The organism is Geobacillus sp. PLS 41 (genome assembly GCF_056494105.1).
Window position 1 is genome coordinate 1496538 of record NZ_CM151395.1, and the last position, 227244, is coordinate 1723781.

The window sequence follows — 227244 nt, forward strand, 5'->3', positions numbered from 1 at the left end:
TGGAGGCAAGTTATTGTTTTTGCTGCTGTCCTACCGCCGGCCGTTCAGCGATGCGCATCGAAACACGGTCGCCATATCGGCTGCTGCGCTTGCCTTCGGCGTCGTTCTTTTGTTTGTGTTGGCGCCGCGCCAGCTTGATTTATGGGCGATCGCCGCCTTTTTGGCGCATGCTCTTTGGCAGGAGCAAAAGCAGCATCCGTATGTCGTCATGCGCTTTTTGCTTGAGCGGTATTATGGAAACAAAGGCGGCTATACAAAGCTGCGGACGATTACGGCGCCGGCGGACGAACGCATCTCGGCCGTGCTGCAGCGATTTTACCGCGGACAAAAGCATGCGATCATCGTCGTTCGCGACGGGCGCGAACGGGCGACGCTCGATGAAAACGAGCTGCTGCATGCGTTTTTTGCCGAAAAACAAGCCGATGCGCCGCTTGGCGCTCTCATCTATTGATCGTGGTTATATATAGATGCAACAAAAACGTTTCACATATCCTTGATGGAAAAGTTGCTTATCTATGTTTTTGACTGTCGGAGGCAAGCCTGTGGTTTGGGAGGCCGAACGACCGCTCGCTTCACAGACCCATACATGGGTCTGAAAGCGGCGTTGTTCGGTCGATCAACAGTCGATCAAATACTCGGTAAAGTTGCAAATGGCAAAGCTTCAAATGGCCTCTCTATATAGTCGTTTGCACCGTTTCATCATCGCCCGCCGGGGGACGAAGATGACGGTTGACGGCCGGCCGTTTCTATGTTACGATAGATGACGTTGTAGACTTTTTGTCCTGCCAACAAGGGCAAAAGAGGGCGGCTGTCGCAAAAAGACGCACCCGCACTACAACCGCTCAGCGCGGGCGATGAAGCGCTCCGTCTTGGGCCGCCTTGGCGCTGGCGAGTCTGAGTCCATGAAGGAGGTGCGATGCATGTACGCAATTATCGAAACTGGCGGCAAACAATTGAAAGTCGAAGAAGGCCAAGAAATTTACATCGAAAAATTGGATGCGAATGAAGGCGATACGGTCACGTTTGACAAAGTGCTGTTCGTCGGCGGGGAAACGGTGAAAATCGGCAACCCGACAGTCGAAGGCGCAACCGTGACGGCGAGAGTGCAAAAACACGGCCGACAAAAGAAAATCATCGTCTTCAAATATAAAGCGAAAAAGAACTATCGCCGCAAACAAGGCCACCGTCAGCCGTACACGAAAGTCGTCATCGAAAAAATCAACGCGTAAAGATGATCCGCGTCACGATTGAACGGGAAGCGGACGGCCGCATCCGCGCGTTTACGATGGAAGGGCACGCCCATTTTGCGAAACGCGGGCAGGACATTGTATGCGCCGGCGCTTCGGCGGTCTCGTTCGGCACGATCAACGCCATCGAGACACTTATTGGCGTAAGCCCGCATGTTTCGCTCGGCAAAGACGGCGGCTACCTCCGCTGCGAGCTTCCGGAGCTGGAAGAAGCGGCGGCAGAGAAAGTACAGTTGTTGTTGGAAGCGATGGTCGTTTCGCTAAAGACGATCGAACGCGATTACGGAACATTTATCCGCGTGACATCCATCTAGCGGGAGGTGACTGCCATGCTGAGACTTGACCTGCAATTTTTTGCTTCGAAAAAAGGGGTCGGTTCGACGAAAAACGGCCGCGACTCGATCGCGAAACGTCTTGGCGCAAAACGGGCTGACGGTCAATTCGTCACCAGCGGTTCGATTTTGTACCGTCAACGCGGAACGAAAGTCCATCCGGGCTTGAACGTCGGCCGCGGCGGCGACGATACGCTGTATGCGAAAATCGACGGCATCGTCCGCTTCGAGCGGCTCGGCCGCGACCGCAAACGCGTCAGCGTCTACCCGGTCAGCCAAGAAGCGTAATCGATGTGAAAAAACTCTAACCGTTCGGTTAGAGTTTTTTCTTTTTGGCGTAGAAAAATCGTTCCCGTTCAATGTCAAAAAATGTTATAGTAAAAGTACATGCCTCCCCCATGGAGGCGGAAGTCCAAGCGAGGCAGGGAGCCTACGCTTAGTGGATAGGGGAGCGTTGGATGGAGAAGCGATGGACTGTCGTTGAGGTGATGCGCCATGCCCGCCATGACTGGCTGAACAAAATCCAGCTCATCAAAGGGCATTTGGCGCTCAATAAAATCGAACGGGTGCAGGAAATCATTGAAGACATGATCGCCGAGATGCATCAGGAAACACGGTTGACGAACTTGAAAGCCGAGCAGTTCGCTGAGCTTGTCATGACTTATAACTGGGAGCCGCGCCCGCTTTTTCTTGAGTATGAAATCACGGACGGCGAAGCCGATTGGTCGCGGTGCGATGAGCAGCTGACTGAATGGTGCCGCCAATTTTTTCACCTGCTTGAAGCGCAATCCGATGAGCGGACAGAAAACCATTTATGTTTGTCCATTGAGCTGTCCGACCGACGGGCGGCGCTGTTTTTGGATTATTGCGGCACGTTTCGAGATGGCGAAGCCATTCGCACTTGGCTTGAGCGCTGCGAACCATCACCGCCGCTTCGGCTCGCGTCGTTTGCCGTTGGCGAGGGCGAATTGACGGTGGAGCTTGAGCTTTTGTCGGCGGAATCTTGACCATTGGTTGGACGAAGGAAAATGGAAGGCAAAGCTTATTTTGCCCTAAGAGGTGCGGACGGATCGATCCAATCGGACCGGAAAGCGGCGGCTGGGCTTGAACCGCCCGCCAGCCCGCAGACGGCCGATGCTTGCGTACATATTGACATCATGGAATCGACTCTGTATACAATAATAAGTATTAGTCATACTCATTTCGCCATGATACCATGATGGAAGCGAATCGGAGGAACAGCCATGTTTGTTGATCAGGTGAAAATTTATGTGAAAGGCGGGGACGGCGGCAACGGCATGGTCGCGTTCCGCCGGGAAAAATACGTCCCAAAAGGCGGGCCGGCCGGCGGAGACGGCGGCAAAGGCGGCGATGTCGTCTTTGTCGTTGATGAAGGGCTGCGGACGTTGATGGATTTCCGCTACCAGCGCCATTTTAAAGCGCCGCGCGGCGAAAACGGCATGTCGAAAAACCAGCATGGCAAAAATGCGGAAGACTTGATTGTCAAAGTGCCGCCAGGCACCGTTGTCATCGATGCGGATACGAACGAAGTGCTCGCCGATTTGACCGAGGCGGGGCAGCGGTTTGTCGTCGCCAAAGGCGGGCGCGGCGGGCGCGGCAACACCCGATTTGCGACGGCGTCCAACCCAGCGCCGGAAATTGCGGAAAACGGCGAACCGGGCGAAGAGCGCAACATCATTTTAGAGCTGAAGCTTCTCGCTGACGTCGGGCTGGTCGGGTTTCCAAGCGTCGGCAAATCGACGCTGCTGTCGGTTGTCTCCGCAGCCCGTCCGAAAATCGCCGAGTACCATTTTACGACGCTCGTTCCGAACTTGGGCGTTGTCGAAACGGAAGACGGGCGCAGTTTTGTGATGGCCGACTTGCCGGGATTGATTGAAGGGGCCCATCAAGGGGTCGGGCTCGGGCATCAGTTTTTGCGCCATATTGAACGGACGCGTGTCATCGTCCATGTCATCGACATGGCGGCGGTCGAAGGGCGCGATCCGTACAACGATTATCTCGTCATCAACGAAGAGCTGAAACAGTACAATTTGCGCTTGACCGAGCGGCCGCAAATTGTTGCCGCCAATAAAATGGACATGCCGAACGCCGAAGAAAATTTGCGCCGCTTCAAAGAGAAAGTCGGCGATGCGGTGCCGGTCTTTCCGATTTCTGCAGCGACAAGACAAGGAGTGCGCGAGCTGTTGTTTGCCATCGCCGACCTGTTGGAAACGACGCCGGAATTCCCGCTTCATGAACGGGAAGATCCGGCCGTGCAGCGCGTCGTGTACAAATATGAAAAAGAGGAGCCGCCGTTTACGATCACCCGCGCCAGCGACGGAGCATTCATTTTGGCGGGCGACAAAATTGAAAAGTTGTTTAAGATGACGGATTTCTCGCGCGAAGAATCGGTGCGCCGCTTCGCCCGCCAGCTTAAGGCGATGGGGGTGGATGATGCGCTGCGCGAGCGCGGCGCGAAAGACGGAGACACGATCCGGTTGCTTGATTACGAGTTCGAGTTTGTCGACGACTGGGATGAATAGAGCGGGGGAAGGTGCGGTGGAGAAAAAATTTTATTTGGTGCGCGAAGACGTCCTGCCGGAAGCGATGAAGAAAGTCGTGCTCGCGAAACAGCTGCTTGAGCGGAAAAAAGCCGCCTCGGTTGCCGAGGCGGCGCAGCTCGCCAACATCAGCCGCGGTGTGTTTTACAAATACCGCGATGCCATTTTTCCGTTCCAAGCGGTGACGAAAGAAAACATCGTCACGCTCTTTTTCCATTTAGAAGACCGCTCCGGAACGTTGTCACAGCTGCTTGGCGTTGTGGCGGCGGCCGGCTGCAACGTGCTGACCATCCATCAAACGATTCCGCTTCAAGGGAGGGCGAACGTGACGCTGTCGGTCAGCACAAACGATATGAACGAGGAGATTGATGAGCTCCTCGCTAAGCTCAAACAGCTCGAATTTGTCGAAAAAGTGGAAATTGTCGGTTCGGGAGTGTATTAAAGCAAGGGAGAGGCAAACGAGATGAAAATCGGTTATTTAGGACCGAAGGCGACGTTCACCGAAGCGGCGGCTGCTCTTCTTTTTCCGTCGCAGCCGCGGGAGCCGTATGACACGATTCCCGATTGCATTGACGCCGCGGCGGCCGGAGAGATTGAAGCGGCCGTGGTGCCGCTCGAGAACGCCTTGGAAGGATCGGTCAATTTGACACTCGACTATTTAATTCACGAACAGCCGTTGCCGATCATCGGCGAAATCGTTGTGCCGATCGAGCAACATTTGATGGTGCACCCATATTTCACCCCGCATTGGCGCGAAGTGAAAGAAGTGTATTCCCACTCGCACGCCATTGCCCAATGCCGGAAGTTTTTGCATACGGTGCTGAAAGGGGCGAAGCAAGTGCCGATGACGTCAACGAGCGCCGCCGCGAAATTTGTGAGCGAGCATCCGCACTTGCCGGCGGCGGCGATCGCCAACCGGCTGGCGGCGGAAAAATACGGGCTAGTGATCGTGCAGGAAAACGTCCACGATTACGATTACAACCATACGCGCTTTATTGTCGTCAGCCGGCGCAAAGAGCCGCTTTCGCCTGCTTCGCCTCTTTATGCCGGCGACAAGACGACCGTGGTCGTCATGCTGCCGCAAGACCGTCCGGGCGCACTCCATCAAGTGTTATCAGCGTTTGCCTGGCGGCGGCTCAACTTGACGAAAATCGAATCGCGCCCAGCGAAAACGGGCCTTGGAAATTATTTCTTTATTATTGACATCGACGCGCCGATGGATGACGTCCTCATCCCGGGGGCGATCGCGGAAATTGAGGCGCTCGGCTGCACAGTGCAGCTGTTGGGCAGCTATCCATATTATTTTGCTTGACACAGACAAAAACACGCGGGCGGTCTGCTGCCGTCCGCCTGTTCCTTTTTAGACGGCCCGCCGCGCAGTATTCCGCAGGGAATGAACCGATGTTCGGCCAGGTCCAGTTTACGCTTCGATGAGAAAGCCGGCTTGTTTCAAGGCGCGGCAGGCGGCGTCAAGCTTCACTGGTGAATCGGCTTCCAGCGTATGCAAATGGGTTCCGTCCGTCAGCTGCAACAAATACGACGATTTTGTCGCCTCGATTTTGGCGATGAATTGGTCGACTTCCAGGCGGTTGCTCACCATGATCGAGGCGGTTAAATCGCCGTAGACCGGATGCTCGATTTTGACGTCCTTGACCGTCACGCCGCAATCCACGAGCAAATACAACTCTTCTTTCGTCTGTTCTGGCGTATGGAAGCAGGCGATCGTCCTCGTGTACGTTTTGGCCGGTTCAGCCGGCTTTAAATACAAATAGCCTTGGCTTGTGGCGATGATTGGTTCGTTGCGCGCCTTTAACAGTGAAATGTCTTGGACGATCACTTGGCGGCTGACGTTCGTTTTCGCTGCCAGCTCAGCCCCCGTGAGCGGCGCTTCGCTTTCTTTCAACCATTGCAAAATGAGCTGGCGCCGCCTTTCCCCTAAAATTTTCTTTTCCTCTTTCACCTGCCATTCCTCCTTTCATGCCGATGTAAGTCGCTCCAATGTGGAAACGAACTGGTCGATCTCCGCTTCGGTCGTGGCCGCGCCCAATGAGATGCGGATGAATTGCTTCGCTTCTTCAGGCGTTTTCCCGACGGCGAGCATCGTCCGCGACGGCGCTTGCAGCCCGACTTGGCAGGCGCTGCCGGTGGAAATGGCGATGCCGGCGCGGTTGCATTCAAGCATCACAAGCTGCCCTTCGTACCCAGCGACGGACAAACCGATAATATGGGCAAGACGGAAATCGGGATGGCCTTCCACCGTCACCGGCAGCTGTTTGGCGGCGATGGCGTGAAGCAACCGATTCCGCAGTCGTTCCAAACGCGACTGTTCGTCCGCCATTCGTCGATGGAGCTGCTGCGCGGCCGTAATGAAGGCGGCAATACCCGGTACGTTGACCGTTCCCGGCCGAAAGCCTGATTCGTGCGTCGCTCCCGGGAATACCGGCTTCCAATGCCGGCGCGGGTTGATGTACACAGCGCCGACCCCTTTGGGACCGTACACTTTATGGGCGGAAACGGATAGGCTGTCTAGTCCTATCTCTTGAACATCTAGCTGTATTTTAGCAAAAGTTTGCACGCAGTCGCTATGAAAAAGGACGCCGTGCGCCCGCAGGAGGCGGCCGATGTCGGCAAGCGGCTGAATCGTGCCGATTTCCGAGTTGGCGTGCTGGATGGAAGCAAGGATCGTCTTCGGCGTGATCGCCCGCTCCAAATCGGCAAGTCGAATGCGCCCGAATCGGTCGACGGGCAAATACGTGACCGTATATCCTTCTGTTTCCAGCTGTTTGAACAGGTGATGGAGCGAGGCATGCTCGATTTCGGTCGTGATCAGGTGGTTTCCCTTATGCCGGTAGGCGGCAGCTAGCGAACGGATCGCGAGCAAGTTCGCTTCCGTTCCGCCGCTTGTGAAATAGATCCCTTCCGCTTCTCCGTTAATCATGGCGGCGAGTTCGCGTCGGCATAAGGCAAGCAGTTGTTTCGCTTTCGTTCCGATGTCATGCAAGCTGCTTTCGTTGCCAAAGTAAACGGACGCCGCTTCAGCGTAAGCGGCGATCGCCTCTTGGCACATTGGCGTCGTTGCCGCGTAATCCAAATAAATCATATTCCCCCGCCTTTGCATCATTTTTTTCGCCAAACCTCTTGCCATTAGTTTAAATATGTGTAAATATAGATGTCAAGACAGGTGAAAAGAAAGGGGCGTCCGAGAGTGAAGGAAGGTGGCGTGATTATCGTCGGAAGCGGGCTGGCGGCGTTAACGGTCGCGTATCATTTATCTGAGCTCGACCATGTGATGATATTCACGAAAAAACGTTGCACCGACAGCAATTCATGGCGGGCGCAAGGAGGGGTGGCCGCGGCGCTGGCAGAGAGCGACGATTGGCGCGCTCATTTCCGCGATACGATGGTCGCCGGCTGCTTTCATAACGATGAACGAATGGTCGAACGGCTCGTCCGCGAAGGGCCGAGGCGGCTGCAAGAATGGATCAACGCCGGCATGGCGTTTGATCGGGACGAACGCGGCCGGTTTTGTTTCGGCCTTGAAGGCGGGCATAGCCACCGCCGGATTTTGCACGCCGGCGGCGATCAAACGGGCAAAGCACTCGTTTCGTTTTTGCTTGAGCGGCTCGAGGGACGCGTATGGATGGAAGAAGGCGAGCAGGTGATTGATTTGCTTGTGGAAGAGGGGCGTTGCGTCGGGGTGAAAACGAAGCGGGAAGACGGTTCGGTGTCCATTTGGCCGGCGTCGGCCGTCGTGTTGGCGACCGGTGGATGCGCCGGATTGTATACGTTCACTTCCAATGCGCGGACGGCGACTGGCGACGGCATTGCCATGGCGTACCGCGCCGGTGCGGCGGTGGCGGATATGGAGTTTATCCAATTTCATCCGACGATGCTCGTTGCCGGCGGAAAAGCGGTCGGGCTCGTCTCGGAAGCGGTGCGCGGCGAAGGGGCGGTGCTTGAGGCGGAAGATGGAAGACCGCTGATGGACGGCGTCCATCCGCTTCGCGATCTCGCTCCGCGCGACATCGTCGCCCGAGCGATCGCGGCGGAACTCGATCGCGGCGGCCGCGTCTATTTGAATATTTCCCGCGTGTCCCACTTCCGCCGCCGCTTTCCGACGATCGCCGCGCTATGTGAGGCCTATGGCGTCGACCTTGAAGCCGGCCGCCTTCCTGTCGCGCCGGGCGCCCATTTTTTAATGGGCGGCGTTGTCGTCAACGAGTGGGGGCAGACGACGGTTCCGGGCTTGTACGCCGTCGGGGAAGCGGCGTGCACCGGTGTGCACGGCGCCAACCGGCTCGCGAGCAACTCGTTGCTTGAAGCGATTGTCTTTGGATTCCGTGCGGCCTGCGCCATCCGCCGTCAAGCGGCGTGGCCGGAAACGGTGCACCGAGCGGATTCATCCAGCCCGCGTCGTTTGATTGTACCACGGCTGCCAGAGCGGGCGTTGCTCCGCGAACAGCTGTCAACGTTTGTCGGCATCGTCCGCAACGGCGATCGGCTTCGCGAAGCGGTCGACTGGTTGGAACAGTTTTCGTTGCCGGATTGGCTGGATGGCGACCTTGAACGATTGTCGGCAGAGGAGATTGAAACAGGATATATGTTGCTAGTGGGCTGGCTTGTCGCTTCATCAGCGCTTGGGCGCACGGAAAGCCGCGGCGGCCATTACCGGAGCGATTTTCCGCGTGAACGCCCGGAGTGGCGGGGGCGGCGCCTCGTGCGGACGAAAGAAGAGTGGGCCCGCCTTGGGGCTGGGAGGTAAAGCGGCAAAGAAAACGGAGGGATGAAAGATGAACCGGTTGAAGCTCGAACAACTGTTGCGACAGTTTTTTCTTGAAGATATTGGCGACGGCGATGTGACGAGCGAGACGATTTTTCCGGCTCATGAACGGGCATCAGGCATGTTTATGGCCAAAGCGGACGGGGTGGTGGCCGGCGTCGGCATTATTGCGGCGGGCTATCAGCTGCTGGATCCGCGCGTCGAAGTAACCATCATGAAACAGGACGGCGAACGGGTCCAAGCCGGCGAAACGATCGCCGTCGCATCCGGACCGGTCGGGCCGCTGTTGTCCGGTGAGCGCGTCATTTTAAACTTGCTGCAGCGGTTAAGCGGCATTGCCACCGTGACGCGACAGGCCGTTGACTTGCTTGGCAATAGCTCCACACGCATTTGCGACACGCGGAAAACGACGCCGGGGCTGCGCATGCTTGAAAAATATGCCGTCACATGCGGCGGCGGCTACAATCACCGCTTTGGCTTGTACGACGGTGTCATGATTAAAGACAACCATATCGCCTTTTGCGGATCGATCGCCCGCGCCGTCAAAACGGTGCGGGAGCGGCTTGGGCATATGGTGAAAATCGAAGTAGAGACCGAAACGGAAGACGAAGTGCTCGAGGCGGTCGAGGCCGGGGTGGATGTCATTATGTTTGACAACCGGACGCCGGATGAGGTGCGGGCGTTCGTCCGGCTTGTGCCAAAGCCGATCATCACGGAAGCGTCGGGGGGAATTACGCTCGCCAATGTGGCGGCGTACGGCGCGACCGGAGTCGACTACATTTCGCTCGGATGTTTAACCCATTCCGCCCCGGCGCTCGATATGAGTTTCAATTTGCGATAATGGAGGGGAGAACCGTGAACGTCCTTGAACAGTTGAAACGGCTGGATGAGATGCCCAAACGGTATAAAACGATGGAACGAAGCGAGCTCGAAGCACGCGCCCGCGCGGTGAAAGAACGGTTCGGCCGGCGCCTTTTCATCCCGGGTCATCACTACCAAAAGGATGAGGTCATTCAGTTCGCCGATGCGACCGGCGATTCGCTTCAGCTTGCCCAGCTCGCGGCAAAGAACAGCGAAGCCGAATATATTGTGTTTTGCGGCGTCCATTTTATGGCGGAAACCGCCGATATTTTAACGAGCGACGACCAAACGGTCATTTTGCCGGACTTGCGCGCCGGCTGTTCAATGGCCGATATGGCCGATATTTTTCAAGTCGAGCGGGCATGGGCGGCGCTTATTGAGCGGTTTGGCGAGACGATCGTGCCGCTTGTGTACGTCAATTCGACCGCGGCGATTAAAGCGTTTGTCGGCCGCCATGGCGGAGCGACCGTCACCTCGTCGAACGCGAAAAAGATGATGGCTTGGGCGTTTTCACGGAATGAACGGATTTTCTTTTTGCCGGATCAGCATTTAGGGAGAAATACGGCCTATGCGCTCGGCATCCGTCTTGACGAGATGGCGGTGTGGGATCCGCATGAGGAGACGCTCCAAGGGGCGGACGATCTCGACAAGGTGAAAGTCATTCTTTGGAAAGGACATTGCTCCGTGCATGAAAACTTCACCGTGCGACAAATCGAGCATATTCGACGGATGAAGCCGGGAATCCATGTCATCGTCCATCCGGAATGCAGCTGGGAGGTCGTCCAGCAAGCAGACTACGCCGGTTCGACAAAATACATTATTGAAACGATCCGCAATGCTCCACCCGGCACCCAGTGGGCGATTGGAACGGAAATGAATTTGGTGAACCGGCTGAAGCATGAACATCCAGACAAAGAAATTGTTTCTCTCAATCCATATATGTGCCCGTGTTTAACGATGAATCGAATTGATTTGCCGCATTTCGTCTGGGCGCTCGAATCGCTTGAGCAAGGAGCGATCGTCAATCGCATCACCGTTCCGAAAGACATCGCCGCAGAGGCAAAAGAGGCGCTCGACCGCATGCTTTCGCTTGCCTAGCTTTTTCCCTGGCTTGACGAGGAGGGATCCTCGTTCGGTCAGGGATTTTTTTATCATAAATCAACGATCATCGTCATACATTGTGTTGAAAGACGATAACGGGAAACAAGCATCGGTTCGATCGAGCGTAAACAGTCTCGGTTTAGGAGGGGAATGGAGTGAAAATCCATATTGTCCAAAAGGGCGACACCCTTTGGAAAATCGCCCAAAAATATGGAGTGGATTTTGAACAATTGAAAAAAATAAATGGGCATTTGAGCGACCCGAATATGATTATGCCTGGAATGAAAATCAAAGTGCCGACAGCAGGGGTGCCGGTCAAAAAAGAGACGAAGGCGCTTGTGTCACCCAAAAAAATGCACGTAAAAGAGCACCCGTACGCGGAGGCGAAACCGTTCGTCTCATTCCACATTGATACCGAGCTTGACACTGCTGTCGCCCCTGCTCCGGAAGGCGAGGCAGCGGTAAACGAACCGGCGGGTGAGGCGCCGAAAGCAGTGGTAAAGAAAACGCCCAAAGCAGTCGTAAAGGAAACACCGAAAGCGCCGGAGAATGTGCCAGTGAATGAAGCGCCAAACGTGCCGGTGAACGAAATGCCAAATGTATCAGTGAATGAAACGCCAAATGTGCCCATCAATGAAGCGCCAAAGGCCGTCGAGAAGGAAGCGCCAAAAGCGGCACCAAAAGCAGTGGTGAATGAAGCGCCGAACGTACCGGTGAACGAAACGCCGAATGCGCCCATCAATGAAGCGCCAAAGGCACCGGCGGGTGAGGCGCCGAAAGCGGCGATGAACGAAACGCCAAAGGCTGTCGAGAAAAAAGCGCCAAAAGCAACGGCACAAGAAGCACCAAAAACGCCGAAAGCGGAGGCAAAAGAAGGGGCAAAAGCGAAAGGCGCCTCTGTGCCGCCGCTTGTGCATACGATTCCGCCGGTGGCCCCGCCTCCTCAACTTTCGTTCGCTCAATCGCTGGCCAACGTGCCGCCGATTCCGCCGAAGCCGAGCAATATTTTGCCCAACATGATGAAAGAGGAGGACAATGAAAGCCCAGCTGAATGGAAAGGGGAACCGGCGGCTGAGAGCGAAGACGCGCCGCCGCTGCCGAACATTCCATACGTTCCTGTCGCCCCGCCGACGATCCCAATATTTGGCACTGACCAAGGATGTACGCCAGTGCCGCCAGTTTGGCCGGGGAGCGGTTTTTACGCGCCGCCGCTGCCGATCATGCCGACGTCCTATCCGCCATCGTCTGCGCCGTCGGCCGTTGGGAAAAGCGGTGAAAGTCCGGAAAACGGTTCGGCGCCGTTTCCCGGCATTCACGAAAGCAGCAGTGAATCATTAGAGCCGCCGTTTTCTGGGCCTGGGGTTGCCGCCCCGTTTGTCCCGTCCGCAGGGGGCGTTCTCCCGCCGCCCGGCGCTGCAACGCCAGTTTATGCGCCGCCTGCGGCGCACCCCTCGCCTGTCGGCTATCCGCCTTTTGGGTATGCACCGGCCTATGCGCCGCCCCCGTACTATTATGGAGGGTACGCCCTGCCGGCTCCATACGGATATGCGCCGCAGTCAGCGCCGCCGCTTCCGTGGCCAGGCGTCGTTTATCCGACAAGTCCAGCGGGATACTCGCCGCCATCCTACCCGCCATCATCCGCCCCGCCGGTCGCCGGCCCCCGTTTGTTTAGCGAACCGCCGGATGAGGAGAGCGGGCATGGCGAGGAACAATAACCAAGTGAAAAGAGACGCCGCCGGCCGTCTCTTTTTTCTTCTTGACCGCCAATATCGGCTTGTTATTCAACAAGTTGTGGCATTGAAACCGCATGTCTTAGCCATTGCCGCCCGGCAAGGAATGTTTGTCGCCAAAGCGTATCGCTTTCCTGTTGCGGCCGCGCGGCACGCCTGGCTTCTTGCCGCATTAAGGAAGACCGGTTTTTCCGCCGCGCCGGCCCCTATGCCGATCGGGCGCGGAGGAGTGGTTGAAGCCGGCGGATGCTATTGGCTGCTGACGGAATATGTAGCCGGAGCGCGTCCAATCTCGTTTGCCGCTTGGGCTGACGCCGCTGACGGACTTCATTTGCTCGAACGTTACCATACCATAACGGCAAACATCGCCAGCAGCAAGCAGGAGGCGATGGGGCTGCCGCGTGCGCAGCTGTATGACAAATGGCGGCGCCGCTATGAGGAGTTTTGCCGACATTTGCCTGTTGTTGAAACGATCATGGACAAAGAAGACATTTTATTTACGCTGCGCTGGGCGGATTACTGTCTATCAACGTGTCGCGAGCATGCTCCAGAGTTGACGGCGGATTCTGCTGCCATCATTCATGGTGATGTCGCCTCCCATAATTTTTTGCGCACCACAACCGGCCAGATGTACCTCATCGACTATGACGCGGCCGCTCTTGCCTCGCCCGGGCTTGACTATTGCCAATACGCCAATCGCCTCTTGCCGTATATCGGTTGGTCATATTCAACACTCGCCCGTTTCGCTCCGCTTCGCCGTTGGTTGGAAAAACGCTGGTTTTTGCATGCGCTCTTATTTCCGGCTGATGTGTTTCGCGAATGGCGGTCAGCCGCCGCGCGCCGCCGCCCTCTTGTGTTTGACCGCAAGCGGAGAGAACGGTTTGTCCGCCGCCTTTATGCTATGCTACAATGAGAAATGGAATCTTTGGAAAAGGAGTCGAGGGCGGATGCAAGAAAAAATTGACAAACTCGTGCAATGGTTGCGTGACCAAGTCTCATCAGCCGGTTTAAACGGGGCGGTCGTCGGCATCAGCGGCGGCATCGACTCGGCGGTTGTCGCCCATTTGATTAAGCGTGCCTTTCCGGACGATTCGCTGGGGCTGATTATGCCTTGCAAAAGCAATCCGAAAGATATGGAAGATGCGCTGAAAGTGGTGAAAAGCTGCGGCATCCGGCATTTGGTCATCGATTTGACCGAGGCGCACCGGACGTTGTTTGGCGCGGTCGAGGCCGAGCTGAAAGCCATCGGGGAATGGAGCGAAGAGCGCGCGCGCCTCGGCGATGCGAATACAAGGGCGCGTTTGCGCATGACGACGTTGTATGCGGTCGCCAACAATTACGGCTATCTCGTCGTCGGTACGGACAACGCTGCCGAATGGCATACGGGCTACTTTACGAAATACGGTGACGGTGGAGTCGATTTAGTGCCGCTCATTCACTTTACAAAAGGCGAAGTGCGCGAAATGGGCCGTCTGCTCGGCGTCCCGGAAGAAATTATCAAGAAAGCTCCAAGCGCCGGACTGTGGGAAGGGCAGACGGATGAAAGCGAAATGGGCACGACGTATGAAATGATCGATAAATATTTAAAAGGGGAAGATATTCCAGAACGCGATCGGAAAATTATTGAACGGCTTCATGAACGTTCGCATCATAAACGGCAGTTGGCGATTGCGCCGCCGAAGTTTTAGCTGTCATCTCGTTGGGTTGAACTGACAGCGATAAACCCCCCGCGTTTGCCGCAAGCTAAACGTAAGGCTGGCTTCATGCCAGCCTTGGGCGAAGGAAACCAAGGGGGGTTTTCCATTGAGATACGCGGTCAGATGGATCGGCGCGTTGTCGGTCGCCGGATTGCTCGCCTCATGCACCAACTACCGGGCGAATGAGGAAGGGGCGCAGCGTTATCATGATGCGGCGAGACCGATCGGTTTTTACTCGACGGAGCGAGGCGACGATTTCCGCTATGGCCGATACGGGACGAATGCGCTCAATTATGACAACCGTTATATATGGGCGCGCCGCGGTCCGGTCACCGATTATTTGACGGACGGCGGCCGCCTCGGAGGACCAGCAGCGACCCGGTTTGACACGGACGTTCCGGCTCTTCCGCCCGACGTCGATTTCGGTGACAGTGATTACAACTACCATGGGCATTTGCACTCGCTAAACGTCGATCCGCACCCGTCGTACTACCGAAGCTATGCCGGCGGTTTGGCTGAGAAGCTCTCCCGCCGCGCCGCAGCGGTGAACGGAGTCGACGATGCCCGCGCGGTTGTGTATGGCGATCAGGCGCTCATCGCGATTGCCACAGACGCCCGCCATCCCAAGCGGCTTGAGAAGCGTGTCGAGCAAGCGGTCGCTCCGTACGCGGACGGCAAGCGGGTGCGCGTCACCTCGAATCCGAGCATGTACCACCGCATTCGCACGATTGACAACGCGCTTCGACGCGGGACTCCAATCAATATGGAAGAAATCCGCCGTGATTTGCGCACCATTTTTATCGATGGCACGATTCAAGAACGGCCGGAAAACACTCGGTGACAAACGAAAAAGGCGTCCCCAAAAAGCGGGGCGCCTTTTTTCATGGCTGCTCCTTCGCTGGAGCTTGGCTGACAATTTCCGCGTTTTTTGCTATAGTAATAGTCGGAACATTCCGTTGCGATGAGAGGAGAACTGTCGATGGCTGGACATTCGAAGTGGAAAAATATCCAACGGCGGAAAAATGCTCAAGATGCCAAACGCGGCAAACTGTTCATGAAACTGGCGAAGGAAATTTATGTGGCCGCCAAAAGCGGCGGAGGCGATCCAGCGTCCAATCCGAGCCTGCGCCTTGTCATTGAGAAGGCGAAAGCGGCCAACATGCCGAGCGAAAACATTGAACGGGCGATTAAAAAAGCAACTGGAACCCAAGAACATACCAACTATGAGGAAATTCGCTACGAAGGATATGGACCAGGCGGCGTTGCCGTCATGGTCGTTTGCCTGACGGATAATAAAAACCGCACCGCCGCCAACGTGCGTGCGGCGTTTTCGAAAAACGGCGGCAATTTAGGGGAAACGGGCTGCGTCTCCTATTTGTTCGAGCGCAAAGGGCTGCTCGTGATTGACCGCGAACAGCACAACGTTGATGAGGATGAATTGCTGCTGTTGGCCATTGAAGCGGGCGCCGAGGAGATGGAAACAACGGACGAATCGTTCGAAATTTATACAGCGCCCGAATCGTTTGAAACGGTGAAAGACGAGCTGGAACAGCAAGGATTCACGTTTGCCAGCGCGGAAATTACGATGATTCCGCAAACGTATACGACGCTTGAGGGCGACGATTTGAAAAAAATGCTGAAGTTGATCGATACGCTTGAAGATGATGATGACGTCCAAGAAGTGTACCATAATTTGGACGAATCGGTGCTTGAGGAGTAGCGACGTCCGTCGGCGAAGCCGGCGGATTTTTTTTGTACATACGTTCGAAGGTCGTGGAACATAATGGAATATGATGATCGAGCGCCGTTGGCTCGAATCCCCGCCCCACTTTTTGGATCGGCGGCAGCTTGCTTGGCAAAAAAGCTGATGGATCAAGGAATAAAATGGCGTCCGCTGGTGAAACTAGTGGCGTAAAGGAACCATCATCCGAGAAGAGAGGAACAAACGATGCGAATTCTTTCCCTCATACTGTGGATCGCCGCCATCGTGTTGCCGGTTCATTCGGCCTCCGCCGCACCGGTTAAGATGACGATTGTGCTCGAGCGGCAATACTTGGACGGAGAGATGAGCGAAGAGAAAGTCACCGAAACCGTCGATTCGATGACAGAAATATGGAAAAAATATCGCGGTTGGCAACTCGTGACGCTCGATGATCAGACGATCGTGTTTCGCAAAACAATCAACGACATTTCGCCGTTGTTAAAAACAAACGGCTACTTCGGAATTACGGACGATGGCACGTTGTCTATCTTCAACGGCAAACCGGGCCGGTCGAGCGAAATCATCCAGTCGTTTTTCCAAATCGACGTGCAAAAGCTCGAAAGCCGTCAGCAAGAAAAGCTGAAGAAAGGAATTCGCGTCCTCTCGAAAGAGCGGTATGAACAAGTGATCGAAATGTACCGCCATTTTGCGGTCGTCCAATAAACCAAGCGAAAGCCCGTGGTGCAAAGCGCATCGCGGGATTTCTTTTTGCTATAATGAAATCATATGATACAATGAAAGGACGAAAAAAGGAGAGGAGCATCCATTGATCGAGTTTATCCGTGGGTATGTCGATTACGTCTGCCCGGAATATATCGTCATCGACCATAACGGCATCGGCTACGAGATCTTTACGCCGAACCCGTTTGCGTTTCAGGAAAGCCGCGAGGCGGCGGTGACCGTCTATACATACGAATATGTACGCGAAGGTGTGCACGCCTTGTACGGGTTCCCAACGCGCGAGGAGCGCAACTTGTTCGCCAAGCTGCTGCAAGTGTCGGGCATCGGGCCGAAAGGCGGCCTCGCCATTTTGGCGGCCGGGCGTCCGGATGAACTGGCGCGGGCCATCGAGGAAGAAAACGAGGCGTTTTTATGCAAGTTTCCAGGCGTGGGCAAAAAGACGGCCCGGCAAATGATTTTGGATTTAAAAGGGAAGCTCGGGGCGCTTGCGGCGCCGGCGGCTGCACGTTCGGCCGCACCGCTTTCCGGTGCGCTCGCCGAGGCGGTGGCGGCGCTCAAGGCGCTCGGCTACGCTGAACGGGAGATCGAGAAAATCATTCCGGCGCTCCGCGAAGAAGCGATGTCGACGGAACAGTATGTGAAGCGGGCGCTGGCGCTGCTTTTGGGATAAACAGCGGCCAAAGGGAGGAATGACGGTGGAGGAACGGCTTGTATCCGGGGAGGTCTTAGGGGAAGAAACTGCGCTTGAACCGAGTTTGCGCCCGCAATATTTGCATGAATATATCGGGCAAGATAAGATCAAAGAAAACTTAAAAGTGTTCATTGAAGCGGCCAAGCTCCGCGAAGAGACGCTCGACCATGTGCTGCTGTACGGACCGCCGGGGCTTGGGAAAACGACGCTCGCCGTGATCATCGCCAATGAAATGGGCGTCAAGCTGCGAGCGACATCTGGACCGGCGCTCGAGCGGCCGGGAGATTTGGCGGCGCTTCTCACTTCGCTTGAGCCGGGGGATGTGCTCTTTATTGATGAGATCCACCGGCTGCCGCGGGCGGTGGAAGAGGTGCTCTATCCGGCGATGGAAGATTATTGCTTAGATATCGCGATTGGCAAAGGGCCGGATGCGCGCACGCTTCGCCTCGACTTGCCGCCATTTACGCTCGTCGGGGCGACGACGAGAGCCGGGGCGCTGTCGGCGCCGCTTCGCGACCGGTTTGGTGTCATCAGCCGGCTCGAATACTATCACGTCGACCAACTCGCCCAAATCATTGAGCGGGCGGCGGCCATCTTGCAAATCGGCATCGAGCGCGAAGCGGCGCTTGAGCTTGCCCGTCGGGCGCGCGGCACGCCGCGCATCGCCAACCGTTTGCTGCGGCGCGTCCGCGATTTTGCGCAAGTGCGCGGAGAGGGGGGAATTACGCTGCCGCTTGCTGTCGAGGCGCTCGAGCGGCTGCAAGTCGACCGGCTCGGGCTCGACCAAATCGACCATAAGCTGCTTTCAGCGATGATTGAAAAATTCGCCGGCGGCCCGGTCGGGCTCGAAACGCTGGCGGCCGTCATCGGCGAAGAAGCACAAACGATTGAAGAAGTGTATGAGCCGTACTTGATGCAGATCGGTCTCTTGCAGCGTACGCCGCGCGGGCGCGTCGTCACGCCGGCTGCGTACACCCATTTAGGAATGGAGGTTCCGAAGCGGTGAACAGCTTGCCAAAGTTGATCATGACGATCGGCGTTGTGCTCATCATGGTCGGGTTTGTCATGCAGTTTGTCAAACTCGGCCGCTTGCCGGGGGATATCGTCATCCGGAAAGGGAATATGACGTTTTATTTTCCCGTTGTGACATCCATCTTGCTGAGCGTTGTGTTATCGTTGATTTTTTACGTGCTCGGACGATTTCGCTGAAGGAAGGAGAACTGCGTCAACTACCCCCACTTAGCTAACGCTTGAAGTGGGGGCTTGCAACTCCCCAGAAGTGCAAACGGACTTCGTCCTCCTTCCTTGACTTGGGGTTGCATCAGGGGGCAGGTTGACGACTACCCAACGACGCAGGTCATGCCTGCATCGTTACCGATTCTCTCGGTGTGTCTGTTGGCAGTACTTGGCTTCCACACACAACAGACGGACCTACGCTCGATGTTTTACGGTTACAACGTTTCCTGTAACCAACTCCATACATCGAGTAGCCGTGATTGGAGTGCCTTTATTGAACGGTTTTCTCCACGCCTTTATTATATCATACACAAAAGAAAGGGGGGAACGCGCATTCCTCTCCCACTTACTCCCTTTGGTCGTTGAAGTGGGAGTCTCCTGCGCGAAATAGGATGAAAGTCGATTTGTTTGATTTTCATTTGCCGGAAGAGTTGATTGCGCAAACGCCGCTTCCAGACCGGGCGGCATCAAGGCTCATGGTGCTCGATAAACGAACGGGCGCCATTCGCCATGAAACGTTTCGCAACATTATTTCGTACTTGAATCCGGGCGACTGCCTCGTTTTAAACGATACGCGCGTCATGCCGGCGCGGCTTTACGGCGAAAAAGAGGAAACGGGCGGAACAGTCGAAGTGCTGCTGTTAAAGCAATTGGACGGCGACCGTTGGGAGACGCTCGTTAAGCCGGGCAAACGGGTCAAGCCGGGGACGAAGCTCACCTTTGGCGAGGGGAAGCTTGAAGCCGTCTGCCTCGATACGCTGGAACACGGCGGGCGAGTGCTTGAGTTTTCGTATGACGGCCTGTTTTATGAAGTATTGGCCGAACTTGGGGAGATGCCGCTGCCCCCGTACATTAAAGAAAAGCTTGACGACCCGGAACGGTATCAGACGGTGTACGCCCGTGAAATTGGTTCGGCAGCGGCGCCAACCGCCGGTTTGCATTTCACCGAAGAGCTGCTTGACGCCATTCGCGAAAAAGGGGTGCATATCGTCTTCATCACCCTTCATGTCGGGCTTGGCACGTTTCGGCCGGTGCAAGTGGACGACGTCGAGAAGCACGATATGCACGCCGAATTTTATCAAATGAGCGAGGAAACGGCTGAGACGTTAAACCGCGTCCGGGAGCAGGGCGGCCGCATCATCGCCGTCGGCACGACGTCGACACGGACGCTCGAGACGATCGCCGGCAAACATAACGGCCGATTTGTTGCCGAAAGCGGCTGGACCGACATTTTCATCTATCCGGGCTATGAGTTCAAAGGGATTGATGGGCTGGTGACGAACTTCCACCTGCCGAAATCGACGCTCATCATGCTCGTGAGTGCGCTTGCCGGGCGCGAAAATATTTTGCACGCGTATCAAGTAGCGGTCAAAGAGCGATACCGCTTTTTCAGCTTCGGTGATGCCATGCTCATCATTTGAGAAAGGAGAACAGCACGTTGACGACACCGATTCGCTTTGAACTGATCAAAACGTGCCGGCAGACTGGGGCGCGCCTTGGCATTCTCCATACGCCGCACGGGTCGTTTGAAACGCCGATGTTTATGCCGGTCGGGACGCTCGCGACGGTCAAGACGCTGTCGCCGGAAGAGTTGAAGGAAATGGGTGCAGGCGTCATTTTGAGCAACACGTACCATTTATGGCTTCGGCCGGGCCATGACATCGTCGAGGAGGCGGGCGGGTTGCATGCGTTTATGAATTGGGATCGAGGCATTTTGACGGATTCCGGCGGCTTCCAAGTGTTCAGCCTCAGTGAATTCCGCCGCATCGAGGAAGAAGGCGTCTATTTCCGCAACCATTTAAACGGCGATAAGCTGTTTTTATCGCCGGAAAAAGCAGTCGAGATTCAAAATGCGCTTGGCGCCGACATCATCATGGCGTTTGATGAGTGCCCGCCGTATCCGGCGACGTATGAATACATGAAACAGTCCATCGAGCGGACGAGCCGTTGGGCGGAGCGCTGCTTGAAGGCGCACCGCCGCCCGAATGAGCAAGGGCTGTTTGGCATCGTCCAAGGCGGCGAGTATGAGGAGTTGCGCCGGCAAAGCGCCCGCGATTTAGTGTCGCTCGATTTCCCGGGCTATGCGGTCGGCGGGTTGTCGGTCGGCGAGCCGAAGGAGGTCATGAATCGGGTGCTTGAGTTTACGACGCCGCTTCTGCCGGCGGACAAGCCCCGCTATTTAATGGGCGTCGGTTCGCCGGATTCGCTCATCGACGGGGCGATCCGCGGCATCGACATGTTCGACTGCGTATTGCCGACGCGCATCGGCCGCAACGGGACGGTGATGACGAGCGAAGGACGGGTGGTGATCAAAAATGCCCAGTACGCTCGCGACTTCTCGCCGCTCGATCCGAACTGCGACTGCTACACGTGCCGGAACTATACGCGTGCGTACATCCGCCATCTCATCAAATGTGATGAAACATTTGGCATCCGCCTCACGTCTTACCATAACGTCTATTTTTTGATAAAATTGATGGAGCAGGTGAGACAAGCGATCCGCGAAGATCGACTCGCCGATTTCCGTGAGGAATTTTTCGAATGCTACGGCTTCAACAAGCCGAATGCAAAAAACTTTTGACGACCGGAAAGGAGGGGGATTGCATGAACGCAGCGATCGCCAATTTGTTGCCGATTGTGCTGTTTTTTGTGCTTTTCTACTTTTTGCTCATTCGCCCGCAACAAAAACGGCAACGCGCCATCCAGCAAATGCAGGCGAATTTGAAAAAAGGCGATAAAATCATCACGATCGGTGGATTGCACGGCATCATCGACTCGGTCGATGAGGACAAAATCATCGTTCGCGCCGGCGACGGCACGCGACTGACGTTCGACCGCTCCGCGGTGAGAGAAGTGGTGGCGGAAAGCAAGGCGTAGCGAAAGCGCGGCCATCGGCGTCTAAGCTTGAGCGCCGATTTGAACGGCGGTGTGAAAAGCGCGAGCGAGACGCAATCTCGTTTCTTACCATCGCGCTCTCCATCACAAAAGGTGTCCCGTTTGCTTTGAGGACACCTTTTGCTTTTGCGCTGGTTTGTCGTTTTTACGTCCGTTCATAGCGCGACGATGACAAATTGACCCCGACGATGCCGCCTAAGGAAGCAGCGGCGAAAAAGGCAAGGTGGTACAGCCATTGTTCGACGGTAAACGATTTTTCCATGCCAAGAAATTGAAACAAAAAGATGATCGCCGTAAATAAGAGGCCGGTCAGCCCGCCGGCGAGCCATCCTTTTTCTTGGCTTTTTCCGCCGGCGACAACGCCGCCGATAAACAGCGAGACAACCGAGGCGGCAAACACGATCCAGGTGAGCAACGATTCGTGAATGTCCGTCCATTTGAGCAACAACGAAAAAATGAAGCTGACGAGCGCCGCCAACACAAAAACTGTGGCGATTCCATACACCAGTGCGCTGCCAAGCCGTGACACCGCGATCCCTCCTTGGCCCAAACGCTTTTTACCACAATATATTCACCGCCGGACAGGTTTAGACGTTTATTTTCGCTTGTTTTTGCCGGCCAGCCAGTGCAGCCCCGGAAGGTAGACGAGCTCTTCGCGCCGGATGAGCCGGAACAGAACGAGGCAGGCGGCATATAGGGCGGCTGTCGCGGCCATGGCAAGCAGCGTCCAAAGCGGTGCGGGCACCGCCAAAAGCGGATGGCGGGAGAGCGCATAGCCGATTGCGCCCGCAGCGATGATGGCGCCAAGCGCTTTGATGTACTCGCGCGCATCGATGGAAAAAGACACCACCTTGACGACCGTGGCAAAGTGAAGCAACGTCACAAGAACGGTGCTGACTGCAGTCGCCAGCGCCGCGCCCATAATGCCCAAACTTGGACGGGAAGCAAGGACGAAGATGCACACGAGCTTCACCACTGCTCCGATCAAGCTGTTCGTCATGGCGGCGTTCGCCAAGTCCAGTCCTTGCAAGACCGCCTGCAGCGGGCCTTGGAAATAATACAATAAGAAAAACGGCGCCATCACTTGAATAAAGATCGCGGCTTCACTTGTGCCGTACATCCAGCGCATGAGCGGCTCGGCGAACAAGTAAAGAACGACGGTGGAAAGGCCGCCGGTGACAAGCGACAAGCGCATCGCCTGGGCGATCCGGTATTCGACCAAAAGCAGCTTGCGTTGCGCCATGGCTTCGCTGATGGCCGGCACCAGGGCGGTCGAAAGCGCGTACGTAATAAACGACGGCAACGTCAACAACGGCAGCGCGTAGCCGACAAGCTGTCCGTATTGCCTTGTGGCAGTGGAGGCGGCGATGCCGGCCAATGCCAAGCTGTTGGCGACGACGATTGGCTCAAAAAACCAAGAAAGCGAGCCGATCAAACGGCTGCCGGCCGTCGGCAAGGCAATGCGCATGAGGCGGACGAACGTCTCTTTGCCGGCTTGAACGTAGTGAAAAAACTTTGTCCGCAGGCGAATCGATTTTTTAACCTTAAATAAAAACAGCAAATACAATAATGCTGCCAGCTCGCCGAGAACGGAAGACGCCATGGCGCCGGCGGCGGCATACTCGACGCCGTACGGCAAAAGCGGCTGTGTGCATAAGGCGATCAAGCTGATGCGGACGATTTGTTCCATCAAGAGCGAGTAGGCGTACGGTTTCATTTGCTGGCGTCCTTGAAAGTAGCCGCGCAGCACCGAAGAGATGGCGACGATCGGCACAATTGGAGCGATGGCAAGAAGCGGATAGTACGTGCGCGGGTCGGTGAACATCGTCCGGGAGAGCCATGGCGCAGCAGCGATCAACGCCGGCAGAAGCACGATGCTTAGCGCGCCGGTGGTGGCCAGCGACACGACGAGAATTTGTTTCACCCGCTGCCGGTCGCCGGCCGCCTCTGCTTCGGCGACGAGTTTGGAAATGGCGACCGGCAGCCCGATCTGCGTCGCGGTAATCGCTAAAACGAGCGTCGGCACGGCCATCATGTACAGCCCGACTCCTTCATCGCCGATCATGCGGGCGACGACAATTCGGTTGATGAAGCCGAGAATTTTCGTAATAAAGCCAGCGGCGATTAAAATGACCGTACCTTGTAAAAATTTAGACATTTTCTCCCCCTGCCTTCTCAAATGCCTCCGTCTTTTATACAATATATGCAAGGCCCATGGCCAAGCATGACAAGATTGGCAGGCGGCAATGGATACAAGGGGGTATGGGGGATGGATGAAAACCGGAAGCTGCGCGAACAGCTCATGCCTGCGCTCGAGTCGAAGTGCGATGAGTTTCGTCTTCTCGGCTATACGCAAGTGACGATGGACGGGCTGTGGGAATGTTTATGTTCCCGCAAGTGGAAGCATCGGCCGGCGGAAAAAAAACTGCATGAGTTGGTCAGCGACATTTTCTCTCTTTCGCCGAGCGAGTATATGATGTTTTTGACGATGCGTTCGTATAAGCAGCAGGCGGCCGGCGATGATGAGTTGGAGCGGGTTTTAAAGGAATTGTTATAGTGGAAAATTGACACTTGCCGGCTGCTGTTTCATAATGGAAGGCGAGGCCAATGTTTTGCTTGGCGCTGCGGCGGACGGCGCCGAGGCAAGTTGAAGGAGGATCTTAAGGAGAATGGTAAAACGAAGCCGCATCGTCGCCTTTTTTCTGCTCCTGCTTTTGTTCGCCGGAGTGATGGGGCCGACGATTCAAGGAATTGTACATAACATCAAACTGGGCCTTGACTTGCAAGGCGGTTTTGAAGTGCTGTATGAAGTGAAGCCGGCCAAAAAAGGCGATAAGATTGACCAAGAGACGCTGCAAAGCACCGTCAGCGCGCTGAATAAACGGATCAACGTCCTTGGCGTCAGCGAGCCGCGCGTTGACATCGAGGGAGGAAACCGCATCCGCGTCCAGCTCGCCGGGGTGAAAGACCAAAATGAGGCGCGCGAAATTTTGTCCACGCAGGCGAAATTGACGTTCCGCGATGTCAATGACAACGTGCTTATGGATGGAAGCGACCTCGTCCAAGGCGGAGCGAAGCTGTCGTTTGATGAAAACGGCCGGCCGAGCGTCGCTCTGAAATTGAAAGACGCCGACAAGTTCCGCCAGGTGACGGAAAAAGTATATAAAATGGGGCCGCCAAACAACATTTTAGTCATTTGGCTCGATTTTAAAGAAGGGGTGGACTCCTACCGGAAAGAAGCGGGCAAAGCTGATCCGAAATTTATTTCCGCCGCTTCAGTCAACCAAGTGTTCAATCAGACGGATGTGTCGATCGTCGGCAATTTTACGGTCAAAGAAGCGCAACAGCTGGCCGATTTGCTCAATGCCGGCGCGCTGCCGGTCGAGCTGCATGAAATTTACTCCACGTCCGTCGGCGCTCAGTTTGGGAAAAACGCCCTGCAAAAAACGGTGTTGGCCGGCATCATCGGTGTGGCGGCGATCTTCTTGTTCATGATTTGGTTTTACCGGCTTCCCGGGATCATCGCCGTCATTACGCTGTCGGTATACATTTATTTGATTTTGCTTTTGTTTGATTGGATGAACGTCGTTATGACGCTGCCAGGCATTGCCGCCCTGATTTTGGGGGTTGGGATGGCGGTCGATGCCAACATTATTACGTACGAACGGATCAAAGAGGAGCTGAAGCTCGGCAAGTCGATGCTGTCGGCGTTCCGTGCTGGCAACCGCGGGTCGTTTGCGACGATTTTTGACGCCAACCTTACGACGATCATCGCCGGCGCTGTTCTTTTTATTTACGGGACAAGCTCGGTGAAAGGGTTTGCGACGACGCTCATCATCAGCATCGTCGTCAGCTTTCTCACCGCCGTTTACGGCACGCGGCTGTTGCTCGGACTGCTTGTGTCAAGCCGCTGGCTCGATAAAAAGCCGGAGTGGTTTGGCGTCAAAAAGTCGGAAATCTTAAACATTGCCGAAACGACCGAGGAAACGGAAGTGCCGACGAAGTTTGACCGCTGGGATTTTGTCAAACATAGCAAAAAGTTTTTCATTTTCTCTGGCGCATTGACGATCGCCGGCGTCATCTCGTTGTTTGCCCTGGGGCTGAATCTTGGCATTGACTTCACGAGCGGAACGCGCGTTGAGGTGACGAGCAGCCAGCCGATCGATGCTAAAGAGTTGAGCCGCTATTTCGAGCGGCTCGGCTACAAGCCGGAAGATGTCGTCCTGTCCGGCACGGATGGGAAAACAGGCGTCGTCCGCTTGATTGGCGTGCTCGATAAGCAAGAAATTGCCAAGCTGAAAAATGAATTGAAGCAAGCGTATGGCAACGAACCAAACATCAGCACCGTCTCTCCGGTCGTCGGCAAGCAGCTGGCTCGCAACGCGCTCATTGCTGTGCTGATTTCCTCGATCGGCATCATTCTTTACGTGACGATCCGCTTTGAGTGGCGAATGGCGCTCGCAGCCATTGTCGCCTTATTGCACGATGCGTTTTTTATCATTACCGTGTTCAGCTTGACGCGTCTTGAAGTCGATTTGACATTCATCGCCGCGGTGCTGACGATCATCGGGTACTCGATCAACGATACGATGGTCACGTTTGACCGCATCCGGGATTTGATGAAAAAGCGGAAAGTGAAAACGGTCGACGACTTGAAGCATATCGTCAACCGGGCGTTGCAGCAAACATTTACGCGCTCGGTCAATACCGTCTTGACCGTCTTGTTTACGGTCATCGCGTTGCTCATCTTTGGCAGCGAAGCGATCCGCAATTTCAACCTCGCCTTGCTCGTTGGACTTGTGTGCGGCGTCTATTCGTCGCTTTGCATCGCTTCTCAGCTTTGGGTCGTTTGGAAAGGACAGGAGCTCAAAAAAGGGAAAGGAGCCAAAAAAGCGGCGGCCGAGGCCGAACCGCAAGTGTAACAGCGCGCCGGAAAAGCGAATGTGCTTTTCCGGCGCCTTTTTGTTCGGTGCAATGCTTAGGGCGGAAAATGGATACACTAACCGTCAGATGCAACATAGGCAGCGCGTGAGGCTGCTGAATGCAAAGGTGGGGGAGATGGCCATGGAACACGAACAGCGGTTCAGGCAGGCGAAAACGGCAGCGATCGTCGGGATCGCTGGAAATATGGCGCTTGCTGCTGTCAAGGCGGCGGTCGGCGTGTGGAGCCAAAGCCAAGCGTTGATCGCTGATGCCGCCCATTCAGCGTCCGATGTTGCCGGCTCGTTCGCCGTTTGGGTCGGACTGCGGGCCGCTGCGCGCCCGCCGGATGAGGATCATCCGTACGGGCATGGGAAAGCGGAATCAATCGCCGCCATTATTGTGGCGGTTCTTCTATTTCTCGTTGGGATCGAGATCGGGCGCTCGGCGTTTCTGTCATTTTTCGCCCCACTGTCGCCGCCCGGGGCGGCCGCCATTTACGTCTTGTTGTTGTCGATTGCTGTCAAAGAAGCGATGTTTCGCTATAAATACCGGCTCGGGAAAAAGCTAAACAGCGATGCGCTGATCATCAACGCCTATGAGCACCGATCGGATGTGTTTTCGTCGTTTGCTGCGCTCATCGGCGTCGGCGCCGCCATTGTCGGTGGAAAATGGGAGATTGACTGGCTTGTATACGCCGACCCGCTCGCCGGATTGTTCGTCTCGCTGCTTGTTCTGAAAATGGCATGGGACCTTGGCCGACAGTCGGTCCATACGGCGATCGACCATGTGCTTCACGAGGAAGAGGCCGGCTATTTGCGCGAGGCGGTCTTGTCCATTCCCGATGTGCGGCAAATCAATGAGCTGCATGCGCGCGAGCACGGCCATTACGTCATCGTCGATTTGAAAATCGCCGTCGATCCGCAATTGACGGTCGAAGAGGGGCACCGGATCGGAAAGAAAGTGAAAGAAAAACTGCTGACGCTGCCGCGCGTCCGCAATGTCATGGTTCACATCAACCCGTACAACCCGGAAAAAAAACCGTAATGTCGTTGCCTGCCCTTTTCTCCTTTTTGTATAATAAGGAGAGTTGAGGTGGGAGACATGTTGAAAGCGAAAACGCGTTGGGAGGTGGAGCGCCTCGATGAGCAGGCGGTGAGGCGGCTGGCTGAGGAAGCCGGCGTCACGCCCTTATTGGCGAGGCTTCTCGTCCGCCGCGGGGTGCAGACGGCCTCGGAGGCGGCGGCGTTTCTCAATCCGCTTCGCCAACCGTTTCATGATCCGTTTTTGCTTGACGGGATGGAGCGAGCGATTCAGCGTCTAAAGCGGGCGATCGACGCGGGTGAACGCGTGTTGGTATACGGCGATTACGATGCCGATGGCGTTTGCAGCACGTCGGTGATGGTGAGTGCTCTCAAGGAGGCGGGGGCGTCGGTCGAGTTCTACATTCCGAACCGATTTACGGAAGGATACGGGCCGAACATGGCGGCGTTTCGCTCCGCAAAAGAGCGCGGCGTTTCCGTCATTGTGACCGTCGACAATGGGATTGCGGCGGTCAAGGAAATTGCGGCCGCCAACGAGTGGGGGATGGATGTCATCGTAACGGATCACCACGAGCCAGGTCCGGTGTTGCCGGAGGCGCATGCGATCATTCATCCGAAGCAGCCGGGAAGTACATATCCGTTTCGCGATTTAGCCGGCGTCGGCGTTGCGTTTAAGGTAGCCCATGCCTTGCTTGGGCGGGTGCCGCGCCATTTGCTTGATTTGGTCGCGATCGGCACGATCGCTGATTTGGTTCCGCTTGTTGGGGAAAACCGCCTCTTTGTTGCACACGGGCTTGAAGCGTTGCGAGCGACGGAGCGCATCGGGCTGCGCGCTCTTTTTCGGCAATGCCGCATTGATGCGGCGGCCATCAACGAACAGACGGTCGGATTTGTCATCGCTCCGCGCTTGAACGCGGCGGGGCGCCTCGGCGGCGCCGATCCGGCAGTGGCGCTCTTAATGACGGACGATGAGAACGAAGCGGTGCAGCTGGCGGCGGAGATGGACGAGTTAAACCGCGAACGTCAGCAGCTTGTGGCACAAATCGCTGAAGAAGCGGCGGACATGGTGCGCCGCCAATTTCCTCCTGAGGAACATCGCGTCTTGGTTGTGGCAGGCGAAGGATGGAATGCCGGAGTGGTGGGCATTGTTGCTTCTAAGCTTGTCGAGCAGTTTTACCGCCCGGCGGTCGTGCTTTCCATCGACCGGGAAAAAGGGATCGCCAAAGGGTCAGCCCGCAGCATTCATGGGTTTGACTTATTCGCCAGCCTGTCGCAATGCCGCGACCTGTTGCCGCACTTTGGCGGCCACCCGATGGCGGCGGGGATGACATTGTCGCTTGATGATGTCGAAGAATTACGGCAACGGCTGAACGACATCGCCGCCGAAACGTTGTCTGAGGACGATTTTACGCCGCCGACGTTCATTGATGCTTCCTGTTCGATTGCTGAGTTGACGCTGTCGGCCGCCCGCAGCCTTGAGCGGTTCGCTCCGTTTGGCGTCGGCAATCCGCGGCCGCTTGTTCTCATTGAAGGGGCGTCCGTTGAAACCATGCGGCGCGTCGGGGCGAACGGAGCCCATATGAAAGCCGTCTTTTCCCAAGACGGGGCCGCGATCGATGCCATCGGCTTCGGCCTTGGGCCGTTATGCGAAGAAATCGCTCCGGATGCGCGCATTTCGGCGGTCGGGGAGCTGTCGGTGAACGAATGGAACGGGTTCGCCAAGCCGCAGCTGTCGTTGTGTGATCTGGCGGTCAGCGACTGCCAGCTGTTTGACGTCCGCGGCTGCCGCGACGTCCGTCCACTTCTTGAGCGGCTGCCAAAAGAGAAGCGGCTAGTCGTCTCCTTTCGCTGTGAAACTGGGCAGCGCCCGGACGTGGCGCCATTTCGCGGGGAGCTTCATTGCGTGCCGACCGAAGAAGAGGCGGGCGCCTTATCGATTGACGACCGCTATGTCGTGCTGCTTGACGTGCCGCCGCGGCTGGCCTTGCTGTCGGCGCTTCTTGGCAGCGGGCGGCCGGCGCGCATTTACGCGGTGTTTGCCCAGCCCGAGGCGCAATTTTTCCGCACGTTTCCGACGCGCGAACATTTTAAATGGTTTTACGCCTTTTTGCATCAACACCGTTCGTTTCCGCTCGCCAAGCGCGGTGGTGAGCTGGCCCGCGCCCGCGGTTGGACGGAAGAGACGGTTCATTTTATGGCGAAAGTATTTTTAGAGCTTGACTTTATCAGCGAACAAAACGGCGTCATTTCGCTCGTTCATCAGCCGGCGAAGCGCGATTTGCACGAATCGCCGACGTACCGCCGGCGGCGGGACGAGCTCGAGGCGGAGCATCAGTTAGTCTATTCCACTTACGAGCAATTGAAACGCTGTTTGGCGGAAATGACACGTTCGCAAACGCACGAGGAGGCAAACGTATCATGGACTTAAAACAATACATTACGATTGTGCCCGATTTCCCGAAGCCGGGCATCATGTTTAAAGATATTACAACGCTGATGGACAACGGTCCGGCGTACAAATATGCGACCGACCAAATTGTTCAATATGCGCGCGAAAAACAAATCGATATCGTCGTTGGTCCGGAAGCGCGCGGCTTTATCATCGGATGCCCAGTCGCCTATGCGCTTGGCGTCGGATTTGCGCCGGTGCGCAAGGAAGGGAAGCTGCCGCGCGAAGTCGTCCGTGTGGAGTATGGCCTGGAATATGGAACAGATGTCTTGACGATGCATAAAGATGCCATTAAGCCAGGGCAGCGCGTGTTGATCACCGACGACTTGCTGGCGACGGGCGGGACGATGCGGGCGACGATCGATTTGGTGGAACAGCTCGGCGGAGTGGTGGCCGGATTGGCGTTTTTGATTGAGCTTACCGAGCTTGGCGGCCGCAAAAAATTGGAAGGCTACGATATTTTGACGCTGATGCAGTTTTAAACAGTCGACATTGTTCGCATCTTCGGATACAATAAAGAAAAAAGGGGCACTCACACATGAGTGCTCTTTCTTATTAACCGTATGAACGCAACGGACCTCTGTGCTTTGCAGCTTCAATTTTAATCGATTAAAAAGGTGATTCAACCCTATGGCCAATGAACAAGTGCTGACAGCGGAGCAAGTGTTTGAACGAGCGAGCTGTTATTTGTCGGAACAAGACGTCGCCTTTTTGAAAAAGGCGTATGAGTTTGCCAAGCACGCCCATCGCGACCAATTTCGGAAATCGGGCGAACCATACATCATCCATCCGATTCAAGTCGCGGGCATTTTGGTGGACTTAAAGATGGACGCGACAACGATCGCCGCCGGGTTTTTGCATGATGTCATCGAAGACACCGAGGCGACAAAAGAAGACCTCGAGCGCGAGTTCGGCGCGGAAGTGGCGATGCTTGTCGACGGGGTGACGAAGCTTGGGAAAATTAAATATAAATCGCAGGAAGAACAGCAGGCGGAAAACCACCGGAAAATGTTTTTGGCCATGGCGCAAGATATCCGGGTCATTTTGATCAAGCTCGCCGACCGGCTGCACAATATGCGGACATTGAAACATTTGCCGGCCGAAAAACAGCGGCGCATTGCCAATGAGACGCTCGAAATTTTCGCTCCGCTCGCGCATCGGCTCGGCATTTCGAAAATCAAATGGGAGCTTGAGGATACGGCGCTTCGCTATTTAAACCCGCAGCAATATTACCGCATCGTCAATTTAATGAAGAAAAAGCGGGCCGAGCGCGAGCAATATTTGGAGGAAGTCATTCAAGAAGTGCGCGAACGGCTCAACGAAGTGCATATTCCTTGCGAAATTTCCGGGCGTCCGAAACATATTTACAGCATTTATCGAAAAATGGTGATGCAAAATAAACAGTTCAACGAAATTTACGATTTGCTCGCTGTCCGCATCATCGTCAACAGCATCAAAGACTGCTATGCTGTGCTCGGCATTATTCATACATGCTGGAAGCCAATGCCAGGCCGCTTCAAAGACTACATCGCCATGCCGAAGCCGAACATGTACCAATCGCTCCATACGACGGTGATCGGCCCAAAAGGCGAACCGCTTGAGGTGCAAATCCGCACGTTTGAAATGCATCAAATCGCCGAGTTCGGGATCGCCGCCCATTGGGCGTACAAAGAAGGAAAGACGATCAAACCCAACTCGTTTGAAGAAAAGCTGTCTTGGTTTCGGGAAATTTTGGAATGGCAAAACGACGCCAGCAATGCCGAAGAGTTCATGGAATCGCTCAAGATGGATTTGTTTTCCGACATGGTGTTCGTCTTCACGCCAAAAGGCGATGTCATCGAGCTGCCGGCCGGATCGGTGCCAATCGATTTCGCTTACCGCATCCATTCGGAAATCGGCAACAAGACGATCGGGGCGAAAGTCAACGGCAAAATGGTGCCGCTTGACTACAAGCTGCAAACGGGCGACATCGTCGAAATTTTAACTTCCAATCATTCGTACGGTCCGAGCCAAGACTGGCTGAAACTGGCGAAAACGTCGCAGGCGCGCAACAAAATCCGCCAGTTTTTCAAAAAGCAACGGCGCGAAGAAAACATCGAAAAAGGCAAAGAGATGGTCGAAAAAGAGGTGCGCAGCCTCGGCTTTGAGCCGAAAGAAGTGATGACGGCCGACAACGTAAAGCGCGTCGCCGAAAAGTTCAACTTCTCGAACGAAGACGATATGTATGCGGCAGTCGGCTATCATGGCATCACAGCGGCGCAAATCGCCCATCGGTTGACGGAAAAATGGCGAAAGCAGCGCGATCTCGAGGAACAGCAGCGCAAACTGGCCGAAGCGGTCTTCGAAGCCAAGCTGCCAGCTGGCAAAAAGCGCGACTGCGGCATTCGCGTCCAAGGAATGGACAACTTGCTCATCCGTTTGTCGCGCTGCTGCAACCCGGTGCCGGGCGATGAAATTATCGGCTTCATTACCCGCGGCCGCGGCATTTCCGTCCACCGCGCCGATTGCCCGAACGTCAAGACCGAAGAAGCGGCCGATCGGTTGATTGCCGTAGAATGGGAGAGCGGAGCAAACGGCGAGCGTGAATATAACGTGGACATTGAGATCACCGGATTTGACCGCCGCGGTTTGCTGAATGAGGTGCTGCAGGCGGTGAATGAAACGCGCACCGATATTTCCGCCGTCTCGGGACGCTCAGACCACCGACATAAAATTGCGACGATCCATATGACAATCGCCATTCATAATTTGAGCCACTTGCAAAAAGTCGTCGAACGAATCAAACAAATTCCCGACATTTATTCCGTCCAGCGCTTGATGAACAACTAAGGGCGGCGAAAGGAGGGATGCAAGTGAGAGCGGTCATCCAGCGGGCGAAAGAGGCCAAAGTCACCGTCGGCGGCGAAGTCGTTGGTGCCATTGATGCGGGTTTTGTCGTCCTTCTTGGCATCACGCATGAAGATACAGAAGACGATGCTGCCTATTTGGCTGAGAAAATCGCTCATTTGCGCGTTTTTGAAGATGAAGACGGAAAAATGAACCGCTCCTTGCTTGACGTCGGCGGGGCGGTGCTGTCGGTGTCGCAGTTCACCCTTTACGGCGACTGCCGAAAAGGCCGGCGCCCGAACTTTATGGCGGCGGCCAAGCCCGACCATGCCTTGCCGCTGTATGAGGCGTTCAACGCCGCTTTGCGCGAAAGAGGCGTTCATGTAGAAACCGGCGTATTCGGTGCGATGATGGACGTATCGCTCACAAACGACGGGCCAGTCACCTTGATCATCGACAGCAGCGAGAAACTGGGAAACAGATGAAGTTTCCCGGTTTCTTTTTTTATTTTCGGCGAAAAATGGGAAAGATGAAAACAGTGGCATAGCAGAGAAAGGAGGAGGGCGATGCGGCAGACGAGAAAAAGTGAACAGGCGCACCAGGCAAGCGATGTGCTGTCCGTCGACTTTCACGAATGGGTGCGGCTCGAGGCCCAATATAGAGCGTTTGAGTTGGCATCCGAATTCGGTGTGGCGCCGAAAGACGTACAAATGTTGAAAAAACAGCAGCCCCGCCCGTAAACATGGCGAGTTGGAAGGAGCGCACGGGGCGTGTGGATGTTTCGTGGGCCTAGGCGGTGTGGCCGTTCAGACGAAACAGCTGCGAATGAGCGCTGCGCATCCGCTCAACACTGATCCGGCTCGGTAGAGGAAAAAATCCATTGCATATGTATTGACAAACATATGCCCCTATATGATAATAAGTATTGGTTTAAAATTATTATAAATTAACAGTCGCAGGAGGTAGATGAAGCAATGTCTTTGGTTGGGAAAAAAGTACAACCATTCCGTGCCCAAGCGTATCACAACGGCGAATTCATCGAAGTGACAGAGCAAGACTTCATGGGGAAATGGAGCATCGTTTGCTTCTATCCAGCGGACTTTACGTTCGTCTGCCCGACGGAGCTCGAAGATTTGCAAGATCACTACGCGACGTTTAAAGAACTTGGCGTGGAAGTGTACTCGGTTTCGACCGACACTCACTTTACTCATAAAGCATGGCACGATACATCGCCAGCCATCAGCAAAATCGAATACGTGATGATTGGCGATCCTTCGCATCAACTGTCGCGCATGTTTGATGTGCTCGATGAAGAACAAGGATTGGCGCAGCGCGGCACGTTCATCATCGATCCAGACGGCGTCATTCAAGCGGTGGAAATCAATGCGGACGGCATCGGCCGCAACGCCAGCACGCTGATTGATAAAATTAAAGCGGCCCAATATGTGCGCAACCATCCGGGTGAAGTCTGCCCGGCGAAATGGAAAGAAGGAGCGGAAACGCTGAAGCCAAGCCTAGACCTCGTCGGCAAAATTTAAGGGGGGCTTAGGCGATGCTGCTGGATGCTGACATCAAGGCGCAACTAGCCCAGTATTTGCAATTGCTTGAAAATGATATTGTCTTGACGGTAAGCGCGGGAGACGACAACGTTTCCCGCGATATGCTTGCTTTAATCGATGAATTAACGGCGATGTCGTCGAAAATCAAAGTGGAAAAAGCGAAGCTGGAACGAACGCCAAGCTTCAGCGTCAACCGGGTCGGCGAAAACACCGGCATCACCTTCGCCGGCGTGCCGCTCGGCCATGAATTTACGTCCCTCGTTTTGGCGCTGCTTCAAGTGAGCGGGCGGCCGCCGAAAGTCAGCCAAGACGTCGTGGACCGCATTCAACAAATCAGAGGCAAACATCATTTTGAAACGTACGTCAGCCTGACCTGCCACAACTGCCCGGACGTCGTGCAAGCGCTCAACATTATGAGCGTGTTGAACCCAGATATTTCGCATACGATGATCGACGGGGCGGCGTTTAAAGAAGAAGCGGAGCAAAAAGGGATTATGGCCGTACCGACGGTGTTTTTAAACGGCAAACTGTTCGCGAGCGGCCGCATGTCGCTTGAAGATATCCTCGCCAAATTAGGGAGTGCTCCGGATGCTTCTTCCTTCGCCGACAAAGAGCCGTTCGACGTGTTGGTGATCGGCGGCGGCCCTGCGGGTGCGACAGCAGCCATTTACGCAGCGCGCAAAGGCATTCGCACTGGGATTGTTGCGGAGCGCTTCGGTGGACAAATTTTAGATACGCTCGGCATTGAAAACTTTATCAGCGTCAAATATACGGAAGGACCGAAGCTTGCGGCCAGCATTGAGGAACATGTGAAGCAATACAACGTCGACATCATGAACTCGCAGCGGGCAAAACGACTCGAGAAAAAAGACTTGATTGAAGTCGAGTTGGAAAACGGCGCCGTGTTGAAAAGCAAAACGGTTGTGATCGCAACGGGCGCCCGTTGGCGCAACCTTGGCGTGCCGGGCGAGGAAGAGTTCAAAAACAAAGGGGTCGCCTATTGCCCGCATTGCGACGGCCCGCTGTTCGAAGGGAAGCACGTGGCGGTCATCGGCGGCGGGAACTCTGGAGTCGAAGCGGCGATTGACCTCGCTGGCATCGCCAGCCATGTGACGCTGCTTGAGTTCGCCCCTGAACTCAAGGCCGATGCTGTTTTGCAAGATCGTTTGTACAGCTTGCCGAACGTAACGGTGATTAAAAACGCGCAAACGACGGAAATCACCGGCACGGACAAAGTCAACGGCTTGACGTACATTGACCGGGAAACAGGGGAAGAACATCATATCGAATTGCAAGGCGTGTTCGTGCAAATCGGCCTTGTTCCGAACACCGAATGGTTGGAAGGAACGGTGGAACGGAATCGCTTCGGTGAAATTATCGTCGATAAACGCGGCGCGACGAACATTGAAGGCGTCTTTGCCGCGGGCGACTGCACGGACAGCGCCTATAAGCAAATCATTATTTCGATGGGCTCGGGTGCAACCGCAGCGTTAAGCGCGTTTGATTATTTGATTCGCCATTAAAGAGAGCCGAAGGTGGACCGCCTCTTCGATCCCATGGAGGGGCGGTTCAATGAATCGGCTCTCTTTTTTTACAACAAGGAGAAAAATGCGATGAGACATCAAGGTTTTTCTCTTTGCGAACAACCATGAATCACAGCTGCTAGGACAACTTGACAAACGGGCGAGATTGTCCGTAATATAAAATTACATCTTTCTCATACGGAACAACCGATGATGGAGAAAAGTAGTTAAGGTCCACATGGCCAGAGAGGAAGCGCCCAAGGCTGCGAGCGCTTCTCCATGATGGCTTAACGAAAGACACTCCGTAGGTTTCCCTTTGAACGCGCTTTGCGCCAGTAAAGGGGAACGTGTGCCATGCGTTAATGGCGACAAGCGGAAGCCGGATCGGCTTCAATTAGGGTGGCACCGCGGGAATGACGCTCTCGTCCCTATCGATCACAGGGACAAGGGCGTTTTATTTTGGGCAAAGGAGGATGAGCATGGCTTTTCAAATTCCAAGAGGGACACAAGATGTGCTGCCGGGTGACTCGGAAAAATGGCAATATGTCGAGCACATTGCCCGCAGCCTCTGCAGCCGGTATGGGTATCAGGAAATCCGGACGCCGATTTTTGAACATACGGAGCTTTTTTTGCGCGGCGTGGGGGATACAACGGACATTGTGCAAAAAGAAATGTACACGTTCGAAGACAAAGGGGGGCGCGCGCTGACGCTCCGCCCGGAAGGAACGGCGCCGGTTGTCAGAGCGTTTGTCGAGCATAAGCTGTACGGCAGTCCGAACCAGCCGCTGAAATTGTATTACAGCGGGCCGATGTTTCGCTACGAGCGTCCGGAAGCGGGACGGTTCCGCCAGTTCGTCCAGTTCGGCGTCGAGGCGCTCGGCAGCAGCGATCCGGCGATTGACGCCGAGGTGATGGCGCTAGCGATGCATATTTACGAAGCGCTTGGCTTAAAACGGATCCGGCTTGTCATTAACAGCTTGGGCGACCTTGACAGCCGCCGGGCGCACCGAGAGGCGCTTGTTCGCCATTTTTCAAACCGCATCCACGAGCTGTGCCCGGACTGCCAGACGAGGCTTCATACGAATCCGCTCCGCATTCTCGACTGCAAAAAAGACCGCGATCATGAGCTGATGGCGACGGCGCCGTCGATTTTAGACTATTTAAATGACGAATCGCGCGCCTATTTTGAGAAAGTGAAACAATACTTGACAGCGCTCGGCATCCCGTTTGTCATCGATGCGCGGCTCGTGCGCGGGCTTGACTATTACAACCACACGACGTTTGAAATTATGAGCGAAGCGGAAGGATTTGGCGCGGCGGCGACGCTGTGCGGCGGCGGGCGTTACAACGGGCTTGTCCAAGAAATCGGCGGTCCGGAGACGCCGGGCATCGGCTTTGCCTTGAGCATCGAGCGGCTGTTGGCCGCCCTTGACGCCGAAGGAGTGGAATTGCCGGTGGAGAGTGGGCTTGACTGCTATGTCGTCGCTGTCGGTGAGCGGGCGAAAGACGAGGCGGTCCGCCTCGTTTATGCATTGCGCCGCTCCGGATTGAGGGTCGATCAAGATTATTTGGGCCGAAAATTGAAGGCGCAGCTGAAGGCCGCCGACCGGCTTGGGGCATCGTTTGTCGCCATTATCGGCGATGAAGAACTCGAGAGACAGGAAGCGGCGGTAAAGCATATGGCGAGCGGCGAGCAAACGAATGTACCGCTCGGCGAGTTGGCGCACTTTTTGCATGAACGGATCGGGAAGGAGGAGTGAGCGAATGGAACGCACATATTATTGCGGAGAAGTGCCGGAAACGGCCGTCGGCGAGCGCGTCGTGCTCAAAGGCTGGGTGCAAAAGCGCCGCGACTTAGGCGGCCTCATTTTCATTGACTTGCGCGACCGAACGGGCATCGTCCAAGTTGTCGCCAGCCCGGACGTGTCGGCTGAAGCGCTGGCGGCAGCGGAGCGCGTGCGGAGCGAATACGTTTTAAGCGTCGAAGGAACGGTCGTCGCCCGCGCGCCCGAGACGGTCAATCCGAACATCGCGACCGGCCGCATTGAAATTCAGGCGGAACGAATCGAGATCATCAACGAGGCAAAAACGCCGCCGTTTTCGATTTCCGATGACACGGATGCGGCGGAAGACGTGCGCTTAAAATATCGGTATTTGGATTTGCGCCGCCCAGTCATGTTTCAAACACTGGCGCTTCGCCACAAAATCACAAAGACGGTGCGCGACTTTTTGGATAGCGAACGCTTTTTGGAAATTGAAACGCCGATGTTGACGAAAAGCACGCCGGAAGGGGCGCGTGACTATTTGGTGCCAAGCCGCGTCCATCCGGGCGAATTTTACGCCTTGCCGCAGTCGCCGCAAATTTTTAAGCAGCTGCTCATGGTCGGCGGCGTGGAACGGTACTACCAAATCGCCCGTTGCTTCCGTGACGAGGATTTGCGCGCTGACCGCCAGCCGGAATTTACGCAAATCGACATCGAAATGTCGTTTATCGAACAAAAGGATATTATGGATTTAACCGAACGGATGATGGCTGCCGTCGTGAAAGCGGCAAAAGGGATCGACATCCCGCGCCCGTTTCCGCGCATCACGTATGACGAGGCGATGAGCCGCTACGGCTCGGACAAGCCGGATATACGCTTTGGCCTCGAGCTCGTCGACGTATCGGAAATCGTCCGTAATTCAGCATTTCAAGTGTTCGCCCGCGCCGTCAAAGAAGGAGGCCAAGTGAAGGCGATCAACGCGAAAGGTGCTGCCCCTCGCTATTCGCGTAAAGATATTGACGCCTTAGGAGAATTTGCCGGCCGCTACGGGGCGAAAGGGCTCGCCTGGCTGAAAGCGGAAGGCGAAGAGCTGAAAGGACCGATCGCCAAGTTTTTCACCGATGAGGAACAGGCGGCGCTGCGTCGAGCGCTTGCTGTCGAAGACGGAGATTTGCTTTTGTTTGTCGCCGACGAAAAAGCGATCGTCGCAGCGGCGCTCGGCGCGTTGCGGCTGAAGCTTGGCAAGGAGCTCGGCTTGATCGACGAAGCGAAGCTCGCGTTTTTGTGGGTGACGGATTGGCCGCTTTTGGAGTATGACGAAGAAGAAGGGCGCTATTACGCCGCCCACCATCCGTTTACGATGCCGGTGCGCGACGACATTCCGCTGTTGGAGACAAACCCAAGCGCCGTCCGCGCGCAGGCGTACGATCTCGTCTTAAATGGCTATGAGCTTGGCGGCGGCTCGCTTCGCATTTTCGAGCGGGACGTGCAAGAAAAAATGTTCCGCGCCTTAGGGTTCAGCGAAGAAGAAGCGCGCCGCCAGTTCGGATTCTTGCTTGAGGCGTTTGAATACGGCACTCCGCCGCACGGCGGCATTGCGCTTGGCCTTGACCGGCTGGTGATGTTGCTCGCTGGGCGCACGAACTTGCGCGATACGATCGCGTTTCCGAAAACGGCGAGCGCGAGCTGCTTGCTTACCGAAGCGCCGGGGCCGGTCAGCGACAAGCAGCTCGAGGAGCTGCACTTGGCGGTTGTGCTTCCGGAAAACGAGTAACAGCGGCATCTGAAAAAGAAACGTTGGCAATAGATGTTCACAAAGGCTGAAAAATGTGTTACAATAAAACTAACAACCGTCCTAATGTGTTCGTCGGATCACTGATCGTTTTGACCGAACAGTTTATGATCCGGGAGCTCGGGGTTTCCAAGCGGCGTGCACGCCTCTTCGTCACAGGGGAAGCGCAAACCTTGGAACAGGGCACCCACCTATGGGAGAGCGGGTTCAAAACGAAGGCATCGACGGCACGATTGGGACTGGCGACATTAAGGAATCAACAACATTTCCCCTATGCGGATGGCCGCATAGGGGTTTTGTTTTGCCAGCAAAATGCCGTTGCCTCTTTTGCTGTCTTGATGGTAGGATAAAAAGCGGCATAAACATCAATTTTGAAGCAAACGGAGAGGAGAACGATGCTGCACCAATTTTCCCGCAATGAACTCGCGATTGGCCCTGAAGGGTTGGAACGCTTAAAAAACGCCACCGTCGCCGTCCTTGGCGTCGGCGGCGTGGGGTCGTTCGCCGTCGAGGCGCTCGCCCGTTCCGGCATTGGCCGATTGGTGCTTGTTGATCGCGATAACGTCGATATCACCAACATCAACCGGCAAATCCATGCGTTGCTCTCGACCATCGGGCGTCCGAAAGTGGAGCTCATGAAAGAGCGCATCGCCGACATCAACCCGGCGTGCGAGGTGATCGCTTTGCAAATGTTTTATACGGAAGAGACGTATGAGCAATTTTTCGCCTATGATCTGGATTTTGTCATCGATGCGTCCGACACGATTGTGTACAAAGTGCATTTGATGAAACAATGCCTCAAGCGCGGCATTCCGATCATCTCCAGCATGGGTGCGGCGAACAAAATGGATCCGACCCGGTTCCGCATTGCCGATATTTCGAAAACACACACCGATCCGATCGCGAAAGTCATCCGCGCCAAGCTGCGCAAAGAAGGGATCCGCCGCGGCATTCCGGTCGTCTTTTCCGACGAGAAGCCGGTGAAAATCCGCGAAGATGTCCGCCAGGTCGTCGGCAATGACGCTTCGCCGATCCGCAAGGCGAAAATGCCGCCGTCTTCGAATGCTTTCGTTCCATCAGTTGCCGGGCTTATTATGGCTTCCTACGTGATTCATCGTCTATTAGAGGGAATTCCCATAAGGCGCGTTGGCGACGATTGAACGACTCCACCTTCATTTCGAACAAAATGGGAAGGTGGAGATTCCTGTGAACATCGGTGCATTCACCGGTTTGTTAGCGGGCGCTGTCCGTCGTTCCAGCGGTGAAAACGTGTCCCGATGCTTGTTGGGGCACCTTCTTTTTTTATGAATGGGCGAGCGATTCGTTCGATCCGTTCGCCTCGGCGGCAAACAGCTGGGCAAGAGAGAAGCGGTCGCCTTCTTCGGAAGCGAGCTGGCGGGCGCGGGCCATGATTTTCACGAGCGCTTCATAATCTTCTTGCACGGTGGTCTGCCTCGTTTCAAGGCGTTCGAGTTTTTGAGCAAGCTGTTCGTTCCGCGTCTGCCATTCCGCCCGCTCGCGTTTCAGGCGCTCGTTGTCCTGGCGGATCGCTTCCATCTCCTCGATGCCGCGCCGCAATGTTTGCAAAAATGAAATGCACTGCTCCAGTGTCAATGGGGCCGCCGGGAGAAAAGGCGATGACCCTTCGGCGCCATCCCGTTCTCCAGAAGGACTCCAAGCAGCAACCGTACTGTCTTTTTGCCACTTTTTCATCATTTCGAGCGCCCGTTTCCGTTCTTTCCGCTGCTTTTTTGCCTGTTCGATCGCCTCAAGGTACCGTTTGCGCACCTCGGCGTTCCAACGGAATCCGCATGCTGCCGCTGTGCGGTGCAGTTGTCTCCCAACGACTTCAAAAGCGGCAAGTTGCGTTTTTCCTTCGCGTATATATTGCAGCACCGTTTCAGCCAACAGTACATCTTCTTCATGTGACCAAGCATCCTGTCTTGTTTTCATGTTGTCCACCCCATCAAATGGTAATGTTGATATGGTCATAGTTTTTCCGTTTGATTTCCACTTTAAACTTCGCCCTTTTCATTTTTCCCATTTTCATGTATCATAGAAATAGTTTTGTATGACCGGTCAGTTCAAAACAATTAGACTGATTGGTCAAAATCGTGGGATGAGAGGTGGCATGATGACGTTTTTGACCAGGTTCAGTTTGAAAAATGCGGCAGCTGTGTTTGTATGTTCGTTTTTGCTCATGTTTCTAGGGCTGTATTCCTTCTCCTCCTTGAAGGTCGATTTGCTGCCGAACATTGAATTTCCCCAGTTGTCGATTGAAGTGGTCTATCCTGGGGCTTCTCCGCAAGACGTGAATGAGGAGGTCACGGCCAAGCTCGAGGAAAAACTGAAGTCCCTTGACGGGCTTAAGCAAATGCAGAGTTCTTCCTATGAAGGAATGGCCGTTATGAATCTTGAATTTCCGTTTCGGACGGATATGGAGAAAATGGAGCGGCAGGTCGAATCGCTCATTGATAAGGCAGGATTGCCCGATAATGTGCAAACGGAAGTCAATCGGTTTTCATTTGGTTCCATCCCGGTTTTCAACATTTCCTTGTTTGCCAAAAACGGAACCGATCTGCAAACGTTGCTGGAAACCGAAGTGATTCCAGAATTGAATAAAATCGACGGGGTGAATTCCGTTTCGATCGGTGGAGACAGCGAGCGCCTCATCCGGATCACAGTCGATCGGAAAAAGGCTGCTCAGGCGGGATTGAACTTGTCAGAGATTAAAAACCAAATCAATGAAAAGGTGTTGGCGTTCCCGGCTGGAACGTTGCAAACCGATACATGGCAAATTCCTGTTCGCGTCGAGGAAAAATTGAACACCATCCATGAGTTGAAAAATCTGAAACTCGTGCCGACAGCTGTTCCTATGGCGGCGAATGGATTGCAGCGCGTTGCGTCCGTGAAGCTTGGGGATATTGCGACGATTGAGGAAGTCAACGAGCAAAGCGAATTCACCCGCTATAATTTGAAGCCATCGCTGTCGATGGCGGTGACGAAAAAACAAGATGCCAATACGATTGAAGTGGCAGACCAAGTGATCAAAGTGCTGAATTCCTACAAACATCAGTTTGATTATTCCATCGGGTTTGATTCGTCAGCTGGCATCAAACAATCCGTTGAATCGCTTGTCCGTGAAGGGCTGCTCGGGGCGCTGTTCGCTTCGCTGGCCGTCTTGCTCTTTTTGCGCAACGTTCGGGCGACTGTGATTGCCATCGTCTCGATTCCGCTCTCGCTGCTTGTATCGGCCATTTTTCTCAATCGTATGGATATTACCCTCAATGTCATGACGCTTGGCGGCATGGCCGTCGCCGTCGGCCGAGTCGTGGATGACAGCATTGTCGTGATCGAAAATATTTTCCGCCGCGTCCGCCGGGAGAAAACAGGCATGAGCGATGATTTAGTCGAGCAATCAACGAAAGAAATTGTCAAAGCGATTGTGTCCTCGACCATCACAACGGTTGTCGTCTTTTTGCCTCTCGGGCTTGTTGGGGGCATTACAGGGGAATTTTTCCTGCCTTTTGCCTTGACGATTACGTTTGCCCTGTTGGCCTCTTTGTTGGTGGCCGTGACAGTTGTGCCGATTTTAGCGAAATTTTCGTTCCGCCGTGTGCCGCCAGAGGAAAAAGAAGGAGCGCTTCAGCGTCTGTATGGCCGAATCATTGAATGGGCGCTCAACCATAAAGCGATTGTCTTTGTGTTGTCGGTTGTGCTATTGGTTGGTTCATTGACGCTCGTGCCGAAACTTGGATTTACGTTTTTGCCGAACGAAGAGCAGAAAACGCTGGTGGCGAGCATTGAACTGCCGGCTTCCACATCGGTGGCCAAAACGAATGATGTGTCGTTGGAGATGGAAAAGATGTTTTTAAAACGAAGCGATGTCGAGAGCGTCACCGCCGCGGTGGGAAGCCGCGATTTCCGCACAGGATTGAAGCGGCCCAATCAAGCCAGCTATTATATTCTATTAAAGGACAGCGCTGACACCGCGAAAACCGTGGCCGTTTTCGAAAAAGAAATGCGCCGCATCGCGAATCAGCTCGCGCCCGGGGCAAAAGTGGGCGTGCAAGAGATGTCGAGCGGAGGGCCGCCAACGAATAATAACGTGAATATTGACTTATACTCCAATGATTTGGAGGCGCTCCAAACAGCAGCCAAACAGGTCGAGACGTATTTAAAACAACGCGATGATGTCAAAGATGTGACGAATAACTTGACGGAAAAGCAAAAACAAGTGATTGTCGCCATTGATCCGGAAAAGGCGGCCGCTTATGGCGTTTCGGGCATGCAATTGCTGGGGGCGGTGGCCGATGCGACCAAACCGGTCGATGTGGGGACGCTGAAACTCGGCGGCAAGGATGAGCAAGTCGAACTTTCGTATGATGAAACGTTGGGATCGATCGATGAGTTGAAAGAGCTTCCGATCGTGACGAGAAACGGAGTGATTCCACTTTCAGCTGTCGCCGAAGTGAAAGAGGCGGACGTGTATACGTCCATTCAAAAGCTGGACGGAAAAGTGTTTGCCCGCGTATCCGCCCAGATTGTCGGCGACAACATTCAGAAAGTAACGAATGATATTTCGAAACATGTAAATGATTTGAAGATCCCATCCGATGTCACAGTGAAAACGGGCGGCGGAAGCGATGAGACGGTGCAGACGTTCCGCGAGCTCGGTGTGGCCATGGCGGCGGCCATCGGGCTTGTGTATTTGACGATGCTGATTACATTTGGCAAAGTGCGGGTGCCGCTGATCATTTTATCTTCCCTTTTGTTTGTTCCCATCGGTTCGCTGTTTGCTTTGTATGTGGCCGATGAGCCGCTTTCCATCAGCGTCATGATCGGCTTGTTGATGCTCATTGGCATCGTGACGACCAATGCGATCGTGCTGGTGGATCGAATCGGACAAAACCGCGAACAAAAACGGATGACGGTGCGAAGCGCCATCATTGAAGCCGGCAAAACACGGCTGCGGCCGATTTTAATGACAGCCTTTGCGACTGTGACAGCGCTCATTCCGCTTGCGCTGACGAATGAGGTCGGCACGTTGATTTCGAAAGGGCTGGCCATCACGGTCATCGGCGGCCTGACGTCGTCGACGTTATTGACGCTTGTGTTCATTCCTGCGATGTATGAGGCGTTTTTCTTCCGGACGGCAAAACGCGAACCGATGGCAAAATGACAGGGCTGGATGGCCGGATAACGGGCCGTCCGGCATTTTTTTCATGGCAAGATCGACTATAATGGACATGAAGAAGGAGTAAGGAAGGAGAAAACATTGGGACGGAAAGAGGACATCATTGAAACGGCGATGAAATTATTCGCCGAAAAAGGCTATCACGCTACCTCCATGCAGGAAATAGCCGAGCGGAGCGGAGTAGCCAAAGGTTCGATTTACAATTATTTCAAATCAAAAGAAGAGTTGGCTGTATCGATTTTCCGCTACCATTATGAAGTCTTGTTTCGCCAGCTTAAACAAATCGAGGCTGATCCCGCCTTAACCGCGCGCGAGCGGTTTTGCCGTCAGTTGACTGTACAAATCCAGCTGTTTGACGAACATAAAGAGCTGGTGCAAATGCAGTTGGGCGAACAAGCTGTGAAGGTGAGCCATGAGGTGCAGCATCTGGTGTTTCGCATCCGCGCCCATACGCTCCACTGGTATCGCCGGGCGATTGAAGACATATACGGCGAACAAGTGCGTCCAGTTTCGTTTGATTGCGCGACGATGCTCAACGGAATGCTGAAAGAATATCTGATTTACTTGGCGGTAGACCGAAAGCCGCTGCTTCCTGAGAAGCTTGCCCCCTTCTTGCTCGATCGGCTTGATGCCATCGTTGCCAGCCTGCTTGACGGCAAGACGGGATTGCTCGATGAAACGGTGATGGCGGATTACATTGCTGCGGCGACCCAAGAGAGGAGTCAATGGAAAGAACGGGCCATCAGCTGTTTAGAGCGCATGGCGGCGCTGCGTCCGGTTGAAGACGATATTCTTCGCTCGCTGCGCTTATTGAAGGAAGAACTCGAGAAAGGGGAGACAGCTAGGCGGTTTATGGTGGAGGCGCTTCTGCTCTATTTGGCGAAATACTCGCTTCCGCTGTACAATGAGTTGAAGGAGGCCATTGAACGCTATTTTTATTAAAACCACCGATCTTCCCACGGGGAGACGCCCCATTCGCCGAAAATGAATAGGCGGCATCGGAGGATGTCTGTGAACATAGCGTCATCAATCTCAAGGAGGGGGTCGGCATGCCCAAAACGACGGAGCCGCTTGCTTGGCGGATGCGGCCGCGGACGATCGATGAGATCGTTGGGCAACAGCACATCATTGGCCCTAGTACGCCGCTTTATAAAATGGTCAAAAAAGGTCATGTTCCATCGCTTTTGCTTTACGGAGAGCCGGGGACAGGGAAGACGTCGCTCGCTTACGCCATTGCCCGCACCGCCGGGCGCGAATGGGTCGCCATCAATGCGACGGCCGCCGGCAAAAAGGAAATCGAAGAGGCAGTCGAAGCGGCGCGCTGGTCAGGGAACGTCGTGTTGTTTATCGACGAAATCCATCGGCTGAATAAAGCGCAGCAAGACGTTTTGTTGCCGCATCTCGAATCCGGGCTCGTGACCTTGATTGGCGCCACAACGGAAAACCCGTTTCACGAGGTCAATCCCGCCATTCGCAGCCGCTGCGGGCAAATCCAACAACTGAAACCGCTCAAGCCGGATGACCTCATGATCATTCTGAAGCGGGCGCTCGCTGATCCGGAACGAGGGGTCGGCGAGCCGCCGGTTGTCATTGACGAGTCGTTGTTATGGCGCATCGCCGAGGCAGCCGGTGGGGATGCGCGCGTCGCGCTTTCGCTTCTGGAGGCGGCGGTTGCGGCTGCCGATGAGCGCCACGGCCGCTTGTATATTGATGAGGATATCGTGGCTTCATGCACCGCAAACCGCGGTTTTACCCATGACAAATATGGCGATCATTATTATTCGTTGTTGTCCGCGTTTCAAAAAAGCGTGCGCGGCAGCGATGCCGATGCCGCGCTTCATTATTTGGCCCGTCTGCTTGAAGGCGGAGACTTGGCGTCCGTTTGCCGGAGATTGCTTGTGATGGCTTATGAGGACATCGGACTTGCCAATCCGATGATGGGAGTGAAAGTACAGGCAGCGGTCGAAGCGGCGGAACGCCTCGGACTGCCGGAAGCGCGCATTCCGCTCGCGGTTGTGACGATTGAACTCTGTTTAAGCCCGAAATCCAACAGTGCTTACAAGGCGCTGGACGCTGCCATTGCCGATGTCCGTTCCGGCAAGCTTGGCGATATTCCGGATCATTTAAAAGACGCTCATTACAAAGGGGCGGCTGCACTCGGGCGTGGACAAGGCTACTTGTATCCGCACGATTATCCGAACGGCTGGGTGGCGCAAGCGTATTTGCCCTCCGCTCTGGAAGGCGTCCGCTATTATGAACCGAAAGAGCATGGCGAGGAAAAACATTACGCCAAGGTGTACCGGCGGCTTGAGCAGTTGAAACAAGAGGTCAAGGTTCAGCCGTGAAGGGAAAGGGATTTTTATGATATAATAACACAGGCGTTTCATGCTCGCTTTGACCGAGCTGACCGGATGGAACGTGGCGTACATTCGCATCGGGATCGAAGCGTTCGTGCTGTTGGCCGGCTGGTTGCTCGGCGGCCCGGTGTCGTTTGGCACGTTCCTTTTTTGTGTGACGATCGGTTCGATGCCGGCTTGGCGCTGCCGCAATGCCAAAAGGTCGCAAGCCGCCTGCTTGGACCGGCCGCCGGCACTCGGACGCAAGGGTTAAGCGGTTAGGAGGGATATGAATGAAGATTTCGACGAAAGGCCGATATGGCTTGACGATTATGATTGAATTGGCCAAAAAATATGGCGATCGTCCGATCTCGCTTCGTTCGATCGCCAAGGCGAACAATTTATCTGAACATTATTTAGAGCAGCTCGTCACGCCGTTGCGCAACGCCGGGCTCGTCAAAAGCATTCGTGGAGCGTATGGCGGCTATGTGCTCGCTGAGCATCCGGCGAAAATCACCGCCGGCGACATTTTGCGCGTGTTGGAGGGGCCGCTGACCCCGGTCGAGGAGCTCGAGGAGGAAGAGCCGGCGAAGCGCGAGCTATGGATTCGCATCCGCGATGCGGTCGAGGAAGTGCTCGACAGCACAACGCTCGAAGATTTGGCGAAGTATAGCGACGGGGATGAAGGGGCATATATGTTTTATATTTAAGCAACAGAAAGGAAAGGAGAATGACCGTTGGAACGGATTTATTTGGACCATGCGGCAACTTCCCCGGTCCATCCAGACGTAGCTGCCGGTATGGTCCAGTGGATGACGGAACAGTTCGGCAACCCGTCAAGCATCCATCATTTTGGACGGCAGAGCCGCCGCGCGGTCGATGAAGCGAGGGCTGTTGTCGCCCGCTCGATTGGGGCGAAAGAGACGGAGATTGTGTTTACAAGCGGCGGCACGGAAGCGGATAACTTTGCGGTCATCGGAACGGCCATAGCGAACCGCGGCCGCGGCAATCATATCATTACAACCGCCATCGAGCATCATGCGGTGCTGCGCGCTTGTGAATATTTAGAGACGCAAGGGTTTGAGGTCACGTATTTGCCCGTTGACGAACAAGGGACGGTATCGGTCGAGGATGTCAAGGCCGCGCTGCGCGATGAGACCGTTTTGGTGTCGGTCATGTTTGCCAACAACGAAGTCGGCACGATCCAGCCGATTCGCGAAATCGGGGCGCTGCTTCGCGATCATCCGGCTTATTTCCATACGGACGCCGTCCAGGCGTACGGGCTTCTTCCGATCGATGTGAATGAATACGGGATCGATTTGCTGTCGATTTCCGCTCATAAAATCAACGGCCCGAAAGGAAGCGGGGCTTTGTATGTCCGGGAAACGGTCCGCATCACTCCGCTCCTTTTCGGCGGCGAACAGGAGCGGAAGCGGCGCGCCGGCACGGAAAACGTCCCCGGCATCATCGGCTTGGCGCAGGCGGCGGAAATCGCTGAGCGAACAAGGGAAGAGAAACGTCGGCAATATGCGGCGTGGCGCGAGGCGATGCTTGCGATTTTCCGCTCCTCAGGGATCGACTATGCGGTCAACGGCCGCCCGGATGGCCTGCCGCATATTTTGAATGTCGCCTTCCCGGGAACGAATGTCGAATCGCTGCTCGTGAACTTGGATTTAGCCGGCATTGCCGCCTCGAGCGGGTCAGCATGCACCGCCGGGTCAATCGACCCGTCGCACGTGCTTGTCGCGATGTGCGGAAAAGAGTCGGAGCGCATCCGTTCGTCTGTGCGCTTCAGCTTCGGGCTCGGCAATACGATGGAACAAATTGAGCGGGCGGCCGAGGAAACAGTGAAGATCATAAAGCGGCTCACAAACCGCTAAAGGGGGGAAACAGCATGAACAAAGCGCCGCACGAAACGCGCGTCGTCGTCGGCATGTCCGGCGGGGTCGACTCGTCGGTCGCTGCGCTGCTATTGAAAGAACAAGGATATGATGTGATCGGCATTTTTATGAAAAACTGGGATGACACCGATGAAAACGGCGTTTGCACGGCGACTGAGGACTACGAAGACGTCGTGCGCGTTTGCAATCAAATCGGCATCCCGTATTATGCGGTCAATTTTGAAAAACAGTATTGGGACAAAGTGTTTACGTACTTTTTGAATGAATACAAAGCCGGGCGCACGCCGAACCCGGACGTGATGTGCAATAAGGAAATTAAGTTCAAGGCGTTTTTAGAGCACGCCATGTCGATCGGCGCCGATTACATCGCAACCGGCCATTACGCCCGCGTCGAGTTTCGCGATGGCGAATATAAAATGCTGCGTGGAGCCGACCCGAACAAAGACCAAACGTACTTTTTAAACCAGCTCGGCCAAGCTCAGCTGTCGAAAGTGATGTTTCCGATCGGCCATTTGCAGAAAGCGGACGTGCGCCGGATCGCCAAAGAGGCTGGGCTCGCCACCGCTGGAAAAAAAGACAGCACGGGCATTTGCTTTATCGGCGAACGCGATTTCAAAGAATTTTTGAGCCATTATTTGCCGGCTCAGCCGGGAGTGATGAAAACGCTCGATGGCGAAGTGAAAGGGCGGCATGACGGCGTCATGTATTACACGATCGGCCAGCGCCACGGCCTTGGCATCGGCGGCAGCGGCGAACCGTGGTTTGTCGTCGGCAAAGATGTGCGCGAAAATGTGCTGTATGTCGCCCAAGGGTTTGAAAACGAATATTTGTATTCCACCTCGCTAAAGGCGGTCGATGTCAACTGGGTGTCTGACCGCAAGCCGGAAGCGCCGTTCCGTTGCACGGCGAAATTTCGCTATCGTCAGCCTGATGTCGGCGTGACGGTCCACCCGCTTGCGGACGGCGGGGCGGAAGTCGTGTTTGATGCGCCGGCGCGGGCGGTGACGCCGGGGCAGGCGGTTGTTTTTTACAACGGCGAGGAATGCCTCGGCGGCGGTACGATCGATGAGGTGTTCCGCAACGGCGAAAAGCTTTGGTATGTTGGTTGACGGATGTGCCGGTGCGCACGATCTTCAATCAGGCTATTAGGCTGGAGGCCGTTGCTTGAAAATCACGTTGAATCAGGGAGGGGATGGGCGGTGGCCAATTTCAACGAACAAGGCTTGGCGTATATGCGCGAGGGGAAGTATGAGGAAGCCATCCGCTGTTTTTCCGCTGCGGTCGAACAGCATCCGGACGATCCAGCCGGGTACATTAACATTGGCACGGTTCTCGTTGCTGCCGGTGAAGAAGAGAAGGCGCTTGACTGTTTCCGACAGGCGTTGAAAATTGACAAGAAGGCGGCGGCCGCGTATTACGGCATGGGTACAGTGCATTATAAGCGTGAGCAGTTCGCGAAAGCGAAAGATATGTTTGAGCGCGCGCTAGGGCTTGGTCTTGACGATGCCGATACGCATTTTATGCTCGGCATGTCCTTATGGCGGCTCGAGATGCCGCGGCTGGCGCTGCCGTATTTGCAGCGCGCGGCTGAGCTGAACGAGACGGATGCCGAAGCGCTGTTTCAGCTTGGCCTTTGCCTCGCCACGCTCGATTATGTCGATGAGGCGAAGCGTTATTTCGAAAAAACGTTGGAACTCGATCCGCGCCACGCTGATGCGTACTACAATTTAGGCGTCATTTATGCGTACAAAGATGAGCTCGATGCCGCCCGCAATATGTTTGCCGCTGCCTTGGAAGCCAAGCCCGATCACGTGCTTGCCGGATACGGAAAGAAACTGATGGAAAAGCGGCTTGCGCCGTAAAAAGGCAGGGGGATGGCTGTTGCAAGAGCAACAAATCCTCGCCCTTGACGGACGCACGTTCATTAAAGGAGTGTGCTTGGCGGTCATTTTTCATAATGAGGAAACATTGTACACGGTCGTCCGCGTGCGCGTTGAGGAAACGAACGAAGCGCCCGTTGAGGAGGAAGTCGTCGTCACCGGCTATTTTCCGCGTTTAAACGAAGGGGACGTCTACATCTTTTACGGACAATTCCGCCAACATCCGCGTTTTGGCCGCCAATATGCGGCTAGTCAGTTCCGCAAACAGCTTCCGAACACGAAAGAAGGAGTCATTCATTATTTATCGAGCGGTTTGTTTAAAGGAATCGGCAAAAAAACGGCTGCGGCGATTGTCGAGACGCTCGGCGAAAACGCGATCGCCGCGATTTTGCGCGACCCCAGGGCGCTAGAGCGTGTGCCGAAGCTGACGAAAAAAAAGGCGAAGCAGCTGTACGATGCGCTTCGCGCCCACGAAGGGCTTGAGCAAACGATGATCGCCCTCGCCCAGCTCGGTTTTGGCCCGCAGCTGGCCATGAAAATTTACCAAGCGTATGGCGAAGAAGCGGTTGACATCATCCACGAGAACCCGTACCAGCTCGTTGAGGATATCGAAGGGATCGGCTTTGGCCGCGCTGATGAAATCGGGCGCCAGCTCGGCATTTCCGGCAGCCATCCGGCCCGGCTGCGCGCCGCCTCGTTGTTTGTTCTTGAACAGGCGTGCTTGCAGGAAGGGCACGTTTATTTGCGCGAGGAAGAGCTGATGGAGCGCATCGGGGAGCTGCTTGACGGAAGGCTGAGCGGTGCGGTGGATGGACGAGCGATCAGCCAAACGCTTCTGATGTTAAGCGAAGAAGGGAAGCTGATCGCCGAGCAAGGGCGTTATTATCTCCCTTCCCTTTACTTCGCCGAGAAAGGGATCGTCTCCAACATTAAGCGGCTGCTCGGGCAGACGCCGCCGTCGGCGTTTGCCGAGTCGGAGTTTTTGCTGGCGCTTGGGGCGCTTGAGGAACGGCTTGGCATGCAATATGCCCCCCAGCAAAGGGAAGCGATCCAACAAGCGCTTTCTTCGCCGCTGTTTATTTTGACCGGCGGTCCGGGAACGGGGAAAACGACGGTCATCAAAGGCATCGTCGAGCTGTTTGCCGCCCTAAACGGCCTGTCTCTTGACCCGGCTGACTACAAACAAGGCGAGCCGTTTCCGGTGCTGCTGGCCGCACCGACCGGCCGAGCGGCGAAGCGGATGAGCGAGGCGACCGGGCTGCCGGCGGCGACGATCCACCGCTTGCTTGGCTGGAATGGGGCGGAAGGGTTCAGCCGCGACGAGAACGAACCGATTTCCGGCAAGCTGCTTGTCATCGATGAGATGTCGATGGTCGACACGTGGCTCGCCAACCAGCTGTTAAAAGCCGTGCCAAACGGCATGCAAGTCATTTTTGTCGGCGATGAGGATCAATTGCCATCCGTCGGGCCAGGGCAAGTGCTGAAAGACTTGCTCTCTTCAGGCGTCATTCCGTTCGCTCGGTTGACCGAGGTGTATCGCCAGGCGGAAGGATCATCGATCATCGAGCTTGCTCATGAGATGAAGCGCGGCGTCGTGCCGGACGATTTGACCGCTCCGAAGGCAGACCGTTCCTTCATCCGCTGCCGTGCGGGCCAGGTCGTCGATGTCGTGCGGCAAATCGCGGACAACGCGCGCAAAAAAGGGTTTTCCGTCAAAGATATTCAAGTGCTCGCCCCGATGTACCGTGGTCCAGCGGGCATTGACCAATTGAACAAAGCGCTTCAAGAGCTGTTCAACCCGCCGGCTGAGGGGAAGCGGGAGCTGTCGGTCGGTGAGGTCGTCTACCGCGTCGGCGATAAGGTGCTGCAGCTCGTCAATCAACCGGAAGACAATGTGTTTAACGGCGACATCGGCGAAATCGTTGCCATTTTTTACGCCAAAGAAAATATCGAAAAGCAAGACTTGCTCGTCGTTTCGTTTGATGGCATTGAAGTGACGTACACACGGCAAGATTTAGGACAAATCACCCATGCGTACTGCTGTTCGGTTCATAAGGCGCAAGGAAGCGAGTTTCCAATCGTCATTTTGCCCGTCGTCAAAAGCTATTACCGGATGTTGAAACGGAATTTGTTGTATACTGCGGTGACAAGAAGCAAGCAGTTTCTCGTTTTATGCGGGGAAGAGGAAGCGTTTCGATTCGGCGTCGCAAAACAAAGCGACGGAGCGCGCCAGACGGCGCTCGCTGAGAAGCTGGCGGGGGCGGCGGCGCCGTTTGTCGAGGTCGAACTGCCGTTTGAAGAGGCGAACATGGGGATGGAAAACGTTACGCCGTATGACTTTATGGGCGATGAGCCAAGCTAAAGGTGGCTGGAAAGGTGGGAGAACGATGCGGACGTTTTCCGACATCAAGGGCCTTCCCATTTATGAACAAACGACGGGAAAAATGGTCGGAACGATCGCTGACATTTGGTTTACCAGCCACGGCGCGGTCAAAGGGCTTGTCGCGGAACAGGGCGGTTTGTTCGGCCGCCGCCGCTATTTGCCGCTTTCAGCCGTGCAGTCGTTCGAAAACGACCGAGTCATCATCTGTGATGCCGATAGCTTCCAGCCGTTTCCTTCTTCTGACAGCGGCCACTCTCTTTACGGCGAACGCGGCCTCGCCGGCAGCATGGTTGTCGCCGCGGACGGAACAACGATCGGACTGTTGGATGACGTATATTTTGACGGGCAATTGGGCAAAATTGACGGATACGAGATCAGCGAGGGATTTTTTTCCGATTTGACCGAAGGAAAGAAACGAATGGAGCTCGCTCCGTTTACCGCCAGAGAAGGCGTGGTCACCGTGGAAACAACGATGTAAGGAGAGTGGCTGTCCATGCTCATTTGCCCGAATTGCAAACGAAAAAATTTAGGGAAAATCGGCGTCAACCAGTACTACTGCTGGGATTGCTTTATTGAGCTGTCCGTCTCGAAAGGGATGATCCACGCCCATCAAGTGGAAGAAGACGGAACGTTGAGTTCTCTTGACGACTTGTTTGACGACCACGAACGCACGATCCAATTTTAGGGGGGACACGCATGAACCGGATGATGACGTCGCTGTTAGCAGTCGGATTAGGCGTCGCCGCTTATCAGCTCGCCCAACGAAACGATTGGATGAACGGTCGCACGATGCGGAGGATGCGCCGCCGCTTGATGCAAGCGATCCGCTGACGGCGCTCGCCCTCGCCTTTGCGCGGGGGCGTCGCCTTGTGGCTGTCAAATAGTGCTAAAAGCGGTGAAGGCATATTTCCCGCCGCATCTCCTACACTAAACGGTAGGAGGTGTGGCGATGGGCGAGCAACAATGGCTGTCGTTCTTTCGCATCGGAAAATGGCTGCTCATGACGGCAATCATCTATTTGATCGTTCGGATGAAAGACGTTTGGCGGCCGGTCATTGATTTTATCGCAACGGTGTTGACGCCGTTTTTGCTGGCGTCGTTTATTACGTATTTGCTCTACCCGCTTGTGGAATCCATCCATCGCAAAGGAATGCCGCGCGCCCTTGCCATTTTGTTGATTTATTTGTTGTTTTTCGGTTTGGTCGGCTACGGCTTGTACCGCGGCGTGCCGCTATTCATCGCCCAGTTGCGTGAACTGGATGAACAGCTGCCGTCTTTGATGAATACATACCGCCAATGGGTGCGCCACATCCACGACGAGACGTCGAATTGGCCGCTTGAGGTGCACACACGCATCGAGGCGATGTTTGCCGAGATCGAGCAGGCAGCGGCGGCCGCCGTCGCGATGGCGATCAACGCCGCCAAATCGTTCATCGGTTCGGCGGCGACGCTGTTGATCATTCCGTTTATCGTCTTCTATATGTTAAAAGACATCGATGTGTTGAAAAAAGCGATTTGGTACATGACACCGAAGCGGTGGCGTGGGCCGGGGATGACGTTTTTGAAGGATGTCGATGAATCGCTCGGCGGCTACATTCGCGGCCAGCTGTTCGTCTGTGCGGCGATCGGTCTGGCAGCGGCGCTCGGCTTGTGGCTTGCGGGCATGGATTATCCGCTGTTGCTCGGCTTTGTCATTGGCGTGACGAACATCATCCCGTATTTTGGCCCGCTGATCGGCGCCGTTCCAGCGGTCATTTTGGCTGCCACCGTCTCGCTGAAAATGGTCGTGATCGTGCTTGTCATCATTTTTACCTTGCAGTTTTTAGAAGGGAACATCTTGTCGCCGTTGATCGTCGGCAAAAGCGTGCATATGCATCCGCTTGTCATTATGCTCGCCCTCTTTGCCGGCGGCGAGCTCGCCGGCGTGCTCGGCCTCATTCTCGCCGTTCCGACGGCGGCGGTGCTGAAAGTGGCCATCACCCATTGGAAAGAGCATTATGCTTCGCATTGACAAATGCTCTCTGCTTGTCTATAATCTTTCAATGAAAAAAGCGAATACATAACGCGATGACGGATCGAGTATGTTGCAGTCCATCTTAACGCGCGAGCTCGCGCACAGAGAGGAATTTCCGCGGCTGAAAGAAATTCCAGATGAAGGGCAACAGAAGGCTAATCCGGAGCGCAGGCAAAACCTGACGCAAGGCTGCGTTACGGCCAAAGAGGTGATGGGCGTTTTTTGCCCATAAACAGGGTGGTACCGCGAGCATAACTCTCGTCCCTGCAGGGGATGGGAGTTTTTTTATATAAAAGGCGAAAGGGGAGGATCATCATGAAAAAGCTGACATCCGCCCAAGTGCGGCGCATGTTTTTAGAGTTTTTCCAAGAAAAAGGCCATGCGGTTGAGCCGAGCGCATCGCTCATTCCGGTCGACGACCCGTCGCTGTTGTGGATCAACAGCGGCGTCGCGACGTTGAAAAAATACTTTGACGGGCGCATCGTTCCGGAAAACCCGCGCATTTGCAACGCGCAAAAATCGATCCGCACCAACGACATCGAAAACGTCGGGAAAACGGCGCGCCACCATACGTTTTTTGAAATGCTCGGCAACTTTTCGATCGGCGATTACTTCAAGCGTGAAGCGATCCATTGGGCATGGGAGTTTTTGACGAGCGACAAATGGATCGGTTTTGATCCGGAACGGTTGTCCGTCACCGTCCATCCGGAAGACGAGGAAGCGTACAACATTTGGCGCAACGAAATCGGCTTGCCGGAAGAGCGGATCATTCGCCTTGAAGGCAACTTCTGGGACATCGGCGAAGGCCCGAGCGGTCCGAACACGGAAATCTTTTACGACCGCGGCGAAGCGTTCGGCAACGACCCGAACGATCCAGAGCTGTACCCAGGCGGGGAAAATGACCGCTATTTAGAAGTATGGAACCTTGTCTTTTCGCAGTTTAACCATAACCCGGACGGCACGTACACGCCGCTGCCGAAGAAAAACATCGACACCGGCATGGGCTTGGAGCGGATGTGCTCGATTTTGCAAGACGTGCCGACGAACTTTGAAACCGACTTGTTCCTGCCGATCATCCGCGCGACCGAGCAGATCGCCGGCGAGCGGTATGGCAAAGATCCGGACAAAGACGTCGCCTTTAAGGTGATCGCCGACCATATTCGAGCCGTGACGTTCGCGATCGGCGACGGGGCGCTGCCGTCAAATGAGGGCCGCGGTTATGTGCTGCGCCGCCTGCTCCGCCGCGCGGTGCGCTATGCGAAACATATCGGCATTGACCGTCCGTTTATGTACGAACTCGTCCCGGTCGTCGGCGAGATTATGCACGACTACTATCCGGAGGTGAAAGAAAAAGCCGATTTCATCGCCCGCGTCATCCGGACGGAAGAAGAACGGTTCCATGAAACGCTCCATGAAGGGCTCGCCATATTGGCGGAGGTGATCGAAAAGGCGAAAGAGCAAGGAAGCGACGTCATTCCGGGCGAGGAAGCGTTCCGCCTGTATGATACGTACGGCTTTCCGATCGAGCTGACGGAAGAGTACGCCGCTGAAGCGGGCATGACGGTCGACCATGCCGGATTTGAGCGCGAGATGGAGCGGCAACGCGAACGGGCGCGCGCGGCCCGGCAAGATGTCGATTCGATGCAAGTCCAAGGCGGAGTGCTCGGTGACATTAAAGATGAAAGCCGGTTTGTCGGCTACGATGAGCTTGTTGCCGCATCGACGGTCATCGCCATCGTCAAAGACGGGCGGCTTGTCGAGGAAGTGAAAGCCGGCGAAGAGGCGCAAATCATCGTCGATGTGACGCCATTTTACGCCGAAAGCGGCGGACAAATCGCTGACCAAGGCGTGTTTGAAAGCGAAACAGGAACAGCGGTCGTCAAAGATGTGCAAAAAGCGCCGAACGGCCAACATCTTCATGCGATCATCGTCGAACGCGGAACGGTGAAAAAAGGATCCCGCTATACGGCGCGCGTCGATGAAGCAAAGCGGATGCGCATCGTAAAAAACCATACGGCGACCCATTTGCTCCATCAAGCGCTAAAAGACGTGCTCGGCCGCCATGTCAACCAAGCGGGGTCGCTTGTCGCCCCGGACCGGCTTCGTTTTGACTTCACCCATTTTGGGCAAGTGAAGCCAGAGGAGCTCGAGCGCATCGAAGCCATCGTCAACGAACAAATTTGGAAAAGCCTCCCGGTTGACATTTTTTATAAACCGCTCGAGGAAGCGAAAGCGATGGGCGCGATGGCGCTGTTTGGCGAAAAATACGGCGACATCGTCCGCGTCGTCAAAGTCGGCGACTACAGCCTCGAGCTGTGCGGCGGCTGCCATGTGCCCAACACATCAGCCATCGGGTTGTTTAAAATCGTCTCCGAGTCCGGCATCGGCGCCGGCACGCGCCGGATTGAAGCGGTGACCGGGGAAGCGGCATACCGCTTTATGAGCGAACAGCTTGCTATTTTGCAAGAGGCGGCGCAAAAACTGAAAACAAGCCCGAAAGAATTGAATGCGCGTCTTGACGGACTGTTTGCCGAGCTGAAAGAGCTCGAGCGCGAAAATGAATCGCTTGCTGCCCGCCTCGCCCATATGGAAGCTGAGCACCTCACCCGTCAAGTGAAAGATGTAAACGGCGTGCCGGTGTTGGCGGCAAAAGTGCAGGCCAATGACATGAATCAACTGCGGGCCATGGCTGATGATTTGAAACAAAAGCTCGGCACGGCGGTCATCGTGTTGGCGTCCGCCCAGGGCGGAAAAGTGCAACTGATTGCCGCAGTAACGGACGATTTGGTGAAAAAAGGATTCCATGCCGGCAAACTGGTGAAAGAAGTAGCGTCGCGTTGCGGTGGGGGCGGCGGCGGGCGCCCGGATTTGGCGCAAGCTGGCGGCAAGGACCCAAGCAAGGTCGGCGAAGCGCTCGGTTATGTCGAAACATGGGTGAAATCCGTTTCCTAATTGGCGCGGATCGTGTACAATGGATGTAAAAGGACGGGGTGCCTGAATAAGGAGCGAGGTGGAAACGGTGAGCTCGTTTGACCAAACGATGCAGTTTCATTTTTCCGAGGAGCCGGCCGAGACGAACGTTCGCGAAGTGTTGTTGACGGTGTATGGCGCCTTGCAGGAAAAAGGCTACAATCCGATCAACCAAATTGTCGGCTACTTGTTGTCCGGCGACCCAGCTTACATTCCGCGCCATAAAGATGCGCGTGCGCTCATCCGCAAAATTGAACGCGACGAATTAATCGAGGAATTGGTGAAATTCTATTTACAGGGGCAACGAAAGGATTAACCTGATGCGGACGCTAGGATTAGATTTGGGAACGAAAACGCTCGGCGTTGCCGTTAGCGACGAACTCGGCCTTACAGCGCAAGGATTGGAGACGATCGCCATTGATACGGAGCGCGGCGACTACGGCTTAAAGCGGCTGCGCGCCATCATCGATGAGTACGGCGTCGATACGATTGTCGTCGGGTGGCCGAAAAACATGAACGGCACGCTCGGGCCGCGCGCTGAGGCAAGCGAGCGGTTCGCCGCCAAATTGCGAGAGGAGTTTTCTTTGCCCGTTGTGCTTTGGGATGAACGGCTGTCGACGATGGCCGCCGAACGGATGTTGATCGCTGCCGACGTCAGCCGGAAAAAGCGGCGGAAAGTGATCGACAAAATGGCGGCGGCCGTCATTTTGCAGTCATATTTGGACAGTAAACGATAAATTGGAGGAGAAAACATGGAACACGGAGACCGTCATATTACCGTTGTCGACGAACATGGCAACGAGCAGCTGTGCGAAATTTTGTTTACGTTTGAATCGGATGATTTCGGCAAATCGTATGTGTTTTACTATCCGGTCGGCGTCGAGGCGGAAGATGAGAACGGCGAGACGGAAGTGCACGTTTCCGCCTTCATCCCTGGGGATGAGAACAAAGAAGGCGAACTGCTCCCAATCGAGACGGAAGAAGAGTGGGACATGATCGAAGAAGTATGGAATACGTTTTGCGCTGAACAGGAAGAGGAAGACGACGAATAACGGACAGCAGAGGGGGGCCAAAAGGATCGGGGCCCCTTTTCTTATTGCCGTATTATGCGCTGAGAAACGATAAGTTGTGTTCCATGCAATGGTTCAGACATCTTCTTGTTTGTCCGACAAATGTTGCGAAGGGCTTCGATTGACCGGCGCGTTTCCTCCCCTGGCTTTGCATTTTTTGACCGTCAAGGGCGAAAAATGCGGAACTTTGTAGTATAATATGGCCGGGTGAAAGGAGGACAAAGATGAAACAGAACGATTTTAGGGCGCCAGAGGCGCGGCTTGTGCGGAAAATCGTCTTGATTGTCTGTGCTGTTCTGCTGGCGGCGTTTGTCATTGCCGGCGCCAGCAGTTTCTTATACATCCGTTCAGCGCTTAAGCCCGTCGACCCGAATGACCGCACCCCGGTCCATGTCTCGATTCCGATCGGTTCATCGGCGGCGGCGATTGCCGAGCAGCTCGAACAAAAGCGGCTCATTAAAAGCGCGGCCGTGTTTCGCTTATATGTCCGCTGGAAAAATGAATCCGGCTTCCAGGCTGGGGAGTATGAGTTGACGCGGGCGATGCCAATGGCGCGCATCATTGAGCTGTTAAAAACGGGGAAATCGCTAAAAATCGGATTGAAGCTGACCGTTCCGGAAGGGTCGCAATTGGTGCAAATCGCTGACCTCATTGCTGCGAAAACAGGGTACAAACAAGAACAAATTATGAAATTGCTTAACGATCGCGCGTATATCGAACGGCTGATGAAAATGCACCCGGATTTGTTGACTGATGATATTTTTCGGAAAGGCATCCGCTATCCGCTGGAAGGCTACTTGTTCCCGGCGACGTATGTGTTTGCTGACGAAAAGCCGCCGCTCTCAGAGATCATTGAGGCGATGGTGGCGAAAACGGCAGCTGTGCTTGACACATATAAGGCAGCGATGAAAGAAAAGAACATGTCGCCGCATCAGCTGTTGACGATGTCGTCGCTCATTGAGGAAGAGGCGACGGAAAAAGCTGACCGCCAAAAAATCGCCAGCGTGTTTTACAATCGGCTGCACCGCGGCATGCCGCTTCAAACCGACCCGACCGTTTTGTACGCCCTTGGCGAACATAAAGAGCGTGTGTTGTATAAAGATTTGCAGGTCAATTCGCCGTACAACACGTACATTCATAAAGGGCTGCCGCCGGGGCCGATCGCCAACGCCGGCGTAATGTCGATCGAAGCGGCGCTTGAACCGGCGGCGACCGACTATTTATACTTTTTGGCGACACCGGGCGGCGAGGTCATTTTTACGAAAACGTTGGCCGAGCATAACCGGGAAAAGGCGAAGCATATTGGAAAACAATAGGTCAAAACGGAAGGTAATGGCCGGTGGGGTGAAACGGCTTCGCTTTTCCGCTGTTTTATGGTAGTATAGTTGAACAGACCAACGATAAGAGTCCTTTGCGGCTCTTATTTTTCATGACGACAAAGCGCAAATGCCGGGTTGTATATAGATGCAATTTGAAGCTTTACCATTTGTAGTTTTTCCCGAGTATTTGATCGACTGTCGGGCGACCGAACAACGCCGCTTCCAGACCCATATATGGGTCTGTGAAGCAGGCCGGTTGTTCGGTCTTCCGTCACGCCAAGGCGTGACGGAGGCAAGCCACAGGCTTGCCTCCGTCAGTCGAAAATGGGCAAACCGCTTTTCCGTCAAGGATATATTAAACTTCTTCGTTGCATCTATATAGTTCAACTTTGGCGAGCGCTTTTCAGTTTGCTGACGGCAGGGAGGAATTCCTCTTGCTTTCCAATGACATTGTTTCGTACTTGCAAAAGCTGCGTCCGGCGCCGGATGAGGACATTGAGGAGATGGAGCAGTACGCCTATCGGCACCGCATACCGATCATGGATCCGGTGAGCGTCGAAGTGCTGTTATTCATCTTGAAGCTGATCAGGCCGCGCCGCATTTTGGAAATCGGCACGGCGATCGGCTATTCGGCGATCCGGATGGCAAAGGCGCTGCCGGATGCGCGCATTGTGACGATCGAAAAAGACCGGGAGCGGTATGAGCGCGCCCGTTTTTACATCGAAAAGACGAACACCAAGCGGCAAATCGAGGCGGTGTTGGGCGATGCGCTCGCGGTCGAGGCCGGTGTGGCGGCCGCCGCGCCGTTTGATGTGCTGTTTATTGATGCCGCCAAAGGGCAATATGAGCGCTTTTTTACGCTCTATGAGCCGTTTGTGGCTGCAGACGGCCTCATCATCAGCGACAACGTCTTGTTTAAGGGGCTCGTCGCCGCCGAAGCGCCGGCGGACAATCGACGGCTTTGGAACATCGCCCGAAAAATTCGCCGCTACAATGAGTGGCTCATGAGTCGAAGCGGTTATGATACGGTCATCATTCCGGTCGGCGATGGGCTCGCCATATCGAAAAAACGAGGTGAAGAACAGTGAAAAAACCCGAATTGCTCGTGACGCCGACGAGCGTTGCCCATATCGACGAGCTGGCTGAAGCCGGAGCGGACGCGGTCATCATTGGCGAGCAGCGCTACGGTTTGCGGCTTGCCGGCGAATTTTCCCGCCATGATGTCGCTGCCGCCGTCAAAGCCGCCCACCGGCGCGGCATGAACGTGTATGTGGCGATGAACGCCATTTTCCATAACGATAAAGTGGACGAGCTTGGCGACTACGTCGCGTTTTTGGCTGATGTCGGCGCCGATGCCATCGTCTTCGGCGATCCCGCGGTGCTCTTGACTGTCCGAGAAACGGCGCCGCACATGAAGCTCCACTGGAGCACGGAGACGACAGCGACGAACTGGTATGCGTGCAACTATTGGGGCCGGAAAGGGGCGAAGCGCGCCGTCTTGGCCCGCGAGTTGAACATGGACGCCATTTTGGAAATCAAAGCCCATGCCGAAGTGGAAATCGAGGTGCAAGTGCACGGCGCGATGTGCATGTACCAATCGAAGCGCTCGCTGATCGGCAGCTATTTTGAATATCAAGGGAAAGTGATGGAAGTTGAACGGAAGAAGTACGAAAAAGGGATGTTTCTTTACGACAAAGAGCGCGACAACAAATATCCGATTTTTGAAGACGAAAACGGCACGCATATTATGAGCCCGAACGATGTTTGCATGATCGATGAGCTCGGCGACATGGTCGAGGCCGGCATCGACAGCTTTAAAATTGACGGGATTTTGCACGAGCCGCGCTACATTACCGAAGTGACGAAGCTGTACCGCCGCGCCATCGATTTATGCGCGGATGACCGCGAGCGGTACGAACGGGAAAAAGAGGAGCTGCTTGCGGCCGTTGAAGCGCTTCAGCCGCCGCATCGCCGCATCGACACCGGATTTTTCTTCAAAGAGACCATTTATTGAGAAAAGGAGGGAAGCAGCATGCTTTTAAAAAATGATCGCATCTCCGAAATCATTGACGGCAAGCGCGTCATTGTGAAAAAGCCAGAGCTGCTCGCCCCGGCCGGCAACTTGGAAAAACTGAAAATCGCCGTCCATTACGGCGCAGACGCCGTCTTTATCGGAGGCCAAGAGTACAGCTTGCGCGCCAACGCCGACAACTTTACGATCGAGGAAATTCGCGAAGGGGTCGAATTTGCCAATCGATACGGAGCCAAAGTATACGTAACGGCCAATATTTACGCCCATAACGAAAACATCCCTGGCCTTGATGACTATTTGCGGGCGCTTGAAGATGCCGGTGTTTGCGGCATCATCGTCGCCGACCCGCTCATCATCGAAACGGCGCGCCGGGTGGCGCCGAAGCTTGAAGTGCATTTAAGCACGCAGCAATCGCTTACCAACTGGAAAGCGGTCCAATTTTGGAAAGAGGAAGGGCTCGAGCGGGTTGTGCTCGCTCGTGAAGTGGGCGCAGAAGAAATCCGGCAGATCAAAGAGAAAGTCGATATTGAAATCGAGGCGTTCATCCATGGGGCGATGTGTTCCGCCTACTCCGGCCGCTGTGTATTGAGCAACCATATGACGGCGCGCGACTCAAACCGCGGCGGATGCTGCCAGTCGTGCCGCTGGGATTACGATTTGTATCAGCTCTCGGACGGCCGGGAAATTCCGTTGTTTGAAAAAGGGGACGCCCCGTTTGCGATGAGCGCGAAAGATTTGAACCTAATCCGCGCCATTCCGGTGATGATCGAATTGGGTGTGGATAGCTTGAAAATTGAAGGGCGGATGAAATCGATCCATTACGTGGCGACGGTTGTCAGTGTCTACCGGAAAGTCATTGATGCCTACTGCGCTGACCCAGACCATTTCACGATCCGCGAAGAGTGGGTGCGGGAGCTGGAGAAATGCGCCAACCGCGAGACGGCGCCGTCGTTCTTTGACGGCTTCCCGGATTATACGAACCATATGTACGGGACGCACAGCCGGAAAACGACGCATGAATTCGCCGGTTTGGTGCTTGGCTATGACCCGGAGACGGGCATCGCCACCGTCCAGCAGCGCAACCATTTCCGCCCGGGCGATGAAGTCGAATTTTTCGGTCCGGAAATTGAAAACTTCACCCAAGTGATTGAGAAAATTTGGGACGAAGACGGCAACGAGCTTGATGCGGCGCGCCATCCGCTGCAAATCGTGAAGTTTAAGGTCAAGCGCCCTCTCTTCCCGTACAACATGATGAGAAAGGAGAATTAAGATGGGGAAGAAGCCCGTTGTCATCGGCGTCGCCGGCGGCTCCGGCTCGGGGAAGACGAGCGTCGCCCGCGCGATTTACGACCATTTCGGCGACCGCTCGATCCTTGTTTTGGAGCAAGACTTTTACTATAAAGATCAAAGCCATCTTCCGTTTGAAGAGCGGCTGAAGACGAACTATGACCATCCGCTGGCGTTTGACAACGATTTGTTGATTGAGCATATTCATAAGCTGCTTCGCTATGAGCCGATTGACAAGCCGGTGTACGATTATACGCTGCACACTCGCTCAAGCGACGTCATTCGCGTGGAGCCAAAGGATGTCATCATCGTGGAGGGCATTCTTGTCTTGGAGGATGAGCGACTCCGCAATTTAATGGACATTAAAGTATATGTCGACACCGACCCGGACATCCGCATCATCCGCCGTCTCATCCGCGATATTAAAGAGCGCGGCCGCACGTTCGATTCGGTCATCGAGCAATATTTGTCCGTCGTCCGGCCGATGCACAACCAGTTTGTCGAACCGACGAAGCGCTACGCGGATGTGATCATTCCGGAAGGCGGACAGAACGTCGTCGCCATCGATTTAATGGTGGCAAAAATTCGCACAGTTCTTGAACAAAAAGCGGTTTTGTAATAACATAACAGAGACAAAACAATATATTATATAACAAGTAAGCGTACGAACAGCCGTTTTTGCTGTTCGTACGTTTTACATAATGCAGAATATATAGAGGAGTGAGATGAATGGCGAACGAAAAGCAGTATCCGATGACGAAAGAGGGAAAAGAGAAACTGGAACAAGAGCTTGAGTACTTAAAAACGGTCAAGCGGAAAGAAGTGGTGGAGCGCATTAAGATTGCGCGCGGGTTCGGGGATTTGTCGGAAAACTCGGAGTACGATGCTGCCAAAGATGAGCAGGCGTTTGTCGAATCGCGCATCCAAATGCTTGAAAACATGATCCGCAACGCCGTCATCATTGAAGAAGACAAAGAAAACCCGGACGTCGTCTCGCTCGGCAAGTCGGTCACGTTCATTGAACTTCCAGACGGCGAGGAAGAGACGTATACGATCGTCGGCAGCGCTGAAGCCGATCCGTTTGAAGGGAAAATTTCCAACGACTCGCCGATTGCGAAATCGCTTCTCGGCCGCCGCGTCGGCGATGAGGTGACGGTGCAAACGCCGGGCGGGGAAATGCTTGTGAAAATCGTGGCTGTGAAATAAGAAGCAGGAGGCGGCCGACCTGAACAAGCGGCGGTGTGCGAAGCGAAGAAAATTGCCGCCGCTTGACGTTTCAAACGGAAACACCTCGTCAACACTGATGATGAGGTGTTTTCTTTATGTGGAAAAAACGAACGCTTGCCATGCTCGCCCTCATTCAACTGGGCTTGTTGTTGCTTGTCGGGCGATTGGCGCAGATCCAGCTGATTGACGCCGAGTCGTTCGCCAATCATAATTTAATTGCCGAAAGCGTCGCCCAGCGGACACAAGAACTGATCATTGACGACGGGCGCGGCTCGTTCGTCGACCGAAATGGCGCGCCGCTCACGAAGCGATACGTGCCGTCGCTTGTCTTATTCCCGTTTTTAACGACGATGAAATGGCCGATGGAACAAGTCGCCCGCATCACCGGCGTCTCTAAAGAAGAGATCCGCCGCCAGCTTGAGCAGGCGGACGGTCCGTTCGTCTTAGAGAAGGATGGAGAGCCGCTCGCCTTGAGCGCCCAGCAAATGAAGCAAATTAACGATTTGCGCATTCCGGGCGTCTTAGCTGTCAATAAACAATACTCTCTTGAGGTGGTGTACGCTCCGCATTTGCTTGGCTTCACCCGCCCAGATCAGGAGCTCATCAAGAAGCGTTATCCAAAACGGCCGCTGCCGCCAAAGACCGAAGTGGGCATTCAAGGACTTGAGAAGGCGTTTGATGAGTTTTTGCTCGCCGACGGCGAAACGAAGCTGCTTTATCACGTTGACGCCGAAGGGCGGCCGCTGTTTGGGCTCGATGTCAAATACAGCGATACGGGCAACCCGTTTTATCCCGTCACCGTGCAAACGACGCTTGACCGTGACTTGCAGCAAGAGATGGAGCAGATCGTTGACCGATACGGGTTGAAAAAAGGCGGTCTCGTTTTGCTGGATATTGACACAAACAGTGTGCTCGCCATGGTCAGCCGCCCAAACATGGACCCGCGTGATCCGTACAAAAACCGCGGGGCGGAAAACCAAATAGTGTTGCCGCAAATCCCTGGCTCGATTTTTAAAACAGTCATTGCGGCCGCGGCGCTTGATGAGGGGCTCGCCTCGCTTGAGACAACGTTTGACTGCAGCCGAAAAATTGACGGCAAAACCCGCGATGAGGAGCATGATTACGGCATGCTTGATTTAGCGGACAGCTTTGCCGTCAGTTGCAACAATGCTTTCGCCACGCTCGGCAAGCAGTTGATCGAGCACGATCCCGATGCGTTTGAAACGTATGCGAGAAAGCTTGGGCTGTATCCGACGGCCGGCTGGGAAGGGGCGGTGTACCATGAAGAGCATTTCCGTCAGTTCCCGGAGGAGCAGAAGGGAACGATTTGGCATGATCCGCGCGACAAGAGGGTGCCGCTTGCGGTGGCGCAAACGGCGATCGGGCAAAAAAATGTACGCGTCTCGCCGCTTGGCGTCGCCAACATGATGGCGACCATCGCCCGCGGCGGCGAAGCGCTTCAGGTGCGGGCCGTTGACAAAGTGCTGTATAAAAACGGTGCGACCCTCTTTTCGTTTCCGCCTCAACCGGCTTCAGACATGGCGCCGATCGCGCCGCAGACGGCCGAAGAGCTGCAGCGGCTTTTGCGCAGCGTTGTCACCAAAGAGGATGGCACCGGCCGCCGCTTCCGTTCGCTGCCGTATCCGGTCGCCGGCAAATCCGGGACGGCGGAGACAGGAAAAATGGACGGCGGTGCTGAATTCATTAATAAATGGTTTGCTGGCTATTTTCCAGCCGACCGCCCGAAATACGCCCTCGCTGTCGTTGAGCTCGACTGCCCGAGCGGGCGGGCCTCGACGAATGATGTGTTCGCCGCCGCAGTCGAGGCGCTTTATGCTTATGACCACGCCAAAAATGAAGTGAAGTGACGAACCAAATGTAAGGGGAATCCATGTTTCCAGCACGAACATCATCCAAAGAAGGGAGAGGAGACGGTGGCGCAAATGGGGACACGCTTTGCCGCCCGCGCCAAGCGGCGGAGAATCAACCGTTGGCTCAATGGAGCCATTGCCGTTGTCGTGCTGCTCATTTTGATTGTCGGCGGGAACTTGCTGTTTGGCGATCAGCCGAGCGAGAAGGCGGTTGATCGCGAAGCCAAAACAGAAGCGGCCAATGCGAAGCGGGTGGAAGTGGAAACAGGCGAAGCGGCGGCGCCGGCGGAAGCCGAAACGCCCGCCGAGGAAGAAGATGCTGCTTCCACCGATGAAACGAGCGAAGCGGGCATGACAGAAACGCCGGGCCCGCCGGGGTCCAACGTTGAAAAAGAAATCGTCAACCCGGCATGGCAGCCGATCGGTACGACGCAAACGGAGCCGCATGAAACGGTGTTTAAGAAAGATTCGGTCGACTGGAAGGAAATGCTCGATGCCGTCAGCTATGCGACCGGCATCGCCCCGGAGGAGATGATCGTTTGGTTCATCGGCAACAACGGGCCGAACAAAGCAGTCGCGACGATTTCGACGAAAGATCAAACCGCCCATTACAAAGTGTACATTGAATGGGTGACGAACGAAGGCTGGAAGCCGACGAAAGTGCAAAAGTTGAAGCAAAAGCCATAAGCGGCATGATGAGGGGAAGCGGAGATATTCGAAACTTTGGCGGCATCAGTGAAACAATGGCGGTTCATTAGCGGCGGAAAAATACACAGGCGCCCAAAAACGAAGGGCGCCTGTTATTTTTTCGCTTTGAAATGAACGACTGCGCTGTACCACCGCTTTCCGTTTTCCATGACGTGCATTTGATGGGATACATGATGGACGGAAAGCAAGAGCGCCTTGTTATGTTCAATTTGTTCGTTGATTTTTTTCTCGAGCGTCCGCAAGTCGTCCGCTTCAAAAAATTCGATTTTGTCCTCGATCAAATCAAGAGAAATGTTCGGCATCGTTCTTCCTCCTTTCCATTGTCAGTGTAGCAAATTTTCCCGCCCTCATCCACCGGAGTACAAGGGGGAACAATACGAACGAACATGATCGTTGAACAAGGGAAAAACATATGCTACAGTAAGAGCAGGCAATACGAAAAAAACATACTATATTTATAGGAATTATAAACTTTTTTGGGGTGTGACCATATGGGCAGAGAGTTTCTTGACTTGTTTGAGCAATGGGCGGAATCGTATGACCGATCGGTCGAAGGATACGATGAGCAATATCGAGACGTGTTTGCCGGTTATGACCGCATTTTAAGCACGGTCGCCGACAAAGCCGGCCAAGTCGTGCTCGAGTTTGGCGTCGGCACAGGCAACTTGACGAAAAAGCTGCTTGAGCGCGGCAAGCAGGTGTACGGGATCGAGCCATCGGCGCCGATGAGGAAAAAAGCGGCGGAAAAGCTCAGCGGGCGAGCGGTCATTCTGGACGGCGATTTTTTGCAATTTCCGACACCGCCGGAGCCGATCGACACGATCGCCAGCACGTATGCGTTTCATCATTTGACGGATGCGGAAAAAGACGAAGCGCTGGCCAAATATAGTCAATTGCTCCATCCGGGTGGTAAAATAGTGTTTGCCGATACGGCGTTTCGCGACAAAGAGGCGTTCCGCCAGGCGATTGAGGAAGCCCGAGCGCGCGGCTTCCACGATTTGGCCGACGATTTGGAACGCGAATATTATACGACGCTTGACGTATTGGCATCACTGTTTTCCAAGCATGGCTTTTCCGCCTCCTTTGCGCAGCAAAACGCGTTCGTCTGGGTGATGGAGGCGGTGAAACAAACGACATAGAAAGAGGGAGAACGATGAAAGCAGCCATTATTGGAGCCATGGAAGAGGAAGTGGCGATTTTACGTTCGCGCATGGAAGGGCGCGAGGAAACGGTCATCGCCGGGTGCGAATTTTCCAAAGGGCGCCTTGACGGCGTGGAGGCGGTGTTGTTGAAATCCGGGATCGGCAAAGTGAACGCCGCCATGGGAACGACGCTTCTGCTTGATCACTTTCGCCCTGATTTCGTGATCAATACCGGTTCGGCCGGCGGATTTTTGCCTTCGCTTCGTGTCGGAGATCTTGTCATTTCCGAGGAAGTCGTCCATCATGACGTCGATGTGACCGCGTTCGGCTACGCTTACGGGCAAGTGCCTGGCCTGCCGGCGCGCTACCGGGCGGATGAGGCGCTTGTTGAGGCGGCCAAGCAGGCGGCGGCGCGGCTTGATGGCCTGCAGGCAGTGACCGGCTTGATCGCCACCGGCGATTCGTTTATGAACGATCCAAAGCGAGTCGAATTTGTGCGCGGTCAGTTTCCGGAATTGTGCGCCGTCGAAATGGAAGCGGCGGCGATCGCCCAAGTGTGCGTGCAATTTGGAACGCCGTTTGTCATCATCCGGGCGTTGTCTGATATTGCTGGTGAGGAGTCGGGCGTGTCGTTTGAACAGTTTTTGGAGACGGCGGCGAAACATTCGGCTGAACTTGTCTTGTCGATGCTTTCCGTTATGAAACAGAAGCGCTATTAAGATGCAGCGAAAAAGCAGCTTGTCTATTTTCTCGACTGTCGAAGGCAAGCCTATGGCTTGCCTCCGTCACGCTAAGGCGTGACGAAAGACCGAACAACGACTCGCTTAAAGACCCATGAATGGGTCTTTAAGCGGTGTTGTTCGGTCACTCGACAGTCGGATGAAATGATCGGCAAAAACGAAAAATGTTAAAGCTTTAAATTGCATCTATATATATAGACAACAGAACACCGCCGTTTTGCTGCTAAACTGAGCGTGAAGAAACGGAGTGACTTGTATGCGCGTAGCAAAAAGCATCCATGAGTTGATCGGCCATACGCCGGTTGTCGAAATTACGCGCTTCCCCCTCCCGGAAGGCGTTCGGCTGTTCGCCAAGCTTGAATACTTCAATCCTGGCGGAAGCATTAAAGACCGGCTCGGACAAGAGCTGTTGCGCGAGGCGTTTGCATCAGGAAAACTGAAAGAGGGGGGCACGATCATCGAGCCGACGGCCGGCAACACCGGCATCGGTCTGGCGCTGGCGGCGATCGGCAAAAACGTGAACATCATTTTTTGTGTGCCGGAAAAATTCAGCATCGAAAAACAACAGCTGATGAAGGCGCTCGGGGCGCAAATCGTTCATACACCGACTGAAGAGGGAATGGAAGGAGCAATCCGCAAAGCGGAGGAGCTCGCCCGCACGATTCCAGGCGCCTATTGCCCCCAGCAGTTCCAAAACCCGGCCAATCCAAGGACGTATTACAAGACGCTCGGTCCGGAGCTGTGGGACGATTTGGACGGACAGATCGACATTTTTGTCGCCGGCGCCGGCTCCGGCGGCACGTTTATGGGGACAGCGACGTTTTTAAAAGAAAAAAACCCGGCCATTAAAACGGTCATCGTGGAACCGGAAGGCTCGATTTTAGGCGGCGGCAAGCCGGGTCCGCATCGGACGGAAGGGATCGGCATGGAGTTTTTGCCGCCGTTTATGGATCCGGATTATTTTGATGCCATCTACACGATCGCGGACGATGACGCGTTCCGGCGCGTCAGCGAACTCGCGAGACAGGAGGGGCTTTTGGTCGGCAGTTCGTCCGGCGCCGCGTTTCATGCCGCCTTGATGGAAGCAGAGAAGGCAAAGCCAGGGACGAATATCGTCGTCATTTTTCCGGACGGGAGCGAACGCTATTTAAGCAAACACATTTATGAAGGTGGGAGGTAACGATGAGGCGGAAAACAATGCTCATTCATGGCGGCATTCCGGGGGATCCGCATACTGGAGCGGTGTCGGTCCCGATTTATCAAGTGAGTACGTATAAGCAAGAAGAAGTTGGAAAGCATAAAGGGTTTGAATACTCGCGCACCGGCAACCCGACGCGCGCGGCGCTTGAGAAGCTGATCGCTGATCTCGAGGGCGGCGAAGCCGGCTTTGCGTTCGCTTCCGGTATGGCGGCAATTACGGCCGTCATGATGTTGTTTCAAAGCGGCGACCATCTAGTGCTCACTGACGATGTGTACGGCGGCACGTATCGCGTCATGACGAACGTGCTGAATCGGTTCGGGCTTGAGGCGACGTTCGTCGATACGAGCGATGTCGCCAACATCGAGGCGCACATCCGGCCGAATACGAAAGCCATCTATATTGAAACGCCGACGAACCCGCTGTTGAAAATCACTGACTTGCAAGCCGCCGCCGCCATTGCCCGTGCGCATGGGCTGCTATTGATCGTCGATAACACGTTTTCCACTCCGTACTTTCAGACGCCGCTTGAGCTTGGCGCCGATATCGTCATCCATAGCGCGACGAAATATTTAGGCGGCCATAGCGACGTCGTCGCTGGGTTGGCGGTTGTCCGCACGCCGGAGCTTGCCGAGCGGCTCCATTACGTGCAAAATTCAACCGGCGGCGTGCTCGGGCCGCAAGATTCATGGCTATTGATGCGCGGGATGAAAACGCTCGCCGTGCGGATGGAGGAACATGAAGAAAATGCGCGCCAAATCGCTGTTTTTTTGGCTGAACACAAGGCGGTCAAGCGCGTCCATTATCCAGGTCTTCCGGATCATCCGAACCACGAGTTGGCGAAAAAGCAAATGCGCGGATTTGGCGGCATGATTTCGTTTGATGTCGGCAGCTTGGAGCGCGCCGAGAAAGTGCTGTCGCGCGTGCGCTACTTTACGCTTGCCGAAAGCTTAGGGGCGGTCGAAAGTTTAATTTCGTTGCCAGGGAAAATGACGCACGCCTCGATCCCGAAGGAACGGCGCGAACAGCTCGGCATTACCGATGGCCTGATCCGTTTGTCGGTCGGGCTTGAAGATGTCAACGATCTGCTTGACGATTTGGCGAAGGCGCTTGGCTGAAATTGCCGCTCCCCCCTTCTGTCCATGTATGATACAGTGAAAGGGGAGAGGAGGGATCGGGCTTGAACGAGCAGCAACGAAACGAGCTGCGGGCCAAGGCGGGCGACTTTAAAACATACAGCCTCGTCTTGTTCGCGTTTGGAGCGTTTCTCTATTTCGGAACGATCATCCCAGGAGCGGTTGAGACAGCGAAAAAGCCGTTCGCCCTATTGGCAGTCGCCGTCTGTTTTACCGCGTCGCTTTCCTGTTTGCGCCAAGCCGCCCGCTATGCCCGCCGTCTTGAGGAAGAAGAAAAGCGGTTCGAACCGTAAACCTGCCTTTTGGCCGAAAGGCGGGTTTTTGTTTAGCCACCATGCTGGCGTTCAAGGGAAAGCAAGCTTTTTGCCTATTTTGCAAAAAAACGGTTTACAATGGAAATAATTTTGGATATAATTGCCTACGTAGCATCATTTCCAAAGGGAGGTCGAAGACAATGACAATGATGATGTGGACAACAGTAACGCATCCATTCTATCAAACGGCTATTCGACCTTCCGCCGACCGGGAATGAACGTGCACCGATGACGAAAAACAGCGATCAGGCCGCAGAAGGGGAGTAGTCTCGCTTTCTGCGGCCTTTTTGTACGCTTAGCCGCAGAAACGCCTTCCTTCTGCGGTTTTTTTGCATGGAAAGGAGGTGAGGGGGTATGACGATCCATTTGTTTTTTATCACGATCACGATTGAGCGGAGAAAGCCGCGGCAACGGAACATCGAAGAGGAGCGGTTCGCGCGTGCAGCTGAGGAGGAGTTGCTTGACCGCAAATGTTCCGCTCATCAACGGTTGTTTTAAAACAATGGAGATGAAAGGGGAGAAGATTCATGTCAATTGTACCAGTATGGCTTGTGATGTGGATGAAACAGACGGGAGACTCGACTTGACTCAGGCTAAAGGGGGGATATCGGTGCTCCGCGTGCTGTTGTTGACGGTCGAATTTCACGAATTGTTCAAAATGTGGCGGAAGCGCTCCTTGTCTTCTTTGGTAAAATAAAATCTAGAAGAGAAGGTCAAGGAGGGAACGGGGATGTTCGCCATTGTCATGTCGATCATCATTACCGCGTCGATTGCGCTTGTTGTCGCCGCGGAAGTCAGCGTTGAGGCAAGAGCGTAAGCACGGCGGTTCTTCTGCATCGGGAGGGGGATAAGCAGGCGGACCGCATCAGCAGAACGTTGGCATCAATCGTTTTTGATTGGTCAGGTCATTGCCGGCTCATTTCGGGCCGGTCTATTTTTGTCGTAAAGACACGGACAACATCGCCCCTGCATATACATAACGATAGGCGGTTTCCGCCGATGACAGCAGGCGGGGGTGAGAGCATGTCCGGCATTTTCACGGCGTTTACGTTTCTGTTGAAAGAGCTGACGTTTCTTGTCTCGTATATTAAAAACAATGCGTTTCCCCAGCCGTTAAGCGCTCAAGAAGAGGAAAAGTATTTGGCGCTGATGGCAAAAGGCGACGAGCAAGCCCGCAACCGGCTCATCGAACACAACTTGCGCCTTGTTGCCCACATTGTGAAAAAGTTTGAAAATACGGGAGAAGAGGTCGAGGATTTAATCTCCATTGGCACGATCGGCTTGATCAAGGCGATTGAAAGCTATTCGCCGGGCAAAGGAACGAAGCTGGCAACGTATGCGGCTCGATGTATCGAGAACGAAATCCTGATGCACCTGCGTTCATTAAAAAAAACGCGCAAAGACGTCTCGTTGCATGAGCCAATCGGCCAGGACAAAGAAGGAAACGAAATCAGCCTGCTTGATATTTTAAAAGCCGAAGGCGAAGACATCGCCGATGAAATCCACTTGAACATGGAGCTCGAACAAGTCAAGCAATATATCAGCGTGCTTGATGAGCGGGAAAAAGAGGTGATCATCAATCGCTTTGGCCTCGGTCGGCAGCGGGAAAAAACACAGCGTGAAATCGCCAAAGAGCTCGGCATCTCGAGAAGCTATGTCTCGCGCATTGAAAAACGGGCATTAATGAAAATGTTTCACGAATTTTATCGGCAGGAAAAAGAAAAACGGCGGTCATAACAAAAGCGGGTTGCTGGTGCAGCGACCCGCTTTTTCAGTAGTGGAAGAATAGAAATTATTTTAAAAAACTGAATTCTTTCATTTGTATCCTTTGATGAAGCGATTTCAATCAAAAATATTGACAGATTTTATTTTTAAAAGTAAAATAATTTTGTCGTCTTTTGTCTAAATTTGTCTAAAGGAGGCGAAAAAGCATCATGCGCAAGATCGGCTTGGCATGGCAAATTTTCATCGGCCTTATTCTCGGGATTATGGTTGGGGCCATTTTTTACGGAAGCCCTAAAGTAGCGACGTATTTGCAGCCGATCGGAGATGTTTTTCTCCGTTTAATTAAGATGATCGTCATCCCGATCGTCGTCTCGAGCTTGATTGTCGGCGTCGCCAACGTCGGTGATGTGAAAAAGCTCGGAAAGTTGGGCGGCAAAACGATCCTTTATTTTGAGATCATTACGACGATTGCCATTATCGTCGGCCTCTTGGCAGCGAACATTTTCCAACCAGGCGTCGGCGTCAATATGAAGTCGCTTGAGAAAACGGATATCCAGTCGTATGTCGATACGACGAACGAAGTGCAGCACCATTCGATGGTTGAAACATTTGTCAACATCGTGCCGAAAAACGTGTTTGAAGCGCTGTCGACCGGGAATATGCTGCCGATCATCTTCTTCTCGGTGATGTTCGGGTTGGGCGTAGCCGCGATCGGTGAAAAAGGGAAACCGGTGCTTCGCTTTTTCCAAGGCACAGCGGAAGCGATGTTTTATGTGACGAACCAAGTGATGAAGTTTGCGCCGTTTGGCGTTTTCGCCTTGATCGGCGTGACGGTGTCGAAATTCGGCGTCGCTTCGCTCCTTCCGCTCAGCAAGCTTGTTGTGCTCGTTTATGCGGTCATGGCGTTCTTCGTGTTGGTGGTGCTTGGCGCTGTGGCCAAATTGGTAGGTACAAATATTTTCCATATTATAAAAATCTTAAAGGATGAATTAGTGCTTGCCTATAGCACGTCGAGCTCGGAAACCGTGTTGCCTAAGGTTATGGAAAAAATGGAGAAATTCGGTTGTTCAAAGGCTGTAACATCCTTTGTCGTTCCGACCGGCTATTCGTTCAACTTGGATGGGTCGACGCTCTATCAGGCGCTGGCGGCTGTCTTTATCGCTCAACTGTACGGCATCGACATGCCGATTTCGCAGCAAATCTCGCTTGTGCTCGTTTTAATGGTGACGTCCAAAGGGATTGCCGGTGTCCCAGGCGTATCGTTTGTCGTCTTATTGGCGACGCTTGGCACGGTTGGCATTCCAGTTGAAGGATTGGCGTTTATCGCCGGCATCGACCGCCTTTTGGACATGGCGCGCACAGTGGTCAACGTCATCGGCAACTCGCTGGCGGCGGTTGTGATGTCGAAATGGGAAGGGCAATATAACGAAGAACAAGGAAAACAATACATCGCTGAGCTGCAGCAGCAAAGCGCCTAAGAGAAAAGTGGCTCAGATGTGTTGATTAACCAATAATAACTATGTATATAGATGCAACAAAGAAGTTTAACATATCCTTGACAGAAAAGTGGTTTGCCCATTTTCGACTGTCGAAGGCAAGCGTGTGGCTTGCCTCCGCCACGCCTTAGCGTGACGGAAGACCGAACAACGCCGCTTCACAGACCCATTCATGGGTCTGGAAGCGGCGTTGTTCGGTCACTCGACAGTCGGATGCAATGACCGGCAAAGACGAAAAATGTTCAAGCTTTAAATTGCATCTATATAGATGATCATCGACACTCGTGAAAGCGGCTGAATGATCAGCCGCTTTTCCCGTGTGCGCCCGGCATGGGTGCAGTCTATAGGGTGAAAGTCCCGAACTGCGAAGGCAGAAGTAGCAGTTAGCTTAACGCAAGGGTGTCTGCGGCGACGCAGAATCTGAAGGAAGCGGGCGGCAAACTTCCGGTCTGAGGAACACGAACTTCATAGGAGGCTGGGTATCATTGGGTGAGTTTGCACGACAAAACGAAGCCCTTTCTGCCGAAGGTGATACCGAGTAAATGAAGCAGATGGATGGAAGGAAAGACTGCACTCTTACCCGGGGAGGTCTGTCCGGGAAGCCAAGTGCGCTTGGCAACCGTTGGAGCGATCCAACGCTGAACGGACAGAAGTCAGCAGAGGTCATAGTACCCGTCTAGCTTAGATAGAAGGGGAAGGACCGAACCATGAAGGAGAACGGCCACTAGGCGTTCATCTTCTTTGATGAAGCAGATAACCCGAAAGGGCCTGCTTGAGGGGGGAAATGGTGAAGTCCATGGGGAACCTCAAGAGGGTGGAGAAGAAGATGGCACAAATAGAACGGACCGTTCACGTAGAGAGGAAGAATCGGAATGTGGATGAAACAGGTAATGTCACGGGAGAATCTCCTGCGAGCACTCAAACAAGTGGAAAAGAATAAAGGGTCCCATGGAACCGATGGAATGTCCGTCAAAGACCTGCGAAGACACCTCGTGGAACATTGGGACGCGATACGGCACGCTTTAGAAGAAGGGACCTACGAACCTTGCCCGGTCCGACGGGTCGAAATCCCGAAACCGAACGGAGGAGTCAGGTTACTAGGAATCCCGACCGTGACAGACCGGTTCATCCAACAGGCCATCGCCCAAGTGCTCACGCCGATCTTTGACCCATCCTTTTCGGAACACAGCTACGGGTTTCGTCCCGGTCGAAGAGGACACGACGCGGTGAAAAAGGCGAAGCAGTATATTCAGGAAGGATATACATGGGTGGTAGATATCGACTTGGAAAAGTTCTTTGATCGAGTCAACCATGACAAACTGATGGGGATATTAGCGAAACGAATTCCAGACAAAATCCTCCTAAAGTTGATACGGAAGTATCTACAGGCAGGGGTCATGATCAACGGGGTGGTCATGGAAACACAAGAGGGGACTCCACAAGGAGGGCCGCTCAGTCCACTCCTGTCCAACATTCTCCTGGATGAGCTGGACAAAGAATTGGAAAAACGAGGGCACAAGTTTGTACGGTATGCGGATGACTGCAATATCTACGTAAGGACGAAGAAGGCCGGGGAACGGGTGATGAAATCGATCACGGCATTCATCGAAAAGAAACTCCGGCTGAAAGTCAACGAAACCAAATCGGCAGTGGATCGTCCGTGGAGGAGAAAATTCCTCGGTTTTAGCTTCACCCCAAGTAAGGAGCCAAAAATCCGAATTGCAAAGGAAAGCATTCGGCGCATGAAGCAAAGGATACGCACCATGACGAGCCGATCGAAACCGATTCCCATGCCCGAACGAATCGAACAGCTCAATCAATACATTCTGGGATGGTGTGGATACTTTTCGCTAGCAGAGACCCCAAGTGTGTTCAAAGAACTAGATGGATGGATTCGACGAAGGCTGCGCATGTGCCAATGGAAAGAGTGGAAACTTCCGAGAACCAGAGTCCGAAAACTGCAAAGTTTAGGAGTGCCCAAGCAGAAAGCATATGAATGGGGAAACACTCGGAAGAAATATTGGAGAGTGGCCGCCAGTCCCATCCTGCATAAAGCCCTTGGCAACTCCTATTGGGAGAGCCAAGGGCTGAAGAGTCTTTATCAACGATATGAATCTCTGCGTCAGACTTAATGGAACCGCCGTATACCGAACGGTACGTACGGTGGTGTGAGAGGACGAGGGTTAGTCACCCTCTCCTACTCGATTTTGTTGGCAAGGAACGTATAGTATAATGAAAAAATGGACAAGGAAGCGAAAGACAAGGAGGAAAAACGGTGCACGAAGTCATTCAATCGATGTTTTCCTTTTTGACCAGTTTAGGCTATGTCGGCATCGCTCTCGCCTTGATGGTGGAAGTGATCCCCAGCGAGATCGTGTTGGCTTATGCCGGTTATTTGGTAGCGCGGGGGGATGTCTCATTTGCTGGGGCCGTGGCAGCTGGGACAATAGGCGGCACGGTGGCGCAGTTGTTTTTGTATTGGATGGGCTACTATGGCGGACGGCCGTTTCTAGATCAGTATGGGAAATATGTATTGATCCAGAAAAAACATTTGGATGTGGCGGAACGCTGGTTTGCGAAATTTGGCCCCGGCGTCATTTTCAGCGCCCGGTTTATCCCCGTTGTCCGCCATGCGATTTCGATCCCCGCCGGCATTGCGCGGATGAAGTGGTTGCCGTTTACGATTTACACGGTGTTGGCCATCATCCCATGGTCCATCTTGTTTATTTGGTTGGGAGAGCAGCTTGGCCAACGATGGCGGCAAATTGACGAGATGGCGGCGCCATACGTCCGACCGGCTATTGCAGCGGCGGTGGCGGTGGCGGCGATTTACATCGTTTGGCAACGACGACGCCGCGCTGCAGATGAAAACGAGCGCATGAAATAGTTGCCCGTCCGCATGCTGTCGGCTATATTTATACATGAACCATCTTTTGGCTAAATTTTTATGAAAAATGAGGGACGAACGTGAAACGTTGGATTATCATTGCGTTGCTATTCGCTGTGGGGCTATGGCTTGTGCCATACAGCGTGCCTCTTCTTTTCGCACTTGCGACCGCGCTTTTGCTCGAGCCGTCCATCCGCCGATTGCAAGAAAACTATAAGCTGAAGCGCGCGCACGCCGTCACGGTGATTTTTTCATTGTTCATCATCATTCTTGGGCTTTCCCTTTACTTTCTAGTCGTGATTTTTGTGCAACAAGTGATGGCGCTCTCGCAAAAACTGCCTTATGTGCTAAACGAAGCGACGAAAGTGCTCGACCGCCTCATTCAAACGTGGCAGTCGTATTCCAGCTCCATTCCGCAGGAAATCATCGATTCGCTTGAACGCGGCGTCAATACCGTCGAGCAAATGCTTTTGTCGTTTGCGACCAACTTGACGCAGTCGCTCGTCCATTATATTGCCGCCATTCCGGCGTTTTTGATTCATTTTTTAGTGTATTTGATCGCACTGTTTCTCATTTGCCTCGATTTGCCGCAGCTGAAGCAAGGCATGCGCCGCTATTTGTCCGAACGGACCGAACAGCGGCTTGGGATGGTCGTCGCCCAGCTGAGCAAAGCGGGGATCGGCTTTTTAAAAGCGCAGTTTTTGCTTAGTTTAATTACGTTTTTCCTCGCGCTGGCTGGCCTTTTCGTGTTGGGGGTCGACTATGCGGCGTTGATGGCGCTGGTCATCGTCGTCGTTGATATTTTGCCGATTTTAGGAACGGGTTCCGTGCTTGTTCCGTGGGGGCTCATCAGCATGGCGAACGGCAACAATACGCTTGGCATCGGGCTCATCGTGCTGTTTGTCGTCATCACCGTCGTGCGCCGGATCATTGAGCCGAAAGTGTTTTCCACCAATTTGGGCATTTCCCCGCTCGCCGCGCTCGTCAGCGTCTATCTGGGGTTTCAGCTGCTTGGCTTTATCGGGTTGTTCGTCGGGCCGGTCGTTGTCATTTTGGTTGAGGCGCTTGCCAAAGCCGGAGTCATTAAATGGACGATCAAGCTTTGATTTTTTCGAATAAAGGTCTTTGCGGACGAAGGAGGAAAAACCGGCGAACCGCCGGTTTTTCTGTTTGGACATGGAAAAGAGAGTTTTGGCAAAGCGACGGCTAAAGAAAACCGCCCGCTGAAGGCGCGGCGGTCACTGAGTGGATGTGGACGAATCATTGACGTCGGTGCGCGGCAAAATTAAAATTTCGACACGCCGGTTTTTCATCCGCCCGGCAGCGGTGGCGTTGGAGGCGATGGGCTTGTATTCGCCATACCCTTTGGCGCTGAAATAGCGCGGATCGAGTTGCTTGTTTTCAAGCAGCACTTTCATGAAATTGACGGCGCGCATGACGCTCAGCTCCCAGTTGGAAGCAAATTTCTCATTATGGATCGGCACGTTGTCCGTATGGCCGCTGATGATGATATTGCGCGGCGGGTTCATGACGAGCAAAGCGGAGATTTCCGCCGCAAGACGCCGGTCTTTCATGCGCACTTCGGCGCTGCCGGAGTCGAATAAAATATCATCCAAAATGGTAATCGCGAGCCCTTCGTCCGTCAAGGAAGTCTGCAGTTTTCCCGTCAGCTTGTTGTCGTGGATGTAGCTGTCGATTTTCGCTTTGATTTGCCCTAATTCTTCTTTTTCCTTTCCGTTTACGGCTGGGGAAGGCTGCTTTGCTTGATGCCGTCCTTCTTCGTCTTGGGCCGGTGGAGTGATCGGCTCGATCGGGCTTTGAAAGTCAAGAACACCCGTTCCGCCGGCAAAGGCGGTGCTAAAGGCGCGCGCAATTTCTTGAAACTTCTTTTGGTCGATTTGGCTGCTCGCAAACAAGACGATGAATAGGGCGAGCAATAGCGTCAATAAATCCGCGTACGGAATCAGCCATGCCTCGCTCATATGGTCGTCATGCTTGTTCTTTTTTTCTTAGCCATTGGCCGTTTCCCCTTGCACCAGCGCTTGGCGCCGCTCGTTTTCCGGCAAGTATGAGGCGAGTTTTTGTTCGATCATGCGCGGGGCTTGTCCTTCCAAAATGGACAGCACCCCTTCAATCATGATGTAGCGCACGCGCGCCTCTTCCTTCGATTTCCGCCGCAGTTTGTTGGCAAACGGATGCCAAAGCACATAGCCGGTGAAAATGCCGAGCATCGTGGCGACAAAAGCGGCGCTGATCGCCTTGCCGAGCTCGGCGATGTTTTCCATATTGCCAAGGGCGGCAATCAGGCCGATGACGGCCCCAAGCACCCCGAGCGTCGGCGCGTACGTGCCTGCTTGGGAAAAAATCGCGGCATTCGCTTCGTGGCGCTCTTCCATGGCGACGATTTCCTCTGTCATGACATCCCGGATGAACTCTTGCGTTTGCCCATCGATTGCCATGCTGAGTCCGTTGCGCAAAAACGGGTCGTCAATGTCGTCCAATTTCGCCTCGAGCGCCAGCAGCCCTTCGCGGCGGGCGATATTCGCCCAATCGACGAACAGCGGAATCAGTTGTTCGACCGTCGGCGTCGTTGATTCCGTGAAAATGACTTTGAAAAGCTTTGGCACTTTTTTAATTTCGTGCGTCGGAAAGGCGATGACGACCGCTGCCGCCGTCCCGACGAGAATGATGAGGATGGCGGCCGGATTGATCAATACAGCAGGCGAAACGCCCTTAAAGTACATGCCCAGCCCGACGGCAATGACGCCAAGGATGATGCCGATGACCGATGTTTTGTCCAAATGAATCCCCCCGCTTTTTCCATACGAACGATCTACGCCATTGGGCGTTTTTATGAAGAAACCATATTTATCATATACTGAATATAGGAGGTTGAAAAGGGAAAAAGGTGTGACATGAGACGCAAAAAGCCGCCCGCTCCATTAGGATGACGGAAAGGGCAGCTCCGATGATCATCATATTTTTTTCAGTTTAAACGTGCCGACCATTAAAAACGATAAAATGAGCGCCAAAAACATAAACGATTGCGGCGGGAAGTACGGGATGGCTAAATAGCCGAGCGTCATCAGCACCCCGGCGGCGGTGATCGGCAGCCCCGCAAAGTAGCCGTTGTTTTCTGTGATGTTGAAGCGAGCGAGGCGGAAGGCGCCGCAAGCGATGTACAAAACGGTGAATACCGCGCCGGGCGCGCCGAACTCATGGAACAAGCCTTGGTACATCAGCAAGGCGGGAGCGACGCCGAAGGAGACGATGTCGCTCATCGAATCGAGCTGCTTGCCAAGTTCGGATTCAATGTTCATCTTGCGCGCCACAGCGCCGTCAAAGCGATCGACAAACGCTGCTAAAAAAACGAGCAGCACGCTCATATGAAGCTGCCCTTTCAGCGTAGCCAGGACGGAAAAGCCGCCAAGCGACAGGTTTGTCATCGTCAAAATGTTTGCCACGTTTGCTTTCAGCTTTTTTAACGTATAATCTAAATAGTCCGATAAGAACAAGTTTCCCCACTCCTTTTCCAACAGAAAACGCCAAAAGAAAATTCTACTACCATTATACTCATTTTGGCGGTAATATGGAAGGTAGTAACGAATGGCGATGTTGCGCTACTGGAGGGAACGTGCTTGCGAAAATGGCTTTATCGTTTGTTCATCGAGCTGACCAATCACTCGCTTTCTTCAAAGCTGCTCGCTTCGTTTGCCAAATCGCGACTCAGCGGGCTATTGATATCATCGTATGCAAAAATTTATCATATTAACCAAGACGAAATGGAAAAAAGCTTAAAAAATTATAAGACGTTGCAGCAACTGTTCGTCCGCCGGCTGAAGGCTGGGGTGAGGCCGGTCGACGCTGATGAGCATACGGTCGTCAGCCCGGTCGACGCCGTCATTGAAGACATGGGCACGATTCGAGAAAACTGCGAAATGATCGTCAAGGGAAAGCCGTATTCCATTGCAGAAATGCTCGGCAGCGTTGAAGCGGCACAACCGTATGTGAACGGGTTCTTTTTTATTCTGTATTTAAGCCCGAGTCATTATCACCGCATCCACAGCCCAATATCTGGAGTGATCGAAAAGCAGTGGGCGCTCGGCCGCAAGTCGTATCCGGTCAACCGTCTTGGCTTAAAATATGGGCGTCGGCCGCTCGAGAAAAATTACCGCCTCATCACCGAGGTCACAGCCGGCGGCAAGCGCTTGGCGATCGTGAAAATCGGCGCCATGTTCGTCAACAGCATTGAATTGACCCATGAGGGTGAGCAGCTTGTAAAAGGAGAGGAAATGGCGTATTTTTCGTTCGGTTCAACGGTCGTCTTGCTGTTTGAACGCGGAAGTTTCGCCCCTGACCCGCGCATTGTTGCGCCCATGCCGATCAAAGTCGGCGAGCGGCTCGGCTATTGGTGCGAGGCGCATGAGCGCTAAGGCTTTCGGAAACAAAAAAAGCCCGAAGGCCTTCGCTTATGAGGACAGCTTAATTTTGTGGGTCAATGAACGGCGCTGGATTTCTTTTTCAATCAACTCGATGAATTCCGGGCTGAGGTTGAGTTCTTTCGCCTTGAAGTACGACTCGATCAACAGCTCGTCGGACAAATGTTTCATCGGGGGCGTCCTCCTTTTTTGGATGGAATATGCCAAACATGTCATACATATAATGGTAGGTTACTTACAATGTACCATGACTTGTGAAAGAGAACAACCGTTCTGTTATCCACAGGAAGCGGTGGATAACATGTGGAAAACATGTTTATAAAGAGTAGGAAGTGTGATGGCCAGCTTGTGTATAATGTGGGCAACAGTTATCCACAAGATGGAGAGATGCAAAATTTGTCGAAAATTTTTTCTGTTTATCATTGGCAAACTTTGTTTTGAAACAAACGATCAAATTCGCTATGATGGGAAAAGCAAATGGAAAGGCGGGTGTCCGGCATGCTTCACTACTTTTTGCCAAGCCAGTTTGCCAAGCGTGTGATCGACATTACTCCGGATGAGCTGAAACAAAAAGGGGTCAAAGGGATCATCACCGATCTGGACAATACGCTCGTTGAATGGGATCGGCCGAGCGCCACCCCGGAGCTGGCCGCATGGTTTGATGCGATGAAGCAGGCGGGCATTAAGGTCGTCATCGTATCGAATAATAATAAACAACGCGTGCAGTCGTTTGCTGAGCCGCTTGGCATCCCGTTCATCTTTGAAGCGCGCAAACCGCTGACACGCGCGTTTTTGCAGGCATTAAAGATGATGGAGCTTAAGAAAGAGGAAGTCGTCGTCATCGGCGATCAGTTGCTGACTGATGTGCTTGGGGGCAACCGGCTCGGACTGAACACGATTTTAGTCGTCCCGGTCGCCCAGACGGACGGATTATGGACGCGTTTCAATCGAAAAATGGAGCGGAGAATTTTAAAGGTGATGCGCAAAAAAGGGATGATTTACTGGGAGGAATGATCGTGGAGCCACAACTGCGTTGCATCGGCTGCGGAGCGGCCATTCAGTTTGACGATCCGAAAAAGGCGGGCTATGCGCCGAAAAGCGTGCTCGAAAAAGACGAGGAAGAAATCATTTGCCAGCGCTGCTTCCGCTTGAAACATTACAACGAAGTGCAAGACGTGCCGCTTGATGACAGCGATTTTTTAAACATGCTGCACCGCATCGGGGAATCGAAGGCGCTTGTCGTCAACATCGTCGACATTTTCGATTTCAACGGCAGCTGGATTCCTGGCTTGCCGCGGTTTGCGGCCGAGAATCCGATTTTGCTTGTCGGCAACAAGGCGGATTTATTGCCGAGGTCGGTCAAATACCCGAAGCTGCTGCGCTGGATGCGCCGCATGGCGGAAGAGCTCGGGCTGCGTCCGGTTGACGTCTGCCTTGTCAGCGCAGCGAAAGGAATTGGCATGGCGAAGGTGATGGAAGCGATCAATCGCTACCGTGAGGGCGGCGATGTCTACGTCGTCGGCTGCACGAATGTCGGCAAGTCGACGTTCATCAATCGGATCATTGAAGAGGCGACCGGCAAAGGGAATGTGATTACCACGTCATATTTCCCGGGGACGACACTCGATATGATCGAAATTCCGCTTGAGGGTGGAGCGACGCTGTATGATACGCCGGGGATCATCAACCATCACCAAATGGCGCACTTTGTTGATGCGCGCGATTTGAAGATCATTACGCCGAAGCGGGAAATCCATCCGCGCGTTTATCAGCTCAACGAAGGGCAGACGCTCTTTTTCGGAGGCTTGGCCCGCCTCGATTACATCAAAGGCGGGCGCCGCTCGTTCGTCTGCTACATGGCCAATGAGTTGACGGTTCATCGGACGAAGTTGGAAAAAGCCGACTCCCTTTATGCCAATCAGCTTGGCGATTTGCTGTCGCCGCCAAACAAACGCTATGCCGCTGAATTTCCGCCGCTTGTGCCGCGCTCGCTGTCTGTCAAAGAGCGGAAGACGGACATCGTTTTTTCCGGACTCGGCTGGGTGACGTGCAACGACCCGGGTGCCCAGCTCGTCGTCCATGCTCCAAAAGGGGTCGACGTATTTATCCGTCAATCGTTGATTTAATGGAAAGCGGGAGGGGAGAAACGTGGAAAAGGTATACGGGTTGATTGGGTTTCCCGTCGAGCACTCGCTGTCGCCGCTCATGCATAATGATGCATTCGCCCGTTTGGGCATTCCGGCGCGCTATCATTTGTTTTCCGTCGAACCGGGGCAAGTCGGTGCGGCGATCGCTGGCGTGCGGGCGCTCGGCATCGCCGGGGTGAACGTGACGATTCCGCACAAACTGGCGGTCATTCCGTTTTTGGACGAAGTGGACGAACATGCGCGCCGCATCGGGGCGGTCAATACGATCATCAACAACGACGGCCGGCTCGTCGGCTATAATACAGACGGGCTCGGTTATGTCCAAGCGTTGGAAGAGGAAATGAACATCACCTTGGACGGCAAGCGGATTTTGGTGATCGGCGCTGGCGGCGGGGCGCGCGGCATTTACTTTTCGTTGCTGTCGACGGCAGCCGAGCGCATCGATATGGCCAACCGGACGGTGGAAAAAGCGGAGCGGCTCGTCCGCGAAGGGGACGAGCGCCGCTCGGCGTATTTTTCACTCGCCGAGGCCGAAACGCGGCTGGCCGAATACGATATTATCATCAATACCACTTCTGTCGGCATGCATCCGCGTGTCGAGGTGCAGCCGCTTTCTCTTGAACGGCTGCGCCCAGGGGTGATCGTTTCCGATATTATTTACAATCCACTGGAAACAAAATGGCTGAAAGAAGCGAAAGCCCGCGGCGCCCGTGTGCAAAACGGCGTCGGCATGCTCGTATACCAAGGGGCGCTAGCGTTCGAAAAGTGGACCGGCCAATGGCCGGATGTCAACCGGATGAAACAGCTTGTCATCGAAGCGTTAAGGAGATAACATATGCTAACGGGAAAGCAAAAACGGTTTTTGCGCGCTCAAGCCCATCATTTGAAACCGATTTTCCAAGTCGGCAAAGGCGGCGTGACGGAAGCGATGACCGAACAAATTGCGGCGGCGCTCGAAGCGCGCGAGCTGTTGAAAGTGAGCGTTTTGCAAAACTGTGAAGAAGACCGCTGCACCGTCGCCGAGCAGCTCGCGGCTGGAACGGGGGCGGAAGTCGTGCAAGTGATCGGCAATACGATCGTCTTATACAAAGAATCGAAGGAGCATAAACAAATCGTTCTGCCTGATTGACAATGGGAGCAGCCACGGCAGGCGGCGGGAGGAAAGAAGATGGGAAAAATCGGGATTTTCGGCGGCACGTTTGATCCGCCTCATTACGGTCATTTGCTCATGGCGAATGAAGTGCTTGACGCCCTTCAGTTGTCAGAAATTTGGTTTCTGCCCAACCGCCTTCCTCCCCATAAGCAGCACGAACAAGTGACCAAAAGCGAAGACCGGCTGCGCATGCTCGAGTTGGCAGTGGCTGGCCATCCGCGCTTTCATATTGAGACGATCGAACTCGAGCGGGAAGGGCCTTCGTATACGTACGATACGATCCGGCAGCTTGTCGCGATGCATCCCAATGACGAGTTTTATTTCATCATCGGCGCCGATATGGTCGAATATTTGCCCCATTGGCACCGCATCGATGAGCTCATCGAGTTGGTGACGTTTGTTGGCGTCAAGCGGCCGGGGTTTTCCATGGAAACGCCGTATCCGGTCATCGAAGTTGAGGCGCCGCAGTTTGCCGTTTCTTCCTCGCTCATCCGCGAGCGGGTGCGGAACGGGCAGACGATTCGCTATCTTGTGCCGGAAGGCGTTAGACTTTATATTGAGGAGAAGGGGCTATATGGAGCGAGAACAGGCGTTACTGATCGTGAAACAACAGCTGACAGAGCAGCGCTACGAGCATACGCTTGGCGTTGTCGAGACCGCTGTTAAGCTCGCCAGGCAATACGGCGCCGACGCGAAAAAGGCGGAACTGGCGGCGATTTTCCACGACTATGCCAAATTCCGTCCGGTCGAGGAAATGAAACAAATCATTTTGGCGCAAAATATGCCCAACGATTTGCTTGCTTACAACAGTGAGCTATGGCATGCGCCCGTTGGCGCCTATTTGGTGCAGACAGAAGTCGGCATCGACGATCCGGAGGTGCTGGATGCCATTCGCTACCATACGTCCGGGAGGGCGGGAATGACGGTGCTTGAAAAAATTATTTATTTGGCCGACTATATTGAACCAGGGCGCCGCTTCCCCGGCGTCGACGACGTACGGCGCTTGGCGGAAGAAGACCTCAACCGGGCGCTTTTGCAGGCGGTGAAAAATACGATCGCGTTTTTGCTTGAGAAGCGCCAGCTCATTTATCCAGATACGATTCATGCGTACAATTCACTCATGCGTGAAGTGAAGGGGGAAGCAAAACGGTGACGGAACAAGAGGCGTTGCAGCTTGTCGTCCGCGCGGCGGATGATAAAAAGGCGGAACAAATTGTCGTCTTGAACATGAAAGGCATTTCGCTTGTCGCCGATTATTTTGTCATTTGCCATGGCAATTCGGACAAACAAGTGCAGGCCATCGCCCGCGAAATTCAAGACCAAGCGGAAGAACACGGCCTAGTGGTGAAGCGGGTTGAAGGATTCCATGAGGCGAAATGGGTGCTTGTCGACTTGGGCGACATCGTTGTGCATGTTTTTGCCAAAGAGGAGCGCGAGTATTACAACCTCGAACGGCTCTGGGGGGACGCCCCGACGGAAGACGTCGCGGCTGTGTTGCAGCCATGACGTACGGCCGCTTCGCCGACTGGTATGATGCGCTCATGGCTGAGGCGCCGTATGACGCATGGCAATCGTTTGTTGAACGGGCATTCGCCCAATACACCAAACGGCCGGGGAGACGGGTCATTGACATCGGCTGCGGGACGGGAGAGCTTGCCATCCGCCTTGCCAAGGCCGGATGGCAAGTATCCGGCGTTGATCTCTCTGAACATATGCTCGCCGTCGCCCAGGCGAAAGCCGAAGCGGAGGGAGTGGAGGTGCCGTTTTTCGAGCAAAACATGGCGGAGCTCGACGGGTTTTCTGATCTGGATGGCGCCTTCCTGTTTTGCGATGCTCTCAACTATTTAACGAATGAAGAGGATGTGAAGCGGACGTTCGCCGCCGTCTCCCGCGCCCTTGGCGGCGGCGGGCTGCTTTTGTTTGATGTCCATTCGGTCTACAAAATGGACGTCCTGTTCCGCGACGCCGTGTTTGCGGACCAGGATGACGACCTCAGCTACATATGGATGTGCCATCCGCTTGACTGGCCGCACAGCGTCGGGCATGAATTAACCTTTTTCGTCCGCCGCGGCGATCTATACGAACGTTTCGACGAATGGCACGAACAGCGTACGTTCGAGCGCGCCGTCTATGAGCGATGGCTCGAATCCGCTGGCTTCGAGGTGCTTGAAGTGACCGCCGATTTCACCGATGCGCCCCCGACCGAGACGGCGGAGCGGTTGTTTTTCGTCGCGCGGAAGCGGTGAGGGGCGAAGAGCGAGAAATCATAAATCATAAAAAGAAACGTGGATGAGGAAGATTTAGGGAGATTTTGGTTGAAACATAAAATCATGCAGGGAAAATGCTCTATCGTTTTGCATCCGGCTTAATAGCTGGCTGAGGATTGAAACGAGTGTAATGTCAACCAAACGTAATTGGAAGAAATCTTGTGCCCGGCTCAATAGCCGAATGAGGATCGAAACAATATAGATAAAAACAAGCAACAGCTAAAAGGTTGAACGACGATGGAATCCAACGAAAAATCCGTAAATATGAAAACCCCAGCCGTACAAGCTGGGGTCCATTTTTTTGTTGAACGAAGCAGGATTTTCGCTGCTGCTTGTCAAATGAAAATCAATCAAGGAAACTGTTGCTTCACCTTCTCCACATCTTCTTTAAACTTCTCATGTGTTTTCGCCAGCACTTCTTCAAAGACGCCGTTCATTCGTTGTTCCAGCACAGCGATTCCTTCCCCGGTAATGCCGCCTTTGACGCATACTTTTTCCTGCAACGTTGGCAATGTGTACAGATTCCGCTTGAGCAGTTCCCCAAGGCCGATGATCATATCGGTCGCCAGCATCGTCGCCTGTTCCTTCGTGATGGCGGTTTTGGCCGCTGCGGCGTCGATGAAGCGCTGAAGCAAATAGCTGAAAAACGCTGGACCGCAGCTTGAGATGTCGGAAGCGACGCGGGTGATGGCCTCGTCGATGTACACCGGCGAGGCGATGCGCCGGAGAAGATCATCGATCGTTTGCCGGCAGGCGGCTGAGCAGCGCGAGCCGAAGGTGACAAGGATGCTGCCGGAGAGCGCCCGGTTTGCAATGCTCGGAATGGCGCGCACGATTTGGCAAGGGACGGCTGCTTCAAGCTGTTCGACGCTGATCGGGCTTGTGATCGATACGAGGTAGTGTTCGTTTGTCCAGTGCGGGGCCAGTTGCTGCAATAATGGGTGGATGTCGAGCGGTTTGACGCATAAAAAGACGAGGCTGGATTGTTTGATGACTTCAGCCGCATCGGCAACCACTGCAATGCCGGGATGCGCGCGTTGTATCGCGAACGCTTTCGCAAGCGTACGGTTCGTTATGACGAGCTGATCCGCTTTCACGGCGCCGGAGTCGAGGAACGCTTCGATTAAGATGGTGCCCATATTCCCCGTGCCGATAACGCCGATGTTCATGCATTGTCCCCCCTCCCGGTTTTGGTTCACCGGAACTCTCTTTTTCGATATGTATGAGAAAAAGGCTCGGTTTATGACTGGAGATGGAAAGGATGGGATCGTATGTGGGAGCATGTGCAGGAGCTTGGAAAACGTTATGGGAAAGCGGGGGTGCTCTTGTTGTTTGCCGCGGCGGCGGGGTTATGGGTGTTTCGTCATCCGACGGATGAAAAGGAGCAAGTCGTCTTGCCGGCGGCGGCTGAAACGGATGCCGCCCGGCCGGAAGAAAAAAAGGACGAGGCGCCCAAAACCGCTGTGGTGGATGTGAAAGGGGCGGTCGCGAAGCCAGGAGTGTACGAAGTGGCGGCGGACGCCCGCGTTCGCGATGTTATCGCCCTAGCCGGCGGATTGACGGACGAGGCGGATGAAACGAAAATCAATCTGGCGGCAAAAGTGCGCGATGAGATGATGATTTACGTGCCGGCAAAAGACGAGGCCGCACCAGCGTCAGATGCCGTCGGCAAGTCTCCAAGCGATGGAGCTCGGGACGGGCCGCAAGTGGCGGTCAATACGGCGACGGAAGAGGAGTTGATGCAGCTTCCCGGCATCGGACCGGCGAAGGCAAAAGCGATCATCGCCTATCGCGAAGAACACGGGCCGTTCCAGCGGATGGAAGATTTGTTGAATGTAACCGGAATTGGCGAAAAAACGCTGGAGAAATTGAAACCGTATTTGCTTGTGCCGTAAACGAGGCGGGGGAGCGCAATGCTTCTCGTTTATGGGCGGATCAGGGCTGCTGCGGACGTTTTTCGGCGTTGACGGGGGCAGGCGGCGGCGGGTAGACTAAAAGTATGGAAACGAGCGGAGGGACGTAGAATGGAACGCATCACATGGGATCAATACTTTATGGCGCAAAGCCATCTGTTGGCGCTGCGCAGCACGTGCACAAGGCTGGCGGTCGGGGCGACGATTGTGCGCGATAAGCGCATCATCGCCGGCGGGTACAACGGCTCGATCGCCGGGGGCGCCCATTGCACCGATGAAGGGTGCTACGTTATTGACGGCCATTGTGTACGGACGATCCATGCGGAAATGAATGCCATTTTGCAATGCGCCAAGTTCGGCGTCCCGACCGAGGGGGCCGAGATGTATGTCACCCATTTTCCGTGCTTGCATTGTTGCAAGGCGATCATTCAAAGCGGCATTCGCGCTGTCTATTACGCCCAAGACTACAAAAACCACCCGTACGCCTTGGAGCTGTTTGCTCAAGCTGGCGTCCGGCTTGTGCAAGTGCCGCTGAAAACGGATGTGTTCGCCTTGCTTTCCGGCGGCGGAGGGGGAGCATGAAAGGACAAGCCGTCTATCCCGCCGCGGCGGCGCTCTTTGCCGTGGCGGCGGCCTCGCCGTCCAAAACCACATGTCTTCTCCTTATCATTTATCTCCTTCTTCTTTTCATCCGCCGGCCGCACTGTTTCCTTCCTGCTCTCGTTGCAGCTCTCTTCTTTTTTGTCTATTTTCTCATCGTTGACCATCATAACAAAACTTCCCTTTCCGGCGGCCGTCATTCGCTTTCCGTTCGTTTTTCCGCCGCGCCGGCGATCGACGGCGATCGATTGCAGGCGGCGGTGCAAGCTGGCAAGGAGCGGGTGCAGCTTCGTTACATTATTCGGACGGCTGCGGAAAAAGAAGCGCTGCGTGCGCGTCTTATGCCCGGGGTCGTGTGCCGGCTGAGCGGAATGCTCGAGCGCCCTATGCCAGCCAGCAATCCGTATGCATTTGATTACCGCCGTTATTTGCGCCGCCATCGCATCCATTGGCTCTTTCTCCCTGAGGCGATCGATCTTTCCGCTTGCGTGCGTGTCCGTCCCACCATCATCGAACGGCTTGAGGCGATTCGCGAGGCTGGCGTCCGCCGCATTGAAGCCCGGTTTCCGCCGGAAGCGGCCGGCATCGCCGCTGCGCTCATTTATGGCGAACGCCGCTCGTTGGACGAGGAAGTGATTAGCGGTTACCAGCAGCTCGGGATCATCCATTTGTTGGCCATTTCCGGCGGCCATGTCACCCTGCTTGTCGGCGCTGCGTTGGCCGCTGCCATTCGGTTTGTGACGCGCGAAGCGGCCGTGCTTGCTTTGCTCGTTTTCTTGCCTATGTATGCGGTGCTCGCCGGCGCTTCGCCGTCGGTGCTGCGCGCCTGTGCGACCGGGATGATTGTATTGGCCGTCCAGTGGAAAAAAGGAATGATCCATCCGCTGGATGCGTTGAGTTGGACAGCGCTTGCCCTGCTCGTCTTTGACCCATATATGGTTTGGGATGTCGGTTTTCAACTATCATTTCTTGTCACGTTTGCCCTTCTCGCCCATGTGTCGGTGCTCGCCTCTGCTCGTTCGATGCTCCAAAACTTGTTTCAGACCGCGCTCGCCGCTCAGCTTGCCGCGCTGCCGATTTTGCTTTACCATTTTTATGAAATTTCTGTTTGGAGCATAGGGCTGAATGTCTTCTTCGTCCCTTGGTATTCATTTGTCATTTTGCCCATTGCTTTTCTATCCGCAGTTTTTTCCTTTTCTCCGCTCATTTGGCTGTTTAGCCGCCTCATTGAGCTGACGGACGCGGTTGTCCGTTTTTTCTCGGTCGATTACTCGTTTATGCTTGTGCTCGGGCGTCCGGGGCCGTGGTGCTTAGCTGGCTATCTGACGGCCATCGCGGCGGCGTTTTTGGATTGGGAACGCGGCCGCCTGCTCCGCGGATTGACAGCGGTGGCGGCGGCGACGGCGCTTCAGCTGGCCGCCCCGTATGTGGATCCGAAAGGGGAAGTGACGGTATTGGATGTTGGGCAAGGGGACTGTATTTATATTGAGCTCCCTTATCGAAAAGCAGTCTATCTCATTGATACCAGCGGGACGCCGGAATGGGCGCGCGAACCGTGGCGCAAGCGGTCTCGGCCGTTTGCCGTCGGCCGCGACGTTGTCGTGCCGTTTTTAAAAGCCCAAGGGGTGAGGACGCTTGATCAACTGATTTTGACGCACGATGATGCCGACCATATCGGGGCTGCTCCCGAGGTGATGGGAGCCGTGCGCGTCAAGAAGATTGTCACAAGCCCAGGAGCGCTGCCGGCCGTCAAGGCGATGGCGCGCCCGTTTTCTGTGCCGGTGGCCGCCAGCGTGCGGGGGGATCGGTGGAAGGTGGGGGATGCCGCGTTTTCCGTATTGCACCCGGAGGCGGGAAACAATGAGGATAATAACGGCTCGCTTGTATTGCTTGCCCGCCTCGGCCGCTTGACATGGCTGTTTGCTGCGGATATCGAGGAAGAGGCGGAACAGGCGCTCATCCGCGCTTATCCAGAGCTGCGCGCCGATGTATTGAAAGTCGCCCACCACGGCAGCAAAACGTCGACAACAGAGCTGTTTTTGCGGACGGTCAAGCCGCGAGCGGCCATCATTTCCGTCGGCCGCTACAATCGCTACGGGCATCCGTCCCCCGAGGTGCTTATGCGGCTTCGGCAACAACGGGCGATCATTTGGCGGACGGATGAAAACGGGGCCATTCGCTATGTGTATGACGAAAACGGTGGAACCTTTCAGGTGATGAAACCATAAGATGTAGTGCACAAAAAAGCGGAACGTTTCAGCAGAAACAAAAAAATAAGGATTGCTTATGTAAGCAATCCTTATCGACCGAAAAATTCGATCAACGTTGCGATGATGAACATGGTAGCGAAAAAGCCGAACGACACGATGAATCCGACGGCGGAATCGACGGCGTCATTTCGTTGGCTTTGCACTTCCTTTTCAAATACGTTCATCGTTTTCCCCCTCCTCGTTCAATCATTTTTAGTATAGACGAAAACGCGTGAAAAATCTACCGCCGCTCGCTTCTTTTCCTTCCTTGACAACAGTTGACACAAATACTTTCAAACAGCCGGGAAAACATAAAAATAACCCGCTGGCCAATAAGGTCCTAGGACTTATAGGCTGGCGTTTATATAAAGGGGAACCGGTTTTTTCGGCAGCCGGTTCCCTTGTAAAATGACGAAAAACGGTGTATCTTTTCTAGCAGAGACGTTTGCTAGGGAATGGAGACGGGAACATGCTGGAACGCGTATGGGGAAACATTGAAAAACGGCGTTTTTCTCCCCTTTATTTATTATACGGCAATGAGCCGTTTTTATTAACGGAAACGTATGAGCGATTGGTGAACGCAGCGCTTGGCCCCGAGGAGCGGGAGTGGAACTTGGCTGTGTACGACTGCGAGGAAACGCCGGTCGAGGCGGCGCTTGAGGAGGCCGAGACGGTGCCGTTTTTCGGCGAGCGGCGTGTCATCCTCATCAAGCATCCATATTTTTTCACGTCTGAAAAAGAGAAGGAGATCGAACATGATTTGGCGAAGCTGGAGGCGTACTTGAAGGCGCCGTCGCCGTTTTCGATCGTCGTCTTTTTCGCGCCGTACGAGAAGCTTGATGAGCGAAAAAAAATTACGAAGCTCGCCAAAGAGCAAAGCGAAGTCGTCATCGCCGCCCCGCTCGCCGAAGCGGAGCTGCGCGCCTGGGTGCGGCGCCGCATCGAGAGCCAAGGGGCGCAAGCAAGCGACGAGGCGATTGATGTCCTGTTGCGGCGGGCCGGGACGCAGCTTTCCGCCTTGGCGAATGAAATCGATAAATTGGCCCTGTTTGCCGGATCGGGCGGAACCATCGAGGCGGCGGCGGTTGAACGGCTTGTCGCCCGCACGCCGGAAGAAAACGTATTTGTGCTTGTCGAGCAAGTGGCGAAGCGCGACATTCCAGCGGCGTTGCAGACGTTTTATGATCTGCTTGAAAACAATGAAGAGCCGATCAAAATTTTGGCGCTGCTCGCCGCCCATTTCCGCTTGCTTTCGCAAGTGAAATGGCTTGCCTCCTTAGGCTACGGGCAGGCGCAAATTGCTGCGGCGCTCAAGGTGCACCCGTTCCGCGTCAAGCTCGCTCTTGCTCAAGCGGCCCGCTTCGCTGACGGAGAGCTTGCTGAGGCGATCAACGAGCTCGCTGACGCCGATTACGAGGTGAAAAGCGGAGCGGTCGATCGCCGGTTGGCCGTTGAGCTGCTTCTGATGCGGTGGGGCACCCGCCCGGCGCAAGCGGGGCGTCACGGCCGGCGGTGAAGCGATCGCCCGGCCGTTTGCCGTGAACAAAAGAAAAACAAAAAAACGACCTGGCGCCAGGTCGTTTTTGATTAGGAAGCTTGGATGCTGTTCAATTTTTTCGCTAAGCGCGATTTTTGCCGGCTGGCGGCGTTTTTATGGATAAGGCCTTTGCTTGCAGCTTTGTCTAATTTTTTCGACGCAATAATGAATGCCTCGCGCGCTTTTTCCACGTCTTTCAATTCAACAAGCGCTTCAAATTTTTTGATCGCCGTACGCATGGCCGATTTCATCGAGGCGTTGTGAGCCCGGCGCTTTTCGCTCGTTTTCGCGCGTTTGATCGCTGATTTGATGTTAGCCACGTTCGTTCACCTCCGTTACCATTCCTATTTCTGTTGTGAACAACAGGAAGAACAAGTGTTATTCTATCAAACGTGTTTGGATTATGCAAGAGTGTTCAAGCGAAAATCCTTTACGAAACATGAATGACCGGGCCTGATTGCGGCGACAATAAAAGAAAACGGCAGAAATGGGGAGGAACGACATGGAACAGCCGCTCGATTTACGCCAGTACTCGGTGCGCACGGATTTAGCGATCGAAGCGCATGAGATCGCACTCGAGGAGCGCTTGCAGCAAAAACAAGAAAGCGCCGCGCCGATTGAGGGGGTCATCATTCATGACGAGGAGATCAACGGCGTCAAGCTGTCGCATGTGCATGTCACGGAACAAGGAGCGGCCTCGATCGGCAAAAAGCCGGGCCACTACGTGACGATTGAAGCGCAAGGCATCCGCGAACAAAACACCGAGCTGCAGCAAAACGTGCAGCGCATTTTTTCCGAGCAGCTCAGCGCCTTTTTCAAGCGGCTCCGCATTCCCGATCAAGCGAGCTGCTTGATCGTTGGGCTCGGCAACCAAAACGTCACCCCGGACGCGCTCGGGCCGCTCACGGTGGAAAACGTGCTTGTCACCCGTCATTTGTTCCAGCTGCAGCCGGAAAGCGTCGAGGAAGGCTTCCGGCCGGTGAGCGCCCTTGCTCCGGGGGTGATGGGGACGACCGGGATTGAAACGAGCGACATTATCGACGGCGTCGTCCGGAAAACAAAGCCGGATTTTGTCATTGTGATTGACGCCTTGGCTGCCCGCTCGATCGAACGAGTCAACGCGACGATTCAAATTTCTGACACCGGCATCCATCCTGGCTCCGGGGTCGGCAACAAGCGGAAAGAGTTAAGCTATGAAACGCTTGGCATTCCGGTCATTTCGATCGGCGTTCCGACGGTTGTCGATGCGGTCTCCATCACGAGCGACACGATCGATTTCATTTTGAAGCACTTCGGCCGCGAAATGCGCGAAGGGAAACGGCCGTCAAGCGCGCTCGCTCCGGCGGGCTGGACGTTTGGGCGCAAACGAAAATTGACGGAACAAGACATGCCGTCGCCGCAAGAACGGTCGACGTTTCTTGGCATGGTCGGCACGCTTGGCGATGAAGAAAAGCGGCGCCTCATCTATGAAGTGCTCGCGCCGCTTGGGCATAATTTGATGGTGACCCCAAAAGAGATCGATTCGTTTATCGGCGATATGGCCAACTTATTAGCCGGCGGCTTGAATGCGGCGCTGCATCGGCAAGTCGACCAAGGCAATGTCGGCTCCTACACCCATTAGACAAAAAACAGTTCTATCTTTTCCCGCTTGGCCATACGTTAAACTGAGGAGACAAGCCGGGAAAGGGTGGGAATATGAAACGATGGCGCTCCCCAAACGTCATGATCGCGATTCCAGGAGCCAGCATAAAGAAACTGTTGATGCTCATCATCCTTGGCTGCATGATGATGTTTATGCTTGTCGGAGCGCTCACATCGCTGCGGCCGGAATACCGTCCGTCGTCATCATCGCTGAACGATATGGCGGCCCATTTTCCGGAAGAGACGTTCATTCGTCTGTTCGCCTTGGAAAATCGATATTTTGCGCAGCTGCTGCCGAAAGATCGGCGGCAGACGAATTACTCATCGCTATTGTTCCGCCTGGCGACGAGCATCAATCCCGATGACCCGCGCAGCCTGCTTGGCAGCGAGCTGCCGGGCTTTGCCCTTTATGACAGCAAAATTCTCATCGCTGGTGAAGGAACGGATTATACGAACATGCCATACGAATCAGCGCCGCCGCTTGAGGCGATGCTTGCGGAACGGCAAGCCTCGGTCGATGAACTCGAACAAGCAAACAAGAACGAAGATGAAAAACCGGTTCCCCCGCCATCGCAGACGACCGGAGGGAAAAAAGTGGTCTACATTTACAATACCCATACGCATGAGTCGTTTTTGCCGGCGCTCAAAGGGGTCACTGACCCGGATTTGGCGTTTCACCCGACGGTCAACATCACAAAAGTGGGGGAAAAGTTAGCGGAAGAACTGGAAAAGCGCGGCATCGGGGCTGAAGTGAGCAAAATCGACATTGTCAGCGAATTGTTAAAGAAAGGGATGAAATACTCCCAATCGTATGATATGTCCCGCCAAACAGTGGTCGCAGCAATGAAGCAAAATCGTGACTTGCACTACTTCATCGATATCCATCGCGATTCGCGGCGGCGGAAATATACGACGGCTACGATCAACGGCGTTGATTATGCGCGTGTCGCATTCATTATTGGCGGAGAAAACGCGACATACGAGAAAAACTTGCAGCTGGCTACCGCGTTGCATCAGTTGCTGCAAAAGAAATATCCAGGGTTGAGCCGCGGGGTGATCGAGAAAAAAGGAGCCGGGACGAACGGCAAGTTTAATCAAGATTTATCGGAAAACGCGATTTTAATTGAAGTCGGCGGTGTTGACAATACGTTTACTGAGTTGTTTCGTTCCGTGTCGGCGTTGGCCGATGTGTTCAGCGACTATTATTGGCAGGCGGAAAAAGTCGAAGCGCCGGCTCCGGCGGAGAAAAAGTAAAGGAGCGTCACTATGGCACGATGGTTCATCCGCTTTACTCTAGCGATCTTTCTTCTTTTTTTCGGCGTGTTGTTTGGCATGCAAGAGGCGCATCGCGGCATGGAACGGATGCGCGGTTATGCCGATCCGTCGTTTCCATCCGTCATCGATATGAAAAAAAGGGAAAATGGTGAGGTGGAAGCGGCGGTGTTTGGCCGGCCGGTCGTTGCTGGAGATTTAGGAGAAAAGCAAGAAACGATTCGCGAGCTGAAAACGTTCAACTTGTTCTCTAGGCTCGGCCAACTTTTTGCCGATGCCGTCACCGCGCTCATGGAAATGCTGTTTTCGCTCGTCGGCCGGGTGTTGGACTAGCCCGTTCATGTGCGGACGAAACAGGAACGTGCCGTCACAATGGCGGCTTTTTCTTTTGGACGCCGTCCGCCGGCTGGAGCACAAAGTGCTGCGCTTTCCATATTGTCGATTGTTTTCTTGGCGCGGCTCTGGCCGTTTCGCGTCTTTCCGGAAAGCCCGAACGGCGGCTTGGCTTTTCGTTCATCATTGAATCTTCTTCGCGCTGTTGCTATAATCAAAGCTAGTGTAGTTTTGCGAAGAAGCAGGAGTGAGAGACGATGAACCGGGAAGAACGGTTGAAACGGCAGGAACGGATCCGCAATTTTTCGATTATTGCTCACATTGACCACGGAAAATCGACGCTGGCGGACCGCATTTTGGAAAAGACGGGGGCGCTGTCGGAGCGTGAATTGCGCGAGCAGACGCTCGATACGATGGAGCTTGAGCGCGAGCGCGGCATCACGATTAAATTGAATGCGGTTCAGTTGACATATAAAGCGAAAAATGGCGAAGAGTATATTTTCCATTTGATCGACACGCCGGGCCACGTCGACTTTACGTACGAAGTGTCGCGCAGCTTGGCCGCTTGCGAAGGGGCGATTTTGGTCGTCGATGCGGCGCAAGGCATTGAAGCGCAGACGCTCGCCAACGTGTATTTGGCGATCGACAACAATTTAGAAATTTTGCCGGTCATTAACAAAATCGATTTGCCAAGCGCTGAACCGGAGCGGGTGCGTCAAGAAATTGAGGATGTCATCGGTTTGGACGCCTCTGACGCGGTGCTTGCTTCGGCCAAAGTCGGCATCGGCATCGAAGAAATTTTGGAAAAAATCGTCGAAAAAATTCCGGCTCCCTCGGGTGATCCGGATGCGCCGCTGAAGGCGCTCATTTTTGATTCCCTTTATGACCCGTACCGCGGCGTCGTCGCCTATGTCCGCGTCGTCGACGGAACGGTGAAGCCAGGGCAGCGCATTAAAATGATGTCGACCGGCAAAGAGTTTGAAGTGACGGAAGTCGGCGTGTTCACGCCGAAGCAAAAAGTCGTCGACGAATTGACGGTCGGTGATGTCGGCTATTTGACCGCCTCGATTAAAAACGTGAAAGATACGCGCGTCGGCGATACGATCACCGATGCCGAACGGCCGGCAGCTGAACCGCTCCCGGGCTATCGGAAGCTCAATCCGATGGTGTTTTGCGGGATGTATCCGATCGATACGGCGCGCTACAACGATTTGCGCGAGGCGCTCGAGAAGCTGCAATTGAACGATGCGGCGCTCCACTTTGAGCCGGAAACGTCGCAGGCGCTTGGGTTCGGCTTCCGCTGTGGATTTCTCGGCTTGCTTCATATGGAAATCATCCAAGAGCGGCTCGAGCGCGAATTTCATATCGATTTGATCACGACCGCGCCGAGCGTCGTTTACAAGGTGCATTTGACCGACGGAACGGAAGTTGACGTCGACAACCCGACGAACATGCCCGACCCGCAAAAAATCGACCGCATTGAAGAACCGTATGTGAAAGCGACGATCATGGTGCCAAACGACTATGTCGGTCCGGTGATGGAGCTGTGTCAAGGAAAGCGCGGCACGTTTGTCGATATGCAATATTTGGATGAAAAGCGCGTCATGCTCATTTACGATATTCCGCTCTCCGAGATCGTCTACGACTTTTTCGACGCTTTAAAGTCGAACACAAAAGGGTACGCGTCATTCGACTACGAATTGATCGGCTACCGGCCGTCCAATCTCGTCAAGATGGATATTTTGCTAAACGGCGAAAAAATCGATGCCTTATCGTTTATCGTCCATCGCGACTCTGCGTACGAGCGCGGCAAAGCGATCGTTGAAAAGCTGAAAGATTTGATTCCACGCCAGCAATTTGAAGTGCCGGTGCAGGCGGCGATCGGCAACAAGGTCATCGCCCGTTCGACAATCAAAGCGTTGCGCAAAAACGTGCTCGCAAAATGTTACGGCGGCGACGTGTCGCGGAAGCGGAAGCTGCTTGAGAAGCAAAAAGAAGGAAAGAAGCGGATGAAACAAATCGGGTCGGTCGAAGTGCCGCAAGAAGCGTTTATGGCCGTCTTGAAAATCGACGACCAGAAAAAATAACGAGCAAGGCTGTCTCCGTTGGGGATAGCCTTGTTTGTTTCCTGCGGCGCCGCCGGCTGAAAGGAGGAGGACCGATGGCCGTTTCAGCGTATTTTCATATTCCATTTTGCGCCCATATTTGCCATTATTGCGATTTTAACAAAGTATTCGCCGCCGGCCAGCCGATTGACGACTATTTGCGGGCGATGGACAAAGAAATGGCGTGGACGGCGGCGGAATTTGGCAGCCAACTCAAGACGCTGTTTATCGGCGGCGGCACGCCGACGGTGCTTGGGCCGGCGCAGCTCGGCTGTTTGCTTGCGAGCATCCACCGCCATTTTCAGTTTGACCCGCAAACGGCCGAATTTACCGTCGAAGCCAACCCGGACGGCTTGACGAAAGAAAAGCTCGCTATTTTGCGCGATGCCGGAGTGAATCGGCTGAGCCTGGGGGTGCAGACATTTGACGATCAGCTTCTGCAAACGATCGGCCGCACGCACCGGCGAGGCGACGTCATACGGGCTGTAGCGTTGGCCAGAGAAGTCGGGTTTCAGAACATCAGCATTGATGTAATGTACGGTTTGCCGGGGCAGACGCTTGAGCAGTTTACGGCCGATTTAGAAGCGGCGTTTTCGCTTCATGTGCCGCATCTTTCTGCTTATTCCCTCATTTTGGAGCCAAGGACGATTTTTTATAACGAATGGCGGAAAGGGCGGCTCCGTCTACCGGGCGAAGAGATGGAAGCCGAGATGTACGAAGCAGCGATGGAGCAGATGGCTGCCGCTGGCTATCGGCAATACGAAATCAGCAACTATGCTTTGCCGGGATTTGAAAGCCGGCACAACTTGACGTACTGGAACAATGAGGAGTACTACGGCATCGGCGCTGGGGCGCACAGCTATATCGACGGGGTGCGGCGGGCGAATATCGGTCCCATCCGGCATTACATCAGCGCGATCGAACGCGGCCAATGGCCGCACCGCGACGTGCGCCGCTTGACCACTCGCGAGCAGATGGAAGAGGAAATGTTTTTAGGGCTGCGCAAAACGGAAGGGGTGTCCAAAGCCTGCTTTCGGCAAAAGTTCGGCCGCGACCTCCACGACATATTTGGCGCGGCGATCCGCCGGGAAATCGAAAACGGACGCCTCGAGGAAACGGAGACTCACATCCGCTTGACCAAACGAGGCAAGCTGCTCGGCAATGAAGTGTTTGCCGCGTTCCTCGGCGAAATGTAAACATTGACATTTGCCGGGCGATTTGCTACCCTAGTAGTAGATTTAGCACTCGAATTGTTCGAGTGCTAACAGAGGTGAGACACGTGCTAACGGACCGCCAACTGCTGATTTTGCAGGTGATTATCGACGATTTCATTCGTTCTGGGCAGCCGGTCGGTTCGCGGACGTTATCGAAAAAGCATCAAATCGCGTTCAGCTCGGCGACGATCCGCAATGAGATGGCGGATTTGGAGGAGCTCGGCTATATTGAAAAAACGCACATTTCTTCCGGCCGTGTGCCGTCGGAAAAAGGGTACCGCTACTACGTCGACCATTTGCTGCCGCCGCAGCGGCTGACAAGGGCGGACATTCAAAAAATCCGCTCCGTGTTTGCCGAGCGCATCTATGAGCTGGAAAAACTGATGCAAAAGTCGGCGCAAATTTTATCCGAGCTGACGAACTATACATCCATCGCGCTCGGGCCGACGTTTAAAGAAAGCAAACTGAAGCGGATGCAAATCGTTCCGCTCAACGAACAGACAGCCGTCGCCATCGTCGTGACGGACACCGGCCATGTTGAAAACCGGGTCGTGACGATTCCGTCATCGATGGACGCAGGCGACCTCGAAAAAATGGTCAACATTTTCAACGAGCGGTTGAACGGCGTTCCGCTCATTGATTTGAAAGAAAAAATGGAGACGGAAGTGGCCGACGTATTGCGCCGGCACATCCGCAACTACGACAGCGTGCTCAATACGCTCATTGAGACGCTCGATGCCCCTGAAGAAGAAAAAGTGTTTTTCGCCGGCAAGGCGAATATGCTCAACCAGCCGGAGTTCAGCGACATCCAAAAAGTGCGCCCGCTTCTGGACATCATTGAGCAGGAAAAAGACATTTATCGCCTGCTCCGCAAGCAAACCCAAAAAGGAGTGCGGGTTTCGATCGGGCATGAAAACGAACTGCGCGGCATGGAAAACTGCAGCTTGATTACAGCGACGTATTCGGTCGGCGATGAGCCGCTCGGGGCGATCGCGATTCTTGGTCCAACGCGCATGGAATACTCGCGCGTCATCACTGTCTTAAACCGTGTCGCTTCCGATTTGTCGGCCGCGCTCGCGAAATGGTATCAAAGTCAATAAGAATGGCCATATTGGATAACGGATGGATCGCGCATCCATCCTTTCCTTGTGGCCATTGATACATAAAAGGGAAGAGCCCCGGCAGGGAGGTGAAAGCGATGGAGCAAGGAGAAAAACAAGTGATGGAACAAGCTACATACGATGAGCCGGAGCGGGAGCAACCGATCGAGGAAGAAGCCGCCCCGCAGCCCGAGGGGGAATCAGGCGGCGTTCCGCTTGAAGAGGCCGGTGGGGAGGAAGCGGCGGAGCCGGCGGAAAAAGCGCCAACGGCCGAGGAGTTGGCGGCGGCCAAGGCGCAGATCGCCGAATTGGAAGCGAAGCTTTCAGAGATGGAACACCGGTATCTCCGCCTGTACGCCGATTTTGAAAACTTCCGCCGCCGGACGCGCCAGGAGATGGAAGCGGCTGAAAAATACCGCGCCCAAAGCTTGGCGAGCGATTTGCTTCCGGTGCTTGACAACTTTGAACGCGCGTTGAAAATAGAGACGGACAACGAACAGGCGAAATCGATTTTGCAAGGGATGGAAATGGTGTACCGGTCGCTTGTTGACGCCTTGAAGAAAGAAGGCGTCGAGGCGATCGAGGCGGTCGGAAAGCCGTTTGACCCTTATTTGCACCAAGCCGTCATGCAGGCGGAAGCGGAAGGCTATGAGCCGAACACGGTTGTTGAGGAGCTGCAAAAAGGTTATAAGCTGAAAGACCGCGTGCTGCGGCCCGCCATGGTCAAAGTAAGCCAATAAACGGAAACGGAGGGTGATCAGTGATGAGCAAAATTATCGGCATCGACTTAGGAACGACGAACTCTTGCGTCGCCGTGTTAGAAGGCGGCGAAGTGAAAGTCATTCCGAATCCGGAAGGAAACCGCACGACCCCGTCGGTCGTCGCGTTTAAAAACGGCGAACGCCTAGTCGGCGAAGTCGCCAAACGGCAAGCGATCACGAACCCGAACACGATCATCTCGATCAAGCGCCATATGGGGACGGATTACAAAGTCGAAATCGAAGGGAAGCAATATACGCCGCAAGAAATTTCGGCGATCATTTTGCAATACTTGAAGTCGTACGCCGAAGACTATTTGGGCGAGCCGGTGACGCGTGCGGTCATCACGGTGCCGGCGTATTTCAACGACGCCCAGCGCCAAGCGACGAAAGATGCCGGCCGCATCGCCGGCCTCGAAGTCGAGCGCATCATCAACGAGCCGACGGCCGCGGCGCTTGCTTACGGCCTTGATAAAGAAGAAGACCAAACGATTCTCGTCTATGACTTAGGCGGCGGGACGTTTGACGTCTCGATTTTGGAGCTTGGCGACGGCGTGTTTGAAGTGAAGGCGACGGCCGGCGACAACCATTTGGGAGGCGACGACTTCGACCAAGTGATCATCGATTATTTGGTCAATCAGTTCAAGCAAGAGCACGGCATCGATTTGTCGAAAGACAAAATGGCGCTCCAACGCTTGAAAGATGCCGCGGAAAAAGCGAAAAAAGAGCTGTCCGGCGTCACGCAGACACAAATTTCGCTTCCGTTTATCAGCGCCAATGAAAACGGTCCGCTCCATTTGGAAATGACGTTGACAAGAGCGAAATTTGAAGAGTTGTCCGCCCACCTCGTCGAGCGGACGATGGGGCCGGTCCGCCAGGCGCTTCAAGACGCCGGCTTGACGCCAGCCGATATTGATAAAGTCATTTTGGTCGGCGGTTCGACGCGCATTCCAGCTGTCCAAGAAGCGATCAAGCGCGAGCTTGGCAAAGAGCCGCACAAAGGCGTCAACCCGGACGAAGTCGTTGCCATCGGTGCGGCGATCCAGGGCGGGGTGATCGCTGGCGAAGTGAAAGATGTCGTCCTGCTTGACGTGACCCCGCTTTCGCTTGGCATTGAAACGATGGGCGGCGTATTTACGAAACTGATCGAACGGAACACGACGATCCCGACAAGCAAATCGCAAGTGTTCACAACGGCGGCTGACAATCAAACGACGGTCGACATTCACGTTTTGCAAGGAGAGCGCCCGATGGCGGCGGACAACAAATCGCTCGGCCGCTTTCAGCTGACCGGCATTCCGCCGGCGCCGCGCGGCGTGCCGCAAATTGAAGTGACGTTTGATATTGACGCCAACGGCATCGTTCACGTGCGCGCCAAAGATTTAGGAACGAACAAAGAGCAGTCGATTACGATCAAATCGTCGTCCGGCCTGTCGGAAGAAGAAATTCAGCGCATGATTAAAGAAGCGGAAGAAAACGCCGAAGCCGACCGGAAGCGGAAAGAAGCCGCCGAGTTGCGCAACGAAGCCGACCAGCTCATTTTCATGACCGACAAAACGATCAAAGAAGTCGAAGGAAAAGTGAGCGCCGATGAGATCAAGAAGGCGCAGGATGCGAAAGAGGCGTTGAAAGCGGCGCTCGAGAAAAACGACATCGACGACATCCGCAAGAAAAAAGACGCGCTGCAAGAAGCGGTGCAGCAGCTGTCGATCAAGCTGTATGAACAAGCGGCGAAACAGGCGCAAAGTGCAGGATCGCAAGGCGGCGCTGCCAATCATAAAGACAACGTGGTGGACGCCGAGTTTGAAGAAGTGAACGACGATAAATAATGCAACCGAAAGTCAAAGTCAGGCCTGCCTTGGCTTTGACTTTTTTTCTAGCATTGACATATTGCCTTGCCGCAGAGGGAAATGATAAAATTAAATTTATGTGAGTGAATCGGGAGTGGATGATCAACGATGGCGAAGCGCGATTATTACGAGATTCTCGGCGTCAGCAAAAACGCGACGAAAGACGAGATCAAAAAAGCGTATCGAAAGCTTTCAAAGCAGTATCATCCAGATGTGAACAAAGCCCCGGACGCCGCGGAGAAGTTTAAGGAAATTAAAGAGGCGTACGAAGTGTTAAGCGATGATGAAAAGCGGGCCCGCTACGACCGCTTTGGCCATGCCGACCCGAACGAAACGTTTGGCGGCGGCGGATTCCAAGGCGGAGGGTTTGATTTCGGCGGCTTTAGCGGCTTTGGCGGTTTTGAAGATATTTTTGAAACGTTTTTCGGCGCCGGTCCGCGCAGGCGGGCGAGCGGTCCGCGCAAAGGCGCGGATGTCGAGTATATGATGACGCTTACGTTTGAAGAAGCGGCGTTCGGAAAAGAAACGGAAATTGAAATTCCGCGGGAAGAGACGTGCGACACGTGCCAGGGCAGCGGAGCGAAACCGGGCACAAGCCCGACGTCTTGTCCGCATTGCCACGGCAGCGGGCAAGTGACAAGCGAACAAGCGACGCCATTTGGCCGCATCGTCAACCGCCGGACATGCCCCGTCTGCGGTGGCACGGGCCGGTACATTCCGGAGAAATGCCCAACGTGCGGCGGCACGGGACGCGTCAAACGGCGGAAAAAAATTCACGTCAAAATTCCAGCCGGCGTCGACGACGGCCAGCAGCTGCGCGTCGCCGGCCAAGGGGAGCCAGGGGTCAATGGCGGGCCCCCGGGCGATTTGTACATCATCTTCCGAGTCGAACCACATGAGTTTTTCAAACGCGACGGCGACGATATTTATTGCGAAGTGCCGTTGTCGTTCGCCCAGGCGGCGCTCGGCGATGAGATCGAAGTGCCGACGCTCCATGGCCATGTGAAGCTGAAAATCCCGGCCGGCACGCAAACGGGCACGCGCTTCCGCTTGAAGGGAAAAGGGGTGCCGAACGTACGGGGCTACGGCCAAGGCGATCAGCACGTCATTGTCCGCGTTGTGACGCCGACGAAGCTGACCGAAAAGCAAAAGCAGCTGCTGCGCGAGTTTGAACGGCTCGGCGGAGACACGATGCACGACGGGCCGCACGGCCGTTTTTTTGAGAAAGTCAAAAAGGCGTTTAAAGGAGAAGCGTAAGCGCGATGAAATGGTCAGAAATCAGCATTCATACGACGCATGAGGCGGTCGAGGCGATTTCGAACATTTTGCATGAAGCGGGCGCCGGCGGCGTCGTCATCGAAGACCCATACGATTTGGTCAAAGAACGGGACGACTGGTACGGCGAGATCGTCGAGCTCAACCCGGACGACTATCCGGAAGAAGGGGTGATCATTAAGGCATATTTGCCGGTCAACAGTTTTCTTGGCGAAACGGTCGAACAAATTAAGCAGGCGATTAACAATTTATGGCTGTATGATATCGACCTTGGCAAAAATAAAATTACATTGAGCGAAGTAAACGAAGAGGAATGGGCAACGGCGTGGAAAAAGCATTATCACCCGGTGAAAGTGTCCGAAAAGTTTACGATCGTGCCGACGTGGGAAACGTACGAGCCGGCGTCTAGTGATGAGCTGATCATCGAAATGGATCCGGGCATGGCGTTTGGGACCGGCACGCACCCGACAACGGTCATGTGTCTGCAGGCGCTCGAAAAGTATGTGCGCCCCGGCGATCATGTCATTGACGTCGGCACCGGCTCCGGCATTTTAAGCATCGCCGCAGCGATGCTTGGCGCTCAGTCGGTGCGGGCGCTCGATTTGGACCCGGTGGCGGTCGACAGCGCGCGGCTGAACGTGAAGCTCAATAAGGTGCAGCATGTCGTAACGGTCTCACAAAACAATTTGCTCGACCATATCGAGGAACCGGCTGATGTGATCGTCGCCAATATTTTAGCGGAAATCATTTTGCGCTTTACTGGTGACGCCTACCGGTTGTTAAAGCCAGGCGGCCGCTTCATCACGTCTGGCATCATTCAGGCGAAAAAGCAGGACGTCAAAGACGGGTTGCTTGCCGCCGGCTTTGCCATTGAGGAAATCAACGTGATGGAAGACTGGGTGGCGGTTGTCGCCCTGAAACCGTAAGCAAAGAAGGGATGGCTGTGCAGCGCTATTTCGTTTCCGGCCAGGCGCAACAAGGCGGGATCGTCGCGATCAGCGGCGATGATGCCTATCATATCGCCCGCGTCATGCGCATGAAGCCGGGGGACGGGATCATTTGCGTCTTTCCAGACGGGCGCACGGCGGTGTGTGAAATTGAACAAATTGCCAATGAGCATGTGCAAGCCCGTATTGTACAATGGAAAGAGGAGCGAAGCGAGCTGCCGGTGCGCATCTACATCGCCCAAGGGCTGCCGAAAGGCGAAAAGTGGGAGCTCGTCATCCAAAAAGGAACAGAGCTCGGCGCCGCCGGCTTTCTTCCGTTCGAAGCCGCCCGGTCGGTCGTGAAATGGGACGCGAAAAAGGCGGAGAAAAAAGTCGAGCGATGGAAAAAAATCGCGAAAGAAGCGGCTGAGCAGGCTGAACGAACGGTGGTGCCGGACGTGCGGGCGCCGCTTTCGTTTGTCGAGCTCCTCTCCTTTGGCCAAACGGTCGATGTTCGGCTGTTTGCCTACGAAAAAGAGGCGCGAAACGCCCGGCATGCCGCGCTTCCGGCGCTTCTTTCCCGCCTCCGTCCGGGCGGCGCGTTGCTGGCTGTTTTCGGGCCAGAAGGCGGGTTCAGTCCGGAAGAAGCAGAACAGCTTCGGCAGCACGGCTTTTCGCCGTGCAGCCTTGGGCCGCGCATTTTGCGGACCGAAACAGCTCCGCTCTATTTGCTTTCCGCCGCCTCTTATGAATGGGAGCTGCGCGCGCCGAACGGCGAAGCGGAGCGCGCTTAGTGAGCAACATTGGCTGTTTCTTATAAAAGTTCGGTCCCGCTGATCCCTAAGCGGGGGGCAGAGTGAGGTGAACAAGATGCCGACAGTGGCTTTTCATACACTAGGCTGCAAAGTCAATCATTACGAAACCGAAGCGATTTGGCAGCTGTTTAAAAAAGCCGGCTACGAGCGAAAAGAGTTTGAAAGCCGTGCGGATGTGTATGTGATCAACACGTGCACGGTGACGAACACCGGCGATAAAAAGAGCCGTCAAGTCATCCGTCGTGCGGTGCGCCGCAATCCGGACGCCGTCGTCTGCGTGACCGGCTGCTATGCGCAAACATCGCCGGCTGAGGTCATGGCCATTCCGGGCGTTGATATTGTCATCGGCACGCAAGACCGGCATAAAATTTTGGATTACATCGAGCAATTCCAGCGCGAGCGCCAGCCGATCAACGCTGTTCACAACATTATGAAAACGCGCGTTTTTGAGGAGATGGATGTGCCGGAATTCACTGATCGGACGCGGGCGTCGCTTAAGATCCAAGAAGGGTGCAACAACTTCTGCACGTTTTGCATCATCCCGTGGGCGCGCGGCTTAATGCGCTCGCGCGATCCGCAGGAAATCATTCGCCAGGCGCGCCAGCTCGTCGCCGCCGGCTATAAAGAAATCGTTCTGACCGGCATTCATACAGGCGGCTATGGCACCGATCTGAAAGACTATAACTTTGCGTCCTTGTTGCGCGATTTGGACGAGCAAGTGCCGGGGCTGAAGCGGCTCCGCATTTCGTCGATTGAGGCGAGCCAAATCACCGATGAAGTGATTGATGTGCTGAAGCGGTCGGAGAAAATCGTCCGCCATTTGCACATTCCGCTCCAGTCTGGGTCGAATACGGTGCTCAAGCGGATGCGCCGCAAATATACGGTGGAATTTTACGCGGAGCGGCTCGCCCGGCTGCGCGAAGTGTTTCCAGAGCTGGCGGTGACTTCTGACGTCATCGTCGGTTTCCCAGGCGAGACGGAAGACGAATTTATAGAGACGTACAACTTTATTCGTGAACAACGGTTTTCCGAACTGCATGTCTTTCCTTATTCGAAGCGGACCGGCACGCCGGCGGCGCGCATGCCGAACCAAATCGATGAAGAAACGAAGCATGACCGCGTCCGCCGCTTGATCGCTCTGTCCGACCAATTGGCGAAAGAGTACGCCTCCCGGTTTGAAGGGCAAGTGCTCGAAGTCATTCCGGAAGAGCGCGACAAAGAGCGGCCGGATTTGTACGTCGGCTATACAGACAACTATTTGAAAGTCCGCTTCCCGGCAACCGAGGAAATGGTCGGTGAACTTGTCAAAGTGAAGATTACGAAAGCCGGCTATCCGTACAATGAAGGAGAGTTCGTCCGCGTTGTGCCGGATGAAATGGCCCGTTCGGTCAAATGGAGCTCATAACCCAGCCTAGTTGCTGGGTTTTTTCTGTCTTTTTCCGGAGACAATACGGATGGCTAGTTTTTGTCGAGGGAGCATGGTATGATGGTAGACGTCATACTTTCCATCTTGACGGAAATGGCAGAAAGGAGTTTCTCCGAATGACGATGAATATCGCGAAAATGATCGATCATACGCTGCTCAAACCGGAAGCGACAGAACAACAAATCGTGCAACTGTGCACGGAAGCAAAGCAATACGGCTTTGCTTCCGTGTGCGTCAACCCAACGTGGGTGAAAACGGCGGCGCGCGAGCTTTCCGGCACGGATGTCCGCGTCTGCACGGTCATCGGCTTTCCACTTGGGGCAACGACGCCGGAAACAAAGGCGTTTGAAACAACGAACGCCATCGAAAACGGCGCTCGCGAAGTCGACATGGTGATCAACATCGGCGCGTTAAAAAGCGGGCAAGACGAGCTTGTCGAGCGCGACATTCGTGCGGTTGTCGAAGCGGCGGCTGGCAGGGCGCTTGTCAAAGTGATCGTTGAAACGGCGCTTTTGACCGATGAGGAAAAAGTGCGCGCCTGCCAGCTCGCAGTGAAAGCCGGCGCTGATTATGTGAAAACGTCGACCGGGTTTTCCGGCGGAGGTGCGACGGTGGAGGATGTGGCGCTGATGCGGAAAACGGTCGGCGACAGAGCAGGCGTCAAAGCATCAGGCGGCGTCCGTGACTGGAAAACCGCTGAGGCGATGATCAACGCCGGCGCGACGCGCATCGGCACAAGCTCTGGGGTGGCGATCGTCACCGGCGGGACGGGCCGCGCTGACTACTAAGCCCGGTTTCGGTCATGCAAAAACAGAATGACCTTTTCGATGGCGCCGACAAATCGAAGAGCAGCCACTGAGCAAATGACGTTGAACAAGACGCTCACATGAGCGAGCTGCACATCAGGCGCTGGGCTGAGCCTGGCGGCAAAACTGGCGAGCGGCTCGGTCCAAAAGGCGAACAAAGCGGCGCCGACGACGTTCAGCCATAGATGGGTGTAGGCGGTCAGCTGGGCCTCTTTGCTGGAGCCGATCGAAGCCAAAAGCCCGGTGATGCACGTACCGATGTTGGCGCCAAGCAACAGAGCAATCGCCGCGGACAGCGTCAACAGCTGTTCGTTTAAAAATCCCATGGCGATGCCGATCGTTGCCGCGCTCGAATGAACGAGAGCGGTGAGGACGATGCCGACAAGAAGGCCGACAGCGACGGATCGGTTCGTTTCTTTAAGCCATGCATCAACGAACGGATAGGCGGCAAGCGGTTTAGCGAGGCTGCCAAAGCCGTCCATGGCAAACAGCACAGCGGCGAGGCCGACAGTGGTCATGCCGATGCCGAGAACAAGGCGATGGCGGCCGAAAAAAACAAGCAGCGCGCCGCTGACAAGAAGTGGGATGGCGCCATCGCCGATATCAAGCGTCATCAGCTCGGTCGTGACCGTCGAGCCGATGTTGCTGCCTAAAATGATGCCGATCGATTGGCGGAACGACAAGTAGCCGGCGGCGACAAGGCCGACCGTCATCACCATCACCGCTGAGCTGCTTTGCAGGAGAGCGGTCGTCGCCAAACCGGCGGCAAATCCTTGCAGCGGCGTGGCGGTAAAGCGCATGAGCCACCGTTTTAATCGATGGCCGGACAACGTGTAAAGCCCAGCTTTCATCATAAACATGCCAAGAAGAAACAAAGCGGTGTAAATGGCAAACAGCATCAGAAACGACCCCATGGGCGACTCCCCTTTCACCCTATATGTATGGGCCTTGTCCGCGGGTGATGACCGTTTTTTCAGCGCGGGGAAGAGGCGGCCAGCAGGCCGCCGCTGCTTTTTTTTATTGACCTTTTCTGTCAGCATGTATTATAATTGACAAGTACAATATGCAATGGTTGTTGTTCGGAGGGAGGGAAGCAGGATGTCCAAAACGATCGTTCGCAAAAATGAGTCGATCGACGACGCTCTTCGTCGCTTCAAGCGTGCCGTTTCGAAAACGGGCACTTTGCAAGAAGTGAGAAAGCGCGAATTTTATGAAAAGCCAAGCGTCAGACGGAAGAAAAAATCTGAGGCGGCTAGAAAGCGCAAGCACTAAGAGCATGCATTAAAGAGGGTGTATAATCGGTGAGTCTTCTCGATCGTTTGAATGACGATATGAAGCAGGCGATGAAAAACAAGGAGAAAGAAAAACTGTCTGTTCTCCGGATGCTGAAAGCGGCGCTGCAAAACGAAGCGATCAAGCTCGGCAAAAGCCCGCTCTCGGAAGACGAAGAGCTGACGGTTCTTTCTCGCGAACTGAAACAGCGTAAAGACTCCCTCCAAGAATTTGAAAACGCTGGCCGTTCAGATCTTGTCGAAAAAGTGAAAACCGAAATTGAAATTGTTCAATCGTATATGCCAACGCCGCTGACAGAGGACGAGCTGCGCGAATTGATCGAGCAGACGATCAAGGAAGTCGGCGCCTCTTCGAAAGCGGATATGGGAAAAGTGATGGGCGCGATCATGCCGAAAGTGAAAGGAAGAGCGGATGGTTCGCTCGTCAACAAACTTGTCCAACAACAGCTGTCATAAATGCAATGGGCCTTGCCGGCAGGCAGGCCCGTTGTTTTTGAAAAGCGGTGCTAGAACCCCCTTTTGTCTCATACATATGAGATGAAAGGGGGTTCTTTTTGATGGTGAAAAAATGGCGCCAGCAGATGAAGCGGTGGATGGCGGAAAAGCTTGAACTTCCCGCCGACATTATGATGGATCTGCCCCGCATTACGATGGTTGGGCACATACATATTTACATTGAAAACCACCGCGGGCTGCTCGCGTTCAGCGATAAAGAGCTCCGCCTTTTGCTGCGGAACGGACAGCTCGTTGTCCGCGGCGAACAGTTTGTGATTAAAACGATTTTGCCGGAAGAAATTTTGTTGGAAGGAAAAATCAGCCAAGTCGTTTATATAGATGAATAGCGAGGAGGAACGGAGATGAAAAACGAATGGGTCGACACACTCGCCGGCAGCGTGCGGGTCAAAGCGAGAGGGAAAGGGATCGAACGGTTGATCAACGCCTGCGTCCGCCAAGGGATTGCCGTCTGGAACGTGAAAAAGCATAGCGCGGATACCGCGACGTTTTTCATTAAGCTCAGCGACGTGAAACGGCTGCGCCATGTCGCCCGGCAAAGCGAATGCAAACTTTCGTTTGTCGGGAGAACCGGGCTGCCGTTTTTTTGGCGGCAGGCCTGGCGGAACAGCGGGTTTTGGCTCGGCTTGCTCCTTTTTATAGCGATTGTGTTTTTGCTTTCGAACATCGTTTGGAAGATCGAAATCAAAGGGGCGGCTCCAGAGACGGAGCATCAAATCGCCCGCGAGTTAAAGCGAATGGGAGTCGAGCGCGGCGCATTTCAGTTTCTGCTTGATGACCCGGAGACGCTGCAAAAAAAGCTGACGGAACGCGTTCCGGACATCACGTGGGTCGGCGTTGAGTGGAAAGGGACGTCGCTTCACTTCCGCGTCGTTGAAAAAGAGATTCCGGAGCCGAAAAAACCGATTCCGCCGCGTCATCTCGTGGCAAAAAAAGAGGCGGTCATCGCTGATTTGTTCGTTGAAGAGGGACAACCGCTCGTTTCCGTCAACGACTATGTGCAAAAAGGCCAGCTGCTTGTTTCTGGCATTATCGGCGCTGAAGGGAGGACGAAGTTTGTGCCGGCGTCAGGGAAAGTGTTTGGCGAAACATGGTACAAGTCTACGGTCGTCCTGCCGCTTGAGACGACGTTTCATGTGTTGACCGGCAAGTTCACCGAACGGCATTATGTCGGAATCGGGCGCCTTTTGATTCCTGTTTGGGGATGGAAGAAGCCGGTGTTTGCCCATACCATCGTTGAGACAGAAAAACGGCCGTTTCGTTTTTGGAAATGGGACTTGCCGCTCTATTACGAGCGCATCACGATCCGCGAGGCGGAAGAAGTGAAGCGGCGCTACACGTGGGAAGAAGCGTTCGCGGAAGCGAAAGAGATCGCCCGCCGCGAGCTGCGGGCGAAATTGCCGGAGGAGGCGGCCATTCGCAGCGAAAAAGTTTTGCATCAGGCGAAAGAGAATGGTAAAGTAAGGGTAGAATTGCATTACGAAGTCATCGAAAATATTGCTGTACCACAACCCATCGTCCAAGGAGATTGAGAATGTCAGAGCAGTTCGTTACGATCAGCCAACATGTGCGAAACCCGCAGGAAGCGGCGGCGCTCTTTGGCGTCCATGACATCCATTTAAAACGGATCGAGGAAGAGCTCGGCGTGTCGATTGTGACGCGCGGGGAAACGGTCAACGTCTCCGGCACGCCGCAGCAAGTTCAGCTCGTTGATGAATTGCTTCGCCATTTATTGATCGTCATTCGCAAAGGGGCGGCGGTCAGCGAGCGCGACGTTCTTTACGCCATTCAGCTTGCAAAAAAAGGAGCGCTTGACGGCCTTGTTCAACTGTACGACGAGGAGATTACAAAAAACGCCAAAGGGAAGCCGATCCGCGTCAAAACGTTGGGCCAGCGCTATTATGTTGCAGCAATTGAACAGTATGACTTGACGTTCGGCATCGGCCCAGCCGGCACCGGAAAAACGTATTTGGCGGTCGTCATGGCGGTCAAGGCGTTAAAAAACGGCAGCGTCAAGCGCATCATTTTGACTCGTCCGGCCGTTGAGGCTGGAGAAAGCCTCGGCTTTTTGCCAGGCGACTTAAAAGAGAAGGTTGACCCGTATTTGCGCCCGCTGTATGATGCCTTAAACGATGTGTTGGGAGCGGAGTATACGCAGCGGTTGATTGAGCGCGGCACGATTGAAATCGCCCCACTCGCCTATATGCGCGGCCGGACGCTGGAGGATGCGTTCGTCATTCTTGACGAGGCGCAAAATACGACGCCAGCGCAAATGAAAATGTTTTTGACCCGGCTCGGCTTCGGCTCGAAGATGGTCATTACCGGCGATATTTCCCAAGTCGACTTGCCGAAGGGCGTCGAATCGGGGCTTTCGGTCGCCAAGCGCATTTTGGCCTCCATTGGCGGCATCGCCTTTGTGTTTTTGGAACAGTCGGATGTCGTTCGCCATCCGCTCGTCGCGAAAATTATTGACGCCTATGATGAGGCGGGCTTATAGAACGAGAGCGACGGGATCGGTCTTTTCTTGCAAAGCGAGGGGAAAACCGGTGGGAAGGTTTCGTTTTTTTCTTGAGCGGACAAAAACAGTCCGCTTTGTCCGCTTTTGGCTGTTTTTGCTTTTGGCTGTTCTGTTGTTTGCCGTTTTGTATTGGCAAGTGAAGCCGCGCCAGTATGAGCTGCGCCTGTTTGACGTCGCGAAGGAAACGATCCGTTCGCCGGTGACGGTCGAGGACAAAGAGGCGACCGCCAAGCTGAAAGAAGAGGCGGCGGCGAAAGTAGCGGATGTCTATACGTTAAAAAAAGAATATGCCGAAAACCGGGTCGACCTTCTTTCCTCGCTGTTTGCCGCGATTGAAAGCGTGCAGCGCGAGGCGGAGCCGGACCGCCCGCTCGGCGATATGATCGCCAAACTTGAGGAACGGCTGCCGCCGGAATGGCTTGCCTATCTGTCTGCCGCTGAATGGCAACGGCTGCTTGCCGCCTCGCCGGAGGAGCTCAAGACGGCGAAGGAAGCCGCCTTGACCGCGGTGCATGCCGTCATGAGCGAGCGCATTTCCCAAGCGGAACTTGACACGGCGCGGGCGGAAGCGGCCAAAGAGCTTGAATACGCTGCGCTGTCGCCGCCGCTTCGCGAGGCGGTCGCGAAGCTTTGCCGACAGGCGGTCATTCCGAACGTCGTCTACGATCGGGCGGCGACGGAAGAAAAACGGCGGCAGGCGATGGATGAAGTGAAGCCGGTGAAAATTTTGCAAGGGCAAGTGATCGTCGAGGAAGGACAGTTTATCACGAATGATGTTTACCGCCGGCTCGAGCTGGTCGGCTTGCTTGAGAGCGGGCGTCCGTCTTGGACCGCCGCTGGGCTTTTGGTGTTCGTTTTGTTGCTGCTTGCTCCGCTCATTTATTATTTTCGGACGGAAACGACGAATGAAAAGCTGTCGCTTTATACAGCCATTTTTGCGTTGATGATGACGACAATGGCGCTCATTCGCCTTCTGCCATCTAGCGGCGCTGTTTCCATCGGTTACCTTGTGCCGGCGGCGTTCGGGCCGATGCTCGTCCGCATTTTGCTCGGAGAGCGGCTCGCGATGATGACGACCATCATCGGAGCAGTGTGCGGCAGTTTGCTGTTCAATGAGGAAATTGGAACGGCCGGCGCGGTGTCGGTGTCGTTGATTGTTTACTTTCTTGCCGGCGGCTTGGCCGGGACGTTTTGTCTGCCAAAGGAGCTGGCGAAAGCGAACATTTGGCGGGCCGGCGTGTTTGTCGCCGCGGTCAATATCGTTTCGCTTTTTTCGCTGTTGCTGTTAAAAAACGGCCGCTATTCGCCGACGGAAATCGGCTTGTTGGTGCTGATGGCGGCGGCCTCAGGGGTTTTTTCTGCCATTTTGACGATCGGTCTCTTGCCGGTGTTGGAGGCGGCGTTTGGCATTTTGTCGCCGCTTCGGCTCATTGAACTGTCCAATCCGAACCATCCGCTCTTGCGCAAGTTGCTCACTGAAGCGCCGGGGACGTACCATCATAGCATTATGGTCGCCAATTTGGCCGAAGCGGCGTGCGAGGCGATCGGCGCCGACGGCTTGCTGGCGCGCGTCGCCTGCTACTACCATGACATCGGCAAGACGAAGCGGCCGCGCTATTTCATCGAAAATCAAATAGGCGGCAATCCGCATGACCATTTGTCGCCGCAGTTGAGCAAAAATATTATTATTGCCCATGTCGCCGACGGCGTCGCTTTGCTGCGCAAGCACCGGCTGCCGAAGGAGATCATCGACATCGCCGAACAGCACCACGGCACGACGCTGCTGAAGTATTTTTATCATAAGGCGCGCGAGCAAACCGAGTTTGTCTCGGAAGCGGAGTTTCGTTATCCCGGGCCGAAGCCGCAGACGAAAGAAGCGGCGGTCATCAACATCGCCGACAGCGTCGAAGCGGCTGTTCGCTCGCTATCCAACCCGTCGCAGGAAAAAATCGAGAAGATCGTCCGGTCGATCATCGCTGATCGCTTGCAGGACAACCAGCTGAACGAGTGCGACATTACGCTGAAGGAGTTGGAACTCGTCGCCCGTTCGCTTTGCGAGACTTTAAACGGCGTCTTCCATTCGCGCATCGAATACCCAGAAGTACGAAAGGAAAAGGTGAAGCATGCATGACCATTCACATTGATTTTCTAGATGAAACGAACGAGGTGACCGCTGAGCAAATCGAGACGATCGAGCGGCTGCTCGCCGAGGCGGCGGCCCTTGAAAACGTGCCGGACGGGGCGGAGGTGAGCGTCACATTTGTGGACAACGAACGCATCCGCGCGATGAATCGCGACTATCGCGGCAAAGATGCGCCGACCGATGTGCTTTCGTTTGCTCTTGAGGAGGAAGGGGAAGAAGAGGTTCACATCGTCGGCGCTGATATGCCGCCGGTGCTCGGCGATATCGTCATTTCGATTCCGAAGGCAAAAGAGCAGGCGGCAGCCTATGGACATTCGTTCATGCGCGAGCTCGGGTTTTTGGCTGTGCACGGTTTCTTGCACCTGCTTGGTTACGATCATGGGACAGAAGAGGAAGAGCGCGTCATGTTCGCCAAGCAGGAAGACATCTTGGCGAGGTTCGGGTTGACAAGATAATGCGCGGCAAACGAGAGCGAGACCGGTTTGCTTGGGCGTGGGCGGGAATGAAGGCGGCGGTGAAAGAGGAAGCTCATTTGCGCTTCCACTTGGCGGCCGCTGTTGTCGTCTTTGCCGCCGGGTGGGTCGTTGGGCTGTCGCGCTGGGAGTGGATCGTGCTGCTCATGGCGGTCGGCACGGTCATTGCGCTTGAGCTTGTCAACACGGCTATTGAGCGCGCCGTCGATTTGGCGACGGGTGAGTTTCATCCGTTGGCGAAAGCGGCGAAAGACATCGCTGCCGCGGCGGTGCTCGCGGCGGCCGGATTTGCGGTTGTGATCGGCATTTTGCTGTTTTGGCCGCATCTTCGCTAAACGAATGAGAGAGAAAATTCGAATTTTTCTGTTACATTTTGATTTCAAATGATGAAATGGATGGCGTTTTTTTGTAAAATAAAAGAAAGCAGCGTTTGCTTGCAGGAAAGGAAGAGTCAACTCGTGGAGATTGAGCAGCTCATTGTCGAAGCGAAAAAAGCGCGCGAACTCGCCTACGTGCCGTACTCGAAGTTTCCAGTCGGCGCCGCGCTGTTGACGAAAGGCGGCAGTGTGTACCGCGGCTGCAACATTGAAAACGCCGCCTACAGCGTGTGCAATTGTGCGGAGCGGACCGCGTTGTTTAAGGCATATTCGGAAGGGGAGAAGGAGTTCACTGCTCTTGCGGTCATCGCCGACACTCCCCGCCCGGTGCCGCCGTGCGGCGCATGCCGCCAAGTGATCGCCGAACTTTGCCACGGCGATATGAAAGTCATTTTAGCCAACCTCAAAGGCGATGTGAAAGTCATGACAGTCAGCGAATTGCTGCCAGAAGCTTTTTCAGCGGAGGATTTGCATGCGTAAAGAAGGATACAAATCAGGATTTGTTGCCATTATCGGAAGACCAAACGTAGGAAAGTCGACGTTTTTAAACCGCGTCATCGGGCAAAAAATCGCGATTATGAGCGATAAACCGCAAACGACGCGCAATAAGATTCAAGGCGTGTACACGGACGATGACGCGCAAATCATCTTTATCGACACGCCTGGGGTGCACAAACCGAAGCATAAGCTCGGCGACTTTATGATGAAAGTGGCGCTCAATGCGCTTCGCGAAGTGGATTTGATTTTGTTTATGGTCAATGCTGAGGAAGGATTTGGGCGCGGTGAGGCGTTCATCATCGAACGGCTGAAAGAAGTGGACACCCCGGTGTTTTTAGTCATCAATAAGATCGACCGCGTCCATCCGGATGAATTGCTGCCGCTCATTGACCGATACAAAGATTTGTACCCGTTTGCTGAAATCGTGCCGATTTCGGCGCTTGAAGGGAACAATGTCGACCGCCTGCTTGAGCAAATTAAAGAGCGGCTGCCGGAAGGGCCGCAATATTATCCGCCGGACCAGATTACTGACCATCCGGAGCAGTTTATCATCGCCGAGCTCATTCGCGAGAAAGCGCTTCACTTAACGCGCGAGGAAGTTCCGCACTCGATTGCTGTCGTCGTCGAACGCATCGAGCGGCGAGAAGGGTCGCCAACGGTGTATATTAGCGCGGTGATCGTTGTGGAGCGCGATTCGCAAAAAGGAATCATCATCGGCAAGCAAGGCCGGATGCTGAAGGAAATCGGACAGCGGGCGCGCGCTGACATCGAAGCGCTGCTTGGATCCAAAGTGTTTTTGGAACTGTGGGTCAAAGTGCAAAAAGACTGGCGCAACCGCCTTTCGCAGCTGCGTGATTTCGGGTTCCGTGAAGACGAGTATTGACGGTTAGAAAATTTTACGCGACATAAACCGTTTTTGCCTGAGCCAACCTATAGGTAAACCACCAATACGCAATGCCTGCAGGCGGAAAGAGGTGTCATTCCATGCTTGAGTTTACGTGGAAGTTGTTTAGCCAAACAGGCAATATCGACACGTACCTCCTATTTAAAGAGTTGGAACGAGAGCAACAGTTTGGCGGTGAAGAGCAAAACGCTGAACAGAAAGAAATCGACCAGCCGATCTCGTAGCATCGTTGTTGGTAGAAGCGGTGGTGATGGGATGTTCGAAACGTGTGAAGCGATCGTCATGCGGACGGTCGATTATGGCGAAACAAATAAAATTGTCACATTGTTTACCCGAGAATGGGGAAAGGTGGCTGCGATGGCAAGGGGAGCGAAAAAGCCAAGCAGCCGCCTTTCTGCTGTTACGCAGCCGCTCTCATATGGCCATTATGTCATCCGCCGCAGCCGCGGCGTCGGCGTTCTTCACCAGGGAGAGCTCATCGACTCGATGCGGGCACTGCGCGAAGATTTGTTTGCCGCCGCCTATGCGGTGTATATTGTAGAGCTCACCGACAAAAGCACGGAAGAGCAAAAGCGCAATCCGTACTTGTTTGAGCTTCTTTTGCAGACACTACAATATATGAGCGAAGGCCGCGATTTAGAGATTTTGACGTTCATTTACGAAATGAAAATGCTTGCAGTGCTTGGCATTCCGCCGGTGCTGGACCGTTGTGCCCGCTGCGGGGCGACGGAGGGGCGCTTCTCGTTTTCCGTCAAGGAGGCGGGCTTCCTTTGCCATCGCTGCGAGGCGTCCGATCCCCATCGGTTCCCGCTCTCTTCGGCTTCCGTCCGGCTGTTGCGCCTCTTTTTTCATATCGATCTTGCTCGGCTTGGATCCATATCGGTGAAAGAAAGCACAAAGATGGAGCTGGGCGCCGTATTGTCCGCCTATTATGATGAATATGCCGGCCTGTCGCTGAAGACGAAGCGTTTTTTGCAGCAAATCGGTGAACTGAAAGACAAGCTCAGCCCCGACGGAGGGCAAGGAGCATCATTTTCATTGTGAATGGGGCGTGTAGTATAATATAAATGAGAGTGATAGCGTGTGGGACCTTTTTTGGCAAGGTGGTGAACGACGATCGAACTAAATAAACGCCAAGAGCAGATTTTGCAAATTGTGAAAGACTACGGGCCGATCACCGGAGAAAGCATCGCTGAGAAACTGAACTTAACGAGGGCGACGCTACGGCCGGATTTGGCCATCTTGACGATGGCTGGCTACTTGGAAGCGCGGCCGCGCGTCGGCTATTTCTATACGGGAAAAACCGGCAAGCAGCTGTTCGCCGATAAAATGAAAAAGATGAAAGTCGAGGATTACCAATCGATTCCGGTTGTCGTCAATGAGAATGTGAGCGTCTATGATGCGATCGTCACAATGTTTCTAGAGGACGTCGGCACGCTGTTTGTCGTCGATGACGAGTCGTTGCTTGCGGGCGTTTTGTCGCGCAAAGATTTGTTGCGCGCAAGCCTCGGCAAGCAGGAACTGACGGCGATCCCGGTCAATATTATTATGACGCGGATGCCGAACATCGCCGTTTGCTACAAGGACGACCCGCTCATTGACGTGGCTGAACAGCTGATTGAAAAACAGATCGATGCCATGCCGGTCGTGCGCAAAACGGAGAAAGGATATGAAGTGATCGGCCGTATTACGAAAACGAATATAACGAAAGCATTCGTGTCGCTAGCCAAAGAGGACTAAATCCAAACAAAGGAGGAGAAGAATGAACCAGCGCCTTGTTTACGTCGTATCCGATTCCGGCGGGGAAACGGCCGAGCTTGTCGTCAAAGCGGCGGCCAGCCAGTTTCACGCCTCGCCGATTCAAGTGAAACGCGTCCCGTATGTGGAAGATAAAACGACATTGGCTGAAGTCGTCGCTTTAGCGAAAATGAACCGCGCCATTATCGCGTTTACGCTCGTCGTTCCGGAGATGCGGGAATTCTTGCTCGCCGAAGCGGCGCGCGAAGGGGTCGTCGCATACGATATCATCGGTCCGCTCATTGAAAAGATGAGCAATTTGTTCCAGCTGACGCCAAGATATGAGCCGGGTCAAGTGCGCGTACTTGACGAAGATTACTTCAAAAAGATTGAAGCGATCGAATTTGCCGTCAAATACGATGACGGGCGCGACCCGCGCGGCATTTTGCGCGCCGATATCGTGCTCATCGGCGTATCGCGCACATCGAAAACACCGCTGTCGCAATATTTGGCGCATAAGCGGCTGAAAGTGGCGAATGTGCCGATCGTTCCAGAGGTCGAGCCGCCGGAGCAGCTGTTTCGAGTCGGTCCGGGGAAATGCTTCGGCTTGAAAATCAGTCCGGATAAACTGCTTTCGATCCGCCGCGAGCGGCTGAAATCGCTCGGCCTGAACGACCAGGCGATTTACGCCAATATGGATCGAATCAAAGAGGAGCTCGCTTATTTTGATGAAGTCGTGAAAAAAATCGGCTGCGACGTCATCGATGTGACGAACAAGGCGGTCGAAGAGACGGCGAGCATCATTATGAAAAAGTTGAAGCGCTAGCTTCGCCTCATCCGCACGATTTCTTGATTTGGAGTCGTGCGTTTTCTTATGGCATATTGCCGCCACTTATATTATAATAAAAAATTGCGAGAAAAATGACCTATATAGGTTTAGAGCGGCCATGAGACGAGTAAACTATTTATAGCCGCTTGTCAAGAAGAACGAAAAAAAGATTTTCGACAAAGTTGTCAATCATTCGGCAAAAAAGCAGGATTTTTTTGCGATGGTGTAGAATAATAGGAGGTGTAAAGCAACCCTTGCTTTGAGAGCGCGGTCATCTGCTGCATAAGATCATCAAGAAAAAAGTGAAATTTTCTTTTTCTTGCTGAAATATAATATACCGAAGCGCATCTTCGAGATGCACCGCTCTGATGAATCTTTGTCCAGACGGCGGGCTGAGGGGCGGGAAGCGGATGATCAAGCCAGCCGACTTTACGGGCAAGGGGGCGAAACGAACGTTTTGAAAAAATTTGTCGAAATGGAAAGGAAAATCGGCTTGCTGCCGAGAATAAATACGATACGGGGTTGTTCGTATGGGACATCGCATTCCCGAGGAAACGATTGAAGCCATCCGCCGCGGCGTTGACATCGTTGACGTCATTGGCGAATACGTCCAGTTGAAAAAGCAAGGCCGCAACTATTTTGGCTTATGCCCGTTTCATGGAGAAAAGACGCCATCGTTTTCCGTTTCCCCAGAAAAGCAAATTTTCCACTGCTTCGGCTGCGGGGCAGGGGGGAATGCCTTTACGTTTTTAATGGATATCGAAGGCATTCCGTTTGTGGAAGCGGCGAAACGTCTTGCGGCCAAAGCAGGGATCGACTTGTCCGCCTATGAGCTGGACAGCCGCGGGAGTGATGGCAGCCGGGCCGACGAGGCGAAGGCGATGGTCGAAGCACACACGTTGTTGAAACGATTTTACCATCATTTGCTTGTCCATACAAAAGAAGGACAAGCCGCGCTCGATTATTTGCAGGTGCGCGGGTGGACAAAAGAAACGATCGACCGATTTGAAATCGGCTATGCGCCGGATGTTCCTGATGCCGCCGTCAGGTTGCTGGAGAGCCGTTCGTTTCCGTTGGTGTTGATGGAAAAGGCGGGCTTGTTGGTGAAAAAAGAAGACGGGCGATACGTCGACCGCTTCCGGAATCGGATTATGTTTCCGATCCATGATCATCGCGGCGAGACGGTTGGTTTTTCCGGCCGTCTGCTCGGCGACGGGCAACCAAAGTACATGAACAGCCCAGAAACGCCGATTTTCCGCAAAGGCACGCTTTTGTATTTTTTTCACGAGGCGCGCGTGTCAATCCGCAAGCGTCAAGAGGCGCTGCTCGTTGAAGGGTTTGCCGATGTCATCTCTGCCGTGCAGGCCGGCGTTGACTATGTGGTGGCAACGATGGGAACGTCGCTGACCGAGGAGCAGGCACGCATTTTGCGCCGCCATGCGGAAACGGTCACGATTTGCTATGACGGCGACAGCGCCGGAACGGAAGCCGCCTGGCGCGCCGCCGAACAATTGAGCGCGTTCGGGTGCCGCGTGAAGGTAGCGTTGCTCCCGGACGGGCTGGATCCAGATGAATATATACGCACTTGCGGCGCCGACCGTTTTGCCGAAGAGATCGCCGCCGCCCGGCCGCTCATGGCGTTTAAAATGGATCGTTTGCGGCGGGGAAAAAATTTGCAGGAAGAAGGCGACCGGCTCCGTTATATCGAGGAAGCGCTCCGAGAAATCAGCAAGCTGTCGAGCCCGGTGGAAAAAGATTATTATATGCGCCAGCTTGCGGATGAGTTTTCGTTGTCGCTCTCCGCGCTTTACGAACAGTTGTCCCGCTCCAAGCCGGAACAGCCAAAGCCGCAGGTGAATGACGGCGGAAAACCGGTCCGGCCGGCATTGACGAAAAAATTGCTTCCGGCCTTTCAAAATGCCGAGCGGTTGCTGCTTGCCCATATGATGCGGAGCCGCGATGTGGCGTTCATCGTTCAGGAGCAGGTCGGCGGCCGATTTAATATCGAAGAGCATCGGGCGTTGGCTGCTTACATTTATGCCTTTTACGAAGAGGGGCATGAAGCCGACCCCAGCGCGCTCATGTCTCGGCTTCCCGGCGAGTTGCGGACGCTGGCGAGCGAGCTGTCGCTTTTGTTGGTCGCAGACGACGTTTCCGATCGGGAGCTTGCCGATTGCATCCGGCATGTGTTGAATCACCCGAAATGGTTAATGCTAAAGGAAAAAGAGCAAGAAAAGACGGAAGCGGAGCGAAGAAAAGACTTTTTGACGGCCGCCCGCATCGCGAAAGAGATGATTGAGATGAAAAAAATGTTATCTTCTTCATAACATGGTGGTATGAGTTTTTAAAGGAGGTAATGAAATGGCTGAAAAACCAGCCCAATCAAAGCAGGCTGAAGCTGCCGGCGAATCGCTTGAACAAGTGAAAGAGCAACTCGCTGAGCTCGGCAAAAAGCGGGGGATCCTCACCTATGAGGAAATCGCTGAGCGGTTGTCTGGCTTTGATTTGGACTCCGACCAGATGGATGAGTATTATGAATACCTCGCTGAGCAGGGCATTGAAGTGATCAGCGAATCCGACCTTGAGGCCGATCCGGACATCGACGACTTGGCCAAAGAGGAAGAATTCGACTTAAATGACTTGTCCGTTCCTCCCGGCGTCAAAATCAATGACCCGGTGCGCATGTACTTGAAGGAGATCGGCCGCGTGCCGCTGTTGTCGGCGGAAGAAGAAATCGAGCTGGCGAAACGGATCGAGCAAGGCGATGAAGAAGCGAAACGCCGGCTGACGGAAGCGAACCTCCGCCTCGTCGTCAGCATCGCCAAACGGTATGTCGGCCGCGGCATGCTCTTTCTTGATTTGATTCAAGAAGGGAACATGGGGCTGATCAAGGCGGTCGAAAAGTTTGACTATCGGAAAGGCTACAAGTTCAGCACGTACGCGACGTGGTGGATCCGCCAAGCCATCACAAGGGCGATCGCCGATCAGGCGCGGACGATCCGCATCCCGGTTCATATGGTCGAAACGATCAATAAACTGATCCGCGTCCAACGGCAATTGCTCCAAGACCTCGGGCGCGAACCAACGCCGGAAGAAATCGCCGAGGAAATGGATTTGACACCGGAAAAAGTGCGGGAAATTTTGAAAATCGCCCAAGAACCGGTGTCGCTCGAGACGCCGATCGGCGAGGAAGATGACTCGCATCTTGGCGATTTCATCGAAGACCAAGACGCGACATCGCCATCCGAGCACGCTGCTTACGAGCTGTTGAAAGAGCAGCTCGAAGATGTGCTTGATACGCTGACGGATCGCGAGGAAAATGTGCTGCGTCTCCGCTTCGGGCTTGACGACGGACGGACGCGGACGCTCGAAGAAGTCGGCAAAGTGTTCGGCGTGACGCGCGAACGCATCCGTCAAATTGAAGCCAAAGCGTTGCGCAAGCTGCGCCATCCAAGCCGCAGCAAACGGCTGAAAGACTTTTTAGAGTGACCGTTTTGTTCGATAGTTTACTTCTTCGGAAGTAAACTATTTTTTCTTTCTTTATGGGAAAGGTGGTCTATCTATGAATCGGCAACGACGGGAAACGATCATCCAAGAAATCGAATATTGGAAACGTTCGCGCCTTCTGCCGGAACATTATTGCGACTATTTGCTCGCGTTGTACACGGAAGGAGACGCCCGTTCGCACGGACGACGGTGGCGCAGCTCGCTCGCCGCTGGTCTCTGTTTATTGCTTCCAGCCGCTGCTCTTGTCATTTATTTTACTGAATTGTCATTCGTTTTGCAAACGCTCCTTTTCGCCCTATTTTTGGCTGCCTGCTTGTTCTTTTGTTGGCGGTGGCGGAACAAGCGAGAGCTCCTTCACTTTCCGCTCATCGGAAGCGCCTGGATTTTGCTTATGGCATCCATTCTTGAGGTTGATCGGTATTTTCCCAGGCAAACGGGTGCGCTAGCAGCTGTCGTGCTCGGAAACTGTGTTCTCTGGTTTGTTGTCGGCCGCCTGCTTCACCTTCGCTACTTTTCGCTCGCCGCTGTCAGCGGGGCGTTGCTTGTAACCGCCGCCATCTGGTGGCGCTGAGGCGTGTTGTTGCCTTTTCGGCAACTTAGGGCTTTTCCTTGTCCATTATTTACAGTAAAATAAAATTGTTTGCAGCGTTCTTCATTATACATAAGGGAGGTAAAAGAGATGAACCGCAATCCGCTCATCCCGTTTTTCATCATCATGGCATTCGGGATTGTGCTGACGTTCGTCTTGTCGTTTAAAGGGCTAGGCGATGCGAAGGAAATGGCCAAAGAGAAAAAAGGCGGCGAAAAAACGGAACAAACGGCCGAATTCAACCCAGAACAGTTTTACCAACAAACGTGTTCTAGCTGCCACGGCCAAAACTATGAAGGCGGCGTCGGTCCATCGTTGAAAGGGGTCGGGCAACGGCTGTCGATGGACCAAATTAAAGACGTCATCCAACACGGGCGCGGCAACATGCCGCCAGGGCTTGTGCCGGCGGATAAAGCCGATGCCATGGCGAAATGGCTCGCCGGTTTAAAATAATGGATGGTGAACATCCCTTTGCTTTTTGGCAAGGGGATGTTTTGTTTAGTACAATAGAGGCGCGCGGTGTTGGAGAGGAAAGGAGGGGAAGGCGAACCGCCTTCGCGCTGCAGGTGGCGGAAGGTTGGTTGCCATTGCGGTGCTATGAACGAATTTCGCCTGTCGAAACGGCTGGAAACGGTCGCCTCATTCATTCCAAAAGGGGCGGTGCTTGCTGACATCGGGTCGGATCATGCGTATTTGCCTTGCTATGCCTGCTTGCACGGCTGCGCATCAAAAGCCATTGCCGGCGAGGTGGCGGACGGACCGTTCCGCCTAGCGCAGCAGCAAGTCGAGAAGTCCGGGCTTTCTCATCTCATTTCCGTGCGCAAAGGGGATGGGCTTTCGATCCTTGCCCCGGGGGAGGCGGACTGCATCACGATCGCCGGCATGGGTGGGGCGCTTATCGCCCGCATTTTGGGCGACGGAAAGGAAAAGCTTGCCGGTGTCAAACGGCTCATTTTGCAACCGAACATCGGTGCGGAACTTGTTCGCCGTTGGCTTCTTGATCATGGGTGGGAGCTCGTGGCTGAGCGCATTTTGAAAGAAGATGGGCAAATTTATGAAGTACTCGTCGCCGAGCCTGGCGCCCCCCGACGGCCTTACCGACATCTTGAGGCGGAGCTGCTCCTTGGACCGTTTTTGCGCCGGGAAAACAGCGAGGTGTTCCGCGAAAAGTGGAAGCGCGAGATTGAAAATTGGAAACGGATCATCGCTGATTTGACGGCCAAAGGGCAAAGTGAAGCGGCTGAGCGGAAAAAGCGTGAACTGGAGAGAAAAGTTCAATTGGTGGAGGAGGCGTTGTTATGAGCCGCGTTCCGTACGGCTATGAAATCATTCAGCTTCTTGAGCAGCTTGCTCCGAAACAGTTGGCGCTGGAAGGGGATCGGATCGGTCTGCAAATCGGGACGCTAAACAAGCCGGTCAAAAAAGTGATGATCGCTCTTGATGTGCTCGAAGATGTCGTTGTCGAAGCGATCGATCAGCAAGTGGATTTAATCATCGCCCACCACCCGCCGCTGTACCGCCCGCTGAAGCAATTGCTGACTGATGATGGGCACGGGCGGATGATCGCCGCGTGCATCAAGCATGACATTGCGGTGTACGCCGCCCATACGAATTTGGATGTGGCCGATGGCGGTCTGAACGATTGGCTTGCCGAGGCGCTCGGCTTAAACGATACGGCTGTGCTTGTGCCGACGTATACCGAACCGTTGAAAAAGCTCGTTGTTTATGTGCCGGTGACGCATGCTGAGGTGGTGCGGAAGGCCTTAGGCGATGCCGGCGCCGGGCATATCGGCCGCTACAGCCATTGCACGTTCAACAGCCGCGGCGTCGGCACGTTTTTGCCGCACGAAGGGGCGCGGCCGTTCATCGGCGAGCAAGGGCGGCTCGAGGAAGTTGAGGAAGTGCGCATCGAAACGATCGTGCCGGCCTCTCTTGAACGGGAAGCGATTCAGGCGATGCTGGCTGTTCATCCGTATGAGGAAGTGGCCTATGATATCTATCCGCTTGACAATGAAGGCCGCCGCTTCGGGCTCGGGCGCATTGGCCGGCTGCCGCAGCCGGTGACGCTTGGCGCTTTTGCCGAGCAGGTGAAAACGGCGTTTTCCGTTCCGGCGGTGCGCGTCGTTGGCCGGCTGGATGATCTTGTGCAAACGGTCGCGGTGCTTGGCGGGGATGGGAATAAGTTTGTCGCTGCCGCCGCATCGGCCGGGGCGGACGTATACGTGACAGGGGATGTGTATTACCACACCGCCCATGACGCCCAAGCGCTCGGCCTTCACATCATTGATCCGGGACATAATGTAGAAAAAATCATGAAAGAAGGCGTAGCCCGATACTTAATCACTGAGCTCTCGAAACGTCAATGGGAGGCAGAAGTGGTTGCTTCCAGCGTCCATACTGATCCGTTTCAGTTCGTATGAACGGCCAACGAAAAAGGCTGTCCTGGATGAGCGGTTCAACCGTTTGTCCAAGACAGCCTCTCTTTATGGATGAAACAACCGTCACTCTTCTTTCTTTGTTTTCACTTTCGGCAAGATTTTTTGCAGCGGCACTTTCCGTTCCCTCTTCCATGTCGATGGGTCGTTCGGGTCAAACTGCTCCAAAAAGTCGATCACTTCTTTCGTAATCGGCGTCGGGGTGGAAGCGCCGGCGGTGACAGCGACTTTTTTCGCATCTTTAATCCAGTTGATGTCGATTTCCGTCACATCAGCGACGCGATACGCCTTCGTGCCGGCGATCTCTTCCGATACTTGGGCGAGGCGGTTCGAGTTGTTGCTGCGCGGGTCGCCGACGACGATCGTCACATCGGCTTCCTTCGCCTGCTCAGCGACCGCCTCTTGTCGAAGCTGGGTGGCCAGGCAAATTTCTTTATGCATTTCCACGTGCGGGTATTTTTCTTTCACTTTCGCCATGATGTCGGCGACGTCCCATTGGCTCATCGTCGTTTGGTTCGTCACCATGATGCGCTCATTGTGAATGGACAGCCGTTCGACATCATCAATGGTTTCCACAAGATGGATTCTTTCCGGATTGATGCCGACCGCTCCTTCCGGTTCCGGATGTCCTTTTTTGCCGATATAGATGATATCGTAGCCATCGGCGAGCTTTTGTTCGATGAGCCGATGCGTTTTTGTCACATCGGGGCATGTCGCATCAATCGTGACAAGTCCCTTTTCGAGCGCTCGTTTTTTTACTTCCGGTGAGACGCCGTGGGCGGTGAAAATGACGGTGCCCTGGTCGATTTTTTCCAAAATTTCCAAACGATTTTCTCCATCGAGCGTGATGATGCCTTCTTCGGCAAACGCGTCCGTGACGTGCTTATTATGGACGATCATGCCGAGAATGTAAATCGGACGCGGCAAAGATGGGTCCAACGCCGCGTTGCGGGCGATGACCATTGCATCGACCACCCCGTAGCAATACCCGCGCGGGGTAATTTTAATCACTTCCATCATATTCCCTCCCTGCCGCCGGTTGTGCGGCGGTTGTTCACCTTCCATTATATCGGAGCACCGGGGAGAAGACAAAGAATAACCGCCCTAAACAGCGGGTGCGCTAGGGCGGGGAAAGAAACTAGATATACAGTTTCGGCTTGGAAGGCTTCGGGGCGGCCGGTGCTTCTTTTTCTTGCGGCTCTTCGCGCTTTGCCTGCGGAACGGAGCGTTTTTTTGGCGCCTTGGCGGCCGGCTTTTGTTTCGTTTCGTTGGCCGGTGCGCTTTCCGACGTTGTTTCGCCTTCCCCTTCATCGGCCGGTTTCAACTCGCGGAAAATGCGGATCATCGCCGGAAGATTGCGGATGAGCGGTCCATACTGTTGCACCATCGGCATGACGTTTTGTGCGATGCCAAGCATTTTTTGCACGTTGTTTAACATGCCAACCAAGCCGCCGCCCGTGTTGGATGCGGCGGTGTTAGCGGCGTTGGACAGCAACGGCAGCCCCCACGGAGACGATGCAGCAGCCGGCGGCTGCCCGCGCGAAAACAAGCGGGCCAAGAAGCCGCCGGGGCCGCTGGGGCCAAAAGGCGGCGCCGGCATGCGGGCGAACGGGGATGGCGGCCTTCCGGCAAACGGAGAAGGCATCATCGGGGGCCGACTGTATCTCATAGCAGCTTCCTCCTTTCGGTCGTGCGGATGAACGAATGTCCTCCTTTCTACAATATGCGGGCAAGGCGGGAAAGGTTTGTTGCAGGATCGTCTTTAGTTGCGGCAGGGGGCAGCGATTCGCTATAATGATGAAGCGGACGAAGCGGTGCCCATATGCCATTTAAAATGTTCACGTTTACGCTTTTTTATGGAGCCAGCCAGTATTTGATCGATTGTCGGGTGATCGAACCATACCGCTTCCAGACCGATGCATGGATTTGTGAAACGGTTGGTTGTTCCGTCTTCCGTCGCGTCAAAGCTTGCCGCCGACAGTCGGAAAAATAGACGGCACGCTTTTGGGCCAACGAGATGGGAAACCTTCCAGTTGCATTTATTTCATAGAAGGGAGTGGTGCTTGATGACAGAAACGCAGTTCACTCGTTTTTCATTTCAGCCGTTTATCATCGAAGCGATCAAGACGCTTCGTTTTTATAAACCGACGGAAATTCAAGAGCGCATCATTCCGGGGGCGCTGCGCGGCGAAAGCATGGTCGGCCAATCGCAAACCGGAACGGGAAAAACACATGCGTACTTATTGCCGATCATTGAAAAAATCAAGCCGGAACGCGCCGAAGTGCAAGCCGTCATCACGGCGCCGACGCGCGAGTTAGCGACGCAAATTTATCACGAAACGCTGAAAATTACGAAGTTTTGCCCGAAAGATCGGATGATCGTCGCCCGTTGCTTGATCGGCGGGACGGATAAGCAAAAAGCGCTCGAAAAGCTCAACGTGCAGCCGCATATTGTCATCGGCACGCCGGGGCGCATCAACGATTTCATTCGCGAGCAGGCGCTTGATGTGCATACGGCCCACATCCTTGTCGTCGATGAAGCTGACTTGATGCTCGATATGGGCTTTATCACTGATGTCGACCAAATCGCCGCCCGGATGCCGAAAGACTTGCAAATGCTCGTCTTTTCAGCGACGATTCCGGAAAAGCTGAAGCCGTTTTTGAAAAAATATATGGAAAACCCGACCTTTGTCCACGTCGACCCGAAGCGGACGGCGAACCAAAACATCGAACATGTGCTCATCCCGCTGCGTGGACGCGAGAAAACAAAACTGCTCCGTGATGTGCTCCTCAGCTACAACCCGTATTTGGCCATCGTATTTGTCAACACAAGGAAAATGGCTGACGAGGTCGCCGACCGTCTCGCTGAGCAAGGGTTGAAAGTCGGCGTGCTGCACGGCGATTTGACGCCGCGCGAGCGGAGAAAGATGATGAATCTTATCCGCGATTTGGAGTTTCAATATGTCGTCGCGACCGATTTGGCGGCGCGCGGCATCGATATTGAAGGCGTCAGTCATGTCATCAACTACGAGTTGCCTGATGATCTGCAGTTTTATATTCACCGCGCCGGACGGACGGCGCGCGCTGGCTATAGCGGCATTGCGGCGACGATTTACGAGCCGTCTGACCAAGATGCGATTGCTCGGTTGGAAAAAATGGGAATTTCGTTTGTCCACCGTGATCTCGTGCGCGGCGAATGGAAGGAGCTGCCGCCGTGGAACCGGCGGAGCAAGCGGGCGGGCGAAAAAGATGACGAACTGGCGCTGCTTTTCGCCAAACTGAAAAAAACGAAGCAGGTGAAGCCGGGCTACAAAAAAAAGTTGCGCGCGGAGCTGGAGAAGAAGAAAAAGCGGCTTGGCCGCTTCAAAAAATCATAATCGCCGTCCGCCTTTAACGCAAAGAAAAGGGAGAGAAGAACATGTTAAAAATCGGTTCACATGTTTCCATGAGCGGAAAGAAAATGCTGCTGGCCGCCAGCGAGGAAGCGGCCTCCTACGGAGCGAACACGTTTATGATTTACACCGGGGCGCCGCAAAACACAAAGCGCAAGTCGATTGAAGAGCTCAACATCGAAGCCGGGCGCCAGCATATGCAAGCGCACGGCATCGAAGAGATTGTCGTCCACGCCCCGTATATCATCAATATCGGCAATACGACCAATCTCGATACGTTTTCGCTAGGCGTCGACTTTTTGCGCGCGGAAATCGAGCGGACGGAAGCCATTGGAGCCAAACAGCTTGTGCTCCATCCAGGCGCTCACGTCGGCGCAGGGGTGGAAGCCGGACTTCGCCAAATTATTCGTGGACTGAATGAAGTGTTGACGCGCGAACAGAACGTGCAAATCGCCCTAGAAACGATGGCCGGCAAAGGGTCGGAATGCGGGCGGACGTTTGAGGAGCTCGCGTACATTATCGACGGCGTCGCCTATAATGATAAGCTGTCCGTTTGCTTTGATACATGCCATACGCATGACGCCGGCTATGACATCGTCAACGATTTTGACGGCGTCCTTGAGGAGTTTGACCGGATCATCGGTCTCGGGCGGCTGAAAGTACTGCACATCAACGACAGCAAAAACCCGCGCGGCAGCCGGAAAGACCGCCATGAAAACATCGGTTTCGGCCATATCGGGTTTGCTGCGCTCAACTATATCGTCCATCACCCGCAGCTTGAGGATATTCCGAAAATTTTAGAAACCCCATACGTGGGCGAGGACAAACACAACAAAAAACCACCGTACAAGCACGAAATCGCCATGCTGCGGGCGCAGTCGTTCGATGACCAGTTGCTTGAAAAAATCAACGCTGGGGCGGAATGAGAAAAGGGCTATGCGCCCTTTTATTTTTTTTGCACGAATTTCAAAAATAGCTCGTTCGCTTTTCGAGCGATGTCCGGCGAGGTGATTTTCGCTAACTCTCGCACCCATTTTTTCCGCTCCTCGGGGTCAAAGACGTTAATGTCGTTCGTCCGGGCGAGATGAAGAATTTGTTTCGCTTGGCTTGTCGTGATGGGCAAGCCGTACTCTCGGCTGTACGCAACGAGTTCTTCCGGGGTGATCGTTTTTAATTTTTGCTTGACAAGCTGTTGGTAAATGTTCATCGCAGCCGCCTCCTTGCTTCTGTTCCATCATATGACGTGAATGGAAAAGGCGTGTATGGTATAATAGAAAAAACAAAAAGGGAAAGGGTGGTAGTTTGGCGTCAAAACAGCATAAAAAAGAACCGCTAGGCCATGTGTTGTATCGGGTGTTGATGATCGCCATCGGCGCCTCTTTGGCGGCGTTTGCCATCGAGCGGCTGCTCGTTCCGAACAAAATGATCGACGGCGGCATCATTGGCATATCGCTGATTCTGGACTACTTGACTCCGGACGAATGGCGGCTGTTCAATTTCGCCACGCTCGTCATCCTCTTAAACGCCCCGTTCATGTATTTCGGCTACAAGCAAATCGGAAAAACGTTCATGCTGTCAACGATTTTAGGCGTCGTGATCCTCGGCGTCACCGAACGGCTGTTTCACCATCTTTCCCCGCTGACGACCGAGCCGATTTTAGCCACCGTTTTTGGCGGGTTGTCGCTCGGTCTTGGCGTCGGATTGGTCATCCGTCATGGCGGATCGCTCGATGGGACGGAAATTTTGGGGATTTTGATGACGAAAAGAATCCCGTTTTCGGTCGGCGAGTTTGTCATGTTTGTCAACGTTTTTATTTTTGGCTGGGCGGCGTTTGTGTTTGGCCTCGAGCCAGCCATGTATTCGGTGATGACGTACTACATCGCCTCAAAAACGATCAATGCGGTCATTGAAGGGCTTGACGAGACGCGGGCGGCCTTTATTGTGACCGATCATTATGAGGAAATTTCCGACGCCATTTTGCACCGGCTCGGCCGCGGGACGACGAAATTGCTCGGCAAAGGCGGATATACGGACGAGCAAAAGGAAATCATTTATGCAGTCGTCACGCGCTTGGAAGTGACAAAACTAAAATCGATCGTCAATGAAATCGACCCGGATGCGTTCATCACCATTATGCCGACGCATGAAGTGCGCGGCGCCCGCTTTAAATCAGCGATTCATTGAGGTTTACAAAACGCGGATGGTGGGGTATACTTGCATAGTGAAGCAAATCGGAATGATTCTGAATTAGCAAGGGAGAACCGCCATGGAAAATGGGCTTGTTGTGCAAATTGAGGATGTGTCGTTCCGCTATGAAAACGAGAACGTGCTTGAGCATGTTAGTTTAACGGTGCCGAAAGGGGCATTTTTAGGATTGGTCGGCCCGAACGGCTCGGGAAAATCGACGCTGCTCAAATGTGTGCTCGGCTTGTTAAAACCGAACAGCGGCCGCATTTTTTTGTTCGGCGAGCCGATTGAATCGTTTCGCGAATGGCATCGAATCGGTTTCGTGTCGCAAAAAGCGAACAGCTTCAACCGCAGCTTTCCGGCGACGGTTGAGGAAGTGGCGGCGAGTGGGTTGGCGGCCAAACGCGGCTTATTTCGGCCGCTGACACACGAAGACCGCCGTGCGGTCGAAGCGGCGCTCGCGGCCGTTGGGTTGAGCGGCCTGGCAAAGCGCAATATCGCGGAGCTGTCCGGCGGCCAGCAACAACGGGTATTTATCGCCCGCGCACTGGCGAGCAAGCCGGATTTGCTCATTTTAGACGAGCCGACGGTCGGCGTGGATGCGCGCCATGTGCATGAATTTTACGAACTGCTCGGCGACTTGAACCGCCGCGGCTTAACGCTTATCTTAGTGACGCATGACATCGGGACGATCACGGACCGGGTGACCGATATCGCCTGTTTGAACAAGCGCCTCTATTTCCATGGAAAGGCGGAAGAGTTCGAACATCTTGGCAACGAGGCGATTTCGCAGTTTTATGGCCATCCGCTCCACGTTCTCTCTCACGAGCATGAACGGGCGGAATGAAACGGTGACGGTGGAGGAATGACACGTGTGGGAAGCCATTTGGCAATACGAATTTTTGCGCAATGCGTTTGTTGCCGGCGTTTTGACCGGTTTTACGGCGCCATTGCTCGGCGTTTTTATTGTCGTTCGGCGGCTGTCGCTCATCGCTGATGCATTGAGTCATGTGACGCTCGCCGGCATTGCCGCCGGGCTCTTGCTTGGAAAAGCGGCGCCGGCAGCCGCGAGCTGGAACCCGCTTTACATCGGAATGGGGTTTTCCGTCGTCGGGTCGCTGTTTATCGAAAAGCTGCGCGCTGTGTATCGGCATTATGAAGAGCTTGCGATTCCAATCGTGTTGTCGTCCGGTCTTGGCTTGAGCGTCATTTTCATTTCGATGGCCAACGGGTTTACGACCGATTTGTTTTCGTATTTATTCGGCAGCGTCAGCGCCGTCAGCCGTGCTGATGTTTGGACAGCGTTTGCTGTCGCCGCAGCTGCCGCGATCGTGATTTTGACGTTTTACAAAGAGCTGTTTCTTCTTTCCTTTGACGAGGAATACGCCCGAGTCTCCGGCGTTCGCACCACATGGATCCATTTTTTGTTTATTGTGCTTGTTGCGCTCGTCATTGCTGCATCGATGCGCATCGTCGGCGTGCTCCTCATCTCGTCGCTCATGACGCTGCCGGTGGCGGCGAGCATCCGCATCGCCAAAAGTTTTAAACAGATGATCGGGCTTTCGATTTTGTTCGGGGAGCTGGCCGTCATCGCCGGGCTTTGGGCGGCGTATGAGCTAGACTGGGCGCCGGGTGGAACGATCGTCATCGCAGCGGTTGTCATTTTGCTTTTCGCACTCGGATGGAAAAGGGGGCGGCAGCGATGAATATCGACGAAGCGTTGCAGTTGATGAAAGAGAAAGGATTTAAATATACGGAAAAACGGAGACAAATGCTTGAGTTGTTTGCCGAAAGCGACAAATACTTGACGGCCAAAGACGTGCTTGAAGCGCTCCGTCCCGTCTATCCGGGCTTGAGCGTTGATACCGTGTACCGCAATTTGTCGCTCTTTGCGCTGCTTGGCATTTTGGAAATGACCGAGCTTTCCGGGGAGAAACATTTCCGTTTTGCCTGCGGCGCCCGCCGCCACCACCATCATTTCATTTGCATCCAGTGCGGAAAAACGAAGAAGATTGACGCTTGTCCGATGGATGGGCTTGCGGCGCAGCTCGATGGGTATGAGATCACGGACCATAAGTTTGAAATTTACGGCACATGTCCGCAATGTCAACAGAGGGGCTGATCCCAAAACGCATTCGCGTTTTGGATCAGCCCCTTGTTTATGGCCGGAGGCGCTGTTCGATTTCTCGCTTTGCTTCAAGCCAGTTATTGACGCGGATGACGTTTTCGGGGAGCGGGCCTTGGTTGTACGGAGTGTCAAACAAAATGACGGGAATGCCGCATGTTTCGGCGATTTCGCAGGCATTATCGTACTTGTCTTCAAAGAAGGCCGACAGCTTATATTGGCGGACGGCGGCGATTTTGTCGTGCGACCCAATCAGATCAATATGGTGGTAATGGACGCCGTGCCGCCGGAACCAGCGCTCGGTGAGATCGTACAAATGGCGGCCACGGGCGCTGATGTAATACAGCTCGTATTTGTCTTTCCAGCTGTCAATCACCTCAAGCGCATAGCGGGCAAGCGGAGCCCTCTCATAAATATCCGCTTCGTTTTCCTCAAGCCAGCGGTCCATTTCTTCCTCCGCCACGCCGTATAACGGCGCCAAATTGTATTGCGTAATGTCGTTTAATGCGAGCTCTTTGCCGAATGCTTCGTTTAAATACGGAATGAACGTGCTCGGACATGTCACCGTGCCGTCAATGTCGATGCCAAGCCGTTTTTTCACCGCTTCATCCTCCTGTTAGAAAATATTCACACTGATAAAATAACGCCGGTTTCTCATACTAATAATGCTTCTTACTTTAGGAAAGCGAGGGAAGCATATGGCAGACGACCGCGAGCGCACGTATAACGGAAGTTACGTGCAATCGATCGGAAAAGAGGAACCAGAACGCAATTTTATGGAAGAAACAGCGGCGGAAGTCGCTGAACCGATTCGCCGCGGCGACGAACGGGACGAAGAACGCGCGGACGGCGCCGGGCTCGGCTGGCTCGCTTTGGCCCTGTCCATCATCGCCTTGTTTATTTGGCCGATTTTGTTAGGGGCGGCCGGCATTATTGTCGGGTTTATCGCGCGCCGGCGCGGCGCAGAGACGCTCGGTGCGTGGGCCATCGGCATCGGCGTCATCGCTATTCTCGTCCGCCTGTTTATTATGCCGTTTTATACGTAAAAAGCGAGGGTGTCCCCAAGCGGGGACGCCCTTTCTCGTTGTGCAGGAACATTCCGCTCATTGGGCGGCGCTGCCTTTCAGAGCGGCTTTGTTTTCCTTTTGCTTTGCAAAGTATTCTTCCGCCAGCTTGTCGATTTCTTTTTTCAGCTCTTCCACCATTTGCTCTTCGGGTACTTTTCGGACGATTTTGCCGTGGCGGAACAACAAGCCTTCGCCACGGGCGCCGGCAATGCCGATGTCGGCTTCCCGTGCTTCCCCTGGTCCATTGACGGCGCATCCGAGCACAGCGACTTTGATCGGCGCTTGAATTTTGGCGATATAGTCTTCGATTTCGTTGGCGATGCGAATCAAATCGATCTCAATCCGCCCGCACGTCGGGCAGGAAATGAGCGTCGCCGCATTGGAAGCGAGTCCGAACGTTTTTAAAATTTCGCGCGCCACTTTTACTTCTTCAACCGGGTCGGCGCTTAACGAAACGCGGATCGTATTGCCGATGCCTTTGCTTAAAATGGCGCCGAGTCCAACCGCGCTTTTGATCGTGCCGGAAAAAAGCGTTCCCGCTTCGGTGATGCCGACATGGAGCGGGTAGTCGAACGTGCGCGCCGCTTTTTCGTACGCTTCAATGGCGAGGCGTACGTCGGACGCCTTTAACGAAACGATAATATCGTGAAAATCAAGTTCTTCTAAAATGCGGATATGATATAAGGCGCTCTCAACCATGCCGTCGGCTGTTGGATATCCATATTTTTCTAAAATGCGTTTTTCCAGCGATCCGGCGTTGACGCCGATGCGAATCGGTACGCCGCGCTCTTTCGCCGCTTTCACGACCGCTTCGACTTTTTCGCGGCGCCCGATGTTGCCTGGATTGATGCGGATTTTATCGACGCCGCCTTCGATCGCTTTCAGCGCCAATTTATAGTCAAAGTGGATGTCGGCGACAAGCGGGATGTTGATTCGCTTTTTTATTTCCGGTATGGCCTCAGCCGCCCGCTCGTCCGGGCAGGCGACGCGGACGATTTGGCACCCCGCTTCCTCGAGGCGGTGGATTTGCGCCACCGTCGCTTCGACATCGTGCGTTTTTGTCGTCGTCATGCTTTGAATGATGACTTCGTTGCTGCCGCCGATTGTCAGCGGACCGACGCGGACCGGCCGAGTCTTTGAACGATGGATGATTTCACCCACGGGAATTCGCTCCTTTAACATTCAAGTCGCTTTCTGCATTATTGTAACAGTGCCATCCGCCGTTTGACAAGCGATTCGCCGGTTAGCGATAGATCGGCACTTTATAAGTTTTCCCGATTTTTAATGTTTGCGCATGTTCGCCTGGATTTAACCGTTCAAAATCACGGATCAGCTGCTCGAGCGGAACGGGCAATGGACCGTTGAGTTCTTTCTCGATGATGGACAACAACGTATCGCCAGGGCGAATGGTCACCGTCCGGTACGGGATGGCCGCCTGTTTCGACTGGACAACGGCTGCCGCTGTTTCAGATGAAGGGTGAAGCGTTCCGATGACAAGGTCGCGGTAAACGATATAACTGGAAAGAAAGAGAAGCAGGAGAAAAATGAATTTTTTCATGACGCTTCCTCCGCATGCGTATATCTATTTCATATGTATGCTTGTCCAGCGAAAATATGTCTTCCTTAGCAAGGTCGTTGAGTTCATGAGGAAAACACTTCAACAAAAGAATGTCTCCAATTTGAAAAACGGCATCACCGTTCTTCTTTGCCTTCAAGGCTCGCTTGACGGCTTTTTGAAAATATTCCTGTTTTTTGTCTTTACAGAAACTTAACAACTGCTTTATAAGGGCCTAACAATGTCTCGCTACAATGGTCTTGTACGTTGAAAGTACGAAAACAAAACGGGGGGATTTCTGAATGTGGAGCAAACGAGTCAAATTGGGATTGGCCGCCTTGTTGATGACCGGCGTTTTGGCCGGCTGCGGGCAGACTGAAAAGAACAACGCGGGCGGCAATGAAGGAACGGCAAAGAAAGAAGAAACCTACTCCGGCACCATTGCACTAGCGGGATCTACAGCGCTTCAGCCGCTGGCAGAGGAAGCGGCAAACGCGTTTATGGAAAAGTATCCGGACGTATCGATCACCGTTCAAGGCGGCGGCAGCGGTACGGGCGTCAACCAAGTGGCAGCCGGCGCCGTGCAAATCGGCAACTCGGATGTGCCGGCGGCGGAGAAGCTGGACGACAAATCGAAAGCGTCAGAGCTTGTTGACCATAAAGTGGCCGGCATCGCCTTTGCGATTGTGGTCAACGACGATGTGAAGGTCGATAATTTAACGACGAAGCAAATTCAAGATATTTTCAGCGGAAAGATTAAAAACTGGAAAGAAGTCGGCGGACCAGATGAAGCCATTCACGTGATCAACCGTCCGGCGTCATCGGGAACAAGGGCGACATTTGAGAAAACGATCATGAAAGGCGTAAAAATCGATGATTCCATCGGTACGGTGCAAGATTCGAACGGAGCGGTCGAACAGGCGATCAGCTCGACGCCGGGCGCTGTCAGCTATGTAGCCATGTCGTATTTAATTGGGGAAAAGAAAAACTTGAAAACGGTCAAAATTGACGGCGCGGAACCGACGGTGGAAAACATCCGCACGGAAAAGTACCCGTTTTGGTCGTATGAATACATGATTACCAAAGGGGAAGCGAAGGAAGAAGTGCGAGCGTTTATCGACTTTGTCAAGAGCGAAGAATTTGCGCCGACCGTTAAAAAGATGGGGTATATCCCGATGACGGAATTGGAGTAGAGAAGGGCGGAAGGCCGGCTCGTTAGGCCGGCCTTTGACAATGGAGGGATGAAGCCATGCAACAAATGCATACGAAACGGCGGAATCGCTGGCTTGAAGAGTACATCGGCCGCACGTTTGCGGTCATCTGCGGCTGGCTGATCGTTCTGATTACGGTGACGATGATCATCTTTTTGGCGGTAAAGGGAATTCAGTCCTTTACGGACAGCGGTCTTTCGCTTTCCGACATGTTGCTTTCGATGCAATGGGATCCAAACGGCACGCCGCCGAAGTATGGGGCGCTCATTTTTATTGTTGGCTCGATGCTCGTCTCGCTTGGCGCTTTGTTGATCAGTGCGCCGATCGCGTTGGCGTTGGCGATTTTCATGAACTTTATCGCTCCCAAATGGTTCGTTTCGTTGCTCAAGCCGGTGCTGGAGCTGCTTGTCGGCATTCCGTCGGTGGTGTATGGCTGGCTTGGGGTGACGATTCTCGTTCCGCTCTTGCGCGAATGGTTCGGAGGCTCCGGCTTTAGTCTGTTGGCGGGGATCATCGTCCTTAGTATGATGATTTTGCCGACCATCACCAGCATTGCGGCCGACGCCTTGGCCAATGTCCCGATGACGTATATGGAAGCATCATACGGGCTTGGCTCTACGCGTTGGCAGGCGATTTCCCGCGTCATCGTTCCGGCGGCGAAAGCCGGGATTGCCACCGGCGTCGTTCTCGGCTTGGCGCGGGCGTTTGGCGAGGCGCTTGCTGTGCAGATGGTGATCGGCAATACGATTAAGCTGCCTTCAGGCCTTGACAGCCCGACGGCGACGTTAACAAGTGTATTGACGATGGATATGGCAAATACGATCAACGGAACACCATGGAACAACGCGTTATGGACATTGGCGCTCATTTTGCTCTTGATCTCGTTTTTCTTCATTGCCGTGATCCGTTTGGTCGGCCCGAGAAAGGAGCGATAAGATGACAGCGCGAATGATCGATAAAGTTTGGACAGGCATTTTCTATGCGGTGGCTGCTGCAGTCATCGGGTTGCTCATGTTCTTTTTTGCCGTTGTGTTGTCGAAAGGAGCGGGGTTTTGGCAACCTGAGTTTCTGTTCGGACGGCCGAGCAATACGCAAGCGGGCGGCGGCATTGGTCCGCAGCTCATCAATTCATTTTATATGTTGGTTGTGACATTGCTTTTGTCGGTTCCGCTTTCGTTGGGAGCTGGAATTTATTTGGCCGAATACGCCAAACAAGGGCGGATCGTCGGGTTCATTCGCCTTTGCTTGGAAACGATGGCATCATTGCCGTCGATTGTCGTCGGGTTGTTTGGATTGTTGGCGTTTGTCACCTTGACGGGTTGGGGCTATACGCTGCTCGGCGGAGCGTTAGCCGTCACGATCATCAATTTGCCTGGATTGACGCGCATTTGCGAAACGGCGATTTTGGATGTTCCAGCCAACATTAAAGAGGGGAGTCTTGCCCTTGGAGCGACGCGCTGGCAGACGTTGGTCAAAGCGGTGCTTCCGGCCGCCATCCCGCAAATTGTCACCGGCGTCATTTTATCGGCTGGGCGCATTTTCGGCGAAGCGGCTGTTTTCATTTATACCGCTGGGCTGACGACTCCGATGCTTCGTTGGGATGCGGATTGGGGCAGCCAGGCCAACCCGCTGAACGTGTTCCGGCCGGCCGAAACGCTGACGGTGCATATTTGGAAATTGAATTCGGAAGGCATTGTCCCAGACGCGAAGCTGATCGCGGCCAAATCGGCGGCTGTGTTGATGGTGGCCGTTCTTTTATTCAATTTGGCTGCACGGCTCGCTTCTTCCTTGCTTGCGCGGCATTTCTCCGGGGGGCGGCGCGCGCGTCGAGGACGAGGAGAAAGAAGCAAAGCAGCGTAAGCACAAAAAAAGCTGTCCTGCATCGACAGGCAGCTTTTTTATATTTCCCGTTTGGCTGATGGCACTTCCTTGACTGCCAAAAAGAGAACGACAAGCGAAACGAACCAATGGATCAACGCGCCGTAGGGCACGACCGCTTGCACCGTTTCCATCACGGTGAAAAAGACGGTCGACAGCGTAATGGCGTAAGCCGACATCACCCATGTATGGCGGTAGCGCAGCGTTTTGTCGAGCACGCCGGCAAGAATCAGGCCGAAAAAGGCAAAGATGCACACGCTGATGAATTTCCCGGCGCAGGCGAGCACGTATAAAACGAGCCCAAAAAGCGGGATGAGGACAGGGAGAAGCGACTGAAGACCGGCGATGAACGCGCGAACGTCTTCGTCGGTAATGGTCACATCCGGAAACGTGGCATAGCTGTAATGCTGCGCCTGATGGCCGGCGACGAGCACGGCTTCATGCTTCAAGAGCGCGATGGCGTTCGGAAACTGCTCGACGTTCTCACTCGTCACTTTGCCGGTGCTGTCAAAAATGATCGTAAATCCGCCTTGATCAATATGAATCGGCGTGGCCGCCTCCGAGTGAAGTTCGCCGTTTTCAATCGAAAACGGCGGCAACTCGTTATTCAATAAGGCGCTCGTTGTGCGGATGCCTTCAGTGAGCGACGAGGAGACATAGTAAAACGTCGGAAGAATGGACAGCAAAGTCAGCAAAAACAAATAACCGATCGTTTTCCCAATTCCCTGAAATCGAAAGCGGGCGATGTCTTTCGGAGAATATAAGCTTTTCCACAGCTGGACGAATACGTTCATCGCAGACACACCTTTCTTTATCTCCTTTTCCATTGTAGCCGGGAAAGAGGAAGAATTCAACTTGGGACGAAGAAAAAAGCGGGCATCTTCCCGCTTTAGTCAGAAGGCAAATGAAAGGTGCCAAGCAAGGTGCGCCAATGCAACACGCGGTCATTCAGCGCATCGGCTTCGGAGCGAATGGCCGCCATGGCCTCGTGCTGACCGTCAGTAAAATTCGAAATTTGCTCCATCGAAGACGCAATCTGTTGGGCAACGGTGGCAATCTCTGTGATATGTTTTCGCATATCACTAATTTGCCGTTCGATGGCAACGAATTTTTCTGAAATTTGCAATGTATGTGCGGATGAATGAGACACCATTGTTGTGATTTCTTTAAAGGCTTGTTGGCTTTCCGTGAACGTTTTTTTCGTTTCATCGAGTTGTTTGGCGCTTTCCTTCATTGATTGAACGGCGGCCTCGATTTGGCTTTGCACATCTTGGACAATCGATTGAATTTGCGCCAACGCTTGTCCTGTTTGCGCCGACAGCACCCGGATTTCTTTCGCAACAACCGCGAATCCCCGTCCATGCTCTCCTGCTTTCGCTGCTTCAATGGCAGCGTTTAGAGCCAGTAAGTTCGTTTGTTCAGCGATGGTTCCGATTAGTGAAAGAATGCTGGTAATATGGCGTGAATGGTCTTTCAATGCATCGATTGTGTGCATCGTTTTTGCGATCGATTGTTGCAAGTAACCCATGTCGCTGTTTGCCCGTTGAACAAGCTGGTTGCCGCTTTCCGCTTTGGAATGGGCTTGTTCTGTGGAACGACGGGCTTCTTCCATTCGAAAGGACATTTGTTCCATTTCGTCTGCCAGTTGTTGAAAAAAAGAGGCGATGTCAGCCGATTTGCGTGCTTGTTGCTCTGCTCCGTACGCTGTGTCTGCCACCGCCGCGGCGATTTGTTCGGAAGCCGCTGTAGTCTCCGAGGATGTTTGGTTTAAAAGGTTCGTAGCCGCTGCGATTTGCTCAGAGCTGAAACGCATATGTTCGATCAGAACAGCCAAATTGCTGGACATCTGATGGAACCCGTCGGCAAGGGCAAGAATATCTTTTGTCGCTGCATGCAATTCAATGCGCGACCGCCAGTCGCCGGATCCAAGCCGTTCCATGGCTTGTTGGAGCCAAGCAATGGGACGAGTGGCGCGATGGATGATTCTCCATCCGGCCAGGCATACGGTCAAGACAGCGGCAACAGACCATGCCAGGTTTGTTGCTTGCTGTTTCAAAAGCGGCCACAGATAATCCTTTTCCGGAATGGCGATGATGTAGACCGCTCCCTGCAAATCGCTGGAACTGGAAAATGCAGCCATCCATTGATCTGTATACAAAACCCCTTGCTTCTTTTTCAATATATCGCGCACGACCTGTTCGGGCAGCGTTTGATTGGGCGAGGATGGCCGTTTTGCCACCGCCTTTCCCGTTTTCGTTACAATCAATTGCACCGGATGAAGGTGTAAGGCGTGGAATTTCCGTTCATTTAGCGTCAATGAATAATTCAGTTTTTGAGAAAATGCTTCATTGGTCGTTGTCGCTTTTAAAATAGAAATTTTTTCAACCATCGTTTCGCTTGATAGCTGCAACTGTTGTTGGATCGACTGAATCGCTGAATGGCGCCCTTGAATATAGCTGATTGAGGTGATGACAAGGGCCGACAACGTCGTTGTGAGCACCATGGCCATCATGACAATTGTCTCAAGTCGAAAGGCGTTCCATAAAGAACGTGATCGCTTTGTTTCCATTTTCGCTGAGTTCCCCCTTAACTGGAAGCTACCTTATACTATAGCTTGTCATTATGAAGAAACGGTCAACGGTGTGTTGAAAATATGTAAACAAAAAGCCAGGACAAGCAAATCGATTGAAACATTGTGCCAACTTTGGTAAGCTAATCTCAAGCGAACGCTTTGGCGTTCGTGTACATAAATCAAAAAGGAGGAGATCGGTATGCCATTTGAATTGCCAGCATTGCCGTATCCGTATGATGCGCTTGAGCCGCACATCGACAAAGAAACGATGAACATTCACCACACGAAGCACCATAACACATACGTTACAAATTTGAATGCGGCGCTTGAAGGGCATCCGGATTTGCAAAACAAATCGCTCGAAGAATTGCTCAGCAATTTGGAAGCCCTTCCGGAAAGCATTCGCACGGCGGTGCGCAACAACGGCGGCGGTCATGCAAACCACTCGCTTTTCTGGACGATTTTGTCGCCAAATGGCGGCGGTGAGCCGACGGGTGAGCTGGCTGAGGCGATCAACAAAAAATTCGGCAGCTTCACCGCGTTTAAAGACGAGTTTTCGAAAGCAGCGGCTGGCCGTTTCGGTTCTGGCTGGGCATGGCTTGTCGTGAACAACGGCGAGCTGGAAATTACGAGCACGCCGAACCAAGACTCGCCGATCATGGAAGGCAAAACGCCGATTCTCGGCTTGGACGTTTGGGAGCATGCGTACTACTTGAAATACCAAAACCGCCGTCCGGAATACATTGCCGCATTCTGGAACATTGTCAACTGGGACGAAGTGGCGAAACGGTACAGCGAAGCGAAAGCGAAGTAATCAACAAAGCGGGGCGAAACAAAACGCCCCGCTTTTTTTAGCGACGGAGGGTGCAGGCAAAGGAAGCGGTTTTCTTCGCGCCGGGTGCATAGCCATAGCGGAAATGGCCACACTACCGGATAGATGAAAAGGGGAGTTTGCAATGGCATTTTTCCAAAAACTAACCGGCCAAGAACAAGTGAACCGCGACCTGTTGCTTTTGCTTTGCATCGGCGGGTTTTACACGCTCGGTGTTTCCCTCTCAAACACGTTTGTCAACATTTATTTATGGAAACAGACCGGCGATTTCCGCGACTTGGCGCTATACAATTTGGCGGTCGTCACGATGCAGCCGCTGACGTTTATTTTCGCCGGACGGCTGGCGAAACAAATTGACCGCATCCTCGTTTTGCGGCTTGGCGTGTCGTGTTTAGCCGTTTTTTTTGTCACCGTTTTATTGGTCGGCTCTCGCGCTCATCAATATTTGCTTTTTCTCGGCGCGCTGCTCGGCGTCGGCTATGGTTTTTATTGGTTGGCGTTTAACGTGTTGACATTTGAAATTACCGAACCGGAGACGCGCGACTTTTTTAACGGTTTTTTCGGGGTGTTGACCTCATCAGCCGGCATGATCGGGCCGATTGCCGCCGGTTATATCATCTCATCGCTTCATGGAGCGAAAGGGTATACGTTCGTTTTCTCGCTGTCGCTCGGCTTGTTTCTTGTCGCTGTGCTGCTCAGCTTTTTCTTGAAGCGCCGCGCGGCCGCGGGGAAATATTTGTTCGTCCGCATTTTAAAGGAGCGGAATGAAAACCGGAACTGGCGGCTCATTACGAATGCCCACTTTTTTCAAGGATTGCGCGAAGGCACGTTTGTGTTTATCATTTCCGTGCTTGTGTATGTCACTTCTGGAAGTGAATGGGCGCTCGGCAAATTCGGGCTTGTCAACTCGTTTACATCGTTTGTCGCCTATTATGCCGTCTCCCGGCTGATCAAGCATGAATATCGGATGAAAGCGATTTTGCTGGGAGGAGCGTTGCTATACGGAGCGATTTTTTTGATCGTCTTCCATCCAACCTATCCGCGCCTCATTCTTTATGCCATCACGATCGCCATTGCGTATCCATTGCTGCTTGTTCCGTATTCCTCCTTGACGTTTGACGTCATCGGAAAGAGCTGGAAATCGGCCGAGGCGCGCGTCGAATACATTGTTGTCCGGGAATTGTTTTTAAACGCCGGACGGGTGGCATCGATTTTAGCCTTTTTGACGGCTATGGCGCTCTTTGGTGAAGAGGCTGGCATTCGGGTGCTTATGTTTGTGTGCGGGGCCGGGCATTTGGTGATTTATTGGTTTGTCCGCCGCATTCGCTTCACCGATGGCCGTCCGGAGCGCGATCAGCGCGAGAGGCTTTTGCTTCGGCCGAAGCTGGCCGGCGAACGAGGCCGTTCGCCGGTGTGAGGGGCCAAGTTTTTCCCTAGCCATGACCGACTTTTTCTTTTACAATAGGGGGAGGAGAAGGAGGACCGGGGGATGAAACGGAAAAAGCGAGCACAAGTGCCGATTCGGTTAAACATTTTGTTTTTCTTTGTTTTTTTGTTGTTTTCAGCACTGATTTTACGCCTTGGCGTCGTACAAATCGTCTACGGTGAAGATTATCGGCGCGAAGTGGAGCGAACGCAGGATGAAATCGTCAGCACGCCGGTGCCGCGCGGCAAAATTTACGATCGATTCGGCCGCGTGATCGTCGACAACACACCGCAAAAGGCGATTACGTACACGCGCTCCAAAACGACACAGCCGGAAGAAATATTGGACGTAGCAAGGAAACTTGCCCAATACATCGACATTCCCGATGCTGAGAAAAAAGTAACTGAGCGCGATATGAAAGATTATTGGATTTTAACGCATCCGAAAGAAGCGAAACGGAAGGTGAGCGAACAAGAACGGAAAAAGCTCGCTGATCAAGGATTGACGCAAAAAGAGATCGACAAAAAAGTGTACGAGTGGACGCTCGATCGCATCACCAAGCAAGATTTGGCGCAAATTTCGAAAGCAGAGCTTGAAGTGATCGCCATTAAACATGAGATGGAGAGCGGCTACGCCTTGACGCCACAGACGGTCAAAAGCAAAGGAGTGACCGACCGCGAATATGCGGTCGTCAGCGAGCATTTGAGCGAGCTGCCCGGCGTCAATACGACGGTGGATTGGGACCGGAAATACGTCTATGACAATACATTCCGCTCTGTGCTCGGCAGTGTGACTGAAGAAGACGAAGGCGTCCCGCGCGAACGGCTCGATTACTTTTTAGCCCGCGACTACAGCCGCAATGACCGCGTCGGCAAAAGCTATTTGGAGATGCAGTATGAAGAAGTGCTGCACGGCAAAAAGGCAAAAGTGAAAAACGTTGTCGACAAATCGGGCAATGTCATCTCGGTTGAGCAAGTGTATCCAGGCGAGCGCGGCAAAGATCTCGTGTTGACCATCGATGCTGAATTGCAGCAAAAAGTCGAAGAGATCATTCAGCAGGAGATTCTGGCGACGAAGCGCAAAGGCCGATCGCCGCTCTTGGACCGGGCGTTTGTCGTCATGATGAACCCGAAGACGGGCGAAGTGTTGGCGATGGCCGGCAAGCTTCTTCAAGACGGCAAATTTGTCGACTTTGCCATCGGCAACATCACGTCCGCCTATGCGATGGGATCGGCGGTGAAAGGGGCGACCGTTCTCACCGGCTTTCAAACCGGGGTGCTTCATCCGAATACGTATATAAAGGACGAGCCGCTGTATATTAAAGGAACCCCGGTGAAAAAATCATGGAAGACGATGGGGACGATCAACGAACTGACAGCGCTCAAGCAGTCATCGAACGTTTACATGTTTAAAACAGCGATCGCCATCGGGGGCGGTGTGTACCGTCCGCATGCGCCGCTTCGCATCAATCCAGAGGCATTTGCGACGATTCGCCACTATTTCAGCCAATTTGGCCTTGGCGTGAAAACGGGCATCGATTTGCCGAACGAACTTAGCGGCTTCCAAGGACAAAGCACGCGCGGCGGATTTTTGCTCGACTTAGCCATCGGCCAGTACGATATGTATACGCCGATGCAGCTGGCGCAATACGTCTCGACGATCGCCAACGGCGGCTATCGGATGAAGCCGCAGCTTGTCAAAGAAATTCGTGAGCCGTCGGCTGACGGAAAAAAACTTGGCCGGATCATGAAACGGTTCGAACCGGTTGTGCTAAACCGGATTGATATGAAGACGGAATACATCAAGCGGGTGCAAGAAGGATTCCGCCGTGTGATGCAAGAGCCGGGCGGAACGGCGTATTCGTACTTTGCGAGTGCTTCGTACAAGCCGGCCGGCAAAACGGGGACGGCAGAGGCGTTTTACGATGGACCGATCCAAAGCCGACGGAATGATCCAACGTACAACTTGACGCTTGTTGGCTATGCGCCGTACAACGATCCAGAAGTGTCGTTCGCCGTTGTCGTCCCGTGGGCGACGCAAGGGGAGAGCGACGGGATTAATGACCGGATCGGCCGCCGCATTTTGGACGCCTATTTTGAATTGAAAGCGAAGCGGGCGGCCGGAGGCGGGAGCAGCTTCGATGCGCAAGGCGGTGCGGAGGCCGCCGATGCGCGCTGACATGAAAGGTGCCTAGCCAGGCGCCTCTTTTTTTGCGCTTGCAAAAAAATGGCTCTTCACTAAAAGTTGTACTTGATTTTTTCTGAACATACCCTATTTACGCTTGTGAGGGAAAATCAGCACTTTTTGCATATCTTTGTGCAGGAAACCGTATTGCTTGTCAAGTACATGTTGTGGTGAAGAGCCAAAAAATGATGTTCGTTTACAAAAACTTTACATACCGTCCACACAGCGTTAACGATCGTTTTGTATGCTTATGATAGGAAAAACTCGATCTTCCGCTGCCAGTGAGGGCGGAAGGAAATGAAAGGAGTCACGCCGATGAGGACGATGGCGGTGGTGGAGCGCCGAAAAGAGGACATTCCTTCGGCCCAGTTGGTGAAAAAAGAGGTTGTTTACGAAACGAATGGACTGAACGTATGGTATGGCGAGCATCATGCGTTAAAACATATTCACCTGTCTTTTTATGAACGCGAGATTACAGCGATTATCGGCCCGTCAGGATGCGGCAAGTCAACCTATATCAAAACGCTCAATCGAATGATCGAGCTCATTCCAAACGTCCGGCTCGAAGGGGAGATTTTGTATCGCGGCCGCCGCATTTTTGACACGTCATACCCTGTTGAACAGCTGCGGACGCAAGTGGGCATGGTGTTTCAAAAGCCCAACCCGTTTCCAAAGTCGATTTATGACAACGTCGCCTATGGGCCGCGCATTCATGGGATCCGCGACCGGCGGCGGCTCGATGAGATCGTCGAAAAAAGCTTGCGCCAAGCGGCGCTCTGGGAGGAAGTCAAAGATCGGCTTCATGAAAATGCCCTCGGTTTATCGGGCGGCCAACAGCAGCGGCTGTGCATCGCCCGCTGTTTGGCCGTCGAGCCGGATGTCATTTTAATGGATGAACCGACATCAGCGCTCGATCCCATTTCGACAGCGAAGGTCGAGGAGTTGATGGGCGAGCTGAAAACAAAATACAGCATCATCATTGTCACGCATAATATGCAGCAGGCGGCTCGCATTTCCGATCGGACAGCGTTTTTCTTAAACGGAGAAGTGATTGAGTACGGAGAGACAAAAACGTTGTTTTCTCGTCCAGCTGATCAGCGGACGGCGGATTATATCGCCGGGCGGTTCGGATGATAAAAGCGGCCGGAGGGCGTCAGGCATGACGGACAAAAAGTTCGTTTCAAAAAAGATGTGTTTCTTTCAAAAAACGCTGTTTGATGCGCAGACACAGCCTTAAGAAAAGGTGTCCCGGTCCTTTGGGAGGGACACCTTCTTTCGTTATGGTTCGGCAATCAAACGGCCGATGGCTGCGTAGTCCATATCGCTCCGCACGTTGTAGACGCCGGGGCGGATGGAGCGCGTCAGCCCATGTTGTTCCAAGTAGTCGTTGAAGGCGCGGGCGCTTTGAACGATGCCAGCCTCTTCAAGTTCGCGGGCAAAGGTCTCTGGCGTATCTCCTTTTTGAATAACGAGTCGATAGACGTAAACGGTTTGCCCTGATGGTTCGGACATCTGCTTGGACGCCGCTTTCGGAGCGGCGTTCGGCTGAGCGCTGCGGAGCCTGTCGTATTCCTCTTTCGCCACGGCGACAAGCCCATGCTGTTTGAGGAACGTCTTGATTTCCGCTTCCGTCGGTGCAGCCGGGGGTGAAGCGTAATACGAGGCGCCGATCAGTGCTGTCGATACAAGCAACCCGAGGGAAAACGAACGCATGGATCGCTTGTTCATCGGCGCAACCTCCTTACCGCCCGCTCGACTTCCGCAACGGTCAGCCCCGTCTCACGGGCGATGTCTTCGAGCGGGAATCCTTGTTTATGCAAAAACAAGATGCGCCGATCGGCCGGCGACAATGATCCGCCAAGCCGCGGCGAAGCGGACCGTTGCCGCTCCGGAATGAGGAGCTCCTCCTCGATGACTTGCAGCCGCTTTTTGATCTGGTACGTTTCTTGCGCCAGGGAAACGGTCAAATGATCGATTTGTTCTTCGAGCGGTTTCAGTTCATCTTTCGCAAAAAAGGAAAGAACAAGGAGAATAATGGCTAGAGCTGCCAAAGCGATGATTGCGTATTCCACCACATGCATCCCTCCCCTTTTCACTATACCATACCATTCTCTGCTTGTGGCGCTCTTATTGAACAAAGATGAAATTTAGAGGTGGAAATCGCCGAAGAAAAATGGTATCATAGAAAGGTCTGATTATATATAAAGTATAAAGCTCGTTTGGAGGGAAAAAAGATGCGCGTGAACATTACATTGGCATGCACAGAATGCGGCGAACGCAACTATATTACATCGAAAAATAAACGCAACAACCCAGAACGTTTGGAATTGAAAAAATATTGCCCGCGCGATCGCAAAGTCACGTTGCACCGCGAAACGAAGTAAGCAGTGGGAAGATGATTCCTGCTGCTTTTTATCTTTATGGGAGGAAGGGGAAGATGATGGACGGCAAACAGGAATGGCGCCAGCGCATGTTGAATCAGCTTCGGCAGCTTAAAGCGGCAGAAAAAGAGATGTACGATCGGCAAATCGCCGCTCATTTATATCGGTGGCCATTATGGCAAACGGCGCGGACGATCGCCATGACGGTGTCGAGAGAGACGGAAGTCAACACCTTGCCGATCATTGAACAGGCGTGGCGGGAAGGAAAAACGATCGGCGTCCCGAAATGCGATCCAAGGGCGAAAACGATGTCCTTTCGGCGGCTTGAGTCGTTTGCCCAGCTCGAAAAAGCGTACGCCGGATTGTTTGAGCCGATTGAAAAACAAACAACGCCGATCGACCGCGATGAGTTTGATCTCATCATTGTCCCGGGGGTCTGTTTTGCCAAAACCGGCTACCGGATCGGCTATGGCGGCGGGTATTACGACCGATATTTGCCGGGAGCTTCGGCGGTGACGGCAGCGCTGGCTTACTCCTTTCAAGTGATGGACGACATTCCGGCCGAGGAGCATGATGTGCCGGTGAAATTCATTATTACTGATCAAGGAGTTCTTCACTGTGAGCGATGAATGGTGGTATATCGCGGTCTCTGCCCTCGCCGCCGGCGGCGGGTGGTTGTTGCGCTTGTTGTCCATATCAGGAGCGGCGGCAACCGTTGTCATCGGCGCAGCGGTTGGATGCGGCTTTTCATGGGGCGGAATATGGGTGTTAGGCTGCTTTTTTGTCAGCTCCAGCTTCTTTAGCCACATCGGAAGGCAACGCAAGGCAAAACTGTCTGAAAAATTGGCGAAAGGCGGGCGGCGCGATGCCATCCAAGTGCTGGCCAATGGCGGGGTGCCGGCCGTGTTGGCGCTATTGGCCGCTGTCCGTCCCGACCCGATTTGGGATGATCTGTTTGTTGTCGCCGTCGCTGCAGCGAACGCTGATACGTGGGCATCTGAAATCGGTTCTTTAAGCCCGTGGCCGCCTCGGGTTTGGCCGAGCTTTCGGCCGGTGGAAGCCGGCACCTCAGGGGCTGTGACGCTCCTTGGCACGGCTGCTTCGTTTGCCGGCGCACTGTTTATTGCGGCTGTTGGCGTGTTTTTTCTCGACGTCCGACCCGTTTTTACTCTTGCCTTTTTCGGTTGGCTCGGCAGCTGGTTCGATACGTGGCTTGGCGCGGCTTGGCAAGCGGCTTACCGCTGTCCGGCATGCGGGGCGACGACTGAGCGGAAATGGCATTGCGGGCAGGCGACCATTCATATGAAAGGCTGGCGGTGGCTTGACAATGATGCGGTGAACGTTCTTTCGGTCATCTTTGCGGTGCTGGCCGCCTTCGTGCTGGCGCGTTAGACGCGCCCCGCTTCATATTTGGAGAGAAAAAGGGAAAAAGAATAACGAGCATGTCATATGATGAAGGAGGAACAACGATGAATAAATGGTCGTACCCGCTGCTTGTCGTTGCCGCTGGATGTCTTGCTTACCGCTATCGCTACCGAATGGCCGCCTTCGCATTGCGCGTTCCGTCGTTGCGAAAGCAACTTGTCCGATTTGCGCTCCACATTCCTCCTGTGCGCAACGCTCTTGTTTCGCAAATGTTGCGTCCATGATGCAATAGCGGTGAATCATTTTTGAAGAAGTCGGTTATGAAAAAACCGGCCGCCGCGGCCGGCGCCCGCCGGCCCATTCGCTCCGGTTTGCCGGACGGTCGATGAGTTGGCTTTGTTGCTGTTTGTCGGACTTGGCCTCGCCAGGGAAAGGGAGAGGAGAACGTGATGGGAACGATGGATGTACTGTTTTGGCAGCTTGTTCAGCGTTTGTCTCGCGGCGGCTACCGCATCGTACGGATGTCTGAGCAGGCCGATGAAGTATGGCTGGAATCAAACCATTGGCGTCGCCCAACACTCATCCGCCTCGTGCGCGCTGATTTTGATTGGAGCCGATCGTTGCGCCTTGATATGGAATATACATGGCAATTCGTTCAGCAAATGAGGGGATGGAATTTCAGCAAAGCGGGCCGGGTCATCAATGTTTATGTGATGGTGTATCCGCCGGTTGACGATTGGGAATTTCTTGTCGCCGAGCCGTTGCCGCTCTCTGGAGTGTCCGATGGCGTGCTTCATACGCTCCTCCTTCACAGCGGCAATATGGGGGACGTGCTGCCGCGGCTTGCGGAGATGACGGGTGTTGCGCTCCGTTTTGAGCCGCCTGTGGAAACGTCCGATCCGTTTGCTGCCGCCGAGCGCTTAAAGCGCGAGGTGGTCCGCGAATGGCGGCGCCGCCGTGAGGAGGAACGGCGCATTTTTGAGTATGGCAAGCCGATGTTCACCCGGCTGTTCATCGTCGTGCAGGTTGCGATGTTTTTGGTTCTCGAATGGAGCGGCGGGAGCACGAATCCGGATGTGTTGATCCACTACGGCGCCAAATTCAATCCGCTCATTGAGGCGGGAGAATGGTGGCGGCTGTTGACGCCAATGTTTTTGCATATTGGTTTTTTGCATCTGCTGACCAACACGCTCGCCTTGTATTATTTAGGGATCACGGTTGAGCGGCTGTACGGCTCGCTTCGCTTTTTGTTCATTTACGTAACGGCTGGATTTTTCGGAGCGCTGGCGAGTTTTTTGTTTACACCGTCATTATCGGCCGGGGCGTCGGGAGCCATTTTCGGGCTGTTCGGGGCTCTTCTTTACTTCGGCACTGTCTACCGGCATTTATTTTTTCGAACGATGGGGATGAACGTCATCAGTTTAATCATCGTCAACCTGTTGTTTGGCCTGCTTGTTCCCGGCATCGACAACGCCGGCCATATCGGCGGACTGGTTGGCGGTTTTTTGGCGGCTGGCGTCGTTCATTTGCCAAAACACACCGCTTTAGGGCGGCAGGCGGGAGCGTTGGCGGTGGCGGCGTTGCTTGTCGCCGCTGGCTTATGGATCGGATTTCGGTAAACGCCCCCACTTCGCTTTGTTTGAAGTGGGAGGCCTCTTTTCGAAATGTGTTAAAGAAGTTGCACGAGCATCACTTTTTCCCCGGTTTTCGCTTCAATGAGAACGAAGAGCCTACTGTAATCTTTGCGAATGAGAATGAGCGGCATCGTGCTGCCGATTGGCGAGAGGATGGATCCATCCTCTTTTTTTATGCCAAGGATGTACGACTTGTACAATCCTTCCCAAAGACGGCCGATGACGGTTTGCGTTTTTGCCGTTGACAACCCCGGCAACGGTTGTTCCGTGTAGGCGACGAGCTCCGGCAAATAAAGGGCGTAATAATCTTTCTTTGACAAAGAAAAGTGGGTGAGCAGCTCGTCCGCTTTATGACGAAGAAATTCATTCGTGGCTTTGTTCAAGACGCGCTGCCATTCGCGCTCGTCATCTGTTCTTGGCCGCCGGAACGATGCGCGCGGATGGTACGGTGAGTCAATGACGTACAAATAGCTGCTTGACATCGTTTGGCTGCTTGTGATGTTCTCTCCTGTATGCAGCTCGCCGTGATGGAACGAGACGGCTTGAAAAAAGCGGCTGTCCCGCATCCGGACCTTCTTTTCCATGTCGATGGCATCCGTGTTCGTTTTCCATTTCGACAGCACATCGGCCAAGCGGCCATCGGCAAACAACAACGAGACGTCCTGACGCAAATAGGCGCGGCGGTTTAAAATGGAGGCGGCTGACCAGCGGAGCGCGTAGCGTCCGGGTTCATTGCCGCCCTCAAGCGCAAGCGATGTTTTCGCTTCGATGAACGCCGCTTCGCGATCAAGCGGGAAAAACTTGATCGTTTCAGCGGTCTGATCGTGCTCCCACAGCGAGGCGAGCGCGGCGGCAAGGAAAAAAGCAAGCGCCATGAAGGGGATCATCCATCGTTTCATGACATCCTCCCGGATTGGACAAGGTTTTCACCAATATATGCATTGCAAGGAACATTTATGTATGAATTTCCTCATGCTTGTCTATGATGGGGAGTATACAGTGCAAACGATGCAGGGGGATGACGATGGAGAAACAGATGCCCAAACGCCTGGCGTCCCGTCGCCTTCATGACAATGCATCCTATTTAGCCGAACGGCTTGGAGTCGGGAAGAGCTTCGATGTCATTCGCCTTGACGTCGAATATGGCGGCCGGGCGATGGCGTTGTTTATGATTGACGGATTTGTCAAAGACGATATTTTGCATTATTTGATGAGATATTTGTCCCGACTTGAGGAACACGAACTGGACGTTCACCCGCTTGAGAAGCTCCTGAAAAAATATCTTCCGTACGTCGAGATCGGACAGACAGACGACTTGGAAGAAGCGGTCGCGATGGTGCTTGCTGGGCCGACGGCATTAGTCGTTGACGGCGTTGAGCGGATCATTTTGATTGACGCCCGCACGTATCCGGTGCGCGGGCCGCAAGAGCCGGATACGGAACGGGTCGTACGCGGGGCGCGCGACGGTTTTGTCGAGACGATCGTCTTTAACACCGCGCTCATCCGCCGCCGCGTCCGCGACCCTTCCTTGCGCATGGAGTACGTGCAGGTGGCGCGGCGCTCGAAGACCGATATTTGCATTTGCTATATCGAGGAAATAGCCGACCCAGAACTCGTTCGCCGCGTTCGGGAATCGATTACCGCCATTGACACAGACGGGCTGGTTATGGCTGAGAAAACGGTGGAAGAGTTTATTTCCGGACGGCATTGGAATCCGTACCCGGTTGTCCGCTATACGGAACGCCCTGATACGGCAGCGGCCCATTTGTATGAAGGCCATGTGCTTGTGATCGTCGATGGATCGCCAAGTGTCATTATTACCCCGGCAACGTTTTGGCATCATTTGCAGCACGCTGAAGAGTACCGGAATAAGCCGATCGTCGGGGCGTATTTGCGGCTCGTCCGCTTTCTGGCCGTTTGGGCGTCGTTGTTTTTACTGCCGCTTTGGTATTTGCTCATGATCGAGCCGGAACTGTTGCCGGATCCACTCCAGTTTTTGGGAAAGGCCAAATTGGGAGACATTCCGCTGTTTGCACAAATTTTGATGATTGAAATCGGGATGGATATGCTGCGAATGGCCGCCATTCATACACCGTCTTCGCTGGCGACCGCGCTCGGCCTCGTCGCCGCGCTTATGATCGGCGGCATCGCGGTGGAAGTTGGACTCTTTTCCAATGAAGTGATTTTGTATTTTTCCGTTACGGCCATCGGTACGTTTGCGACGCCCAGCTATGAAATGAGCTTGGCGAACCGGCTCGTCCGCATTGCCTTGCTCATTTTGTCGGGCCTGTTCGGCCTGTACGGTTATGTCATCGGCATCACCGTTTGGATTCTTGCCTTGGCGCGGATGACGTCATTTGGCGTTCCGTACTTATGGCCGTTCATCCCGTTCTCCTACCGAGCGATGCGCGACGTGCTCATCCGGTCGCCGATGCCGCTCAAAAACCGGCGGCCGGCGATTCTTCACCCGCGCGACCCTGACCGCTGACGCAGGTGCTGATTTTTAGCGCCTGCGTTTTTTGTCTTGACGGCCGCGGCCGTTTGCCGCTACATTAAAAGAGGAAAAAAGGAGCATGAATGATGATGAAGACGGTATACGATGTTCAGCAGCTGTTGAAACGGTTTGGCACGATCATTTACGTGGGCGACCGGCTCGCTGATCTGGAGCTGATGGAAGAGGAAGTGAAAGAGCTGTACCAGTCCCAGCTGATCGATGCGAAACAGCTGCAAGCCGCTTTGTTTATTTTGCGGCAGGAAGCGCAAATGGAGCGGGAAAAACGGATGAAAAAAGGATGAGGATGCAATGGAACCATGGTTGGTAGGCATTGACCTCGGGGGCACGACAATCAAAATGGCGTTTGTCACCACCGAGGGTGACATCGTGCACAAATGGGAAATTCCGACGAACACCGCCAATCGCGGTGAGCATATCGTCGCTGACATTGCCCGATCGCTTGAAAAGACGCTCGCCCAGCTCGGCGGAGCGAAAGAGAGGCTGCTTGCCGCCGGCATCGGCGCCCCCGGACCGGTCGAAGAGGAAACCGGCATGTTGTATGAGACGGTCAATATAGGGTGGACGAATTATCCATTGAAGCAACGGCTGGAAGAGGCGACGGGGCTGCCCGTTTCGGTCGATAATGACGCCAATCTCGCCGCGCTTGGCGAAATGTGGAAAGGAGCAGGGGGAGGAGCGCGCCATTTGTTGTTTGTGACGCTTGGCACCGGCGTTGGCGGCGGTGTGATTGCCAACGGAGCCATTGTGCGCGGCATAAACGGCGCCGGCGGAGAGATCGGACATATGACGATGATCCCTGATGGCGGCGCCCGTTGCAACTGCGGCAAAACCGGATGTTTGGAAACGATTGCGTCCGCCACCGGCATCGTGCGGATCGCCAAGGAGAAATTGACCGCAGATGAGCGTCCGAGTGAGCTTCGCAACGGGGATGTGACGGCCAAAGCGGTGTTTGACGCCGCCAAAGCGGGCGATGCGCTGGCATTGGAAGTGGTCGATGAAGCAACGTACTATCTTGGTTGGGCGTTGGCGAATGCCGCCAATGTGACGAACCCGGAGAAAATCGTGATCGGCGGCGGCGTGTCCAAGGCGGGTGACATGCTTGTCGAGCGCGTGGCCGCCCATTTCCGCCGCTTCGCGTTCCCGCGCGTCGCCGCTGGGGCGAAGCTCGTTTTAGCGACGCTTGGCAACGATGCCGGCGTCATCGGCGCCGCCTGGCTGGCGAAAGAGCTTGTCGGCGCGTAAACAACGAAAGGTGTCCCAAAAAGGTTGGGGCGCCTTTTCTTATTGTTGGATGATATGAGATTGGAACGAACTTTAAAGAAGGAGATGTTTGCGAACATTCGTGCACTGCCGCCTGCCAGGCGCTCATTTTTTGCCGTCTGCCGACATATGTTAAGGTAAAGAAATGGGAAGGGGAGACGGCGCATGCACCTTCAAGCATGGCCCGGCGATACGTTTGAAACATATGGACGATGGTTTTCGGTGCCGACTGAACTGATCATCGATTCGAATCCGCATGTGGAAGAGGGATTGCGCCCTGGGCAGACCGTTGCCATCCCGGGATACGCGCCGATCGATACGTGGGAAGCGCTCGCTGACCGCCTATCGCTGCCGACGGAGGTGCTGCGGCGGCTGCCGGGGGCGATGGCGGTCATCAACGGAACAGCGCCGCTGCCGAAGCGGATTTCGTCCCCGGTCGTCCGCAGCGTCCGTCCGTACGATTTTGCCGCTTTGATGGAGGATATCACCGCCCTCGTCTGTCGCTATCCGTTTGTGCGCCAGCGGACGATCGGCCATAGCGTTCTCGGCTTGCCGCTCGTTGAACTGCAAATCGGCCGCGGGCCGGTGCGCGTGCATATGAACGGATCATTCCACGCGAATGAGTGGATCACGACGGCCGTAATCATGGCGCTCATCGACGAGTACGCGAGGGCGTTGGTTAACGATGACGAGCTTGCTGGCCATCGGGTGCTTGATTATTACCGTAAAGTGACTCTTTCCGTTGTGCCGATGGTCAATCCCGACGGCGTCAACCTTGTGCTGAACGGCCCGCCGGAAGAAGAGCCGCATCGGAGCGAAGTCGTCTGCATCAACGGTGGATCGCTCGACTTTTCGCAATGGAAAGCGAACATCCGCGGCGTTGATTTAAACAATCAATTCCCAGCTAACTGGGAAATAGAACAGGCCCGCAAACCGCCGAAAGCGCCGGCACCGCGTGATTTTCCAGGATTCGCCCCACTTACGGAGCCGGAGGCGAAAGCGATGGCGGAGCTCGCCGAGTCGGGCGATTTTGCGATGGTCGTCGCGTTTCATACACAAGGCAAGGAAATTTATTGGGGATATGAAGGGTTCGAGCCGCCGGAGGCGAAGGCAACGGTTCAGGCGATGGCTGAAGCAAGCGGCTACCAGGCTGTTCGCTACATTGACAGCCATGCCGGCTACCGCGATTGGTTCATTCAAACGTGGAGACGGCGCGGTTACACGGTGGAGCTCGGCGAGGGTGTCAATCCATTGCCGCTCTCGCAGTTTGCGCGAATATACCGCGACAGCCTCGGCCTGTTTTTAGCAGCGCTCAAAATGGCATAAAAAAACGCAAGAGGCATGATTCGCCTCTTGCGTTTTCAGTGCGTGCCGGTTGGAATGCCATGATGTAAAATGGTCATGATGGTAAACCAGCCGAATACGGCGGTAGTGGCAAGTCCAAACAAAAATCCGAGCACGTTTTTCTCGCGCAATGTACGGAGCATTCCATAAAGGGCAAGCAACGTCACAAGTGCAAAAATAATGACCGTACCCATCGTTTTACCCCCTCATGAAACAGTATGTACAAACGTGTCCATTCTTTTTCATTGTAATCTTTTTTTCCTCCATTTGTCGAGGTCCCTTTCTCTTTTCTCTTCCATCGCTTGAAAAAAAGCAGTAAAATAAAGTTAAATATTGGACATGTCAAGGAAAGGAGGAGATGGCCATGGAATGGACGCGCATCCCTGTCGGCCCGATTCAGGCCAACGCTTACTTGTTGTCGTCTGCAGATCGACAATGCCTGATCGTTGACCCCGGCGCGGAAGGCGCGGCGCTCGTCCGCCGGATCGAGGAAAAAGGGCTGACCCCGTTGGCGATTTTGCTGACGCATGCGCATTTTGACCATATTGGCGGCATCCCGGACGTGCTTGCCCGCTGGGACATTCCAGTGTATGTGCACGAAAAGGAAAAACAATGGCTGCAAGATCCGGCATTGAATGGCTCGCTTTATTTCGGCGGTCCGGTCGCTGTCCGCTGCGAACCGACATGCCTGAAAGGACCGACGGTGCTGAACATTGGTCCGTTTGCGTTGGATGTCCGCGAAACGCCGGGTCATTCCCCGGGCAGCGTCTCGTATTATTGCAAACAAGCCAATATTGTGTTTTCCGGCGATGCGCTGTTTGCCGGCAGCATCGGACGCACGGATTTGCCAGGCGGCAACCATCAGCAGCTGTTGAAAAGCATTCATGACGAACTGCTTACGCTGCCGGAGGAAACGATCGTTCTTTCAGGCCATGGGCCAGAGACGACGATCGCCGCGGAGATGGATACAAATCCGTTTTTGCATGGGTTTTCGTAAGAAAAAAGCCGTCTACGTCGGCTTCACACAAGCAATTCCCTCGGGCAAACGCAGGCGGCTCCTTTGGGCAAGGAAAAGCGCAACGGAAGGCCTCCTGGCGCCGGAACACACAAAAAAACCCTTCTTAGCCGCGCCAAGAAGGGTTTTTGGGGGATGTTCTATCCACAATAATGGGAGGGGATATAGTTAAGCTGCTACTATAACAATATATGATTATTTTCACTATGTCAACAGTAAAAAAGTGAACGACTCCCACTTCACTTTGCTTGAGGCGGGAGCTTCTTTCGGAATGATGATGAAGACGGGGTAGAGAAATGGTGATGGGTCGATTGTATGAACAGATTGCCGCAGCGCCGGGTGGGCGGGTGTCGTACGCCGATTACATGCAGATGGTTCTTTACGACGAACGATTCGGCTACTATATGCGAGAGCGGGCGAAAATCGGCAAGGAAGGCGATTTTTTTACGAACAGCTCATTCGCGCCGGTGTTTGGCAAAGCGCTTGCTTCGCTTTGGGTTCGGATGGTGGAACAGAGCGGCCTGCCGCCCGCTGTTTGCGAGTGGGGGGCGGAGACGGAAGATTGGCGCTTTCGGTATTGGAAGAATGGAAGAAAAAAAGTCCACATACATACGACCGCTTGTCGTATACGATCATCGACCAAAGCCCGTTCCACCGCCGGCGCCAGCGCGAAACGCTTCAACCCGCAGCCGAGAAGGTGGAGCAATATGACGATGTCTCTCGCTGGCTGGCCGAGCGTGGGCCGTTTTCCGGCATTGTGTTTAGCAACGAATTTTTTGATGCGTTTCCCGTTCACGTCATTGTAAAGGAAGGCGGCGTTTTGCACGAATGTTTTGTCGCCGCCCGCGATGGCCGGCTCGTTGAAGAAAAGGCGCCGCTTTGCCGTCCCGCTATTGTCCGCTATTTACATGAGCGCGGATTGGATCTTGCTGAAGGGCAAAGGCTTGAGGTGCCTCTCGCGATGAAGGCGTTTTGGCTCGAGGTTGGGCCGCTGTTTCATCAGGCGGTGATGGTGACGGTCGACTATGGCTATACGGACGAACAGTTGCGCGCCCCGGCACGGCGGCATGGAAGCTTGCGCGGATATTTCCGCCATCAGCTTGTTGCCGACCCGCTTCGCCATCCGGGGGAGATGGACTTGACGAGCCATGTACAATGGGATGCGCTTCGCTTGTACGCCCGTCAGGCTGGGTGGGAGGAAGTGGCGTTCGTTCGCCAAGATCGGTTTTTGCTCGCGGCCGGCCTTTTGCATGAATGGAACGTTTCAGAAGGCGGCGATTTCTTTTCGCCGGCAAGCCGCCAAAATCGAATGATCCGCGCGCTGATCGCCGACGATGGCGTCAGCCGCTTTTTTGACGTGCTTATTTTGCAGAAAGGAATGAGTCTCCCCGCGCGAGACTTTTGGCCAGCGCCCGAGTTTTTGCCGGCCGATTAACGGCTTCCTTCGCCTATCTGCAATGGAGAAAAGGGGTTCCGGTCAAAGCGGCAAAAAAACAGGCAGGAGGTTCTGCCTGTTTTTTATTCACCCATGCCGGGCACCATCATAAAAGTCGTCCAATACGTAAATGCTGCGAAGAAAATCGTCAAATATGCCCCGAAAATGTAAATGTACATTCTCTCGGTCAGCTTTAAAAAGCCGAGGAACAGGAAAAATACGGTTTGGCCAAAGAAGATGAGCGACGTCGTATGCATATGGCCAAGGTAAAACATGACAGCAAAAATGCCGGTCCAAAAGGCGAGCACGCGGAACATGCGGTCCATTATGTATCCCTCCTTTGTTTGTGCAAACCATTGGTCCTTACTTATTATAATGTACAATGATTGGGAATGTAAATAACGCTTTCGGACAAGTGGTAAGAAATGATGCCAATGCCGGCCGTTGCTTGCTTCAGACAAAAAAGAAGGAAGGAGGGACGCTGTCACGGACGGATGATGGTGCGGTAGGCGCAGCGGTGGCTGCCTTCCATCATATTTTCCGTTTCCGTTACTTCAGCACCGGCAAACAGCGTCTCGACCATTCCCTCCAAAAAAGCGTGGTGCATGCCGCAGACGGTATCAGGTGCTTGCGCGGCGATTTCTTTGAACGGGCAGTTGAAAATATCGAGGTATAGCACTCCTTTTTCTTCATCATAGTGCAATTGCGGCAAAAATCCAGCCGCTTCGGCCGCCTCTTCCATTATGGCGATTTTGTCCGCCATGGTGAGCGCGCTCGCTGTGCCGTTATGCGGCAAACGGCTGGCGATGAGCTCACGGCCGAACCGCTTTCCTGTTTCACGCAACGCCTCGCTTCCAATGGGACCGAGTTTGGCCATCGTTTGAATGGCGATGCGGGCGAGGAGTTGATAATCGCGGAACGGAAAATACAGCCCGATCACTTCGTCGGACAGGCGGTACAGCCGGCTCGGCCGCCCGCCTTTTCCCGTTTTTTGCGTATCCGATACGACCATGCGAACGTCTTCAAGCTTCGTTAAATGCAAGCGGGCAACGTTTGGATGGATATGAAATTTTTCTGCGATTTCTTGAACAGAAACTTCGCGATGCACTTTTGCCATATATTCATAAATATGAAATCTTGTCGGGTCAGACAATACGCTTGTGATTTTCAGCGTTTGTTCCATTGGTTTCCCTCCTAAATGAATCATTGATATGGTTATTATAATGAAATCGTCCAAAGCGAGGAATGATTTTTGTCACTATTGGCAGTGAGTGGACTGACATTCAAAAAAATTTCACAAAAAAGCTGCGCCAAAAGCAGGATAACGACTCATGCTCGTCGAAATACAAAGCAGTCTGTCGAAAGGAGGGAATATGTGCTGAACGAGATCGAACAAACGGCAAACCGCCTTCTCGCCGAAGCGGTGCAGCGCCGCGCCTCGGATCTTCACCTCGTTCCGCGCCGCCGCGATGCCGCTGTTCGTCTTCGGCTTGATGGCATGCTTGTCGACGTTGGCGTGCTTTCGAAGGAAACGGCGGAACGTCTCATCGCCCACTTTAAATTTTTAGCCGGCATGGACATCGGGGAACGACGCCGTCCGCAAAGCGGCGCCATGGAAGTGGCTGAGTTTGGGGAAACGGTGTATTTGCGTTTATCGACATTGCCGACGCTCTACGATGAAAGCCTCGTCATTCGGCTTCTGCCGCAGCGCTTCTCGCTGCCGCTTCGCGAACTATCTTTATTCTTCCGCTCCACCGCACGATTATTTTCCTTCATGCAGCATCCGCAAGGGCTTGTGCTGTTGACCGGCCCGACGGGGTCGGGAAAAACGACGACCCTCTACACCCTTCTTGATCTTTGCCAAGCTGAAAGGCAACGCAACATCATCACGCTTGAAGATCCGATCGAAAAACAGAACGAACGATTGTTGCAAGTGCAAATCAATGAAAAAGCAGGCATCACATACGCCGCCGGGTTAAAAGCGGCGCTGCGCCATGACCCGGATGTGTTGATGGTCGGCGAGATCCGCGATCATGATACGGCGGCCATTGCCATCCGTTCAGCGTTGAGCGGCCATTTGGTCGTCTCGACGATGCACGCCGCCGATGCAGTCGGCGCCGTCTACCGGCTGCATGAATTCGGCATTCCGCTCGGCGATTTGGCCGAGACGCTGCTTGCCGTCTCTGCCCAGCGGCTTGTCGAGCTTTGCTGCCCGCTGTGCGGCGACGATTGCCATCCATCGTGCGGCCGTCTTGGACGACGCCGGCGCACGGCTGTTTATGAGTTGCTTTGCGGTTCAGCGCTGGAGGACGTGATTCGTTCCCTCTCCAATGGGAGAGGGAAGCCAAAGCGCTCTTATATGACGCTGGCGCGCTTGATCCGCAAGGGGATTGCGCTCGGCTACCTGCCCGTTCGCATGCTTGAGCTCGTCGGAGGGGGAGAAAGATGAAACGCAAAATGTGGCCGCTCGCTGAACAGGCGTTGTTTTTCACTCGGCTCGGCCGGTTGCTCGAGCGCGGTTACCCCCTTGGGCAAGCGCTTGAGTTTTTGGCCATTCAGGCTCCCACACACCGCCGGATGGAAGTGGAACGCTGTCTGCAGCAGCTGCGCGCCGGGCTGCCGCTGTTTGCGGCTGTCGAAGCGCTGTCGGTCGACCGCATGGCGGTTAACCTTCTCTTTTTTGCCGAACGGCATGGCGATTTACCGCGCGGCATGGCAGAGACAGGGGAAGCGCTGGCGCAAAAAGCGCGCTTCCACGAGCAGCTTCACCGCTTCAGCCGCTATCCGCTGTTCCTTCTTTCTTTGCTCATCATCATGCTCGTCTTGATGGAATGGTGGCTGCTGCCGCAGTTTGAACGGGCGGCGGCGGCGTTTTCTCCACAACGCGGGCACACCGCTTGGCTGCTTGCGGTGGTCGCCCATGCCCCTATGGCGATGGCGGCCATCGCCGTCTTGGCGGTGTTCTCCGGGCTGTTTTACACCGCTTATTTCCGCCGCTGGCCGGTCTCCCGAAAACTTCAATTCGCCTTGCGAATTCCAGGGCTTGCTTCGTTTCTGAGACTGTTCCTCACCTGCCTGACTGCCCGACAGCTCGGGCGCTTGCTGCAGGCCGGGTTGTCGGTTTATGATGCGCTCGGCGTGTTCAGCGAGCCGTCGTCCTGGCCATTTTTGCAAATGGAAGGCCGGCGCCTTCGCCACGGGTTGATGAAAGGGATGGCGCTTGACAGATTAATCGGCGCCGCCCGCTATTACGAACAAGAGCTGGCGCTTGTCATCCGCCACGGCCAGTCGAACGGCGAGCTTGGCAAAGAACTTGAACATTACAGCGAGTTTTTGCTGCAGGTGATGGAACAACGAATCGAGTCGGTCTTAAAATGCATGCAGCCGCTTTTGTTGGCGGTGGTTGGCTCGTTTGTCGTCGGCATGTATTTGGCGATTTTGTTGCCGATGTTTTCTATGTTGAATGAACTGTAAATAACTTCCGTTTAACAAGGATGGGACGGCTCTGTAGGAACAAGATGCTCAATCTTGATATGTTGGCTCCTTGAGAGAGGGACGCGCCCCTCCTCCCAAGGCCCAATCAATGAACAGACTCGATGGTCAAGGAACGGATCGAACTGAACCGGCCATTCGCTAAGCGCTCTTTCTGAAATTTCGTATGCGAGGAGGAGTGACAATGAATCAAAAAGGATTCACATTGATCGAAATGTTGATCGTTATGATGGTGATTTCTGTCCTGCTGCTGATTGCCATTCCGAATATGACAAAGCACAACAGCATGATCAATTCGAAAGGATGCGAGGCGTTTTTGAACACCGTGCAAGCGCAGGTGAAAGCGTATGAGATGGAGCATAACAAAATTCCGACGGTGCAGGAATTGCTCGCTGGCCGCTATATCAAGTCGGACAAATGTCCGAACGGTCATGCGATCCAAATCAGCGCGAACGGCGATGTGAGTGAAAGTGGCTCGTAACGGCGGGTTTACGCTGCTTGAGATGCTGATCGTTTTCTCGGTGGTGCTGGTGCTTGCCGCGCTGGCTGTTCCGACGCTTGGCGGCGCTGTGCGCCATCAAGAGGAGATGTATATGCTGGCTGTGCTGCGCGCGGATTTGTATGGCGCGCAGCAGCATGCCATCGCCCGGCGGGTGAATGTAGCGGTTTTTTTTACAGACGGCGGCGCTGGGTACAAGGCGATTGATGCAACGAGCGGCCGGCAGATTGTCGCTCGTTCGCTCCCTTCTCCGTGGCGGTTTCGGCTCGGCACGCTGCGCAATCCGCTCATCTTTACTGACAACGGCAACATTGAACGGGCTGGAACTATTTGGATAGGGGGTGGCCAAATAACTTATAAAGTCACCTTTTTGCTGGGGAAAGGGCGATTTTATGTGCAAAAAATGTAGCGGCGGATTTTTGCTTGTTGAAGCATTGTTCGCTTTGGCGCTGCTATGGACGACAGCGGCCGTTCTTCTTCCACTGTTGATGCAAATGGCGCATGAGCGCAACAGCTTCATTCTCGAGGAGAAAGCGCGCCGGCTGTTGGCCATCGCGTTGTATGAGGAGCCGCTTGCCGGAGAAACCATGATCGCCGACGGGCGTACAGTATTTCGGCTGCAAGCGAGCGATGAAGGGGGACGAATGTGGAAAGTATGCGTGCGTTGGAACGATTACGTCGGCCGCGAGATGGAGCGGTGCGGGTATGGCAAGCGGTAGCGGCAAAAGAAAACGGGTTTACGATGATCGAAGCGCTGTTGGCGCTGGCGGCTGCGATGGCGGTGGCGGCGGTCGTTCCGGCGTTGTTGTCCGTCCGCTTGCTGGCTCCGGAGCCGACGGACGCGTTTTCCCGATTGGAATGGCGGCTGTTTTTGCAACAGCTGCAAATCGAGCTGAATGAAACGAGGCAGTGGTCGACTGGGGGCCATGTCCTCTATTTGCAAAAATGGAGCGGTGAGACGGTCAGTTTTTCTGTTGTTGCGTCAAGAGCCCAACTGATCCGCCAGGTGGACGGCGCTGGCAATGAAACGGCGCTCCGTCATGTGCGCGCTGTTTCGTACCGCGCCGGCACCCGCGGGATATTTTTGCAAGTGACGGCTGATGACGGCACCGTTTACGAGGCGTTTGTGGCGCGGGCGTTTTAGCGGGCGGCTTGTACGGTGAGACCCCCTTGACCGCCGCTTCCCCCTTTTAGACTGGAAAAACGAGGGAAGGGGAAATGGGTCGACAAGATGGTGTCATTTTTCCGATTGTGGCTGTCGTTTCTTTGTTGCTTGTCTTTTCTGTCACGCATGTCTTGCTCCTCTATGAAGCGGAACGACAGGCGGCTTATGCGGCCCGGCAGGCAGCCGAGGCGGACGAGCTTGTGCAGATGGCCGTGTTTGACGTAAAAGAACGCATCGCATCAGCCGATCCGTCGACCGCGGAAGAGGCTGGGGAATGGACCTATCCGCGCGGAAGGGCCGTCTACCGGTGGGTGCGGGAAGATGCAGCGCACGTTCGGGTTTCTTTGTCCATCCGTTCAGCCTCTGGACTGAGGCGCGCTGTCATGTTTACTGTCACGCTTCCGGCGCTTCATATTGTCGAATGGAGCGAGCAAAACGGTTAAAAGAGGAAAGAAGCGGAAAAACTAAAAGAAAAAAGGGGGGGATTTGATGGCGGTCAACGATTATGTCAAGTTTGTCACCCAACAATTTGTCGCCTACATGGACTTGCCGAAAGAGGAGCGGAGGCAGCGGCGTCAGGTGCGGAAACAAGAGCAGCTTCCGCTTTCATACCGCTTGTTTGGCATGGTGCCGCTTTCGCTTCGCTTGCTGTTTCGGCGCCGCCCGTAGCAGCCGCCCGCTGGCCTAGGCCGGCGGGCGGTTTTCGTGCCGACGGAAGGGAGTTCGTCGGTTTGAGCGCTGTGAGCCGGATGGACCCATCCCGGGGTTGATTCACGATGAGCGGGGCAGCAAATAAAACAGTCCGCCGTTGATGACGGAAACGGTGATGCGCGGCTTGTACTGCTTTTCCAACGCTTCCTTCTCAATATAATAGCACTCCGGCTTTTCTTCGCAGTCTTTGTAAAATTCATCAAGCAACGCCAAATCGTCGGCCCAGCGTCGGCGCGCCTCATCCGCCCACGCATGGTTGTCGGCGGCGATGCGGCTGCGTATGTATTGCTCGAGACGGCCGATGCCGCTTCTCGGTTTAATGAGCGGGGAGATGGTGAAACAGTAATCAGGGATTTTCGGCGTCAGCCGTCGCTCGCGCATCCGCTCATGAAACGACTCGACGATCGTTCCGCTAATGAGATGAAGGCCAAGGGAGACGATTTCATCTTTTTTTCGGTCGCATTCGTACGAAATCGTGACGTTCATGCCGAGCCATGGATGGAGGGCGGCGTTGCCGTCCAAAGGCGCGCTTGGCTCCTCATACAGGCGGATGAAGCTGCCGCGTTTTTGCGCTGAGCGGAACAGCTGGTGCAGCCGGGGAGCGCCGAAATGGAGGCGCTCGCCTTTGAGTTTGTCCGTCCGCTCGCTCGCGCGGGTGATGAGCGTCAGTCGCATCGGCTGCGGCACGCCGCCTGTCCGTTCAATATAATGCCAGTAAAACGGCCGATTCATCAGTTCTTTGTCCATTTCTGCCGTCAGCTGCACGGTGAGGTAGTCGTCGCTTGCTTCCACAAACGTGCAGCCGTTGGCCGCAAAATAGCGTTCGACAAAGCGGCGGATTTCATGTTGCTGCATGCCGCTCTCCTCCTTCCTTTCCAAGCTGCTCCGCCAGCTCGATCATCGCGACGATGTTTTCCATTTTGATTTTCATCTCCCCTTCGCTTCGTGAATGAACGAAGGCGTCTTCGAAGTAGCGCTCCAGGTTGGCGAGGTTCATTTTCGCCAAAATGTCGTCCAGCTCGCCGACGACTCGTTCGAACAGGCGGATTTTTTCGTACAGAAGCGTTAAAATATGTTCTTCGACCGTCTGTTTGACAGCGAAGTTATAAATGTAGACGTCATCCGTCTGCCCGAGCCGGTGGACGCGGCCGATTCGCTGCTCAAGGCGCATCGGGTTCCACGGCAAGTCGTAGTTGATGACATAGCGGCAAAACTGCAAGTTGATGCCCTCGCCGCCCGCCTCGGTGGCGATGAACACTTGGGCGTGGTGTTTAAACAGTTCCTGCATCCAGTCTTTTTTGCCGCGCCGGAAGCCGCCGCGAAACGGAACGGACGAGATGCCGTGCTGCTTTAAAAACCATTGCAAGTAAAGCTGCGTCGCCCGGTATTCCGTGAAAATAATGACTTTGTCATGAATGGAACGGATAAGCTCGAGCGCTTTTTCCGCCTTTGAGTTCGTCGTGACGGCGTTGATTTTTTCCAATACGCGTTCAAGCGGCTCCGGAACCGCTCCGCTGCATTTATCGATCATGTTTTTGATCGTGAGAAACAGCGCCTCGCGGCTGCTGCACGCCTCACGAAGAAGCGTGATGAGCGAAAACGAGCCGGCGAACGATTCGCGGCGGAGCGCCTTGACCGCTTCATACAGTTCCCGCTCCTCATTCGTAAACTCGATCAGCACCGGTTCAACGTGGCGCTTCGCCCATTCGATCGGCGTATCGGCGCGGCGGTTGCGGATCATCACTTTGTTGACGAGCGCTTTTAAATGGTCGTTCGTCTGTACGGCCCGCGTTTTTCCGTACGTTTTGGCAAACTGTTCCGAGCTGCCTAAATGGCCGGGTTTCAACAGCGAGACGAGGTTGAAAATTTCTTCGATCCGGTTTTGGATCGGCGTCGCTGTCAGGAGCAAACAAAACTTCTTTTTTAAATTTTGCACAAACTCGTAGTTTTTCGTTTTGTTATTTTTCAGTTTGTGCGCCTCGTCGATGATGATCATGTCGTACGACTGCCCGTAGATGATGTCACGGTGCGGCGGTTTTTTCGCCGTGTCGATCGAGGAAACGACGATATCGCACTGCTCCCAGACGTAGCTCTTTTTCTGCTGGACGGCCGGGATGAAAAATTTTTCGTTCAACTCTCTCACCCATTGCGAAACAAGGGAGGCGGGAACGAGAATCAGCGCTTTTTTCACAAGGCCGCGAATCATATATTCTTTTAAGACGAGCCCGGCCTCGATCGTTTTTCCAAGCCCGACTTCATCCGCCAAAATGGCTTTGCCGTTCATCTCCTCGACGACGCGGCGCGCCACTTCAAGCTGGTGCGGAAGGATCGTCAAGTGGGGCAGGTGTTTGGGCGCCTGCAAGCCATTAAATTCTGGGACGCTTAAATGATGGGCGGCCTCAAGAGCCAGTTCGTACATTTCCCAGCTCGCCCACGGACCGTCTTTTTCGATGCGTGCCAAAAATTCCTCCTTCCATGTTTCATCCATTTCAAGGTCAATGTTCATGGCGATCCCCTTCCCTTGTTGCGAATGTTTATATAGATTGCATGTGGTATGTTGAATAAAAAAAGAACATTATTATGACTAATTGCCATGAAAGTTCGATTATTTCCTATTGCCCTTTGACTGTGATTGATGGTAGTATAAATTTAGAACATTCTCATGACTCGTTGATCAGGGTGTTTGTTAGTATGCCCGATATGGAAACAATTTATTGATGGGCGGATGACGGCAAGGGGAGAGACTACGGAATGTAGCGCCGAAGGAGCAAGCGGAAACGCGAATCTCTCAGGCAAAAAGACTCTTGCTTGACGCAGCTCTGGAGAGCGCCTGCGTTCACGCAGGCCACCCAAGAGGAAACCGATCGGCCCCATGGACCGCGAACGGACGCGCCAAACGGGCCGGCGGGAAACTTTCAGGTGCCAGGACAGAGCCCCCTTACTTGTTGATAGGGGAAGTCTGTCCTTTTTTGTGTGACGTGGATCAAAGGAGGGAATCAGATGCTAAAGCGCACGCCCCTATTCTCGGTGTACGCCCGTTGCGGCGCCAAAACGATTGAATTTGGCGGCTGGGAAATGCCGGTGCAGTTTTCCAGCATCAAGGAAGAACATGAGGCTGTAAGAACGCGCGCCGGGCTGTTTGACGTCTCCCATATGGGGGAAATTGTCGTCCGCGGCCGTGGGAGCCTCGCGTTTTTGCAAAAGCTCATGACCAATGACGTCGCCAAACTGCGGCCCGGCCGGGCGCAATATACGCTCATGTGCTATGAGGACGGCGGCACAGTCGATGATTTGCTCATCTATCAAAAAGGAGAGAATGACTACTTGCTGGTCGTCAACGCAGCGAATACGGAAAAAGACTTCGCTTGGCTAAGCGGGCATGTTGAGGGCGACGTCGAGCTTCAAGATGTATCGTCCGAAACGGCTCAGCTTGCCTTGCAAGGGCCGGCAGCGGAGCGCGTCTTGCAGCGATTGACGGATTTTGATTTGGCGGCGCTGCGCCCGTTTTCATTCGCCGACGGCGTCGAAGTCTCGGGCGTGAAGGCGCTCGTTTCGCGCACCGGCTATACGGGGGAAGACGGGTTTGAGCTATATTGTAAAGCGGAAGACGCCGCCGCGCTATGGGAGGCGATCCTAGCGGCCGGAGCTCGTGACAGCGTTCTCCCATGCGGACTGGGGGCGCGCGATACGCTCCGCTTTGAAGCATGCCTGCCGCTTTACGGTCAAGAGCTGTCCGACTCGATTTCACCAGTTGAAGCCGGGCTTGGTTTTGCCGTCAAAACGGAAAAAGAGACGCCGTTTATCGGCCAAGCTGTATTGAAACGGCAAAAAGAGGAAGGGCCGCCGCGCCGGCTCGTCGGCATTGAAATGATCGACAGAGGCATTCCGCGCCACGGATACCTTGTATTTGCCGACGGCGAAGAGGTCGGGTTCGTCACGACCGGCACGCAGTCGCCGACGCTGAAGAAAAACATCGGCTTGGCCTTGGTGAAAGCGGATGTGGCTGCCATCGGCCGGGAGGTGGAGGTGGACATCCGCGGCAAGCGGCTGAAAGCGAACATCGTGCCGATTCCGTTTTACAGGCGGGCCAAGTGACGATTCCAAAGCGACAAGGAAAGGGGAAAAACGCAGTGCTCCATCGTTATTTGCCGATGACGGAAGAAGACAAACAGGAGATGCTGAAGACGATCGGCGTCGCCTCGATTGACGACTTGTTTGCCGATATTCCAGAACAAGTCCGCTTCCGCGGCGAGCTGAAGGTGAAACCGGCCAAATCCGAGCCAGAGCTGTGGAAAGAGCTTGCGGCCTTAGCGGAAAAAAACGCCAGCGTAAAACAATACGTTTCCTTTTTAGGAGCCGGGGTGTACGACCATTATATTCCGGCTGTCGTCGACCATGTCCTGTCGCGCTCTGAATTTTATACGGCCTATACGCCGTATCAACCGGAAATTTCCCAAGGCGAGCTGCAGGCGATTTTTGAGTTTCAAACAATGGTGTGCGAGTTGACCGGCATGGATGTCGCCAACTCGTCGATGTACGACGGCGGCACGGCGCTTGCCGAAGCGGTGCTTCTTAGCGCCGCGCATACGAAGCGGAAGAAAGTGCTCATCTCGACCGCCGTTCATCCGCAATATCGGGAAGTCGTGCGCACGTACGCCAAAGGACAGAAGCTCGAAGTGAAAGAAATTCCGTATGACGGCGGCATCACCGATCTTAAGGCGCTTGAAGCGGAAATGGGGGATGATGTGGCGTGCGTTGTCGTCCAATACCCGAACTTTTTTGGTCAAATCGAGCCGCTGAAAGCGATCGCGCCGCTTGCGCATGAAAAGAAAAGTTTGTTTGTCGTCGCCAGCAACCCATTGGCGCTTGGTGTGTTGACTCCACCCGGAGCGTTTGGCGCCGACATTGTGGTCGGCGACATGCAGCCATTTGGCATCCCGACGCAATTTGGCGGCCCGCATTGCGGCTATTTCGCTGTCAAAGCGCCGCTCATGCGCAAAATTCCAGGCCGTCTTGTCGGGCAGACGACCGATGAGGACGGGCGCCGCGGGTTTGTCTTGACGCTTCAAGCGCGCGAACAGCACATCCGCCGCGATAAGGCGACATCCAACATTTGCTCCAATCAAGCGTTAAACGCCTTGGCCGCTTCCGTTGCGCTGTCGGCGCTTGGCAAGCGGGGCGTGAAAGAAATGGCGGCGATGAATATTCAAAAAGCGCATTATGCGAAGGTGGAACTTGAAAAGCGCGGACTGTCGTCGCCGTTTGCCGGCCCGTTTTTCAACGAGTTCGTCATCCGGCTTGGACGGCCGGTTTCTGATGTGAACGATCGCCTGCTCGAAAAAGGAATCATCGGCGGCTATGACCTTGGGGCTGACTATCCGGAGCTTGCCGGTCATATGCTTGTTGCTGTCACCGAACTGCGGACAAAAGAAGAAATCGATCGGTTTGTCAATGAATTGGGGGATGGCCATGCATAACGATCAACCGCTTATTTTCGAACGAAGCAAGCCGGGGCGCATCGCCTACAGCCTGCCAGCGCTTGACGTGCCGGCTGTCGATGTCAGCGAGCTCGTGCCGGCCGATTATCTTCGCACTGAAGAGCCGGAGCTCCCGGAAGTGTCGGAGCTTGACTTAATGCGCCATTATACGGCGCTCTCGAAACGAAACCACGGCGTCGATTCCGGTTTTTACCCGCTCGGGTCGTGCACGATGAAATACAATCCGAAAATCAATGAAAACGTCGCCCGCCTCGCCGGGTTTGCCCACATTCATCCGCTTCAGCCAGAGAAAACGGTGCAAGGGGCTCTTGAGTTGATGTACGACTTGCAAGAGCATTTAAAAGAAATCACGGGCATGGATGCGGTCACCTTGCAGCCGGCGGCCGGCGCCCACGGCGAGTGGACCGGGCTGATGATGATCCGCGCTTACCATGAAGCAAACGGCGACTTCAACCGGACGAAAGTGATCGTCCCGGATTCAGCGCACGGGACGAACCCGGCGTCGGCAACGGTCGCCGGTTTTGAGACGGTGACGGTCAAATCGACCGCCGATGGACTTGTTGATTTAGAGGACTTAAAGCGCGTCGTCGGTCCGGATACAGCGGCGCTTATGCTCACGAATCCGAATACGCTCGGGCTGTTTGAAGAGCAGATCGTCGAAGTGGCTGAAATCGTCCACGCAGCCGGCGGCAAGCTGTATTATGACGGGGCGAATTTAAACGCCATTCTTGGCAAGGCGCGCCCGGGGGACATGGGCTTTGACGTCGTTCATTTGAACTTGCATAAAACGTTCACCGGCCCGCACGGCGGCGGAGGCCCAGGCTCAGGCCCGGTCGGGGTGAAAGCCGACCTCGTTCCGTTTTTGCCGAAGCCGGTCATCGAAAAAGGAGAAAACGGCTATTATCTCGATGACGACCGCCCGCAGTCGATCGGCCGCGTCAAGCCGTTTTACGGCAATTTCGGCATCAACGTCCGGGCGTACACGTACATCCGCTCGATGGGGCCGGACGGCTTAAAAGCGGTGAGCGAGTACGCCGTGTTAAACGCCAACTATATGATGCGGAGGCTTGCCGACTATTACGATTTGCCGTACGACCGCCATTGCAAGCACGAGTTCGTCCTGTCGGGACGCCGGCAAAAGAAACTCGGCGTCAGAACGCTCGACATCGCCAAACGGCTGCTTGATTTCGGCTTCCATCCGCCGACGATTTACTTCCCGCTCATCGTCGAAGAGTGCATGATGATTGAGCCGACGGAGACGGAGTCGAAAGAGACGCTTGACGCGTTTATTGACGCCATGATCCAAATTGCCAAAGAGGCGGAGGAAAATCCGGAAATCGTTCAAGAAGCGCCGCATACGACCGTTGTGAAGCGACTTGATGAAACGACCGCAGCGCGCAAGCCGATTTTGCGCTATCAAAAACCAAAACATAGCGACAACTGACGTTTGAGCATTGATGAGCGCTCGCTCCCTAACGGAGCGGGCCGTTTCTTTGTACGCCGGATGAGCCATTGACAAAAACGTTGAATTAGTTTATTATATAAACTAAGATCAAGAAAGAAAAAGCATGTGTCCATATGGAGAAGTTAGCCTTAACAGTCGGTGCACGGGCGCCCGACGGCTTGAGTGAAAAAGCGGATGGCCAAGAAGCCTGCACGGCAGGAATCGACGGATGCAGCAACCGCCATAATAGCGAGGCGCCCCTGCCCTTTCGCAAGACACGTTCGATCAATCAAATGAAAAGGATGACAGAGACGTGCGGACAGGAAACATTTCTCTTGTAAAAAAAATGAATAAACAGCTCGTCTTAAAATTGATTCGCGACCAGCATCCGATTTCGCGCGCCGATATCGCCAAGACAACCGGATTGAACAAGGCCACTGTCTCCGCGCTTGTTGACGAACTGATCGCCGAGCATTTCGTCCATGAAAGCGGAATCGGCGAGTCAACCGGCGGGCGCCGGCCGCTCATGCTTCGCTTCAACGCCGACGCCGGCTCGCTTATCGGCGTTGAGCTGGGGGTGAACTATTTGTATGCCGTGTTGACCAATTTAAACGCGGACATTCTTTGGGAGCAACGGCGTTCGTTCCGCCCGTCTGAAGGGCAGGAGGCGATCATCGGCGAAATGATGGAGCTCATCGAGGCGGCCATCCGCCGGGCGCCGGCGACACCGTACGGTGTGATGGGAATCGGCATCGGCGTGCCGGGCGTCGTCCATACCGAAAGCGGGACCGTTGTGTTTGCTCCGAACTTGCGCTGGGACGATGTCGCCTTGGCGGCTGTTTTGCGGCAACGGTGGCCTGAGCGTCCTGTCATTGTCGAGAATGAGGCGAAACTGGCGGCGCTTGGAGAAAAGTGGTTCGGCGCCGGCAACGAGTTCGCCCACTTTGTTTACATCAGCGCCGGAATCGGCATTGGCGCCGGCGTCGTTCTTCACCATCAGCTCTATCGGGGTGTCAGCGGCCTAGCTGGTGAAATCGGCCATCATACGATCGATGTCAACGGCATTCGCTGCAGCTGCGGCAACATCGGCTGCTGGGAAATGTATGCGTCGGAAAAATACATTGAGCGCCGTTTGGCTGAAGAAGGGCGTTCTGAATGGCTCGATGAACGCTTTTCCATCGCTGCGATGGCGTTGGCAGCAGAAAGCGATGAACAGCTGGCGCGCATTTTGGAGGAAACGGGGCGCTATCTCGGCGTTGGATTGTTGCAGGTGATTTATGCGTACAATCCAGAAGCAGTCATCATCGGCGGTCCGATTGCCCAAGCGGGCGAGTATGTGATCGGTCCGGCGCGCCAAGAAGTGAGAAAGCGGATTCTCGTCAAAAAAGAAAGCGAGCCGTCCATCATCTCCTCCAAGCTGAAAGAGAAAAGCTGCGCCATCGGCGCGGCTGCTTCGGTGCTTGAGGCGGTCGTCCTGCCGCCGGAATTTGCGGCGGTCTAGCGCATGCGAAAAGAGGCGCCTGCCTGTTTGGGCAGAGCGCCTTTTTGGTTAACGGGCTACGCTTTTTTCTTCACTTTCCCGGTCCATGTTTTAAATCCGCCTTTTAAATGGTACAAGTCGCGGTATCCTTTTCGGTAGAGCATTTGCGCGGCTCGCCCGCTGCGCAGTCCGTTTTGGCAGTACAAATAGATCGGCTGGTCTTTGCGCAATTCTTTCATGCGCATGCGAAGCTGCGTGAGCGGGATGTTGCGAGCCCCTAAAATATGTCCAGCCGCAAACTCATCCGGTTCGCGGACGTCGACGAGTTGCGCTTTTCGATAACCGGCGCGGAACTCTTCCTCTGTCAATGCTTTGACAATTCTCTTCTGCCAGAAGTACGTAATGACGGAATACACGATGATTGCGCCGAGAATAATGAGCAATGCTTCCACCCGTCATGCCTCCTTTCGCTTCGTCTGCTATTTCCTATTATATAAAGTCGCCGCCGGGAAGCAAAGAGGTTTTCGCGATGCCATTTTTCTTTCCTTCACCGGCGTTGTTTGCTAAACTAATAAAGGCGGCCAAAAGCGTCCCGCCCCTTGGCGGTGGTCGACAAGCCGCCGCAGCGTTTAGAGTATGGAACAATAGAGAAGGTGGAACGATGGCAAAAGAAGTATGGCGCTTTATCGATTCCGGCTATTGCCCGCCGGCGTTCAATATGGCGCTCGATGAGGCGCTTCTCGATTGGCACAGCGAAGGCAAAATTCCGCCGACGATCCGCTTTTATGGCTGGAATCCGCCGACGTTGTCGATTGGTTATTTTCAAAAAGTGGAGAAAGAAATTGATTTAGAGGCGGTCAAACGGCACGGCCTCGGCTTTGTCCGTCGGCCGACCGGCGGGCGCGGCGTCCTGCACGATAAAGAATTGACATACAGCGTGATCGTCTCCGAGTCGCACCCGGCGATGCCGAAGACGGTGACGGAAGCATACCGCGTCATTTCGCAAGGAATTTTAGAGGGATTTCGCTATCTTGGGTTGGATGCGTATTTTGCCGTGCCGAAAACGGAAGAAGAGAAGGCAGATTTGCGCAGCCCGCGCTCGGCCGTTTGTTTTGACGCGCCGTCATGGTACGAGCTTGTCGTTGAGGGGCGGAAAATCGCCGGCAGCGCGCAAACGCGGCAAAAAGGCGTCATTTTGCAGCACGGATCGATTTTGCTTGATCTGGACGAAGAGCTGCTGTTCAGCTTGTTTAAATATCCAAACGAGCGGGTGAAAGAGCGTCTGCAGCGCGATTTTAAAAAGAAGGCAGTCGCGATCAATGAGTTGACGAGCCGCACGGTGACGATCGAGGAAGCGAAAGAGGCGTTTTACAAAGGATTTGAAAAGGGATTGAACATCGTATTGGAACCGTACACGCTCACCGCCGAAGAGCGGGCGTACGTTGAAGAGCTGGCGCGGGCGAAATACGAAAGCGACGAATGGAACTTCAAGCGCTGAGCAGCGACGCGGTAAATCGTTCGTTTTCCGGCAAAAACAGCGGCACTCCCCCGTTTTTCTCCGCTTTTCGCCGTGTTTTGTTTTTTTTTGCTTGACAAAATGAAATCATTTGTTCTCTTTAACAATATATAGTATGATTTTCATAAAAAATCATACTATATATTGTTTTTTTCTGTTTGATATGGTAAGGTAAAGAAGACAGGACAACTTTGCCAAAAACATGAGAGATTATATAAAAGAGGAGAGATAGGAGAATGACGGTGGCGTCATCCGAAAAAATGAAGATCAATATTGACAAGCTGAACGAGGATATCCGCCTATTTCCGCAAGTGCATCCGATTACGCCGGATATGCACATCACCCATAAAGGCGTATCCCGTTTGGTCATGCTTGACCGGTATTCATTCAAAGATACGGAGAAGCTGACGCTCACACCGGGCGATTTCGTCGTGTTGACGATCAAGGAGGATCCGAAATTCCCGGCACGAGGGCTCGGGTTTATCGTCGACATCGATTGGGAGGCGAAAAAGGCGCGCGTGTTGATTGAAGACGAATACCGGCACGTGCTCGAAGGGGAAGAGGCGGAGACCGGCATTGTGGTTCGGTCGCTCGACATTATTGATAAGCCGCTCGAAATTTTCTATGAGCAAATCGCCAAGCGCAATGCGACTGGGCTGGCGGCGGTGGAAAAGACAGAAGAAAAGCGGAAAGAGTGGTTCGAAAAGTTTTATCAAGAGCTCGCAAGCTTGAATTTTGTTCCGGCCGGCCGCGTGTTGTACGGGGCGGGTTCGGGCAAGGAAGTGACGTATTTCAACTGCTATGTGATGCCGTTTGTGAAAGACTCGCGCGAAGGAATTTCCGAACATCGGAAGCAGGTGATGGAAATCATGAGCCGCGGCGGCGGCGTTGGGACGAACGGCTCGACATTGCGGCCGCGCCATACGCTTGCGCGCGGGGTGAACGGCAAATCGTCCGGGTCGGTCTCGTGGCTTGACGATATTGCGAAGCTGACCCACCTTGTCGAGCAAGGTGGCTCCCGCCGCGGCGCCCAAATGATTATGCTTGCTGACTGGCACCCGGACATTATCGAATTCATCGTCTCGAAAATGCAAAACCCGCGCATTTTGCGCTACCTGCTCGAAAATATGGAAGACGAAGGCATCAAAAAAGCAGCGCGCGACAAACTGAAATTTACGCCGCTCACCGAGCGGGAGCGGGCGATGTATGAAGCGATCGTCCGATACAAGAACGCGCCTGACTACGGCGGTTTCACTGAAGAAATCATCAAAGACGCCGAAGAAAAACTGCGCACCGGCGGTACATATACGGTGCACAACCCAGACTTTTTGACCGGTGCGAACATTTCCGTCTGCCTGACGAAAGAGTTCATGGAAGCGGTCGAAAAGGACGAAGAATACGCGCTCCGCTTCCCGGACGTGGAAACCTATTCCGAAGAGGAAATGCGCATTTACAACGAAAAATGGCATGAAGTCGGCGATGTACGCGAATGGGAGAAAATGGGCTATCGCGTCCGCGTCTACCGGAAAATCCGCGCCCGCGAACTGTGGAAGCTGATCAACATTTGCGCGACGTATTCAGCCGAGCCGGGCATTTTCTTCATCGACAACGCCAACGAAATGACGAACGCCCGCGCGTACGGGCAAAAAGTCGTTGCGACCAACCCGTGCGGGGAACAACCGTTGGCACCGTATTCGGTGTGCAATCTGGCCGCCATTAACTTGGCGAACATGGTGGACAAAGAACGGAAGGTCATTGACTACGAAAAACTGAAACGCACGGTCGAAATCGGGGTGCGGATGCAAGACAACGTCATTGACGCCACGCCGTACTTCCTTGAGGAAAACAAAAAACAAGCGCTCGGCGAGCGCCGCATCGGCCTTGGCGTCATGGGGCTTGCAGACTTGCTCATTTACTGCGAAAAAGCGTACGGCTCTGAGGAAGGAAACCAGCTTGTCGATGAGCTGTTCCGCACGATCGCCACGACCGCATACCGGGCATCGATCGAGCTGGCGAAAGAAAAAGGCAGCTTCCCGTTTCTTGTCGGCGAAACGGAGGAAGAGACGCGCAAGCTGCGTGAAGCGTTCATCAACACCGGCTACATGAAACGGATGCCGGAAGATATTCGTCAAGATATTTTGAAATACGGCATCCGCAACTCGCACTTGCTGACGGTGGCGCCGACAGGATCGACGGGAACGATGGTCGGCGTCTCAACCGGGCTTGAGCCGTACTTCTCGTTCTCGTACTACCGGAGCGGGCGCTTGGGCAAATTTATCGAAGTGAAAGCGGACATCGTCCAAGAATATTTGGACAAACACCCGGAAGCCGACCCGAACCACTTGCCGCCTTGGTTTGTGACGGCGATGGACTTGCCGCCGGAAGCGCACGCCGATGTGCAGTGCATCATTCAACGTTGGGTCGACTCGAGCTTGTCGAAAACGGTCAACGCGCCGAAGGGCTACACCGTCGAGCAAGTGCAAAAAGTGTACGAGCGTTTATGGCGTTGCGGTGCGAAAGGCGGAACCGTCTATGTCGACGGCAGCCGCGATGCACAAGTGTTGACGTTAAAGGCTGAGGAGAATCAGATTGAAGAGCAACTTGAACTGCTTCCAGAGGAGCTCGAGGAAAAAGAGACGAAACGCCCCGTCGTGCTCGTTGATACGATTCAAGATGTGCGCGCCACCGATGTGACAATCGGTTCCGAAATCGGCAATATTTGCCCGATTTGCCGCGAAGGGACGATCGAAGAGATCGGCGGCTGCAACACGTGCACAAGCTGCGGCGCGCAGCTGAAGTGCGGCCTGTAATGGCGATACGGATGGGTTTGAATGGATGAAACGCTGGTTTCCGTAGAGGAACCGGCGTTTTTTTTACATAAAAGGCAAAAGCCAAAATATAGTGGTAAAAGGAGGGAACGAAAGGGGGAGCGTCATGATTGTTCATGTCGTAAAGCGCGGGGAGACGCTTTGGCAGTTGGCTCAGCGTTACGGCGTTCCACTCGAGCGGATTGTCGCCGCCAATGAACTGAGCGACCCGAACCGGCTAGCCGTTGGCCAAGCGCTCGTCATCCCGGTTCCATATCGTTACCATACGGTCCGCACAGGGGAAACGTTATGGCAAATTGCGCGCCAGTATGGAGTGGCGGTCGAAGCGATTATACAGGCGAACCGGATCACGAATCCGTCGCTCCTTTATCCAGGGACAACGTTGTTCATCCCAGCGCGCATCCATACGGTGCGAAGCGGGGAGACGCTGGCGCAAATCGCTTCGTTCTACGGAGTGACGGTTCAGCAGCTGATCGAAGTAAACGATATTACCGATCCGAACCGGATCGTCCCCGGACAGCGGCTCATCATCCCGCCGGCGAAGCCGCTCATCGAGGTGAACGCATTTACGGTGGACCAAGGGGAGAAAGGAGCGGAGCAAGTGCGCGAAGTCGGCCGCCATTTGACCTATGCCGCGCCATTCGCCTACACGATCCGCGCCGATGGCGGGCTCAATCCGATCAATGATACAGCATTCATTCAGGCGGCTTATGCCGCCCGTGTCGTGCCGATGATGACGATCACGAACTTTACGTACCAAGACCCGGGCTCGAGGCTGGCGCAGACGATTCTGGCCGACGTTGCGCTGCAAACGCGATTGCTTGACAACGTCATTCAAGTGATGCGAGCAAAAGGGTACCGCGCGTTGAATGTCGATTTTGAAAATGTCTATCCGTCCGACCGCAAGCGGTATAACGAGTTTTTGCAGCGGGCGGCCAACCGGCTTCACGCCGAAGGGTATGTTTTATCGACGTCGCTGGCGCCCAAAATAAGCGCTGAACAAAAAGGGCTGCTGTACGAAGCGCACGACTACCCAGCCCACGGACGCATCGCTGATTTTGTTGTCCTTATGACCTATGAGTGGGGCTACCGATTTGGGCCGCCGCAAGCCATTTCGCCGGTGAATCAAATTCGGCGCGTGCTCGATTATGCGGTGACCGCCATTCCGCGTAGCAAAATCATGATGGGGTTTCAAATTTATGCCCGCGACTGGGTGCTGCCGCACGTGCAAGGGCAAGAGGCGGAAACGTTCAGTCCGAAAGAGGCGCTAGAGCGCGCCATTCGCTACGGGGCGTCCATCCAATACGATGCGGCGGCGGCTTCGCCGTTTTACCGCTATACAGATGAACAAGGGCGACAACATGAAGTGTGGTTTGAGGACGCCCGCAGCGCGTTGGCGAAATTTGACTTGGTGAAAGAATACGGATTGCGCGGAATCAGCTACTGGGTGCTCGGGTATCCGTATCCGGAAAACTGGGAGCTGTTGGAAGACAATTTCCGCATTCGCAAGCGTGGGTAAGCTAAGCAGTTAGAGCGTATGCGCCGGTCATCGGGCATGCGCTTTTATTTTGTTTCTTGGAGTTCGAGCCGCTTTTTGAGTTGATACATTTCCAGATCGTGCTGGCCGATCTTATGATTTAAATATTCAATCGCAATGTTCGCGTTACGCCAATCATGTGACAGTATCTCGAACATACGCCGATGCTCAGCCAGCTCGTCCTCGATTTTTTTGAAATGGCTGCGCGTTTCGATGATGAAATGGTCCAACTTTTCCTCGAGGCGCTGTTGTCGTTCTTCGAGGCGTTGTTGCCGTTCTTCGAGGCGCTGTTGCCGTTCTTCGAGGCGCTGTTGCCGTTCTTCGAGGCGCTGTTGCCGTTCTTCGAGGCGCTGTTGTCCGGCTTCTAGTCGGTCGAGGCGTTCATGAATCGGCTGCAACTCCTCTTTCAGCACTGAGCGAAGCAATTCGACAAGCTCGTGAGACATTCTGCATCCCTCCTTTCAGTTTAGTTTTATTGTATCATTGCGTTCATGAGCTGTCATGGCAAATCTTGAGCAGCTTCGCGAAATCGGCCGCCAACGGGATTTGTTCCATGTGTATAACAATATGTGGGATCGGAAATTGCATCTGGATGGCATGATTGACGGCCGAGAATATCGGCAAATCGTGGCTGAAACCGATGGGCATGGTCGTTGGTTTCGCTGGGAGATGAACATATCAAATTGGGGGTAATGAGCCTTCCATGAAAAATGATGCCAAGCAAAAGAAGCACGCGATTTCCCTCCATCCTTGAATCATACTAACATCAAATACGGAGAACATGGAGGGAAATGAATGAAACCGTTTATGCCCAAACTTGTGTATTTCGAACCGGAGGCGTTGCCGCATCCGCTCGGAAAGGTATTGCTCGCTTTTTTCCATCGGCCCAAGTGCAGTATTTTACGTAATGTCCCCTTCATGGTATAATGGGATTGATTGCTATTTTTTGTTTGCCTGGGCGGCCGACTGGCCCGGCAGCGTCTAGCCGAAGCGGGCAAAGCGGCAATGTTCATGAGAGATGCTGACGGCCGCTGCACTTGTCTGCGGCAGACAAATGTAATGGGAGGGGACAAACGTTGCCGACACCAAGCATGGAAGATTATATTGAGCAAATTTACATTTTGATTGAAGAAAAGGGCTATGCCCGCGTCTCTGACATCGCTGAAGCGTTGTCCGTCCATCCCTCCTCGGTGACGAAAATGGTGCAAAAGCTCGATAAAGATGAGTATTTAGTGTATGAGAAATACCGCGGACTCGTCTTGACGCCAAAAGGAAGAAAAATCGGCCAGCGGCTCGTCTACCGCCATGAGCTGCTTGAGCAGTTTCTCCGTTTGATCGGTGTCAGCGAAGAAAACATTTACCGCGACGTGGAAGGGATTGAACACCATTTGAGCTGGAACGCCATCGACCGGATCGGCGATTTGGTGCAGTATTTTCAAGAGGACGAACGCCGCCTTGAAGCGCTGCGCGATGTCCAAAAGCGCAATGAACAAGGAGAGTAAGCCGATGCTTGCTCTTTTTTGTTTGCCGTACTAAATGTCCTCCTTTTTTCTTACATATGTATAAACGGCAAAAAGGGGGAGGCGGCGGTGGACATTGATCTTGTCTTTTCCGGCGGCGGGGTGAAAGGGTTTGCGTTGCTTGGAGCGTATGAAGCGATTGAGGAAAAAGGTCTGCGCTGGAAGCGGCTTGCCGGCACGAGTGCGGGAGCGTTGCTTTCGGCGCTGCTATCGGCAGGCTACAGCGCCCGCGACATCGCCCGACTGCTTGAGGAGTTGGAGTTGGAGCAGTTTTTGGATGAACGGCCGCTATGGATTCCGTTTTCGCTTTGGAAATGGGTGCGCCTGTATTGGCATCTTGGGCTGTATCAAGGAAAGGCGTTTGAGCGGTGGCTCGAGGCGGCGCTCGCCGCCCGCGGCGTGCGGACGTTTCAAGATGTGCCGGCCGGCAGTTTGTATATCGTCGCTTCCGATGTGACGAACGGACGCATCGTCGTGCTGCCGGACGATTTAGCCATATACGGCATTGACCCTGGGTCGTTTTCCATCGCCAAGGCAGTGCGGATGAGCATCAGCATTCCTTATTTCTTTGAGCCGGTCCGCCTTCGCGGGCGAAACGGTGTGGCTTTCATTGTCGACGGAGGGGTGTTGAGCAACTTTCCGCTGTTTTTGTTCGATGAAGAAAAGAAGAAAAAACGGCCGGTGCTGGGCGTTCAGCTGAGCCCAAAACCAGGGGAGCGGCCGAAACGAACGATCACCAATGCGCTCGATTTGTATGAGGCGCTGTTTGCGGCCATGAGAGAGGCGCATGATGCGCGCTACATTTCGCGCCGCCATGAAAAAAACATCGTCTTTTTGCCGGTGGACAACGTTATTTCCACGGAATTTTCCATCGACCTGGAAGCGCGCCGGCGCCTGATCGATTACGGACGCGAGCGGACGCGGCAGTTTTTGCGCCAATGGGCGTACTAGACGGGAAAGCGACAATAGGTCACACCTCTGCCGCCGATTTTTTAGCTGAACGGCAGAGGCAAACAAAAAAGAATCAAGCTAAAACGAAGCTCGATTCTTTTTTTTGCCTTTTTTGCCCTCGATCACGGTCAAGTGCGGAATGGCCGTCCGTTTTTTCAGCGACCGCTTCAGTTTCGCCGGCTTTGCTTGTTTGCGCCCGGAGCGGGGATGGAGCTTTTTCGACTGCCGCACCGCCTTTAAATACGATAACCGATCTTGATCGGTGCGGCGTTGGTATACGAACCGGTAGAAGAGATAAATGGCGGCCAAAAACAGCGCAACAAACAACAGCTGGCGGAACAGCACCGTCGGATGGGCAAAAAGGGTATAGACAATGCCAAGCGTTCCAAGCAAAATCATAAGCCCGACAAGCGGATGAATGGCCCGGCGCCGCAATGAGTCCACCCCCTTTGATCGATTACTGCACCGCTTGTTTCCTTTCGGCTTCCGCTTCCAAATCAAGAAGCCGCTGAAACGAGGCGATGGCCACTTCCACTTGGTCATCGTCCGGTTCTTTTGTCGTCAACCGCTGCAGCCATAGCCCGGGATAGCCAAGCCAGCTTAGCAGCGGAATATCCCTCAATTTATTTGTAAACTGCAAGACTTCAAACGAAACGCCAAGCACGACAGGAATTAAAGCGAGCCTGTTTGCGATTCGCAGCCAAAGCGGATCCGTCGGCACGAACAAATAAAGGAACAAGCTGATCATGACAGTAAATAAAATGAAGCTGCTGCCGCATCGGTAGTGAAGGCGCGAGGCGCGCTGGACGTGCTCAACAGTGAGCGGCCACCCCGCTTCAAAGGCGTTGATGACTTTATGTTCCGCCCCGTGGTATTGGAACACGCGCCTAACAAGCGGCGTCAACGAAATAAAGTAAATGTAGCCGAGCAAAAGAGCAAGCTTAAAGGCTCCTTCAAGCAAAATTTGCCCCATTTTCCCCGGTACGAGCGGTTTAAAGGCGTCGGCGGCGAGCGCCGGAACGAGCGTAAAAATGGTTTTGGCGAATAAAAACGATAGCACGCCGATGACGGCGGCGCCGAGAATCAGCCCGAATTTGGAGCGGTTTTCTTCGGCGGCCTGTTTTTCGTCCGAGGACGCCTCATATTGTTCGCTGGCAAACTGCAAATGCTTGGCCCCGTTTGCGCTCGCCTCAATAATGGCGACAATGCCGCGGACAAACGGGATTTTTTTCAGGGCAGCCAGCGTCGGATGGCTGCGGCGAGGCAGCGTAAAATAGTCAATCGTCCCGTCATGACGGCGAATAGCGGTGACGGAGTGCGTCTTGCCGGCAAACATCACCCCTTCAACGACCGCTTGGCCGCCGTATAACGGTTTCTCCATTGATGATTTCATCAGGCCAACACCAACCTATTTTTTATGTTTATTATTTTATTCTACAAGAAACATCCGGAAACCTCTAGGTTGATGCTACTATTATGATTTCCAAAAAATCCATGATTTACACAAGGGCGGTCATTTTTTCGTTTGATTCATGGGACGGTCGGCTGTCGGTCATACTAACTGACAAGGAGGTGCACGATGATGGCGGAACAAAAAGGGAAGCTTGAGCAGGAGGAGACGGAGCGGCCGATGACGCTCATACAAAAAACGATCATCATCGGGTTTGTCGGCGGGGTGTTTTGGAGTTTGATCGGCTATTTGGCTTATTTTTTCCATTTCAGTGAAATCAGTCCGAATATGATTCTCATCCCGTGGGTTGCCGGGGACTGGAAATATGGGAAAGCCGGCAATTATGCGGCCATCGTGCTGATCGGCATCATTTCCATTGCGGCGGCGCTTTTGTACTACGCGTTCCTGCGCAAGATCGCCGGTATGTGGGCGGGAATGGTATATGGCGTGGTGCTTTGGATGATTGTCTTTTATTTGTTTAATCCACTGTTTCCAAACGTCCAACCAGTTGCAGATTTAGAAACGAATACGATTATTACGACGCTTTGCTTATACATTTTATATGGCGTATTTGTCGGGTATTCGATTTCTTTTGAAACGCAAGAAATGAATCGAACGGCGTTAAATGTCGGAAAAGAGGCGGCAAATGAAGGAAACTGACGAAGCTTCTTTTCGCTCTCATCCGCTGAAGTAAGTGCTGCATCAAGCGCCGCGCGGACGTCTAGCGGAAACGACCATCTTTATGGTAAAATAAAGAAGGTTTTGCATGTTTCAGCATCAGTCCATGGCTGCTGCGGGCGCTCGTGAAACTGGCGCGCCTACGAGGTTTTTCGCGTCATCCTGACCGCGAAGATTTTCTCCGCTCTCGACGCAGGCAGCGGAGGAGACGAGCACACTCTAAGGGAAGAGGAGACGGAAACATGGAAAAGCTGGAAAAGCTTCGGGAGCTTCTTGACGAGCAGCATATCGACGGGCTGTTAGTAACAAACGGCTACAACCGCCGCTATTTGACCGGGTTTACTGGCACGGCCGGCGCTGTACTTGTCAGCCGTCAAGGGGCGGTGTTGGTTACGGACTTCCGCTACGTCGAACAAGCATCGAGGCAAGCCCAAGGGTTTGAAGTCGTCCAGCACAGCGGGCCGATCATCGAAGAAATTGCCAATCAGGTGAAGCGGCTTGGCATCAAGAGGCTTGGCTTTGAGCAAGAACATGTCACCTATGCCGCATACAAGTCGTATGAAGAAGCCATCCGCGCTGAACTCGTGCCAACGTCTTGGCTCGTAGAAAAATTGCGCTTGATTAAGTCAGAGGCAGAGATTAAGATATTAAAGGAAGCAGCAGAAATCGCTGATGCGGCGTTTTCGCACATTTTGTCGTTCATCCGTCCAGGCGTTAAAGAAATCGAAGTGGCGAATGAGCTGGAATTTTTTATGCGCAAACAAGGGGCGTCTTCGTCCTCCTTTGATACGATCGTTGCCTCCGGCTACCGTTCGGCGCTGCCGCACGGGGTGGCGTCAGAGAAAACGATCGAGCGCGGCGAGCTCGTCACGCTTGATTTCGGGGCTTACTATAAAGGGTATTGTTCCGACATTACGAGAACGGTCGCCGTCGGCGACATTAGCGTGGAGCTGCGGACGATCTATGACATCGTTCTTGAAGCGCAGCAACGCGGCATGAACGGGCTCAAGGCAGGCATGACCGGCAAAGAGGCTGATGCGCTCACGCGCGATTACATCCGCGAAAAAGGGTATGGCGACTATTTCGGCCATTCGACCGGCCATGGGATTGGATTGGAAATTCACGAAGGGCCGACGCTTTCGTTCCGTTCGGATGTCGTGCTTGAGCCAGGCATGGTTGTCACCGTCGAGCCGGGCATTTACATCCCGGGGCTTGGCGGGGTGCGCATCGAGGACGATACGGTCATCACTGCTGACGGGAACGAAGCGCTCACCCATTCGCCAAAAGAACTGATCATTTTATAATGGATTGCGTGAGGAGGATTTCGGCTAATGATTTCAGTCAACGATTTTCGCACAGGACTTACGATTGAGGTGGACGGCGAGATTTGGCGCGTCCTTGAATTCCAGCACGTCAAGCCGGGCAAGGGGGCGGCGTTCGTCCGTTCGAAGCTGCGCAATTTGCGCACCGGCGCCATTCAGGAGCGGACGTTCCGCGCCGGCGAAAAAGTGAACCGGGCGCAAATCGACACACGCAAAATGCAATATTTGTACGCCAACGGCGACCAACACGTTTTTATGGATATGGAAACGTACGAACAAATCGAGCTGCCGGCGAAACAAATCGAGCATGAATTGAAGTTCTTGAAAGAGAATATGGAAGTATTTATTATGATGTACCAAGGCGAAACGATCGGCGTCGAGTTGCCGAACACCGTCGAGCTGAAAGTCGTCGAAACAGAGCCGGGCATTAAAGGTGACACCGCTTCTGGCGGTTCGAAGCCGGCGAAGCTCGAAACCGGCCTTGTCGTTCAAGTGCCGTTTTTCGTCAACGAAGGCGACACGCTCATCATTAATACGGCCGACGGCACGTACGTTTCGCGGGCGTAAGCGCAAGCCCGACAGGCACCGTCTCGGACACCTTCCGGGGCGGTGTTTTTTATGCGCAAAATGGGCGCCGTTTTGCTCTCCCCCATCGTTTTCCTCAGTAAAAACTTCTTCTGAAACGGCTTGTTTTCGCATACGTTTGTACTAATCGATCCCATTTGGCAAAACAGGAGGGGAACATGAAACATTGGCTGCGATCGATCGACCCGTCCGTTATGGCCATGGCTGGCATGCGGATGGTGTCCGCGTTCATTGAACTGAGCGCGGCGCTGTTGATGCTTGTGTTCAATGACGTGAAAAAAGCGCTTGCCGTTAATGCCGCGCTTGCTGTCGTCGGTCCAACCGTCATGATGGTGACCATGGCGATTGGACTGCTTTCGCTTGCGGACGAGCTCTCGTTTTCACGGCTTGGGCTTGTGGCGCTCGGGATCGCGCTCATTTTGTTCGCAATTTACAAGTAAGGCATAAACGGCGCATTCCGCCCATACATATGAACTAGTCCACAAGAAAAGGGGGAGGGCCATGGAAGCGGTGTGGGGAATTTTGCCGAAAACGGTCGCCGCCGCGTTGCAGCACCATCTTCCTTCATGCCGCCGCGGAATTGAAGAAATCCGCATCCGCGTCTCCCGGCCGCTTGAGGTGATCGTCGACGGAACGGCCCGATTGCTGCCGTATGAAGTGACGAAAGAAGACGGCGTGCATTTGCTCAACAAATTGAGTCATTATTCGATCTATGCCGTCGAAGAAGAGCTGAAGCGCGGATTTATGACGATTGAGGGGGGCATCGCGTTGGGCTGGCCGGCAAAGTCATTACTGAAGGGGGCAAGGTGAAAGCGATCCGCGATGTTTCCTCGTTTAACATTCGCATCGCCAAGGAACAGATCGGCATCGCCGAGCCGCTGATTCCGTATGTGTACGACGGCCGCTGGCGTCATACGATGATCATCGGCTCGCCGCAGACGGGAAAAACGACGCTCCTGCGCGATGCGGCGCGCTTGATTAGCAGCGGGACGAGGCGCATTCCGGCGCAAAAGGTGGCGATCGTTGACGAACGATCGGAAATCGCTGGCTGTGTGAAAGGGATTCCTCAGTTTTCGTTCGGCCCGCGCCTTGACGTGTTGGACGCCTGCCCGAAAGCGGAAGGGATGATGATGATGATCCGCTCGATGAGCCCTGATGTCATGATTGTCGACGAAATCGGGCGCGAGGAGGACAGCGAGGCAGTGCTTGAAGCGGCCAATGCTGGCGTCTCTGTATGGACGACTGTGCACGGCCGCAACATCCAAGACGTCTGGCAACGTCCGACGCTCGGACCGGTGATGGAACAAAAGGTGTTTGAACGGTTTATTGAGCTGACGAACATTCCCCATCCCGGCTCAATCCGACGCATTCTCGACGCTGGCGGAACGGTGCTGTATGAAAGGGCGGTGGTCCATCGATGAAATGGTTTGGCGCTCTGTTGATTCTCGCCGCCTCAACATGGCTTGGGTTTGCCGCCGCCCGCGTGTTGCACGAGCGGCCGCTCCAGCTCCGCCAGCTGAAAGCGGCGCTGAGGGCGCTTGAGGCGGAAGTGATGTATGGCCATACGCCGCTTGCCGACGCCGCTATGCATCTCGCCCGGCAAACGGCCGCCCCGTTGTCCGAATTGTTCGAGCGGTTTGCCGCCGCGTTATGCACAGAAGAAACGAGCGCCGCCGAGGCATGGGAAAAAAGCTTGCGAGCCGTATGGGGAAAAACCGCTCTAAAGCAAGGAGAATTTGAAGTGATGAAACAATTTGGCGCCACGCTTGGCCAATACGACCGGCTCACCCAGCAAAGGCAAATCGCGCTGGCGCTCGCCCATCTTGAGCGGGAGGAAGCGGAAGCGCTAGACAACCAGGCGCGCTACGCCAAGATGGCGAAAAGTTTAGGCGTGTTGGCCGGCCTGCTGCTCGTCATTTTACTCATGTAGACAGGAGGCAGAATCATGGGCATCGATGTCGATCTCATTTTGAAAATCGCCGGCGTCGGCATCGTCATCGCGTTTTTGCATACGGTGCTCGATCAGATGGGGAGGAAAGAATACGCCCAATGGGTGACGCTGCTCGGCTTTATTTATATTTTGTTTATGGTCGCTTCCATCGTCAGCGATTTGTTCCAAAAAATCAAGGATGTCTTTTTGTTCCGCGGGTAGGAGGGATCGGCCATTGACATTTTGCAAATCGTCGGCCTCGGGTTGATCGCGACGTTTTTGGTCGTGTTGCTGCAAGAGCAAAAGTCGAATCTGGCCTTTTTGTTGACCGTGTTTGTCGGCTGCACCATTTTTCTGTTGTTGGTCGATCAAATCAGCAGCATTTTGGCGATGTTGCGAAAAATGGCCGAAGGCGCCCATATTCAGATGGTGTATTTAGAGACGATGCTGAAAATCATCGGCATTGCCTACATTGCCGAGTTCGCTGCCCAAATTTCCAAAGACGCCGGCCAAGGGGCGATCGCCGCCAAAATTGAGCTCGGCGGAAAAATCATCATTTTGGCGCTGGCGGTCCCGATTTTGACGGCGATCATTGAAGCGGTCATCGGCCTCATCCCGTCGGCGCGCTAAAGGGGGGAACGGATTGAAGCGAACAGCGTTCCTTATTGTCGGGCTGCTTTCTCTCTTTTTTTGTCCGTTGGTCGTACAAGCCGCAAGCGATGGACCGTCGGTCAGCGAGCAGCTCGCTCAGCTCGATGTGAGCGATATCCGCCGCTATTGGGAAACGATCGTCAGCGAGTATGGAGGGTTTTTGCCGGAAAGCGAGAAAGGGCCGCTCACCGATTTTTTAAGCGGCGACAAGCAATGGTCGCCGTCCGAATGGCTGAAGGCGCTCGCCCGCTATTTGTTTTATGAACTGCAGGTGAACGGCAAACTGCTCGGCACGCTCATTTTGCTTGCTGTCTTCAGCACGGTGCTGCAATCGCTGCAAAATGCGTTCGCTCAGCAGGAAGTAAGCAAAATCGCCCAGGCGGTCGTCTATATGGTGCTCTTGTTGATCGCCTTAAACAGCTTTCGCCTCGCGGCGGATTATGCGCTTGAGGCGGTGCGGACGATGAGCCATTTCATCATCGCCCTCGTTCCGCTGCTGCTCGCCCTGCTCGCCACTTCCGGCGGGGTCGCGTCGGCGGCGTTTTTCCACCCGATCATTTTGTTTGTGATGAACACCACCGGCACGGTCGTTGAATACGTCACCTTGCCGCTTTTGCTTTTGGCTGCGCTGCTTTCTGTCGTCAGCACGCTCAGCGACCGTTACAAGGCGACTCAGCTCGCCGATTTGCTCAACAAAGCCTCCCTCGGTTTGCTCGGCCTCATTTTGACCGTGTTCCTTGGCGTCATGTCCGTGCGAGGAGCGACAGCGGCCGTGGCTGACGGCGTGGCGCTCCGGGCGGCGAAATTTGTCACCGGCAATTTCATCCCGGTCGTCGGCAAGCTGTTCACTGATGCCGCCGATACGGTCGTCGCCGCTTCCATGCTGTTGAAAAATACGGTCGGGTTGGTCGGGGCGGCGATTTTGCTCATGATCGCCATCTTTCCAGCGGTGAAAATTTTCGCCATCGTCATCGTCTACAAACTATCGGCTGCTCTTCTACAGCCGCTTGGCGGCGGACCGGTATTGTCCTGCCTCAACATCATCGGCAAAAGCATCGCTTACGTGCTGGCGGCGCTGCTCATTGTGTCGCTCATGTTTTTCTTAAGCCTCACCGTCATGGTGATGGCCGGAAACATTACGATGATGGTCCGCTAGGGGGAGCGCTATGCAGCTAGTCATTGAGTGGGTGACAAACATCATTTTGTTTTTGTTGTTTGCTGTCATCATCGATTTTTTGCTGCCGTCGGGGACGATGCAAAAATACGTGAAAATGGCTGTCGGGCTTATGCTCGTTCTCGTGATGCTCGCTCCGGTGCTCCGGCTCGCTTCCGTTGATCCCGAGCAGCTCATCGCGTCGGCGCTCGTCCATTTTTCCAACGGCCGTGCGGGGGAGGAGGCAATAAAAAATCAAATCGAACAGCAGAAAAAAGAAATACAAGCCTCGCAACGCGCATATATTTTAAAACAAATGGCTGTCCAGCTCGAAAACGATGTCAATGAGGAGTTGATGGAAAAGTATGGGCTGAAAGCGGATGTCAACGTTTACGCCAAGCCAGGCGACGACTGGCGCATGCCGGATGACATCAAGACGATTGAGGTCGTCCTTTCGAAACAGAAGTCAGCCGGTTTGGTGGAACCGGTTGTCATCGATACGACGAAGCCGCCGGCTTTGCCGGAGGGCGATGCTTCGCTGGCAGAGGAGGTGCGCGCTTTTCTCGCCGGCCGATGGGAAATCGATGAAGATAAAATTGACGTGCAATTTAGGGGGAGGGAATAGAGGGGGGATGTTGCCGCTCATCAAACGGCTCTTTTCTTCAGCGCCGAAAGACGGGGAAGGAGCACAGAAAAAATGGCCGTTTTCGTACGTCGTCGTCCTGCTGTTGGCTGGTGTCGCCTTGATGGCGGCAAGCCATTGGGCAAACAGTGGAGAGGAAGCCGAAGCGAAGCCTTCCGCCGGGCAGCCGTCCGCTCCAGCCGAGCCGGCATTCCTGGCAAGCAAGGAGACGAAAGAGAAAGTGATCGCCGCCTATGAGGAGCGGTACGAAAAAGAACTGAAAGCCGCTCTTGAGGCGATCGAAGGGGTGGATGATGTCACGGTCGTCGTCAATCTCGATTCCACGGAGTTGAAACTGTATGAGAAAAAGCGTTCGACTCAGCAGCAGACAACGGAAGAGAGCGACAAGGAAGGCGGGAAGCGGACGATCGAAAACGAGTCGACCAATGAAGAAGTCATCATTATTCATAACGGCGAAGAAGAAACGCCGCTTGTCGTCGCCACGAAAAAGCCGGACATCCGCGGCGTTCTCGTTGTCGCCAAAGGGGCGGATAATTTGCAAATCAAAAAATGGATCGTCGAGGCGGTGACGCGCGTGTTAAACGTTCCGAGCTACCGCGTCGCTGTCTTGCCGAAAAAATGACCGGGTAAGGGGAGGAGATCGGCATGTTGAAAAAACAAACCGTATGGCTGTTGACGATGTTGAGCTTGGTCGTTGTGCTGTCGGTCTATTACGTGACAGCTCCAAAAAATATGAACGACAGTCCGGCATTTACCGCCAATAAGAAAACGGAAAAAACAACCGATCAGCCGAGCGTCGCTGTCGAAGAGGCGAAAAAGCCGTCCGCGTCTGGCGAAACGGGCGACGACTTGTTTACAGCGCTGCGCATGAAAATTGAGGATGAACGGAGCCGGCTGCGCGATGAGCTGAACGCCATTGTCGCTTCAGCGAACGCGACGGCGGAAGAAAAAAGTGAAGCGCTCGACAAAATTGAAAAATTGCAAGCATTGTCCGAAAAAGAAGCAACGTTGGAGACGCTCATCAAATCGAAAGGCGGTTATGAAGACGTGCTCGTGCGCGCCGATGACAACCAAGTGCGCGTGACGATCAAAGCGAAACAAAGCTCAGCTAAATCGGCGAATGAAGTCATTCATATGGTGAAAAAAGAAATACCCGATGCTGAATACGTGACGGTTGAGTTTCAGCCGGCTGGATGAACGCGCTGCTCTTTAGGGCAGCTTCTTTTTTTGCGGAAAAGTCTTTTGTTTGTCCTACTGTTGTGTGTATAATCGTTATGGACACGTTTAGGCACCGCCAGAAAGGAACGGGCTGCACGATACTTGGAGAAAGGTGTGAGATCGATGAAAATTCAAGAAATCCGTGAATTGATCCGCTTGGTCGACCAGTCCTCAATTGACGAATTCGTATACGAACAAGGCGAAACAAAAGTACATATGAAAAAAGGAACGACTGCTGTCGCCGTTGCGTCGGCTGCGGCCGCACAGACGGCGGTCGCGCCGCCGGCGCCTGCCGCTCCGGCAGCGGTCGAACCGGCTTCGGCAGCTGCTCCCGTTCAAGCAGCGGCCTCAGAAGCGCCGGCACCGAAAGCGGAAACGCCGGTGGTCAAAGAAGAAAAGCCGGCTGTGGAAGGCAACTTGCATCAAATTACTTCGCCGATGGTCGGCACGTTCTACGCAGCGCCGGCGCCGGACAAGCCGCCGTATGTGAAGCCGGGCGACAAAGTGAAAAAAGATACGGTCGTTTGCATCATCGAGGCGATGAAGCTGTTTAATGAAATTGAAGCGGAAGTCGATGGCGAAATTGTCGAGGTGTTGGTGCAAAACGGCCAGCTCGTCGAATATGGCCAGCCGTTGTTTTTAGTCAAGCCTGAATAAGGGAGAGAACGGACGATGATCAAAAAAGTGTTGGTGGCGAACCGCGGGGAAATCGCCGTCCGCATCATCCGCGCCTGCCGCGAGCTTGGGATTGAGACGGTCGCTGTCTTTTCGCAAGCCGACCGCGACGCCTTGCACGTGCAGCTGGCTGATGAGGCGTACTGCATCGGGCCGACCGCTTCGAAAGACAGCTATTTAAATTTCACAAACATTATGAGCGTCGCCACGCTGACTGGCTGTGACGCCATCCACCCCGGTTACGGGTTTTTGGCGGAAAATGAAGCGTTCGCCGAGCTGTGCCGTGAATGCAACGTGACATTTATCGGCCCAAGTCCGGAAGCGATTGCAAAAATGGGCATTAAAGACATCGCTCGCGAGACGATGCGCGAGGCGGGGGTGCCGATCGTGCCTGGGTCGCGCGGGGTTATCGAAAGCCTTGATGAGGCGCGGGCGATTGCCGAAGAGATCGGCTATCCGGTCATCATTAAAGCGACGGCCGGCGGCGGCGGGAAAGGAATCCGCGTCGCCCGCGACGAAGGCGAGCTCGTCAAAGGCATCAACATCACCCAGCAGGAAGCGGCGACGGCGTTTGGCAACCCAGGCGTCTATATTGAAAAATATATCGAAGATTTCCGCCATGTCGAAATTCAAGTGCTCGCTGATTCGTACGGCAATACGATTCATCTCGGTGAGCGCGACTGCTCGATCCAGCGCCGGTTGCAAAAACTGGTCGAGGAAGCGCCGTCGCCGGCGCTTGACGACGAGATGCGCCGGAAGATGGGCGAGGCAGCCGTCAAGGCGGCAAAAGCGGTCAACTACACCGGCGCCGGCACGGTTGAATTTATTTATGACCACCGGAACAAGCAATTTTACTTCATGGAGATGAATACGCGCATTCAAGTCGAGCATCCGGTCACCGAACTGATCACCGGCATCGATTTGGTCAAGGAGCAAATCCGCATCGCCGCCGGTGAAAAGCTGTCGATCACCCAAGAGGACGTCACGTTTAACGGCTGGGCGATCGAGTGCCGGATCAACGCCGAAAATCCAGCGAAAAACTTTATGCCGTCGCCGGGGAAAATCGCCATGTACCTGCCGCCGGGCGGCCCGGGCGTGCGCGTCGATTCCGCCGTCTATCCAGGCTATACGATCCCGCCGTATTATGATTCGATGATCGCCAAATTGATCGTTCATGCGCCGACGCGTGCGGAAGCGATCGCCCGCATGAGACGGGCGCTTTCGGAGTTTATCATCGAAGGCATTCATACAACGATTCCGTTCCACATAAAATTAATGGAGCATGAGAATTTTCAAAGCGGTGAGTTTAATACGAAGTTTTTGGAGTTATATGATATTATGAAGGCGGAATAGGAGGTGCCTTATGTCTGAGCATGTCTTTGAAACAGAGCAAGTGTACCCGGCGCTCGGCAAGGTGGAAATTGCACCGGAAGTGATTGAGGTGATCGCTGGCATCGCGGCGTCAGAAGTCGACGGCATCGCGCAAATGCGCGGCAATTTTGCCGCCGGCGTCGCCGAGCGGTTTGGAAAGAAACACCATGGCAAAGGCGTCAAGGTTGATTTGCGCGACGACGGCGTCGTCATCGATCTTTATTGCCTCGTCCAGTTTGGCGCATCGATTCCGAACGTGGCGAAAAAGGTGCAGGAAAATGTGCGCCAGGCGCTTTGGAACATGACCGGCCTCGAGGCGAGCGAAGTGAACGTTCATATCGTCGGCATCCAGTTTGAGGGCGGCAAGCAGGAACAAGGCGTGGTCGAACAGTGATCTCGCAAGGCAGTTGCTTTTTCGGCGGCTGCCTTTTTGTTTTTTTGGCCAAAGTTTGTTATTGTAATGAACGAGGCCGTTGTGGCGCAACCAACGGCAGCGCGAATGATTTGTGGGAAAAGGCTGGCTTTTTCCGAAAAATATGATATGATTTCATTGTGAATGTTCGTTTTTTGGAAAGGGGGACCGCCATGAAGCGGCATGAAGCACGGGAAAAGGCGTTGCAGGCGCTGTTTCAAATCGATGTCGGACGCATTCCACCAGACGAGGCGCTCCACAATGTCACGGGCGGCGGCGACATCGACCCGTTTTTGCGCCAGCTCGTCTTTGGCGTCGTCGAGCACCAGGAGGAGATTGACGAGCTGTTGCGCGCCAATTTGGAAAAATGGACGCTTGAACGCGTCGCCAACGTTGACCGCGCCATTTTGCGCATGGCGACGTACGAGATGAAATACGCCGATGATGTGCCGGTAAGCGTCAGCCTCGATGAGGCGGTCGAGCTGGCGAAAAAATTCGGCGATTGGAAATCCGGAAGTTTTGTCAACGGCGTGCTTTCGAAAGTGAAGGCGGCGCTGCAAAAATAAAACCGGCTGCATCGCGGGCAGATATCGAACGATGAACGAGGAGAGGGGAACGAAACACGATGACAGCACAAATCATTAGCGGAACGGAGATGGCGAGGACGATTCGCACCGCATTGGCGGATGAAGCCGCACAGTTGAAAGCGGACGGCGTTGAGCCGGGGCTGGCCGTCATTCTAGTCGGCGACGATCCGGCATCGCATTCGTATGTAAAAGGAAAACAAAAAGCGTGCGCCGAGGTCGGCATTCGCTCGTTCCTTTACACGTTTCCGGCGGCGATCGACGAAGAGACGCTGCTTGCGAAAATCCGCGAGTTAAACGTCGATCCGGCGGTGCACGGCATTTTAGTGCAGCTGCCGCTGCCGGATCACATTTGCGAATGGTCGGTCATTGAAACGATCGCACCGGAAAAAGATGTCGATGGGTTTCACCCGATCAATGTCGGAAAAATGATGATCGGCCAACGGGCGTTTCTCCCTTGCACTCCGCATGGCATTTTAGTGATGGTGCAATCGGCCGGCATTGACATCGCCGGCAAGCACGTCGTCGTCGTCGGCCGAAGCAACATCGTCGGCAAACCGGTTGGCCAGCTGTTTTTGCGCGAACATGCCACCGTCACCTACACTCACTCGAAAACGCCGGATTTGGCCGCCATCACTCGGCAGGCGGACATTTTGATCGTCGCTGTCGGCAAGGCGCGCCTCATCGGCCCGGAACACATCAAGCCCGGGGCGGTCGTCATCGACGTCGGCGTCAACCGGCTTGAGAACGGCAAATTGTGCGGCGATGTCGATTTTGACGCTGTGAAAGAAGTGGCTGGCTATATTACGCCGGTGCCGGGTGGAGTCGGGCCGATGACGATTACAATGCTCTTGCACAACACGATTGAAGCGGCACGGCAGCTGGCCGCAAAGTGAGGGCAGGATCAGTGGAAGTGAAATATGTGACGGTCGGGGCGTTGACGAAGTACATCAAACGCAAGTTCGATGTCGACCCGCATTTGCGCGATCTATGGGTGAAGGGCGAGATTTCGAATTTTAAGCAGCATTCGCGCGGCCATATGTATTTTACGTTGAAAGACAGCCAAGGACGCATTGCCGCCGTCATGTTCGCCGGCTACAACCATCATTTGCCATTCCGTCCTGAAGATGGGATGAACGTGCTCGCGCGCGGGGAAATTTCCGTCTATGAACCGAACGGCAACTATCAGCTTTATGTCAAAGAAATGCAGCCGGAAGGTGTCGGAAGCCTCTATCTAGCCTACGAACAGCTGAAGCAGCGGCTCGAGGCGGAAGGGTTGTTTTCGCCGGTCCATAAAAAGCCGCTTCCAGCCTTCCCTCGCTGCATCGGCGTCGTTACATCGCCGACTGGAGCGGCGGTGCGCGATATTATGACGACGATTCGCCGCCGCTATCCGCTCGCTAAAGTCATTTTGTTTCCAGCGCTCGTTCAAGGGGACGGGGCGGCGCCCTCCATCGTGCGCGCCATCGAGCGGGCGAATTCGTTCGGCGGGGTTGATGTGCTGATTGTCGGCCGCGGCGGCGGCTCGATCGAAGAATTGTGGGCGTTCAATGAAGAAATCGTCGCTCGCGCCATCTTCGCCTCAAAAATACCGATTATTTCCGCTGTCGGCCATGAAACAGATTTTACGATCGCCGACTTTGTCGCCGATTTGCGGGCGCCGACGCCGACGGCAGCAGCTGAGATGGCGGCGCCGCATGTTGGGGAGCTCGCTGAGCGGCTCGCCGAGCGGAAATGGCGGCTCATCCGCGCCATGAAAGAGCAGCTTGCCGCTGATAAAGAGCAGCTTCGCCGGCTGCAAGGATCCTACGCATTCCGCTATCCCAAGCGGCTCTATGAACAAAAAGAACAGCAGCTTGATGCGTTGCTTGAGCGGCTTAGCCGCCAACGCGAACGGCTCGTCGACAAACATCGTCAGCGGTTGCATGAGCTTGACATGAGACTATGGCGGCACCATCCAGCTGCAGAGCTTGAGCGGATGAAAGAACGGCAAAAGGCGGCCGCCAATGCGCTGGAAAAAGCGATGCGCACCGCGGTGGAGCGCCATCGGTTCCGCTTTCGCTCCAACCTCGCCCGGCTTGAGGCGCTCAGTCCGCTTCGCATCATGGAGCGCGGCTACAGCTTGGTGTACAATGAGCAGGGCGAGCTCGTGAAACGAACGAACCAGCTTCGAATCGGCGAGCATCTTTCCATTCAAGTTCAAGACGGACGAGTCGATTGTCAAGTGACGGGAGTGGAGGAAAAACACGTATGAGCGAAGAAAAAGAGATGACGTTTGAAGAAGCGATGAAAAAACTGGAGGAAATCGTCGAAAAGCTCGAGGAAGGGAACGTGCCGCTTGAGGAGGCGATCGCCTTTTTTCAAGAAGGCATGAAACTGTCCAAGCTTTGCCATGATAAATTGCAGCATGTGGAGAAACAGTTGGAGTACATGCTGCGTGAAGACGGCGAGCTTGTCCCTTTTTCGCCGGAGGAGGAGTGACGGGTGGCGCAGCTTTCGGTTGAACAGTTTCTCAACGAACAAAAACGGGCCGTCGAGGCGGCGCTTTCCTCCTATATGGCGCGGCTTCGTGGGCCGGAGACGCTGAAAAAGGCGATGGCCTACTCGCTTGAGGCCGGCGGCAAACGAATCCGCCCGCTTTTGTTGCTGGCGACCATCCAAGCGCTTGGCAAAGACCCGGCGATCGGTCTGCCAGTCGCTTGCGCCATTGAAATGATCCATACGTACTCGCTCATTCATGATGATTTGCCAAGCATGGACAACGATGATTTGCGGCGCGGCAAACCGACGAACCATAAAGTGTTCGGCGAGGCGATGGCCATTTTGGCCGGGGACGCCTTGCTTACGTATGCGTTTCAATTGATCGCCGAGGTTGATGACGACCGCGTTCCGCCTTCCGTCCGGCTGCAGCTCATCGAGCAGCTCGCGAAGGCGGCCGGCCCGGAAGGCATGGTCGCTGGACAGGCGGCTGATATGGAGGCGGAAGGAAAAACGCTGGCGCTTGCGGAACTGGAATACATCCACCGCCATAAGACGGGGAAAATGTTGCAATACAGCGTGCACGCCGGCGCCCTGCTTGGCGGCGCCGATGGTCGGCAGACGCGCGAACTCAACGAGTTCGCCGCACATTTAGGCCTCGCCTTTCAAATTCGCGACGATATTTTGGACATTGAAGGAATGGAAGAAAAAATCGGCAAGCGAGTCGGCAGCGACCGCGACAACAAGAAGGCGACATATCCGGCGCTTCTTTCGCTAGGCGGTGCCAAAGAGAAACTGGCGTTTCACATCGACGCCGCGAAGCGCCATTTGCAACAAGCCAAAATCGATGACGCGGTGCTGGCCTACATTTGCGAGCTTGTCGCGGTCCGCGACCACTGATGCGGGGCGGCGGCCTCTTGTTCCCGTTGTTCGCTTTCCTTCGGGGCGGAGGCGGCCTTGTTTTTTTGGTTGTTTTCCGCCGGGCGGCCGCCGCAAGTTCTATAGATACACCACAAAACGCGTCCTAGGTGGTGACGGGCTGCGTTGGCGGGAAAAGTCGATTTTTCGCGCCGGATCATGTATAATAATACTACCTGTACGAGGAGAAACGGCTCGGAGAACGACAGAATGAAAGCGAGTGATCTTTGTTGGACTTGACAAAAATTGACCATCCGCGCGTTGTCAAAAACATGTCCATTCCTGAGCTGAAACGGTTAAGCGCCGAGATTCGGCGGTTTTTAATTGAGAAGTTGTCGAAAACGGGCGGACATATCGGCCCAAACTTAGGGGTCGTCGAGCTGACGATCGCCCTCCACCGCGAATTCGACAGCCCAAAAGACAAGCTCATTTGGGATGTCGGACACCAGTCATACGTGCATAAAATTTTGACCGGACGCGCCGCCGCGTTTGACACGCTCCGCCAATACAAGGGGCTGTCCGGGTTCCCGAAACGGAGCGAAAGCGAGCATGACGTGTGGGAAACGGGCCATAGCTCGACGTCGCTGTCGGCGGCGATGGGAATGGCGATCGCCCGTGATTTGAAAGGGACGGATGAATACATCGTGCCGATCATCGGCGACGGGGCGCTCACCGGCGGCATGGCGCTTGAGGCGCTCAACCATATCGGGCATGAGAAAACGGATATGATTGTCATCTTAAACGACAATGAAATGTCGATCGCCCCGAACGTCGGCGCGTTGCACAACATCCTCGGTCGGTTGCGCACCGCCGGCAAATACCAGTGGGTGAAAGATGAACTGGAGCTGCTGCTCAAGCGCATCCCAGCGGTCGGCGGCAAGCTGGCGGCGACGGCCGAGCGGCTGAAAGACAGCTTGAAATATTTGCTTGTCTCCGGCGTGTTTTTCGAAGAGCTCGGGTTTACGTATTTAGGCCCGGTCGACGGCCACGATTTTGAGGATTTGTTTGAGAACTTGCGCTATGCGAAGAAGATGAAAGGTCCGGTGCTTGTGCATGTCATCACGAAGAAAGGGAAAGGATACAGTCCGGCGGAAAACGACAAAGTCGGCACATGGCACGGCACAGGGCCGTACAAAATCGAAACCGGCGCTTTTGTCAAAACGAAAGAGGCCGGTCCGTCATGGAGCGCGCTTGTCAGCGAAACCGTGCGCCGGCTCGCTCGCACCGACCCGCGCATCGTCGCGATTACGCCGGCGATGCCGGTCGGCTCGAAACTGGAAGGGTTCGCAAGCGAGTTTCCAGATCGGATGTTTGATGTTGGCATCGCCGAGCAGCACGCGACAACGCTCGCGGCTGGATTGGCGACGCAAGGGATGAAACCGTTTTTGGCCATTTATTCGACATTTTTGCAGCGCGCCTATGACCAAGTCGTCCATGATGTATGCCGGCAAAACTTAAATGTCTTTTTCGCCATTGACCGTGCTGGGTTGGTCGGGGCGGACGGCGAAACGCACCAAGGGGTGTTTGACATCGCCTTTTTGCGCCATGTGCCGAATTTGGTGTTGATGATGCCAAAAGACGAAAACGAAGGACAGCACATGGTGTACACCGCCATCCGCTACGACGACGGGCCAATCGCCATGCGTTTCCCGCGCGGCAACGGGCTTGGCGTACCGCTTGATGAGGAGCTGAAAGAAATCCCAATCGGCACGTGGGAAGTGTTGCGCGACGGCTGCGATGCGGCGATTTTGACGTTTGGCACGACGATTTCGATGGCGCTTAAGGCGGCCGACGAGCTGGCGAAAGACGGCATATCGGTGAAAGTCGTCAACGCTCGCTTTTTGAAGCCGATGGACGTGGCGATGCTTCACGAACTGCTTGAGAGCCGCCTGCCGATCTTAACGGTCGAAGAGGCGGTGCTGCAAGGCGGCTTTGGCAGTGCTGTGTTGGAGTTTGCTCATGATCATGGTTATCACGGAGCGGTCATCGAACGGATGGGCATCCCGGACCGCTTTATCGAACATGGAAGCGTCAGCGAGCTGCTCAATGAAATCGGGCTGACGTCGACCCATATCATCGACCGCATCAAAACGATGGTGCCAAGAAAACAGAAAAGGGCTTGAGACATGAAAGGAAAAAAAGAACGGCTCGATGTGCTGCTTGTCGAACGAGGGCTGGCGGAAACGCGGGAAAAGGCGAAGCGAGCGATCATGGCCGGGCTTGTCTATTCAAACGACGTTCGACTCGATAAGCCCGGGGAAAAAGTGCCGGTTGACATTCCGCTTGAGGTGAAAGGCAACCCGCTTCCGTACGTCAGCCGCGGTGGGTTGAAACTGGAAAAAGCGTTGCGCGAGTTTCATATTCGCGTGGAAAATAAAATTGTTCTTGACATCGGCGCGTCGACCGGCGGTTTCACTGACTGCGCCTTGCAGCATGGGGCGAAGCTGACGTATGCCGTCGATGTCGGCTACAACCAGCTTGCCTGGAAGCTGCGTCAAGACGAGCGCGTCGTTGTAATGGAGCGGACGAACTTCCGCTACGTGACGCCGGATCAGTTTACGAAAGGGCTGCCGGAAGTAGCTGTCATCGATGTCTCGTTTATTTCGCTGCGGCTCATTTTGCCGGTCGTCAAGACGGTCATGGTGCCGGGCGGCGATGTGATTGCTCTCGTCAAGCCGCAGTTTGAAGCCGGCAAGGAAAAGGTCGGCAAAAAAGGGATCATCCGCGATCCGAACATTCACGAGGAAGTGCTCGAATCGATCATTCAATTCGCCTGCGCGGAAGGGTTCGATGTTCTTCATTTAACGTATTCACCGATTACCGGCGGCGACGGCAATATTGAATTTTTGCTTCATGCTGCCTATCCTGGAGGAAACCGGGAGGGAGAAAACCGACTGCCAGCATCCGTCGCCGACGTGGTGAGCGAGGCGCATGCCCGATTGCGGGCGGGGAGCGTGGAGCCAAGCGGCAAATAGCGTCGGCGGGACGGACAATCTGCTCTGCACTTTGAAAAGCGGGGAGGTGGCGCAATGTGAACAAAGGGCAAAGGCATATTAAAATTCGCGAAATCATTATGAACCATGACATTGAAACGCAAGACGAGCTTGTCGACCGGCTGAGAGAAGCTGGCTTTAACGTCACCCAGGCGACCGTCTCGCGCGACATTAAAGAAATGCAGCTCGTCAAAGTGCCGATGGCCAACGGCCGCTACAAGTACAGCCTTCCGTCCGACCAGCGCTTCAATCCGTTGCAAAAGCTGAAGCGGGCGCTTGTTGATGTGTTTGTGAAGCTTGACGGAACGGGCAACTTGCTTGTGTTGCGGACGCTGCCGGGCAACGCCCATGCCGTCGGCGTCTTGCTCGACAATTTGGATTGGAACGAAATCGTCGGTACGATTTGCGGCGACGATACGTGCCTGATCATCTGCCGTACTCCGAAAGATGCGGAAAAAGTGTCCGACCAGCTGTTGTCCATGCTCTAGGCGAGGACCGGCCCAGCTTCCGTTCCACGTTCAAGGACGGAACGACAGGGCGGTCCTCGTTTGCAAATCCGAACATACGTGCTATAATCAAAAGTGGAATTAATCGGACAGGCAAGGAGTGGTGAAATGCTCGCCGAGCTGTCGATTAAAAATTTCGCCATTATCGAGTCGCTCTCGTTGTCGTTTGACAAAGGGCTGACGGTGTTAACCGGCGAAACGGGAGCCGGCAAATCGATCATCATCGACGCGATTCATTTGTTGATCGGCGGACGCGGCTCCGCTGAATTTGTCCGCTTTGGAGCGGAAAAGGCGGAAATCGAAGGGCTGTTTTTGCTTGATGATGACCGCCATCCGTGCTGGCAAAAATGCGCAGACGTTGGCATCGACGCCAGCGACGGCATGATCGTGTTGCGCCGCGATATTTTCGCCAACGGCAAAAGCGTCTGCCGCATTAACGGCAAGCTCGTCACGACGGCGGTGCTGCGCGACATCGGGGCGACGCTTGTTGATATTCACGGCCAGCATGAACATCAAGAACTGATGGATCCGTCCCGCCATCTGCCGCTTTTAGACGAGTTCGGCGGCCTAGAGGCGGCAGAGGCGCTTGCTCGCTACCGCGCCGTCTACGAGCGGTATGAGGAGCTCGGAAACAAATTGAAAAAGCTGAGCGAAAATGAACAGCAAATGGCGCACCGGCTTGATTTGCTGACGTTTCAGCTGCGTGAAATCGAGCAGGCGGCGCTCGAGCCGGGCGAGGACGAGCGGCTGATGGAGGAAAAAGTTCGCATCGTCAATTTTCAAAAAATTTATACCGCGCTGCAGAAAAGCTATGAGGCCCTCTCCGGAGAGGGACGCGGGCTTGATTCCATCGGGGAGGCGATGCGCCATCTCGATGACGTCGCAGGCATGGATGCAGCGCTCAAAGATGCGCATGAAACGACGGCGAACTGCTACTATTTGCTCGAGGAAGTCATGTACAAGCTGCGCGATCAAATTGAGGAGATGGAATACGACCCAGAGCGGCTCGATGCCATTGAAAGCCGTCTCGCGGAAATCGGGCAGCTCAAACGAAAATACGGGGCGACGATCGCCGATATTTTGCACTATGCCGAGACGATCGCCGAGGAAATCGAGACAATCGAAAATCGCGAAACGCATGTGCATGAGCTTAAGCAGCAGCTCGCTCTGGTGACGGACGAGTTGCTCACGGAGGCGAAAAACGTCACCGCTGTTCGGCAAACATATGCCCGGCGCCTGATTGAGCGCATTCATCAAGAACTGAAAGACTTGTACATGGACAAAACGAAATTTGACATCGTATTTGCCAAGCGCGAAGGATCGCTTGACGCTCCCTTGGTCGACGGCGTGCCGGTTAGGTTCCAAGAAGATGGCATCGATGTCGTCGAGTTTTACATTTCGACGAACGTCGGCGAGCCGTTAAAACCGCTCGTCAAAGTCGCTTCCGGCGGCGAGCTGTCGCGCATTATGCTGGCGTTGAAAACGATTTTTTCCAAACATCAAGGAGTGACGTCGATTGTTTTTGATGAGGTCGACACCGGTGTCAGCGGACGCGTCGCCCAGGCAATGGCGGAAAAAATTTACCGCATCGCCAGCCAGTCGCAAGTGCTTTGCATTTCCCATCTGCCGCAAGTCGCTGCGATGGCGGACACGCACTTGTTGATCGCCAAAGAGACGGATGGGGAACGGACGAAAACAGTCGTGAGGAAGCTCAATGAGGAGGAGAAAGTGAAAGAAATCGGGCGGATGATTTCCGGCGTCGAGATGACGGAATTGACGAAACGGCATGCCAAAGAGCTGTTGGAACTGGCGGCGAAAATGAAACATTGATTCCTGTTTCCCCTGTTCGTCGAGGGGAGGCGCATCCCTCTCAAAGCGGGCCGATTCCGCCTGCCTGTTCTGCCTTGGCGCCCGCTTTCCTTAAGAGAACTACGGTGTTTCATAAAGATAAGCAAAAAGCCGCGCGGCTGTCCGGATGCAAGTCCATCCAATTCCGGGCAGCTTTTTTATCGACAGGGCGATTATATTTTCCCCGGTTCAGGCAAAATTAAAACTGTAACCGTTTTTGCATGGTGTAGGCGGGAGCGAGGAGAGTGGACGACATTGAATAAAGAAACGGCGCGAAAAATCGCAGGAGTGCTTCTCCTTGGTATATTGACGGCCATCGCCTTTTCCAAACCGATGAAGGAATATTGGCAAATTCCGAAGCAGCTTGTCCTGTTTGAAGGCGATGCGGTTGAATTTCCTGCCGCTTCCCTTCCCGTGCAAGCGGCCGTCAATGACCGAAACGCTCCCGAAACGCTCAATATTGAGCGAAAAAACGGTTCTCTGTCTGTAAAGGCGAAACGCCGCGGACATGAAACGATGATGTTGCAGGTTGCCGGAATGCCGATCAAGCAAGTGGATGTCAACGTGCTGCCGACGCTCAAAGTCATTCCCGGCGGACAATCGATCGGCGTCAAGCTCAATACCGTCGGCGTTCTTGTCGTCGGTTACCACCTTGTCGAAACCGAAAACGGGAAAAAATCGCCGGGAGAGGCAGCCGGCATTCAAGTCGGCGACATCATTATCGGCATTAACGGCCAAAAAATCGAAAACATGAGCGACCTTTCCCCTTTCATCGAGGAGGCCGGCAAAACGGGAAAACCGCTTCATCTAAAAATTCTGCGCGATCAGCACTCCATGACGGTGAAGCTCGTTCCGCTGAGAGACAAGCATGACGATGTGTACCGCATCGGCCTGTACATTCGCGATTCGGCCGCCGGCATCGGGACGATGACATTTTACGACCCCAAATCAAAAACATATGGCGCACTTGGCCATGTCATCTCTGACATGGATACGAAAAAGCCGATTGTCGTGCAAAACGGGCAAATTATGCGCTCGACCGTCACATCGATCGAAAAAGGGACGAGCGGCAATCCAGGTGAAAAATTAGCCCGCTTTTCCGACGGCGAAGAAGTGATCGGCACGATCACCACCAACAGCCCGTTTGGCATTTTCGGCAAGCTGATCAAACCACTGCCGAACGGTCCGTTCACAAAACCGATCCCGGTTGCCTTGGCGAACCAAGTGAAAGAAGGACCGGCAAAAATATTGACAGTGGTGGAAAACGACAAAGTCGAGCAGTTTGACGTGGAAATTGTCAGCACCATTCCGCAGAAATTTCCGGCGACCAAAGGCCTCGTGATTCGCGTCACGGACCCGCGCTTGTTAAAGAAAACAGGGGGCATCGTCCAAGGGATGAGCGGCAGTCCGATCATTCAGGATGGAAAACTTGTCGGCGCAGTGACGCACGTTTTCGTGAACGATCCGACATCCGGCTATGGCGTCCACATTGAGTGGATGCTGCAAGAGGCAGGCATCGATCTATACGGCAAACAAAAGAAAGCGAGCTGACAAAGTCGGCTCGCTTTTTCCCGGCAGCCAACATTCGATTCTTGCGTATATTTGGTGAAATGACGAGTGATGATTTGGTCACCATTCATCTCTTCCTGATCATCCCAAGGTCAATGTTTCGAAATGCTGTGAGCGGCCTCATTGATTCCGCCATATTGGTTAGGCTGCCACTAAAAATTTTTCAAAAAAGGCGGCAAAAATTTTGCCGGTTTGGCATAGATATTTGGTGAAACATCCGTTAAAATGAAATGTGTAAAGATTTTTCGACAAACGCATCGCTGGTGAAAACGAATATTGTCTAATGAGCTCGTTTTTTGTTATAATTTTTATTTTTTGAAAAATAAAAGGATTTTTTGCCGCTGTTGTCGAATGTACGTTAATGGAATGTTACATAGCAAGAAAAAGTGGGGGAGGACGATCGTTTTGAGCATTAAGGTGTGCATTGCCGATGATAACCGCGAATTGGTGACATTGCTTGACGAATATATCTCGAGTCAGCCGGACATGGAAGTGATTGGCACGGCGTATAACGGCCAAGATTGCCTTCATATGCTCGAGGAAAAGCGGCCGGATATTTTGCTTCTGGACATCATTATGCCGCACTTGGATGGGTTGGCTGTGCTTGAGAAAGTCCGCGCAGGTTGTGAGCATCAGCCGAGCGTCATTATGCTGACGGCGTTCGGCCAGGAGGATGTCACGAAAAAGGCAGTGGAACTCGGCGCTTCCTACTTCATTTTAAAACCGTTCGACATGGAGAATTTGGTCCATCACATTCGGCAGATTCATGGCAAAACGGCGCCGATGGTCAGAAAAACCGGCTCTGCCTACCAGGCGCGCGACAACAAACCGAAAAATTTGGATGCGAGCATTACGAGCATCATCCATGAAATCGGCGTCCCGGCGCATATTAAAGGCTATCTGTACTTGCGCGAAGCGATCGCGATGGTGTACCACGACATCGAACTGCTCGGCTCCATCACGAAAGTGCTCTATCCGGACATCGCGAAAAAATACAACACGACGGCCAGCCGCGTCGAGCGCGCCATTCGCCATGCGATCGAAGTCGCTTGGAGCCGCGGCAACCTCGAATCGATTTCCTCGCTGTTCGGCTATACGGTGAGCGTCTCGAAGGCAAAGCCGACAAACTCGGAATTCATCGCCATGGTGGCAGACAAGTTAAGATTGGAACATAAAGCTTCTTAAGAGTAAGTGTATCAAGGGTTTAGGTATAAAGGCTAAGCCAACCAATTTTTAAAAAATACACTAAAAACTCGGATTTTAAACCAATAAACTTTTTCCATCTCACCCAATAAATCGAATGATTTATTGGGTATTTCTTTTTATTGAGATGGGGAGGTTAAATCATGAAGCTAAGTGAATTGGACTTTTATTTACAGGACTTTTTGCTGTATTGCCAAAGCAAAAACTTATCACCAAAAACGCTGTCATCATATGAACAATCATTAAAGCTATTTATCGCTTATTTAAAAAACGAACACGGGATTGAAGAGGTGGATGCTGTTCGTACAGGACATATAAGACAGTACATTGCTTACCTTCAAGAAAGAGGAAAATATACGGTAGTCAATAGGGAAGCATCGAGGTTAATCAATCGACCTGAGAACCGAAGAGACTACAATAAGAAAATCTCTAACGTCACAATCAATAATTACATTCGAAACATTAAAGTGTTCTTTAACTGGTTGCACGAAGAAGGAGAAATTCATAAGAACCCTGTGGACAAAATCAAACAGATTAAAACGGAAAGAAAGCAAAAAGCGGGAATTAGCCAAGAGGAATTTAATTTGTTGCTTAGTCAATTTGATTACACAACGTTTCATGGGTATAGAAACAAAGTCATTACCATGCTGTTACAGGATACGGGAATGAGAATTGGTGAATGTCTCGCTTTAACGGTTGATGATATTGATTTTAAGCATCGAATGATATTAGTGAAAAAAACAAAAGGGCGAAAAGAGCGATATGTGTATTTTTCACAGGTAATGGCGAGGGAATTAAAGCATTACATACGATTTAAGGACAGATATACAGATACAGAACTGCTGTTTCCAACCACCAGAAACACTCCGCTTACTGTACATTCGTTTGAAAAGCAACTAAAACAAGCGGGAGAGCGAATAGGATTGTCTATTCATCCACATCAAATACGAAACAATTTTGCAAGGCAGTATTTGTTAAATGGTGGTGACCTTTATACGTTGAGCAGAATATTAGTGTAAATTAGCACATTATTTCAGAATCCCTTTTTCAAATTATTTCGGACGGATTCGGAAATAATGTGCAAAATCTTTGCGAATTATTCCAGGTTTTGCAGATTATTTCCGAACATTTGCACATTATTTCGGATGATTAACTAGAATGAGGATGGATCGGGATGAAACATAACAGGGGCCGATCAGCCCCTGCTGTGTCAGTACCCCATTTCTTCGGCTGCCATACGCACAATGTCTTCGTCAATCATATGTTTTTTTAATTGAGCGCCGTATAACAGGCAAGTGGTGGCGAGGTTGTTGATGATCCGCGGCCACCCCTGCGACTGCAGGGCAATCGCTTCTAAGGCAGCTGGGGTAAAAATCGGGTGTTTCGCCCCCGCCTGTTTCAGGCGGTGTTCGATATATCCTACCACTTCTTCCTTATCAAGAGGCCCCATCTGGTATCGCATGATGATTCGTTGGTGAAGCGGACGGTGTTGATTCAACCGTAGTTTTGCCTGTAAATGGGGCAGCCCCGCCAAAATCAAGACAAACGGATTCGTTGAGTCCATGTGAAAGTTGAACAGGATCGCGATATCCTGCAGAAAGGCATCCTTCGCTAAATGCATTTCATCGAGGATGAACACTGACGTTACCCGTTGTTCATGATACAAGCGCTCGATCCCTTGTTGGATTTGATAAAACAAGTCGACCTTGCGGTATTTCGGCTCTTCCCCGAGCCCGAAGGCAAGGCCGCGATAAAAGTCCATCACGCTTCCCGTTGACAATGGAAAATAAACGACGTGATACAGTGACGGATTCAGGGATTCCTTAAATGCCCGAAGGGCGAATGTCTTGCCGGCCCCTGGTTCACCAATCAATAGCCCGATCCCTCTTGTTCGTTTCACGTAGTCCAAAGCGGCGAGGGCCTCTTGATACGAGGCCCCTTGATAAGCCTCTGGTGGATTCGTCTCCTTCGAAAACGGCTCTCGGGAAAGGGAATAAAACGTTTTATACATCGTTTTCGCCTCCCTCTACCGGAACCGTCGCAAACGGTGACCGATGGCGTTTCACATAGGCATTGTCCTCGAAGCGAACAAGGACCGCTTCGGCGACCCGTTGACCGTCTTCGTACACATACACGCCTTGTTCATCATAACGGAGTTCGATCGATTGTCCGATGAACCGGAGCGGAACTTCATACAGCTGCTTGTTCAACGTGACCGTACCATCGGCCTTCACTTTACGGTATTCGCGTTTCAAAAAGATCGAGTCGAGCCAATCCGAATCCTCGACGAACGACACCAAATGGACTTGCGATTGAAACACTTCATGTGGCGTCTTCCCGTTCAACGAGGCATGCGGTTTTCGATGGTAATCTTCCTCCAACCACTTCCAAAATCGCTCGTTTAGCTCTTCGAGCGACTTCGGTGAATTCATTTCGAGCAACGGGTAAAACCGCGTCTGTACGGTGCGGAAAAATCGTTCGATTTTCCCTTTGCTTTGCGGATCGTACGGCTGGGTATGGATCAAGGTGATCCCTAACTCCGCGCAGGCGTACTGCAAGGGTTCCGCCCGATAAATCTTGCCGTTATCCGAGTAAATTCGCTTCGGCTTTCCGTATCGAAGCAGCGCTTCCTTGGTTACGATCCGCAACCCGTCAAATTTCTCGGAAGAGAAAAACTGAGCGTACGGCACGACCCGCGAGCAGTCATCGATATAGGCAATCAAAAACGTTTTTTGCGTTTTGCCATTCACGCGAATCAACGGGCCATGGGACAAATCACCTTGCCAGAGCTCATTGACCTGATCGTACGCGAATCGTTTTCGTTCAGGAATCGGTAAAATTTCTTTCCCCACGAGGTTGTATTTTTTTAAAAGTCGGTATATAGTGAAATAAGAGATGGATTGGATTTCCCCCTGCTCGATAAGGTGTTGGTAAAACACCGTCACGGGCATGTGGGGGTGTTTTTTTCTCAGGGCTAAAATGTGATCCTCTTCTTCAGGTGACAGCCTCCGGGAATGGCCACGGTCCGACCGTCGTTTCGGCTTCAGTGCCTCAAAGCCCCCTTTTTTGTACTGCGTGCACCAGTCGAGGATCGTTTTGGCGGCGATGCGTTTCTCTCCATGGTGGGGAACTTGATGGATCCGTTCCGCTACTTCCTTCAAGTACGTTTTTGGATCGACTTGTCCATTCACCAATGGAGCGATCAATCCATACCGAAATAAAGCGATCTCCTGTCTCATCGACTCATTCATTTCGATCTCCTCCTTCGTTCATCCCATTCTAGGACCTTATCGGTCCATCCTGTCTCTATCCTATCGGATCATTCCCCCGACCGTCGAGAGGAAAGGTTTGTGGAATCTATAAATGATTCCATATAAGGGTATAAGGGGATATAAGTAAAATCAGGAACTGAATGTACGTGCAAAAAGATGCGTCGATCGGTGCTCCCATATCTCTTGGATGACGAAAAAGAGGCCGATCTCCTCCATCGTCTGGATCCACCATAGGGCTCGTTCTCTCGCTTGGGCGATGGCAGGACCAATTTTTCTCCAGCGCTCCGCAAAAAACCAATGAAGGTGGTTCAAATTTCGAAATAAACGTCGGACATAAAATAAAACCCCTTCATCCGTAGGAAGGAGTGGAGCCTCCTCCATCCCCCGTTTCGGAGTCAGGCCCAACCGTTCTTTCACCACTCTCCATATGGTGGGCAACGTATACTGAAAATAGGGGAGAAGAAATGAAGGCAACACGGCCACCGTCCTCCTGCACTCCGGGCAGTGATACCGAGCGATCCAAATGCGATAAGACTGATGCGACGTCACGGCATTTCGTTCGTAGTACCCATGGCGATAAAGAGGGCGTTTTGCCTGGCAATGAGGGCACCGCTTAAGAAGGGGAAAGTCGTTTTGTTTTCCCCGCTGGGCATATGTCTGGACATCGACCTGAAAGTCATGAAACCGAATCACGTCCTCGTCCCCCCTCTGGAAATCACCCATGTCCCATTCCGAAATAATTCACAAAAAATTTAGCACATTCTTTCGGAAAGGGGGAGAGGGATATTCCGAAGGAATGTGCAAAAAAGAGTCTTTTTTGTGCGGAAATAAAGTGATAATTTACACCCTATAAACCAATTTCCAAGTATTTAAAGCATCGTTCCGAGGTTTCTTATTGAGCTAACGAGTTCAATATTTCAATAAGTACAAAATAAATCGTCCTATTCATAAGATAATTTCAGTTGGTCGAAAATCAACAACAAATAATAACAGAGCCTTTATTAAAAATGACACTGCTTTTTAGAAGGATGATGTTTATCTAATAAAGAATATAGAAATCATTCATGAAGAAAGGGTAAATTTTGTCATTGGTATGTCTATTCGTTGCCATTTTGAATGTCGTTTTGATGATGAGAAACTAATACCTGCACAAAGACTTGGAATTGGTGACCGAAAATTTTTCTATAAAATGACATCATTACACTAACGAAACAGTATTGTTTATAAATAATTTTTTACAAAAGACCTAAACCAATTTACAACTAACGAAATTGATAATTCAGGTTAATTAGGATTATCAATTTAACAGAGAAAGTCGAGGAATTTTTTGATTCGGTGAGGAGAGGGTTAAGAGATATTCATCGTAAGTTTCGTTCCTTGCGTTCCGTTTCTTTTCTTTTTTATTTATTCGGAAAGGAGTTTTTATGATGGATGTTTCTCAATATATTAATGAATTATATGTTAAGGATCACGACAATTTTTATCAAATGGTTTCCCAAAGTTTAACAATCAATCATATGCCTCAGATTTCAGTATCTCCAGAAACGGGAAAACTATTGTATTTGTTAGTTAAAATAGCGAACGCAACGAATGCTTTGGAAATTGGTGCTCTCGGTGGTTACAGTGGTATCTGGATTTGCAAAGCATTGCCAGATGACGGAAAATTGACATCGTTGGAGTTAAACAAAGATTACGCCAATGTAGCAAAAAATAATATTGAAAAAGCTGGTTATGGAAAAAAAGTAACTTACCATATTGGTCCTGCTCTTGAAACGTTGAAACAATTTATTAGCCAAAAAAGAAAGTTCGATTTCTTTTTTATTGATGCGGACAAGGAAAACTACAGACTTTATTTAGAGTATTCCATCCAACTAGCTAAAAAGGGAGCTTTAATTACTGCGGATAACGTATTATGGAAAGGGAAAGTTACGGACAAAAACAATCAAGAAAATAATACTATTTTTCTGAGAGAGTTTAATGAATTTGTAGCCAAACATCCAAGATTAGAATCGGTCATTGTCCCGATTGGTGATGGTTTAACGATTGCGAGGGTATTATAAATAATTGAGTTTTGAAAGATGATAACGTAGTTATTCTCATTTGAGTATGATTTTAACCAAACAGAGTTCCGCTGTTTAATACTGCTATTCAATTGTTTCATAACTCACATTTCGCACCCTCCCAACGAAAATCGGGAGGATTTTTTGTGTCCATCGTCGAATGAATCCTTGACATACAAGGAAAGTGAAGGAGTTTTTCTCTCATGAACGTTCAAGTCAAAAAGGTCTATCGCAATTATTATTTGAATATAATAAGTGCCCTATTCAAGAAACTGGGCCTGCCCCAATTGATTGACCATCTCGTTCCCGTTGATCCACAGTGCCAGACTCGAGTCAGCGATGCCGTTCAGGCCATCATCTACAATATGTTTGACGGCCGGCAAGCCCTCGTTCACGTGGAACGATGGGCTCAGGAGATCGATCTAGAGAAACTCATCCGTCCCGGTCTCCATCCTTCCTGGTTGAACGACGATGCCTTGGCTCGTCATCTCGACCGCTTGTATGAGGCCGATATTCACAAGGTGATCAGCACTTGCTTGATTCACATTTATCGCAAAGAAGGCCTTTCCCTCCGAGCCTTTCACGCCGATACGACGGACAAGACGGTTTACGGCGCGTATGAATCGGCCTCATTAGAGGCTTTGCAGATCACACATGGCTATAACCGCCATCATCGTTGGCAAAAACAGATCGGCTTCGGACTGGTCGGCAACGAGGACGGCATCCCGTTTTACGGCGATGTGCACGACGGCAACCTGCCTGACAAAACGTGGAATCCGGAGGTGCTGTCCCGTGTCCACGAACAGCTCAAACAAGCCAAGATTGAAGACGAATGGATTTATGTGGCCGATTCCGCCGCGATGACAAAAGACACTCTGGCGCAAACCAAAGCGGTCAACGCCTTTTTGATCACCCGAGGCCCTTCGTCGCTCCGCATCGTCAAACGGGCATTCGCGGAGGCCGATTCGGCCCACATCCCGTGGAGCGACCCCTTTACGCTGGCGGAGAGAAACGGCGCCACGTACCGGGTATGGGAAACATCCTCCACCTATGAAGGCCACCCCGTTCGGCTGATCGTCGTCGAATCGAGTGCGCTCGACCAGCGAAAAGGAAAGACGCTCGAAAAAGAACGAACCAAAGAAGCGGAGCTTCTTCGCGAGGAACAAGCCCATTGGGAGCGCCACCCTTTCTCGTGCCGGGAAGACGCTGAACAAGCCTTGGCGTCCCTCAAGACGTCCCTTCGCCCACGGTTTCATCAGGTCAAGGCCGCGGTCGAAGAGATCGTACGCCCGAAAAAACGGCGCGGACGGCCGAAAAAAGGGGCGGAACCCGAGATGGAGACGCGGTATCTCTTGCGCCTTGACGTCGAATTCGACCCAAACGCGTGGGAACAGGCAAGACGGAAAGCGTCCCGGTTTGTCCTCGTCACGACCGTTCCGGAGGAATGGAAGGGCCAACAAATGGATGCCCAAGAGATCTTGAAGCTATATAAAGGGCAGATCTCGGTGGAAATGAACTTCGCTTTTTTGAAAGACCCTTTTTTCACGGATGAGATCTATGTCAAAAAGCCAGAACGAGTTGCGGTATTGGGCTATTTGTTTCTCTTGGCCTTGGCCATTTACCGCGTCTTTCAGCGCCGGGTGCGCCAGTTCATCACACCCGAACACCCATTAAAGGGCGCCGGAGGCCGCAAGCTGACCCGACCGACGGGGCAGGCGATTTTCCAGCTGTTTCAATATGTGAACGTCGTCCTCCTGGAGCTGCCGGATGGACGCATCCAACGCTCACTGGATCGCTCCCTCACCCCTGAACAACGAAGGATTCTGCAGGGGTTGGGGCTGGATGAGAGCATTTACGTGTAACGTCATACGGAACGACCAGCGATGGTAAAAAAAGGATAGCCATCGCTCGTCGTGTTGGTCAAAAAGTTATTCTGAAAAACTAAATAAAAAATCCTTTGTTTTGACCTTGTTAGGGTGCGAAATGTGAGTCATAAGGCAATCTATAAGTTTGATTGGAGGAGATGGATTGATGATGATTAAAAATGAGAAAGATATCATTCGACTGATTAAAGAAGACAAGTGGATGATGGATATATTAAGAGCAGTAAAATCATTAAATTTACCTGATTGGTGGGTCTGTGCTGGATTTGTTCGTTCGAAAATATGGGATGCGTTACATGGCTTTAAAGAAAGAACTCCTATTCCAGATATTGATGTTATCTATTTTGATGATACCAATATGGAAGAATTAGAAGAAAAGAAGTTAGAAATTAGGTTAAGAAATATTCTTCCTAACATTCCTTGGTCAGTGAAAAATGAGGCAAGAATGCACGTTGTCAATAACATTCCTCCGTATTCATCTTCCGTAGACGCTATATCGAAGTTTCCAGAAACAGCAACATCTTTAGGTGTAAAATTAGATGAAAAGGATGACATCATCTTGGTTGCTCCTTGGGGAGTAGATGATGTGATTAACTTGGAAGTAAAACCGACACCCTATTTTAAACAATCAAAAGAACTATCAAAGATTTACGAAGAACGGATAACGAAAAAGAACTGGAAAGATATTTGGTATAAGGTTAAAGTTTTTCATATTGAAAATTCTTATTAAACTATCCCGAAAATTAGTGTTTTCATCATTTGCTGGTGCCGTAAGCACGGCATGGAGGTCTATCCTGAAAATTAATATTTTCACCCTTCCGATGATGTCGCATAGATGCGGCATGAGTGGCTAAAGGGCAGTATTGTTCACAATCAAGGAACTAATGAAAAAATCTCGAAACTATAATTAGGATGTGAAACGTCTCAATCACGGAGGTAGAGAAATGTATTTAGAAGCCGAAGTGTACGGAATGTTGAATTGGGGATTTGCAATAGTGATGGGAATTGAACTAATTTCTTTCATTGTTCTTTGGCACAAACATAAATTCAGCAAAGAAGCATTTTGTTGGTTTATAGGACATATTGCTTTCTTTTCTTTTGCAGGTTACAAACTTCTAGAAGCGATAAACACTTTTGAACATAATGATTCTATGGGTTCGGAAAAAGCATCATTGAGCATAGGAATCTCAGGTGTTTTATGGGCAATTAGTGTAGCTTGTTTATTAATTGGAATTGCACGTCTTATTTCGAGTAAAGTTCCAAGCAAAGGGTAATCTGTTTCACTCTCATTGAAGAATGAGTTAACTTCCATCATCTGCGGTGAAGCTCGTTTCATGGTTGACTAAGGGCAGGTTAGTTGAATAAGGAATTATTTTTCCAATGTTGAATTATATAAGATTGAAAACAAATATCTTTCGGGGGGTTATTATGAAAATTTTTAGATTTGATAAAGAAGTCGGAGCAAAAATAACGAAATACAATTCGGACTTAGCGATTGGTACCGTCAAGAATTTTGTGTAATGTAAGATAGATAGGGTATCTCTGAAATGGATTTGGAATGGATAGGGAACCGGTTTCCTTCACACAAGAGACTGAATATTCAGTCTCTTGTGTGGAAAGGGAAAATCCCCTTATTTTGTTTATTTACAATATTTGGTTAACAATAACGTTCTTCAAACATTCGTTGAAGGGCTTCTTGCGCTTCGGCAAATCCTCGCAACTTTCGCCCTGCCCATTTCTCGTTAAAGTCCTGTATCGTCAAATATACGACTTTTTCAGCGGCTTCTAAACTGCTCAAACTGTTCATCGGTTTTAGGCGTTTCCGAATCTCCTTGATCGTTCGTTCGATGGCATTGGTCGTATAAATCACACTTCGAATACTGCTTGGATAGTCCATAAAGGTGAGAAGGACATCCAACTCATTTGCCCAAGATTGGACTTCCCTTGGGTATTTGTGAGACCATTTGGATTGAAACTGTTGAAACATCTCCAATGCGATTTCTTTATTCGGAGAACGATAAATGAGTTTCAGGTCCTCCGCCATTTCGAATTGATCTTTTTTCCGAACACGGCTGAGGGTGTTGCGGACTTTGTGCACGACACAGCGCTGCACATCGGCTTTCGGATACACCGCCTTAAAGGCTTCCTCCAACCCCGGAAGGCCATCGAAGACGCCAAGAAGCACTTCCTTGACGCCTCTTTTGTAGAGCTGTTGGAGAATCTCCTGCCATACATAGGCGCTTTCTTGTCCTCCTACGAAGAAATCAAGAATTTCACGATACCCTTCTTCGTTCACCCCCAATACCACATAAATAACTTCTTTCTCTACCGTATCCCGGCGAAGTTTCACGTACAAGCCGTCCAAATATAAGACCGAATAACGCTGGTGTAGTGGACGAGCGTGCCATTTCTCGATGTCTTCCTTCACGACATCGGTAATCCGGCTGATCGTCGCAGGAGAATAGGTGCTTCCTAGAATTCGTTCGATAAACTTGCCAATTTCACGCGTGCTCATGCCACTTTGGTACATCCTAATGATTGCTTCCTCCAGCCAGCCCGTGTGCCGTTGGTAAGGGGCAAACAACTGTGTTTGAAATTCCCCGTTTCGGTCTCTTGGAACCAAAAGACCCTCAATCCGGCCATATTGTGTATCTAGATTTCGCTGATAGTAGCCGTTTCTCATATTCGGCGTTCCAGCCTGTTCGATTTCGAGGAAATTTTTGATTTCTTCCCGCATAATCAGTTCTAATTTTTCTTTTACAAACTGACGAATGGCATTTTCCAGTTGATTTGCCCAGTCGACATTCGGTATACTTCTTTTAGACATAGGTAGGGTACTCCTTTCTCTGGAATGTGTTGTGGTCCAAATCAGAGAATACCCTACCTTTTTTCTTTTGTTCTAGCAAAATGCTTTACACAAAATTTTATACATCATCTAGCGATTTATACAAGAATTATAAAAACAAGTGAACCTTCTATTCTCGGTTGTATGTATATAGAACCTAACGGAGTCGTTGGGTATCACGAAGCACCTGTTCCTCAATTATTTCTGGTGGTTCAGGGGGAAGGTTGGGTAACAGGGGAGGACCGCAAAAGAATTTTTGTAAAAAGAGGGGAATGTGTTTTTTGGGAGAAGGGAGAATGGCACGAATCAGGGAGTGATGAGGGAATGACTGCAATAGTGATTCAATCTGAAACTTTAAATCCTGAATCTTTTATGAAAATTAAAGCAACAGAGTAAAAGCGTTTCTTCTTCAGCTAATGGGTACAAGATGAAATAAGAGAGTTGTTTGCATCAACTCTTTTTTCTTGTTGAACAGGACAGGATAGTTGAAAAAGGAAAATTTTAAAAACTCATTTAAACTTATCTGACAAAATATGATGATTATGTATTTTAAAACTTCCTATGGAGTAGTGGTAAACTATGAGAATTTTTGTGAAAGTCTCTTTAACAATATTATTGTGTATATATCTATCAATCCTTACGAAAATAATTTTATTTAAATACCTTCCTTTATCAGAAATAATTAATCATTTCGATTTTAGTTATAATGAATATCTCTGGCGTTCAAGTAATTTTATTCCTTTCAAAACAATTATTTATTATTTGTTCTTAGCAGATATAAATTTGAATATCCGAATTGAGAACTTAGTTGGAAACATAATAGGTTTTGTACCTTTAGGTTTCACGCTTCCATTATTATCGAAAAGGTTTCAAAACCTTAAAGCTGTTATTATTACAACATCTAGTCTAAGCTTTACATATGAAATTCTTCAACTTTTATTTGGAATTGGGAGTTTTGACATCGATGATTTAATTTTAAATACTCTTGGAGGAGTTATGGGATACCTACCAATTAAGCTTATTTATTTAACCATTAATTCCAAGAAGAAATATCAAAACAATAAAATCACAGTTAGTTAATAGATAAAGGCTGTAAGGAATAATTAAAGAATAATTCAGAAATATTTTACTCATCAACTATCCTGAAAATTAATATTTTTATCCTTCTGAAGGTGCCGCAACTATGCGGCATAGTTGTCTTCCATAGAAGAACAGAATTTCTTGCATCATATGTGGTGATGCGAATCGATGCATGGGTAGCTAACGAAGGAGTATGGTTAAATGATAAAATTTTCAAAATATTAATAGAAAACATAGACTGGATAGTATATAATGGAAAATGTTGTTGGTCATAATAAAGACTTAGATTTGTTTGCGGAGAGATGGAACAGAGGAATCTAGAGTTTTTTAGGCAGCTAAACCATTACAAGAAGGGGATATTTTATGAAAGAATTAAGAAAAATCTTAATGAGTGATCCATTAGTTTCCTCAATGAATGTACATCCTTCTCAAGAACCATTTGTTGACCTTGTTCACTTTGATCCAGATATCGTTGTGGATCCATCTCTTTCTAACAGGAGTCGTTACTTTTCCTTTGTCCGTCTTTCAGTAGCTAATAGACTTTCCTTAGCTAAACAATTTCTTCCAAAAGGTATCCGTTTTTTCATTAAGGAAGGATACAGACCTCTATATATTCAAAAGCGAGCCTTTGAGCGGGCAATACAACGGGTAAAAGAAAATTCTTCAAATCAAGATTTAGATCATTTAATGGCTGAGGCATCAAAATATGTAGCACCTCCTGATGTAGCACCTCATCCAACAGGTGGTGCAGTAGACTTAACCCTGATTGACTCCAATGGTATCGAATTGGATCTTGGCACACCATATGATGCCATACCACAAGAAACGGACAACGCAACTTTTTTTGATGCAACCAACATCAGCGTACAAGCAATGCAAAATCGCCAGATCCTCGCACATGCTCTTCAATCTGTCGGTTTTGTTAATTACTTTACGGAATGGTGGCACTGGTCATACGGTGACAGATACTGGGCTGTAATGACTAATGCGGATCACGCCCTTTATCATCCTGTTTCAGAACAAGAATTGCTGAATCTGTTGCAAAAGGCATAACTAGAAAATAATCAATTTTTATGAATAAACGATTCCATTGGGGTTGCTGCGGCAGCTCTTTTCTTCTGAAGCTCCCATGGAAGAATGAATTAACTTCCATCATTAATGGTGCCGACGAATCGATGCATGGGTGGCTAACGAGGCAGTTTAGTTCAATAAAAAATATAATCTCTGGATGGTATAATTAGGATATTACTTTTAACTTTGGGGGATAGGAATGCTAAAAAGAAAATATGGAGACCGTTCGTATCGAAGGAAGGGGTGATATATGTGAAAATGAGAACAGAACAAGAAATGCTGGATTTAATCATTACATTTGCTAAGCAAGATCATCGTATACGTGGAGTGCTAATGAACGGTTCTCGTGTAAATCCAAACATAAAAAAAGATATATTTCAAGACTATGATATTGTATATTTAGTTACAAGTGTTGAACCATTTAAAGATGAAAATTATATTTTGTCTCACTTTGGGGAAGTAATGCTTATGGAAAAACCTGAAGATAAAATTTTTCCACCTCCCATTGGCGATGGCCGTTATACATATTTAATGCAATTTATGGATGGAAACCGAATTGATATGCATTTTATTCACATAAGTAAAGTGGATGAACTAATTAAGGATAGTTTGACAAAGGTTTTACTAGACAAAGACCACAATATTCCAGATATCCCACCTTCAAGTGAACAAAGTTATCTTATTAAAAAACCAACGGAAAAATTATATAACGATTGTTGTAATAGTTTTATATGGGGATTAGGATCTCATATTCCAAAAACAATTTGGAGACAAGAATTGCCATTGTTAATGCGTTTAATAGATATTGTTTTACGTGAGCCATTAATTCAAATGCTTGAATGGTATATAGGGATTAATACAGATTATAAATACTCAATTGGAAAAGGAGGAAGACGTTTAAAAAAGTTCTTGGAGCCTGAAATTTGGAATGACTTTGAGAAGACATATACAGATGCTAATTATGATAATATCTGGAATTCATTATTTTTATTTCATGACTTATTCAAAAAAACTGCTGAATATGTTGGGCAAGTATATGGGTTTCAGTTTCCTGAAGAAGAATGTAAAAGAGCACTAAAGTTTCTAAAACACGTAAAAGAATTGCCGCAAGATGCAAAATCAATTTTTTAAGGTTAAATTCCTTTATACATAAAGATACAATGGGAGGGGAAAAGAGATGGGGGATTTAGCTATAAGAACAGCTAATCGAGAGGATATTCCGCAACTTTTAAATTTAATGTATCAATACATTGTGGATTTTTATAAAAGACCTAAACCAACGGAAGAGTCACTTAAAGGATTGATGCAGTATCTACTGGATAACCCTGCCAGTGGAATACAATTTGTTGCAGAACAGGATGGAAAATTATTAGGTTTTGCAACTTTGTATTTTTCTTTTAGCACTCTTCAGGTGAAAAAAATGGCTATTTTAAATGACTTGTTTGTAATACCAGAAGCAAGAGGGCAAAAACTAGGCGAGAAACTGTTTAAAACATGCTTGGCTTATATAAGAGAGAATGATTTTGCCTACATGACATGGGAAACTGCAAAGGATAATTTAGCTGCTCAATCTCTTTACAACAAAATGGGCGGTCAATTGTCTGAATGGTTAGTTTATGAAATTAGTTAGTGTATCCAGTAATTTTTTATTAAGCTATCCTGAAATTATATTTTGATTCTTCTGATGGTGCCGTATAGATGCGGCATGGTTGGCTAAGGGGGCAAAAAGGTTGAAGGAGCAAGGAATTCATTATCTTAAGTCATTAGTGAAAACGTGAGATTAAACAAAAGGGGAAAGGGGTGGATAAATGTTTGTTCTTGAAACTGAAAGGTTGATATTAAGACAGTATAGAGATGAAGATATTACTTCTCTACATCATATTTTTTCTGACCCAGAAACCATGAAGTTTTATCCAGCCCCCTTTAGTATTGAGCAAACTCAAGACTGGATTAAACGAAATCAAGATAGATATCGGAATGATGGTTATGAATTATGGGCGGTTTGTTTGAAGGAAACGAATGAATTGATAGGTGATTGTGGTCTTGTTAAACAAAAAATAAATGACGGTATAGAAGTGGAGATTGGATATCACATTAATAAAAAGTATTGGTCAAAGGGGTTCGCAACAGAAGCAGCTAAAGCGTTGTCAAGGCCGATTATTTTTTCCCCAAAATCGCCGGTTTAAAATTCCCCAGAAGGACCTCATTGATCCTTCTGTTTTTCTTGTTGGAGCCTTTTTTCCCGCAATCGATAGCTTTCCCCCTTTAGGTTGAAAATAATAGAATGATGCAGTAATCGATCTAACATCGCTGTCGCAAGAACCGAATCTCCCACGATTTCTCCCCATTCCCCAAAGCTTTTGTTGGAAGTGAGGATAATCGGGGCATGTTCATACCGACGGGCGATGACCTGAAATAAGTAATGAGCGCTGTTCGGGTCCAATTTTAAGTACCCCATTTCATCAATAATGAGAATGGTTGGCTTCACAAACATGCGAAGCTTTTTTTCCAGCTTTCCTTCCTGGTCGGCTTTTCTTAACTGAGTGACCAAATCATGGGCGGTAATAAAATACGTTTTATACCCTCTTGCGATCGCCTCCATTCCAATCGAAATAGCCAGATGCGTCTTTCCAATCCCCGGCGGACCGAGAAAAAGAATATTCTCCTTTCGATCAATAAACGATAAGGTAAGCAGCTCTCGAATCCGACGCTCATCCACGGAAGGAAGTGCGTTAAAATCAAACGTATCGATCGTCTTGCGATATGGCAGTTTGGACAGCTTGATGAGCGTTTGGATCGATCGTTCCTGTTTTTCGACGATTTCTGCCTCTAATAAGCGGAATAAAAACTCCGAATATGGTATATTATGAGTAGCTGCGTATTCTGCCATGGCGGACCATCGTTCCGCCATGACAGGCAAATGGAGTCGGTGGCAATACTCGTGTATTCGTTCTTTCATGAGCTTTCCCCTCGCAGGAATGCGTCATAAACGGACAATGGACGAGTATCCACTTCCACCGAAACAGGCGAAATGGTGGCGGCCATTTCCGTCTGTTTCTTTTTTATTTTTTCGGCGAATGAAATCACTTTTTTCTGTTGGTCCACGTGAGAAATCTCCTCCCCTCGAAAGTACAATCGAATATCTCCATTTAATCGCTCCTTCACCAGAATTTCTTTGCCCGCATACTCCGACGATAAGAGCCATTGTTCCCCTTTGTAAGAGAAACTGCCATCCCAATGCACCTTCCGATAGGAAAGATAGCTCGTATCGTAATCTTTCAACGGAAGAGGCTTGAGTGACTCCTCGGCCCAACGCTCTTGCGGAGAAATACCGGTAGTGGCGTTTGGCTTCCGATTCGCCACTTGATCGAGCCAACGATGGAGAAGGAAATTTAATTCCTCGATGCTTTCAAACGCTGTCCCCACATAGAAGTGATCCATGATATACTGAATGGCTCGTTCGACTTTTCCCTTTGTCTGGGCCCGGTAAGGCCGGCATACTTTTGGAATAAATCCATAGTAACTCGCAAATTCGGAAAATCGTTGATTCCATTTCACCACTCCTTGTTCTCGCCCGTCTGTAACGGTCTTCATATTGTCAAATAACACCTTCTTCGGAACCCCGCCAAAGTACTTGAAGCTCTGAATCAGGCATTCCATTAAGTGTTCCTGATCCTGGCTGGTCGTAAATACCGCGTATTTCATCCGCGAATAGCCTAACGTGGCCACAAATAGCGATAACTTGACTTTTTTCCCTTCGATCACGACCTCCCCAACTTCTTTCCAATCGACTTGCATTTGTTCGCCAGGAAGCGTTTCATAACGAACGGTGTATTTCTTTTTCGCCGTCTCTCGGAAAGGTTTCATATAGTCTTTTAAAATCGTCTTTCCTCCCGTATAGCCCTGTTGTCGAATTTCAAAAAACAACTTTTCGCTATTAAACACCCCATCTTCTAACATTCGTTTTTGAAGATACGGCTTAAATGGATCTAACTTGCTTTTTCTTTGTTTTCGCTTGGATTTGGAAGGAGGATTGGGGGAGTGAATATATTTTCGGACGGTTTTCCGATCGATCCCCAATTCCCTCGCAATATCGGAAATACTCATTCCCCTTTCATACATCTCTTTGATCATAAAAAATTCCCCTCTCGTAATCATGAACCATAGCTCCTCTCGTTGACACTATGGTTCTATTGTAAGTGGGGAATTTTATTCCGGCTATATTGGGGATTTTATCATCGGCTTTAACACGTGCAAGGAATATGCGTTTGATAAATTGGGTTTAAATAAGCTGATCAGTATTATTGATCCAAGAAATGTTCCATCCATTCGTGTGGCAGAGAAGATTGGTTTCATTAAGGAAAAAGAAGTATTTATTTTCGGTAAGAACCATTATATATACTCGGGAGTTAAAAAAGTACCGAAGGGTTATTGAGCGAATGGTGCGATAGTTAAATAAAATATGTACAAAAAAGCTACCTTATCATCATAAGGTGGCTTTTTTTATTTGATCAAAAATCAACAATTAACAATAATAGAGCCTTTTTAGAAAAGGAATAATAGCATGGATTGTTGAATTCTGTAAGATAGGGGGTGGATATATGTTACAAAAGTTGTCGCTGACAGGAAAAAGAATATCTCTGCGGACACCGACGCAGGATGATTTGCCAATTCTATATAATCTGATATATGGTGTGGAGGATCCAGAATGGAAAAAGTATGATGCTCCTTATTATCCGCTTGAATTTTGTACCTTTGAAAAGTTTTCTAAGAGAATGGAAGAAAAAATGAATGTTACGGATGTACCAAGCCAAATGATTATAGAATATCAAGGTCAAATTATAGGTATGGTTAGCTATTATTGGGAGGATAAGCGTACACGATGGCTTGAAATTGGAATCGTCATCTATTCTCCTGAACATTGGAATGGTGGATTTGGAACGGAAGCATTATCTTTATGGATTGACTATCTCTTTGAAAATCTAACCATCGAGAGAGTGGGGCTGACGACTTGGTCTGGAAATCCACGAATGATAAGATGTGCGGAAAAATTGGGAATGCGATTAGAAGGGAGAATGAGAAAATGCCGCTACTATAATGGCGAATACTATGATTCCATCCGAATGGGTATTCTTCGAGAGGAATGGGATGAGTTGAAAAAGAATAATCCCTTATTCAATTCTCATGGAAGAACAAGTTAACTTCTATCATCTGTGGTGTCACGAAGTGATGAATGAGTAGATTTTTTGGATACTTTTGGTAGGTAAAAATTAATTTTAAGGAGAGAATGAAATGTTAATCTGTCATATCAAGGAAATTGTCCGTTACCCTGTGAAATCTTTCAATGGAGAGAGTGTACAAAAAACTAAAGTAATGGAATATGGTTTGTATGGCGACCGTAGTCATGCTTTTTTAGATAAAACAAGACCAGGGAAGTTTTTAACAATAACACAATTCCCAGAAATGGTTCGATATAAAGCAAGATTTGTTGGGGAAGAGTTAATGGAAGAATACCCCAGAGTTGAAATAACGACACCTGAAGGTAAGGTTGTTGATTGGGGGGATGAAGACCTAATTAGAGAAATAGAAAACAAATCGAAACGGAAAGTTTCTCTTGTAAAATATACTCCCTCTTATGTACCTTTAGGGGCAATTGAAGAAGAACACATTCAATTGGTAACGGATGCTTCTTTGCTTAAATTAAAAGAAATATGGGGAAAAGAGGTCAATTATCAACGTTTTCGCCCTAATTTACTTATATCATTAAAAGAGAAAGTCCCATTTATTGAAGAAACGTGGTTTGGCAGAAGGATTAAAATAGGACGAGAAGTGGAGATCCAATTAAAAAGACATTGTGAACGGTGCATGATTATTACTGTTAATCCTGATAATGCAGAACGAGATTCGTCTTTGCTTAAAACTCTTGTACAACAAAGAAATAATCATTTTGGCGTTTATGCTTCTGTTATAAAAACAGGTGAAATTCATGTAGGCGATGAAGTCTTTCTTCTTGAATGATATTTTGCCAAATCACCATCAAACCAAATGTCAACTCTACTAAGCTCCCATGGAAGGACAGAACTTCTTGCATAATCTGTGGTGAAACTCGCTTCATGGTTGGCTAACGGGTACGATACTTCAGAAGGAGTATCGTTTTTCTTGTTGGACTAACGGGCAGTATAGTTGAAGTTACCTAAGTAAACCATTATTGTATTTTTATTTAAATATTTGTATAATTATGTAAAATCATATTTGATAAGGGGGAACTAAAGTGGAACTAATTCCTGAGTCCACTAATTTAATGGATTATCTGGAAGAATTGGATGTTGTAAATTTTTCCCATCATTTAATTCAGAAAAAAATGAATGAATTGTTTCATGAAGGACAGTCAGAAATGGAAAAGGCTAAAATAGCATTTGAATTTGTAAGAGATGAGATTTCTCATTCGTGGGATATACAAAGCACAAGAGTTACATGTAAAGCTTCTGAGGTTCTTTACTATAAAGAAGGAATTTGTTATGCAAAATCAAATTTATTAGCTGCACTACTACGTTCGCAGGGGATACCAACTGGTTTTTGTTATCAACGATTGATGTTGTTTGATACGCCAGAAAAAGGTTATTGTATTCATGCTCTAAATGCAATTTTTCTGAAAACACTTAATAAATGGATTCGATTAGATGCTCGTGGTAATAAAAAGGGAATTGATGCTCAATTTTCAATTGACGAAGAAAAGTTAGCTTTTACTCCTCAAAAAGAATTTGATGAAAGAGATTACCCAATAATTTATGCGAAGCCACATCCAAAAACAATTGCTGTTTTAGAAGAACATACAGATGCATTAGAAATGTATAAAAATCATTTGCCAGAATATTTATAGTTGTTTAAGCTAAAGGTGGCGATA

General features: G+C 53.0%; 238 protein-coding genes, 1 other RNA gene, 5 pseudogenes, 1 riboswitch and 3 other annotated features (1 of these 248 cut by a window edge). Of the genes and pseudogenes, 204 read left to right on the plus strand and 40 right to left on the minus strand.

The annotated features are described in order from the left end of the window. From ACVX3G_RS07350 to pheA, 8 genes are all read left to right on the plus strand, one after another. Nucleotides 1–451, plus strand: partial view of a site-2 protease family protein gene (locus ACVX3G_RS07350; RefSeq protein WP_021321861.1) — the 3' portion only. The gene continues 410 nt to the left of window position 1, outside the view; 451 of the gene's 861 nt are visible here — the last part of the coding sequence; its start codon lies beyond the left edge, outside the window; its stop codon occupies nt 449–451. Between the two features lie 375 nt (nt 452–826). Then, nucleotides 827–906: a sequence feature (ribosomal protein L21 leader region), on the plus strand. A gap of 14 nt (nt 907–920) precedes the next feature. Next, nucleotides 921–1229 carry a 50S ribosomal protein L21 gene (rplU, locus tag ACVX3G_RS07355; protein ID WP_011232086.1) on the plus strand — a complete coding sequence of 103 codons (309 nt, stop codon included), beginning with the start codon at nt 921–923 and terminating at the stop codon, nt 1227–1229. A 2-nt stretch (nt 1230–1231) separates the two neighbouring features. Continuing rightward, entirely contained in the window at nt 1232–1561 is a 330-nt protein-coding gene (locus tag ACVX3G_RS07360; RefSeq protein ID WP_011232085.1) for a ribosomal-processing cysteine protease Prp, read from the plus strand. A gap of 15 nt (nt 1562–1576) precedes the next feature. Continuing rightward, a complete protein-coding gene (gene rpmA, locus ACVX3G_RS07365; RefSeq protein WP_011232084.1) occupies nt 1577–1867 on the plus strand; it encodes a 50S ribosomal protein L27 in 291 nt (96 codons plus the stop codon). A 170-nt stretch (nt 1868–2037) separates the two neighbouring features. After that, nucleotides 2038–2586 carry a sporulation initiation phosphotransferase B gene (locus tag ACVX3G_RS07370; protein WP_014196420.1) on the plus strand — a complete coding sequence of 183 codons (549 nt, stop codon included), beginning with the start codon at nt 2038–2040 and terminating at the stop codon, nt 2584–2586. Between the two features lie 237 nt (nt 2587–2823). Continuing rightward, entirely contained in the window at nt 2824–4122 is a 1299-nt protein-coding gene (gene obgE / locus ACVX3G_RS07375; RefSeq protein WP_011232082.1) for a GTPase ObgE, read from the plus strand. A 16-nt stretch (nt 4123–4138) separates the two neighbouring features. Next, nucleotides 4139–4582, plus strand: coding sequence for an ACT domain-containing protein (locus ACVX3G_RS07380; RefSeq protein ID WP_011232081.1), 444 nt, complete (start codon nt 4139–4141; stop codon nt 4580–4582). A gap of 21 nt (nt 4583–4603) precedes the next feature. After that, nucleotides 4604–5452: a prephenate dehydratase gene (pheA, locus tag ACVX3G_RS07385; RefSeq protein WP_011232080.1), complete on the plus strand. Its 849-nt coding sequence runs from the start codon at nt 4604–4606 to the stop codon at nt 5450–5452. A 108-nt stretch (nt 5453–5560) separates the two neighbouring features. Here pheA and ACVX3G_RS07390 read toward each other — a convergent pair whose 3' ends face one another. Together ACVX3G_RS07390 and ACVX3G_RS07395 are read right to left on the minus strand one after the other, a co-directional pair. After that, nucleotides 5561–6100 carry a transcription repressor NadR gene (locus ACVX3G_RS07390; RefSeq protein WP_014196418.1) on the minus strand — a complete coding sequence of 180 codons (540 nt, stop codon included), beginning with the start codon at nt 6098–6100 and terminating at the stop codon, nt 5561–5563. Nucleotides 6101–6115: 15 nt separating this feature from the next. After that, nucleotides 6116–7240, minus strand: a complete 1125-nt coding sequence (locus ACVX3G_RS07395) for an IscS subfamily cysteine desulfurase (RefSeq protein WP_021321862.1) — start codon at nt 7238–7240, stop codon at nt 6116–6118. 69 nt (nt 7241–7309) lie between these two features. Between ACVX3G_RS07395 and nadB the strand changes: the two genes are divergently transcribed. The 15 genes from nadB (at nt 7310) to yajC (ending at nt 21556) form a co-directional block, all read left to right on the plus strand. After that, complete coding sequence (gene nadB, locus ACVX3G_RS07400; RefSeq protein WP_172620552.1) at nt 7310–8902, plus strand: L-aspartate oxidase; 1593 nt, start codon at nt 7310–7312, stop codon at nt 8900–8902. A gap of 28 nt (nt 8903–8930) precedes the next feature. Next, nucleotides 8931–9761: a carboxylating nicotinate-nucleotide diphosphorylase gene (gene nadC, locus ACVX3G_RS07405; protein WP_011232076.1), complete on the plus strand. Its 831-nt coding sequence runs from the start codon at nt 8931–8933 to the stop codon at nt 9759–9761. A 14-nt stretch (nt 9762–9775) separates the two neighbouring features. Then, nucleotides 9776–10879 (plus strand): quinolinate synthase NadA, encoded by a 1104-nt coding sequence (gene nadA, locus ACVX3G_RS07410; RefSeq protein ID WP_011232075.1) that lies wholly within the window; start codon nt 9776–9778, stop codon nt 10877–10879. 158 nt (nt 10880–11037) lie between these two features. Next, nucleotides 11038–12597: a SafA/ExsA family spore coat assembly protein gene (gene safA, locus ACVX3G_RS07415; protein ID WP_014196415.1), complete on the plus strand. Its 1560-nt coding sequence runs from the start codon at nt 11038–11040 to the stop codon at nt 12595–12597. Next, nucleotides 12581–13525, plus strand: coding sequence for a phosphotransferase (locus ACVX3G_RS07420; protein ID WP_011232073.1), 945 nt, complete (start codon nt 12581–12583; stop codon nt 13523–13525). The genes safA and ACVX3G_RS07420 overlap by 17 nt, the downstream gene beginning before the upstream one ends. 34 nt (nt 13526–13559) lie before the next feature. Then, a complete protein-coding gene (gene nadE, locus ACVX3G_RS07425; protein WP_011232072.1) occupies nt 13560–14300 on the plus strand; it encodes an NAD(+) synthase in 741 nt (246 codons plus the stop codon). 115 nt (nt 14301–14415) lie between these two features. Then, nucleotides 14416–15150, plus strand: a complete 735-nt coding sequence (locus tag ACVX3G_RS07430; RefSeq protein ID WP_011232071.1) for a YhcN/YlaJ family sporulation lipoprotein — start codon at nt 14416–14418, stop codon at nt 15148–15150. Between the two features lie 138 nt (nt 15151–15288). After that, nucleotides 15289–16029 carry a YebC/PmpR family DNA-binding transcriptional regulator gene (locus tag ACVX3G_RS07435; RefSeq protein ID WP_014196414.1) on the plus strand — a complete coding sequence of 247 codons (741 nt, stop codon included), beginning with the start codon at nt 15289–15291 and terminating at the stop codon, nt 16027–16029. Nucleotides 16030–16257: 228 nt separating this feature from the next. Beyond that, entirely contained in the window at nt 16258–16734 is a 477-nt protein-coding gene (locus tag ACVX3G_RS07440; protein WP_011232069.1) for an intercompartmental signaling factor BofC, read from the plus strand. 103 nt (nt 16735–16837) lie between these two features. Beyond that, nucleotides 16838–17422 carry a Holliday junction branch migration protein RuvA gene (ruvA, locus tag ACVX3G_RS07445; protein WP_011232068.1) on the plus strand — a complete coding sequence of 195 codons (585 nt, stop codon included), beginning with the start codon at nt 16838–16840 and terminating at the stop codon, nt 17420–17422. A gap of 25 nt (nt 17423–17447) precedes the next feature. Continuing rightward, complete coding sequence (gene ruvB, locus ACVX3G_RS07450) at nt 17448–18449, plus strand: Holliday junction branch migration DNA helicase RuvB (protein ID WP_021321863.1); 1002 nt, start codon at nt 17448–17450, stop codon at nt 18447–18449. After that, a complete protein-coding gene (locus ACVX3G_RS07455; protein ID WP_011232066.1) occupies nt 18446–18652 on the plus strand; it encodes a DUF2905 domain-containing protein in 207 nt (68 codons plus the stop codon). Before ruvB ends, ACVX3G_RS07455 begins: the two co-directional genes overlap by 4 nt. Before the next feature lie 419 nt (nt 18653–19071). Continuing rightward, nucleotides 19072–20100 (plus strand): tRNA preQ1(34) S-adenosylmethionine ribosyltransferase-isomerase QueA, encoded by a 1029-nt coding sequence (gene queA / locus ACVX3G_RS07460; RefSeq protein WP_011232065.1) that lies wholly within the window; start codon nt 19072–19074, stop codon nt 20098–20100. A 17-nt stretch (nt 20101–20117) separates the two neighbouring features. Continuing rightward, nucleotides 20118–21260, plus strand: a complete 1143-nt coding sequence (gene tgt, locus ACVX3G_RS07465; RefSeq protein ID WP_011232064.1) for a tRNA guanosine(34) transglycosylase Tgt — start codon at nt 20118–20120, stop codon at nt 21258–21260. A 23-nt stretch (nt 21261–21283) separates the two neighbouring features. Further along, nucleotides 21284–21556 carry a preprotein translocase subunit YajC gene (gene yajC, locus ACVX3G_RS07470; RefSeq protein WP_011232063.1) on the plus strand — a complete coding sequence of 91 codons (273 nt, stop codon included), beginning with the start codon at nt 21284–21286 and terminating at the stop codon, nt 21554–21556. Between the two features lie 163 nt (nt 21557–21719). Here the strand turns inward: yajC and ACVX3G_RS07475 are convergent, their stop codons facing one another. Beyond that, on the minus strand, nt 21720–22103 hold the full coding sequence (locus tag ACVX3G_RS07475) for a TIGR04086 family membrane protein (RefSeq protein ID WP_011232062.1): 384 nt from the start codon (nt 22101–22103) through the stop codon (nt 21720–21722). Nucleotides 22104–22169: 66 nt separating this feature from the next. Next, nucleotides 22170–23732, minus strand: a complete 1563-nt coding sequence (gene spoVB / locus ACVX3G_RS07480; protein ID WP_011232061.1) for a stage V sporulation protein B — start codon at nt 23730–23732, stop codon at nt 22170–22172. A 111-nt stretch (nt 23733–23843) separates the two neighbouring features. On the opposite strand from spoVB, the gene ACVX3G_RS07485 reads away from it, so the two are divergent. The 14 genes from ACVX3G_RS07485 to ACVX3G_RS07550 all read left to right on the plus strand — a co-directional run bounded on the left by ACVX3G_RS07485 (nt 23844) and on the right by ACVX3G_RS07550 (nt 40609). After that, complete coding sequence (locus ACVX3G_RS07485; protein WP_013524218.1) at nt 23844–24131, plus strand: post-transcriptional regulator; 288 nt, start codon at nt 23844–23846, stop codon at nt 24129–24131. A 112-nt stretch (nt 24132–24243) separates the two neighbouring features. Then, nucleotides 24244–26496, plus strand: a complete 2253-nt coding sequence (gene secDF / locus ACVX3G_RS07490; RefSeq protein WP_011232059.1) for a protein translocase subunit SecDF — start codon at nt 24244–24246, stop codon at nt 26494–26496. A gap of 136 nt (nt 26497–26632) precedes the next feature. After that, nucleotides 26633–27541 carry a cation diffusion facilitator family transporter gene (locus tag ACVX3G_RS07495; RefSeq protein ID WP_014196411.1) on the plus strand — a complete coding sequence of 303 codons (909 nt, stop codon included), beginning with the start codon at nt 26633–26635 and terminating at the stop codon, nt 27539–27541. 57 nt (nt 27542–27598) lie between these two features. Next, nucleotides 27599–29965 (plus strand): single-stranded-DNA-specific exonuclease RecJ, encoded by a 2367-nt coding sequence (recJ, locus tag ACVX3G_RS07500; protein WP_020278388.1) that lies wholly within the window; start codon nt 27599–27601, stop codon nt 29963–29965. Then, entirely contained in the window at nt 29956–30468 is a 513-nt protein-coding gene (locus tag ACVX3G_RS07505; protein ID WP_013144641.1) for an adenine phosphoribosyltransferase, read from the plus strand. Before recJ ends, ACVX3G_RS07505 begins: the two co-directional genes overlap by 10 nt. A 148-nt stretch (nt 30469–30616) precedes the next feature. Beyond that, nucleotides 30617–32815, plus strand: a complete 2199-nt coding sequence (locus ACVX3G_RS07510) for a RelA/SpoT family protein (RefSeq protein WP_011232055.1) — start codon at nt 30617–30619, stop codon at nt 32813–32815. A gap of 23 nt (nt 32816–32838) precedes the next feature. Beyond that, nucleotides 32839–33297, plus strand: coding sequence for a D-aminoacyl-tRNA deacylase (gene dtd / locus ACVX3G_RS07515; protein WP_011232054.1), 459 nt, complete (start codon nt 32839–32841; stop codon nt 33295–33297). Nucleotides 33298–33378: 81 nt separating this feature from the next. Further along, on the plus strand, nt 33379–33552 hold the full coding sequence (locus ACVX3G_RS07520) for a hypothetical protein (protein WP_014196408.1): 174 nt from the start codon (nt 33379–33381) through the stop codon (nt 33550–33552). 234 nt (nt 33553–33786) lie between these two features. Then, on the plus strand, nt 33787–34350 hold the full coding sequence (gene ahpC, locus ACVX3G_RS07525; RefSeq protein ID WP_011232052.1) for an alkyl hydroperoxide reductase subunit C: 564 nt from the start codon (nt 33787–33789) through the stop codon (nt 34348–34350). 14 nt (nt 34351–34364) lie between these two features. Continuing rightward, a complete protein-coding gene (gene ahpF, locus ACVX3G_RS07530; RefSeq protein WP_011232051.1) occupies nt 34365–35894 on the plus strand; it encodes an alkyl hydroperoxide reductase subunit F in 1530 nt (509 codons plus the stop codon). 201 nt (nt 35895–36095) lie between these two features. Next, nucleotides 36096–36327: a binding site (T-box leader), on the plus strand. A gap of 46 nt (nt 36328–36373) precedes the next feature. After that, entirely contained in the window at nt 36374–37654 is a 1281-nt protein-coding gene (gene hisS, locus ACVX3G_RS07535; protein ID WP_011232050.1) for a histidine--tRNA ligase, read from the plus strand. Between the two features lie 4 nt (nt 37655–37658). Further along, nucleotides 37659–39431 (plus strand): aspartate--tRNA ligase, encoded by a 1773-nt coding sequence (gene aspS / locus ACVX3G_RS07540; protein ID WP_014196407.1) that lies wholly within the window; start codon nt 37659–37661, stop codon nt 39429–39431. Nucleotides 39432–39506: 75 nt separating this feature from the next. Then, a non-coding RNA gene (gene ssrS / locus ACVX3G_RS07545) (6S RNA) lies at nt 39507–39693 on the plus strand. Nucleotides 39694–39844: 151 nt separating this feature from the next. Next, a complete protein-coding gene (locus tag ACVX3G_RS07550; RefSeq protein ID WP_014196406.1) occupies nt 39845–40609 on the plus strand; it encodes a tRNA threonylcarbamoyladenosine dehydratase in 765 nt (254 codons plus the stop codon). 142 nt (nt 40610–40751) lie between these two features. On the opposite strand, the gene ACVX3G_RS07555 is transcribed toward ACVX3G_RS07550, so the two are convergent. Continuing rightward, entirely contained in the window at nt 40752–41402 is a 651-nt protein-coding gene (locus ACVX3G_RS07555; RefSeq protein WP_014196405.1) for an RsfA family transcriptional regulator, read from the minus strand. 181 nt (nt 41403–41583) lie between these two features. Here ACVX3G_RS07555 and ACVX3G_RS07560 point away from each other — a divergent pair, with 181 nt between their 5' ends. The 25 genes from ACVX3G_RS07560 to ACVX3G_RS07680 all read left to right on the plus strand — a co-directional run bounded on the left by ACVX3G_RS07560 (nt 41584) and on the right by ACVX3G_RS07680 (nt 67623). Then, on the plus strand, nt 41584–44631 hold the full coding sequence (locus tag ACVX3G_RS07560; RefSeq protein WP_033012353.1) for an efflux RND transporter permease subunit: 3048 nt from the start codon (nt 41584–41586) through the stop codon (nt 44629–44631). A 96-nt stretch (nt 44632–44727) separates the two neighbouring features. Further along, complete coding sequence (locus tag ACVX3G_RS07565) at nt 44728–45588, plus strand: TetR/AcrR family transcriptional regulator (protein ID WP_011232045.1); 861 nt, start codon at nt 44728–44730, stop codon at nt 45586–45588. 107 nt (nt 45589–45695) lie between these two features. Next, a complete protein-coding gene (locus ACVX3G_RS07570) occupies nt 45696–46991 on the plus strand; it encodes a replication-associated recombination protein A (RefSeq protein WP_011232044.1) in 1296 nt (431 codons plus the stop codon). Nucleotides 46992–47031: 40 nt separating this feature from the next. Next, nucleotides 47032–47256, plus strand: coding sequence for a hypothetical protein (locus ACVX3G_RS07575; RefSeq protein WP_011232043.1), 225 nt, complete (start codon nt 47032–47034; stop codon nt 47254–47256). 19 nt (nt 47257–47275) lie between these two features. After that, nucleotides 47276–47692 (plus strand): cysteine metabolism transcriptional regulator CymR, encoded by a 417-nt coding sequence (gene cymR, locus ACVX3G_RS07580; protein ID WP_011232042.1) that lies wholly within the window; start codon nt 47276–47278, stop codon nt 47690–47692. Nucleotides 47693–47719: 27 nt separating this feature from the next. Further along, nucleotides 47720–48862: a cysteine desulfurase family protein gene (locus tag ACVX3G_RS07585; RefSeq protein ID WP_011232041.1), complete on the plus strand. Its 1143-nt coding sequence runs from the start codon at nt 47720–47722 to the stop codon at nt 48860–48862. A gap of 14 nt (nt 48863–48876) precedes the next feature. Then, entirely contained in the window at nt 48877–49992 is a 1116-nt protein-coding gene (gene mnmA / locus ACVX3G_RS07590) for a tRNA 2-thiouridine(34) synthase MnmA (RefSeq protein ID WP_011232040.1), read from the plus strand. A 90-nt stretch (nt 49993–50082) separates the two neighbouring features. Next, complete coding sequence (locus ACVX3G_RS07595; protein WP_011232039.1) at nt 50083–50745, plus strand: tetratricopeptide repeat protein; 663 nt, start codon at nt 50083–50085, stop codon at nt 50743–50745. 19 nt (nt 50746–50764) lie between these two features. Beyond that, nucleotides 50765–53125 carry an SF1B family DNA helicase RecD2 gene (gene recD2 / locus ACVX3G_RS07600; protein ID WP_011232038.1) on the plus strand — a complete coding sequence of 787 codons (2361 nt, stop codon included), beginning with the start codon at nt 50765–50767 and terminating at the stop codon, nt 53123–53125. A gap of 25 nt (nt 53126–53150) precedes the next feature. Beyond that, nucleotides 53151–53624 carry a PRC-barrel domain-containing protein gene (locus tag ACVX3G_RS07605; RefSeq protein ID WP_014196401.1) on the plus strand — a complete coding sequence of 158 codons (474 nt, stop codon included), beginning with the start codon at nt 53151–53153 and terminating at the stop codon, nt 53622–53624. Between the two features lie 15 nt (nt 53625–53639). Beyond that, a complete protein-coding gene (locus ACVX3G_RS07610) occupies nt 53640–53831 on the plus strand; it encodes a hypothetical protein (RefSeq protein WP_008881018.1) in 192 nt (63 codons plus the stop codon). An 11-nt stretch (nt 53832–53842) separates the two neighbouring features. Beyond that, nucleotides 53843–53977, plus strand: a complete 135-nt coding sequence (locus tag ACVX3G_RS07615) for a YrzQ family protein (protein WP_013144658.1) — start codon at nt 53843–53845, stop codon at nt 53975–53977. Between the two features lie 118 nt (nt 53978–54095). Further along, entirely contained in the window at nt 54096–55157 is a 1062-nt protein-coding gene (locus ACVX3G_RS07620) for an AI-2E family transporter (RefSeq protein WP_020278379.1), read from the plus strand. A 47-nt stretch (nt 55158–55204) separates the two neighbouring features. Further along, nucleotides 55205–55429 (plus strand) — a binding site (T-box leader). Between the two features lie 46 nt (nt 55430–55475). Then, nucleotides 55476–58112: an alanine--tRNA ligase gene (gene alaS, locus ACVX3G_RS07625; RefSeq protein WP_020278378.1), complete on the plus strand. Its 2637-nt coding sequence runs from the start codon at nt 55476–55478 to the stop codon at nt 58110–58112. A gap of 67 nt (nt 58113–58179) precedes the next feature. Beyond that, a complete protein-coding gene (locus ACVX3G_RS07630; RefSeq protein WP_011232033.1) occupies nt 58180–58446 on the plus strand; it encodes an IreB family regulatory phosphoprotein in 267 nt (88 codons plus the stop codon). A gap of 4 nt (nt 58447–58450) precedes the next feature. Next, nucleotides 58451–58867: a Holliday junction resolvase RuvX gene (gene ruvX, locus ACVX3G_RS07635; RefSeq protein WP_011232032.1), complete on the plus strand. Its 417-nt coding sequence runs from the start codon at nt 58451–58453 to the stop codon at nt 58865–58867. Between the two features lie 15 nt (nt 58868–58882). Next, the gene (locus tag ACVX3G_RS07640; RefSeq protein ID WP_011232031.1) at nt 58883–59182 is read left to right on the plus strand and encodes a DUF1292 domain-containing protein; all 300 of its coding nucleotides are present in this window, start codon (nt 58883–58885) and stop codon (nt 59180–59182) included. A 242-nt stretch (nt 59183–59424) separates the two neighbouring features. Beyond that, the gene (mltG, locus tag ACVX3G_RS07645; RefSeq protein ID WP_011232030.1) at nt 59425–60516 is read left to right on the plus strand and encodes an endolytic transglycosylase MltG; all 1092 of its coding nucleotides are present in this window, start codon (nt 59425–59427) and stop codon (nt 60514–60516) included. A 437-nt stretch (nt 60517–60953) separates the two neighbouring features. Beyond that, complete coding sequence (locus ACVX3G_RS07650) at nt 60954–61607, plus strand: O-methyltransferase (protein WP_011232029.1); 654 nt, start codon at nt 60954–60956, stop codon at nt 61605–61607. Then, nucleotides 61604–62533 carry a peptidase U32 family protein gene (locus ACVX3G_RS07655; protein ID WP_011232028.1) on the plus strand — a complete coding sequence of 310 codons (930 nt, stop codon included), beginning with the start codon at nt 61604–61606 and terminating at the stop codon, nt 62531–62533. The genes ACVX3G_RS07650 and ACVX3G_RS07655 overlap by 4 nt, the downstream gene beginning before the upstream one ends. 18 nt (nt 62534–62551) lie before the next feature. Continuing rightward, complete coding sequence (locus ACVX3G_RS07660) at nt 62552–63820, plus strand: peptidase U32 family protein (protein WP_011232027.1); 1269 nt, start codon at nt 62552–62554, stop codon at nt 63818–63820. Nucleotide 63821: 1 nt separating this feature from the next. Beyond that, nucleotides 63822–64457, plus strand: a complete 636-nt coding sequence (gene udk / locus ACVX3G_RS07665; RefSeq protein ID WP_011232026.1) for a uridine kinase — start codon at nt 63822–63824, stop codon at nt 64455–64457. Nucleotides 64458–64567: 110 nt separating this feature from the next. After that, a complete protein-coding gene (gene greA / locus ACVX3G_RS07670) occupies nt 64568–65044 on the plus strand; it encodes a transcription elongation factor GreA (RefSeq protein WP_011232025.1) in 477 nt (158 codons plus the stop codon). Between the two features lie 116 nt (nt 65045–65160). Beyond that, nucleotides 65161–66933 carry a peptidoglycan D,D-transpeptidase FtsI family protein gene (locus tag ACVX3G_RS07675; protein WP_014196396.1) on the plus strand — a complete coding sequence of 591 codons (1773 nt, stop codon included), beginning with the start codon at nt 65161–65163 and terminating at the stop codon, nt 66931–66933. A gap of 66 nt (nt 66934–66999) precedes the next feature. Further along, entirely contained in the window at nt 67000–67623 is a 624-nt protein-coding gene (locus tag ACVX3G_RS07680) for a YrrS family protein (RefSeq protein ID WP_014196395.1), read from the plus strand. Between the two features lie 113 nt (nt 67624–67736). On the opposite strand, the gene ACVX3G_RS07685 is transcribed toward ACVX3G_RS07680, so the two are convergent. Continuing rightward, nucleotides 67737–67946, minus strand: a complete 210-nt coding sequence (locus ACVX3G_RS07685) for a YrzA family protein (protein WP_011232022.1) — start codon at nt 67944–67946, stop codon at nt 67737–67739. 189 nt (nt 67947–68135) lie between these two features. On the opposite strand from ACVX3G_RS07685, the gene ACVX3G_RS07690 reads away from it, so the two are divergent. The 11 genes from ACVX3G_RS07690 to ytvI all read left to right on the plus strand — a co-directional run bounded on the left by ACVX3G_RS07690 (nt 68136) and on the right by ytvI (nt 79388). Next, complete coding sequence (locus ACVX3G_RS07690; protein ID WP_011232021.1) at nt 68136–68783, plus strand: class I SAM-dependent methyltransferase; 648 nt, start codon at nt 68136–68138, stop codon at nt 68781–68783. Nucleotides 68784–68797: 14 nt separating this feature from the next. After that, complete coding sequence (gene mtnN / locus ACVX3G_RS07695; RefSeq protein ID WP_014196394.1) at nt 68798–69505, plus strand: 5'-methylthioadenosine/S-adenosylhomocysteine nucleosidase; 708 nt, start codon at nt 68798–68800, stop codon at nt 69503–69505. Between the two features lie 277 nt (nt 69506–69782). Next, a complete protein-coding gene (locus ACVX3G_RS07700; protein WP_011232019.1) occupies nt 69783–70706 on the plus strand; it encodes a PLP-dependent cysteine synthase family protein in 924 nt (307 codons plus the stop codon). 2 nt (nt 70707–70708) lie between these two features. Continuing rightward, a complete protein-coding gene (locus ACVX3G_RS07705) occupies nt 70709–71842 on the plus strand; it encodes a bifunctional cystathionine gamma-lyase/homocysteine desulfhydrase (protein ID WP_011232018.1) in 1134 nt (377 codons plus the stop codon). A gap of 62 nt (nt 71843–71904) precedes the next feature. After that, a complete protein-coding gene (locus ACVX3G_RS07710) occupies nt 71905–72153 on the plus strand; it encodes a YrhC family protein (protein WP_011232017.1) in 249 nt (82 codons plus the stop codon). Nucleotides 72154–72528: 375 nt separating this feature from the next. Continuing rightward, a complete protein-coding gene (locus ACVX3G_RS07715) occupies nt 72529–72672 on the plus strand; it encodes a YrzI family small protein (protein ID WP_011232016.1) in 144 nt (47 codons plus the stop codon). A gap of 525 nt (nt 72673–73197) precedes the next feature. Then, nucleotides 73198–73911 carry an RNA polymerase sporulation sigma factor SigK gene (gene sigK, locus ACVX3G_RS07720; RefSeq protein ID WP_011232013.1) on the plus strand — a complete coding sequence of 238 codons (714 nt, stop codon included), beginning with the start codon at nt 73198–73200 and terminating at the stop codon, nt 73909–73911. Nucleotides 73912–74108: 197 nt separating this feature from the next. Next, nucleotides 74109–75377: a cation:dicarboxylate symporter family transporter gene (locus ACVX3G_RS07725; RefSeq protein WP_011232012.1), complete on the plus strand. Its 1269-nt coding sequence runs from the start codon at nt 74109–74111 to the stop codon at nt 75375–75377. 890 nt (nt 75378–76267) lie between these two features. Beyond that, nucleotides 76268–77527 (plus strand): group II intron reverse transcriptase/maturase, encoded by a 1260-nt coding sequence (gene ltrA, locus ACVX3G_RS07730; RefSeq protein ID WP_011230853.1) that lies wholly within the window; start codon nt 76268–76270, stop codon nt 77525–77527. A 143-nt stretch (nt 77528–77670) separates the two neighbouring features. Then, nucleotides 77671–78282 carry an undecaprenyl phosphate transporter UptA gene (gene uptA / locus ACVX3G_RS07735; RefSeq protein ID WP_011232011.1) on the plus strand — a complete coding sequence of 204 codons (612 nt, stop codon included), beginning with the start codon at nt 77671–77673 and terminating at the stop codon, nt 78280–78282. A gap of 80 nt (nt 78283–78362) precedes the next feature. Next, on the plus strand, nt 78363–79388 hold the full coding sequence (gene ytvI / locus ACVX3G_RS07740; protein ID WP_011232010.1) for a sporulation integral membrane protein YtvI: 1026 nt from the start codon (nt 78363–78365) through the stop codon (nt 79386–79388). Between the two features lie 132 nt (nt 79389–79520). Here the strand turns inward: ytvI and motB are convergent, their stop codons facing one another. The 3 genes from motB to pssA all read right to left on the minus strand — a co-directional run bounded on the left by motB (nt 79521) and on the right by pssA (nt 81797). Next, complete coding sequence (motB, locus tag ACVX3G_RS07745; protein WP_020278369.1) at nt 79521–80264, minus strand: flagellar motor protein MotB; 744 nt, start codon at nt 80262–80264, stop codon at nt 79521–79523. 27 nt (nt 80265–80291) lie between these two features. Continuing rightward, a complete protein-coding gene (gene motA / locus ACVX3G_RS07750) occupies nt 80292–81083 on the minus strand; it encodes a flagellar motor stator protein MotA (RefSeq protein ID WP_011232008.1) in 792 nt (263 codons plus the stop codon). 174 nt (nt 81084–81257) lie between these two features. Then, nucleotides 81258–81797: a CDP-diacylglycerol--serine O-phosphatidyltransferase gene (gene pssA, locus ACVX3G_RS07755; protein WP_014196390.1), complete on the minus strand. Its 540-nt coding sequence runs from the start codon at nt 81795–81797 to the stop codon at nt 81258–81260. Between the two features lie 123 nt (nt 81798–81920). Here pssA and ACVX3G_RS07760 point away from each other — a divergent pair, with 123 nt between their 5' ends. Next, the gene (locus ACVX3G_RS07760) at nt 81921–82715 is read left to right on the plus strand and encodes a phosphatidylserine decarboxylase (RefSeq protein WP_011232006.1); all 795 of its coding nucleotides are present in this window, start codon (nt 81921–81923) and stop codon (nt 82713–82715) included. Between the two features lie 36 nt (nt 82716–82751). On the opposite strand, the gene sda is transcribed toward ACVX3G_RS07760, so the two are convergent. Further along, nucleotides 82752–82892: a sporulation histidine kinase inhibitor Sda gene (sda, locus tag ACVX3G_RS07765; protein ID WP_008879941.1), complete on the minus strand. Its 141-nt coding sequence runs from the start codon at nt 82890–82892 to the stop codon at nt 82752–82754. A gap of 327 nt (nt 82893–83219) precedes the next feature. Between sda and ACVX3G_RS07770 the strand changes: the two genes are divergently transcribed. Genes ACVX3G_RS07770 through ACVX3G_RS07805 form a run of 8 tightly spaced genes read left to right on the plus strand, consistent with a single transcriptional unit; the run spans nt 83220 to nt 88267 of the window. Then, nucleotides 83220–83735: a YqeG family HAD IIIA-type phosphatase gene (locus ACVX3G_RS07770; RefSeq protein WP_011232005.1), complete on the plus strand. Its 516-nt coding sequence runs from the start codon at nt 83220–83222 to the stop codon at nt 83733–83735. A 2-nt stretch (nt 83736–83737) separates the two neighbouring features. Next, nucleotides 83738–84847: a ribosome biogenesis GTPase YqeH gene (gene yqeH, locus ACVX3G_RS07775; protein WP_011232004.1), complete on the plus strand. Its 1110-nt coding sequence runs from the start codon at nt 83738–83740 to the stop codon at nt 84845–84847. Between the two features lie 22 nt (nt 84848–84869). Then, on the plus strand, nt 84870–85700 hold the full coding sequence (aroE, locus tag ACVX3G_RS07780) for a shikimate dehydrogenase (RefSeq protein WP_011232003.1): 831 nt from the start codon (nt 84870–84872) through the stop codon (nt 85698–85700). A 3-nt stretch (nt 85701–85703) separates the two neighbouring features. Then, nucleotides 85704–85997, plus strand: coding sequence for a ribosome assembly RNA-binding protein YhbY (yhbY, locus tag ACVX3G_RS07785; RefSeq protein WP_014196388.1), 294 nt, complete (start codon nt 85704–85706; stop codon nt 85995–85997). A 39-nt stretch (nt 85998–86036) separates the two neighbouring features. Continuing rightward, entirely contained in the window at nt 86037–86687 is a 651-nt protein-coding gene (locus ACVX3G_RS07790; RefSeq protein ID WP_011232001.1) for a nicotinate-nucleotide adenylyltransferase, read from the plus strand. Then, on the plus strand, nt 86596–87174 hold the full coding sequence (yqeK, locus tag ACVX3G_RS07795; protein ID WP_011232000.1) for a bis(5'-nucleosyl)-tetraphosphatase (symmetrical) YqeK: 579 nt from the start codon (nt 86596–86598) through the stop codon (nt 87172–87174). The genes ACVX3G_RS07790 and yqeK overlap by 92 nt, the downstream gene beginning before the upstream one ends. Beyond that, nucleotides 87171–87527 carry a ribosome silencing factor gene (rsfS, locus tag ACVX3G_RS07800; protein WP_011231999.1) on the plus strand — a complete coding sequence of 119 codons (357 nt, stop codon included), beginning with the start codon at nt 87171–87173 and terminating at the stop codon, nt 87525–87527. Before yqeK ends, rsfS begins: the two co-directional genes overlap by 4 nt. Then, a complete protein-coding gene (locus ACVX3G_RS07805; protein WP_014196386.1) occupies nt 87524–88267 on the plus strand; it encodes a class I SAM-dependent DNA methyltransferase in 744 nt (247 codons plus the stop codon). Before rsfS ends, ACVX3G_RS07805 begins: the two co-directional genes overlap by 4 nt. Nucleotides 88268–88638: 371 nt before the next feature. Here the strand turns inward: ACVX3G_RS07805 and comER are convergent, their stop codons facing one another. Further along, nucleotides 88639–89457: a late competence protein ComER gene (gene comER / locus ACVX3G_RS07810; RefSeq protein ID WP_011231997.1), complete on the minus strand. Its 819-nt coding sequence runs from the start codon at nt 89455–89457 to the stop codon at nt 88639–88641. A 102-nt stretch (nt 89458–89559) separates the two neighbouring features. Here comER and ACVX3G_RS07815 point away from each other — a divergent pair, with 102 nt between their 5' ends. The 3 genes from ACVX3G_RS07815 to ACVX3G_RS07825 all read left to right on the plus strand — a co-directional run bounded on the left by ACVX3G_RS07815 (nt 89560) and on the right by ACVX3G_RS07825 (nt 93029). After that, nucleotides 89560–90183 (plus strand): helix-hairpin-helix domain-containing protein, encoded by a 624-nt coding sequence (locus ACVX3G_RS07815; RefSeq protein ID WP_479454602.1) that lies wholly within the window; start codon nt 89560–89562, stop codon nt 90181–90183. A 129-nt stretch (nt 90184–90312) separates the two neighbouring features. Next, nucleotides 90313–90783 carry a ComE operon protein 2 gene (locus ACVX3G_RS07820; protein WP_011231995.1) on the plus strand — a complete coding sequence of 157 codons (471 nt, stop codon included), beginning with the start codon at nt 90313–90315 and terminating at the stop codon, nt 90781–90783. After that, nucleotides 90780–93029: a DNA internalization-related competence protein ComEC/Rec2 gene (locus ACVX3G_RS07825; protein WP_020278364.1), complete on the plus strand. Its 2250-nt coding sequence runs from the start codon at nt 90780–90782 to the stop codon at nt 93027–93029. Before ACVX3G_RS07820 ends, ACVX3G_RS07825 begins: the two co-directional genes overlap by 4 nt. A gap of 71 nt (nt 93030–93100) precedes the next feature. On the opposite strand, the gene ACVX3G_RS07830 is transcribed toward ACVX3G_RS07825, so the two are convergent. Then, entirely contained in the window at nt 93101–93235 is a 135-nt protein-coding gene (locus ACVX3G_RS07830; protein ID WP_011231993.1) for a YqzM family protein, read from the minus strand. Between the two features lie 284 nt (nt 93236–93519). Between ACVX3G_RS07830 and holA the strand changes: the two genes are divergently transcribed. Then, complete coding sequence (gene holA / locus ACVX3G_RS07835) at nt 93520–94566, plus strand: DNA polymerase III subunit delta (protein ID WP_014196382.1); 1047 nt, start codon at nt 93520–93522, stop codon at nt 94564–94566. A 71-nt stretch (nt 94567–94637) separates the two neighbouring features. Here holA and rpsT read toward each other — a convergent pair whose 3' ends face one another. After that, nucleotides 94638–94907 (minus strand): 30S ribosomal protein S20, encoded by a 270-nt coding sequence (gene rpsT / locus ACVX3G_RS07840; protein WP_011231991.1) that lies wholly within the window; start codon nt 94905–94907, stop codon nt 94638–94640. 182 nt (nt 94908–95089) lie between these two features. On the opposite strand from rpsT, the gene gpr reads away from it, so the two are divergent. The 13 genes from gpr to deoC all read left to right on the plus strand — a co-directional run bounded on the left by gpr (nt 95090) and on the right by deoC (nt 110090). Continuing rightward, entirely contained in the window at nt 95090–96208 is a 1119-nt protein-coding gene (gpr, locus tag ACVX3G_RS07845) for a GPR endopeptidase (protein ID WP_011231990.1), read from the plus strand. Nucleotides 96209–96282: 74 nt separating this feature from the next. Beyond that, the gene (spoIIP, locus tag ACVX3G_RS07850; RefSeq protein ID WP_011231989.1) at nt 96283–97482 is read left to right on the plus strand and encodes a stage II sporulation protein P; all 1200 of its coding nucleotides are present in this window, start codon (nt 96283–96285) and stop codon (nt 97480–97482) included. Between the two features lie 12 nt (nt 97483–97494). Then, the gene (locus ACVX3G_RS07855) at nt 97495–97833 is read left to right on the plus strand and encodes a YqxA family protein (RefSeq protein WP_011231988.1); all 339 of its coding nucleotides are present in this window, start codon (nt 97495–97497) and stop codon (nt 97831–97833) included. 257 nt (nt 97834–98090) lie between these two features. Next, nucleotides 98091–99920: a translation elongation factor 4 gene (lepA, locus tag ACVX3G_RS07860; protein WP_011231987.1), complete on the plus strand. Its 1830-nt coding sequence runs from the start codon at nt 98091–98093 to the stop codon at nt 99918–99920. A 74-nt stretch (nt 99921–99994) separates the two neighbouring features. Continuing rightward, entirely contained in the window at nt 99995–101134 is a 1140-nt protein-coding gene (gene hemW / locus ACVX3G_RS07865; RefSeq protein WP_081130541.1) for a radical SAM family heme chaperone HemW, read from the plus strand. 83 nt (nt 101135–101217) lie between these two features. Then, a complete protein-coding gene (gene hrcA / locus ACVX3G_RS07870; protein ID WP_014196378.1) occupies nt 101218–102252 on the plus strand; it encodes a heat-inducible transcriptional repressor HrcA in 1035 nt (344 codons plus the stop codon). 98 nt (nt 102253–102350) lie between these two features. Next, on the plus strand, nt 102351–102992 hold the full coding sequence (gene grpE, locus ACVX3G_RS07875; protein ID WP_013524168.1) for a nucleotide exchange factor GrpE: 642 nt from the start codon (nt 102351–102353) through the stop codon (nt 102990–102992). 23 nt (nt 102993–103015) lie between these two features. Next, nucleotides 103016–104839 (plus strand): molecular chaperone DnaK, encoded by a 1824-nt coding sequence (gene dnaK, locus ACVX3G_RS07880; protein ID WP_013144701.1) that lies wholly within the window; start codon nt 103016–103018, stop codon nt 104837–104839. A gap of 129 nt (nt 104840–104968) precedes the next feature. After that, nucleotides 104969–106117 (plus strand): molecular chaperone DnaJ, encoded by a 1149-nt coding sequence (dnaJ, locus tag ACVX3G_RS07885; protein WP_011231982.1) that lies wholly within the window; start codon nt 104969–104971, stop codon nt 106115–106117. Between the two features lie 5 nt (nt 106118–106122). Beyond that, nucleotides 106123–107061, plus strand: a complete 939-nt coding sequence (gene prmA, locus ACVX3G_RS07890) for a 50S ribosomal protein L11 methyltransferase (protein WP_014196376.1) — start codon at nt 106123–106125, stop codon at nt 107059–107061. Nucleotides 107062–107078: 17 nt separating this feature from the next. Further along, nucleotides 107079–107855: a 16S rRNA (uracil(1498)-N(3))-methyltransferase gene (locus tag ACVX3G_RS07895; RefSeq protein ID WP_011231980.1), complete on the plus strand. Its 777-nt coding sequence runs from the start codon at nt 107079–107081 to the stop codon at nt 107853–107855. A gap of 76 nt (nt 107856–107931) precedes the next feature. Beyond that, nucleotides 107932–109281, plus strand: a complete 1350-nt coding sequence (gene mtaB / locus ACVX3G_RS07900; protein ID WP_014196374.1) for a tRNA (N(6)-L-threonylcarbamoyladenosine(37)-C(2))-methylthiotransferase MtaB — start codon at nt 107932–107934, stop codon at nt 109279–109281. 137 nt (nt 109282–109418) lie between these two features. Continuing rightward, the gene (gene deoC / locus ACVX3G_RS07905) at nt 109419–110090 is read left to right on the plus strand and encodes a deoxyribose-phosphate aldolase (RefSeq protein WP_014196373.1); all 672 of its coding nucleotides are present in this window, start codon (nt 109419–109421) and stop codon (nt 110088–110090) included. Here deoC and ACVX3G_RS07910 read toward each other — a convergent pair. Further along, nucleotides 110087–111022, minus strand: coding sequence for a Na/Pi symporter (locus tag ACVX3G_RS07910; RefSeq protein WP_014196372.1), 936 nt, complete (start codon nt 111020–111022; stop codon nt 110087–110089). The genes deoC and ACVX3G_RS07910 overlap by 4 nt on opposite strands. Nucleotides 111023–111206: 184 nt before the next feature. Between ACVX3G_RS07910 and rpsU the strand changes: the two genes are divergently transcribed. The 20 genes from rpsU (at nt 111207) to ACVX3G_RS08010 (ending at nt 127908) form a co-directional block, all read left to right on the plus strand. Then, complete coding sequence (gene rpsU, locus ACVX3G_RS07915; RefSeq protein ID WP_008879912.1) at nt 111207–111380, plus strand: 30S ribosomal protein S21; 174 nt, start codon at nt 111207–111209, stop codon at nt 111378–111380. Between the two features lie 29 nt (nt 111381–111409). Then, on the plus strand, nt 111410–111856 hold the full coding sequence (locus ACVX3G_RS07920) for a GatB/YqeY domain-containing protein (protein ID WP_011231976.1): 447 nt from the start codon (nt 111410–111412) through the stop codon (nt 111854–111856). A gap of 101 nt (nt 111857–111957) precedes the next feature. After that, nucleotides 111958–112242 carry a sporulation protein YqfC gene (gene yqfC / locus ACVX3G_RS07925; protein ID WP_013144709.1) on the plus strand — a complete coding sequence of 95 codons (285 nt, stop codon included), beginning with the start codon at nt 111958–111960 and terminating at the stop codon, nt 112240–112242. A 15-nt stretch (nt 112243–112257) separates the two neighbouring features. Further along, nucleotides 112258–113445 (plus strand): sporulation protein YqfD, encoded by a 1188-nt coding sequence (gene yqfD, locus ACVX3G_RS07930; RefSeq protein WP_014196371.1) that lies wholly within the window; start codon nt 112258–112260, stop codon nt 113443–113445. Between the two features lie 2 nt (nt 113446–113447). Continuing rightward, nucleotides 113448–114410, plus strand: a complete 963-nt coding sequence (locus ACVX3G_RS07935; RefSeq protein ID WP_011231973.1) for a PhoH family protein — start codon at nt 113448–113450, stop codon at nt 114408–114410. Nucleotides 114411–114459: 49 nt separating this feature from the next. Next, nucleotides 114460–116562, plus strand: a complete 2103-nt coding sequence (locus tag ACVX3G_RS07940) for an HD family phosphohydrolase (protein WP_011231972.1) — start codon at nt 114460–114462, stop codon at nt 116560–116562. Continuing rightward, the gene (gene ybeY / locus ACVX3G_RS07945; RefSeq protein WP_011231971.1) at nt 116559–117029 is read left to right on the plus strand and encodes an rRNA maturation RNase YbeY; all 471 of its coding nucleotides are present in this window, start codon (nt 116559–116561) and stop codon (nt 117027–117029) included. Before ACVX3G_RS07940 ends, ybeY begins: the two co-directional genes overlap by 4 nt. Next, on the plus strand, nt 117029–117382 hold the full coding sequence (locus ACVX3G_RS07950) for a diacylglycerol kinase family protein (RefSeq protein ID WP_011231970.1): 354 nt from the start codon (nt 117029–117031) through the stop codon (nt 117380–117382). The genes ybeY and ACVX3G_RS07950 overlap by 1 nt, the downstream gene beginning before the upstream one ends. A 123-nt stretch (nt 117383–117505) precedes the next feature. Continuing rightward, complete coding sequence (locus ACVX3G_RS07955; RefSeq protein ID WP_021322326.1) at nt 117506–117904, plus strand: cytidine deaminase; 399 nt, start codon at nt 117506–117508, stop codon at nt 117902–117904. Beyond that, nucleotides 117897–118805, plus strand: a complete 909-nt coding sequence (gene era, locus ACVX3G_RS07960) for a GTPase Era (RefSeq protein ID WP_014196368.1) — start codon at nt 117897–117899, stop codon at nt 118803–118805. Before ACVX3G_RS07955 ends, era begins: the two co-directional genes overlap by 8 nt. Nucleotides 118806–118906: 101 nt before the next feature. Further along, nucleotides 118907–119050 carry a YqzL family protein gene (locus ACVX3G_RS07965; RefSeq protein WP_011231967.1) on the plus strand — a complete coding sequence of 48 codons (144 nt, stop codon included), beginning with the start codon at nt 118907–118909 and terminating at the stop codon, nt 119048–119050. A 31-nt stretch (nt 119051–119081) separates the two neighbouring features. Beyond that, entirely contained in the window at nt 119082–119870 is a 789-nt protein-coding gene (gene recO / locus ACVX3G_RS07970; RefSeq protein ID WP_011231966.1) for a DNA repair protein RecO, read from the plus strand. A 72-nt stretch (nt 119871–119942) separates the two neighbouring features. Continuing rightward, a complete protein-coding gene (gene ccpN / locus ACVX3G_RS07975) occupies nt 119943–120566 on the plus strand; it encodes a transcriptional regulator CcpN (protein WP_272945229.1) in 624 nt (207 codons plus the stop codon). Between the two features lie 22 nt (nt 120567–120588). Beyond that, the gene (locus ACVX3G_RS07980) at nt 120589–121389 is read left to right on the plus strand and encodes a pyruvate, water dikinase regulatory protein (RefSeq protein ID WP_014196367.1); all 801 of its coding nucleotides are present in this window, start codon (nt 120589–120591) and stop codon (nt 121387–121389) included. Between the two features lie 533 nt (nt 121390–121922). Further along, nucleotides 121923–123719: a DNA primase gene (gene dnaG, locus ACVX3G_RS07985; RefSeq protein ID WP_011231963.1), complete on the plus strand. Its 1797-nt coding sequence runs from the start codon at nt 121923–121925 to the stop codon at nt 123717–123719. Nucleotides 123720–123753: 34 nt separating this feature from the next. Further along, nucleotides 123754–124881, plus strand: a complete 1128-nt coding sequence (gene rpoD, locus ACVX3G_RS07990; RefSeq protein ID WP_011231962.1) for an RNA polymerase sigma factor RpoD — start codon at nt 123754–123756, stop codon at nt 124879–124881. 73 nt (nt 124882–124954) lie between these two features. Beyond that, nucleotides 124955–125470, plus strand: a complete 516-nt coding sequence (locus ACVX3G_RS07995) for a hypothetical protein (RefSeq protein ID WP_014196365.1) — start codon at nt 124955–124957, stop codon at nt 125468–125470. Between the two features lie 108 nt (nt 125471–125578). Further along, nucleotides 125579–125941, plus strand: a complete 363-nt coding sequence (gene cccA / locus ACVX3G_RS08000) for a cytochrome c550 (RefSeq protein WP_014196364.1) — start codon at nt 125579–125581, stop codon at nt 125939–125941. 144 nt (nt 125942–126085) lie between these two features. Next, nucleotides 126086–126790: a tRNA (adenine(22)-N(1))-methyltransferase gene (locus tag ACVX3G_RS08005; protein ID WP_011231959.1), complete on the plus strand. Its 705-nt coding sequence runs from the start codon at nt 126086–126088 to the stop codon at nt 126788–126790. Next, a complete protein-coding gene (locus tag ACVX3G_RS08010) occupies nt 126787–127908 on the plus strand; it encodes a Nif3-like dinuclear metal center hexameric protein (protein WP_014196362.1) in 1122 nt (373 codons plus the stop codon). The genes ACVX3G_RS08005 and ACVX3G_RS08010 overlap by 4 nt, the downstream gene beginning before the upstream one ends. A gap of 81 nt (nt 127909–127989) precedes the next feature. Here ACVX3G_RS08010 and ACVX3G_RS08015 read toward each other — a convergent pair whose 3' ends face one another. Continuing rightward, entirely contained in the window at nt 127990–128940 is a 951-nt protein-coding gene (locus ACVX3G_RS08015) for a 4-hydroxy-3-methylbut-2-enyl diphosphate reductase (protein ID WP_011231957.1), read from the minus strand. Nucleotides 128941–129061: 121 nt separating this feature from the next. Beyond that, nucleotides 129062–129592, minus strand: coding sequence for a VrrA/YqfQ family protein (vrrA, locus tag ACVX3G_RS08020; protein ID WP_011231956.1), 531 nt, complete (start codon nt 129590–129592; stop codon nt 129062–129064). Between the two features lie 397 nt (nt 129593–129989). Here vrrA and ACVX3G_RS08025 point away from each other — a divergent pair, with 397 nt between their 5' ends. Then, a complete protein-coding gene (locus ACVX3G_RS08025) occupies nt 129990–131300 on the plus strand; it encodes a DEAD/DEAH box helicase (protein WP_011231955.1) in 1311 nt (436 codons plus the stop codon). A gap of 41 nt (nt 131301–131341) precedes the next feature. Beyond that, nucleotides 131342–132241, plus strand: a complete 900-nt coding sequence (locus ACVX3G_RS08030; protein WP_014196359.1) for a deoxyribonuclease IV — start codon at nt 131342–131344, stop codon at nt 132239–132241. 20 nt (nt 132242–132261) lie between these two features. Here the strand turns inward: ACVX3G_RS08030 and ACVX3G_RS08035 are convergent, their stop codons facing one another. Continuing rightward, nucleotides 132262–132522: a DUF2624 domain-containing protein gene (locus ACVX3G_RS08035; protein WP_011231953.1), complete on the minus strand. Its 261-nt coding sequence runs from the start codon at nt 132520–132522 to the stop codon at nt 132262–132264. 95 nt (nt 132523–132617) lie between these two features. Here ACVX3G_RS08035 and ACVX3G_RS08040 point away from each other — a divergent pair, with 95 nt between their 5' ends. From ACVX3G_RS08040 to ACVX3G_RS08055, 4 genes are all read left to right on the plus strand, one after another. Beyond that, complete coding sequence (locus tag ACVX3G_RS08040) at nt 132618–133499, plus strand: YitT family protein (protein ID WP_479454603.1); 882 nt, start codon at nt 132618–132620, stop codon at nt 133497–133499. An 82-nt stretch (nt 133500–133581) separates the two neighbouring features. Continuing rightward, nucleotides 133582–134349, plus strand: coding sequence for a metal ABC transporter ATP-binding protein (locus ACVX3G_RS08045; protein WP_011231951.1), 768 nt, complete (start codon nt 133582–133584; stop codon nt 134347–134349). A 25-nt stretch (nt 134350–134374) separates the two neighbouring features. Next, nucleotides 134375–135208, plus strand: coding sequence for a metal ABC transporter permease (locus ACVX3G_RS08050; protein WP_014196358.1), 834 nt, complete (start codon nt 134375–134377; stop codon nt 135206–135208). Further along, nucleotides 135205–135624 carry a Fur family transcriptional regulator gene (locus ACVX3G_RS08055; RefSeq protein ID WP_011231949.1) on the plus strand — a complete coding sequence of 140 codons (420 nt, stop codon included), beginning with the start codon at nt 135205–135207 and terminating at the stop codon, nt 135622–135624. The genes ACVX3G_RS08050 and ACVX3G_RS08055 overlap by 4 nt, the downstream gene beginning before the upstream one ends. Nucleotides 135625–135661: 37 nt before the next feature. On the opposite strand, the gene ACVX3G_RS08060 is transcribed toward ACVX3G_RS08055, so the two are convergent. Next, nucleotides 135662–136228, minus strand: coding sequence for a nucleotidase (locus ACVX3G_RS08060; protein ID WP_011231948.1), 567 nt, complete (start codon nt 136226–136228; stop codon nt 135662–135664). Between the two features lie 97 nt (nt 136229–136325). On the opposite strand from ACVX3G_RS08060, the gene ACVX3G_RS08065 reads away from it, so the two are divergent. Further along, complete coding sequence (locus ACVX3G_RS08065) at nt 136326–136673, plus strand: hypothetical protein (RefSeq protein ID WP_011231947.1); 348 nt, start codon at nt 136326–136328, stop codon at nt 136671–136673. 57 nt (nt 136674–136730) lie between these two features. Here ACVX3G_RS08065 and ispG read toward each other — a convergent pair whose 3' ends face one another. Continuing rightward, a complete protein-coding gene (gene ispG, locus ACVX3G_RS08070) occupies nt 136731–137855 on the minus strand; it encodes a flavodoxin-dependent (E)-4-hydroxy-3-methylbut-2-enyl-diphosphate synthase (RefSeq protein ID WP_011231946.1) in 1125 nt (374 codons plus the stop codon). 82 nt (nt 137856–137937) lie between these two features. Next, nucleotides 137938–138252 (minus strand): LysM peptidoglycan-binding domain-containing protein, encoded by a 315-nt coding sequence (locus tag ACVX3G_RS08075; protein WP_011231945.1) that lies wholly within the window; start codon nt 138250–138252, stop codon nt 137938–137940. Nucleotides 138253–138551: 299 nt separating this feature from the next. Here ACVX3G_RS08075 and ACVX3G_RS08080 point away from each other — a divergent pair, with 299 nt between their 5' ends. The 3 genes from ACVX3G_RS08080 to pstA all read left to right on the plus strand — a co-directional run bounded on the left by ACVX3G_RS08080 (nt 138552) and on the right by pstA (nt 141320). After that, nucleotides 138552–139442, plus strand: a complete 891-nt coding sequence (locus tag ACVX3G_RS08080) for a phosphate ABC transporter substrate-binding protein PstS family protein (protein WP_011231943.1) — start codon at nt 138552–138554, stop codon at nt 139440–139442. Nucleotides 139443–139507: 65 nt separating this feature from the next. Beyond that, entirely contained in the window at nt 139508–140395 is an 888-nt protein-coding gene (gene pstC / locus ACVX3G_RS08085; RefSeq protein WP_020278347.1) for a phosphate ABC transporter permease subunit PstC, read from the plus strand. Between the two features lies 1 nt (nt 140396). Then, on the plus strand, nt 140397–141320 hold the full coding sequence (pstA, locus tag ACVX3G_RS08090; RefSeq protein WP_011231941.1) for a phosphate ABC transporter permease PstA: 924 nt from the start codon (nt 140397–140399) through the stop codon (nt 141318–141320). Nucleotides 141321–141358: 38 nt separating this feature from the next. Here the strand turns inward: pstA and ACVX3G_RS08095 are convergent, their stop codons facing one another. Beyond that, on the minus strand, nt 141359–142132 hold the full coding sequence (locus ACVX3G_RS08095; RefSeq protein WP_014196356.1) for a DUF1189 domain-containing protein: 774 nt from the start codon (nt 142130–142132) through the stop codon (nt 141359–141361). Nucleotides 142133–142227: 95 nt separating this feature from the next. Beyond that, nucleotides 142228–143907 carry a methyl-accepting chemotaxis protein gene (locus ACVX3G_RS08100; RefSeq protein ID WP_014196355.1) on the minus strand — a complete coding sequence of 560 codons (1680 nt, stop codon included), beginning with the start codon at nt 143905–143907 and terminating at the stop codon, nt 142228–142230. Between the two features lie 202 nt (nt 143908–144109). On the opposite strand from ACVX3G_RS08100, the gene sodA reads away from it, so the two are divergent. The 4 genes from sodA to pstB all read left to right on the plus strand — a co-directional run bounded on the left by sodA (nt 144110) and on the right by pstB (nt 149486). Then, nucleotides 144110–144724 carry a superoxide dismutase SodA gene (gene sodA / locus ACVX3G_RS08105; protein ID WP_011231937.1) on the plus strand — a complete coding sequence of 205 codons (615 nt, stop codon included), beginning with the start codon at nt 144110–144112 and terminating at the stop codon, nt 144722–144724. A gap of 142 nt (nt 144725–144866) precedes the next feature. After that, entirely contained in the window at nt 144867–146159 is a 1293-nt protein-coding gene (locus tag ACVX3G_RS08110; RefSeq protein ID WP_011231936.1) for an MFS transporter, read from the plus strand. A gap of 72 nt (nt 146160–146231) precedes the next feature. Continuing rightward, nucleotides 146232–148346, plus strand: coding sequence for a peptidoglycan D,D-transpeptidase FtsI family protein (locus ACVX3G_RS08115; protein WP_014196354.1), 2115 nt, complete (start codon nt 146232–146234; stop codon nt 148344–148346). A 330-nt stretch (nt 148347–148676) separates the two neighbouring features. Beyond that, entirely contained in the window at nt 148677–149486 is an 810-nt protein-coding gene (gene pstB, locus ACVX3G_RS08120; protein WP_119878022.1) for a phosphate ABC transporter ATP-binding protein PstB, read from the plus strand. Nucleotides 149487–149630: 144 nt separating this feature from the next. On the opposite strand, the gene ACVX3G_RS08125 is transcribed toward pstB, so the two are convergent. Together ACVX3G_RS08125 and ACVX3G_RS08130 are read right to left on the minus strand one after the other, a co-directional pair. After that, complete coding sequence (locus ACVX3G_RS08125; RefSeq protein WP_014196352.1) at nt 149631–150080, minus strand: endolytic transglycosylase MltG; 450 nt, start codon at nt 150078–150080, stop codon at nt 149631–149633. Continuing rightward, nucleotides 150077–150427, minus strand: a complete 351-nt coding sequence (locus tag ACVX3G_RS08130; protein WP_012820534.1) for a sigma factor-like helix-turn-helix DNA-binding protein — start codon at nt 150425–150427, stop codon at nt 150077–150079. The genes ACVX3G_RS08125 and ACVX3G_RS08130 overlap by 4 nt, the downstream gene beginning before the upstream one ends. A 159-nt stretch (nt 150428–150586) precedes the next feature. On the opposite strand from ACVX3G_RS08130, the gene rpmG reads away from it, so the two are divergent. The 5 genes from rpmG to ACVX3G_RS08155 all read left to right on the plus strand — a co-directional run bounded on the left by rpmG (nt 150587) and on the right by ACVX3G_RS08155 (nt 153717). Then, the gene (gene rpmG / locus ACVX3G_RS08135) at nt 150587–150736 is read left to right on the plus strand and encodes a 50S ribosomal protein L33 (RefSeq protein WP_011231931.1); all 150 of its coding nucleotides are present in this window, start codon (nt 150587–150589) and stop codon (nt 150734–150736) included. A gap of 53 nt (nt 150737–150789) precedes the next feature. Then, nucleotides 150790–151362 (plus strand): 5-formyltetrahydrofolate cyclo-ligase, encoded by a 573-nt coding sequence (locus ACVX3G_RS08140; RefSeq protein ID WP_033007314.1) that lies wholly within the window; start codon nt 150790–150792, stop codon nt 151360–151362. Next, nucleotides 151352–152125: a DUF92 domain-containing protein gene (locus ACVX3G_RS08145; protein WP_011231929.1), complete on the plus strand. Its 774-nt coding sequence runs from the start codon at nt 151352–151354 to the stop codon at nt 152123–152125. Before ACVX3G_RS08140 ends, ACVX3G_RS08145 begins: the two co-directional genes overlap by 11 nt. Before the next feature lie 77 nt (nt 152126–152202). Further along, complete coding sequence (locus ACVX3G_RS08150) at nt 152203–152382, plus strand: hypothetical protein (RefSeq protein ID WP_011231928.1); 180 nt, start codon at nt 152203–152205, stop codon at nt 152380–152382. A gap of 165 nt (nt 152383–152547) precedes the next feature. After that, a complete protein-coding gene (locus tag ACVX3G_RS08155; protein WP_014196348.1) occupies nt 152548–153717 on the plus strand; it encodes a rhomboid family intramembrane serine protease in 1170 nt (389 codons plus the stop codon). Between the two features lie 50 nt (nt 153718–153767). Here ACVX3G_RS08155 and ACVX3G_RS08160 read toward each other — a convergent pair whose 3' ends face one another. After that, nucleotides 153768–154631: a hypothetical protein gene (locus ACVX3G_RS08160; RefSeq protein ID WP_011231926.1), complete on the minus strand. Its 864-nt coding sequence runs from the start codon at nt 154629–154631 to the stop codon at nt 153768–153770. A 125-nt stretch (nt 154632–154756) separates the two neighbouring features. Between ACVX3G_RS08160 and ACVX3G_RS08165 the strand changes: the two genes are divergently transcribed. The 4 genes from ACVX3G_RS08165 to ACVX3G_RS08180 all read left to right on the plus strand — a co-directional run bounded on the left by ACVX3G_RS08165 (nt 154757) and on the right by ACVX3G_RS08180 (nt 158833). Further along, complete coding sequence (locus ACVX3G_RS08165; RefSeq protein ID WP_011231925.1) at nt 154757–156220, plus strand: spore germination protein; 1464 nt, start codon at nt 154757–154759, stop codon at nt 156218–156220. Between the two features lie 95 nt (nt 156221–156315). Beyond that, nucleotides 156316–156528, plus strand: coding sequence for a YqgQ family protein (locus ACVX3G_RS08170; RefSeq protein ID WP_011231924.1), 213 nt, complete (start codon nt 156316–156318; stop codon nt 156526–156528). A 7-nt stretch (nt 156529–156535) separates the two neighbouring features. Then, nucleotides 156536–157489, plus strand: coding sequence for an ROK family glucokinase (locus ACVX3G_RS08175; RefSeq protein ID WP_011231923.1), 954 nt, complete (start codon nt 156536–156538; stop codon nt 157487–157489). A gap of 183 nt (nt 157490–157672) precedes the next feature. Further along, a complete protein-coding gene (locus tag ACVX3G_RS08180) occupies nt 157673–158833 on the plus strand; it encodes a M14 family metallopeptidase (RefSeq protein ID WP_011231922.1) in 1161 nt (386 codons plus the stop codon). Between the two features lie 35 nt (nt 158834–158868). On the opposite strand, the gene ACVX3G_RS08185 is transcribed toward ACVX3G_RS08180, so the two are convergent. Beyond that, nucleotides 158869–159045 carry a DUF2759 domain-containing protein gene (locus ACVX3G_RS08185; RefSeq protein WP_011231921.1) on the minus strand — a complete coding sequence of 59 codons (177 nt, stop codon included), beginning with the start codon at nt 159043–159045 and terminating at the stop codon, nt 158869–158871. A gap of 170 nt (nt 159046–159215) precedes the next feature. Between ACVX3G_RS08185 and ACVX3G_RS08190 the strand changes: the two genes are divergently transcribed. Further along, on the plus strand, nt 159216–159848 hold the full coding sequence (locus ACVX3G_RS08190) for an MBL fold metallo-hydrolase (RefSeq protein WP_014196343.1): 633 nt from the start codon (nt 159216–159218) through the stop codon (nt 159846–159848). A 320-nt stretch (nt 159849–160168) separates the two neighbouring features. Next, a pseudogene (locus ACVX3G_RS08195) lies at nt 160169–161301 on the plus strand (class I SAM-dependent methyltransferase). Nucleotides 161302–161384: 83 nt separating this feature from the next. On the opposite strand, the gene ACVX3G_RS08200 reads toward ACVX3G_RS08195, so the two are convergent. Both ACVX3G_RS08200 and ACVX3G_RS08205 read right to left on the minus strand, forming a co-directional pair. Then, nucleotides 161385–161627: a DUF2626 family protein gene (locus ACVX3G_RS08200; RefSeq protein ID WP_008879854.1), complete on the minus strand. Its 243-nt coding sequence runs from the start codon at nt 161625–161627 to the stop codon at nt 161385–161387. Nucleotides 161628–161785: 158 nt separating this feature from the next. Beyond that, nucleotides 161786–162484: a helix-turn-helix transcriptional regulator gene (locus ACVX3G_RS08205; RefSeq protein ID WP_011231918.1), complete on the minus strand. Its 699-nt coding sequence runs from the start codon at nt 162482–162484 to the stop codon at nt 161786–161788. 192 nt (nt 162485–162676) lie between these two features. Here ACVX3G_RS08205 and comGA point away from each other — a divergent pair, with 192 nt between their 5' ends. From comGA to ACVX3G_RS08245, 8 genes are all read left to right on the plus strand, one after another. After that, the gene (gene comGA, locus ACVX3G_RS08210) at nt 162677–163750 is read left to right on the plus strand and encodes a competence type IV pilus ATPase ComGA (RefSeq protein ID WP_011231917.1); all 1074 of its coding nucleotides are present in this window, start codon (nt 162677–162679) and stop codon (nt 163748–163750) included. After that, nucleotides 163747–164775: a competence type IV pilus assembly protein ComGB gene (gene comGB, locus ACVX3G_RS08215; protein ID WP_014196341.1), complete on the plus strand. Its 1029-nt coding sequence runs from the start codon at nt 163747–163749 to the stop codon at nt 164773–164775. The genes comGA and comGB overlap by 4 nt, the downstream gene beginning before the upstream one ends. Nucleotides 164776–164977: 202 nt before the next feature. Further along, a complete protein-coding gene (gene comGC, locus ACVX3G_RS08220) occupies nt 164978–165274 on the plus strand; it encodes a competence type IV pilus major pilin ComGC (RefSeq protein WP_011231915.1) in 297 nt (98 codons plus the stop codon). Continuing rightward, the gene (gene comGD / locus ACVX3G_RS08225) at nt 165264–165701 is read left to right on the plus strand and encodes a competence type IV pilus minor pilin ComGD (protein ID WP_011231914.1); all 438 of its coding nucleotides are present in this window, start codon (nt 165264–165266) and stop codon (nt 165699–165701) included. Before comGC ends, comGD begins: the two co-directional genes overlap by 11 nt. Beyond that, nucleotides 165685–166011 (plus strand): type II secretion system protein, encoded by a 327-nt coding sequence (locus tag ACVX3G_RS08230; RefSeq protein ID WP_011231913.1) that lies wholly within the window; start codon nt 165685–165687, stop codon nt 166009–166011. The genes comGD and ACVX3G_RS08230 overlap by 17 nt, the downstream gene beginning before the upstream one ends. Beyond that, nucleotides 165990–166436, plus strand: coding sequence for a competence type IV pilus minor pilin ComGF (gene comGF, locus ACVX3G_RS08235; RefSeq protein ID WP_014196339.1), 447 nt, complete (start codon nt 165990–165992; stop codon nt 166434–166436). The genes ACVX3G_RS08230 and comGF overlap by 22 nt, the downstream gene beginning before the upstream one ends. 74 nt (nt 166437–166510) lie before the next feature. Next, nucleotides 166511–166900 (plus strand): competence type IV pilus minor pilin ComGG, encoded by a 390-nt coding sequence (gene comGG / locus ACVX3G_RS08240; RefSeq protein ID WP_014196338.1) that lies wholly within the window; start codon nt 166511–166513, stop codon nt 166898–166900. Between the two features lie 46 nt (nt 166901–166946). Further along, nucleotides 166947–167126, plus strand: a complete 180-nt coding sequence (locus ACVX3G_RS08245) for a YqzE family protein (protein WP_011231910.1) — start codon at nt 166947–166949, stop codon at nt 167124–167126. Between the two features lie 102 nt (nt 167127–167228). Here ACVX3G_RS08245 and ACVX3G_RS08250 read toward each other — a convergent pair whose 3' ends face one another. Further along, nucleotides 167229–168023, minus strand: a complete 795-nt coding sequence (locus ACVX3G_RS08250) for a YqhG family protein (protein ID WP_011231909.1) — start codon at nt 168021–168023, stop codon at nt 167229–167231. Next, nucleotides 168010–169674 (minus strand): DEAD/DEAH box helicase, encoded by a 1665-nt coding sequence (locus ACVX3G_RS08255; RefSeq protein ID WP_014196337.1) that lies wholly within the window; start codon nt 169672–169674, stop codon nt 168010–168012. The genes ACVX3G_RS08250 and ACVX3G_RS08255 overlap by 14 nt, the downstream gene beginning before the upstream one ends. 219 nt (nt 169675–169893) lie before the next feature. Then, nucleotides 169894–169982, plus strand: a riboswitch (glycine riboswitch). Nucleotides 169983–170168: 186 nt separating this feature from the next. Between ACVX3G_RS08255 and gcvT the strand changes: the two genes are divergently transcribed. From gcvT to ACVX3G_RS08275, 4 genes are all read left to right on the plus strand, one after another. Next, entirely contained in the window at nt 170169–171263 is a 1095-nt protein-coding gene (gcvT, locus tag ACVX3G_RS08260) for a glycine cleavage system aminomethyltransferase GcvT (protein WP_011231907.1), read from the plus strand. 35 nt (nt 171264–171298) lie between these two features. Then, a complete protein-coding gene (gcvPA, locus tag ACVX3G_RS08265; RefSeq protein ID WP_011231906.1) occupies nt 171299–172645 on the plus strand; it encodes an aminomethyl-transferring glycine dehydrogenase subunit GcvPA in 1347 nt (448 codons plus the stop codon). Beyond that, nucleotides 172638–174110: an aminomethyl-transferring glycine dehydrogenase subunit GcvPB gene (gene gcvPB, locus ACVX3G_RS08270; protein ID WP_025038885.1), complete on the plus strand. Its 1473-nt coding sequence runs from the start codon at nt 172638–172640 to the stop codon at nt 174108–174110. Before gcvPA ends, gcvPB begins: the two co-directional genes overlap by 8 nt. 313 nt (nt 174111–174423) lie before the next feature. Continuing rightward, complete coding sequence (locus tag ACVX3G_RS08275) at nt 174424–175611, plus strand: ROK family transcriptional regulator (protein WP_014196334.1); 1188 nt, start codon at nt 174424–174426, stop codon at nt 175609–175611. Between the two features lie 56 nt (nt 175612–175667). Here the strand turns inward: ACVX3G_RS08275 and ACVX3G_RS08280 are convergent, their stop codons facing one another. Further along, complete coding sequence (locus ACVX3G_RS08280; protein ID WP_011231903.1) at nt 175668–176042, minus strand: rhodanese-like domain-containing protein; 375 nt, start codon at nt 176040–176042, stop codon at nt 175668–175670. Between the two features lie 209 nt (nt 176043–176251). Here ACVX3G_RS08280 and ACVX3G_RS08285 point away from each other — a divergent pair, with 209 nt between their 5' ends. From ACVX3G_RS08285 to ACVX3G_RS08295, 3 genes are all read left to right on the plus strand, one after another. Next, complete coding sequence (locus tag ACVX3G_RS08285) at nt 176252–177088, plus strand: lipoate--protein ligase family protein (protein ID WP_020278531.1); 837 nt, start codon at nt 176252–176254, stop codon at nt 177086–177088. A gap of 254 nt (nt 177089–177342) precedes the next feature. Then, the gene (locus ACVX3G_RS08290; protein ID WP_011231901.1) at nt 177343–179916 is read left to right on the plus strand and encodes a vitamin B12-dependent ribonucleotide reductase; all 2574 of its coding nucleotides are present in this window, start codon (nt 177343–177345) and stop codon (nt 179914–179916) included. 124 nt (nt 179917–180040) lie between these two features. After that, nucleotides 180041–181453: a glycoside hydrolase family 18 protein gene (locus ACVX3G_RS08295; protein ID WP_014196331.1), complete on the plus strand. Its 1413-nt coding sequence runs from the start codon at nt 180041–180043 to the stop codon at nt 181451–181453. A gap of 44 nt (nt 181454–181497) precedes the next feature. Here ACVX3G_RS08295 and ACVX3G_RS08300 read toward each other — a convergent pair whose 3' ends face one another. Next, on the minus strand, nt 181498–181917 hold the full coding sequence (locus tag ACVX3G_RS08300) for a hypothetical protein (protein WP_014196330.1): 420 nt from the start codon (nt 181915–181917) through the stop codon (nt 181498–181500). A 55-nt stretch (nt 181918–181972) separates the two neighbouring features. On the opposite strand from ACVX3G_RS08300, the gene ACVX3G_RS08305 reads away from it, so the two are divergent. The 4 genes and pseudogenes from ACVX3G_RS08305 to ACVX3G_RS08320 all read left to right on the plus strand — a co-directional run bounded on the left by ACVX3G_RS08305 (nt 181973) and on the right by ACVX3G_RS08320 (nt 183942). Beyond that, entirely contained in the window at nt 181973–182164 is a 192-nt protein-coding gene (locus ACVX3G_RS08305; RefSeq protein ID WP_014196329.1) for a DUF2332 family protein, read from the plus strand. A 102-nt stretch (nt 182165–182266) separates the two neighbouring features. After that, nucleotides 182267–182386, plus strand: a pseudogene (locus tag ACVX3G_RS08310) (spore photoproduct lyase); the annotation flags it as partial. A gap of 161 nt (nt 182387–182547) precedes the next feature. Continuing rightward, the gene (mntR, locus tag ACVX3G_RS08315) at nt 182548–182973 is read left to right on the plus strand and encodes a transcriptional regulator MntR (RefSeq protein ID WP_011231898.1); all 426 of its coding nucleotides are present in this window, start codon (nt 182548–182550) and stop codon (nt 182971–182973) included. 87 nt (nt 182974–183060) lie between these two features. Next, nucleotides 183061–183942, plus strand: a complete 882-nt coding sequence (locus tag ACVX3G_RS08320) for a patatin-like phospholipase family protein (RefSeq protein WP_012820569.1) — start codon at nt 183061–183063, stop codon at nt 183940–183942. 78 nt (nt 183943–184020) lie between these two features. On the opposite strand, the gene ACVX3G_RS08325 is transcribed toward ACVX3G_RS08320, so the two are convergent. Both ACVX3G_RS08325 and ACVX3G_RS08330 read right to left on the minus strand, forming a co-directional pair. Then, nucleotides 184021–184377 (minus strand): SA1362 family protein, encoded by a 357-nt coding sequence (locus ACVX3G_RS08325; protein WP_011231896.1) that lies wholly within the window; start codon nt 184375–184377, stop codon nt 184021–184023. 22 nt (nt 184378–184399) lie between these two features. Further along, nucleotides 184400–185335, minus strand: a complete 936-nt coding sequence (locus ACVX3G_RS08330) for a DUF1385 domain-containing protein (RefSeq protein WP_011231895.1) — start codon at nt 185333–185335, stop codon at nt 184400–184402. Nucleotides 185336–185521: 186 nt separating this feature from the next. Between ACVX3G_RS08330 and ACVX3G_RS08335 the strand changes: the two genes are divergently transcribed. From ACVX3G_RS08335 to ACVX3G_RS08465, 27 genes and pseudogenes are all read left to right on the plus strand, one after another. Further along, nucleotides 185522–186052: a YqhR family membrane protein gene (locus tag ACVX3G_RS08335; protein WP_011231894.1), complete on the plus strand. Its 531-nt coding sequence runs from the start codon at nt 185522–185524 to the stop codon at nt 186050–186052. 260 nt (nt 186053–186312) lie between these two features. Next, nucleotides 186313–187374, plus strand: coding sequence for a M24 family metallopeptidase (locus ACVX3G_RS08340; protein ID WP_011231893.1), 1062 nt, complete (start codon nt 186313–186315; stop codon nt 187372–187374). A 27-nt stretch (nt 187375–187401) separates the two neighbouring features. After that, nucleotides 187402–187959: an elongation factor P gene (efp, locus tag ACVX3G_RS08345; RefSeq protein ID WP_011231892.1), complete on the plus strand. Its 558-nt coding sequence runs from the start codon at nt 187402–187404 to the stop codon at nt 187957–187959. A gap of 176 nt (nt 187960–188135) precedes the next feature. Further along, nucleotides 188136–188417: a YqhV family protein gene (locus tag ACVX3G_RS08350; RefSeq protein WP_011231891.1), complete on the plus strand. Its 282-nt coding sequence runs from the start codon at nt 188136–188138 to the stop codon at nt 188415–188417. Between the two features lie 61 nt (nt 188418–188478). Beyond that, nucleotides 188479–189398, plus strand: a pseudogene (gene spoIIIAA, locus ACVX3G_RS08355) (stage III sporulation protein AA). Continuing rightward, the gene (spoIIIAB, locus tag ACVX3G_RS08360; protein WP_014196327.1) at nt 189395–189907 is read left to right on the plus strand and encodes a stage III sporulation protein SpoIIIAB; all 513 of its coding nucleotides are present in this window, start codon (nt 189395–189397) and stop codon (nt 189905–189907) included. The pseudogene spoIIIAA and the gene spoIIIAB overlap by 4 nt, the downstream one beginning before the upstream one ends. A 15-nt stretch (nt 189908–189922) precedes the next feature. Continuing rightward, nucleotides 189923–190129 (plus strand): stage III sporulation protein AC, encoded by a 207-nt coding sequence (spoIIIAC, locus tag ACVX3G_RS08365; RefSeq protein WP_011231888.1) that lies wholly within the window; start codon nt 189923–189925, stop codon nt 190127–190129. Nucleotides 190130–190150: 21 nt separating this feature from the next. Continuing rightward, nucleotides 190151–190537, plus strand: a complete 387-nt coding sequence (gene spoIIIAD, locus ACVX3G_RS08370; RefSeq protein WP_011231887.1) for a stage III sporulation protein AD — start codon at nt 190151–190153, stop codon at nt 190535–190537. A 13-nt stretch (nt 190538–190550) separates the two neighbouring features. After that, nucleotides 190551–191714 (plus strand): stage III sporulation protein AE, encoded by a 1164-nt coding sequence (gene spoIIIAE, locus ACVX3G_RS08375; RefSeq protein ID WP_014196326.1) that lies wholly within the window; start codon nt 190551–190553, stop codon nt 191712–191714. Nucleotides 191715–191724: 10 nt separating this feature from the next. Next, nucleotides 191725–192336, plus strand: a complete 612-nt coding sequence (spoIIIAF, locus tag ACVX3G_RS08380) for a stage III sporulation protein AF (protein WP_014196325.1) — start codon at nt 191725–191727, stop codon at nt 192334–192336. A 7-nt stretch (nt 192337–192343) separates the two neighbouring features. Further along, nucleotides 192344–192976: a stage III sporulation protein AG gene (spoIIIAG, locus tag ACVX3G_RS08385; RefSeq protein ID WP_011231884.1), complete on the plus strand. Its 633-nt coding sequence runs from the start codon at nt 192344–192346 to the stop codon at nt 192974–192976. Nucleotides 192977–192999: 23 nt separating this feature from the next. Beyond that, on the plus strand, nt 193000–193551 hold the full coding sequence (locus ACVX3G_RS08390) for a SpoIIIAH-like family protein (protein ID WP_011231883.1): 552 nt from the start codon (nt 193000–193002) through the stop codon (nt 193549–193551). Nucleotides 193552–193695: 144 nt separating this feature from the next. Beyond that, nucleotides 193696–194229, plus strand: coding sequence for an acetyl-CoA carboxylase biotin carboxyl carrier protein (accB, locus tag ACVX3G_RS08395; RefSeq protein ID WP_014196324.1), 534 nt, complete (start codon nt 193696–193698; stop codon nt 194227–194229). 15 nt (nt 194230–194244) lie between these two features. Further along, complete coding sequence (accC, locus tag ACVX3G_RS08400) at nt 194245–195600, plus strand: acetyl-CoA carboxylase biotin carboxylase subunit (RefSeq protein WP_011231881.1); 1356 nt, start codon at nt 194245–194247, stop codon at nt 195598–195600. Nucleotides 195601–195610: 10 nt separating this feature from the next. Next, a complete protein-coding gene (locus tag ACVX3G_RS08405) occupies nt 195611–196012 on the plus strand; it encodes an Asp23/Gls24 family envelope stress response protein (RefSeq protein ID WP_011231880.1) in 402 nt (133 codons plus the stop codon). Nucleotides 196013–196203: 191 nt separating this feature from the next. Beyond that, nucleotides 196204–196596 carry a transcription antitermination factor NusB gene (gene nusB / locus ACVX3G_RS08410; RefSeq protein WP_011231879.1) on the plus strand — a complete coding sequence of 131 codons (393 nt, stop codon included), beginning with the start codon at nt 196204–196206 and terminating at the stop codon, nt 196594–196596. Nucleotides 196597–196655: 59 nt separating this feature from the next. Continuing rightward, complete coding sequence (gene folD, locus ACVX3G_RS08415; protein ID WP_011231878.1) at nt 196656–197510, plus strand: bifunctional methylenetetrahydrofolate dehydrogenase/methenyltetrahydrofolate cyclohydrolase FolD; 855 nt, start codon at nt 196656–196658, stop codon at nt 197508–197510. An 11-nt stretch (nt 197511–197521) separates the two neighbouring features. Then, nucleotides 197522–198868, plus strand: coding sequence for an exodeoxyribonuclease VII large subunit (gene xseA, locus ACVX3G_RS08420; RefSeq protein WP_014196323.1), 1347 nt, complete (start codon nt 197522–197524; stop codon nt 198866–198868). After that, complete coding sequence (locus ACVX3G_RS08425; protein WP_012820585.1) at nt 198865–199095, plus strand: exodeoxyribonuclease VII small subunit; 231 nt, start codon at nt 198865–198867, stop codon at nt 199093–199095. Before xseA ends, ACVX3G_RS08425 begins: the two co-directional genes overlap by 4 nt. 3 nt (nt 199096–199098) lie before the next feature. Continuing rightward, on the plus strand, nt 199099–199992 hold the full coding sequence (locus tag ACVX3G_RS08430; RefSeq protein WP_014196322.1) for a polyprenyl synthetase family protein: 894 nt from the start codon (nt 199099–199101) through the stop codon (nt 199990–199992). A gap of 248 nt (nt 199993–200240) precedes the next feature. Further along, the gene (dxs, locus tag ACVX3G_RS08435; RefSeq protein WP_014196321.1) at nt 200241–202133 is read left to right on the plus strand and encodes a 1-deoxy-D-xylulose-5-phosphate synthase; all 1893 of its coding nucleotides are present in this window, start codon (nt 200241–200243) and stop codon (nt 202131–202133) included. 3 nt (nt 202134–202136) lie between these two features. Then, nucleotides 202137–202985 carry a TlyA family RNA methyltransferase gene (locus ACVX3G_RS08440; RefSeq protein WP_011231873.1) on the plus strand — a complete coding sequence of 283 codons (849 nt, stop codon included), beginning with the start codon at nt 202137–202139 and terminating at the stop codon, nt 202983–202985. Between the two features lie 56 nt (nt 202986–203041). Further along, nucleotides 203042–203491, plus strand: a complete 450-nt coding sequence (gene ahrC, locus ACVX3G_RS08445) for a transcriptional regulator AhrC/ArgR (RefSeq protein ID WP_011231872.1) — start codon at nt 203042–203044, stop codon at nt 203489–203491. A 126-nt stretch (nt 203492–203617) separates the two neighbouring features. Beyond that, nucleotides 203618–205339 (plus strand): DNA repair protein RecN, encoded by a 1722-nt coding sequence (recN, locus tag ACVX3G_RS08450; RefSeq protein WP_011231871.1) that lies wholly within the window; start codon nt 203618–203620, stop codon nt 205337–205339. Between the two features lie 273 nt (nt 205340–205612). Beyond that, nucleotides 205613–206908, plus strand: a complete 1296-nt coding sequence (gene spoIVB, locus ACVX3G_RS08455) for a SpoIVB peptidase (RefSeq protein WP_011231870.1) — start codon at nt 205613–205615, stop codon at nt 206906–206908. Nucleotides 206909–207292: 384 nt separating this feature from the next. Then, nucleotides 207293–208111 (plus strand): sporulation transcription factor Spo0A, encoded by an 819-nt coding sequence (gene spo0A / locus ACVX3G_RS08460; RefSeq protein ID WP_025038882.1) that lies wholly within the window; start codon nt 207293–207295, stop codon nt 208109–208111. A gap of 161 nt (nt 208112–208272) precedes the next feature. Beyond that, nucleotides 208273–209148 carry a tyrosine-type recombinase/integrase gene (locus ACVX3G_RS08465; protein ID WP_014196318.1) on the plus strand — a complete coding sequence of 292 codons (876 nt, stop codon included), beginning with the start codon at nt 208273–208275 and terminating at the stop codon, nt 209146–209148. 191 nt (nt 209149–209339) lie between these two features. On the opposite strand, the gene ACVX3G_RS08470 is transcribed toward ACVX3G_RS08465, so the two are convergent. From ACVX3G_RS08470 to ACVX3G_RS08480, 3 genes are all read right to left on the minus strand, one after another. Then, nucleotides 209340–210140 carry an ExeA family protein gene (locus ACVX3G_RS08470; protein ID WP_011229854.1) on the minus strand — a complete coding sequence of 267 codons (801 nt, stop codon included), beginning with the start codon at nt 210138–210140 and terminating at the stop codon, nt 209340–209342. Next, nucleotides 210133–211380, minus strand: a complete 1248-nt coding sequence (locus ACVX3G_RS08475; protein ID WP_014196317.1) for an IS481 family transposase — start codon at nt 211378–211380, stop codon at nt 210133–210135. Before ACVX3G_RS08475 ends, ACVX3G_RS08470 begins: the two co-directional genes overlap by 8 nt. Before the next feature lie 150 nt (nt 211381–211530). Beyond that, nucleotides 211531–212094 carry a DUF6431 domain-containing protein gene (locus ACVX3G_RS08480; protein ID WP_041470289.1) on the minus strand — a complete coding sequence of 188 codons (564 nt, stop codon included), beginning with the start codon at nt 212092–212094 and terminating at the stop codon, nt 211531–211533. 731 nt (nt 212095–212825) lie between these two features. Between ACVX3G_RS08480 and ACVX3G_RS08485 the strand changes: the two genes are divergently transcribed. The 4 genes from ACVX3G_RS08485 (at nt 212826) to ACVX3G_RS08500 (ending at nt 216618) form a co-directional block, all read left to right on the plus strand. Then, entirely contained in the window at nt 212826–213461 is a 636-nt protein-coding gene (locus ACVX3G_RS08485) for an O-methyltransferase (RefSeq protein ID WP_014196316.1), read from the plus strand. 203 nt (nt 213462–213664) lie between these two features. Continuing rightward, nucleotides 213665–215323: an IS1634 family transposase gene (locus ACVX3G_RS08490; RefSeq protein WP_014194800.1), complete on the plus strand. Its 1659-nt coding sequence runs from the start codon at nt 213665–213667 to the stop codon at nt 215321–215323. A gap of 169 nt (nt 215324–215492) precedes the next feature. Continuing rightward, entirely contained in the window at nt 215493–216074 is a 582-nt protein-coding gene (locus tag ACVX3G_RS08495) for a nucleotidyltransferase family protein (protein WP_014196315.1), read from the plus strand. A 214-nt stretch (nt 216075–216288) separates the two neighbouring features. Continuing rightward, nucleotides 216289–216618 carry a hypothetical protein gene (locus ACVX3G_RS08500; RefSeq protein ID WP_033845200.1) on the plus strand — a complete coding sequence of 110 codons (330 nt, stop codon included), beginning with the start codon at nt 216289–216291 and terminating at the stop codon, nt 216616–216618. Nucleotides 216619–217001: 383 nt separating this feature from the next. On the opposite strand, the gene ACVX3G_RS08505 is transcribed toward ACVX3G_RS08500, so the two are convergent. Then, on the minus strand, nt 217002–218171 hold the full coding sequence (locus ACVX3G_RS08505; protein ID WP_008880572.1) for an IS256 family transposase: 1170 nt from the start codon (nt 218169–218171) through the stop codon (nt 217002–217004). Nucleotides 218172–218333: 162 nt separating this feature from the next. On the opposite strand from ACVX3G_RS08505, the gene ACVX3G_RS08510 reads away from it, so the two are divergent. The 6 genes and pseudogenes from ACVX3G_RS08510 to ACVX3G_RS08535 form a co-directional block, all read left to right on the plus strand. Further along, on the plus strand, nt 218334–218585 hold the full coding sequence (locus ACVX3G_RS08510) for a cupin domain-containing protein (protein ID WP_223812692.1): 252 nt from the start codon (nt 218334–218336) through the stop codon (nt 218583–218585). Nucleotides 218586–218768: 183 nt separating this feature from the next. Beyond that, a complete protein-coding gene (locus ACVX3G_RS08515; protein ID WP_033845378.1) occupies nt 218769–219269 on the plus strand; it encodes a VanZ family protein in 501 nt (166 codons plus the stop codon). Between the two features lie 363 nt (nt 219270–219632). After that, nucleotides 219633–220322 carry a M15 family metallopeptidase gene (locus ACVX3G_RS08520; RefSeq protein WP_033845379.1) on the plus strand — a complete coding sequence of 230 codons (690 nt, stop codon included), beginning with the start codon at nt 219633–219635 and terminating at the stop codon, nt 220320–220322. Between the two features lie 276 nt (nt 220323–220598). After that, nucleotides 220599–221471, plus strand: a complete 873-nt coding sequence (locus tag ACVX3G_RS08525) for an aminoglycoside 6-adenylyltransferase (RefSeq protein ID WP_033845383.1) — start codon at nt 220599–220601, stop codon at nt 221469–221471. A 46-nt stretch (nt 221472–221517) separates the two neighbouring features. Beyond that, nucleotides 221518–221970 (plus strand): GNAT family N-acetyltransferase, encoded by a 453-nt coding sequence (locus tag ACVX3G_RS08530; protein ID WP_033845380.1) that lies wholly within the window; start codon nt 221518–221520, stop codon nt 221968–221970. Nucleotides 221971–222148: 178 nt separating this feature from the next. Continuing rightward, nucleotides 222149–222484, plus strand: a pseudogene (locus ACVX3G_RS08535) (GNAT family N-acetyltransferase); the annotation flags it as partial. A 59-nt stretch (nt 222485–222543) separates the two neighbouring features. On the opposite strand, the gene istB reads toward ACVX3G_RS08535, so the two are convergent. Continuing rightward, on the minus strand, nt 222544–223299 hold the full coding sequence (gene istB / locus ACVX3G_RS08540; RefSeq protein WP_014195837.1) for an IS21-like element IS5376 family helper ATPase IstB: 756 nt from the start codon (nt 223297–223299) through the stop codon (nt 222544–222546). Further along, nucleotides 223296–224498, minus strand: coding sequence for an IS21-like element IS5376 family transposase (istA, locus tag ACVX3G_RS08545; RefSeq protein ID WP_014195836.1), 1203 nt, complete (start codon nt 224496–224498; stop codon nt 223296–223298). The genes istB and istA overlap by 4 nt, the downstream gene beginning before the upstream one ends. Before the next feature lie 94 nt (nt 224499–224592). Between istA and ACVX3G_RS08550 the strand changes: the two are divergent. From ACVX3G_RS08550 to ACVX3G_RS08565, 4 genes and pseudogenes are all read left to right on the plus strand, one after another. Further along, a pseudogene (locus ACVX3G_RS08550) lies at nt 224593–224775 on the plus strand (GNAT family N-acetyltransferase); the annotation flags it as partial. A gap of 166 nt (nt 224776–224941) precedes the next feature. After that, complete coding sequence (locus tag ACVX3G_RS08555) at nt 224942–225541, plus strand: GNAT family N-acetyltransferase (protein ID WP_033845382.1); 600 nt, start codon at nt 224942–224944, stop codon at nt 225539–225541. 91 nt (nt 225542–225632) lie between these two features. Further along, a complete protein-coding gene (locus ACVX3G_RS08560) occupies nt 225633–226358 on the plus strand; it encodes an MOSC domain-containing protein (protein WP_014196311.1) in 726 nt (241 codons plus the stop codon). A 253-nt stretch (nt 226359–226611) separates the two neighbouring features. Then, the gene (locus ACVX3G_RS08565) at nt 226612–227220 is read left to right on the plus strand and encodes a transglutaminase-like domain-containing protein (protein WP_014196310.1); all 609 of its coding nucleotides are present in this window, start codon (nt 226612–226614) and stop codon (nt 227218–227220) included. Nucleotides 227221–227244 lie beyond the last annotated feature (24 nt).

Bases quoted from the DNA above. Each gene is read 5' to 3' on its own strand.
- ACVX3G_RS08150 (WP_011231928.1), top strand. From the start codon at position 152,203: ATGAATAAATGGTCGTACCCGCTGCTTGTCGTTGCCGCTGGATGTCTT.
- ACVX3G_RS07495 (WP_014196411.1), top strand. From the start codon at position 26,633: ATGGCCATGGAACACGAACAGCGGTTCAGGCAGGCGAAAACGGCAGCG.
- recO (WP_011231966.1), top strand. From the start codon at position 119,082: ATGTTCGAAACGTGTGAAGCGATCGTCATGCGGACGGTCGATTATGGC.
- cccA (WP_014196364.1), top strand. From the start codon at position 125,579: ATGAACCGCAATCCGCTCATCCCGTTTTTCATCATCATGGCATTCGGG.
- ACVX3G_RS07520 (WP_014196408.1), top strand. From the start codon at position 33,379: ATGCGGCAGACGAGAAAAAGTGAACAGGCGCACCAGGCAAGCGATGTG.
- ybeY (WP_011231971.1), top strand. From the start codon at position 116,559: ATGACCATTCACATTGATTTTCTAGATGAAACGAACGAGGTGACCGCT.
- ACVX3G_RS08005 (WP_011231959.1), top strand. From the start codon at position 126,086: ATGAACGAATTTCGCCTGTCGAAACGGCTGGAAACGGTCGCCTCATTC.
- ACVX3G_RS07660 (WP_011232027.1), top strand. From the start codon at position 62,552: ATGCTTTTAAAAAATGATCGCATCTCCGAAATCATTGACGGCAAGCGC.
- ACVX3G_RS08030 (WP_014196359.1), top strand. From the start codon at position 131,342: ATGTTAAAAATCGGTTCACATGTTTCCATGAGCGGAAAGAAAATGCTG.
- ACVX3G_RS07935 (WP_011231973.1), top strand. From the start codon at position 113,448: ATGTCAGAGCAGTTCGTTACGATCAGCCAACATGTGCGAAACCCGCAG.
- ACVX3G_RS07980 (WP_014196367.1), top strand. From the start codon at position 120,589: ATGAACCAGCGCCTTGTTTACGTCGTATCCGATTCCGGCGGGGAAACG.
- ACVX3G_RS08560 (WP_014196311.1), top strand. From the start codon at position 225,633: ATGTTAATCTGTCATATCAAGGAAATTGTCCGTTACCCTGTGAAATCT.
- ACVX3G_RS07560 (WP_033012353.1), top strand. From the start codon at position 41,584: ATGACGTTTTTGACCAGGTTCAGTTTGAAAAATGCGGCAGCTGTGTTT.
- ACVX3G_RS08300 (WP_014196330.1), bottom strand. From the start codon at position 181,917: ATGTCTCACGAGCTTGTCGAATTGCTTCGCTCAGTGCTGAAAGAGGAG.
- ACVX3G_RS07440 (WP_011232069.1), top strand. From the start codon at position 16,258: ATGCGAATTCTTTCCCTCATACTGTGGATCGCCGCCATCGTGTTGCCG.
- ACVX3G_RS07820 (WP_011231995.1), top strand. From the start codon at position 90,313: ATGGAACGCATCACATGGGATCAATACTTTATGGCGCAAAGCCATCTG.
- rpoD (WP_011231962.1), top strand. From the start codon at position 123,754: ATGGCTGAAAAACCAGCCCAATCAAAGCAGGCTGAAGCTGCCGGCGAA.
- nadE (WP_011232072.1), top strand. From the start codon at position 13,560: ATGCAAGAAAAAATTGACAAACTCGTGCAATGGTTGCGTGACCAAGTC.
- ACVX3G_RS08115 (WP_014196354.1), top strand. From the start codon at position 146,232: ATGAAACGGAAAAAGCGAGCACAAGTGCCGATTCGGTTAAACATTTTG.
- ACVX3G_RS08200 (WP_008879854.1), bottom strand. From the start codon at position 161,627: ATGGACCGCATGTTCCGCGTGCTCGCCTTTTGGACCGGCATTTTTGCT.
- ACVX3G_RS07825 (WP_020278364.1), top strand. From the start codon at position 90,780: ATGAAAGGACAAGCCGTCTATCCCGCCGCGGCGGCGCTCTTTGCCGTG.
- ACVX3G_RS08180 (WP_011231922.1), top strand. From the start codon at position 157,673: ATGCACCTTCAAGCATGGCCCGGCGATACGTTTGAAACATATGGACGA.
- deoC (WP_014196373.1), top strand. From the start codon at position 109,419: ATGACGATGAATATCGCGAAAATGATCGATCATACGCTGCTCAAACCG.
- accC (WP_011231881.1), top strand. From the start codon at position 194,245: ATGATCAAAAAAGTGTTGGTGGCGAACCGCGGGGAAATCGCCGTCCGC.
- ACVX3G_RS08285 (WP_020278531.1), top strand. From the start codon at position 176,252: ATGGCAAAAGAAGTATGGCGCTTTATCGATTCCGGCTATTGCCCGCCG.
- ACVX3G_RS08045 (WP_011231951.1), top strand. From the start codon at position 133,582: ATGGAAAATGGGCTTGTTGTGCAAATTGAGGATGTGTCGTTCCGCTAT.
- dnaK (WP_013144701.1), top strand. From the start codon at position 103,016: ATGAGCAAAATTATCGGCATCGACTTAGGAACGACGAACTCTTGCGTC.
- ACVX3G_RS08165 (WP_011231925.1), top strand. From the start codon at position 154,757: ATGGAGAAACAGATGCCCAAACGCCTGGCGTCCCGTCGCCTTCATGAC.
- gcvPB (WP_025038885.1), top strand. From the start codon at position 172,638: ATGCATAACGATCAACCGCTTATTTTCGAACGAAGCAAGCCGGGGCGC.
- lepA (WP_011231987.1), top strand. From the start codon at position 98,091: ATGAACCGGGAAGAACGGTTGAAACGGCAGGAACGGATCCGCAATTTT.
- yqfC (WP_013144709.1), top strand. From the start codon at position 111,958: ATGGTGAAAAAATGGCGCCAGCAGATGAAGCGGTGGATGGCGGAAAAG.
- sigK (WP_011232013.1), top strand. From the start codon at position 73,198: ATGTCCGGCATTTTCACGGCGTTTACGTTTCTGTTGAAAGAGCTGACG.
- spo0A (WP_025038882.1), top strand. From the start codon at position 207,293: ATGTTACATAGCAAGAAAAAGTGGGGGAGGACGATCGTTTTGAGCATT.
- ACVX3G_RS07510 (WP_011232055.1), top strand. From the start codon at position 30,617: ATGGCCAATGAACAAGTGCTGACAGCGGAGCAAGTGTTTGAACGAGCG.
- yhbY (WP_014196388.1), top strand. From the start codon at position 85,704: ATGCTAACGGGAAAGCAAAAACGGTTTTTGCGCGCTCAAGCCCATCAT.
- ACVX3G_RS07705 (WP_011232018.1), top strand. From the start codon at position 70,709: ATGAGGCGGAAAACAATGCTCATTCATGGCGGCATTCCGGGGGATCCG.
- pstC (WP_020278347.1), top strand. From the start codon at position 139,508: ATGCATACGAAACGGCGGAATCGCTGGCTTGAAGAGTACATCGGCCGC.
- ACVX3G_RS08520 (WP_033845379.1), top strand. From the start codon at position 219,633: ATGAAAGAATTAAGAAAAATCTTAATGAGTGATCCATTAGTTTCCTCA.
- yqfD (WP_014196371.1), top strand. From the start codon at position 112,258: ATGAAAAACGAATGGGTCGACACACTCGCCGGCAGCGTGCGGGTCAAA.
- efp (WP_011231892.1), top strand. From the start codon at position 187,402: ATGATTTCAGTCAACGATTTTCGCACAGGACTTACGATTGAGGTGGAC.
- ACVX3G_RS08500 (WP_033845200.1), top strand. From the start codon at position 216,289: ATGTATTTAGAAGCCGAAGTGTACGGAATGTTGAATTGGGGATTTGCA.
- hemW (WP_081130541.1), top strand. From the start codon at position 99,995: ATGGCCGTTTCAGCGTATTTTCATATTCCATTTTGCGCCCATATTTGC.
- ACVX3G_RS07770 (WP_011232005.1), top strand. From the start codon at position 83,220: ATGCTTCACTACTTTTTGCCAAGCCAGTTTGCCAAGCGTGTGATCGAC.
- dnaJ (WP_011231982.1), top strand. From the start codon at position 104,969: ATGGCGAAGCGCGATTATTACGAGATTCTCGGCGTCAGCAAAAACGCG.
- ACVX3G_RS07605 (WP_014196401.1), top strand. From the start codon at position 53,151: ATGCGGACGTTTTCCGACATCAAGGGCCTTCCCATTTATGAACAAACG.
- mltG (WP_011232030.1), top strand. From the start codon at position 59,425: ATGAAACAGAACGATTTTAGGGCGCCAGAGGCGCGGCTTGTGCGGAAA.
- ACVX3G_RS08340 (WP_011231893.1), top strand. From the start codon at position 186,313: ATGGAAAAGCTGGAAAAGCTTCGGGAGCTTCTTGACGAGCAGCATATC.
- secDF (WP_011232059.1), top strand. From the start codon at position 24,244: ATGGTAAAACGAAGCCGCATCGTCGCCTTTTTTCTGCTCCTGCTTTTG.
- ACVX3G_RS08530 (WP_033845380.1), top strand. From the start codon at position 221,518: ATGGGGGATTTAGCTATAAGAACAGCTAATCGAGAGGATATTCCGCAA.
- ACVX3G_RS08305 (WP_014196329.1), top strand. From the start codon at position 181,973: ATGGCAAATCTTGAGCAGCTTCGCGAAATCGGCCGCCAACGGGATTTG.
- grpE (WP_013524168.1), top strand. From the start codon at position 102,351: ATGGAGCAAGGAGAAAAACAAGTGATGGAACAAGCTACATACGATGAG.
- gpr (WP_011231990.1), top strand. From the start codon at position 95,090: ATGGAACAGCCGCTCGATTTACGCCAGTACTCGGTGCGCACGGATTTA.
- ahpF (WP_011232051.1), top strand. From the start codon at position 34,365: ATGCTGCTGGATGCTGACATCAAGGCGCAACTAGCCCAGTATTTGCAA.
- gcvT (WP_011231907.1), top strand. From the start codon at position 170,169: ATGCTAAAGCGCACGCCCCTATTCTCGGTGTACGCCCGTTGCGGCGCC.
- ACVX3G_RS08175 (WP_011231923.1), top strand. From the start codon at position 156,536: ATGGAACCATGGTTGGTAGGCATTGACCTCGGGGGCACGACAATCAAA.
- ACVX3G_RS07610 (WP_008881018.1), top strand. From the start codon at position 53,640: ATGCTCATTTGCCCGAATTGCAAACGAAAAAATTTAGGGAAAATCGGC.
- recJ (WP_020278388.1), top strand. From the start codon at position 27,599: ATGTTGAAAGCGAAAACGCGTTGGGAGGTGGAGCGCCTCGATGAGCAG.
- ACVX3G_RS07555 (WP_014196405.1), bottom strand. From the start codon at position 41,402: ATGAAAACAAGACAGGATGCTTGGTCACATGAAGAAGATGTACTGTTG.
- ACVX3G_RS08015 (WP_011231957.1), bottom strand. From the start codon at position 128,940: ATGGAAGTGATTAAAATTACCCCGCGCGGGTATTGCTACGGGGTGGTC.
- ACVX3G_RS08080 (WP_011231943.1), top strand. From the start codon at position 138,552: ATGTGGAGCAAACGAGTCAAATTGGGATTGGCCGCCTTGTTGATGACC.
- ACVX3G_RS07815 (WP_479454602.1), top strand. From the start codon at position 89,560: ATGTGGGAGCATGTGCAGGAGCTTGGAAAACGTTATGGGAAAGCGGGG.
- ACVX3G_RS08035 (WP_011231953.1), bottom strand. From the start codon at position 132,522: ATGAACATTTACCAACAGCTTGTCAAGCAAAAATTAAAAACGATCACC.
- rpmA (WP_011232084.1), top strand. From the start codon at position 1,577: ATGCTGAGACTTGACCTGCAATTTTTTGCTTCGAAAAAAGGGGTCGGT.
- ACVX3G_RS08475 (WP_014196317.1), bottom strand. From the start codon at position 211,380: ATGAATGAGTCGATGAGACAGGAGATCGCTTTATTTCGGTATGGATTG.
- ACVX3G_RS08555 (WP_033845382.1), top strand. From the start codon at position 224,942: ATGTTACAAAAGTTGTCGCTGACAGGAAAAAGAATATCTCTGCGGACA.
- ACVX3G_RS07830 (WP_011231993.1), bottom strand. From the start codon at position 93,235: ATGAACGTATTTGAAAAGGAAGTGCAAAGCCAACGAAATGACGCCGTC.
- rpsU (WP_008879912.1), top strand. From the start codon at position 111,207: ATGTCCAAAACGATCGTTCGCAAAAATGAGTCGATCGACGACGCTCTT.
- ACVX3G_RS07615 (WP_013144658.1), top strand. From the start codon at position 53,843: ATGAACCGGATGATGACGTCGCTGTTAGCAGTCGGATTAGGCGTCGCC.
- ACVX3G_RS08330 (WP_011231895.1), bottom strand. From the start codon at position 185,335: ATGAAATCATCAATGGAGAAACCGTTATACGGCGGCCAAGCGGTCGTT.
- spoIIIAG (WP_011231884.1), top strand. From the start codon at position 192,344: ATGTTGCCGCTCATCAAACGGCTCTTTTCTTCAGCGCCGAAAGACGGG.
- rplU (WP_011232086.1), top strand. From the start codon at position 921: ATGTACGCAATTATCGAAACTGGCGGCAAACAATTGAAAGTCGAAGAA.
- ACVX3G_RS07690 (WP_011232021.1), top strand. From the start codon at position 68,136: ATGGGCAGAGAGTTTCTTGACTTGTTTGAGCAATGGGCGGAATCGTAT.
- ACVX3G_RS07620 (WP_020278379.1), top strand. From the start codon at position 54,096: ATGGGCGAGCAACAATGGCTGTCGTTCTTTCGCATCGGAAAATGGCTG.
- ACVX3G_RS08485 (WP_014196316.1), top strand. From the start codon at position 212,826: ATGATGGATGTTTCTCAATATATTAATGAATTATATGTTAAGGATCAC.
- ACVX3G_RS08205 (WP_011231918.1), bottom strand. From the start codon at position 162,484: ATGGAACAAACGCTGAAAATCACAAGCGTATTGTCTGACCCGACAAGA.
- dnaG (WP_011231963.1), top strand. From the start codon at position 121,923: ATGGGACATCGCATTCCCGAGGAAACGATTGAAGCCATCCGCCGCGGC.
- queA (WP_011232065.1), top strand. From the start codon at position 19,072: ATGAAAGTCGATTTGTTTGATTTTCATTTGCCGGAAGAGTTGATTGCG.
- ACVX3G_RS08335 (WP_011231894.1), top strand. From the start codon at position 185,522: ATGATGGCGGAACAAAAAGGGAAGCTTGAGCAGGAGGAGACGGAGCGG.
- ACVX3G_RS08470 (WP_011229854.1), bottom strand. From the start codon at position 210,140: ATGTATAAAACGTTTTATTCCCTTTCCCGAGAGCCGTTTTCGAAGGAG.
- mnmA (WP_011232040.1), top strand. From the start codon at position 48,877: ATGAACAAAGCGCCGCACGAAACGCGCGTCGTCGTCGGCATGTCCGGC.
- ACVX3G_RS07685 (WP_011232022.1), bottom strand. From the start codon at position 67,946: ATGCCGAACATTTCTCTTGATTTGATCGAGGACAAAATCGAATTTTTT.
- ACVX3G_RS08255 (WP_014196337.1), bottom strand. From the start codon at position 169,674: ATGAACATTGACCTTGAAATGGATGAAACATGGAAGGAGGAATTTTTG.
- pheA (WP_011232080.1), top strand. From the start codon at position 4,604: ATGAAAATCGGTTATTTAGGACCGAAGGCGACGTTCACCGAAGCGGCG.
- ACVX3G_RS08170 (WP_011231924.1), top strand. From the start codon at position 156,316: ATGAAGACGGTATACGATGTTCAGCAGCTGTTGAAACGGTTTGGCACG.
- ACVX3G_RS07995 (WP_014196365.1), top strand. From the start codon at position 124,955: ATGAATCGGCAACGACGGGAAACGATCATCCAAGAAATCGAATATTGG.
- ACVX3G_RS08110 (WP_011231936.1), top strand. From the start codon at position 144,867: ATGGCATTTTTCCAAAAACTAACCGGCCAAGAACAAGTGAACCGCGAC.
- holA (WP_014196382.1), top strand. From the start codon at position 93,520: ATGCTGGAACGCGTATGGGGAAACATTGAAAAACGGCGTTTTTCTCCC.
- ACVX3G_RS08075 (WP_011231945.1), bottom strand. From the start codon at position 138,252: ATGAAAAAATTCATTTTTCTCCTGCTTCTCTTTCTTTCCAGTTATATC.
- folD (WP_011231878.1), top strand. From the start codon at position 196,656: ATGACAGCACAAATCATTAGCGGAACGGAGATGGCGAGGACGATTCGC.
- ACVX3G_RS08055 (WP_011231949.1), top strand. From the start codon at position 135,205: ATGAATATCGACGAAGCGTTGCAGTTGATGAAAGAGAAAGGATTTAAA.
- ACVX3G_RS07395 (WP_021321862.1), bottom strand. From the start codon at position 7,240: ATGATTTATTTGGATTACGCGGCAACGACGCCAATGTGCCAAGAGGCG.
- ACVX3G_RS07485 (WP_013524218.1), top strand. From the start codon at position 23,844: ATGGATGAAAACCGGAAGCTGCGCGAACAGCTCATGCCTGCGCTCGAG.
- ACVX3G_RS08245 (WP_011231910.1), top strand. From the start codon at position 166,947: ATGGCGGTCAACGATTATGTCAAGTTTGTCACCCAACAATTTGTCGCC.
- ACVX3G_RS08025 (WP_011231955.1), top strand. From the start codon at position 129,990: ATGACAGAAACGCAGTTCACTCGTTTTTCATTTCAGCCGTTTATCATC.
- mtnN (WP_014196394.1), top strand. From the start codon at position 68,798: ATGAAAGCAGCCATTATTGGAGCCATGGAAGAGGAAGTGGCGATTTTA.
- ACVX3G_RS07370 (WP_014196420.1), top strand. From the start codon at position 2,038: ATGGAGAAGCGATGGACTGTCGTTGAGGTGATGCGCCATGCCCGCCAT.
- ACVX3G_RS08010 (WP_014196362.1), top strand. From the start codon at position 126,787: ATGAGCCGCGTTCCGTACGGCTATGAAATCATTCAGCTTCTTGAGCAG.
- ACVX3G_RS07550 (WP_014196406.1), top strand. From the start codon at position 39,845: ATGCTGCACCAATTTTCCCGCAATGAACTCGCGATTGGCCCTGAAGGG.
- spoIIIAB (WP_014196327.1), top strand. From the start codon at position 189,395: ATGAAATGGTTTGGCGCTCTGTTGATTCTCGCCGCCTCAACATGGCTT.
- ACVX3G_RS07640 (WP_011232031.1), top strand. From the start codon at position 58,883: ATGGAACACGGAGACCGTCATATTACCGTTGTCGACGAACATGGCAAC.
- istA (WP_014195836.1), bottom strand. From the start codon at position 224,498: ATGATTACGAGAGGGGAATTTTTTATGATCAAAGAGATGTATGAAAGG.
- ACVX3G_RS08440 (WP_011231873.1), top strand. From the start codon at position 202,137: ATGAAAGGAAAAAAAGAACGGCTCGATGTGCTGCTTGTCGAACGAGGG.
- ACVX3G_RS07715 (WP_011232016.1), top strand. From the start codon at position 72,529: ATGACGATCCATTTGTTTTTTATCACGATCACGATTGAGCGGAGAAAG.
- ACVX3G_RS08295 (WP_014196331.1), top strand. From the start codon at position 180,041: ATGATTGTTCATGTCGTAAAGCGCGGGGAGACGCTTTGGCAGTTGGCT.
- ACVX3G_RS07855 (WP_011231988.1), top strand. From the start codon at position 97,495: ATGGCACGATGGTTCATCCGCTTTACTCTAGCGATCTTTCTTCTTTTT.
- ACVX3G_RS07910 (WP_014196372.1), bottom strand. From the start codon at position 111,022: ATGGGGTCGTTTCTGATGCTGTTTGCCATTTACACCGCTTTGTTTCTT.
- ACVX3G_RS08185 (WP_011231921.1), bottom strand. From the start codon at position 159,045: ATGGGTACGGTCATTATTTTTGCACTTGTGACGTTGCTTGCCCTTTAT.
- ACVX3G_RS07790 (WP_011232001.1), top strand. From the start codon at position 86,037: ATGGGAAAAATCGGGATTTTCGGCGGCACGTTTGATCCGCCTCATTAC.
- ACVX3G_RS08495 (WP_014196315.1), top strand. From the start codon at position 215,493: ATGATGATTAAAAATGAGAAAGATATCATTCGACTGATTAAAGAAGAC.
- ACVX3G_RS07965 (WP_011231967.1), top strand. From the start codon at position 118,907: ATGCTTGAGTTTACGTGGAAGTTGTTTAGCCAAACAGGCAATATCGAC.
- ACVX3G_RS08505 (WP_008880572.1), bottom strand. From the start codon at position 218,171: ATGTCTAAAAGAAGTATACCGAATGTCGACTGGGCAAATCAACTGGAA.
- aspS (WP_014196407.1), top strand. From the start codon at position 37,659: ATGGAACGCACATATTATTGCGGAGAAGTGCCGGAAACGGCCGTCGGC.
- prmA (WP_014196376.1), top strand. From the start codon at position 106,123: ATGAAATGGTCAGAAATCAGCATTCATACGACGCATGAGGCGGTCGAG.
- ACVX3G_RS08465 (WP_014196318.1), top strand. From the start codon at position 208,273: ATGAAGCTAAGTGAATTGGACTTTTATTTACAGGACTTTTTGCTGTAT.
- rpmG (WP_011231931.1), top strand. From the start codon at position 150,587: ATGCGCGTGAACATTACATTGGCATGCACAGAATGCGGCGAACGCAAC.
- cymR (WP_011232042.1), top strand. From the start codon at position 47,276: ATGAAGATTTCGACGAAAGGCCGATATGGCTTGACGATTATGATTGAA.
- ACVX3G_RS07420 (WP_011232073.1), top strand. From the start codon at position 12,581: ATGGCGAGGAACAATAACCAAGTGAAAAGAGACGCCGCCGGCCGTCTC.
- greA (WP_011232025.1), top strand. From the start codon at position 64,568: ATGGCGAACGAAAAGCAGTATCCGATGACGAAAGAGGGAAAAGAGAAA.
- ACVX3G_RS07725 (WP_011232012.1), top strand. From the start codon at position 74,109: ATGCGCAAGATCGGCTTGGCATGGCAAATTTTCATCGGCCTTATTCTC.
- spoIIIAF (WP_014196325.1), top strand. From the start codon at position 191,725: ATGCAGCTAGTCATTGAGTGGGTGACAAACATCATTTTGTTTTTGTTG.
- alaS (WP_020278378.1), top strand. From the start codon at position 55,476: ATGAAAAAGCTGACATCCGCCCAAGTGCGGCGCATGTTTTTAGAGTTT.
- ACVX3G_RS08405 (WP_011231880.1), top strand. From the start codon at position 195,611: ATGTCTGAGCATGTCTTTGAAACAGAGCAAGTGTACCCGGCGCTCGGC.
- ACVX3G_RS07360 (WP_011232085.1), top strand. From the start codon at position 1,232: ATGATCCGCGTCACGATTGAACGGGAAGCGGACGGCCGCATCCGCGCG.
- ACVX3G_RS08155 (WP_014196348.1), top strand. From the start codon at position 152,548: ATGGGAACGATGGATGTACTGTTTTGGCAGCTTGTTCAGCGTTTGTCT.
- ACVX3G_RS08230 (WP_011231913.1), top strand. From the start codon at position 165,685: ATGTGCAAAAAATGTAGCGGCGGATTTTTGCTTGTTGAAGCATTGTTC.
- ACVX3G_RS08160 (WP_011231926.1), bottom strand. From the start codon at position 154,631: ATGAAACGATGGATGATCCCCTTCATGGCGCTTGCTTTTTTCCTTGCC.
- ACVX3G_RS08290 (WP_011231901.1), top strand. From the start codon at position 177,343: ATGACGGTGGCGTCATCCGAAAAAATGAAGATCAATATTGACAAGCTG.
- ltrA (WP_011230853.1), top strand. From the start codon at position 76,268: ATGTGGATGAAACAGGTAATGTCACGGGAGAATCTCCTGCGAGCACTC.
- udk (WP_011232026.1), top strand. From the start codon at position 63,822: ATGGGGAAGAAGCCCGTTGTCATCGGCGTCGCCGGCGGCTCCGGCTCG.
- pstA (WP_011231941.1), top strand. From the start codon at position 140,397: ATGACAGCGCGAATGATCGATAAAGTTTGGACAGGCATTTTCTATGCG.
- ACVX3G_RS07570 (WP_011232044.1), top strand. From the start codon at position 45,696: ATGCCCAAAACGACGGAGCCGCTTGCTTGGCGGATGCGGCCGCGGACG.
- obgE (WP_011232082.1), top strand. From the start codon at position 2,824: ATGTTTGTTGATCAGGTGAAAATTTATGTGAAAGGCGGGGACGGCGGC.
- era (WP_014196368.1), top strand. From the start codon at position 117,897: ATGCGTAAAGAAGGATACAAATCAGGATTTGTTGCCATTATCGGAAGA.
- ACVX3G_RS08100 (WP_014196355.1), bottom strand. From the start codon at position 143,907: ATGGAAACAAAGCGATCACGTTCTTTATGGAACGCCTTTCGACTTGAG.
- ACVX3G_RS08525 (WP_033845383.1), top strand. From the start codon at position 220,599: ATGAGAACAGAACAAGAAATGCTGGATTTAATCATTACATTTGCTAAG.
- recN (WP_011231871.1), top strand. From the start codon at position 203,618: ATGCTCGCCGAGCTGTCGATTAAAAATTTCGCCATTATCGAGTCGCTC.
- pstB (WP_119878022.1), top strand. From the start codon at position 148,677: ATGGCGGTGGTGGAGCGCCGAAAAGAGGACATTCCTTCGGCCCAGTTG.
- nadC (WP_011232076.1), top strand. From the start codon at position 8,931: ATGAACCGGTTGAAGCTCGAACAACTGTTGCGACAGTTTTTTCTTGAA.
- ACVX3G_RS08490 (WP_014194800.1), top strand. From the start codon at position 213,665: ATGAACGTTCAAGTCAAAAAGGTCTATCGCAATTATTATTTGAATATA.
- istB (WP_014195837.1), bottom strand. From the start codon at position 223,299: ATGAAAGAACGAATACACGAGTATTGCCACCGACTCCATTTGCCTGTC.
- spoIIIAC (WP_011231888.1), top strand. From the start codon at position 189,923: ATGGGCATCGATGTCGATCTCATTTTGAAAATCGCCGGCGTCGGCATC.
- nadB (WP_172620552.1), top strand. From the start codon at position 7,310: ATGTCAAGACAGGTGAAAAGAAAGGGGCGTCCGAGAGTGAAGGAAGGT.
- ACVX3G_RS07675 (WP_014196396.1), top strand. From the start codon at position 65,161: ATGTGGAAAAAACGAACGCTTGCCATGCTCGCCCTCATTCAACTGGGC.
- hisS (WP_011232050.1), top strand. From the start codon at position 36,374: ATGGCTTTTCAAATTCCAAGAGGGACACAAGATGTGCTGCCGGGTGAC.
- sodA (WP_011231937.1), top strand. From the start codon at position 144,110: ATGCCATTTGAATTGCCAGCATTGCCGTATCCGTATGATGCGCTTGAG.
- ACVX3G_RS08065 (WP_011231947.1), top strand. From the start codon at position 136,326: ATGGCAGACGACCGCGAGCGCACGTATAACGGAAGTTACGTGCAATCG.
- ACVX3G_RS07435 (WP_014196414.1), top strand. From the start codon at position 15,289: ATGGCTGGACATTCGAAGTGGAAAAATATCCAACGGCGGAAAAATGCT.
- ACVX3G_RS08510 (WP_223812692.1), top strand. From the start codon at position 218,334: ATGTATATAGAACCTAACGGAGTCGTTGGGTATCACGAAGCACCTGTT.
- ACVX3G_RS08095 (WP_014196356.1), bottom strand. From the start codon at position 142,132: ATGAACGTATTCGTCCAGCTGTGGAAAAGCTTATATTCTCCGAAAGAC.
- ACVX3G_RS07505 (WP_013144641.1), top strand. From the start codon at position 29,956: ATGGACTTAAAACAATACATTACGATTGTGCCCGATTTCCCGAAGCCG.
- vrrA (WP_011231956.1), bottom strand. From the start codon at position 129,592: ATGAGATACAGTCGGCCCCCGATGATGCCTTCTCCGTTTGCCGGAAGG.
- ACVX3G_RS08515 (WP_033845378.1), top strand. From the start codon at position 218,769: ATGAGAATTTTTGTGAAAGTCTCTTTAACAATATTATTGTGTATATAT.
- ACVX3G_RS08390 (WP_011231883.1), top strand. From the start codon at position 193,000: ATGTTGAAAAAACAAACCGTATGGCTGTTGACGATGTTGAGCTTGGTC.
- motB (WP_020278369.1), bottom strand. From the start codon at position 80,264: ATGAGCGAGGCATGGCTGATTCCGTACGCGGATTTATTGACGCTATTG.
- nusB (WP_011231879.1), top strand. From the start codon at position 196,204: ATGAAGCGGCATGAAGCACGGGAAAAGGCGTTGCAGGCGCTGTTTCAA.
- ACVX3G_RS08350 (WP_011231891.1), top strand. From the start codon at position 188,136: ATGAAACATTGGCTGCGATCGATCGACCCGTCCGTTATGGCCATGGCT.
- sda (WP_008879941.1), bottom strand. From the start codon at position 82,892: ATGAAACATTTGTCCGACGAGCTGTTGATCGAGTCGTACTTCAAGGCG.
- ACVX3G_RS07805 (WP_014196386.1), top strand. From the start codon at position 87,524: ATGACGTACGGCCGCTTCGCCGACTGGTATGATGCGCTCATGGCTGAG.
- ACVX3G_RS08125 (WP_014196352.1), bottom strand. From the start codon at position 150,080: ATGAACAAGCGATCCATGCGTTCGTTTTCCCTCGGGTTGCTTGTATCG.
- comGB (WP_014196341.1), top strand. From the start codon at position 163,747: ATGAAACGCAAAATGTGGCCGCTCGCTGAACAGGCGTTGTTTTTCACT.
- ACVX3G_RS08250 (WP_011231909.1), bottom strand. From the start codon at position 168,023: ATGCAGCAACATGAAATCCGCCGCTTTGTCGAACGCTATTTTGCGGCC.
- ruvX (WP_011232032.1), top strand. From the start codon at position 58,451: ATGCGGACGCTAGGATTAGATTTGGGAACGAAAACGCTCGGCGTTGCC.
- ACVX3G_RS08425 (WP_012820585.1), top strand. From the start codon at position 198,865: ATGAGCGAAGAAAAAGAGATGACGTTTGAAGAAGCGATGAAAAAACTG.
- comGC (WP_011231915.1), top strand. From the start codon at position 164,978: ATGAATCAAAAAGGATTCACATTGATCGAAATGTTGATCGTTATGATG.
- mtaB (WP_014196374.1), top strand. From the start codon at position 107,932: ATGCCGACAGTGGCTTTTCATACACTAGGCTGCAAAGTCAATCATTAC.
- spoIIP (WP_011231989.1), top strand. From the start codon at position 96,283: ATGAAACGATGGCGCTCCCCAAACGTCATGATCGCGATTCCAGGAGCC.
- ACVX3G_RS08190 (WP_014196343.1), top strand. From the start codon at position 159,216: ATGGAATGGACGCGCATCCCTGTCGGCCCGATTCAGGCCAACGCTTAC.
- spoVB (WP_011232061.1), bottom strand. From the start codon at position 23,732: ATGTCTAAATTTTTACAAGGTACGGTCATTTTAATCGCCGCTGGCTTT.
- ACVX3G_RS08140 (WP_033007314.1), top strand. From the start codon at position 150,790: ATGATGGACGGCAAACAGGAATGGCGCCAGCGCATGTTGAATCAGCTT.
- ACVX3G_RS07700 (WP_011232019.1), top strand. From the start codon at position 69,783: ATGCGCGTAGCAAAAAGCATCCATGAGTTGATCGGCCATACGCCGGTT.
- yajC (WP_011232063.1), top strand. From the start codon at position 21,284: ATGAACGCAGCGATCGCCAATTTGTTGCCGATTGTGCTGTTTTTTGTG.
- yqeK (WP_011232000.1), top strand. From the start codon at position 86,596: ATGGAGCGAGAACAGGCGTTACTGATCGTGAAACAACAGCTGACAGAG.
- ACVX3G_RS07575 (WP_011232043.1), top strand. From the start codon at position 47,032: ATGCTCGCTTTGACCGAGCTGACCGGATGGAACGTGGCGTACATTCGC.
- comGG (WP_014196338.1), top strand. From the start codon at position 166,511: ATGGGTCGACAAGATGGTGTCATTTTTCCGATTGTGGCTGTCGTTTCT.
- ACVX3G_RS07950 (WP_011231970.1), top strand. From the start codon at position 117,029: ATGCGCGGCAAACGAGAGCGAGACCGGTTTGCTTGGGCGTGGGCGGGA.
- accB (WP_014196324.1), top strand. From the start codon at position 193,696: ATGAAAATTCAAGAAATCCGTGAATTGATCCGCTTGGTCGACCAGTCC.
- comER (WP_011231997.1), bottom strand. From the start codon at position 89,457: ATGAACATCGGCGTTATCGGCACGGGGAATATGGGCACCATCTTAATC.
- ahpC (WP_011232052.1), top strand. From the start codon at position 33,787: ATGTCTTTGGTTGGGAAAAAAGTACAACCATTCCGTGCCCAAGCGTAT.